200 protein-coding genes and 2 pseudogenes (1 of these 202 only partly in view) are annotated in these 225,636 nt (G+C 69.3%); 102 read left to right on the forward strand and 100 right to left on the reverse strand.

Annotated elements, in window-relative coordinates:
* A pseudogene (locus tag HUA74_RS31450) lies at positions 1–2,133 on the forward strand (hypothetical protein); the annotation flags it as partial.
* Positions 2,134–2,233: 100 nt separating this feature from the next.
* Here the strand turns inward: HUA74_RS31450 and HUA74_RS31455 are convergent.
* Positions 2,234–2,854 carry a YceI family protein gene (locus HUA74_RS31455; protein ID WP_141640726.1) on the reverse strand — a complete coding sequence of 207 codons (621 nt, stop codon included), beginning with the start codon at positions 2,852–2,854 and terminating at the stop codon, positions 2,234–2,236.
* A 29-nt stretch (positions 2,855–2,883) separates the two neighbouring features.
* Complete coding sequence (locus tag HUA74_RS31460; protein ID WP_174457508.1) at positions 2,884–3,753, reverse strand: dioxygenase; 870 nt, start codon at positions 3,751–3,753, stop codon at positions 2,884–2,886.
* A 143-nt stretch (positions 3,754–3,896) separates the two neighbouring features.
* On the opposite strand from HUA74_RS31460, the gene HUA74_RS31465 reads away from it, so the two are divergent.
* Positions 3,897–5,537 carry a sigma-54-dependent Fis family transcriptional regulator gene (locus HUA74_RS31465; protein ID WP_141640728.1) on the forward strand — a complete coding sequence of 547 codons (1,641 nt, stop codon included), beginning with the start codon at positions 3,897–3,899 and terminating at the stop codon, positions 5,535–5,537.
* 18 nt (positions 5,538–5,555) lie between these two features.
* On the opposite strand, the gene HUA74_RS31470 is transcribed toward HUA74_RS31465, so the two are convergent.
* The 7 genes from HUA74_RS31470 to HUA74_RS31500 all read right to left on the reverse strand — a co-directional run bounded on the left by HUA74_RS31470 (position 5,556) and on the right by HUA74_RS31500 (position 13,816).
* Positions 5,556–6,296, reverse strand: coding sequence for a DUF1751 domain-containing protein (locus tag HUA74_RS31470; protein WP_174457509.1), 741 nt, complete (start codon positions 6,294–6,296; stop codon positions 5,556–5,558).
* Between the two features lie 142 nt (positions 6,297–6,438).
* Complete coding sequence (locus tag HUA74_RS31475) at positions 6,439–6,639, reverse strand: hypothetical protein (protein ID WP_141640730.1); 201 nt, start codon at positions 6,637–6,639, stop codon at positions 6,439–6,441.
* Between the two features lie 219 nt (positions 6,640–6,858).
* The gene (locus HUA74_RS31480) at positions 6,859–7,074 is read right to left on the reverse strand and encodes a hypothetical protein (protein ID WP_141640758.1); all 216 of its coding nucleotides are present in this window, start codon (positions 7,072–7,074) and stop codon (positions 6,859–6,861) included.
* Between the two features lie 32 nt (positions 7,075–7,106).
* Positions 7,107–8,303: an acetyl-CoA C-acetyltransferase gene (locus tag HUA74_RS31485; RefSeq protein WP_174457510.1), complete on the reverse strand. Its 1,197-nt coding sequence runs from the start codon at positions 8,301–8,303 to the stop codon at positions 7,107–7,109.
* A gap of 65 nt (positions 8,304–8,368) precedes the next feature.
* On the reverse strand, positions 8,369–9,016 hold the full coding sequence (locus HUA74_RS31490) for a hypothetical protein (protein ID WP_141640732.1): 648 nt from the start codon (positions 9,014–9,016) through the stop codon (positions 8,369–8,371).
* Positions 9,017–9,103: 87 nt separating this feature from the next.
* Positions 9,104–9,760, reverse strand: coding sequence for a 2-hydroxychromene-2-carboxylate isomerase (locus HUA74_RS31495; RefSeq protein ID WP_174457511.1), 657 nt, complete (start codon positions 9,758–9,760; stop codon positions 9,104–9,106).
* A 477-nt stretch (positions 9,761–10,237) separates the two neighbouring features.
* The gene (locus HUA74_RS31500) at positions 10,238–13,816 is read right to left on the reverse strand and encodes a protein kinase (protein ID WP_217443616.1); all 3,579 of its coding nucleotides are present in this window, start codon (positions 13,814–13,816) and stop codon (positions 10,238–10,240) included.
* Between the two features lie 677 nt (positions 13,817–14,493).
* On the opposite strand from HUA74_RS31500, the gene HUA74_RS31505 reads away from it, so the two are divergent.
* Positions 14,494–14,907 (forward strand): response regulator, encoded by a 414-nt coding sequence (locus HUA74_RS31505; protein ID WP_174457512.1) that lies wholly within the window; start codon positions 14,494–14,496, stop codon positions 14,905–14,907.
* Positions 14,908–14,913: 6 nt separating this feature from the next.
* Here the strand turns inward: HUA74_RS31505 and uraH are convergent, their stop codons facing one another.
* The 5 genes from uraH to HUA74_RS31530 are packed head-to-tail and all read right to left on the reverse strand — an operon-like array spanning position 14,914 to position 19,614.
* Positions 14,914–15,258 carry a hydroxyisourate hydrolase gene (gene uraH / locus HUA74_RS31510; RefSeq protein WP_174457513.1) on the reverse strand — a complete coding sequence of 115 codons (345 nt, stop codon included), beginning with the start codon at positions 15,256–15,258 and terminating at the stop codon, positions 14,914–14,916.
* A complete protein-coding gene (gene uraD / locus HUA74_RS31515; RefSeq protein ID WP_174457514.1) occupies positions 15,255–15,764 on the reverse strand; it encodes a 2-oxo-4-hydroxy-4-carboxy-5-ureidoimidazoline decarboxylase in 510 nt (169 codons plus the stop codon). Before uraD ends, uraH begins: the two co-directional genes overlap by 4 nt.
* A complete protein-coding gene (alc, locus tag HUA74_RS31520; protein ID WP_174457515.1) occupies positions 15,761–16,783 on the reverse strand; it encodes an allantoicase in 1,023 nt (340 codons plus the stop codon). The genes uraD and alc overlap by 4 nt, the downstream gene beginning before the upstream one ends.
* 21 nt (positions 16,784–16,804) lie before the next feature.
* Positions 16,805–18,172, reverse strand: a complete 1,368-nt coding sequence (gene allB / locus HUA74_RS31525; protein ID WP_174457516.1) for an allantoinase AllB — start codon at positions 18,170–18,172, stop codon at positions 16,805–16,807.
* Entirely contained in the window at positions 18,169–19,614 is a 1,446-nt protein-coding gene (locus HUA74_RS31530) for an FAD-dependent oxidoreductase (RefSeq protein ID WP_174457517.1), read from the reverse strand. Before HUA74_RS31530 ends, allB begins: the two co-directional genes overlap by 4 nt.
* A 215-nt stretch (positions 19,615–19,829) precedes the next feature.
* On the opposite strand from HUA74_RS31530, the gene pruA reads away from it, so the two are divergent.
* From pruA to HUA74_RS31545, 3 genes are all read left to right on the forward strand, one after another.
* The gene (gene pruA / locus HUA74_RS31535) at positions 19,830–21,485 is read left to right on the forward strand and encodes an L-glutamate gamma-semialdehyde dehydrogenase (RefSeq protein WP_141640760.1); all 1,656 of its coding nucleotides are present in this window, start codon (positions 19,830–19,832) and stop codon (positions 21,483–21,485) included.
* Between the two features lie 6 nt (positions 21,486–21,491).
* On the forward strand, positions 21,492–22,340 hold the full coding sequence (locus HUA74_RS31540; protein WP_141640740.1) for an aldose epimerase: 849 nt from the start codon (positions 21,492–21,494) through the stop codon (positions 22,338–22,340).
* 541 nt (positions 22,341–22,881) lie between these two features.
* Complete coding sequence (locus tag HUA74_RS31545; protein ID WP_174457518.1) at positions 22,882–24,066, forward strand: DUF1444 domain-containing protein; 1,185 nt, start codon at positions 22,882–22,884, stop codon at positions 24,064–24,066.
* 12 nt (positions 24,067–24,078) lie between these two features.
* Here the strand turns inward: HUA74_RS31545 and HUA74_RS31550 are convergent, their stop codons facing one another.
* Complete coding sequence (locus tag HUA74_RS31550) at positions 24,079–25,014, reverse strand: LysR family transcriptional regulator (protein ID WP_174457519.1); 936 nt, start codon at positions 25,012–25,014, stop codon at positions 24,079–24,081.
* Between the two features lie 82 nt (positions 25,015–25,096).
* On the opposite strand from HUA74_RS31550, the gene HUA74_RS31555 reads away from it, so the two are divergent.
* Genes HUA74_RS31555 through HUA74_RS31570 form a run of 4 tightly spaced genes read left to right on the forward strand, consistent with a single transcriptional unit; the run spans position 25,097 to position 28,871 of the window.
* Positions 25,097–26,332, forward strand: a complete 1,236-nt coding sequence (locus HUA74_RS31555; RefSeq protein ID WP_141640742.1) for an acyl-CoA dehydrogenase family protein — start codon at positions 25,097–25,099, stop codon at positions 26,330–26,332.
* A gap of 6 nt (positions 26,333–26,338) precedes the next feature.
* Entirely contained in the window at positions 26,339–27,424 is a 1,086-nt protein-coding gene (locus tag HUA74_RS31560; protein ID WP_141640743.1) for a phosphotransferase family protein, read from the forward strand.
* On the forward strand, positions 27,424–28,113 hold the full coding sequence (locus HUA74_RS31565; RefSeq protein WP_141640744.1) for a histidine phosphatase family protein: 690 nt from the start codon (positions 27,424–27,426) through the stop codon (positions 28,111–28,113). The genes HUA74_RS31560 and HUA74_RS31565 overlap by 1 nt, the downstream gene beginning before the upstream one ends.
* Positions 28,114–28,124: 11 nt before the next feature.
* Positions 28,125–28,871 carry an SDR family oxidoreductase gene (locus HUA74_RS31570; RefSeq protein ID WP_174457521.1) on the forward strand — a complete coding sequence of 249 codons (747 nt, stop codon included), beginning with the start codon at positions 28,125–28,127 and terminating at the stop codon, positions 28,869–28,871.
* Between the two features lie 128 nt (positions 28,872–28,999).
* On the opposite strand, the gene HUA74_RS31575 is transcribed toward HUA74_RS31570, so the two are convergent.
* Both HUA74_RS31575 and HUA74_RS31580 read right to left on the reverse strand, forming a co-directional pair.
* Positions 29,000–29,731 (reverse strand): dienelactone hydrolase family protein, encoded by a 732-nt coding sequence (locus tag HUA74_RS31575; RefSeq protein ID WP_174457522.1) that lies wholly within the window; start codon positions 29,729–29,731, stop codon positions 29,000–29,002.
* Positions 29,732–29,847: 116 nt separating this feature from the next.
* Positions 29,848–30,672 carry a helix-turn-helix domain-containing protein gene (locus tag HUA74_RS31580; RefSeq protein ID WP_174457523.1) on the reverse strand — a complete coding sequence of 275 codons (825 nt, stop codon included), beginning with the start codon at positions 30,670–30,672 and terminating at the stop codon, positions 29,848–29,850.
* A 258-nt stretch (positions 30,673–30,930) separates the two neighbouring features.
* Here HUA74_RS31580 and HUA74_RS31585 point away from each other — a divergent pair, with 258 nt between their 5' ends.
* Genes HUA74_RS31585 through HUA74_RS31595 form a run of 3 tightly spaced genes read left to right on the forward strand, consistent with a single transcriptional unit; the run spans position 30,931 to position 33,477 of the window.
* A complete protein-coding gene (locus tag HUA74_RS31585) occupies positions 30,931–31,320 on the forward strand; it encodes a hypothetical protein (protein WP_174457524.1) in 390 nt (129 codons plus the stop codon).
* Between the two features lie 20 nt (positions 31,321–31,340).
* Positions 31,341–32,921: a hypothetical protein gene (locus HUA74_RS31590; RefSeq protein ID WP_174457525.1), complete on the forward strand. Its 1,581-nt coding sequence runs from the start codon at positions 31,341–31,343 to the stop codon at positions 32,919–32,921.
* Between the two features lie 31 nt (positions 32,922–32,952).
* Positions 32,953–33,477 carry a hypothetical protein gene (locus HUA74_RS31595; RefSeq protein ID WP_174457526.1) on the forward strand — a complete coding sequence of 175 codons (525 nt, stop codon included), beginning with the start codon at positions 32,953–32,955 and terminating at the stop codon, positions 33,475–33,477.
* A 12-nt stretch (positions 33,478–33,489) separates the two neighbouring features.
* Here HUA74_RS31595 and HUA74_RS31600 read toward each other — a convergent pair whose 3' ends face one another.
* Positions 33,490–34,380, reverse strand: a complete 891-nt coding sequence (locus HUA74_RS31600) for a bifunctional transcriptional activator/DNA repair enzyme AdaA (protein ID WP_141640750.1) — start codon at positions 34,378–34,380, stop codon at positions 33,490–33,492.
* A 173-nt stretch (positions 34,381–34,553) separates the two neighbouring features.
* Between HUA74_RS31600 and HUA74_RS31605 the strand changes: the two genes are divergently transcribed.
* Both HUA74_RS31605 and HUA74_RS31610 read left to right on the forward strand, forming a co-directional pair.
* Complete coding sequence (locus HUA74_RS31605; RefSeq protein ID WP_174457527.1) at positions 34,554–35,186, forward strand: glutathione S-transferase family protein; 633 nt, start codon at positions 34,554–34,556, stop codon at positions 35,184–35,186.
* Positions 35,187–35,583: 397 nt separating this feature from the next.
* Complete coding sequence (locus HUA74_RS31610) at positions 35,584–36,897, forward strand: alpha/beta fold hydrolase (protein WP_174457528.1); 1,314 nt, start codon at positions 35,584–35,586, stop codon at positions 36,895–36,897.
* Positions 36,898–36,906: 9 nt separating this feature from the next.
* On the opposite strand, the gene HUA74_RS31615 is transcribed toward HUA74_RS31610, so the two are convergent.
* The 5 genes from HUA74_RS31615 to HUA74_RS31635 form a co-directional block, all read right to left on the reverse strand.
* The gene (locus HUA74_RS31615; protein ID WP_174457529.1) at positions 36,907–37,998 is read right to left on the reverse strand and encodes a TrkA family potassium uptake protein; all 1,092 of its coding nucleotides are present in this window, start codon (positions 37,996–37,998) and stop codon (positions 36,907–36,909) included.
* A gap of 14 nt (positions 37,999–38,012) precedes the next feature.
* The gene (locus HUA74_RS31620; RefSeq protein ID WP_174457530.1) at positions 38,013–39,218 is read right to left on the reverse strand and encodes a twin-arginine translocase subunit TatC; all 1,206 of its coding nucleotides are present in this window, start codon (positions 39,216–39,218) and stop codon (positions 38,013–38,015) included.
* Positions 39,219–39,257: 39 nt separating this feature from the next.
* Positions 39,258–39,815 (reverse strand): twin-arginine translocase TatA/TatE family subunit, encoded by a 558-nt coding sequence (locus HUA74_RS31625; protein ID WP_174457531.1) that lies wholly within the window; start codon positions 39,813–39,815, stop codon positions 39,258–39,260.
* Positions 39,816–39,946: 131 nt separating this feature from the next.
* Positions 39,947–41,230 (reverse strand): MFS transporter, encoded by a 1,284-nt coding sequence (locus tag HUA74_RS31630; protein WP_174457532.1) that lies wholly within the window; start codon positions 41,228–41,230, stop codon positions 39,947–39,949.
* A gap of 43 nt (positions 41,231–41,273) precedes the next feature.
* Entirely contained in the window at positions 41,274–43,331 is a 2,058-nt protein-coding gene (locus tag HUA74_RS31635) for a HAMP domain-containing methyl-accepting chemotaxis protein (protein ID WP_141644278.1), read from the reverse strand.
* Between the two features lie 120 nt (positions 43,332–43,451).
* Between HUA74_RS31635 and HUA74_RS31640 the strand changes: the two genes are divergently transcribed.
* The gene (locus HUA74_RS31640) at positions 43,452–44,480 is read left to right on the forward strand and encodes a histone deacetylase (RefSeq protein ID WP_174457533.1); all 1,029 of its coding nucleotides are present in this window, start codon (positions 43,452–43,454) and stop codon (positions 44,478–44,480) included.
* A gap of 93 nt (positions 44,481–44,573) precedes the next feature.
* Positions 44,574–46,403, forward strand: coding sequence for a hypothetical protein (locus tag HUA74_RS31645; protein ID WP_174457534.1), 1,830 nt, complete (start codon positions 44,574–44,576; stop codon positions 46,401–46,403).
* Between the two features lie 17 nt (positions 46,404–46,420).
* Here the strand turns inward: HUA74_RS31645 and HUA74_RS31650 are convergent, their stop codons facing one another.
* Both HUA74_RS31650 and HUA74_RS31655 read right to left on the reverse strand, forming a co-directional pair.
* Positions 46,421–47,713, reverse strand: a complete 1,293-nt coding sequence (locus HUA74_RS31650; RefSeq protein ID WP_174457535.1) for a threonine/serine exporter ThrE family protein — start codon at positions 47,711–47,713, stop codon at positions 46,421–46,423.
* A 152-nt stretch (positions 47,714–47,865) separates the two neighbouring features.
* Positions 47,866–49,266, reverse strand: a complete 1,401-nt coding sequence (locus HUA74_RS31655) for a hypothetical protein (protein ID WP_141644282.1) — start codon at positions 49,264–49,266, stop codon at positions 47,866–47,868.
* A 227-nt stretch (positions 49,267–49,493) separates the two neighbouring features.
* Here HUA74_RS31655 and HUA74_RS31660 point away from each other — a divergent pair, with 227 nt between their 5' ends.
* Complete coding sequence (locus tag HUA74_RS31660; RefSeq protein WP_141644283.1) at positions 49,494–50,996, forward strand: arylsulfatase; 1,503 nt, start codon at positions 49,494–49,496, stop codon at positions 50,994–50,996.
* A 50-nt stretch (positions 50,997–51,046) separates the two neighbouring features.
* Here HUA74_RS31660 and HUA74_RS31665 read toward each other — a convergent pair whose 3' ends face one another.
* Positions 51,047–51,442: a response regulator gene (locus HUA74_RS31665; protein ID WP_174457536.1), complete on the reverse strand. Its 396-nt coding sequence runs from the start codon at positions 51,440–51,442 to the stop codon at positions 51,047–51,049.
* Between the two features lie 243 nt (positions 51,443–51,685).
* On the opposite strand from HUA74_RS31665, the gene HUA74_RS31670 reads away from it, so the two are divergent.
* Positions 51,686–52,447 (forward strand): SDR family NAD(P)-dependent oxidoreductase, encoded by a 762-nt coding sequence (locus HUA74_RS31670; RefSeq protein WP_141644285.1) that lies wholly within the window; start codon positions 51,686–51,688, stop codon positions 52,445–52,447.
* A gap of 27 nt (positions 52,448–52,474) precedes the next feature.
* The gene (gene pyrF, locus HUA74_RS31675; protein WP_174457537.1) at positions 52,475–53,329 is read left to right on the forward strand and encodes an orotidine-5'-phosphate decarboxylase; all 855 of its coding nucleotides are present in this window, start codon (positions 52,475–52,477) and stop codon (positions 53,327–53,329) included.
* A gap of 66 nt (positions 53,330–53,395) precedes the next feature.
* Here the strand turns inward: pyrF and HUA74_RS31680 are convergent, their stop codons facing one another.
* Entirely contained in the window at positions 53,396–55,966 is a 2,571-nt protein-coding gene (locus HUA74_RS31680; RefSeq protein ID WP_141644287.1) for a penicillin-binding protein 1A, read from the reverse strand.
* A 32-nt stretch (positions 55,967–55,998) separates the two neighbouring features.
* Positions 55,999–56,955 (reverse strand): RluA family pseudouridine synthase, encoded by a 957-nt coding sequence (locus tag HUA74_RS31685; protein ID WP_141644288.1) that lies wholly within the window; start codon positions 56,953–56,955, stop codon positions 55,999–56,001.
* Between the two features lie 44 nt (positions 56,956–56,999).
* On the opposite strand from HUA74_RS31685, the gene HUA74_RS31690 reads away from it, so the two are divergent.
* The 3 genes from HUA74_RS31690 to HUA74_RS31700 all read left to right on the forward strand — a co-directional run bounded on the left by HUA74_RS31690 (position 57,000) and on the right by HUA74_RS31700 (position 60,369).
* Positions 57,000–58,466, forward strand: a complete 1,467-nt coding sequence (locus tag HUA74_RS31690) for a pentapeptide repeat-containing protein (RefSeq protein WP_174457538.1) — start codon at positions 57,000–57,002, stop codon at positions 58,464–58,466.
* Positions 58,467–58,606: 140 nt separating this feature from the next.
* Positions 58,607–59,242: a hypothetical protein gene (locus HUA74_RS31695; protein WP_174457539.1), complete on the forward strand. Its 636-nt coding sequence runs from the start codon at positions 58,607–58,609 to the stop codon at positions 59,240–59,242.
* Between the two features lie 227 nt (positions 59,243–59,469).
* Entirely contained in the window at positions 59,470–60,369 is a 900-nt protein-coding gene (locus HUA74_RS31700; protein ID WP_174457540.1) for an alpha/beta fold hydrolase, read from the forward strand.
* A 32-nt stretch (positions 60,370–60,401) separates the two neighbouring features.
* Here HUA74_RS31700 and HUA74_RS31705 read toward each other — a convergent pair whose 3' ends face one another.
* The 4 genes from HUA74_RS31705 to HUA74_RS31720 all read right to left on the reverse strand — a co-directional run bounded on the left by HUA74_RS31705 (position 60,402) and on the right by HUA74_RS31720 (position 64,099).
* Positions 60,402–60,983, reverse strand: a complete 582-nt coding sequence (locus tag HUA74_RS31705; protein ID WP_174457541.1) for an MOSC domain-containing protein — start codon at positions 60,981–60,983, stop codon at positions 60,402–60,404.
* 35 nt (positions 60,984–61,018) lie between these two features.
* Positions 61,019–61,996, reverse strand: a complete 978-nt coding sequence (locus tag HUA74_RS31710) for an MBL fold metallo-hydrolase (RefSeq protein WP_174457542.1) — start codon at positions 61,994–61,996, stop codon at positions 61,019–61,021.
* 90 nt (positions 61,997–62,086) lie between these two features.
* The gene (locus HUA74_RS31715; RefSeq protein ID WP_371817333.1) at positions 62,087–63,040 is read right to left on the reverse strand and encodes a DMT family transporter; all 954 of its coding nucleotides are present in this window, start codon (positions 63,038–63,040) and stop codon (positions 62,087–62,089) included.
* Between the two features lie 75 nt (positions 63,041–63,115).
* Complete coding sequence (locus HUA74_RS31720; protein WP_174457543.1) at positions 63,116–64,099, reverse strand: GNAT family N-acetyltransferase; 984 nt, start codon at positions 64,097–64,099, stop codon at positions 63,116–63,118.
* A gap of 192 nt (positions 64,100–64,291) precedes the next feature.
* Here HUA74_RS31720 and HUA74_RS31725 point away from each other — a divergent pair, with 192 nt between their 5' ends.
* A complete protein-coding gene (locus tag HUA74_RS31725) occupies positions 64,292–64,852 on the forward strand; it encodes a cytochrome c oxidase assembly factor Coa1 family protein (protein ID WP_141644297.1) in 561 nt (186 codons plus the stop codon).
* 86 nt (positions 64,853–64,938) lie between these two features.
* Here the strand turns inward: HUA74_RS31725 and HUA74_RS31730 are convergent, their stop codons facing one another.
* The 4 genes from HUA74_RS31730 to fsa form a co-directional block, all read right to left on the reverse strand.
* Complete coding sequence (locus tag HUA74_RS31730; protein WP_141644298.1) at positions 64,939–65,904, reverse strand: electron transfer flavoprotein subunit alpha/FixB family protein; 966 nt, start codon at positions 65,902–65,904, stop codon at positions 64,939–64,941.
* A gap of 28 nt (positions 65,905–65,932) precedes the next feature.
* Positions 65,933–66,730 carry an electron transfer flavoprotein subunit beta/FixA family protein gene (locus HUA74_RS31735; RefSeq protein ID WP_141644299.1) on the reverse strand — a complete coding sequence of 266 codons (798 nt, stop codon included), beginning with the start codon at positions 66,728–66,730 and terminating at the stop codon, positions 65,933–65,935.
* 151 nt (positions 66,731–66,881) lie between these two features.
* Positions 66,882–68,018 (reverse strand): acyl-CoA dehydrogenase family protein, encoded by a 1,137-nt coding sequence (locus HUA74_RS31740; RefSeq protein ID WP_174457544.1) that lies wholly within the window; start codon positions 68,016–68,018, stop codon positions 66,882–66,884.
* 156 nt (positions 68,019–68,174) lie between these two features.
* Complete coding sequence (gene fsa / locus HUA74_RS31745; protein ID WP_174457545.1) at positions 68,175–68,828, reverse strand: fructose-6-phosphate aldolase; 654 nt, start codon at positions 68,826–68,828, stop codon at positions 68,175–68,177.
* 145 nt (positions 68,829–68,973) lie between these two features.
* Between fsa and HUA74_RS31750 the strand changes: the two genes are divergently transcribed.
* Positions 68,974–70,038 (forward strand): SIS domain-containing protein, encoded by a 1,065-nt coding sequence (locus tag HUA74_RS31750; RefSeq protein WP_174457546.1) that lies wholly within the window; start codon positions 68,974–68,976, stop codon positions 70,036–70,038.
* A 140-nt stretch (positions 70,039–70,178) separates the two neighbouring features.
* Here the strand turns inward: HUA74_RS31750 and HUA74_RS31755 are convergent, their stop codons facing one another.
* The 10 genes from HUA74_RS31755 to HUA74_RS31800 form a co-directional block, all read right to left on the reverse strand.
* Entirely contained in the window at positions 70,179–71,543 is a 1,365-nt protein-coding gene (locus HUA74_RS31755; protein ID WP_174457547.1) for a hypothetical protein, read from the reverse strand.
* Complete coding sequence (folK, locus tag HUA74_RS31760) at positions 71,540–72,064, reverse strand: 2-amino-4-hydroxy-6-hydroxymethyldihydropteridine diphosphokinase (protein ID WP_141644304.1); 525 nt, start codon at positions 72,062–72,064, stop codon at positions 71,540–71,542. Before folK ends, HUA74_RS31755 begins: the two co-directional genes overlap by 4 nt.
* Positions 72,061–72,834: a fumarylacetoacetate hydrolase family protein gene (locus tag HUA74_RS31765; RefSeq protein WP_141644305.1), complete on the reverse strand. Its 774-nt coding sequence runs from the start codon at positions 72,832–72,834 to the stop codon at positions 72,061–72,063. Before HUA74_RS31765 ends, folK begins: the two co-directional genes overlap by 4 nt.
* Positions 72,831–73,646, reverse strand: coding sequence for a 4-hydroxy-tetrahydrodipicolinate reductase (gene dapB, locus HUA74_RS31770; RefSeq protein ID WP_174457548.1), 816 nt, complete (start codon positions 73,644–73,646; stop codon positions 72,831–72,833). Before dapB ends, HUA74_RS31765 begins: the two co-directional genes overlap by 4 nt.
* Positions 73,647–73,679: 33 nt before the next feature.
* Positions 73,680–74,567, reverse strand: a complete 888-nt coding sequence (gene dapA / locus HUA74_RS31775; RefSeq protein WP_141644307.1) for a 4-hydroxy-tetrahydrodipicolinate synthase — start codon at positions 74,565–74,567, stop codon at positions 73,680–73,682.
* A 16-nt stretch (positions 74,568–74,583) separates the two neighbouring features.
* A complete protein-coding gene (gene lysA, locus HUA74_RS31780) occupies positions 74,584–75,825 on the reverse strand; it encodes a diaminopimelate decarboxylase (protein WP_141644308.1) in 1,242 nt (413 codons plus the stop codon).
* On the reverse strand, positions 75,822–76,061 hold the full coding sequence (locus HUA74_RS31785) for a hypothetical protein (protein WP_246137320.1): 240 nt from the start codon (positions 76,059–76,061) through the stop codon (positions 75,822–75,824). Before HUA74_RS31785 ends, lysA begins: the two co-directional genes overlap by 4 nt.
* A 2-nt stretch (positions 76,062–76,063) precedes the next feature.
* On the reverse strand, positions 76,064–77,881 hold the full coding sequence (locus tag HUA74_RS31790; protein WP_254625331.1) for a TIGR04551 family protein: 1,818 nt from the start codon (positions 77,879–77,881) through the stop codon (positions 76,064–76,066).
* 128 nt (positions 77,882–78,009) lie between these two features.
* On the reverse strand, positions 78,010–78,831 hold the full coding sequence (mutM, locus tag HUA74_RS31795) for a bifunctional DNA-formamidopyrimidine glycosylase/DNA-(apurinic or apyrimidinic site) lyase (protein ID WP_141649521.1): 822 nt from the start codon (positions 78,829–78,831) through the stop codon (positions 78,010–78,012).
* 312 nt (positions 78,832–79,143) lie between these two features.
* The gene (locus tag HUA74_RS31800; protein WP_174457550.1) at positions 79,144–80,091 is read right to left on the reverse strand and encodes a Ku protein; all 948 of its coding nucleotides are present in this window, start codon (positions 80,089–80,091) and stop codon (positions 79,144–79,146) included.
* 255 nt (positions 80,092–80,346) lie between these two features.
* Between HUA74_RS31800 and HUA74_RS31805 the strand changes: the two genes are divergently transcribed.
* Entirely contained in the window at positions 80,347–81,171 is an 825-nt protein-coding gene (locus tag HUA74_RS31805) for a M48 family metallopeptidase (protein WP_141646670.1), read from the forward strand.
* Positions 81,172–81,186: 15 nt separating this feature from the next.
* Here the strand turns inward: HUA74_RS31805 and HUA74_RS31810 are convergent, their stop codons facing one another.
* Positions 81,187–82,236 (reverse strand): YihY/virulence factor BrkB family protein, encoded by a 1,050-nt coding sequence (locus HUA74_RS31810; protein ID WP_174457551.1) that lies wholly within the window; start codon positions 82,234–82,236, stop codon positions 81,187–81,189.
* 90 nt (positions 82,237–82,326) lie between these two features.
* Positions 82,327–83,214 (reverse strand): MTAP family purine nucleoside phosphorylase, encoded by an 888-nt coding sequence (locus HUA74_RS31815; protein ID WP_174457552.1) that lies wholly within the window; start codon positions 83,212–83,214, stop codon positions 82,327–82,329.
* Positions 83,215–83,307: 93 nt separating this feature from the next.
* Between HUA74_RS31815 and HUA74_RS31820 the strand changes: the two genes are divergently transcribed.
* Positions 83,308–84,177 (forward strand): hypothetical protein, encoded by an 870-nt coding sequence (locus HUA74_RS31820; protein ID WP_174457553.1) that lies wholly within the window; start codon positions 83,308–83,310, stop codon positions 84,175–84,177.
* Between the two features lie 12 nt (positions 84,178–84,189).
* Here the strand turns inward: HUA74_RS31820 and HUA74_RS31825 are convergent, their stop codons facing one another.
* Entirely contained in the window at positions 84,190–85,029 is an 840-nt protein-coding gene (locus HUA74_RS31825; RefSeq protein ID WP_174457554.1) for an ATP-grasp domain-containing protein, read from the reverse strand.
* Between the two features lie 226 nt (positions 85,030–85,255).
* On the opposite strand from HUA74_RS31825, the gene HUA74_RS31830 reads away from it, so the two are divergent.
* The gene (locus HUA74_RS31830; RefSeq protein ID WP_174457555.1) at positions 85,256–86,755 is read left to right on the forward strand and encodes an endo alpha-1,4 polygalactosaminidase; all 1,500 of its coding nucleotides are present in this window, start codon (positions 85,256–85,258) and stop codon (positions 86,753–86,755) included.
* Between the two features lie 4 nt (positions 86,756–86,759).
* Here HUA74_RS31830 and HUA74_RS31835 read toward each other — a convergent pair whose 3' ends face one another.
* The 3 genes from HUA74_RS31835 to HUA74_RS31845 are packed head-to-tail and all read right to left on the reverse strand — an operon-like array spanning position 86,760 to position 89,294.
* Positions 86,760–87,725 carry a DMT family transporter gene (locus tag HUA74_RS31835; protein WP_174457556.1) on the reverse strand — a complete coding sequence of 322 codons (966 nt, stop codon included), beginning with the start codon at positions 87,723–87,725 and terminating at the stop codon, positions 86,760–86,762.
* Positions 87,698–88,711 carry a tRNA epoxyqueuosine(34) reductase QueG gene (gene queG / locus HUA74_RS31840; RefSeq protein WP_141646663.1) on the reverse strand — a complete coding sequence of 338 codons (1,014 nt, stop codon included), beginning with the start codon at positions 88,709–88,711 and terminating at the stop codon, positions 87,698–87,700. The genes HUA74_RS31835 and queG overlap by 28 nt, the downstream gene beginning before the upstream one ends.
* Before the next feature lie 19 nt (positions 88,712–88,730).
* Positions 88,731–89,294, reverse strand: a complete 564-nt coding sequence (locus HUA74_RS31845; protein ID WP_141646662.1) for a cob(I)yrinic acid a,c-diamide adenosyltransferase — start codon at positions 89,292–89,294, stop codon at positions 88,731–88,733.
* A 154-nt stretch (positions 89,295–89,448) separates the two neighbouring features.
* On the opposite strand from HUA74_RS31845, the gene HUA74_RS31850 reads away from it, so the two are divergent.
* From HUA74_RS31850 to HUA74_RS31870, 5 genes are all read left to right on the forward strand, one after another.
* A complete protein-coding gene (locus tag HUA74_RS31850; protein WP_174457557.1) occupies positions 89,449–90,243 on the forward strand; it encodes a thymidylate synthase in 795 nt (264 codons plus the stop codon).
* Positions 90,240–90,719: a dihydrofolate reductase gene (locus tag HUA74_RS31855; protein ID WP_174457558.1), complete on the forward strand. Its 480-nt coding sequence runs from the start codon at positions 90,240–90,242 to the stop codon at positions 90,717–90,719. The genes HUA74_RS31850 and HUA74_RS31855 overlap by 4 nt, the downstream gene beginning before the upstream one ends.
* 76 nt (positions 90,720–90,795) lie before the next feature.
* Positions 90,796–91,212 (forward strand): hypothetical protein, encoded by a 417-nt coding sequence (locus HUA74_RS45210; RefSeq protein WP_217443613.1) that lies wholly within the window; start codon positions 90,796–90,798, stop codon positions 91,210–91,212.
* A 64-nt stretch (positions 91,213–91,276) separates the two neighbouring features.
* Entirely contained in the window at positions 91,277–93,130 is a 1,854-nt protein-coding gene (locus tag HUA74_RS31865; RefSeq protein WP_174457559.1) for an FTR1 family protein, read from the forward strand.
* A gap of 37 nt (positions 93,131–93,167) precedes the next feature.
* A complete protein-coding gene (locus HUA74_RS31870; RefSeq protein ID WP_174457560.1) occupies positions 93,168–93,926 on the forward strand; it encodes a GlsB/YeaQ/YmgE family stress response membrane protein in 759 nt (252 codons plus the stop codon).
* A gap of 16 nt (positions 93,927–93,942) precedes the next feature.
* Here the strand turns inward: HUA74_RS31870 and HUA74_RS31875 are convergent, their stop codons facing one another.
* Positions 93,943–95,475, reverse strand: coding sequence for an MBL fold metallo-hydrolase (locus HUA74_RS31875; RefSeq protein WP_174457561.1), 1,533 nt, complete (start codon positions 95,473–95,475; stop codon positions 93,943–93,945).
* The gene (locus HUA74_RS31880; protein WP_141646656.1) at positions 95,472–96,767 is read right to left on the reverse strand and encodes an HD domain-containing protein; all 1,296 of its coding nucleotides are present in this window, start codon (positions 96,765–96,767) and stop codon (positions 95,472–95,474) included. The genes HUA74_RS31875 and HUA74_RS31880 overlap by 4 nt, the downstream gene beginning before the upstream one ends.
* A 148-nt stretch (positions 96,768–96,915) precedes the next feature.
* Here HUA74_RS31880 and HUA74_RS31885 point away from each other — a divergent pair, with 148 nt between their 5' ends.
* From HUA74_RS31885 to HUA74_RS31895, 3 genes are all read left to right on the forward strand, one after another.
* Positions 96,916–97,995: an ATP-grasp domain-containing protein gene (locus tag HUA74_RS31885; RefSeq protein ID WP_141646655.1), complete on the forward strand. Its 1,080-nt coding sequence runs from the start codon at positions 96,916–96,918 to the stop codon at positions 97,993–97,995.
* Complete coding sequence (locus HUA74_RS31890; protein WP_141646654.1) at positions 97,907–98,374, forward strand: GNAT family N-acetyltransferase; 468 nt, start codon at positions 97,907–97,909, stop codon at positions 98,372–98,374. Before HUA74_RS31885 ends, HUA74_RS31890 begins: the two co-directional genes overlap by 89 nt.
* 63 nt (positions 98,375–98,437) lie before the next feature.
* The gene (locus tag HUA74_RS31895) at positions 98,438–99,928 is read left to right on the forward strand and encodes a transglutaminase family protein (protein ID WP_174457562.1); all 1,491 of its coding nucleotides are present in this window, start codon (positions 98,438–98,440) and stop codon (positions 99,926–99,928) included.
* A 126-nt stretch (positions 99,929–100,054) separates the two neighbouring features.
* Here HUA74_RS31895 and HUA74_RS31900 read toward each other — a convergent pair whose 3' ends face one another.
* Positions 100,055–102,148 carry a thioredoxin domain-containing protein gene (locus tag HUA74_RS31900; RefSeq protein ID WP_174457563.1) on the reverse strand — a complete coding sequence of 698 codons (2,094 nt, stop codon included), beginning with the start codon at positions 102,146–102,148 and terminating at the stop codon, positions 100,055–100,057.
* A 124-nt stretch (positions 102,149–102,272) separates the two neighbouring features.
* Between HUA74_RS31900 and HUA74_RS31905 the strand changes: the two genes are divergently transcribed.
* The 4 genes from HUA74_RS31905 to HUA74_RS31920 all read left to right on the forward strand — a co-directional run bounded on the left by HUA74_RS31905 (position 102,273) and on the right by HUA74_RS31920 (position 105,926).
* Positions 102,273–103,643 (forward strand): glycosyltransferase family 39 protein, encoded by a 1,371-nt coding sequence (locus HUA74_RS31905; protein WP_174457564.1) that lies wholly within the window; start codon positions 102,273–102,275, stop codon positions 103,641–103,643.
* Between the two features lie 85 nt (positions 103,644–103,728).
* Positions 103,729–104,427, forward strand: a complete 699-nt coding sequence (locus HUA74_RS46715; protein WP_217442055.1) for a peptidoglycan-binding protein — start codon at positions 103,729–103,731, stop codon at positions 104,425–104,427.
* 62 nt (positions 104,428–104,489) lie between these two features.
* On the forward strand, positions 104,490–105,032 hold the full coding sequence (locus HUA74_RS31915; RefSeq protein ID WP_141647555.1) for a DUF350 domain-containing protein: 543 nt from the start codon (positions 104,490–104,492) through the stop codon (positions 105,030–105,032).
* A 21-nt stretch (positions 105,033–105,053) separates the two neighbouring features.
* Positions 105,054–105,926 carry a transglutaminase-like domain-containing protein gene (locus HUA74_RS31920; protein ID WP_254625332.1) on the forward strand — a complete coding sequence of 291 codons (873 nt, stop codon included), beginning with the start codon at positions 105,054–105,056 and terminating at the stop codon, positions 105,924–105,926.
* Here HUA74_RS31920 and HUA74_RS31925 read toward each other — a convergent pair.
* Positions 105,923–106,693 (reverse strand): tRNA(His) guanylyltransferase Thg1 family protein, encoded by a 771-nt coding sequence (locus HUA74_RS31925; protein ID WP_174457565.1) that lies wholly within the window; start codon positions 106,691–106,693, stop codon positions 105,923–105,925. The genes HUA74_RS31920 and HUA74_RS31925 overlap by 4 nt on opposite strands.
* Positions 106,677–107,153: an ATP-binding protein gene (locus tag HUA74_RS31930; protein ID WP_174457566.1), complete on the reverse strand. Its 477-nt coding sequence runs from the start codon at positions 107,151–107,153 to the stop codon at positions 106,677–106,679. Before HUA74_RS31930 ends, HUA74_RS31925 begins: the two co-directional genes overlap by 17 nt.
* 303 nt (positions 107,154–107,456) lie before the next feature.
* On the opposite strand from HUA74_RS31930, the gene HUA74_RS31935 reads away from it, so the two are divergent.
* From HUA74_RS31935 to HUA74_RS31960, 6 genes are all read left to right on the forward strand, one after another.
* Positions 107,457–109,778, forward strand: coding sequence for a S8 family serine peptidase (locus HUA74_RS31935; RefSeq protein WP_174457567.1), 2,322 nt, complete (start codon positions 107,457–107,459; stop codon positions 109,776–109,778).
* A 120-nt stretch (positions 109,779–109,898) separates the two neighbouring features.
* On the forward strand, positions 109,899–111,812 hold the full coding sequence (locus HUA74_RS31940) for an AAA domain-containing protein (RefSeq protein WP_174457568.1): 1,914 nt from the start codon (positions 109,899–109,901) through the stop codon (positions 111,810–111,812).
* A gap of 224 nt (positions 111,813–112,036) precedes the next feature.
* Complete coding sequence (locus HUA74_RS31945) at positions 112,037–112,216, forward strand: hypothetical protein (protein ID WP_141647550.1); 180 nt, start codon at positions 112,037–112,039, stop codon at positions 112,214–112,216.
* A 44-nt stretch (positions 112,217–112,260) separates the two neighbouring features.
* Positions 112,261–113,118: an alpha/beta hydrolase gene (locus HUA74_RS31950; protein WP_174457569.1), complete on the forward strand. Its 858-nt coding sequence runs from the start codon at positions 112,261–112,263 to the stop codon at positions 113,116–113,118.
* A 221-nt stretch (positions 113,119–113,339) separates the two neighbouring features.
* A complete protein-coding gene (locus tag HUA74_RS31955) occupies positions 113,340–116,348 on the forward strand; it encodes a choice-of-anchor D domain-containing protein (RefSeq protein ID WP_174457570.1) in 3,009 nt (1,002 codons plus the stop codon).
* Positions 116,349–116,454: 106 nt separating this feature from the next.
* Complete coding sequence (locus tag HUA74_RS31960; protein ID WP_246137676.1) at positions 116,455–117,822, forward strand: serine/threonine-protein kinase; 1,368 nt, start codon at positions 116,455–116,457, stop codon at positions 117,820–117,822.
* Positions 117,823–117,935: 113 nt separating this feature from the next.
* Here HUA74_RS31960 and HUA74_RS31965 read toward each other — a convergent pair whose 3' ends face one another.
* From HUA74_RS31965 to ttcA, 4 genes are all read right to left on the reverse strand, one after another.
* Complete coding sequence (locus HUA74_RS31965; RefSeq protein ID WP_174457571.1) at positions 117,936–118,298, reverse strand: GFA family protein; 363 nt, start codon at positions 118,296–118,298, stop codon at positions 117,936–117,938.
* A 121-nt stretch (positions 118,299–118,419) separates the two neighbouring features.
* Entirely contained in the window at positions 118,420–119,244 is an 825-nt protein-coding gene (locus HUA74_RS31970) for a phosphate/phosphite/phosphonate ABC transporter substrate-binding protein (protein WP_174457572.1), read from the reverse strand.
* Between the two features lie 12 nt (positions 119,245–119,256).
* A complete protein-coding gene (locus tag HUA74_RS31975; RefSeq protein ID WP_141645938.1) occupies positions 119,257–120,081 on the reverse strand; it encodes a TerB family tellurite resistance protein in 825 nt (274 codons plus the stop codon).
* A complete protein-coding gene (gene ttcA, locus HUA74_RS31980; RefSeq protein ID WP_174457573.1) occupies positions 120,060–120,923 on the reverse strand; it encodes a tRNA 2-thiocytidine(32) synthetase TtcA in 864 nt (287 codons plus the stop codon). Before ttcA ends, HUA74_RS31975 begins: the two co-directional genes overlap by 22 nt.
* A 65-nt stretch (positions 120,924–120,988) precedes the next feature.
* Here ttcA and HUA74_RS31985 point away from each other — a divergent pair, with 65 nt between their 5' ends.
* Both HUA74_RS31985 and HUA74_RS31990 read left to right on the forward strand, forming a co-directional pair.
* Positions 120,989–122,155, forward strand: a complete 1,167-nt coding sequence (locus HUA74_RS31985) for a ribonuclease D (RefSeq protein WP_141645940.1) — start codon at positions 120,989–120,991, stop codon at positions 122,153–122,155.
* Positions 122,156–122,277: 122 nt separating this feature from the next.
* Complete coding sequence (locus HUA74_RS31990; RefSeq protein WP_174457574.1) at positions 122,278–125,007, forward strand: M1 family metallopeptidase; 2,730 nt, start codon at positions 122,278–122,280, stop codon at positions 125,005–125,007.
* A 1-nt stretch (position 125,008) separates the two neighbouring features.
* Here the strand turns inward: HUA74_RS31990 and HUA74_RS31995 are convergent, their stop codons facing one another.
* Positions 125,009–125,650, reverse strand: coding sequence for a class I SAM-dependent methyltransferase (locus tag HUA74_RS31995; RefSeq protein ID WP_174457575.1), 642 nt, complete (start codon positions 125,648–125,650; stop codon positions 125,009–125,011).
* A 94-nt stretch (positions 125,651–125,744) separates the two neighbouring features.
* Here HUA74_RS31995 and HUA74_RS32000 point away from each other — a divergent pair, with 94 nt between their 5' ends.
* Positions 125,745–126,101, forward strand: coding sequence for a hypothetical protein (locus HUA74_RS32000; RefSeq protein WP_141645943.1), 357 nt, complete (start codon positions 125,745–125,747; stop codon positions 126,099–126,101).
* 23 nt (positions 126,102–126,124) lie between these two features.
* On the opposite strand, the gene HUA74_RS32005 is transcribed toward HUA74_RS32000, so the two are convergent.
* Positions 126,125–127,618 (reverse strand): carboxypeptidase M32, encoded by a 1,494-nt coding sequence (locus HUA74_RS32005; RefSeq protein ID WP_174457576.1) that lies wholly within the window; start codon positions 127,616–127,618, stop codon positions 126,125–126,127.
* A gap of 68 nt (positions 127,619–127,686) precedes the next feature.
* Between HUA74_RS32005 and HUA74_RS32010 the strand changes: the two genes are divergently transcribed.
* Entirely contained in the window at positions 127,687–128,229 is a 543-nt protein-coding gene (locus HUA74_RS32010) for a hypothetical protein (protein ID WP_141645945.1), read from the forward strand.
* Between the two features lie 3 nt (positions 128,230–128,232).
* Here HUA74_RS32010 and HUA74_RS32015 read toward each other — a convergent pair whose 3' ends face one another.
* Positions 128,233–129,858 (reverse strand): peptide chain release factor 3, encoded by a 1,626-nt coding sequence (locus HUA74_RS32015; RefSeq protein ID WP_141645946.1) that lies wholly within the window; start codon positions 129,856–129,858, stop codon positions 128,233–128,235.
* 116 nt (positions 129,859–129,974) lie between these two features.
* Here HUA74_RS32015 and HUA74_RS32020 point away from each other — a divergent pair, with 116 nt between their 5' ends.
* From HUA74_RS32020 to HUA74_RS32040, 5 genes are all read left to right on the forward strand, one after another.
* The gene (locus tag HUA74_RS32020) at positions 129,975–130,382 is read left to right on the forward strand and encodes a RidA family protein (protein WP_174457577.1); all 408 of its coding nucleotides are present in this window, start codon (positions 129,975–129,977) and stop codon (positions 130,380–130,382) included.
* An 82-nt stretch (positions 130,383–130,464) separates the two neighbouring features.
* Positions 130,465–131,367 carry a helix-hairpin-helix domain-containing protein gene (locus tag HUA74_RS32025; RefSeq protein WP_174457578.1) on the forward strand — a complete coding sequence of 301 codons (903 nt, stop codon included), beginning with the start codon at positions 130,465–130,467 and terminating at the stop codon, positions 131,365–131,367.
* Between the two features lie 67 nt (positions 131,368–131,434).
* Positions 131,435–131,665: an addiction module protein gene (locus tag HUA74_RS32030; protein WP_174457579.1), complete on the forward strand. Its 231-nt coding sequence runs from the start codon at positions 131,435–131,437 to the stop codon at positions 131,663–131,665.
* Positions 131,666–131,756: 91 nt separating this feature from the next.
* On the forward strand, positions 131,757–132,425 hold the full coding sequence (locus HUA74_RS32035) for a TIGR02269 family lipoprotein (protein ID WP_174457580.1): 669 nt from the start codon (positions 131,757–131,759) through the stop codon (positions 132,423–132,425).
* Positions 132,426–132,438: 13 nt separating this feature from the next.
* Positions 132,439–133,173 (forward strand): double-CXXCG motif protein, encoded by a 735-nt coding sequence (locus HUA74_RS32040; protein ID WP_174457581.1) that lies wholly within the window; start codon positions 132,439–132,441, stop codon positions 133,171–133,173.
* A gap of 52 nt (positions 133,174–133,225) precedes the next feature.
* Here the strand turns inward: HUA74_RS32040 and HUA74_RS32045 are convergent, their stop codons facing one another.
* The 4 genes from HUA74_RS32045 to HUA74_RS32060 form a co-directional block, all read right to left on the reverse strand.
* On the reverse strand, positions 133,226–135,289 hold the full coding sequence (locus HUA74_RS32045; RefSeq protein ID WP_254625333.1) for a kelch repeat-containing protein: 2,064 nt from the start codon (positions 135,287–135,289) through the stop codon (positions 133,226–133,228).
* Positions 135,290–135,599: 310 nt separating this feature from the next.
* The gene (locus HUA74_RS32050) at positions 135,600–136,403 is read right to left on the reverse strand and encodes an ABC transporter permease (protein ID WP_141645950.1); all 804 of its coding nucleotides are present in this window, start codon (positions 136,401–136,403) and stop codon (positions 135,600–135,602) included.
* Between the two features lie 4 nt (positions 136,404–136,407).
* On the reverse strand, positions 136,408–137,214 hold the full coding sequence (locus tag HUA74_RS32055; protein WP_141645951.1) for an ABC-2 family transporter protein: 807 nt from the start codon (positions 137,212–137,214) through the stop codon (positions 136,408–136,410).
* Complete coding sequence (locus HUA74_RS32060; RefSeq protein WP_141645952.1) at positions 137,211–138,218, reverse strand: ATP-binding cassette domain-containing protein; 1,008 nt, start codon at positions 138,216–138,218, stop codon at positions 137,211–137,213. The genes HUA74_RS32055 and HUA74_RS32060 overlap by 4 nt, the downstream gene beginning before the upstream one ends.
* Before the next feature lie 124 nt (positions 138,219–138,342).
* Between HUA74_RS32060 and HUA74_RS32065 the strand changes: the two genes are divergently transcribed.
* Positions 138,343–139,557 (forward strand): small ribosomal subunit Rsm22 family protein, encoded by a 1,215-nt coding sequence (locus HUA74_RS32065; protein WP_141645953.1) that lies wholly within the window; start codon positions 138,343–138,345, stop codon positions 139,555–139,557.
* 191 nt (positions 139,558–139,748) lie between these two features.
* On the opposite strand, the gene HUA74_RS32070 is transcribed toward HUA74_RS32065, so the two are convergent.
* Positions 139,749–139,940, reverse strand: coding sequence for a hypothetical protein (locus HUA74_RS32070; RefSeq protein ID WP_174457583.1), 192 nt, complete (start codon positions 139,938–139,940; stop codon positions 139,749–139,751).
* 252 nt (positions 139,941–140,192) lie between these two features.
* On the opposite strand from HUA74_RS32070, the gene pip reads away from it, so the two are divergent.
* Positions 140,193–141,161: a prolyl aminopeptidase gene (gene pip, locus HUA74_RS32075; RefSeq protein ID WP_174457584.1), complete on the forward strand. Its 969-nt coding sequence runs from the start codon at positions 140,193–140,195 to the stop codon at positions 141,159–141,161.
* 15 nt (positions 141,162–141,176) lie between these two features.
* Here the strand turns inward: pip and HUA74_RS32080 are convergent, their stop codons facing one another.
* A complete protein-coding gene (locus tag HUA74_RS32080) occupies positions 141,177–142,061 on the reverse strand; it encodes a CPBP family intramembrane glutamic endopeptidase (RefSeq protein WP_174457585.1) in 885 nt (294 codons plus the stop codon).
* A gap of 56 nt (positions 142,062–142,117) precedes the next feature.
* Positions 142,118–142,573 carry a MarR family winged helix-turn-helix transcriptional regulator gene (locus HUA74_RS32085; protein ID WP_174457586.1) on the reverse strand — a complete coding sequence of 152 codons (456 nt, stop codon included), beginning with the start codon at positions 142,571–142,573 and terminating at the stop codon, positions 142,118–142,120.
* Between the two features lie 90 nt (positions 142,574–142,663).
* On the opposite strand from HUA74_RS32085, the gene HUA74_RS32090 reads away from it, so the two are divergent.
* Positions 142,664–143,107, forward strand: coding sequence for a DUF697 domain-containing protein (locus tag HUA74_RS32090; protein WP_141645958.1), 444 nt, complete (start codon positions 142,664–142,666; stop codon positions 143,105–143,107).
* 196 nt (positions 143,108–143,303) lie between these two features.
* On the opposite strand, the gene lepB is transcribed toward HUA74_RS32090, so the two are convergent.
* Positions 143,304–143,807, reverse strand: a complete 504-nt coding sequence (gene lepB, locus HUA74_RS32095) for a signal peptidase I (RefSeq protein ID WP_174475831.1) — start codon at positions 143,805–143,807, stop codon at positions 143,304–143,306.
* A gap of 867 nt (positions 143,808–144,674) precedes the next feature.
* Here lepB and HUA74_RS32100 point away from each other — a divergent pair.
* Positions 144,675–145,712, forward strand: a complete 1,038-nt coding sequence (locus tag HUA74_RS32100) for a DUF2380 domain-containing protein (protein ID WP_371817334.1) — start codon at positions 144,675–144,677, stop codon at positions 145,710–145,712.
* Complete coding sequence (locus HUA74_RS32105) at positions 145,709–146,179, forward strand: NUDIX hydrolase (RefSeq protein WP_141645961.1); 471 nt, start codon at positions 145,709–145,711, stop codon at positions 146,177–146,179. The genes HUA74_RS32100 and HUA74_RS32105 overlap by 4 nt, the downstream gene beginning before the upstream one ends.
* A gap of 33 nt (positions 146,180–146,212) precedes the next feature.
* Here HUA74_RS32105 and HUA74_RS32110 read toward each other — a convergent pair whose 3' ends face one another.
* A complete protein-coding gene (locus HUA74_RS32110) occupies positions 146,213–147,604 on the reverse strand; it encodes a M20/M25/M40 family metallo-hydrolase (protein WP_174457587.1) in 1,392 nt (463 codons plus the stop codon).
* 82 nt (positions 147,605–147,686) lie between these two features.
* On the opposite strand from HUA74_RS32110, the gene HUA74_RS32115 reads away from it, so the two are divergent.
* The 3 genes from HUA74_RS32115 (at position 147,687) to HUA74_RS32125 (ending at position 151,122) form a co-directional block, all read left to right on the forward strand.
* Complete coding sequence (locus tag HUA74_RS32115) at positions 147,687–148,061, forward strand: response regulator (RefSeq protein ID WP_141645963.1); 375 nt, start codon at positions 147,687–147,689, stop codon at positions 148,059–148,061.
* Between the two features lie 16 nt (positions 148,062–148,077).
* Entirely contained in the window at positions 148,078–149,247 is a 1,170-nt protein-coding gene (locus HUA74_RS46065; protein ID WP_174457588.1) for a TIGR02266 family protein, read from the forward strand.
* A gap of 234 nt (positions 149,248–149,481) precedes the next feature.
* On the forward strand, positions 149,482–151,122 hold the full coding sequence (locus HUA74_RS32125; RefSeq protein ID WP_174457589.1) for an ATP-binding protein: 1,641 nt from the start codon (positions 149,482–149,484) through the stop codon (positions 151,120–151,122).
* Here the strand turns inward: HUA74_RS32125 and HUA74_RS32130 are convergent.
* Positions 151,100–151,990, reverse strand: coding sequence for an oxidoreductase (locus HUA74_RS32130; RefSeq protein WP_174457590.1), 891 nt, complete (start codon positions 151,988–151,990; stop codon positions 151,100–151,102). The two genes, HUA74_RS32125 and HUA74_RS32130, sit on opposite strands and share 23 nt — an antisense overlap.
* A 302-nt stretch (positions 151,991–152,292) precedes the next feature.
* Between HUA74_RS32130 and HUA74_RS32135 the strand changes: the two genes are divergently transcribed.
* The 4 genes from HUA74_RS32135 (at position 152,293) to HUA74_RS32150 (ending at position 157,588) form a co-directional block, all read left to right on the forward strand.
* Complete coding sequence (locus HUA74_RS32135; protein ID WP_141645679.1) at positions 152,293–153,045, forward strand: 1-acyl-sn-glycerol-3-phosphate acyltransferase; 753 nt, start codon at positions 152,293–152,295, stop codon at positions 153,043–153,045.
* A gap of 41 nt (positions 153,046–153,086) precedes the next feature.
* Positions 153,087–154,223, forward strand: a complete 1,137-nt coding sequence (locus HUA74_RS32140) for a class I SAM-dependent RNA methyltransferase (RefSeq protein ID WP_174457591.1) — start codon at positions 153,087–153,089, stop codon at positions 154,221–154,223.
* A 179-nt stretch (positions 154,224–154,402) separates the two neighbouring features.
* Positions 154,403–155,680, forward strand: a complete 1,278-nt coding sequence (locus tag HUA74_RS32145) for an APC family permease (protein ID WP_217440586.1) — start codon at positions 154,403–154,405, stop codon at positions 155,678–155,680.
* A 66-nt stretch (positions 155,681–155,746) separates the two neighbouring features.
* Positions 155,747–157,588, forward strand: a complete 1,842-nt coding sequence (locus HUA74_RS32150) for a pseudouridine synthase (protein WP_371817335.1) — start codon at positions 155,747–155,749, stop codon at positions 157,586–157,588.
* A 1-nt stretch (position 157,589) separates the two neighbouring features.
* Here the strand turns inward: HUA74_RS32150 and HUA74_RS32155 are convergent, their stop codons facing one another.
* The 4 genes from HUA74_RS32155 to HUA74_RS32170 form a co-directional block, all read right to left on the reverse strand.
* Entirely contained in the window at positions 157,590–158,711 is a 1,122-nt protein-coding gene (locus HUA74_RS32155; RefSeq protein ID WP_174457593.1) for a DUF418 domain-containing protein, read from the reverse strand.
* The gene (locus HUA74_RS32160) at positions 158,708–159,259 is read right to left on the reverse strand and encodes a TetR/AcrR family transcriptional regulator (protein WP_174457594.1); all 552 of its coding nucleotides are present in this window, start codon (positions 159,257–159,259) and stop codon (positions 158,708–158,710) included. Before HUA74_RS32160 ends, HUA74_RS32155 begins: the two co-directional genes overlap by 4 nt.
* 187 nt (positions 159,260–159,446) lie before the next feature.
* A complete protein-coding gene (locus tag HUA74_RS32165) occupies positions 159,447–160,472 on the reverse strand; it encodes an SAM-dependent methyltransferase (protein WP_371817336.1) in 1,026 nt (341 codons plus the stop codon).
* Positions 160,373–160,939 carry a NifU family protein gene (locus HUA74_RS32170; protein WP_141645684.1) on the reverse strand — a complete coding sequence of 189 codons (567 nt, stop codon included), beginning with the start codon at positions 160,937–160,939 and terminating at the stop codon, positions 160,373–160,375. Before HUA74_RS32170 ends, HUA74_RS32165 begins: the two co-directional genes overlap by 100 nt.
* Before the next feature lie 197 nt (positions 160,940–161,136).
* On the opposite strand from HUA74_RS32170, the gene HUA74_RS32175 reads away from it, so the two are divergent.
* The 5 genes from HUA74_RS32175 (at position 161,137) to clpA (ending at position 166,112) form a co-directional block, all read left to right on the forward strand.
* Positions 161,137–161,709, forward strand: coding sequence for a DUF2378 family protein (locus HUA74_RS32175; RefSeq protein ID WP_141645685.1), 573 nt, complete (start codon positions 161,137–161,139; stop codon positions 161,707–161,709).
* A gap of 39 nt (positions 161,710–161,748) precedes the next feature.
* Positions 161,749–162,189 carry a hypothetical protein gene (locus HUA74_RS32180; protein WP_141645686.1) on the forward strand — a complete coding sequence of 147 codons (441 nt, stop codon included), beginning with the start codon at positions 161,749–161,751 and terminating at the stop codon, positions 162,187–162,189.
* A gap of 76 nt (positions 162,190–162,265) precedes the next feature.
* Entirely contained in the window at positions 162,266–163,426 is a 1,161-nt protein-coding gene (locus HUA74_RS32185; RefSeq protein WP_174457595.1) for a GNAT family N-acetyltransferase, read from the forward strand.
* Between the two features lie 43 nt (positions 163,427–163,469).
* Complete coding sequence (locus HUA74_RS32190) at positions 163,470–163,793, forward strand: ATP-dependent Clp protease adaptor ClpS (protein ID WP_141645688.1); 324 nt, start codon at positions 163,470–163,472, stop codon at positions 163,791–163,793.
* 3 nt (positions 163,794–163,796) lie between these two features.
* A complete protein-coding gene (gene clpA, locus HUA74_RS32195) occupies positions 163,797–166,112 on the forward strand; it encodes an ATP-dependent Clp protease ATP-binding subunit ClpA (RefSeq protein ID WP_174457596.1) in 2,316 nt (771 codons plus the stop codon).
* 93 nt (positions 166,113–166,205) lie between these two features.
* Here the strand turns inward: clpA and HUA74_RS32200 are convergent, their stop codons facing one another.
* From HUA74_RS32200 to fabI, 8 genes are all read right to left on the reverse strand, one after another.
* Complete coding sequence (locus tag HUA74_RS32200) at positions 166,206–167,822, reverse strand: methyl-accepting chemotaxis protein (protein ID WP_174457597.1); 1,617 nt, start codon at positions 167,820–167,822, stop codon at positions 166,206–166,208.
* 88 nt (positions 167,823–167,910) lie between these two features.
* Positions 167,911–168,981, reverse strand: coding sequence for a chemotaxis protein CheB (locus tag HUA74_RS32205; RefSeq protein ID WP_174457598.1), 1,071 nt, complete (start codon positions 168,979–168,981; stop codon positions 167,911–167,913).
* Positions 168,978–171,149, reverse strand: a complete 2,172-nt coding sequence (locus HUA74_RS32210) for a response regulator (protein ID WP_174457599.1) — start codon at positions 171,147–171,149, stop codon at positions 168,978–168,980. Before HUA74_RS32210 ends, HUA74_RS32205 begins: the two co-directional genes overlap by 4 nt.
* On the reverse strand, positions 171,139–171,684 hold the full coding sequence (locus HUA74_RS32215) for a chemotaxis protein CheW (RefSeq protein ID WP_174457600.1): 546 nt from the start codon (positions 171,682–171,684) through the stop codon (positions 171,139–171,141). Before HUA74_RS32215 ends, HUA74_RS32210 begins: the two co-directional genes overlap by 11 nt.
* Positions 171,681–172,910, reverse strand: a complete 1,230-nt coding sequence (locus HUA74_RS32220; RefSeq protein WP_141645694.1) for a protein-glutamate O-methyltransferase CheR — start codon at positions 172,908–172,910, stop codon at positions 171,681–171,683. The genes HUA74_RS32215 and HUA74_RS32220 overlap by 4 nt, the downstream gene beginning before the upstream one ends.
* On the reverse strand, positions 172,907–173,773 hold the full coding sequence (locus HUA74_RS32225; protein WP_141645695.1) for a response regulator: 867 nt from the start codon (positions 173,771–173,773) through the stop codon (positions 172,907–172,909). The genes HUA74_RS32220 and HUA74_RS32225 overlap by 4 nt, the downstream gene beginning before the upstream one ends.
* A 4-nt stretch (positions 173,774–173,777) precedes the next feature.
* A complete protein-coding gene (locus HUA74_RS32230; RefSeq protein ID WP_141645696.1) occupies positions 173,778–174,164 on the reverse strand; it encodes a response regulator in 387 nt (128 codons plus the stop codon).
* Positions 174,165–174,328: 164 nt separating this feature from the next.
* Positions 174,329–175,162, reverse strand: coding sequence for an enoyl-ACP reductase FabI (gene fabI, locus HUA74_RS32235; RefSeq protein WP_141645697.1), 834 nt, complete (start codon positions 175,160–175,162; stop codon positions 174,329–174,331).
* Between the two features lie 295 nt (positions 175,163–175,457).
* On the opposite strand from fabI, the gene HUA74_RS32240 reads away from it, so the two are divergent.
* The 3 genes from HUA74_RS32240 (at position 175,458) to HUA74_RS32250 (ending at position 179,946) form a co-directional block, all read left to right on the forward strand.
* Positions 175,458–178,346 carry a 2-oxoglutarate dehydrogenase E1 component gene (locus HUA74_RS32240; protein ID WP_174457601.1) on the forward strand — a complete coding sequence of 963 codons (2,889 nt, stop codon included), beginning with the start codon at positions 175,458–175,460 and terminating at the stop codon, positions 178,344–178,346.
* Complete coding sequence (odhB, locus tag HUA74_RS32245) at positions 178,336–179,553, forward strand: 2-oxoglutarate dehydrogenase complex dihydrolipoyllysine-residue succinyltransferase (RefSeq protein WP_174457602.1); 1,218 nt, start codon at positions 178,336–178,338, stop codon at positions 179,551–179,553. The genes HUA74_RS32240 and odhB overlap by 11 nt, the downstream gene beginning before the upstream one ends.
* Before the next feature lie 189 nt (positions 179,554–179,742).
* On the forward strand, positions 179,743–179,946 hold the full coding sequence (locus HUA74_RS32250; RefSeq protein WP_015352191.1) for a cold-shock protein: 204 nt from the start codon (positions 179,743–179,745) through the stop codon (positions 179,944–179,946).
* Positions 179,947–180,088: 142 nt separating this feature from the next.
* Here HUA74_RS32250 and HUA74_RS32255 read toward each other — a convergent pair whose 3' ends face one another.
* The gene (locus tag HUA74_RS32255) at positions 180,089–182,296 is read right to left on the reverse strand and encodes a S9 family peptidase (RefSeq protein WP_174457603.1); all 2,208 of its coding nucleotides are present in this window, start codon (positions 182,294–182,296) and stop codon (positions 180,089–180,091) included.
* Between the two features lie 117 nt (positions 182,297–182,413).
* On the opposite strand from HUA74_RS32255, the gene HUA74_RS32260 reads away from it, so the two are divergent.
* Positions 182,414–183,190: a UPF0489 family protein gene (locus HUA74_RS32260; RefSeq protein WP_141648867.1), complete on the forward strand. Its 777-nt coding sequence runs from the start codon at positions 182,414–182,416 to the stop codon at positions 183,188–183,190.
* Positions 183,191–183,266: 76 nt separating this feature from the next.
* Here HUA74_RS32260 and HUA74_RS32265 read toward each other — a convergent pair whose 3' ends face one another.
* Positions 183,267–185,138 carry a BamA/TamA family outer membrane protein gene (locus HUA74_RS32265; protein WP_174457604.1) on the reverse strand — a complete coding sequence of 624 codons (1,872 nt, stop codon included), beginning with the start codon at positions 185,136–185,138 and terminating at the stop codon, positions 183,267–183,269.
* Between the two features lie 95 nt (positions 185,139–185,233).
* Between HUA74_RS32265 and HUA74_RS32270 the strand changes: the two genes are divergently transcribed.
* The 3 genes from HUA74_RS32270 to HUA74_RS32280 all read left to right on the forward strand — a co-directional run bounded on the left by HUA74_RS32270 (position 185,234) and on the right by HUA74_RS32280 (position 187,492).
* Entirely contained in the window at positions 185,234–185,806 is a 573-nt protein-coding gene (locus HUA74_RS32270) for a hypothetical protein (protein ID WP_174457605.1), read from the forward strand.
* A 395-nt stretch (positions 185,807–186,201) separates the two neighbouring features.
* On the forward strand, positions 186,202–187,116 hold the full coding sequence (locus HUA74_RS32275; RefSeq protein ID WP_174457606.1) for a cation diffusion facilitator family transporter: 915 nt from the start codon (positions 186,202–186,204) through the stop codon (positions 187,114–187,116).
* A 16-nt stretch (positions 187,117–187,132) separates the two neighbouring features.
* The gene (locus HUA74_RS32280; RefSeq protein ID WP_174457607.1) at positions 187,133–187,492 is read left to right on the forward strand and encodes a DUF3703 domain-containing protein; all 360 of its coding nucleotides are present in this window, start codon (positions 187,133–187,135) and stop codon (positions 187,490–187,492) included.
* A gap of 81 nt (positions 187,493–187,573) precedes the next feature.
* Here the strand turns inward: HUA74_RS32280 and HUA74_RS32285 are convergent, their stop codons facing one another.
* Entirely contained in the window at positions 187,574–188,836 is a 1,263-nt protein-coding gene (locus tag HUA74_RS32285) for an MFS transporter (protein ID WP_174457608.1), read from the reverse strand.
* Between the two features lie 76 nt (positions 188,837–188,912).
* Here HUA74_RS32285 and HUA74_RS32290 point away from each other — a divergent pair, with 76 nt between their 5' ends.
* Positions 188,913–189,383: a helix-turn-helix domain-containing protein gene (locus HUA74_RS32290; RefSeq protein WP_141648220.1), complete on the forward strand. Its 471-nt coding sequence runs from the start codon at positions 188,913–188,915 to the stop codon at positions 189,381–189,383.
* 37 nt (positions 189,384–189,420) lie between these two features.
* Here the strand turns inward: HUA74_RS32290 and HUA74_RS32295 are convergent, their stop codons facing one another.
* On the reverse strand, positions 189,421–189,870 hold the full coding sequence (locus tag HUA74_RS32295; RefSeq protein WP_174457609.1) for an OsmC family protein: 450 nt from the start codon (positions 189,868–189,870) through the stop codon (positions 189,421–189,423).
* A 128-nt stretch (positions 189,871–189,998) separates the two neighbouring features.
* On the reverse strand, positions 189,999–190,862 hold the full coding sequence (locus HUA74_RS32300; RefSeq protein ID WP_174457610.1) for an ABC transporter substrate-binding protein: 864 nt from the start codon (positions 190,860–190,862) through the stop codon (positions 189,999–190,001).
* A 303-nt stretch (positions 190,863–191,165) separates the two neighbouring features.
* Between HUA74_RS32300 and HUA74_RS32305 the strand changes: the two genes are divergently transcribed.
* From HUA74_RS32305 to HUA74_RS32320, 4 genes are all read left to right on the forward strand, one after another.
* Positions 191,166–192,782: a serine/threonine-protein kinase gene (locus tag HUA74_RS32305; protein WP_174457611.1), complete on the forward strand. Its 1,617-nt coding sequence runs from the start codon at positions 191,166–191,168 to the stop codon at positions 192,780–192,782.
* Positions 192,782–195,298 (forward strand): TonB-dependent receptor domain-containing protein, encoded by a 2,517-nt coding sequence (locus HUA74_RS32310; protein ID WP_371817337.1) that lies wholly within the window; start codon positions 192,782–192,784, stop codon positions 195,296–195,298. Before HUA74_RS32305 ends, HUA74_RS32310 begins: the two co-directional genes overlap by 1 nt.
* Positions 195,295–196,545 carry a hypothetical protein gene (locus HUA74_RS32315; RefSeq protein WP_174457612.1) on the forward strand — a complete coding sequence of 417 codons (1,251 nt, stop codon included), beginning with the start codon at positions 195,295–195,297 and terminating at the stop codon, positions 196,543–196,545. Before HUA74_RS32310 ends, HUA74_RS32315 begins: the two co-directional genes overlap by 4 nt.
* 139 nt (positions 196,546–196,684) lie before the next feature.
* Positions 196,685–197,167, forward strand: coding sequence for a response regulator (locus HUA74_RS32320; protein WP_141648225.1), 483 nt, complete (start codon positions 196,685–196,687; stop codon positions 197,165–197,167).
* Between the two features lie 25 nt (positions 197,168–197,192).
* Here the strand turns inward: HUA74_RS32320 and HUA74_RS32325 are convergent, their stop codons facing one another.
* The 4 genes from HUA74_RS32325 to HUA74_RS32340 form a co-directional block, all read right to left on the reverse strand.
* Positions 197,193–197,819, reverse strand: coding sequence for a sulfite oxidase heme-binding subunit YedZ (locus HUA74_RS32325; RefSeq protein WP_174457613.1), 627 nt, complete (start codon positions 197,817–197,819; stop codon positions 197,193–197,195).
* Between the two features lie 3 nt (positions 197,820–197,822).
* Positions 197,823–198,815 (reverse strand): protein-methionine-sulfoxide reductase catalytic subunit MsrP, encoded by a 993-nt coding sequence (msrP, locus tag HUA74_RS32330; RefSeq protein WP_174457614.1) that lies wholly within the window; start codon positions 198,813–198,815, stop codon positions 197,823–197,825.
* 6 nt (positions 198,816–198,821) lie between these two features.
* On the reverse strand, positions 198,822–199,607 hold the full coding sequence (locus tag HUA74_RS32335; protein WP_174457615.1) for a fatty acid desaturase: 786 nt from the start codon (positions 199,605–199,607) through the stop codon (positions 198,822–198,824).
* 78 nt (positions 199,608–199,685) lie between these two features.
* A complete protein-coding gene (locus HUA74_RS32340; protein WP_174457616.1) occupies positions 199,686–201,404 on the reverse strand; it encodes a hypothetical protein in 1,719 nt (572 codons plus the stop codon).
* A gap of 191 nt (positions 201,405–201,595) precedes the next feature.
* On the opposite strand from HUA74_RS32340, the gene HUA74_RS32345 reads away from it, so the two are divergent.
* From HUA74_RS32345 to HUA74_RS32355, 3 genes are all read left to right on the forward strand, one after another.
* A complete protein-coding gene (locus tag HUA74_RS32345; protein ID WP_174457617.1) occupies positions 201,596–202,396 on the forward strand; it encodes an endonuclease in 801 nt (266 codons plus the stop codon).
* Between the two features lie 148 nt (positions 202,397–202,544).
* Positions 202,545–204,512 carry a molecular chaperone HtpG gene (gene htpG / locus HUA74_RS32350; RefSeq protein ID WP_141648892.1) on the forward strand — a complete coding sequence of 656 codons (1,968 nt, stop codon included), beginning with the start codon at positions 202,545–202,547 and terminating at the stop codon, positions 204,510–204,512.
* Positions 204,513–204,668: 156 nt separating this feature from the next.
* Positions 204,669–205,655 (forward strand): hypothetical protein, encoded by a 987-nt coding sequence (locus tag HUA74_RS32355; protein ID WP_174457618.1) that lies wholly within the window; start codon positions 204,669–204,671, stop codon positions 205,653–205,655.
* Between the two features lie 254 nt (positions 205,656–205,909).
* Here the strand turns inward: HUA74_RS32355 and HUA74_RS32360 are convergent, their stop codons facing one another.
* The gene (locus HUA74_RS32360) at positions 205,910–207,163 is read right to left on the reverse strand and encodes an NAD(P)/FAD-dependent oxidoreductase (RefSeq protein ID WP_174457619.1); all 1,254 of its coding nucleotides are present in this window, start codon (positions 207,161–207,163) and stop codon (positions 205,910–205,912) included.
* 190 nt (positions 207,164–207,353) lie between these two features.
* Between HUA74_RS32360 and aroF the strand changes: the two genes are divergently transcribed.
* From aroF to HUA74_RS32395, 7 genes are all read left to right on the forward strand, one after another.
* A complete protein-coding gene (aroF, locus tag HUA74_RS32365; protein WP_141648895.1) occupies positions 207,354–208,379 on the forward strand; it encodes a 3-deoxy-7-phosphoheptulonate synthase in 1,026 nt (341 codons plus the stop codon).
* Positions 208,380–208,382: 3 nt separating this feature from the next.
* Positions 208,383–209,399: an anthranilate phosphoribosyltransferase gene (gene trpD / locus HUA74_RS32370; RefSeq protein ID WP_174457620.1), complete on the forward strand. Its 1,017-nt coding sequence runs from the start codon at positions 208,383–208,385 to the stop codon at positions 209,397–209,399.
* Between the two features lie 56 nt (positions 209,400–209,455).
* Positions 209,456–210,214 carry an indole-3-glycerol-phosphate synthase gene (locus HUA74_RS32375; RefSeq protein WP_174457621.1) on the forward strand — a complete coding sequence of 253 codons (759 nt, stop codon included), beginning with the start codon at positions 209,456–209,458 and terminating at the stop codon, positions 210,212–210,214.
* The gene (locus HUA74_RS32380; protein ID WP_174457622.1) at positions 210,211–210,849 is read left to right on the forward strand and encodes a phosphoribosylanthranilate isomerase; all 639 of its coding nucleotides are present in this window, start codon (positions 210,211–210,213) and stop codon (positions 210,847–210,849) included. Before HUA74_RS32375 ends, HUA74_RS32380 begins: the two co-directional genes overlap by 4 nt.
* A 5-nt stretch (positions 210,850–210,854) precedes the next feature.
* Positions 210,855–212,060 carry a tryptophan synthase subunit beta gene (gene trpB, locus HUA74_RS32385; protein WP_141647855.1) on the forward strand — a complete coding sequence of 402 codons (1,206 nt, stop codon included), beginning with the start codon at positions 210,855–210,857 and terminating at the stop codon, positions 212,058–212,060.
* Complete coding sequence (trpA, locus tag HUA74_RS32390; protein WP_141647856.1) at positions 212,057–212,848, forward strand: tryptophan synthase subunit alpha; 792 nt, start codon at positions 212,057–212,059, stop codon at positions 212,846–212,848. The genes trpB and trpA overlap by 4 nt, the downstream gene beginning before the upstream one ends.
* Before the next feature lie 221 nt (positions 212,849–213,069).
* Entirely contained in the window at positions 213,070–213,657 is a 588-nt protein-coding gene (locus HUA74_RS32395; RefSeq protein ID WP_174457623.1) for a hypothetical protein, read from the forward strand.
* Between the two features lie 17 nt (positions 213,658–213,674).
* Here the strand turns inward: HUA74_RS32395 and HUA74_RS32400 are convergent, their stop codons facing one another.
* Complete coding sequence (locus HUA74_RS32400) at positions 213,675–214,091, reverse strand: hypothetical protein (protein ID WP_174457624.1); 417 nt, start codon at positions 214,089–214,091, stop codon at positions 213,675–213,677.
* Between the two features lie 139 nt (positions 214,092–214,230).
* Here HUA74_RS32400 and HUA74_RS32405 point away from each other — a divergent pair.
* Positions 214,231–214,826, forward strand: a pseudogene (locus HUA74_RS32405) (histidine phosphatase family protein).
* A gap of 21 nt (positions 214,827–214,847) precedes the next feature.
* Here the strand turns inward: HUA74_RS32405 and HUA74_RS32410 are convergent.
* From HUA74_RS32410 to HUA74_RS32420, 3 genes are all read right to left on the reverse strand, one after another.
* Positions 214,848–215,327, reverse strand: a complete 480-nt coding sequence (locus HUA74_RS32410) for a hypothetical protein (protein ID WP_174457625.1) — start codon at positions 215,325–215,327, stop codon at positions 214,848–214,850.
* Between the two features lie 159 nt (positions 215,328–215,486).
* On the reverse strand, positions 215,487–216,050 hold the full coding sequence (locus tag HUA74_RS32415; protein ID WP_141647862.1) for an aminodeoxychorismate/anthranilate synthase component II: 564 nt from the start codon (positions 216,048–216,050) through the stop codon (positions 215,487–215,489).
* On the reverse strand, positions 216,047–217,540 hold the full coding sequence (locus HUA74_RS32420) for an anthranilate synthase component I family protein (protein ID WP_141647867.1): 1,494 nt from the start codon (positions 217,538–217,540) through the stop codon (positions 216,047–216,049). Before HUA74_RS32420 ends, HUA74_RS32415 begins: the two co-directional genes overlap by 4 nt.
* Positions 217,541–217,853: 313 nt before the next feature.
* Here HUA74_RS32420 and HUA74_RS32425 point away from each other — a divergent pair, with 313 nt between their 5' ends.
* The 7 genes from HUA74_RS32425 to HUA74_RS32455 all read left to right on the forward strand — a co-directional run.
* On the forward strand, positions 217,854–218,879 hold the full coding sequence (locus HUA74_RS32425) for a ligase-associated DNA damage response exonuclease (RefSeq protein ID WP_174457626.1): 1,026 nt from the start codon (positions 217,854–217,856) through the stop codon (positions 218,877–218,879).
* 3 nt (positions 218,880–218,882) lie between these two features.
* On the forward strand, positions 218,883–220,478 hold the full coding sequence (locus HUA74_RS32430) for an ATP-dependent DNA ligase (RefSeq protein WP_174457627.1): 1,596 nt from the start codon (positions 218,883–218,885) through the stop codon (positions 220,476–220,478).
* A gap of 136 nt (positions 220,479–220,614) precedes the next feature.
* Entirely contained in the window at positions 220,615–223,038 is a 2,424-nt protein-coding gene (locus HUA74_RS32435; protein WP_254625334.1) for a ligase-associated DNA damage response DEXH box helicase, read from the forward strand.
* Complete coding sequence (gene pdeM / locus HUA74_RS32440) at positions 223,008–223,661, forward strand: ligase-associated DNA damage response endonuclease PdeM (protein ID WP_174457629.1); 654 nt, start codon at positions 223,008–223,010, stop codon at positions 223,659–223,661. The genes HUA74_RS32435 and pdeM overlap by 31 nt, the downstream gene beginning before the upstream one ends.
* Before the next feature lies 1 nt (position 223,662).
* The gene (locus HUA74_RS32445; RefSeq protein WP_141646855.1) at positions 223,663–224,028 is read left to right on the forward strand and encodes an HNH endonuclease; all 366 of its coding nucleotides are present in this window, start codon (positions 223,663–223,665) and stop codon (positions 224,026–224,028) included.
* 492 nt (positions 224,029–224,520) lie between these two features.
* Positions 224,521–225,183: a cytochrome c3 family protein gene (locus tag HUA74_RS32450; protein WP_141646856.1), complete on the forward strand. Its 663-nt coding sequence runs from the start codon at positions 224,521–224,523 to the stop codon at positions 225,181–225,183.
* Positions 225,180–225,636, forward strand: partial view of a TAT-variant-translocated molybdopterin oxidoreductase gene (locus HUA74_RS32455; RefSeq protein WP_174457686.1) — the 5' end (the start) only. Its footprint extends 2,708 nt past the window's final position; the window shows 457 of its 3,165 coding nt (coding positions 1–457); the start codon lies at positions 225,180–225,182; its stop codon lies off the right edge, out of view. Before HUA74_RS32450 ends, HUA74_RS32455 begins: the two co-directional genes overlap by 4 nt.

Here is a 225,636-nt window from a genome sequence, read left to right on the forward strand (position 1 = left end):
AAACTCCCCGCCGACGCCGTCCAGGCCGAGTGGGCAACCACGGACGCAACCGGCACGCCCGCTCAGCAGCCCGAGTGGGCCACAACGGAAGAACTCCCCGCCGACGCCGTCCAGGCCGAGTGGGCCACCTCTCCTGGCGAAGCCACCCCTGCTCAGCCTGAGTGGGCCGCGACGGAGGAACTCCCCGCCGACGCCGTCCAGACCGAGTGGGCCGCAGCCACCGGCGACGCAGCGGTTACCACCGCGCAGCCCGAGTGGGCCGCCACGACGGAAGAGATTGCGCCCGAAGCGGTGCAGACCGAGTGGACCACATCCACGGGCGAAGCACCCACCGCCACCGCGCAGCCCGAGTGGGCCGCCACGGAAGAACTCCCCGCCGACGCGGTCCAGGCCGAATGGTCCGCGTCCACGGGTGACACCGCCACCGCCACCGCGCAGCCTGAATGGGCCGCGATGGAGGAGCTTGCCCCCGACGCTGTTCAAGCAGAGTGGGCCGCGGAGTCCACCGGTGAGCCGGTTGCCACGGCCCAGCCTGAGTGGGCGGCCACGACCGAAGAGCTCGCACCCGACGCCGTCCAGGCCGAATGGGCCACGACGGAGACTCCGGGAGAGCACGCCGCCTCGACGGAAGCACAAGCCGAGTGGGCCGCGACGGAGGAACTCCCCGCCGACGCCGTCCAGACCGACTGGTCTGCATCCACGAGCGAGGTAGCCACCGCCACCGCTCAGTCTGAGTGGGCCACCACGGAAGAACTCCCCGCCGACGCGGTCCAGGCTGAGTGGGCCACCACGGACGCAGCCGGCACTCCCGCGTCGCAGTCCGAGTGGGCCACCACGGAAGAACTCCCCGCCGACGCGGTCCAGACGGACTGGTCCGCCACCACGGGCGACGCAGCCACCGCCACCGCTCAGCCCGAGTGGGCCACCCCAGAGGAACTCCCCTCCGACGCAGTCCAGTCCGAGTGGTCTGGAACCCCGGAGGAAGTGGCCCCCGCGCAGGCCGGGTGGGCCGCGCCCGGCACGCAACCCTCGTCCGCCTGGAACACGGCCGAAGCCGCTCCCGTCGAACTCCAACCCGAGTGGGTCTCAGCGGAGCCCGAGCCCACCGCCGAGTGGTCCGAGCAGCAGCCCGTCCCCCAGTCCGAGTGGAGCGGCTCTCCCGACTCCGCCACTCCGACCTCGACGTGGAGCAGTGAGCCCACAGCCCACGAAGGCCACTACGCCGAGGCCACCGCCCAACAGACCGAGTGGAGCAACGCGTCCGTCGACGTGGAGCCCATGGTCGAGCTGTCCTCCGAGGACGCGCTCCCCACCGAGCAGGTCCAAACCGAAGACGCCTCCTGGTCCGAGGAGTCCCCTCCCCCGGCCACCACGCCTTGGCAGGCCCAGGAAGCGCATCCGTTCGGCGCCCCGGTGAACGACTTCTCCTCCACCGAGTCCGGCCTCGACACGCCGCCCGCGCCCCTCGAAGAGGAGGAGGTCCCCGTCGAACTCGAGCAGGACCTCGCCGAAATCGAACTGGTGGAAGAGGCCGTCGAGCCTCCCGAGGCCACGCCTCCACTCGCCGCCACCGCCGTGGCCGCGGCGGCGCTGAGCTCCGCGCTCAGAAGCCCCGCACCGGCCCAGCCGAATCCCTACACGGCCAGCCCGCTCCCCACCGCGCGGGCCTCCGCGTCCCTGGCCGAGCGCACGCAGACACTCGCCGCCTCACGGGAGCCGCTCTTCGCGGTCACCCCGCCGATGCACACCGAGCCCATCACCTCGTTCATCGAAGGTGAGCATCGCGTCATCATCCACACCGTCGAAGGACAGGTGAAGCGCGGCACCATCCGCGACGCGGACCTGCTCGACGAGGTCATCTCCCTGGAGCAGCAGAGCGGCTACGCGCCGGAGCAGATTCCCGGCAAGCGCGTGAAGGCCATCTTCTTCATGCTCGCCGCGGGCGCGCGTCAGCCCCAGGCCGAGGGCCAGAAGATTCGCGTCACCTTCAACGACGGACGCCAGGTCGCCGGCTTCTCGCAGGACTTCAAGGGAACGACGCCCGGCTTCTTCGTCGTCCCCGCGGACCAGCGCACCAACACCGCCCGCATCTTCATCTACCGCTCCAGCGTGCAGGCCGTCGCCGAGGGCTGAGCGCCACACGGCAGGCACGCGGCACACCCTGAAACGACAGAGGGGCCCCCACCACCGTGGGAGCCCCTCTTTCATTCAGCGTCGATGAACGAAGCGACGACTACTTCTTCGCCGGGGCAGGAGCCGCGGCGTCCGCCTTCTTCGTCAGAGCCAGGTCCAGGTTCACGGTGACTTCCTCACCGACCGCCACGCCGCCCGTCTCCAGCGCCTGGTTGTAGGTCAGGCCGAAGTCCTTGCGGTTCAGCTTCGTGGTGGCCTCCACGCCCGTGCGGGTGTTGCCCCAGGGGTCCTTCGACTCCTTCGTCGGGCCCGTGACGTCCAGGACGACGGGCTTGGTGACGCCGTGCATGGTCAGGTTGCCGGTGACCTTCAGCTTGCCCTCGCCCGCCTTCTCCACCTTCGTGGACTTGAAGGTGATGGTCGGGAACTTCGCCGTGTCAAAGAAGTCCGGCGCCTTCAGGTGCTCATCGCGCTTGGCGTTGTTCGTGTTGATGGTCGTCGCGTCGATGGTGGCCTCGACGGTGGACTTGGTGATGTCCTTGTCGTCCAGGTTGATGGTGCCCTTCACGTTGCCGAAGGAGCCCTTCACGTTCGTCACCATCATGTGCTTCACGGAGAACTCGGCGCCGGAGTGGGCCGTGTCAACGTCCCACGTGGAAGCCAGGGCGAGGGACGGCAGGGCCACCAGCAGGGCAATCGCGCTCTTCAGGGTCGTCTTCATAGGGGTGTGCTCCTCGATGAACTACGGGTTCAGGCGCGCAGCGCGAAGCTGCGCATGGACAAGGTTCCGTGATGGAAGCCCTCGAAAACTGAAGTGAGACGGTCTTCGGGGAGGGCCGCTCCGAGGACGAAGTACAGCGGCAACAAATGCTCGGCTCTCGGATGCGCGAGCTTCGCATTCGGTGCATCCAACCATGACTGGAGGCCCACGAAATCCCGCGCCTCCAGCTTCTGCGCCACCCAGGTGTCGAAGGACTGCGCCCACGGCTCCGGGGACGCATCCTTCTGATGGAAATTCACACGGCGCAGGTTGTGGACGATGCCACCACTTCCCATCAACAGCACGCCTTCGGCGCGCAGCGGCCGCAAGGCCTCGCCCATCTTCGCCACGTCCGCCGCGCTCGCGCCCAGCGGCATCGACACCTGCACCACCGGCAACGTTGCCTGTGGAAACGTATGAAGCAGCGGTACCCACGCACCGTGGTCCAGGCCGCGCTCCGTATCCGCGACGGCCTTCAGCCCCGCCGCGCCCAATCGGGCCACCACGTCGGAGGCCACGTCCGGTGCGCCCGGCGCCGCGTACCGCAGCCGGTACAGCGCCTCCGGAAAGCCGGAGAAGTCATAGACGAGCGGAGGCTTCGCGCTCGCGGTGACGCGCACCTCGCCCGGCGTCTCCCAGTGCGCGGACACCACGACGACGGCCCGCGCCGTCGCCACGCCGTCGCCAAAGGTCTTCAGCGCGCGCGGATACGCATCCGCGTCCAGCGCCACCATGGGCGAGCCGTGCGACACGAAGAGCGCGGCAGCCCGTCCGCCCTTCGAGCCAGCGCCCAGGACGCCCGCCACGCCGGCCGCCGCCGCGCCCTGCAAGACCTCCCGCCTGTCCAGTCCGTCTCCCATGATGGGGGCCTTCTACTGCAACCCCAGGACCAGGGCCCAGCTCATTCCAACCCCTTGAAATAACGACTTCTCAACATCCTTGCGTGCGCGGAGCCTCTCAAAACGATAGAGAGAGACATCACTTTGGAAGGGAGCGGGACACCGTGGCGGGGCCATTCGACGCGTTGGAGCTGGGGGAGCTGCTGTCCTTCGAGCCAGGGGGCGGACTCATCCACTTCGCGGGGCAGCGGGTGCTCCTCATGGACCCGGTGGCGCTGGGGCTGTTGCGCAAGGAGCTGGTGGAGCTGATGGGGGTGACGGCCGCGCGCGGCATCTTCACGCGGCTGGGCTACGCGCACGGCTGGCGCACCGCGGAGGCGATGAAGGGCGCGGTGCCGTGGAAGGACGAGTCGCTGTGGCGCCGCGCGGGCGGACGGCTGCACACGCTGCAAGGGCAGGTGCGGGTGGAGCGCGTGGAGCGCAAGCCCGAGGAGGGCCCGGAGCCCTTCGCCGAGGCGCAGTGGCGCGACTCGTATGAAGCCGAGCAGCACCTGCTGCACCTGGGCCGCGCGGACCACCCGGTGTGCTGGAGCCTCACCGGCTTCGCGTCCGGCTACATGAGCTACGTCAACGGGCGGGAAATCTACTGCACGGAGGTGCGCTGCGTGGGCCAGGGGGACGCGGCGTGCCACATCGTCGGCCGTCCTTCCGAGGAGTGGAGCACCGAGTGCAAGGAGGTGCTGCGCTTCTATGAAACGCAGTGCATGGAGGGCGTGCTGGGCCAGGTGACGGACGCGCTGAAGCAGGCCGAGCGCAAGCTGCGCGCGAAGCGGCAGTCGCTGGCGCGCGCGGGCGTGACGGAGGACCCGGCGGGCATGGTGGCGCGCGCGGAGGCCATGCTGCGCGTCATCAACCTGGGGCGCCGCGCGGCGAAGGTGGACTCCACGGTGCTCGTCACCGGAGAGAGCGGCGTGGGCAAGGAGCGCATCGCCCGCCTCATCCACGACGAGTCCACGCGCGCGCACAAGGCCTTCATCGCCGTCAACTGCGCGGCCGTCACGGAGAGCCTGCTGGAGAGCGAGCTGTTCGGCCATGCGCGCGGCGCCTTCACCGGCGCGACGAACGACAGGCCCGGACTCTTCGAGGCCGCGCACGGCGGCACCCTCTTCCTGGACGAGGTGGGCGAGGTGCCGGCCTCCATGCAGGCCAAGCTTTTGCGCGCGCTCCAGGAGAAGGAAGTCCGGCGCGTGGGCGAGAACACCAGCCGCAAGGTGGACGTGCGCGTGGTGGCCGCCACCAACCGCGACTTGAGCGAGGAGGTGCGCACGGGCCGCTTCCGCCAGGACCTCTACTACCGCCTGCGCGTCATCGAGCTGCGCATCCCTCCGCTGCGTGAGCGGCGCGAGGACATCCTGCCCCTGGCCCGGCTGCTGCTCGCCGAGGCCGCGGAGCGCCTGGGCCGCAAGGTGTCCGGACTCGCGCCCGACGCGGCGGACCAGCTCCTGCGCTACGACTGGCCGGGCAACGTGCGCGAGCTGGGCAACGCGCTGGAGCGCGCGGTGGCCCTGTGCGAGGGCAGCCGCGTGGAGCGCGATGACCTGCCCGAGGAAGTGCGCGCCGCGCCGCCCAGCCTCATCCCCGCCGGCAACCCGCGCCGGCTCGAGGACATGGAGAAGGACTACATCCTCGCGGTGCTGGCGCAGAACGCGGGCAACCGGGCGCGCACCGCCGAGCAGCTCGACATCGGCGTGGCCACGCTCTACCGGAAGCTCAAGCAGTACGGCCACCCGGAGGCGGCCCACTGAGGCACGGCACGACGGGGGTCAGTTGAGGAACTGATCCCGGTCCGGCCGGTCCTTGTCCTTGGGCACCACGTTCAGGTGCTTGGACCTGCCTCGCAGCTGACGCTGCAGGCGCCAGTGCTGGAAGTGCAGCATGAACCGCTTGGGGCTGGCGCCGCGCACGTAGGCGAACACCAGCACCATCGCGATGACGTGCGGCAGCTGGCTGGCCAGGCCCGCCGTGAGGATGCGCAGCACGACGAAGCCCGCGCCAATGCCGGCGAACGCGTTGCCCGACAGCGGGATGCCCCAGAAGTTCGTCTGCCCCCGGCCCATCGACAGGCCGTAGGCGACCCAGAGCACCGTGCCCATCACCCAGCCACCCTGGTACCCCATGGGCAGCGGCATGAAGAGGCCCACCACGCCGAGCACGTAGCCCGCGAGCGCCGTGCAGCCCACCGCCACCATGAGCAGCCGCTTCGAGCCCCAGGAGCTCTCCAGCGAGCCGCCGATGCTCCACAGCAGCAACGCTCCGAAGAGGATGCTGATGGGCTCGCTCTCGATGAAGCCGTAGGTGAGCGGCTGCCAGAGGAAGAGGTTGCCGAAGACGGTGTTGGGCGACAGCAGCAGCAACAGGCCCTGCGTGGACCCCTGGTAGCGCAGCAGGAGGTACAGGACGGACCCCGCGACCAACCCCACCGCCAGCTTGGACGACATGGACTCCAGACCGGGCAGGCCCCAGCCTCCGCCACCCCTGCCGCCGAAGCTGCGCATCGGTCGCATTCAATCCTCCACTACGGGCTCAACAGCCGACCAAAGGTGGTGGAACCCTCTCCGCTTCGCAACCCCAAACGACGAAGGGCGCCCCACCCGGTCCCGGGAGAGCGCCCTCGCACATCGACTCCGCGCGTTGCTGGCCGACGAGTCAGGCCTTCGCGCGGTAGAAAATCGTGATGGTCAGACAGTGGAACTCCTTGTCCGAGGACTGGGTCACCACCTTGTCCACCACGTCGACGTTGTTCAAATTCTCCTTGAGCCACTTGGTGATGTTCTCACCCATGTTCTCGCGATCACGCGCGAGCGTGGTGGAGAACACCTTGACTCCCGTGAAGCTCGTAACGCCCATTCCGACCCTCGTCTCAAGTCTCAAGCTGAGATTCTGGACGTTTACCCCGAGACGATTCCGCTATCAAGAAACGGGCCCGATTTACCGGCCTCGGGCGAATCCGGGCCACCCAGGCCCGGCCCCACGTCCAGGGGCACATCTCCCACAGTCGCGCAGCCGACACCGGCGCTTTGCGGGCCAGGAGCCTCGCGCGTCCACTGACGCGAGGCCCCAGGAAATTCACCGCCCCGCGGCGGCCCTGCGGCTCTGGCAGGAGACCTCGTCCTTGCAGGCCGGGCCAATGCCTTCCGGGTGGGCGGTGAGCGGCGTCTTGTCGCTCTCCTCCACGCCGCACACCACGCACTTGCGCTTGCGGTTGCGGCGCTCCGCGCGGCGCTGCTCGGCGATGGCCTTGGCCCGCTCACGGGCCGTCTTCGCGTCCACCTCGTTGCTCATCTCGCGTCCCGGTTGGAAGTCGTGTGCAGGCATCAGAGCGCCTCGACCAGCACCGCGATGCCCTGGCCGCCGCCAATGCAGGCGGAGCCGATACCATAGCGTCCACCACGGCGCTTGAGCTCATAGACGAGCGTGGTGGTGATGCGCGCGCCAGAAGCGCCCAGCGGGTGCCCCACGGCGATGGCGCCGCCATTGACGTTGGTCTGCTCGCGCGGCAGGCCCAGCTCCTTCTCCACCGCCAGGTACTGCGGCGCGAAGGCCTCGTTCACCTCGAACAGGTCCACGTCGGCGAGCTTCGCCTGCGCGCGCTCCAGCAACTGGCGGATGGCGGGCGCGGGACCGATACCCATCACCTTGGGGTCACACCCGGACACGCCCCAGTTCACCAGCCGGGCGATGGGCTTCAGGCCATGCTTCTCCACGAAGCTCCGCGTGGCCATCACCATGCTGCCCGCGCCGTCGCAGATGCCGCTGGCGGCGCCCGCGTGCACCACGCCGTCCTTCTTGAAGACCTTGGGCAGCTTGCGCAGCCCCTCCACCGTCGTCTCCGGACGGTTGTGCTCGTCCCTGGCGAAGACGGTGTCGCCCTTCTTGCCCTTGAGCGTCACGGGCGCGATTTCGTCCTGGAAGCGGCCCGCCTCCTGCGCGGCGGCGAAGCGCTTCTGGGTGAGCACCGCGTACTCGTCCACCTGCTCCTGCGTGAGCGAGTAGTCCATCGCGAGCTGCTCGGCCGTCATGGCCATGGGCTGGCCGGTGTAGCTGTCCGTCAGCGCCGTCCAGAGCATGTCCTCCAGGTTGCCCTTGCCCAGGGGCAGGCCCCAGCGCGCGCCCCGGATGACGTGGGGCGCCTGGCTCATGGACTCGGTGCCACCGGCGAGCACGCAGCTCGCCTGCTCGGTGAGCATCAGCTCCGCGGCGGTGGTGAAGGCCTGGAAGCCGGAGCCACACAGCCGGTTGACGCCCAGCGCGGGCACGGCGATGGGAACGCCCGTGCGCAGGCCCACGTGGCGGGGCAGATAGATGGCATCCGCGCTCGTCTGCACCACGTTGCCGTACACGACGTGCTGCACGAGCTCCGGGGACACCTTCGCCTGGGCGAAGGCGGCCTTCGCCGATTCCACGGCGAGGTCGGTGGCGCTGAGGTCCTTCAGGCTGCCGCCATAGGTCCCGAACGGGGTGCGCTTGCCGGAAAGAAAGAAGATTTCCTCGGTCTTGGACACGCTCTTCATGGTGCTCGTCTACCTACTCTCAAGGGGCGCGCGGTGCACGCGCGCAGTGACGGGGTGGCGGGGATTCAGGACGCGCGCCGCCCCAGGAAGGCGCTGGCGACGATGGCAAGCGCCATCACCGTCCACAACAGCCCTTGCAGGTTCTGCCGACGTATCTCCTTCCGGCCGAGCCCGCGGTACCAGGAACGCCCGGCCTCCACCCGACCTTCCCAGGAGAAGTCCCCGGCGGGCGTGACGCCCTCCATGCGGCGCAGGTGGGCGCGCAGCAGGCGCTCGGGCGAAGCGTCCGCCAGTGAACCGCTCCGGTACACCCCGGGGACGTCCAGGGCGGGGCGGCGATAACCGGCGGTGATGACGAAGCCTTCCGGCGCCAGGGGGGTGAGGAAGTAGAGCCGGGGCTCGCCATCCGGGGTCTGGTAGATGGTGGCGAAGACCCGCTCGACGGGGTGTGCCCAGTCGTAGGAGAGCGTGGCCTTCCGCAGGCGGGGCTTCTCCTCGTGACTGCCGAGCGCCACGAAGCCCAGGCCCTGGAGCTGGATGGCCAGTTGGGCCAGCTCCAAGGGGATGTCCATCTGGTCGGCCGGGGCCTCCGGCTCCACGCGGACGCTGTGGGGGAACAGGAAGAGGATGGCGCGCCAGAAGTTGAGCGCCAGCAGGACGATGGCGAGCACGAGGCCAGCGACGACGATGCCCAGCTCGGCGAGAACGTTCATGCGGTGAGCACCTGGGAACGTGGCGGGCGACCAACGGCCCATCCACCCGGGGCACCCTAGCGGAAACCGGCGCTCCCAGGGCCCCCTTCAGCGTCGGGACGCGGTGGCCGGCAAATCCTTCCACCGGGCCAGGTCCACCGACGCCAGCGGGTCCTCGCCCCGGAGGAAGCGCTCCAGGTGGCCCAGCGAGTCCACGCCGAAGAACAGCTCCCCGTCCGCGAAGATGGTGGGCACGCCGAACGCACCCGCGGCGATGGCCTCGTCCGTGTTCCGGCGCACACGGTCCTTGATGTCCTGCCGCTGGGCGGCGGCGAGCAGCGTGGGGGCGTCCAGCCCGGCGGCCTGGATGGCCACGGCCACCTGCTCGGGCGACTCGGCGCCCTTCCCTCCGCCCCAGACCTCCGCGTAGAGGGCGGACACCAGGCGGCCGCGCGCCTCCAGGTCGTCCACCGCGGCCGTCACGCGCAGGGGGAGCAGCGGGACGAAGGGGTGCGTGGGGGGTGGACCGAAGGGTACGCCCAGCTCGTGAGCGATGCGGAAGGTGTGCTTGAAGACGTAGCCACGCTTGGCGGGAACCTCGGCCGGGCCGATGTTGCCGGTGGCGTTGAGGACGGCGGCGAGCAGCACCGGCACGGGCTCCACCACGCGACCATGGCGGGCGGCGAGCGCGGGCATGCGCGTCCACGCGAGATAGGCGTAGGGAGACAGATAGTCGAAACAGAAGCGCAGGGGTGCGAGGGCCATGAGCGGAACTCTAACGCCCTCGCGCACCGCGTTCTCGGGGGAGGCTGGCGGAAAGAGCGACTTCTCAAGTGCGCCTCGGGGTCCCCGAACACCTCACACATGGGGGAGGGCTCACGCACCAACGCGGGAGGTCCCTCAGGCGCACTGTGTCGCCTCCGCGCTGAAGCGCGCTCGAAGGCGACGTCGCCTCGACCCGCGCTCAGGGCGCTCTGCCGGGACTCCGCGCTCCGCTGGAGCGCCCCTCGCAGCGACGTCGCCTCGACCCGCGTTCAGGCGCTCTGCCGGGACTCCGCGCTCCGCTGGAGCGCCCCTCGCAGCGACGTCGCCTCGACCCGCGCTCAGGGCGCTCTGCCGGGACTCCGCGCTCCGCTGGAGCGCACCTCGCAGCGACGTCGCCTCGACCCACGTTCAGGCGCTCTGCCGGGACTCCGCGCTCCGCTGGAGCGCACCTCGCAGCGACGTCGCCTCGACCCGCGTTCAGGCGCTCTGCCGGGACTCCGCGCTCCGCTGGAGCGCACCTCGCAGCGACGTCGCCTGCGCGAGCAGGTTGGACGCCCGCGCCTCCGTGAAGGCCGATTCCGCCGCCTCCAGTTCCACCACGGCCGCGTCCGCGGACACCGCACGCTCCGCGAGCGCCAGATGCACGAGCCCCACCTGCAGCACGTTGCCCGTCAGCTCCGCCAGCGCCAGCGCGCGACGCAGGTGCGTAAACCCTTCCTCGCCCGGCAGCAGCACGGCCATCGCGCGCCGCGCCAGCACTTCATCCCAGGGATTCGCCAGCACCGGGTCCACCGCGCGGGAGAGCGCCGTCTGTGCCGCCTCGCGCGCGGCCTCCAGGTTCCCCTGCTCCCGCTCGAAGCGGGACTGGTAGACGCGCAGCAGCGTCTCCATCCGGATGCCGCCCTCGCGCGCGGAGACCAGGGCCCGGGGCAACGACTGACGCACCGCCGCCGCGTCCTCGAAGAGCACGTCCCGACACGCCTGATACGTCTGCACGTGGCACTGCAACCACCGGTCCTCCGGGAGCACCCGCGCCAGCGACTCCGCGCGCGCCACCACGGCGGCCACATGCTCGTGCTCGCCGCGCTCCAGGTAGTAGGGCGGCGTGAAGATGGCCAGGTTGCGCTCCATCAACCGGGGGTTGCCCAGCCTGCGCACCAGGTCCGTCTTCTCGGTGAAGGCCGGGACGAAGGCCGCGCCGTCTCCCGTGAACGCCGCGCGAGTCACCACGGAGAACAGGTGGAACGCGCGCACGTCGGTGAAGCCGTGGGCCTCCGCCACCGCGTAGCCGTCCCGCGTCGCCTGGGCGTCCAGCGGTTCGCCGCGCAACGCGAGGTTCATGTTCATCATGTAGCCGCCCATGCCCAGCGCCCACGCCAGGCGCCTCGGCAGCCGGCCCATCACCTCGCGCATCCCCCGCAGCCGGGCGAGCTGCTCGAACTGCGCCTCCACCACGCCCGCCGAGCGCCCCGTGTACGCGCTGAGCACCGCCGGAGCCAGCAACGCGCCCGCCCGGTACGGCGACACCTCGGGCTGCTCCGCCCGCACGCGCTCCAGCAGCACGTCCAGGTCCTTCGTGCGCCCGACGATGGCCAGCGCCATGGCCTGGAGGATGCGCAGCTCCGCCTGCTTCCAGAAGATGTCCTCGGGCGACGACTGCGCGTCCGCCGCGCGCTCGCGGAACAACTCACGCAGTCGCGCGGGCCTTTCGTCCTCCGGCGCCGCGCACGCCGCGTCCAGTTGCGCCAGCGCGAGCCTGCGGCCCTCCACCAGGTCCACCGTCGCCGCCCAGTGCGCGAAGAGCTTTTCCGAGAAGGCCAGGGAGCTGGGCGGGTCGCTCGCGTAGCCCACTTCCACCAGCGTCACCCAGATGCGCAACAGCAGCCGGTCGCGTCCAGGGAAGTCCGGCGCGGCCTCCAGCAGCGTGGACGCCTCCTTCAACAACAGCGTCGCCTCCAGCAGCGCCTGCGCCTCCATGGCCGCGCGGCCCGCGTCCAGCAACGGGCCAATGGCCAGCTCCGGCTCCGACGAGCGCAGGTAGTGCCAGCCCACCGTGCGGGACAGGTCCGGCCGCTGCGAGTAGAGCGTCTGGAGCGCCAGCGCCACCCGCGCATGCGCGGCCCGCCGCTCCTCGTCCTGGGTGCTGTCGTAGATGGCCTGGTGCACGGTGTCGTGCGTGAAGACGTACCGGCCCTCTTCCTCCTGGAGGAACTGCCGCTCGACGATGCCGTCCAGGACGGCGAACAGCTCCGACTCCGGCAGCTCCGCCAGCGCCCGCACCATGGGCAGCTCCAGGCTCCGTCCCGCCGGAGCCAATCTGCGCAAGAGCGACACCTGCTCCACGGGCGCGGACGACAACCGCTCCAGCACCACGGCCTGGATGCTCTCGGGCAGGGGCCGGGTGTCCAGCCCCGCCTCCGCCGTCCACCGGCCGCCCACGCGCGTCAGCGCGCCCTCCTCCACCAGCGCGCGCAGACACTCGGTGGCGAAGAAGGCGTTGCCCCCCGTCGTCTCGTGCAGCCGCGCGACGAAGCCCTCGGGGACCTGCAGGCCCGGCAGCGCCAGGCCCACCAGCGTGCCCACGTGCTCGGCGGCCAGCGGCTCCAGGTCCATGCGCCAGGTGAGCTTCTCGTCCACCGTCTGGAACGCCAGGCTCAGCCGGCTCAGCTCTCCCGAACGGAACGTGCCCACCACCATGCCGCGCGTGCCCTGCAGCGCGCGAATCAGCACGTTGAGCACCTCCAGCGAGGCGGTGTCCGCCCAGTGGAGGTCCTCGAAGCACAGCACGAACGTCATCCGCTTGCCGAGCGCCTGGACCCACTCGGCCAGCGCGCCGAAGAACCCCAGCTTCTCCTCGCCGGGCACCTGCGCCACGCCCGCGGACTCCGCCGATGACAGCGAGGGCAACAGCCGAGACAGGCGCGGGGACAGCCGCTCCATCACCTCCGTCGGCGTGTGTGGCATCAGCGCGCGCAGCGCCTGGGCAATCGGCGTCAGCGGCGCCTGCCCCTCCGCGCGACACTGTCCCCGGCCGAAGGGCAGCTCCGCGAGCTTCGCCTGCAACTCGAACTCCTGGAGCAGCCGCGTCTTGCCCACACCCGCGGGCGCGCCCAGGAGCACCGCGCGCGACTGTCCCCAGTCCGCCTCCGCGAGCCCGTTCATCAGCGCCTCCAGCTCCGCCGCGCGCCCGACGACCTCCGGCACGTGCAGGTAGCTGGAGCGCGCCGACAGGGGCTCCTCCGGCATCGGCTCACCGCTGGCGTGGCAGAGCGCCTCCATCAGCTCGCTCGCGTCCTGGAAGCGCTCGCGCGGGTCCTTCGCCAGTAACAGCAGGATGATTTCCTCCAGCTGCGGGTCCACCGGGCACAGCGTGGAGGGACGGGGCGGCGGCCGCGTCAGGTGGTCCGCCAGCAGCGCCGCCGGGGTGTTGCGCTTGAAGGGCAGCCTGCGCGTCACCAGGTAGTACGCCATGACGCCCAGCGAGTAGAGGTCCGCGCGCCCGTCGATGCTCGCGCCGCGCTGCCACTCTGGGGCCAGGTACTCGAGCGTGCCCTTGAGCTTGCCGGGGCTCGGGGTGCCCAACTGGTGCATCACCCCGAAGTCCATCAGCTTCACCGCGCCGGAGCGGGTGATGCGCACGTTGCTCGCCTTGATGTCGCAGTGCACGTACAGGCGCGAGTGGATGAACGCGAGCACCTGCGCCATCTGCAGCAGGACCCGGTACAGCGTGCGCGTGTCCAGCGGCGCCTCGCGCGCCAGCGTGCTCAGGTCCTGCCCGTCCACCACCTCCATCGTGATGAAGCGGTTGCCGGCCTCCGTCATGCCCCAGTCGAACACCTTCAGCGTGCCCGGGTGCTGGAGCTTCTTCATCGCGAAGAACTCGTGCCGGAACATCAGCACCAGCTCCTCCGTCTTCCCCGCCGTCAGCCCCGCGGGGACCTGCATCTCCTTGAGCGCCACCCTGCGCTTCTCGTGCAGGTCCTCCGCCAGCCAGATGCGGCCCATGCCGCCTTCACCGAGCAGTCCCTCCACCCGGTAGCGCCCCGTCACCACCATCCCCACTTCGAGCGAGCGGCGCGCTCCGGCCGCGTCTCCTGGCAGGGTGACGGGCGTGCGGATGCGGTCCCCCCAGGAGCTCGGAGGAGGGCTGCGCTCGTCAAGGACGGTTGTCTTCTCTTCGTCGCTCACGAAGGCGGGACCGGAAGGTCGGCAGAATCCAGAAGTCGATGGAATATCACGTTTCCATGTATCGGACACACTCCGTTGGAACGGAGGAAACCCCCTTTCCTCCGCCGTCCGAACCAGGCCGCCTGATATTCGCCAACACGAGTCCAGCGCACCGTCAGTTCCGCGCGCCCGTCGGACAGGCGACACCCACACGACGCGCGGGCATGAAGCATGGTGGCCACGCATCCAATCCCCGCGCCCTCCGGGCTACCTGCGGGAACACGTGCGCGTGGAGCGGGGCGATGCGTGCACGTCCGAGCAGGTCCCCGCGCGCGTGCGGCGACCAGGCTCAGACCTGGAGGCATCTCGACGTGGCCTGGTGAAGCTCCGCCACCCGGGGAGTTGCCCTCGACGCACCGCTCCGGGAGCACCTGTCGGCATCCACCTTGTACCTGGGTCTGGGGGTGAGGGAGGACCCCTTGCTACGGCGGGCGCCGAGCGGTGATGCTCCACCCGAGGCCGTCTCCCACGGGGCCCGATACCATCACCGGAGGAGCCCGAGCATCGTGAAGCCCAAGGTCCTCATCGTCGAAAACTCCTGGACGATGCGCGAGACGCTGCGCCTCCTGCTGTCCGGCGACTTCGACTGCGCCGTGGCGGCCAATGGCGAGGCCGGGCTGGCGTTGGCGTTGAGCCAGCCGCCCGACCTGCTCCTCTCGGATGTGAACATGGAAGGCATGGACGGCTACGAGCTGTGCCGCCGCTGCCGTCAGGAGCCCACGCTCCAGCACATCCCCGTCGTCTTCGTCAGTGGCTACGCGCCCCGCTCGGACAGCGACCCGAGCCTGCCCGTGCCCGACGCGTATCTCGTCAAGCCCGTGAAGCCGGCGCTGCTCATCGCCGAAATCCACGCCCTGCTGCGGCGCGGAAGCAGCCCCGTCCAGGCCGCTGCCTCCGCGCAGGCCGCCAACAAGGCCTGACGCCCCTCAGCTCCCCCGGTACGTGGAGTAGCCGAAGGGGCTGAGCAGCAAGGGCACGTGGTAGTGCTCGTCGGGCGCGGCCAGCTCGAACACCACCGACACCGACGGGTAGAACCCCTTCACGCCAAGCAAGCGGAAGTACGTCCCGGTGTCGAACGACATCCGGTAGACGCCGGGCTCGACGCGCGCGCCGGCGGGCAGGAAGTCGCGCACGCGGCCATCGTCATTCGTGACGCCGCGAGCCAGCTCCTTCCACTCACCGGAGGACACCTGGACTTCCAGGGCAATGGGAACACCAGCGGCCGGACGGCCGCGGTGCGTGTCGAGGACATGGGTGGAAAGTGTGCTCATGACGCCAGCAGCTTCTCCAATCGGATGCGGGTGATTTTCGCCTGCTCGCCAGCGGCGATGCGCAGCTCCTCGTCCGGAGGATTGCCCAGGCGCGCGCGCAAAAGCCCCAGCATCTCCTCCGCGCTCTTGCCCGTCGCGCAGACCAGGAAGATGAAGCCGAAGCGCTCCTCGTAGGCCTTGTTCCCGTCGGCCAGGCCCTGAATCACCGCCTCGGCGGCGCCGTTCACCCCGCCCTGCTCCTGCGAGGACCAGGTGGCGGTGGACGCGAACTTCGCGCGCAGCGAGGACACATCCCCGATGCGCGGGTGGTGCTTGAAGGCCTCCTGCCAGTCGTCGGGCCCCGTCTGCTCCCACAACCACCCGGCCTCCGACAACACGTGCTCCACGTCACGGAAGGGCCGCGCGCGCACCATGGCCTCCACCCAGCGCGAGGAGCCACAGCAGCGCAAGAGCTCCTCCCTGGCCGCCTCGGGGGCCAGCGTGTTGAGCCGGTGCAGCGCGCTCATGCCGGCCGCCCGTGGACGCGCAGCCGGCTGACACCACCGTCGGGGAAGATTTTCAGCCGCACGTGGGTGAAGGGCCCCTTCGCCTTCAGCTCGGACTCGAAGTCATGCCGGTGGTCCGCCTGCAGCTTCGTGCGCGGCAGCAGCTCCGTCCAGACGAGGTCATGCGCGTTGGCGAAGTCCACCACCGGCTCGCGCAGAGTGATGCCCTCCAGGGACGCGCTCTCCGGGAAGTTGCCCTTGTAGTGCGCGGTGTCCACCTCCACGCGCTCCACGGAGCCGGGCACGGCCAGCTTCACCACAATCCAGTCGAAGCCCGGCAGCAGGCGCTTGCGGCGCGTCTCCCAGCCCTCGCCCATGTTCGCCGCGCGACCCGGCAGGATGAGGTTGTCCTTCGGCCCGAAGAAGGCGTCGTTGCACGCGGACACCGTGCCGCCGTTCTCCGCCGCCGCCAGGTCCACCGCGCCATTCGCATGCGTCAGCCGCGTCAGGTCCGGCCGCACCTCGCCATGGACGCGAAAACGCGCCACGCCGCCGTCCGGGTAGATGTTGAGGCGCAGGTGCGTCCAGCGCTGCTCGCTCAGGATGGGGAAGAGGTTGCGCGAGCCGCCCTGCAGCCGGAGCTGCGGAAGGATGCGCGTCCACTTCGCGTCCACCAGCGACTGCGCGGAGGGCGAGCCTTCGACCTCCAGCGCGTCCACGGAGGCGTACCCGGGGAAGTTGCCCACGAAGTGGTTGGTGTCGACGTCCACGCCACGCAGCACGCCGGGCAGGCCGAGCTGGAGGATGCACCAGTCGTGGCCGGGCACGCGCTTGCGGCGCGACTCCCAGCCGTCCATCCACTTGCCCTGCTCGGTGTACTTGTCGGGGATGAAGACGCCCCGGCCGGGCTTGAGCAGGTTCTCCTTGCCGGCGAAGAACTCGTCACTGGCCAGCAGGGCCTTGCCGCCAACCTTCTCCGCGGCCAAATCGATGAGCTCGGTGAAGCCGACGCGCAGCTTCCCCTCTTCCGGTGCATGCATGGTGTGTACTCTCCAGAGGCTTCAAGCGGCGATGCGCGCCGAGGACGGGCGACGCACCCAGGTTCCACTCGGGCGGGGGAACGGCTGCCCACGCTCGTAGATTTTCGTCCCGCGCAGGAACGTCGTCTCCACCACGCCCGAGAGCGTGCGGCCCGCGTACGGCGTCAGGGGATGACGGTGCTGGAGCCGCGTGGGCTCCACGATGAAGGTGGCCTCGGGGTCGAACACCAGCAGGTCCGCGTCCGCGCCGGGCGCGAGCGTCCCCTTCGTGCCGTGCAGTCCCACCAGCCGGGCCGGGGCTTCACACATCCAGCGCGCCAACGTCTCCAGGCCATGTCCGCGCTTGCGCGCCTCCGTCCACACGGCCGACAGGCTGAGCTGGAGCGACGCGATTCCGCCCCACGCCGCGCTGAAGTCGCCACGCTCCAGGAGCTTCAGCGCCGGCGTGCAGGGCGAGTGGTCCGACACGACCAGCTCGATGTCGCCCCGCGCCAGCCCGGCCCAGAGCCGCTCGCGGTTCTCAGCCTCGCGGATGGGTGGCGCGCACTTGAAGTGCGTCGCCCCGTCTTCGATTTCCTCGGCGGTGAAGCTGAGGTAGTGCGGACACGTCTCCACCGAGACATCCAGACCCTCCCGGCGCGCGTCCGCCAGCAACGGCAGAGCATCCGCCGACGACAGATGGACGATGTGGACCCGGCAGCGGTGCTGACGCGCCAGCTCCACCATCATCCGGATGGCATCCTGCTCCCAGCGTCGAGGCCGGGACTCCAGATAGGCGCGGTACGTGCGAGGGCCCCCCGCGTCCGCCTCCGCCAGCGGAGACTCCAGCTCGGCGTGGACGATGAGCGGAATGCCGCGCCGCGCGAGAATCGGCATCGCCACGTCGAGCACCGCGCGGTCCGCCGGGGGAAACTCGTCCACGCCGGAGGGACACAGGAAACACTTGAAGCCCGCGACCCCCGCGTCGATGAGCGCCTCCAACTCGTTCGCGTTGCCCGGAATCACGCCGCCCCAGAAGCCGTGGTCCACCTGACTGGACTCACGCGCCGCGCTCGCCTTGAGCTTCAGCGCCTCCAGCGTGGTGGTGGGCGGCAGCGAGTTGAGCGGCATGTCCACGACGGTGGTGATGCCTCCGGCCGCCGCCGCGCGCGTGGCCGTCGCGAAGCCTTCCCACTCCGTGCGGCCGGGCTCGTTGATGTGCGCGTGGCAGTCCACCACGCCGGGCATCACCACGTGATTGCCCACGTCCGTCACCGTCAGGGCGCCGAGGGCCTCTCCCGGCCCCGCTACCTTCTCCACCCGACCATCCTTCACCACCACCACGGCCTCGCGCATTCCTCCCGCCGCGAGGACGCGACGGCTGCGCAGCCCGAACTCACCACTGCTCATGGTTCGAATTCCTTCTCGTCGAAGCACTCCAGGGCGCTGAAGAACGCGTCCCGGTCATCCACGTAGAGCTGCCGCGTCACGCCCGCCGTCAGTCGAGGCAGGCTGTACTTCATGCCAGAGATGCTCGCGCCACCGAAGCCCAGCGAGAGCAGACACCCGAAGGTGTAGTTGAAGATGGACGCCAGATGCGGCGCGCGGCCCGGGTGCTTCTCCTGCAACTCGAAGCCGGGCCCCAGGTACGGATGACGCAGCAGGTCCGTGTGCGCCTGGCCCGAGGGCGGCGTGAAGCGGTCCTTCCAGAGCGCGATGTCCTGGTGCAGGTTCGCCAGCTCCGGCCGCAGCGAGAGGTCCGTCACGGTGCCGCTGCCGACGATGAGCTTGTCGAAGGTGTAGTGCCCCCGCGGCGTGGTGACGCGGACCTGTCCGTCCACTTCCTCGGCGCCCACCCACGGGCTCTCCGCGTGCAGGTGGAACTGGGGATACGCGCGGGCGCGGCGGTACGTGTCGGCGGGAGGCAGTTGCCCCATCTCGAAGATGCGGTGGATGAAGCGCCACTTGTCCGCGTCCGGCAGGTCCGCGTGGTGCTTGAGGAAACCGACGAACTCCGCCCAGCGATACGGGTTGACGGTGGGCAGCGTCTTGCGCCGGTAGAAGAGGTGCACCTCGCCCGCGCCGTGCTCCAGCGCGACGGAGGCGTTGTCGAACGCGGAGGCCCCCGCGCCGAGCACGCCCAGCTTGCGCCCCCGGAGCGCCTCGAAGTCGATGTCCTCGCGCGTCTGCGCGTACAACTCGCGCGGCAGCCCCGCCACCACCGCCGGGACTTCCCAGCGTCCCGAGCCGTCGATGCCCGTGGCCAGCACGATTTTTCGCGCAGGGAGGACCTCGACCTGCCCGGTGCGCAGGTCCTCCAGCGGCACCTGGAAGCAGTCGTCCTCCGCGCTCCACGTCAGCGCACCCGCGCGCGAGCGGCAGCGCACGGGGATGCCCAGCGTGCGCCGATACCACCCGAGGAAGTCCGCCCACAGCTCCTTGGGGATGCGCTCCAGGGAGGTCCAGGCGGCCTCGCCGTACTGGGCCTCGAACCAGGACTGGAAGCAGAGGTTGGGGAGGTTGTGGTCGGGGCCGGTGAGGTGCTTGGGCGTGCGCAGCGTGTGCATGCGCGCGAAGGTCTTCCACGGCCCGGCGAGGTCCTGCTCTCCGTCATCGACGACGAGCAGGTTCGTCACCTTCTCGCGCATCAACCCGAAGGCGGCGGTGAGGCCGCTCTGCCCTCCCCCGATGATGAGGACATCCAGCACGGCCTTGCCGGCGCGGGTGCGGCGAGGGAGCACCCAGGAGCGCCGGGGATACTCCAACCGCTCGAGGTCCTTCCGGAGCGCCTCTTCCAGGGCGACGAGGCCAGGAACAGGCGGCATCACGGGGCTCGGGGGCGGGATGCGCATGCCCCATCGTAACCGCGCGCTGTGTCGCGCGGTCAATGTGCCCCCCTCGCGCGGTATGAGCCGCCAGGCGGGGTGGTGGGAAATACCCGGCCTGCCTGGGGGTTGACAGCGGGTGTCCGGGCGCTGACGACGGCCCGCTTCCACGCTTCCCCGGTGGAGCGGGTTGGTTAATGCTCGCCCGCCCTTTTTCTTCGCCCCGTCCCGAGGTCTTCCGCGTGATCAACGCCATCCCCCGCGTCCCGGCTCCCCGAAACGAGCCCATCCTGCCCTACGCGCCCGGTGCGCCCGAGCGCCGTGAACTCCAGGCCACGCTCAAGCGCATGGCCGGTGAGCAGATTGACATCCCGCTGCTCATCGGCGGCAAGCAGGTGCGCAGCGGCAAGACGGACACCGTCCGCATGCCGCACCGGCACTCGCACGTGCTGGCCACGCTGCACGAGGCGGACGCCAGCCACGTGGAGCAGGCCATCCAGGCCGCCCTGGCCGTGAAGGAGGACTGGGCGCGCATGTCGTTCACCTCGCGCGCCGCCATCTTCCTGCGCGCCGCGGAGCTGCTCGCCACGCGCTACCGCCCGCTCATCAACGCGTCCACCATGCTGGGTCAGTCCAAGACGGCCCACCAGGCGGAGATCGACGCGGCGTGCGAGGCCATCGACTTCCTGCGCTACAACGTCCACTTCGCCGAGCAGATTCTCGCCATCCAGCCGGAGTCCTCGCCGCAGACGTGGAACATGCTGGACTACCGTCCGCTGGACGGCTTCGTGTTCGCGGTGGCGCCGTTCAACTTCACGTCCATCGCGATGAACCTCTGCACCGCGCCGGCCATCATGGGCAACGTGGTGCTGTTCAAGCCGTCCTCCACGGCCGCGCTGAGCGCCTGGTACTTCATGGAGCTGCTGCGCGAGGCGGGCCTGCCCGACGGCGTCATCAACATGCTCAACGGCGACGGCCCCACCGTGGGAAACCCGACGCTGGCGAGCCCCCACCTGGGCGGCATCCACTTCACCGGCTCCACGCCGACGTTCAACTCCATGTGGAAGACGGTGGGAGAGAACATCGGCAGGTACAAGCAGTACCCGCGACTGGTGGGAGAGACGGGCGGCAAGGACTTCATCGTGGCGCACGCGTCGGCGGCGGACGATGTGGACGCGCTCGCGGTGGCCATCGTCCGGGGCGGCTTCGAGTACCAGGGGCAGAAGTGCTCGGCGGCCAGCCGCGTCTACGTCCCCGAGTCCCTGTGGCCCAAGCTCAAGTCCCGCCTCCAGGGGCTCATCGGCGACATCCGCATGGGCGACGTGACGGACTTCCGCAACTTCATGGGCGCCGTCATCGACGAGAAGTCCTTCAAGAAGGTCTCCTCGTACATCGACCTGGCGAAGCAGGACGGCGAGGCGAGCATCGTCGCGGGTGGCGAGGCGGACCGGAAGGAAGGCTGGTTCGTCAAGCCCACGCTGGTGCAGCTCACCAACCCGCGTCACCGCATCCTGCGCGAGGAAATCTTCGCGCCGCTGGTCGGCGTGTATGTGTATCCCGACGCGAAGTACGTGGAGACGCTGCGCGAGGTGGACCAGAGCGCGACGTACGCGCTGACGGGCGCCATCTTCGGCCGTGACAGGAAGGCCATCGACACGGCGATGAGCGAGCTGCGCCACGCCGCGGGCAACATCTACATCAACGACAAGCCCACGGGCGCGGTGGTGGGCCAGCAGCCCTTCGGCGGCTCGCGCGCGTCGGGCACCAACGACAAGGCGGGCTCACTGCTCAACCTCATCCGGTGGACCAGCCCTCGCACGGTGAAGGAGAACTTCGCGCCGCCCGTGAAGGTGCCGTATCCCTTCATGGACAGCGACCCCCACGATGGGGGTATCTAGGCTCGTATGAGCCGAGTGTTCCCCGGCATCGCCGGGTTGGAGACGTACGCGTTGGTGGACGGTGGGTGCCGCGTGGAGGTGATTCCTTCACGCGGGGCCCTCGTCTCGAGGATGACGGTGGACGGCGACGAGGTGCTCTACCTCGACGAGGCCACCGTGGCGGACCCGGCGAAGAACGTGCGCGGTGGCATCCCCGTGCTGTTCCCCATCGCCGGGCCCCTTCCGGGTGACACGTACCCGGCGGACCGCAAGTCCTTCACGATGTCGCAGCACGGCTTCGCGCGCAGGCTGCCGTGGACCGTGCGCCAGGCGGAGGACTCGCTGCTGGTGCTGGGGCTGTCCTCCACCGAGGAGACGCTGCGCCAGTTCCCGTGGGCCTTCGACGCGCAGCTCACCTTCTCCCTGGTGGGCACGCGGCTCACGTTGGACTTCGACGTGGAGAACCGCGACACGCGTCCCCTGCCCCTGCACCTGGGCTTCCATCCGTACTTCCGGGTGCCGGACGCGGCGAAGGCCGTGGCCACGGTGGACACGGACGCGACACACGCGTGGGACAACCGGAACAAGCGCGAGGTGCCCTTCACCGGGTTCGACCTGACGCTGGACGAGGTGGACCTGCACCTGAGGGACCACTCGGGCCCGGGGACGATTCTGGGACGTGGACCGGGCTTGAGGCCCGTGCACCTGTCGTGGAGCCCGGAGTTCAAGATGCTGGTGGTGTGGACCCTGCGCGGCAAGGACTTCGTCTGCGTGGAGCCATGGACGGCTGCTGCTGGAGCCCTGGCCACCGGTGAGGGCCTGCTGCACGTGGAGCCCGGTGAGCGCGCGTCACTCGCGTTCGACATCGAGGCGTGACCTCGGGTGCTCACGGTAGTGGCATCAGCCGAGCGGCGAACTCGCGCATGGCTGAGGCCACTGCCGGTGAGCGTCAAGGTAGTTGTCGCGTGAGAGAGTTCAGCCGATGCGCTTCAGCTCCTGCATCGCAGGGGTGAGGTTCGGAGAGGGGCCGAGACGGACGGGGCCAGCTGGCGTCGGATGGAGGTCTGGGCACGGGCCCCTGCCACAAGCTCATCTCTCTCGTGACCGACCTGTCCGTGCTCGGGGAGCGATGCTCGAAGGCGGCTGTCGCCTATGCGGAGGTGGAGCTGGCCGGCTGTGCGCAGGTCGTGCTGGGGGAGTGGACGGGGGAGGTCTTCGAAATGAAGGAGGGTGATTGGGGTTGGTTCCGGAAGCTCCGCGGGATGAAGCTGCTCCCAGGCAGGTCCGACGATCACTGGTCGTCCGACCAGCCCCCATGACGGAGCCTGGCATCGACAGTGATTGGCTCCTGTGGCCGCGGATGGAGTCCGGTGCGCTATAACCCTCCGCCATGGAGTTCTTCAAAAGACTTCTGGGATTGGAGAAGAAAGCCTCCGCGACCTCGCGCACCCGTGAGGTGCTGCTGCTCGAGGTGGAGGCGGTGTTGTATTCCCTCCCCTATGTGCTCAGCGTCAAACGAGTGGTGGATGAGTTTGCCGTGGGGTTCCGGGTGAATGGATCCTCCACCCGGATGAACCTGGAGAGCCTCTTGCTGGCCACGCAAGACATGACGCCGGAAGAGCGCTCCCACCATGTCCGGCAGTTCTTCACCGCCCTCACGATGCCAGCGTCGCTCCCGGACTCCTGGGCGGACGTCCGGGAGAAGGTGATGCCCGTGGTTCGCCCGGCCTCTTTTGGTCCCAGGGCCTCGAGGGAGGTGGCCAACGCCCTGGTGGAGCGACGTCCCATCCCTTTCCTGCGGGTGCTGCTGGTGATGGAGCTGCCCAACTCCACCTCGCATATGTGGCATGAGCACCTGGCGAGGTGGGAGATCTCCGAGGAGGAGGCCTTCGCGGCCGCCTTCGCCAACCTCGCCCGTGTCGCTGACTCAGAAGATGACGTCTACGAATCCTCGCGGCTGCTGGACCCTGGCTTCCTCGCGTCTTGCGCTGGCAAGGTCAGCGGACGTCCCGTCATCAGCGTTCCCACACGCTCCAGATTCATCTTCACGGGTGGTCAGGATGAAGCCAGGGTCACCCAGTTGTGCGAGCAGGCGCAGTTGGAGTTCGAGTCCAACCCACACGCCATCTCACCCGCGCTCTACACCCTGGACAGCGCGGGCCGCGTGGCTCCCTATCTCCGCCGTGGCAATAATGAGCTCGCGCGACGCGTGCGCCACGGACACGCGTTGTTCGCGCTGAGGGAGTACGAACTCCAGAAGGAGAGCCTCCAGGCCTGGCATGAGGCGGAGGGCGTGGACACGCTCCTCTCCGACTTCACGCTCAACACCCGCAACACGGATGGGTATCCCCTCGCCTGGACGATGTGGATCAAGGACCAGGACATGCTGCTTCCCGAAGCGGACCTGGTGAGCATCGACGACGACGAGGGGGCCCCCTTCATCGTGTCCTTCCCCCTGGCGAGGCGCTTGGCGCCCGAGTGCTTTGAGCTGGTGCCGGACCTGTGGCCGACGCGCTATCGCACCGTCGCGTGGCCCGAACCCCGGGTCGTCGAACAACTGCGCGCCGCGACGGTCGACCTCGCGACGTTCGAAGCGGAGTAAGCCGTCATCCACTCACGCGCCACGCCTCGCGTCCATCAACACCTTCGCCAGGGATTGAAGCTCCGCTCGCAACCACTGACTGCGCGGTTCGCTGTCCTCGGAGCGGTGCCAGTACAGGTGTAGCTCCAGTCGGGGCAGCGCGAGCGGCATGGGCAACAGGTGGTTGTCGAGCTCCGCGTTGATCTCCTCCGCGCGGCGCCGGGGCATCGTCAACATCAAGTCTGAGCCGGACACGATGCGGCAGGCCGTCTCGTAGTGCCGGCAGCGCACCGTCACCTCGCGCTGGTATCCCAGACGGCTGAGCACCAGGTCCTCCACCGCCAACCCCGTGCGCCGCGAGGACACCGTGACATGTCGCGCGCCCATGTACGCCGCCACGTCCAATCGCCTGCGCTTGCGGCTCACCACGCAGAACGCGTCATGGGTAAAGGCCGTGTGCCGCAACTGAGCGCTGGTGGGTTGCTCCACGTCGATGGCCAGGTCCAACTTGCCGGAGGCGAGGTCTCGCTCCAGCCGCGTCCGCTCCAACCGAACACTGCTGATGCGTGCCTTGGGACTGTGCTCCCGGAGCCGAGCCACGAGCCGGGGGACGATGGACGGCTCCAGCATGTCGCTCATCGCCAGCGTGAAGGTACCCACGTCCCGAGTGGGCTCGAAGCCCCGGGTGTGATGCACCGCCTGCTGCAGCAGGGCCAGCGCTTCGCGAATCTCCGGGGCCAGCCGCTCCGCCAGCGGCGTGGGCGCCACCCCGCGTCCCTCGCGGACAAACAAGGGCGCCCCCAGTTGCTCGCGCAGACGGGTCAGCGCATGGCTCACCGCGGACTGGCTGAGGAACAGCACCTCCGCCGCGCGCGTCAGGTTGCGCTCCCGGTAGACGACGTCGAACACCCTGAAGAGGTTGAGGTCGGGGGCCCCCTGCCGTCGCGCTGAATCCTGAACTGGGCTCATGACGACACATGACCAACATTCAGTGGATTCAACAAGAGACGGGTGCCAAGGATGGCCTCCTCTCGTGAGAGGAGGCTGCACCGTGAACTTCGAGCCGAGCGCCAAGGCCAAGGACTACCTGGAGCGCGTGAAGCAGTTCATGCGCGAGCACATCGAGCCCGCCGAGGAGCGCTACTACCAGGAGGTCATGGAGGCCTCTCGTGGCGGTGACTGGAAGACCTGGCCTGTGTCCTCCGTCATGGAAGACCTCAAGGCTCGCGCCAAGGCCAAGGGACTCTGGAACCTCTTCCTCCCGGACGAGAAGCTGGCCCCGGGCCTCACCACGCTCGAATACGCCCCCATCGCCGAGGAGACCGGGCGCAGCCTGATGGCCCCCGAGGTCTTCAACTGCAATGCCCCCGACACCGGCAACATGGAGGTGCTGTGGAAGTACGGCACCCCCGCCCAGCAGGAGCGCTGGCTCAAGCCGCTGCTCGCGGGTGAAATCCGCTCGGTGTTCTGCATGACGGAGCCGGGCGTGGCCTCCTCGGACGCCACCAACATGGAGGCCACCGCCGTCGTCGAAGGCGACGAGGTCATCCTCAATGGCACCAAGTGGTGGTCCACCGGCCTGGGGCACCCCAACGCCAAGGTCACCATCTTCATGGCGCGCACGCCCGACGCCGGGGGCGACCGTCACCACCAGCACTCCATGGTGCTCGTGCCCCTGGACGCGCCGGGCGTCACCATCAAGCGCATGCTGCCCGTCTTCGGCGAGTACGACGCGCCCCACGGCCACGGCGAGGTGCGCTTCGACAACGTGCGCGTGCCGCTCTCCAACATCATCGGCGGTCCGGGCATGGGCTTCGAGATTGCCCAGGGCCGACTGGGCCCCGGCCGCATCCACCACTGCATGCGCTGCGTCGGCGCGGCGGAGCGGGCGCTCGAGTTGATGATTGACCGGGGCATGAACCGCACGGCCTTTGGCAAGCCCATCATGAACCTGGGCGGCAACCGCGAGCGCGTGGCCGAGGCCCGCATCGCCATCGACCAGGCCCGCCTGCTCACGCTCTATGCCGCGTGGAAGATGGACCAGGTGGGCCCCCTGGGCGCGATGACGGAGATTTCCGCCATCAAGGTCGTCGCCCCGAGCATGCTCCAGCACATCGTCGACGACGCCATCCAGATTCACGGCGGCGCGGGCGTGTCCAATGACACGGCGCTCGCGGGCTTCTTCGGACAGGCGCGCACGCTGCGGCTCGCGGACGGTCCGGACGAGGTGCACAAGGGCGTCATCGCCCGAATCGAACTGGCCAAGCGCGGCTTCTCCAGGAAGTGACCCACCATGGCAACCCACGCCACGCCTTCCACTTCGCTCGACGCACCCGGCTCCATCCGCGCCGGTGAGGAGCTGAACGTCGCCGCCGTCGATGCCTGGCTCAAGCAGCAGGTACCCACGCTCGAGGGCTCGCCCACGGTGACGCAGTTCTCGGGGGGCGCGTCCAACTGGACGTACCGCCTCAAGTACCCGAACCGAGACCTCATCCTTCGCCGGCCGCCCGCGGGAACGAAGGCGAAGTCCGCGCACGACATGTCGCGCGAGTTCCGCGTGCAGAAGGCGCTCAAGCCCACCTACCCGTGGGTGCCGGAGATGGTGGGCCTGTGCCAGGACCCCGCCATCATCGGCGCGGACTTCTACGTCATGGAGCGCATCGAGGGCATCATCCCTCGCGCCAACATGCCCCGGGGCATGAACCTCAGCCCCGCGGAGACGCGCAAGCTCTGCCTCAACGTCGTTGACCGGCTGCTGGAGCTGCACGCCGTGGACGCCCAGGCCGTGGGCCTGTCGTCGCTCGGCAAAGGGGCCGGCTACCCGAGGCGCCAGGTGGAGGGTTGGTCGGACCGCTACGAGAAGGCCCGGACGTGGAACGTGCCGAGCTTCAAGTACGTGCGCGCCTGGCTCAAGGACCACATCCCCGACGACGTCGCCACCTGCGTCATCCACAATGACTGGCGCTTCGACAACGTGGTGTTGGACCCGGGAGACCCCACGCATGTCATCGGCGTGCTCGACTGGGAGATGGCTACGCTGGGCGACCCGCTGATGGACCTGGGCAGCGCGCTGGCCTACTGGGTCCAGACCGATGACGACTTCTTCATGCGCGCCACGCGGCGCCAGCCCACGCACGTGCCCGGCATGCTGCGCCGCCAGGAGGTCGTCGACTACTACCTCCAGCGCTCCGGCCTGAAGCCCGCCAACTGGACGTTCTATGAGGTCTTCGGAATCTTCCGGCTCGCCGGCATCATCCAGCAAATCTATTACCGCTATCACCACAAGCAGACGCGCAATCCGGCGTTCAAGAACTTCTGGTCGCTGGTGACGTACTTCGACTGGCGCTGCAAGCGCCTCATCCGGAAGGGTGGCCGCTGATGGGCGTCGTGTATCTCATCCGTCATGGTCAGGCGTCCTTCGGCGCGGAGAACTATGACCAGCTCTCCGAGACGGGCTACATCCAGGCGCGAGTACTCGGTGAGGCGCTCAAGCCACGGCTGACCGTGGACGCAGTGGTCACCGGCACGCTCACCCGCCACCGGCAGACGGCGGAGACGTGCCTCACCGCGATGGGCACGAGCCTCCTGCCCACGCGCACGCCGGGGTTCAACGAGTTCGACCATGACGAGCTCGTGGCCCGGCACACGCCGCGCTACGCGAATCACGCGGCCCTGGCGGAGGACCTCCTGGGTGCCGCGGACCCGCGTCGGGCGTTCCAGGAACTCTTCACCCAGGCCGTGGGGCGCTGGGTCGCCGGGAAACACGACGCGGAGTACACGGAGCCCTGGCCCAAGTTCCGGGAGCGCTGTGTGCGAGCGCTGGACGCACTCATCCAGGGTCTGGGGCCGTCGAAGACGGCGCTGGTGTTCACCTCGGGCGGCCCTGTCACGGCCATCTGCCAGCACCTGCTCCAGATTCCAGACGAGCACGCGTTCAGGTTGAACTGGACGCTCGCCAACTGTGGCATCACCAAGGTCATCTACAGTGACCGGGGCCGCTACATGTCGACGCTCAACGAGCACGCCCACTTCGAGGGCTCTCAGCGCGCCCTCATCACCTACCGCTGAGGAGCACCGCCATGCGCAAGAACATCCTGATTACCGGCGCCAGCTCCGGACTGGGTGAGGGCATGGCTCGCGAGTTCGCGGCGCGGGGACGCAACCTCGCGCTGTGTGCCCGGCGCACGGACCGGCTGGAGGCGCTGCGCTCGGAGCTGCTGGCGAAGCATCCGGACCTGCACATCTCCGTGCGTGCGCTGGATGTGAACGAGCACGAGCAGGTGTTCGAGGTCTTCGAGGCGTTCGCGAAGGACCTCGGTAGCCTGGACCGCATCATCATCAACGCGGGCATCGGCGTGGGGAAGCGGATTGGCACCGGGAACTTCGCCACCAACGCGAAGACGGCGCAGACGAACTTCGTGGCCGCGGTCGCGCAGTGCGAGGCGGCCGTGGGCATCCTGCGCAAGCAGGGCCAGGGACACCTGGTCACCATCTCGTCCATGAGCGCGATGCGGGGGCTGCCTCGGCATCTCACGGTGTACGCGGCGACGAAGGCGGGCCTCGCGACGCTGACGGAGGGCATCCGCGCGGAGCTGATGAACACGCCCATCAAGGTGTCGACGATTTATCCCGGGTACATCCACACGGAGCTGAACGCGGGGGCGAAGAACCTGCCCTTCGCCGTGGACTCCGCGACGGGCTCTCGTGCGCTGGTGAAGGCGATTGAGCGCGAGCCGGTGAGCGCCTACGTCCCCGGCTGGCCGTGGACGCTGGTGGGGTTCTTCCTGCGCAACCTGCCACTCAAGCTCGTCGCCCGGATGTCCTGAGCGGACCGAGTGGGAAGTCCTTCCAGCAAGCATCGGCTGAATAGCGAAGCGAGCGCCCAGGGTCGGCGAAGCAATTCCTGCCGCCGGGCTGCTCGCTCCGTGAGCCGCTCATAGCCCCACGGCAGGGCCTACCGTGGCGAGGGCTCGAAGACCTCGTCGAGGAAGCTCCGCATGGCGGCCCAGGAGCGCCTCGCCGCGGCTGGGTGGTACTGGAGCCCCGCCTGGGGGTTGTGCAGCCCCGGATAGGTGAAGGCGTGCATGGCGTGGCCATGGGCATGGAGCTGCCAGTCCGCTCCGGCCTCGGTCAGCTCGCGCGCCACGGCCAGCACATCGGGAGACGGTCCGGTCGGGTCTTCCCAGCCATGGAGGATGAGGACCTTGGCGGAGATGGGCGCCTGAGGTTCGAGCCGCGGTGGCTTGAGGACACCGTGGAAGCTCACCGCGGCCTTCAGGCCCGGCACGGCGCTCCTCGCCAGGTCCAGGGCGCACAGGCCACCGAAGCAGTAACCAATGATGGCGACCCGGTCGGCATCCACGAGGGGATGACGGAGCGCCGCTTCGAATCCCGCCACCAGCCTCCTGCGCAAGAGCGCGCGGTCCGCCATGAACGGAGCCATCAGGCGGGAGTTGTCATCGGCCACGCCTCCCCTCACGCCCTTGCCATAGACGTCCAGGGCAAAGCACACGTAGCCGAGCGCCGCGAGCTCCTCCGCCTTCTCTCGCATCGGGGCGTTCAGCCCATCCCACGCATGTGCGAGCAGGACGCACGGTCGACGGGCATCGCTTCGCGAGTCCCAGGTGACGTACGCCTCACAGTCAGTCCCGCCTTCTCGATACTCGACGAACGTCCCCTGCCCCATCGCGCTGGCTCCTCTCTCATCCAGAGGAAAGACAGTCTGGAGCGCCGTCCCACGAGCGTATTGAACGAATGCGACAAGCCCCCGGCACTCGCCACGGTGGAGCGAGAGAGCATCCGTCAGAAGAAGTGGGCCAGTCCTTCGGGTGCGGCATCCCGGGCCTGGGCGAAGTACTCGGCGAGAATCGACTTCGAAGCACGTGAGTACCTTCCTGGCGTCATCCCCAGGTGGCGACGCCACTGTCGAATCTGATGGGCCTGGTCGCTGAAGCCCTGGAGCGGGTCTCCCTTCCCCGTCTGGGCCGCGTGGAGACTGGATTGAATCCGGTCGAGCCCGAGCAGTTGCTTGGGCGTGTGCCCCGCGTACAGGCTGAACCAGCGCTCGAGCTGCCGTCTGGACACAGACACATCTCTCGCGGCCTCGTCCACGCGCGAAGTCCGCAGCAGGGTCGCCCAGGCATGTCCCAACTGGCTCACACCGACGAGGGCGCGGCTCGCGGACAAGCGTCGCAGCAGCCAGTCATCGAGGCGCGCGGCGACACGACGTGGAGCCCACGCGGCGGCGAGGTCATCGCAGAGCCGCCGCGCGGCGCCATCCCCCAGGACGCCACCGAGTTCCAACATGTCGTCGCGGCTGTCCTTCCCCAAGGAGGGAAAGAGACGCGCGAGCCCCGGTGGTCGCAGCATCACCATCACGAAGGAGCAGCCCTCTCCGGAGCTCCAGTTCCGGGGATGACTCTGGATGCCCAGCAGCGAGGCGCGGGGCGCTCCCGCGGCGAACTCACTCGCACAGGGCCGACCGAAGTTGAGCGTCAGCACGGCGCCCGCGTGAGGCGTCGTCCGGATGGGCTTGCCCTCGTACGAACCCTCCAGGTCCTCGATGAACCAGTACCCCATCACCAGGGGAGAGAGCGCGGCATGCGGAGGAAGGGCCAGGAACGCCATGACGAAGCCGTTCCATCCTGACACCTCATGGGGTCCGACCGCACCCAAGAACGCGCCCGTCGACGGACTCCAAATACAGACAAGCCCGCGAAAATCCCCACCCTCGGCTCAACGCCATGCGGGCCACCGGAAAGGTCTTTCGCGACCCGTGCGCTACAAGCCCCCTGAGTCCTCGCCTTGACGGCGCTGTTCGGACTCGCTGTAGAATCCCAGCATCAGGCTCCGCGAGTCGACGCGAGCTTTATTGGGGGAAAACACATGGGACTCAGGCAAGCGCTCGAGAAGCTCAATGCTGCGGTCGATGACCTCGTGACGCTGGAGGTCATCACCTACACAGGCCAGGTCAAACACGTCATCCAGAACGACAGCAAAGGCAATCCTGTCATCAATTGGGACAGCCTGACGCAGAGCGCGCTGCCCAAGACAGTCAACGGAGTGACGACAGAAGCAGTCATCAAGCTGGTCGCGGCGACTCAAATCAAGTTCGACGGAGACACGAAGCTCTTCCAGACGGATGAGCAGGACATTCCCCGGCTTCAGGAGCTGCTGGACGTGCACCGCAAGTCCGTGGAGACCAGCCTCGCTGCCCGGAAGGCCGTCGTGGACTTCTTCGCCGACACCCTCAAGGAGATTGTCTCCAAGACCTGAGCCCCCGGCCGAGCTCCCACATGCCGCCTCCATCGACGACACAGGGTCATGTCGCGGCCCTGTTCAATGGCCCCCGCAGACTCTCCGCGGCGCAGGGCGTGCCGCTGAGAGCCGGTGGGGAAGAGCCCCTCGCGAACGCATTGAACCTGGAAGAGAACCTCCAGATTCTGGAGCAGCGAACGGGGCTCGTCCCGCTCTCCGCCCTGACGCCCTCGTCGCAGGGAGCCAACTACGAGCGGTACCAGCTCGTGGTGCGCGCCGTCCGTCTGCGCCTGAGCCACCTCGGCTACGCCGTGGGAGACCCCACGAGCGACAAGATGAATGCGGAGCTCCTCAAGGGGCTCAACGTCTTTCGCAGGGACATCGGGCTGGAGGCGAGTGGCGCCACCATCGAGCAGGCCACGTGGGATGCGCTCCAGGAGTTCGTCACGCTGGAGGACCCGCTCCAGATCGACAAGTGGTACCCCGTCGGTGGAATGGCGCGTCCCGTGCTCGTGCGCGCCGTCCAGCTCCGCCTGACGACGCTGGGCCTGCGCCCCAACGTCCCCGTCGACCCGAGCGACACGAACAACCTGCGCATCCAGCTCGCCCGTTTCCGCGCCGTCGCCGCCGAGCTGGGACTCATCCCCTCCAGCAACATCTCCGAGCGCCAGGCCATGGAGCTGGTGCTGTCTCACGATGCCCTCGTGGACAAGGTGGCGAAGGCCGCCCCTCCCGTGCGTCAGGCGCTGGAGGGGCTGGCACTGTCCGAACAGAACCTCTCCGCCGCACGGCGTTTTCTCCTGCGACTCGCGCGCAACGAGCTGTGGCTGAACGGCTATCCCCTGGGCGACATTCGGGAGCCCGCCACCCAGCAGAAGATGCTCAAGGCGCTGGACCTCTACTGGCGAAACAATCCGAAGAGGCCCCTCACCGTGGCCGCCATGGAGAGCGCCACCCACCAGGTCACCCCGGAGCTGTTCGAGGACTTCGCACGCCAGCAGCGCGAAGAGGATGTCTCTCGCGACGACATCCTCGGCTTCGTCCGGGCCAACGAAGCCGAGCTCCAGGACTACTGGACGAGCGAGGTCGACAACTCGGACTTCTTTCTCTGGGACGGCATCAAGCGCACCTTCAAATGGCTGAAGCGGCAGGTCGTGCGACTCGGACAGTCCCTGTCGACCATCTTCGAGGCCGTCGGTGACTTCGTCAGGACCCTGGCGCGCAATGTCTTTCGCTCACTCTTCCGCGTCGCCAACGAGGTGCTCGGCGCGGTGAGCCGAGCCGCCACGGCCTTCGTGGACGGCATCGGCATCTTCCTGGGCGGAGAGCTGCTCCCCCCTGCCCCACGGCTGAACATGGGCTGCCGGCTCAACATGGACTGCGACACCGTCCTGCTCATCGACCAGGAGGCTCCGTTGGAGGAGGCGCGAAGCCTCTTGCGGCGCCTGGAGCGGGTGACGGCCGCGCTGGGGCTGGCGGGGGCCGTCCTGTCACTGGTCATCCGACTCGTCGCGAGCGCGGCCACGGGCGTCATCGGATGGCTCACCTTGATTGCCAGCCTGGTGCATTCGGCGCCCGAAATCATCGCCAAGGTCTCGGCGCTCGCGGCGCTGGGCTGAGCCCTCTCGCTGAAACAACCCAGGAGGAAACATGGTGCGTTTTCAGGTCAAGCGGCAGGTGAACATCGACGCTTCTCGCGGAGCCAGGCTGCGCGAGGCCCTCGACATCCTCGAGCGCATCGTGAACTCCAAGTCGTTCCGTCTCCGGGTCCTGGAGCACTCCGCCTACACCTGGAACGAAGGACTCACGAACGAGCAGATTCTCAACCGGCTCATCTGGGGGCAACCCACGCCGCCGCTGGGTGCCCTCGCCGTGCCGCGCCTCGTCTTCTTCGACTACGAGCTCGTGCAGCGGCCCATCTGGAAGAAGCTGTCATCCGTTCGCGGGTGGCGCATTCCGGAAACCAACGACATCTATACCTACGTGGACGCCTTCGACTCGATGAGCCCTTCGGAGCTGGCCTCTCATCTCGGACATGAGGTCGTTGGCCATCTCGCCGGTGAGTTCGACCACCCCTCGCGGAAGGACCCCGAGCGAGACGCATCGGTGCCCTACGTCATCGACGACTTCATCGAGGAGCTCGCGGAGAAGCTGCCGCTCGACGAAGCCGCCTAGCTCCCCGTCGACTCAAGCCAGTTCGGACCGGGCGGCCTCGACGCGGAGCTCGCCGTCCTCGTTCTCCGCCCCGTACCGCAGCGACTCCCACGCGAGCATCACCTGCTTGCGCGCGGGTCCCCAGCGGTAGTCCCCGAAGACGCCCGTCTTGCGCAGCACGCGGTGGCAGGGAATCAGCAACGCCACGGAGTTGCCTCCCACCGCCGTGCCCACCGCGCGCACCGCCTTCGGCTTGCCAATGGCCCGGGCGAGGTCCTCGTACGTCGCCACCTCTCCCGGCGCCACGCGCAGCAGCGCCTGCCACACCTGCACCTGGAACGGCGTCCCCTTCACCAGCACCGACAGCGGCGTGCGCCCACTCGGCGGCGCCTCCGGGAAGATGCGCTCCACCCACGGCGCCGTCTCCCGAATGGACTCCACGAAGGTCGCCTTCGGCCACTGCGCTCGCAGCTCCGCCAGCGCCTGCGCTTCCGACGCCCCCGTGAGGAAGTGCAGTCCGCAGATGCCCCGCTCACACACGGCAATCAGGCACTCTCCGAAGGGCGACACATGCACCCCGTGGTGCACCGTGAGCCCCTCGCCCCCGAGCTTGAACTCCCCCGGCGTCATCGCCGTCAGCGTGACGAAGAGCTCGTGCAGTCGCCCGCCCCCCGACAGCCCCACGGCGAACGACGTGTCGAGCACGCTGCGCCGCTCGGCCAGCAGCCGACGCGCCGAGCTGAGGGTGTGCACCTGAAGGAAGCGCTTCGGGCTGATGCCCGCCCAGCGGGTGAAGAGGCGCTGGAAGTGGAAGGGGCTGAGCCCCACGTGCGCCGCGACGTCGTCCAGGGACGGCTGCTCGCGCGCATGCGCATCGAGATAGAGAATCGCCTGCTCGATTCGGGCGTAGTCGCTGGTCGCCATGTCCCGGCTCCTGGCTGAAAGGTGTGTCCTCCCCTCGGTATGGCCCCCGGACCCCGCCCCTTCAACCCGGTTCTTGCGCCCTCTCGGAACGCCACGGGCCGCAAGGACCGGGTCGCTCGCCTGGAGGCAGGGGCCTACGCTGCCACCCATCAGCCCCCCACCCGGAGCCCCGCATGCGCCTCTACGACTACGCGCCTTCCGCCAACGGCTACAAGCTGCGCCTCCTCTTGTCCTGGCTCGACAGACCCTACGAGCTGGTCCCCGTGGACATCTTCGCGGGCGAGAGCCGCACGGAGGACTTCCTCCGCCACAAGAACCCGGATGGCCGCATCCCCGTCCTGGAGCCCGAACCGGGGCGCTTCCTCGCCGAATCCAACGCCATCCTCCTCTTCCTCGCCGAGGGCACGCCGCTGCTCCCTCAAGACGCCTTCGAGCGCGCGCAGGTCCACCAGTGGCTCTTCTTCGAGCAGAACGCCGTGGAGCCCAACATCGGCACCGCGCGCTTCTGGAAGCTCACGGGCCGAGCCCCTCGCCACCCGGAGACCTTCCTCCTGCGCATCGAGGCGGGTCGCAACGCCCTCAAGTCCCTGGAGCGCCACCTCCAGCACCGCACCTTCCTCGTGGGCGAGCGCCCCACCGTCGCCGACATCGGCCTGTATGCCTATGCCCACGTCGCCCCTGACGTGGGCCTGGACCTGGGGGACTTCCCCGCCGTGTCCGCCTGGCTCGCGCGCGTGAAGGCCCGCCCCGGCCACATCGGCGCGCTCGCCCCGTACACCGCGAACGCCCACGTCACGAACCCGTGAGAGGGATTCCCGCGCCGTCGTGGAATCCCACGACACCGTGGCGCTGCGAGTGTCACACGCCTCTCACGCCGCGCCCTGGCACGGTGGGTCGGCTTGACTCGCGTGGGGCGAGCGTTTATCCCTAGCGGCGATGACGTCCCTTCTCGCCATGCGTCGAATGTCGATGACAGGTGGGCTCCCGCCCGCCCGTGTCGGCTGACGTCCATCCGACCCTGGCGAGCCACCGAGCCCACCCACCCCGCGAGGGTCGGTGGGCTTCGTCGTTTCTGGCCCTCCTTCAGCGCCCTCGCTCCACCCCGTAGGAGCCGAGCGAAGCCCGTCACGCCCGAGCTGAACCTCGTTCCCTCCCGGACGCCCCCGCGCGCCCGCGACAACACCCGCTTGTCCGGAGTCTCCCTTGGCCTCCCTCCCCTGCGCGCCCACGCCGCGCCTCTTTGAAGTGACCACGCCGGACCTGACGCTGGAAGCAGGCGCCCGCCTCACTCCCCACCTCGTGCGCGGCTGGTGGTGGGGCCCCGAGGACGACCTGCCGTGGCTCCACGCACGCGCCCGGCTCCTCCCGGACGAAGAAGCCCAGGCCACCTCGCCGCGCGTCGTCCGTCGCACCCTCGCCGAGCAACACCACGCCGTCGAGCGCGACCGCCGTCGAAGTACCACCCGCCCCTCCGCGCGCGTGCCCACCGTGCTGCTCGTGCACGCGCTCACCGGAGACATGCGCGCGGGAGGAGAAGGCGGCTGGTGGGAGCCCGTCATCGGCCCCGGCCGCGCGTTGGACCCGACGCGCGTGCGGCTGTTGTGCTTCAACAACCTCGGCTCCTGCTACGGCACCACGGGCCCCGCCGACGAAGGCTTCCCCCGCCGCGCGGACGACACGCGCTTTGGCCCCGCGCCCACGCTCGCCAAGGGGGACCTCCGACAAGACGAGCAACACCTTCCCGCCACCGTCACGCCGTGGGACCAGGCCCGCAGCATTCTCCTCGCGCTCGACGCGTTGGGCATCCAGGAGGTGGACCTCGTCACCGGCGGCTCGCTGGGCGGGATGATTGTCCTCTGCCTCGCCGCCCTCGCTCCCGAGCGCTTCGCGCGCATGGCCCCCATCGCCACCGCCGAAGCCGCGTCCTCATGGGTGGTGGGCCTCAACCACGTCGCGCGGCAGGCGCTGCTCCTGGACCCCGGCTTCCCTGAGGCCCCCCACCGCGGCCTCGAGCTGGCACGACAGCTCGCGATGCTCACCTACCGCGCCGAGCCCGGACTCGAAGCCAGTCAGCAGCGCCCACCCACGTGGTCCTCCCGCGCGCTCTACCCCGTGCAGAGCTACCTGGAGCACCAGGGGCGCAAGCTGGAGGCCCGCTTCGACGCGCGCGCCTACCTCGCGCAGCTGGGCGCCATGGACCACCACGACCTCGCCCGTGCGCCGCACGGTGGACTGGAGCGCATCCGCGCGAGCGCCCTGTGCGTGGGCATCGACAGGGACCAGCTCTTCTTCCCCGAGCACATGGAGGCCCTGGCCCGGCGACTGCGCGCGCTCGGACGCCATGCGGAGCACGCGGAGCTGTCCAGCCTGTACGGCCACGACGGCTTCCTCGTCGAGTGGGAACCCCTCGCGGCCCTGCTCACCCGAGCCCTCGCGCTTCCCTCGGCGCTGGAGCACGGCGGCGCCGCGCTCGCGTCCACCAGCGCCACCCGCCCCGCGACAGCGAGGACGGTGTGACGCCGGGATTCAGCCCACCTTGCGCTGCCCCGGGAGCGGCGGCGGGTCCTGGTGGGACCAGGTGGGCGGCTCCGCCTCGCACGAGAAGGCGCGCAGGCGGCGGTACTCCGGATACGACGCCTGGATGGCCAGGATGTCACCGGGGCGGATGACCTCCTCGCCCACCGGGTGCAGCCGCTCGTGGCTGCCGCGAAGCAGCGACAGCGCCAGCCCGCCGAACCTGTCCCGGATGTCGGAGATGGTCAGGCCGGGCAGGCCCTCGCGCGCCTCGAAGTTGGACACCACCATCAGGTGCTTGCCCAGGTGGAACGAGTGGATGATGCGCGGGTCCAGGGCCGCCAGCGCCATGGCGGGCGCGGCGAGCGACGAGCTGGAGAGCGCCTCCGCCTTGAAGGTGTCGCGCACCTTGCCGCTCAGGTCCTCGTCGAACAGCCGGATGACGACGCGGATGTTCGGGTTCATCCTCCGTGCATCCAGCGCGATGTTGAGGTTGGCCAGGTCATCGTCCGTCGCGCAGACGATGGCGGACGCGTCCTTCACGTTGGTGCGCGGCAGGCACAGCGGGCTGCGCGTGTCGTCGATGAGCAGCGGCACGTTCTCGTCCCGCAGCGCGGAGACGAAGGCCGCGTCCTCGCGCTTCTCCACCACCACCACGTCCTTCTCCATCTCCCTCAGCTGCGCCACCACGCGGTAGCCCACCCGCCCCGCCCCGCACACCACGACGTGGCCCTTCATCGTCTCGGTGACCACTTCAATCCACTCCTTGTCGTTCTTGTGCCGGGCGAAGAAGAGGTAGGCGAAGCGCACGACGCCGTCCGCCACCAGGGCGATTCCCGCCGGGGGAATCACGACGTTCAAAAGCTCGATGAGCCAGTCGTGCACGTAGGGCAGCGACGGTTGGCCATAGAGCAGGAAGTAGACGTGGTGCAGGGCTTCGCCGAAGGAAATCGGGTCCCCGTCCGCTCCCTTGTAGCGCCAATGGAACATCAAGGGCCCCACCACGAACAGGGCCACGGCCAGCCCCATCGTGGTGCGGAAGCGGCGCAGCAGCGCGCGCAGATATCGGACGTTGGCCCGGAAGTGCCGGCGGGAGCCCACCATGGTCGCGGACCCTACTACGACGCCGGGGTGATGCCCGTCTCGGCCGCGTTCCGCGCCCGCCGCCGCTCCACCAACCACACCAGCAGGACGCCCAGCTCGTAGCAGAGCAACATGGGCCCCGCCATCAGCGACAGGTTCACCACGTCACCCGTCGGGGTGATGATGGCCGCCGCGATGAGGCACACCACGAAGGCGTGGCGCTGGTACTTGAACAGCCACTTCGACTGCACCACGCCCACCACGCCGAGCAGCGCCATCACCAGCGGCAGCTCGAAGATGATGCCGAAGGCGAGGATGAGCAGCAGCACCAGCGACAGCTGCTCGTGCATCGTCAGCATGGGCCGCGTCCACCGCGCCGCCTCGTGCCGCGCCTCGCCCGCGGACAGCTCCTTCTCCAGCTTCCACAGGCCGGACAGCTCCTCGGTGCGCGTGGGCGCCACGCCCGCCAGCAGGCTCGCCGCCTCGTCCATGGCCACCGACGCCGCCGCGTAGTCCTGCTTCGCGTAGGCCGTCACCGCCACCACCTTCTTCTCCACCGCCTGCCGCAACACGCCGCGCGACTGGACGCCGTAGCCGTCCGCCGCCGCGTCCACCAGCTTGCCCAGTCCGGCCAGCCGGGACTTCAGCTCCACGGACTGCGAGGGCGCCCGCTCGGGGGCCGGTGACTGACCTTCTCCATCCGCGCGCAGCGAAGCGCTGGTCTCCTTCGCCAGCGCGCCCGCCCGCTCCGCGTCGCCCACGCGCAGGAAGCGCAGGGCGTCATCCGCGCGCAGTCGGGCCGTGTCCAGCCGCTGCTCCAACGCGAGCGTCTCCTCCTCGTTGAGGAGGAACTTGAACATGGAGGGCAGCACCGCGAAGTAGCAGAAGCACGCGCCCGCGATGAAGGCGAGCGAGCCGAACATGACGAAGGGCGCCGCGTAGCGCCGCTCCTCCGGGAAGAGGCCGGGCGAGACGAAGCCCCAGATCTGCCAGAGGATGACGGGCGTGGTGAGGAAGATGCCGCAGTACACGCCCACCTTCATCAGGACGTTCAGCTCCTCGATGCCGGACGTGTAGATGAGGGCGCGGTTGCCCTCCGGGAGCGCGTCCAGCACCGGCCGCATCAGCACGCCGAAGATGGGCTTGGCGAACAACAGCGACACCGTCCCCAGGATGAAGACGGCCAGGGTGCACTTGAAGAGGCGCCCGCGGAGCTCCGACAGGTGCTCCATCAAGCTCATCCGCAGGTCGGAGTCAGCGGCAGTCTGGGAACTCAGGGGTCAGCTCCGTTTCGGCGCGTTGCGCGCCACGGTTCCAGGCAGTGGCGCGAGGCGGGGCAGGCCATCCGCGCCCACGCTCTCGGCGGCGTCGGAAGAAGGGGTGGAGGAAGGCGTCTCGGTGGGCGCGACGGGCTCGGAGACGGCCGTGGGCGCCCCATGCTCGGACACGGACGAGGGGGCGGGGGCGGGCTCGGGGAGGTCCACGCCATCCAGGCCCAGCGGCGCGCGCGGATGCCGCGCTTCCGGCGTGGGCTCCGTGGACTCGGAGACAGAGTCGGCGGGCGGCGCGAGGTGCGTGTCCGGCGGCAGCGCCTGGGGGGCGGGCGAGTGCGCGAAGGCCGTCCCGGGGCGGATGGGCGGGGTGGGGTCGCGGTTCAGCTCGTGGTCCATGGTGTAGAACTCACGCTCCACCACGTTGCGGACCTCGTCCGTCTGGCGACGGAACTCCCGCATGAACTTGCCGATGGCACGCGCCAGCTCGGGCAGCCGCTGCGGCCCGAGGATGAGCAGCGCGGCCACCGCGATGAGCACCATTTCGCCTGCGCCGATGTTGAACATGTCCTGACGGGCTCCCCGAAGCAGCCCGGTTTATCGCGCCCCGGGCCCCCTGGCGCAACCGCTCGACGCTTCCGGACGTCCGCCCGTCACCGTGGGCGGGGGGCAACCGGGCCCACCACCGGGCCCACACACTACTGGTGTGGGTGTGACTGGGGCGACAAGGGGACGGCCAGGCCCTGCTCGGCAGGCACCGCCAGCGCCCGGGCCTGCTCCTTCGAGCGGACCTGACGCTCCACCACCCACAACACCGGCGGCAGCAAGAGCGACATGCCCATGGACACCCCGGCCACGAGCCCCATTCCGCCCAGCGTGCCGTCCGGCAGGTCCGTCAGGAGCTGCGCGCTGAGAAAGGCGCCCAGGGCCGCGGCCATGTGCTGGACGGCGGACTGCAACGACATGAAGCGCGCGCGCACCGGGTTGTCCGGCACGCGCGAGGTGAGCGTGTTGTAGGACACGTTGCGCACGCCCATCGCCGTCATGAAGAGCACGAAGAGCAGCGGAATCGGCAGCCACTGGGGGTAGCGCACGAAGCCCACGTAGGTGGCGACCAGCACCAGCAGCGAGCCGGCCGTGCCGACCTTGAAGGCCCCGAGCCTGTCCACCAGCGGCCCCGCCAGTCGCAGGGTGATGAAGCTCACGATGCCGCCGACGAAGTACGGCAGCCACAGCATGTCGCGCGGGTAGCCCAGGTTCTGCTGGAGGTAGGCGGAGATGTTGGGGATGAGGACGAAGCCCGCCATCATCACCACCGCCGTCATGAGGTAGGACAGCTGCACCTCGCGGCGACCGAGCAGCTCCAGCACGCCCACCGTCTGCACCGGCCCGCGACCGTTCACCAGGTGTCCTCGCACCGGTGGCAGGAAGAAGATGGCGCCCAGCGCCACCAGCAGGCCCAGTCCCGCCACCACGAAGAAGGGCAGACGCCAGCCTCCGTGCTCGGCCAGCTTCAGCGCCATGGGCACCCCCGCCACCGAGGCGATGGAGAAGGCCCCCATCACCGCGCCCAGCGCCCTGCCCCGCCGCTCCACGGGAATCAGGTCCGCGATGATGGACAGGGACAGCGACGTGGCGGGCCCACCGAAGATGCCCGCGACGACGCGCGCCATGAGCAGCGTGGACATGCCCGTGGCCAGCCCTCCGGCCGCCGTGGCGAGGACCAGGCCCAGCATGGACACCGCCAGCGCCTTGCGCCGGTCGAACCTGTCCAGGAAGTAGCCGCCCGCGAGCCCCGCCACGCTGGCCGCCGCGGTGTACGCGCCGCCGATGGTGCCGATGTGAGAGGAGGCGATGCCCAGCCCCTTCGCGAAGTCCGGGCCCAGCGGCATCACCATCACGAAGTCCAGGATGTTGACGAACTGGACCGCGCCAATCAGGAAGACCACCCAGCGCTCGGAAACCTGTCGCTCTGTCGGCATGCCGACCCAGTCCTAAGCCATTCGCGGGCGCAGCGCACGACTCCTACACGCGGAAGCGACGCACCTCGCCCCGGAGGATCTCCGCCTGCCGCTGGAGGTTGTCGATGGCCTCCTCCAGTTGCTTGACGGAGCGTGTCTGGTGCTCGGACACGCCCTTGATGGTCTCCACGGCCTTGAGCACCTGCTCGCTGCCCTTGGTCTGCTCCTTCTGGGCGCGGTTCAGGTGCGTCACCATCTCGTTGATGCTCTCGATGGAGCGGGTGATCTGCTTGCTGCCGTGCGCCTGCTCCTGGCTGCTGCGCTGCACGTGGGCGGTGAGCGCCTTCATCTTCTCCGCGCTCTTCATGATCTGCTCGCCGCCCTTGGCCTGCTCGTTGGAGGCCTTGGAAATCTGCTGCACCGTCTCGCTGATGCGGTGGATGGAGGCCGTCACCTGCTTGCTGCCGCGCGCCTGCTCCACGGTGGCGCGAGCAATGGCCTTCACCATCTGCGTGGACTTCTGGGTGCTGTCGTTGATTTTGCGCAGCGCCCCTTCGGCCTCGCGGCCCAGTTGCACGCCCTCGTCCACGTTGCGCGCGCCCTGGTTCATCACCACCACGGCGTTGCGGCTCTCCTCCTGGATGCTGCGGATGAGCTCGGCGATTTCCTTGGTGGACGCGCCGGTGCGCTCGGCCAGGTCCTTGATTTCCTCGGCCACCACCGCGAAGCCCTTGCCGTGGTCTCCCGCCTGCGCGGCGATGATGGCGGCGTTGAGGGCCAACAGGTTGGTCTGCTCGGCCACGTCGTCGATGACGTTGAGGATGTTGCCAATCTCGGAGATGCGCCGGCCCAGGCTGTCGATGACGTCCGCCGTCGCCCGGCTGGTGTCCTTGATGCGGTCGATGCCGGTGAGCGTCTTGCGCAGCGCCTCCACGCCCGTCTGCGCGTCGTCGAAGACCTGCTCGGACAGGCGCGCCGTCTCCTTCGCGTTCGCCTCCACCTGACCGATGGCCGCGTCCATCTGGCTGATGGCCGAGGACGTCTCCTCCGTGGAGGACGACAGCTCCTGGATGTTCTTGGCGACCTCCTTGATGGAGAACGTCATCTCCTCAATCGCGCTGGTGGTCTCCTCAACGCTCGCGGCCATCGCCGTGACGTTCTCCGCCACCTCGTCATTGGTGGCGGCCATCTCCATGATGGAGGAGCTGCTCTCCTCCGCGCTCTGGTAGAGGACCTCCACGTTCTCCGCGATTCCGCGCAGCGAGGCCATCATCTCCACCATGGAGGAGGACGTCTCCTCCACGCGGGCCTGGACGGTGCTCGCGCCAGAGGACACGGTGGTGCCGGTGCGGTGGATCTGCTCGATGACCCCGGCCACCACGTCCGACACGCCGCGCACCCGACCCAGCGTGTCGCGCCAGCTCTGGGCGATGCGGTTGAGCGCCTCCGCCAGCAGGCCCAGCTCGTCGCGCGAGCTGATGTCCACGCGGCCGGTGAGGTCCGCCTCCGCGAGCCTCCGCGCCATGGTCATCATCGCGTCCAGCGGCACGAGGATGAACGCGCGGGAGATGAAGAAGGCCACGACGAGGAAGAGCGCCAGGCCGATGCCGAACGCCAGCAGCACCACCTGGCGCAGCGAGGTGACGACCTCGTCCAGCGACGAGAAGTTCACCGCCACCAGCACCTGACCTGGGCCCTCGCGCAGCACCACCGGGCGCACAATCGCCCGGTTGCCATTGTCGAACAGGGCGCCATCCAGGGGCGCGCCGGGACTGCCCTCCAGCCGCTGCCTCAGGTTCTTCAGCAGCCACGCCTCCGCGCCAGGGGGATGGACGGCCTGCATCCGGCCGTCGGCGCCGAGAACGGCGATGAGCGCGAAGTCGTCGTCTCCTCCGTGCAGGGCCTCCAGCAGCGGAGGGAGCACGGAGACGGAGGTGTTGGCCAGATCTCGCGCGGCCTGGAGGGCCTTGTCGTCGCCGTGCTTCGTCAGGCGCGTCTCCAGGAAGTCCTCCACCCGGGCGGGGACGACGAAGAAGAGCGTCCCGAGGATGATAGCGAGCACCACGGCGAAGGAGCCGAGCAGGATGCTGCGCAGGCCGGGTTTCTTGAAGCGCGGAGCCAAGGCGAGGCACTGTAGGAATGGAAACACCGACAGGGCAAGAACCGGGGTGGAGCCCTCGTCCGCCCCTCCGCCCGGCGGGAGCCTGACTTCCCCCCGTCTGGATGCGTAAGGTCATACCCGATGAAGCCCACCCTGCTGCTGACCGACCCCCTCTTCCTCCAGCACGACCCGGGAGAGGGACACCCGGAATCCCCCGCGCGCTTGCAGCGCATCCTCGGGGTGCTCGCGCGCGCGCCGGTGCGGGGCACGGTGATGGCGGCCCCCCGCTCCGCGACGGACGCGGAGCTGATGGCGGTCCACACCCCGGAGCTGCTCACGCGCCTGCGCAAGCTCAGCGGACACCAGGCCCAGATTGACGCGGACACCCACGTCTCTCCGGACAGCGTGGATGCGGCACGGCTTGCGGCGGGCGCCTCGGTGCAGGCCGTGGAGGCCGTCATGGCGGGACAGGCGCGCAACGCCTTCGCGCTGGTGCGTCCTCCCGGACACCACGCGGAGCCGGACCGCGCCATGGGCTTCTGCCTGCTGAACAACGCGGCCATCGCGGCGGAGGCGGGGCGACGGCTGGGCGCCGAGCGCGTCCTCGTGCTCGACTGGGACGTCCACCACGGCAACGGCACGCAGGCGGCCTTCTGGGGGCGCCGCGACGTGATGTACCAGTCGGTGCACCAGTTCCCCTACTACCCGGGCACCGGCGCCACGCCCGAGGTGGGCCGGGGCGCGGGTGAGGGCTACACCGTGAACGTGGGCCTGCCGGGCGGCAACTCGGACGCGGACTACGGGATGCTCTTCGAGGAGCTGCTCCTGCCGGTGGCCGAGGCCTACCGTCCCCAGCTGGTGCTGGTGTCGGCGGGCTTCGACCCGCATCAACACGACCCGATTGGCGGCATGGACGTCACGGAGCGGGGCTTCGCCGCCATGTGCTCCGCGATGCGCGCGCTCGCCGAGCGCGTCTGTGACGGCAAGCTGGTGCTGCTGCTCGAAGGGGGCTACTCGCTGGAGGGCCTGTCGCAGTCCGTGCATGCCTGCATCGAGGTGCTCGCCGGACGCACCGACAGCTTCCCCACGGGAGACGTCCACACGGACGCGAAGGACGCGCTGGCCGCGAGCCGTCAGGTGATGAAGCCGTACTGGAGCGCGCTGTCGTAGTCGGATGTCGACGTGACGCTGCCCCCGGGTGCGATGCCTGGAAGCGCGCGCGTGGCTACCTCCTGACGGACCCGCCGTGCCCGGGAGGGCTTCATGTCCGTCGAAGCGCCCCGGGCGTCGCGCGCCCCGCCCTGGTTTCGCGCGCGGCGAGGCCGGTGGCGCCTCCTCCTGGGCTGGGGGCTCGTGGTGGTGCTGGCCCTCGAAGGGCTGTTGAACCTGGTGCTCAATGTCGGGCTGGTGCCCGCGCAGCTCGCCAGGGCCACGCCGAGGACGCGGGTGGAGTGGCGCGGAGGTTGGTGGTTGTGGCCCGGGCCCGTGCACCTCCGAGGCTTCTCCGTGTGGCAGCGGGATGCTCGCGCGGAGTGGCGCATCGACGCGGAGACCGTGGAAGCCCACGCGTCCCTCTTCGCGCTCCTGTCCCGGCGGGTCCACGCGCAAGGGGTGCGTGCCCGAGGTGTGAGCGTGCACGCGGAGCCCATGCCCGCGATGGAGACCACGCCCACGAGACGCCGGCACTCGCATCCGTGGGAAATCGAGCTGCGGGACATCGAGCTGGAGGACCTGCGCGAGCTGACGTTGAAGCCGGTGCGCTACGTGGGCCCGGGTCAGGCGAAGGGCTCGGTGCGGCTGGTCACGGGCCAACGACTCACCGTGACACTCGACACGCTCCACTTGGAGGACGGCACGCTGGAGCAGGAGGGGCGGACCGTGGCGCGTGTGCGGGAGGTGTCGGGCATGCTGGACCTCGATGCCATCCGAGCCGCTCCGGAGGAGCCGCGCCGGGTGGCGAAGTTCGACGGACGGCTGGGCGTGCGCTTGGAGATCCTCGACCTCGCCTGGCTCGGGGCGCTGGTGTCCCGGGAGCATCCTGACCTGCTGCGTGAGGGCGCCGGACAGCTCGACGCGGAGGTGCGCATCCAGGGAGGACACCTGGCCGCGGGCAGTCGCGTGGATGCGAGCGGTGCTCCGCTGGAGCTGCGGGTGGGCCCCGTGCGCGCGCGTGCCCCCTGGAGTGTTCACGGCGAGGTGACGGAGGACGGAGGCACCGGGGCTCACAGCGTGCTGAAGATGCGCTTCGCCCCTGTCCACGTGGAGGGCAAGGCGGGACGCGTGCTCGAGATACCGGAGGTCTCGCTCACGCTGCGGGCGAAGACGGATGCCCCCGACGCGAAACCCCAGGTGAAGCACGAACTGCACGTGATGCGCAGTCGGCCCGTGGACCTGCGGATGCTCAACGCATGGATGGGGAAGACCTTCCACGTGGAGTCGGGTCACGCCACGCTGGAGGCGTCGGACAGCACGAGCGGACACGAGGACTCACAGCGATTGCGGCTGAACCTCTCTTCGAACCTCGTAGAAGGACGGTGGGCGGGGATCCTCATGCTCGGCAAGGCCTCCGCCGAAATCGACGCGCGGCGTCTGCGCCTGCACGGCAAGAGCCTGGGCCTGGATGGCTCGGCGATTCACCTGAACCACGTTTCAGCGGACGTACCGCACATCACGATTCGCGGATGGAGTGGGCGCTTCGACCTGCCCCACGCGCGGTTGACCCTGGAGCCCGTCGAGCTGGAGGCACACTTCTCCGCGCACTTCTCCAACGCGGACCCGTTCGTCGCGCTGCTCACGGCCGAAAAGAAGCTCCCGGGGTTCCTGTCGCCCTTGCTGGAGGCACGGGACTTGAGGGTCACCGGGCAGGCGCGGATGAGCGACGCGGGATTACAGGTACGCGCGCTGCACGCGAAGGCGGACGGGCTCGAACTGGAGGGCCGCCTGGATACGGCACGGGGAACCACGCACGCGCTCATCTACGCGAAGGTGGGAATCCTCTCGGGGGCCATCGAAGTGAAGCCCGATGACACCCATGTGCAGCTCAAGGATGCACGGCGCTGGTACGAGGAGCGGCTCCCGACGCCCTCTGACTGAGGGAGCACGTGAAGCCGTCACACGTGCCGGGACGACTCCGCCGGCTTCGCGCGCCTGGCGTCTTCCGTGCGCGTCCGGGCGTCATGCGACAGCCCGAGCATGAAGGCGAACATCAGGCCCATCACCAGTTGCAGCGCCACGAGGAGCATCTGGAACACGCGGGCGTCGTCACCCTGCCCCGGCACACCGAGCAGTGCCAGGATGGCCCGCGTGCCGACGAAGCCCGGCGCGAGCTGGAGCAGACCGGGCATGATGATGGTCGACGGGAGTCGCTCCGGCAGTCGACTGTAGAGCTGGCCCGCCACGCCCAGCACGAAGGCGGAGATGAGCGGGCTGCCCTTGTCGCCGAACACGCCCTTGGTGAGTTCCTGAACGCCCCAGGCCAGCAGCACCGCGCCGACAATCCACGGCGTATCGCGCCGCCTCGCGGACATGCAGAGCGTCAGCGCCAGGCCCCCCACGGCGATGATGACCAGCACCACGGCATCAGGGAGCGCGTTCGCATGCATCTGCACCGGAAGCGGCCCGAACAATCTCCAGAGCGTTCCCGCGGCGCCAATGCCCACGGCCAGCATGAGGAAGCGCAGCAGTCCATAGGTGAGCCGTGAAATCCCCGCCTCCACCGACTCGCCCACCAGCTCCGCCGAGCCCAGCGTCACCACCATCGCCGGCACGAGCAGCGTCACGCCCCCGAAGAGGGCGCGCGCCGCATCGAACGTCGGCAGCACGAAGGTCAGACCGAACGCAAGCAGTGTCCCTAGAAACGCGGCGAGGAAGCTCTTCTGCAGGTCCAGTCGCTCGGACTTGAGCGTGCCGAAGTGAATGCCACCCGCGAGCACCCCCACTACGAGCGCCGCCACCAGCTCCCACCAGCCGCCGCCGACACGGGCGGCGACCGCCGCGCCATACACGCCATACGCGAGGTAGACGAGCCACTCGGGGTGCAGCTGATGGGGCGCCATGATGCGGTCCAGCTCGGCGCGGGCCTCGGCCACCGTGCGCTTCCCCCGTGCGATGGACTCCGACAGCAGGAGCAGCGAGGCGGCACGCGTCAGGTTCCAATGAGGATTGAAGGGCAGCCGTTGGAAGTCGACGCGGCGACTCGCGCCCGAGCGCACCTCCGTCAGCGCGAGCGTCTGGAGGGTGAAGACCTCCACCTCCAGCCCCCAGGCCCTCGCCGCCTTCTTCACGCGATTCTCCACGCCGAAGGAAGGCACGTAGGACAGGTGCAGCGCCCGCGCGAGGTCGAGCAGCAAGGCCACGGTCGCGTCCTCGTCGAGCAGCGCCCCGGACTCTGGTGCCTCGCTCATGCGCGCCGCCCTCCTGGCGACCTGCCCTTCCGACGGAAGCCCGTCTCCCTTCGACGAACCCGAACCGCCCGCACCTGGAGGTGGGGACCCGTCAGGCACGCGGAAAGCAGCCCTCCGGGGCAACGCCGTGTCGCGCTCCATGCGAAGCCGCGTCACCGCATCGACGGGGCCTCGTCATCGGCGTCCTCGTCGGGACTCTCGTCCTGCTGCGCCAGCGCGAAGCTCGCGCCGATGATGACGCTGAGCTGGAGGAAGCGAACCTTCTGGCTCGGGGACAGGGGCTGGAGGCCCGCTCGCTGAAGAGCGTCGGCAAGGCGCTCGGTGACCTCCTGGCCCCAGGCCACGTTGCCGCCCACCGTGAAGCGGGCGCGGCCCACCGTGAAGTGCAGTCCGGTGGCGACATGGTAGAGGTCCCAACCCGCCAGCAGCGCGTTCATGCGAGATGTCGCTGTCACGCCACTGAAGTCCGTGTGCGCGCTCACGTAGGCGCGCAGCCGGGACCCCAGCCGCTGCTCCACGCCCAGCGCCACGTTGACCAGCGGCGCGAGCGCGAAGTCGACGTCCGGGTCGATGACCTCCTGGGAGTCCCGGGGAGAGAACGACGCGGCATCGACCAGCGTGAAGGGCTTCACCCGGGCGAAGCCTTCCGCCGCCAGGTACACGGACGTGCCCCCCAGCGTCCCACTCACGCCGAGCGCCACCGCCCAGCTCGACTGGAACCTCGCGGCGAGCCCCTCCTGGAAGTCGAAGGCGGACGCGGGCGTCGACGACAGCCCGAAGCCCCGCTCCAGCACCGCGCGCTCGAAGCTCGATTCGCCCTCCCCCCACAGCGCCACGCTCGGCGTCGTCACGGTGAGGCCCGCGGACATGGACTCCCGCTGGTAGCTCACCCCCACCTTCGCGAGCAGCCGCACGTGGCGCAGGTGGAAGTCGCGGCCGAGCGTGGACAGCAGCGCGCTGCCTCCGGGGCCCGAGCCCTGCGCCAGCACCTGGATGTTCGTCTCCTGGTCCCTCACCGCCACGAAGGGGCTGACGCCCACGCCCACGTGTCGTCCCAGGGGAAAGGACCACGTGAGCCCCGCCCAGTACTCCCCCACGTCCTGGTCCAACCGCACGTCCGCCGCGAGCTGGTCCATGCCTGGCACCCCACCCAGGTCCGTACCCGTGCCCTGCTCGCGAGACTCCAGCGACGCGATGAACCCCTGCCGCGTCAGCAGCGAATAGGCGAGCCGCGACCTGCCCAGGAAGCCCCAGCGCAGCGAACCCGCGATGAGGGAGGGCAGCACGTCGACCCTCGACTCGGTGAGGCCCTCACCGTTGCCCAGGCCGTTCTGGACGGAGAGGCGCGTGGACTCGAAGACGGTTCCCGTCAACTCCAGCTCCGGCGTGCGCAGGAGCGCGAGCGCACCCGGGTTGTAATAGACGGCGCTGATGTCACCCGGGTTCGCGATGAACGCGCCGCCGAGCAGCCACGCCCGGTTGCCGAACTGTCGCGTCCAGTAGTGCGCGTCCTGTGCCCGGGCCAGGGGCGACATCAGGAGAAGCAGCAACAACCCCCACGGCCTGACTCCTGGCATCCATCCACCCGGGACTCGCGGAACGTCGCAAGGTGACCCCGGGCCCGCGCCCGTGCCATCGCCCTCCGAACGCAGTCCGGTGTCCACGGGCCACGAAGTCGGGCCGGGCCGTCGCACCGTCGGCCTGGCCCCCCGTCCGCCCCGTCTTGTTCCCCGGGGCCGCCACGCTCACTCCTATTCCACATTCACGTCCGGGAGATTCGATGGCGACCCAGAAGAAGAAGGAAACGAAGAAGCAACCCAACATCCTCGTCATCTTCGGTGACGATATCGGCTACTGGAACGTCAGTGCCTACAACCTCGGGGTGATGGGGTACCGCACGCCGAACATCGACCGGCTGGCGAAGCAAGGCGCTCTCCTCACCGACTACTACGCGCAGCAGAGCTGCACGGCGGGGCGCGCGGCGTTCATCACCGGCCAGTGTCCGTTCCGCACGGGGCTCACCAAGGTCGGCATGCCGGGCGCCAAGGTCGGCCTGCAGGCCGAGGACCCGACCATCGCGGACCTGCTCAAAGCCCAGGGCTACCGGACCGCGCAGTTCGGCAAGAACCACCTGGGAGACCGCGACGAGTTCCTGCCCACCGTCCACGGCTTCGACCAGTTCTTCGGCAACCTCTACCACCTCAACGCGGAAGAGGAGCCAGAGAACCCCGACTACCCCAAGGACCCGGCCTTCAGGAAGCGCTTCGGTCCGCGCGGTGTGCTGCGGTGCAAGTCGGATGGCAAGGGCGGCCAGAAGGTGGAGGACACGGGCCCGCTCACCAAGAAGCGGATGGAGACGGTGGACGAGGAGTTCCTCTCCGCCGCCATGGACTACCTGGACGACGCGAAGAAGTCCGACCAGCCCTTCTTCATGTGGTTCAACACCACGCGCATGCACGTCCACACGCACCTGAAGCCGGAGTCGCGCGGCAAGACGGGGCTCGGCCTCTACCCGGACGGCATGGTGGAGCATGACGGCATGGTCGGGCAGCTCCTCGACAAGCTCGACTCAGTGGGCCTGTCGGAGGACACCATCGTCGTCTACACCACGGACAACGGCGCGATGACGTGCATGTGGCCCGACGGCGGCATGACGCCCTTCCGCGGCGAGAAGGACACCAACTGGGAGGGCGCCTTCCGCGCGCCGTGTGTCGTGCGCTGGCCCGGCGTGATTGAGCCCGGCACGCAAATCAACGAGCTGTTCTCTTCCGAGGACTGGCTGCCCACGTTCCTCGCGGCCGCGGGCGACCCGGACATCGTGGACAAGCTCAAGAGCGGCCATGAGGCCAACGACAAGAGCTTCAAGGTCCACCTGGATGGCTATGACCAGCGGGAGCTGCTGTCCGGCAAGGGGCCCTCCGCGCGCACGGAGTTCTTCTACTTCGGTGACGACGGAGAGCTGGTCGCCGTGCGCCACGGGCGCATGAAGCTCGTCTTCGCGGAGCAGAACGCCAAGGGCATCGAGGCCTGGGGTGAGCCCTTCACCATCCGCCGCGCGCCGCTCGCCTTCGACCTGCGCGCCGACCCGCTGGAGCGCTCGCAGGACGCCGTCGGCTACCAGTCCTGGCTCATCGACCACGCCTTCTACTTCGTGCCCGCGCAGCAGGCCGTGGCCCGGTTCCTCTCGAGCTTCCGAGAGTTCCCGCCGCGTCAGCGTCCGTCGAGCTTCTCCGTGGACCAGGTCGTCGCGAAGCTGGAGAGCGCGCCCTCCGGCATGCACTGAGAGCATGAGCCAGGCCCGCGTCGTCCAGTGCGACGGCGCGGGCCTCCGGCTCACACGGGCTGGGGGTGCTCCTGCTCGGCGAGCACGTAGCGCGAGATGGCGCCGAGCAGTTGCTCCACGTCCACGGGCTTGCGCAGGTAGTCGTCCACGCCGAGCGCAGCCACCTCGCGCGCGCTCACGCCCTGCCCTGAGATGACGACGACCGGGATGGGGGCCAGCGAGGCGTCGGCGAGCTGCCTGTCGCGGAACTCCCAGCCGTTGACGTCCGGCATCATCAAGTCCAACAGAATCACGGAGGGGCGCGCGCCATGGCGCAGCAACTCCAGGGCTTCGCGCCCTCCTCGCGCCAGCAGCACGCGATGCCCCTCCAGCTCCAGCACGTCCTTGAAGGCCAGCAGGATGTCGGGGTCGTCGTCTACCGCGAGCACGTAGTTCGAGGGCGTCATGTCCGAGTCTCTCCTCGTGTAGACAAGGTGCGGACGAACAGGCCCCGCGTCATCGCCCTGCTGCCTGGCGAGGCACGCCCGGCGGGGCCAGTGCGTGCACGCTCGTCAACAACGCGGCGCCCCGGTTCCAACCGGACAGACGAGGCCCCGCCCCACCGCCGGGGCCGCCGCGCGGCATGGATTTGTGTCCCAATTCCGCCGCCAACCGTGCGAGAAGCAGCCACGCAGCCAGGAGGAGACACCATGGCGGAGATGAGCTACCGGACGGCGCTGGTGACGGGCGCCTCGAGCGGGCTGGGACGGGGCCTGGCGCTGTGGCTGGCCAAGCGGGGCCTGCGCGTCTTCGCCGCCGGGCGCCGGCTGCCGCAGCTGCAAGCCCTCGCCGCCGAGGCGCAGGCCGCTGGCGCGACGGTGGAGCCGCTGGAGCTGGATGTCACGCGCACGGAGGCCCATCTGGAGCGCCTGCGCGAGCTCGACTCGGAGTGTGGCGGCCTGGACCTGGTCGTGGCCAACGCCGGCGTCGGCGGAGTCACGCACGGCAAGCGCCTGGACTGGGACAAGGTGCGCGCCATCATCGACACCAACGTCACGGGCGCCGCCGCCACGCTGACGGCCGTGCTGCCGCGCATGGTGGAGCGCCGCCGCGGACACGTGGTGGGCATCTCCAGCCTCGCGGCCCACCGGGGGCTGGCGGGCCACGCCGCGTACTCCGCCTCGAAGGCGTTCCTCGCCACGTTCATGGAGAGCCTGCGCGTGGACCTGAGCAGCACCGGCGTGCGCGTCACCTGCATCTACCCGGGCTTCGTGAAGAGCGAGATGACCGCGGACAACCACTTCCCCATGCCCTTCCTGATGGAGACGGACGCGGCCGTGGAGCTGATGGGCACGGCCATCCTGCGCGGCGAGACGGAGCTGTCCTTCCCGTGGCAGCTGGCGCTTCCCTCGCGGCTGGCGAAGGTGCTGCCCAATCCCCTCTTCGATGCCGCTGCCCGTCGGCTGCGCTGACCCTTCCCTTCGCCAGGAGCTGGAACGATGACGTCCCCTCAATCCTTCGCCCAGCGCTTCGCCCGCCTCGCCGACGAGCGCTCCCCATTCTGCCTCGGCGTCGACCCGTCGAAGGACCTGCTCGCGCGCTGGGGGCTGCCCGACACCGCGAAGGGCCTCTCCGACTTCTGCGAGCGCATCGTGGAGGCGGCCGGTGACAGCGTCGCGGTGGTGAAGCCGCAGAGCGCGTTCTTCGAGCGCCACGGCCCCTCGGGACTCCTGGTGCTCCAGTCGATGATGTATCGCTTCAAGGATGCGGGGACGCTCACGCTGCTCGACGTGAAGCGCGGTGATATCGGCACCACCATGGACGCCTACGCGGAGACCGTCTTCGGCGCGGGCAGCCCGTACGAGGCGGACGCCGCCACCTTCACCGCGTACCTGGGCCTGGGCGCGCTGGTGAAGACGATTGAGCGGGCGCGGGCGTCCGGTGCCTGTGCGTTCCTCGTCGTGCGCTCCTCCAACCCGGAGGGCGCGTCGCTCCAGACGTCCATGGGGGCCGATGGTCGCACGGTGGCGGAGGTGCTCGCGGACGGCCTGCGAGAGCTGAACGAGAAGGCGGGGCCGGGCGAACTGCCCGCTGGCGCGGTGATGGGCGCCACCCTGCCCGCTTCGGACCGGGGCGTCGTGAAGCGGCTGGGCGGCGCGCTGATGCTGACGCCTGGAATCGGCGCGCAGGGCGCGGGCTTCGACGACCTCAAGAGCCTGTTCGCCGGTCGCGAGGCGCAGGTCATCCCCACCGCCACGCGCTCCGTGCTGGAAGCGGGGCCCGATGTCGCCTCCCTCCGCGCGGCCATCCAGCGCCACGTGGAGCCCGCGCGCCGCTTCCGCATGGGCACCTGAAACGACTCGGGCCCCGCGTCCTCCCGAGGGAGGCGCACGGGGCCCGGAGGTCCACGGCGGTGAGCGCTACTGCGCGCCCATCATGAACTGGTCCACGTCGACAGTGTTCTTGTCGGGCACGGCGTCCTTCGGCTCGGTGCCCTTCTTGAAGAACATCAGCTCGGAGCCCTTCGCGCCGGGGCTCGCAATCTTGCCCGTCTTCTTGTCGATGTGGAGCCGCACCAGGTCCATCGACTGCCACGGGTAGAACTCCGACTGCGGCCGGCCCTCCAGCGCGCGCTTCATGTAGTTGAGCCAGATGGGCAGCGCCGCGCGGCCACCCGTCTCGTAGCGGCCGAGCGGATGCGGGTTCAAGTCGTAGCCCACCCACGCCACCGTCACGAGGTCCCGCGTGTACGCCGCGAACCACGCGTCGAAGGAGTCGTTCGTCGTCCCCGTCTTGCCGGCGGCGGGCTTGCCCAGGCGCGTGGCCGGGCCACCCGTTCCCTGGAGCACCACGCCGCGAAGCAGGTGCGTGAGGATGAAGCCGACCTCCGCGCTCATCACCTGCTCACCAGGCTCGAAGAGGCGCGCGTAGCCGGCGGCCACGCGGTCCTGCAGCGGAGCCCACGCGTCGTCGAACGCGGTGTGGTCCTCCAGCGTGCGGCCAAAGCGGTCCTCCACCTTGCGCACGAAGTACGTGGGCTTCTTGCGGCCGTAGCGGTTGAACGTCGCGTAGGCGTTGGCCAGGTCCACCGGGTACACGCACGAGGAGCCGAGCGCCGCGGAGAAGTCCATGTTCATGGGCGTGGTGATGCCCAGCTTCGTGCTCCACGCCGCCATGTTCTTCACGCCCACCGCGCCGAACGTCTTCACCGCGGGGATGTTCATCGAGTTGACGAGCGCGGTGCGCAAGAGCACATCGCCCACGAACTCCTCGCTGTAGTTCGCCGGCTTCCAGGACACCTTGTTGTCCGGGTCGTGTTCCACAATCGGCGAGTCGACGATGACGGAGGCCTCCGTCCAGTTCAGCTGCTCCAGCGCCGCCGAGTACACGAAGGGCTTGAACGAGCTGCCCGGCTGACGGCACGCCTGGAAGGCGCGGTTGAACTCGTTGTCGTCGAAGTCGTACCCACCCACCATGGCCGTGAGGTACTGGCGGTGGGGGTCCACGGAGACGAGCGCGCTCTGGGCCTCGGGCGTCTGCTCCAGCCGGAAGAGCTTCACGCCCTCCTCGGGGATGTCCTCGGCCAGCTTCTTGTCCCACTGCTCCTTGTCGTCCGTGAGGTCCTTCTTCGTCACGTGACGCACGACGACGAGGTCGCCCACGGCGATGGCCTTCTTCACCGACGAAATCATCATCGCCGGGTAGTAGCCCTCCGGGTTCACCTTGCGCGCCCAGCGCATGCCGAGCAGCGGCAGCCGCCCCGCATGCGGGCCCACCTGGATGTCCGCGCCCCTGCCGTCCGAGTCAAGCTGCGTGACGGCGGCCACGTAGAGCCGGCCCTCGGTGAGGTCCTCCTTGCCCATGTACCTCTTCGCGCGCTCGATGAAGGCCTTGAGCGCCTCCGGCGTGAGCTGCTGCACCGGCCCGCGCCAGCCCTGACGCTTGTCCACCGAGAGCAGGCCATCCATCACCGCGTCCTGCGCGGCGCGCTGGCGCTCGCTGTCCATGGTGGTGAAAATCTTGAGGCCATCCTTGAGCAGCACGGGGTTGCCGTACCGTTCCACCACGTCCTTGCGCACCTGCTCCACGAAGTACGGGGCGAACTCGTGGAAGACGTCCTCCACGGGGAACACGTTCACCACTTCCGCGTTGGCCGTGTCGTGCTCGGCCTGCGAAATCATCCCCTCCACCAGCATGCGGCGCAGCACGTAGGCGCGGCGCTTGCGAGCGGCGTCCGGACGCAGGAAGGGTGAGTAGCGGCTGGGCGCCTGGGGAAGACCCGCGATGAGCGTCATCTCCCCGAGCGTCAAATCGCGCACGTCCTTGCGGTAGTAGTTCTCCGCCGCGCTCTGCACGCCGTAGCTGTGGTGCCCGAGGAAGACGTTGTTCAGGTAGAGGTAGAGAATCTCCTCCTTGGTGAGCGACTGCTCCAGCCGCAGGGCGAGGATGGCCTCGCGAATCTTGCGGGTGAGCGTCTTCGCCGTGGCGGACTTGTAGCCCTCCGCGGAGATGAGCACCGCCTTCGCCGTCTGCTGCGTCAGGGTGGAGCCACCCTGGATGCCGCCGGAGCGCAGGCCCAGCTTCGAGCCAATCGTCTTGAAGGCCGCGCGCGAGGTGCCCAGGATGTCCACGCCGAAGTGGTCGAAGAAGCTGGAGTCCTCGCTGGCGATGAACGCCTGCACCAGCCGCTTCGGAATCCGCTCGTAGGGGACGACCTTGCGCCGCTCGTTGTAGAACTCGCCCGCGAGCACCGCGTCGTCCGTGTAGACCTCGGTGACGATGGGCGGCCAGTACTCGTCCACCTTGGGGATGGCCGGCAGTCCGTCCGAGTACACGTAGTAGATGGCCACCAGGCCCACCGCGCCCGCCGTGGCGCCCGTGAGGGCCAGCCACCCACCCAGCTTCAGCAGCACCTTCCACCAGCGCCCGGGGGGAACCCCCTTGAGCACCAGCTTCGAGCGGCTTCGGTCAGTCGTCTTGGAGTCGGACATACGTGTATCGGAACCTCGCGGGCGTCACGGCCTCAGGGCAGCAATGCGGCCCGCTTGAGCACGTCTCGGAGCTCGGGGGGGATGGGGGCTTCCACGGCCACCTTCGCCCCGCCTTCAGGGTGGGGAAATTCGATGCGCTCGGCGTGCAGGAACAACCGCTTGAGCCCCCAGCGCGCCTGCACGTCGCGATTGAAGGCGAAGTCACCGTATTTCTTGTCCCCGACCACGGGGTGGCCAATGGAGGCCAGGTGCCTTCTTATCTGATGGGTGCGCCCGGTCTCGATGGAGCAGGACAGGAGCGCCACCTCGCCCGACTGCTTGACGACCTTCCATCGGGTGAGGGCCTCCTGCATGTTCACCCCGCGACGGGCCTTGGACTCGGCCGTCTGCTGGTGCTCCGACAGGGGCAGGTCGATGACCCCGGACTCCTTGGGCATCTTCCCCTTCACCAGGGTGATGTAGCGCTTCTTGGAGAGGCCATGGGTGAAGACCTCCGTGAAGTGCACCATCGCCGGGCGCCGTTTGGCGACCAGGATGACGCCGGAGGTCTCCCGGTCCAGGCGGTGGGCGGGTGACGCCGTGAAGTCGTTTCGGACGGCCTTGGGTCCCAGATAGGCGCGCACGTAGTCCACCAGCGTGCCGCCGGTGATGCCGCTTCCGGTATGGACGGCCATCCCGCTGGGCTTGTCCACGGCCATCAACCAGTCGTCCTCTCTCAGAATGACCAGCCGGCTGGGGTCCACCGGCGGGGGTGGACGGTCCACTTTCGGACGGTCCTCTCCCCTGAGCGTCTGCTCGTCTCCACGGATGGTGAGCACGTCTCCGTCCGCGAGCAACTGCTCGGGCTGGGCACGTTTCCCGTTCACCCGCACCTTCTTGGTGCGAATCATCTTGAACAGGTGGCTCACGGGGACAGTGGGGAGCCGTTTGCGCAGGAGCTTGTCCAGGCGCATCCCGGCGGTGTCGGTCTCGATTCGGTACTCGATCATTTGTGCTGGCGCGCGGACCAGACCATACGAATAATCCCCGGTCCATGCCGAAAGCCCCCAGTATCGAGAAGCTCCTCCAGAACGGGTCGGCCGAGTGGAACCGACTGCGCAAGGGCGGTCAGGTCCCGACCGAGCACACTGGCGCCACCTTCACGCAACTTTTCTCCGCCAACGCGGACTTGTCGGGCCTCGGGCTCGTCGGCTCCGAGTGGGAGCGGTGCGATCTGTCGAAAATCAACTTCCGGGACACGGACCTGTCGAACGCCTATTTCCACGGCGGACGGCTCCAGGACTGTGACTTCCGGGGGGCCAACCTCGAAGGGGCGACCTTCGAGAAGCTGAAGCTGCTCCGCTGTGACTTCACGGGCGCCAAGGGTCTGGACGACGTGGAGATGGACGATGTGGACATGGACCGGGTGGTCGGTCTGGACGGAGAGGAAGCGCCTCCGCCGCCTCCGCCTCCGGCCCAGGGCATCACCGCGTTCACCCGCGAACAGCGGGAGAAGGCGCTGGGCGTGCAGGCCGCGGCGCTCATGATGGGAGAGCCGGCGGAGGAGCTGCCGCCGTTCAAGCCGCAGGACCCGCCCGGCTCGCTCTTCTTCCGGGGCCTGAAGCGCCTGGCGATGCCGCCGTTGTGGGTGCTGGATGTGCCGGGGTTGCGGCCGCTGGTGCCGCAGCGGATGCCTCCGGGCAGCTCGCTGGAGACGCTCTACCGCGAGGCGGTGAAGACGCGGCTGGAGAACAAGAAGCCGTCGGCGGACCCGGGCGTGGTGGAGAAGGCGCAGAAGGCGCTGCGGATGGGTGCCAAGGACGCGGCCGTGTCGGCCATGTACCTGCGCGAAGTGGGCGTGTTGCCGCTGTTCCGCTTCTCCGCGGCGCAGGTGTTGAAGGCGGCGCTGCGCGAGGAAGTGGACGTGGATGACCTGACGGGGTCCATCGACCCTCGGACGACGGGCGCGCTGTTGGAGCTGCGGCTGACGCACGAGGTGGTGGAGCACCTGCAGGAGGCTCGGCGGCGGCTGGCGGCGACGCAGTTGTACACGTCGCTGTTGGAGGCCGGCTTCAACCCGGACAACAACTGGGACGAGGCGCTGGAGTCGAGCGAGGCGGCGCTGGAGCTGGCGCATCTGGCCACGGGCGACAACCGCGACACGCTGTTCGAGGGCTTCCAGGTCTTCTCGGCGCTGCCCGAGGAGGCGCGGCTGCGCCGGCTGGCGTACCTGGCCGAGTCGGTGTCCAACCTGGAGCTGGTCAGCCGGCTGCCGGAGGGGATGGAGCCGGCGTGGTTGCATGGGCCAGAGACGCGTGAGTGCCACGAGCGCGAGATGACCTACGTCCAGTCGCTGAAGGCCGAGGACATCCCGACGAAGGTGGCGGCGCTGGCGAAGGCGGAGCTCGGCGTTCCCGAGGGCTCGGTGCCCGAGGAGAGCGACGGGGATTTGTTCATCCACCTGCGCTGTGACGTGTGTGGCAAGGAGAAGCTCATCGTTCAGTCGCCCGACGCGGAGTGACGGCGAGTTGAACGGTGGGGCCCTCGGGGCCGCTGGAGTCCTCTTCGGGACTCGGCGGCCCCGAGGTGTTTCTGGAGTCCAGGCGCCGACGCACGGGGGCGCGCGTTGACGTCGAAGCGGGCGTGAGCCCACGCTAGGGCATGGTCGACCACACGCGAGTGACGGCGGCACCGCTGGAGCGGAGTGCTTCGTGGGCCCTCATGGCGCAGGTGCTGCTCACGGGCGCCCTGTTCGCCGCGGTGCCGTATGCGGCGTCGATGGTGCCGTTCGAGCGCATCTACATCGACGGTCCCTACAATGCCCCGCATGAGCAGGACCCGCTGTATCCGGTCCGCACGGCGCTGATTGTCGCCGGGCTCGTGATTCCGGTCCTCGCGCTGCCCTTCGCATTCATCGGCTGGAGGCGGAGGCAGACACATCCGGGGCCCGCGATGCTTCAGATGAGCCTGCTACTCAGCGCCTTCGTCATCGGGTGGCGGAACTATCCCTACTATGCGCTGGGCATCTACCGGGCCTATCTCGGCGAAGCACGGGTCTGGGATTTCGACCCGGTCGGGCTCTATCCATTCCGCGATGCCCGCTGCCTGCCGTTCGAAGTGGGCGTTCTTCTCCTCTACCCCATCGCGGCAGTGGCGGTGCCTCGCATCGGTTATCGGCTCTTCCATGAGAAGAAGCGGATGACGCGTGCGTTCGCCATCGGCGTGCTGCTCAGCCTCGCCACGACGGTGCTCGCGTTCGCCAGCACACCGAAATACATGTTCTGGTTCATGGACTGAGCAGCCACGCTCGGAGGCCGTTCCGCGAAGGCACGCGGGGGCCTTGAGGTGAGCCTGGAAGACAGCGGCCTCGCGCCAGCCCGGATGGTCTGGAGGCGTCCCTGCGATGAGGCGCGACGGGTGCTCTCCCGGCGGCTCGTGGATGCGCAGCTTGGCTGAGGACAACAGGCCCTCGCGTCCCGACTTCCGCGTACACGACGCGAGGGCTCGTACGAGGAGGTGTGCTCATGCCAGGGGTCCATCACAGGACGGTGAAGGTGGACGGCATCGACATCTTCTATCGCGAGGCCGGCCCCGAGGACGCCCCCGTGGTGCTGCTGCCGCATGGCTATCCGTGCTCGTCGTTCCAGTTCCGGAACCTGTTGCCCGCCCTGGGGGACTCGTGGCGGTTGATTGCGCCGGACCATCCGGGCTTCGGGTACAGCGAGACTCCGGACGCGAGTCGGTTCGACTACTCGTTCGATGGGTACGCGCGGTACCTGGAGCGGTTCGTGGAGACGCTGGGGCTCACGCGCTACGCGCTGTACCTGCATGACTACGGCTCGCAGTTCGGGTTCCGGCTCGCGTTGAAGGCGCCGGAGCGCGTGGCGGCGCTCGTCATCCAGAACGGTGACATCTACGAGGACGCGTTCGGGCCGAAGTACCAACCGCTTCGGGAGTACTGGGAGAATCCGACGGCGAAGGGGCGAGAGAAGCTCGCTGCGGCGGTGAGCGAGGAGGGCTTCCGAGGCGAGTTCATTGGAGAGATTCCGGAGCATCTGGTCGACCGCGTGAGCCCGGACCTGTGGACGCTGTCCTGGCTGCTGGTGCAGCGGGAACGGCGGAAGGAACACTGGGTCCAACTGCTCGCGGATCAGCGCACGACGCTGGCGTGGATGCCGAGGTTCCAGGCGTACCTGCGTGAGTTCCAGCCGCCGACATTGATTGTGTGGGGGCCGCACGACGGGTACATGCCCGAGGAGGCGGCGCGGGCGTACTTGCGAGACTTGCCAGATGCGGAGTTGCACCTGCTCGACGCGGGACACTGGGCGCTGGAGACGCACCTGGATGAAATCGCGTTCCTCATGCGGCGCTTCCTTCAGCGCGTGCATGCGTCACGGACAGAGGATGCGGCCTACGTCACGTGAGCCGCGCGCGGGAGTTCGTCACACAGCCCCAATCAGGGCAGCACGTACGACACCGGCTTCGGCAACATCACGCGGACGTCATCTCCCGCGCGGATGACACCGGGCCGGTCCACCCAGGCCACCAGGCCCCGGCGCTCCCACGCGGCCTTCACGAAGCGACTCGCCAGCTTCACCCGGTCCGGATGGTGCTCCTCGATGACCTTCCCCGGTCCGATGCACGGCTCGTTCTCCCCTTCCACCGCGAGCACCGCGTCGTCGGGAAAGAACAGCCGCGTCCCTGGCGGCACGTGCGTCAGCCTTGGCACCCCCGTCAGCTCCAGGTTCGCACCCAGCCACGACGCGAGCACCTTCGGCACTCCGAGCGTCTCCGCCACCAACGCCAGCTCCTCCGTCGACACCAGTGAGAGCTGCCGCGTGTTCCGGATGGGTGTCCCCTTCGGGTACCACGGCGTGCGCACGTCCGCCGGCCTCGTGTGCCCCGCGTGCCGGTCCCCTTCGATTCCCTCGAAAGTCACCCGCACCTCGGGCAACTCCCGAGTCACGAAGGTCTTCTTCTCGGTGCACACCAGGACGCGGACCGCACGGCCCACGAGCCGCGGAGAACGGGAAGGCATGGCCCCGTTCTACTCCAGTCCACGCCCTCGCCGCCTCACAGCAGCGACAGTTGCTGCGGCTTGCCTCCCAGCGGCCGGGCATCCACCCCCGCGTCCCGCAGCGCCTGCGCCAGCTCCTCCGCGAAGCCGTGACACGTAATCACCTCGCTCGCCCCTGTCGCCTTCACGTAGGCCATCAGCGATGGGAAGTCCGCGTGGTCCGACACCGGAAACGCCACGTCCGCGCCGTACCGCCGCGCCGCGCCCGGGTCCATCGCCCATCCCGTCAGCACCGCCGTGCCTCGTGGCCACAGATGCGCCAGCGCTCCGCCCCGCGCCTGATGCGGCGGGAAGAACAGCACCTCGCCCGGCTCCACCTTCCCGTGGAAGCACCGCAAGTTTTCAATCGGCACGCCCAGCTCCGCGTAGAGCTGCGCCACCTCGAAAATCGACGAGTGCGCCACCAGCGAGAATCCCTTGCCCGCCAGAAACTTCATCGCCTCCTGGCTCTTGCCCAGCGGATAGCCCAGCACCACCGGCACCGCGTCCCGCTCGAGCTGCCGCCGAATCCACGCCTCCACCTGCCCCCACACCTCGTCGCGCGGCGGGAAGCGGTAGCGCGGATGACCGAAGGTCGACTCGATGACGAGCGTGTCGCACTCCGCCACCTCCGTCGCCTCCGTCGTCAGCGACGGCACCACGTTCAAATCCCCCGTGTAGACGACACGCCGCCCATCCGCGCGGATGACTCGAAGCTGCGCGCTGCCCAGGATGTGCCCCGCCGGCAACAGCTCCAGCACCAACGGTCCCAACTCGAACGGACGGCGATACGGCGCGGCCAGCGGCGCACTCACCGGCCCCAGCCGATGCTCCATGAAGCGCAGCGTCGCCGCCGTGGCGATGGTGCGCTCATGCCTGGCGATGTGGTCCGAATGCCCGTGGCTCACGAAGCTCAGCGGCGACTTGCGCTTCGCATCCAGGGACAGGAGGGTGCCCGTCAGGTGCAACCCGTTTCGACGCAGCTCCACGCTCATGAGAAGGGTCCCGGATATAGCGCGTCCACTCACCCGTGGGCCGCTTCTCTCGCGACCTCCGCCTGTCCGCCCGGGGAGCAGCCCCCGGTGTCAGCCCGTCCCCTGCACTCCCCGTCGCCTTGACTTCCACCACGTCCAGGCCGGCGACCCCAGCTCCGCCACCAGCACCCCCGTCAGGATGAGCCCACCGCCCATCGCCTCCGGCGCGCCCAGCACCTCGTAGCCCAGCACCACCGAGTACATCGACGCGAACACCGGCTCCAACGCGTAGATGACCGCCGCGCGCACCGCCGACGTCCGCGCCTGTGCCCACGTCTGGATGCTGATGGCCAGCGCGCTCGGCAACAGCCCGCACACCAGCACCGCCGTCACCAGCGACGGATTCCACTCCACCTTGCGCGTCACGAAGGGCAGGCACGCCGCCGATAACAGCGCCACGCCCCACAACTGGACCGCCACCATCCCCAGCACGCCCTCCTTCGACGCGTAGCGCTCCGTGAGGGTGATGTGCCCCGCGTACGCCACCGCACAACCCAACGACAGCAGCTCTCCCACGCTCAGCCAGCCGCCCCCCTCGCCCGGCGCGGGCCGCGTGAGCAGGTAGAGCCCCACCGCCGACAACGCCACGCCCATCAGCGCCGCGGGCTTCGGCATCCGCCGGAACACCAACAGCGACAACAGCGGGACGAACAGCACCGCCATCCCGGTGATGAACGCCGAACGCGACGGCGTGGTGAGCGTCAGCCCCCACGTCTGGAGCGCGAAGCCCAGGAACAGGAAGGTGGCCAGCACCGAGCCATGGCGCAGGTTCGTCGGGGAGAACACCTGTCGCCCCGCCAACGCGCTCAGCACCAGCGCGCCCACCCCGAAGCGAAGCGCGAGGAAGGTGAAAGGGTCCGCGAAGCTCAGGGCGTCCTTCACCACCACGAAGGTGACGCCCCAGATGAGGGTGATGAAGAGCAGCGCGCCGTCCGCCTGGAGGCCCTTGAGTCGCTCCAGGCGTGTTGGCCCGCGCCCCATGCTGTCGGGAGTGGAGATGCTCACGGAAGTCCTCACGACGCGAAGGCGCGGCGCGGGTGCTTTTGACTCACCGCGAGCCCTCACGCAACCCCGGCGACTTCAGCGCCCGGAGTCCCGCTCCAGGACCACCAATCGCTTGGAGCGCCCCGCGGCGTCCCAGGCCTCGTTCGTCCGCCGGGTCAGTGCGTCCGATGACCGACGAAAGCCCACCCTCTCGAACGTTCGCAGCGACGCGGCGTTGTCTTCGTCCACATCCGCCTGGACGCTCGGCTCCCCTTGTCGGTGTGCCTCCACCAGCAGGCAGGCCAACAGCTGCGTGGCCACGCCCATCCGCCGGGCCTGAGGCGCCACCACCAGCGAACGCACCCAGACGCCCTCCAGCGGCAACCCCTCCTGCCGATACGAGTCCACCCAGGCGAAGCCGTGAAGCCTCCCCTTCGCGTCCAGCGCACCCGCCGCCGCGCCCCGGCGCTCGGAGTCCTCCAGCCCCCAACGCTCGCGAAGCTGTCGGCGCAGGAAGCTGGCGGACACCACCAGTCGCTCGCTCGCGAAGAGGAGCAGGGCGTCCTGGTCCTCCGCCCGCAGCAGTCGGACCGCCAGCGGCCCCACCAGGTGGCGCCGCAGCGGTTTCGACCAGCCGGAGAAGAAGAAGTCCCTCACACCCCGATAGACTAGCCGGGTCTCGGGCCTCGCCCACGCGGTCGCCAGGGTCCGCTGGGCCACCCAGAGCGCCGGTCGGAAGGGCCTGGGCAACGGCACCCGCCACCGGCCACGCCGCAGCGCCACCACCCGGCCGAGCACTTCCCCACCCGAGCGCTCCTCCGCCCCCAGCAACGTGGCCGTCCGCCACGGACGGGTGGACACCACCACCCGCGCCGTCAGCATCCGCGCCTGACGCACCAGCACCACGTCCCCGCGCGACGTCGCGCCAGGCCCACAGCGCAGCACCCTCACCGCGTCACCGACGCGCAGCAGGGGATACAGGTCCTGGCTTACACCTCGCACCCAGAGCTTCTGGCCCGGAGGCAGCGCCTCCAGCACGTCCAGCAGCACCTCGGTGGACGGCGTCTTCCGCGGCGGCACGCGCCACCTCCAGGGAAGTCCGGCCCCACACGAGCCTTCCCCTGTCGCTCGTCCGCCGGAATCTACCCGCTCCCCTCTCCCAGACCAACCGACGCGAGGCGACTGGAACCCGGGGCCCTATCCCGCGCGCTCCGGGCTCGCTAAGAGAGGAGCGCCGCCCCGCCGGGAGGTGGCTCAAGGAGGAGTGAGGTCATGGACGCGACGCCCGAGGGCTCGCTGGTGCCACAGCAGGGGTGGTGGAGCCGCAACTGGAAGTGGTTCGTGCCGGTGGGCTGCCTGGGCGTGCTGGCCTCGTGCGGCTGCCTGGGCTTCGCGCTCGTGGGGCTCGGCTACTCGTCGTTGAAGAACATGGACGCCTTCACGGAGGCGGTGGCCATTGCCCGCTCCGACGCGGAGGTGCGCACCGCGCTGGGCTCGCCCATCGACAACGGACTGCCCAAGCAGACGTCGGTGCGGACCGTCAACGGCGTGACGCACGCGCGGCTGGCCATTCCCCTCGACGGGCCCCAGGCGGACGGCATGCTGCACGTCGACGCCAAGAAGCAGGGCGAGGGCGAGTGGCGGTACGACACCCTCGCGGTGGAGCTGGAGGACGGCACGCGCATCGACCTGCGCGACGACGCACCCCAAGCGCCCGACGCGTTCCCCGAGGACGAAGGGGCGGAAGAGGCGCCCCTGCCACCTCCAACGGAGCCGCCCGCTGGAGACGAGGACGCCCCGGAGCGCGGACGCGACAGCGACATCGAGCTGTAGGCGCGAACACCAGAAACGACGAAGGGGCGGCGCGGGGACACTGCCCCACGTCGCCCCTCGTCTTGAGCCCCTTGCGGGCCGGAGTGCTACTTCAGCTTGTGCAGCTCCGTGCGCAGCTCGGGGAGGACCTTGAAGAGGTCCGCGACGATGCCGTAGTCGGCCACCTGGAAGATGGGAGCCTCGGCGTCCTTGTTGATGGCGACGATGGTCTTCGAGCTCTTCATGCCCGCCAGGTGCTGGATGGCGCCGCTGATGCCCGCGGCGATGTACAGCGACGGAGCGACCACCTTGCCCGTCTGGCCGACCTGCAGGTCGTTGGGAACCCAACCCGCGTCACACACCGCGCGGGACGCGCCCACCGCGGCGCCCAGTTCGTCCGCCAGCGCTTCAATCTCCTTGAAGTCGCCCTTGGTGCCACGGCCACCGGAGATGACGACGCGCGCCTCGGTCAGCTCCGGGCGAGCGCTCTTCACTTCCTTGAACTCGACGAACTTGGTCTTCGACGCTTCGACCTTCGGCGCGAAGGCCTTCACCTCGGCGGCGCCCTCGCCCGTACCGGCGGCGGCGAACTCCGTGGCGCGCACGGTGAACACCTTCACCGGCGTGGTGAGCTTCACCTCGGCGAACACGTTGCCGGCCCACATGGGACGGTTGAAGGTGATGTCCGCGCCCGAGCCGTTCAGGCCGGTGATGTCCGTGGCCATGGCGGCCTTCAGACGCGCGGCGAGGCGGGGCAGCAGGTCCTTACCCTGGGCGGTGGACGCCATGCCCACGTAGTCCGCCTTCAGCTCGGTGGCGAGCGTGGCGAGAACGGGGGCGTAGGTCTCCGCGAGGTAGTGCTCCAGCTCCGCGGCGGCGCCCACATGGACGGCCTTGGCGCCGGTGCCCTTGAGTTCGTCGGCGACCTTCGCGGGGTCCTTGCCGATGAGGGCGATGTGCAGCTCCGCGCCGGCCTTGTCGGCCAGCTGCTTGCCCGCGGTGATGGCGTTGAGAGAGGCCTTGCGAAGGTGCCCGTCCGGCTGCTGCTCGGCGACGATGAGAACGATTGGCATGGGAGTGTCTCCGTATCTTCCGAGAGGGTTAGACGACCTTCGCCTCGTTGCGCAGCTTGTCCACCAGCGTGGCCACGTCCGGCACCTTGATGCCGGCCTTGCGCGCGGGCGGGGACGAAAGCTTCACGATCTGGATCTTCGGGGCGACATCCACGCCCAGCTTCTCCGGCGTCAGCTCCTCGATGGGCTTGCTCTTCGCCTTCATGATGCCCGGGAGGCTGGCGTAGCGCGGCGTGTTGAGGCGCAGGTCCGTCGTCACGACGGCGGGCAGCTGGCACTCCAGCGTCGCCAGCCCGTTGTCGACCTCGCGAATCACTCGCACGGCCTTGCCGTCCGCGGTCAGCGTCACGGCGGGGACCTTGTTCTTCTCCTGCTCGCTCTCCATCGACTCCACCTTGGAGGCGAACGTGGCCTGACCCCAGCCCAGGAACTCGGCCAGGTACTGGCCCACCTGGTTCTGGTCGTCGTCGATGGACTGCTTGCCCAGGATGACGAGGTCCGGCTTCTCCTTCTCCGTCACCTTCTGGAGCAGGGCGGCGATGCCGAACTGGTCCAACGGGCCCGTGTGGTTCACCCACACGGCGCGGTGAGCCCCCATGGCCAGGGCGTGCCGGAGCTGCTCCTGCACTTCCTTGCCACCGATGGACACCACCACCACTTCACCCTGGTGCTTGGCGACGAGCCGGAGACCTTCCTCCACGCCAATCTCGTCGAAGGGGTTGATCTTGTACTTGAGCCCCTCCTGCACGATGCCCGAGCCGTCGGGCTTCACCTTGATTTTGGACTCGGGGTCTTCCACGCGCTTGGCGGTGACGAGGATCTTCACGGCTGGGCTTCTCCTTGCGGGAGGCGTTTATGAAGGCTGGAAAACAGTCCGTGCGGTCCGCATTGACGCGACGCGCGAACGGTCTGGGTTAATAGGCATCCGGGTGTCACGGCGGCAATGGGAAACGGCCGCCGGACACAGTTCTGCTTTTCTACCTGAACAGTTCCTTCGCGATGACGAGCCGCTGGACCTGACTGGTGCCCTCGTAGACCTGGATGAGCTTGGCGTCTCTCATCAGCTTCTCGACGGGGTACTCCTTGATGTAGCCGTAGCCGCCGTAGACCTGGACCGCGTCGGTGGCGACCTTCATGGCCATGTCCGCGGCGAAGGACTTGGCATAGCTGGACTGCAGGGTGTTGCGCTGACCCTGGTCCAACAGCCACGCGCTCTCGTAGGTGAGCATGCGGGCCGCGTGGGTGTTCATGGCCATGTCGGCGATCATGAACTGGATGGCCTGGTGCTCGATGATGGGCTTGCCGAACGTCTTGCGCTGCGAGGCGTACTCCATGGAGTGCTCGAGCGCGGCGCGGGCGATGCCCACGGAGAACATGGCGGTGAGCGGGCGGCTGTTGTCCAGGGTCGCCATGGCGATGGCGAAGCCCTGGCCCTCTTCACCGATGCGGTTCTTCACCGGGACGCGCACGTCCTCGAACGTCAGCGACACGGTGTCGCTGGCGCGCTGGCCCATCTTGTTCTCGTGCTTGCTGACGGTCAGCCCCGCGGGGCGACCTTCCACGACGAAGCAGGTGATGCCCTTGTGCTTCTTCGTCTTGTCCACCGTGGCGAACACCGTGTACTGCTCGGCGTGGCCACCGTTGGTGATGAAGCACTTGGCGCCGTTGATGACGTACTCGTCACCCTCGCGGCGCGCCGTCGTCTGCATGTTGGCGACGTCGCTGCCGGCCTCCGGCTCGGTGAGACAGAAGGAGGAGAACTTCAGCCGCTCGGCGAAGTGGCTCAGCAGGCGCTTCTTCTGGTCCTCGGAGCCGTGGAGGATGATGGGGAGGTTGGCCAGGTCGTTGGCGATGATGGACGTGGCCACGCCCGCACAGCCCCAGCTCAGCTCCTCCGCGACAATCGTCTGGTCCAGGTGCGACAGGCCCACGCCGCCGTACTCCGCGGGGGCAGCCATGTTGAGCAGGCCCAGCTCGAAGGCCGTGGCGAGAAGGTCCCGGGGGAAGGTGGCCGTCTCGTCGTAGTGCGCCGCCTTGGGGCGAACCACCTCGCGGGCATACTTGCGCGCCGCCTGCTGGAGCGCGCGCTGGTCCTCGGTGAGCTGGAATTCCATGAGATTCCTCGGGGTGCGTCGACGTGTTGATTCGGAAGTCAACGAATACATGCCGCGCCGCGAAATCTCCAGCCCAACCCGCCTGGGAAAGTGGAGCCCAGGGGGGCGGGCGACACCCCGGGGGCCACGAAGGCCCTCCGGGGACCCAGGGTGCGTCTACTTCTTCGCCTTGGGGACCTTTTCCCAATCCGCGAGGAACTTCTTGATGCCCGCGTCGGTGAGCGGGTGGTTCGCCAGCTGGGTGATGACGCTGTAGGGCAGCGTGGCGACATGCGCGCCCATGCGGGCGGACTGGAGCACGTGCACGGGGTTGCGCACGCTGGCGACCAGCACCTGCGTGTCGAAATCGTAGTTCTGGTAGATCTCCAAGATGTTGGAGATGAGCTCCATGCCGTCCTGGGAGATGTCGTCCAGCCGTCCGACGAAGGGCGACACGTAGGTGGCGCCGGCCTTGGCGCACAGCAGGGCCTGGTTGGCGGAGAAGATGAGGGTGACGTTGGTGCGGATGCCCTCGGCGGTCAGCGCCTTGACGGCCTTCACGCCCTCGACGCCCATGGGAATCTTCACGACGACGTTGTCGTGAATCTTCGCCAGCACGCGGCCCTCGGCGATGAGCCCGTCGGCGTCCAGGGACACGGCCTCCGCGCTGATGGGGCCGTCGACGATGGAGCAGATCTCCCGGATGGTCTCTTCCAGCCCGCGGCCGACCTTGGCCAACAGGGACGGGTTCGTGGTGACGCCGTCCACGCAGCCCATGGCGTGGGCCTTGCGGATTTCCTCGACGTCCGCGCTGTCGATGAAGAACTTCATCTCGTCACTCTCCTGGGTGGCCCGGTGAAGGGCTGGAAAAGGAATCGGCCTGGGGGGCCGGGCGAGCAGGCGCGTAACCGATGCCCCCCCACGCGTCAAGGGTGGCCACGGTGGTGTCCGGCAGGTACAAGGCGAAGCCGACGCCATGGCCCGCTCCCCTCGCTCCGCCGTCAAGAAGCCCCGTCTGCGCGCCCTCCCCGGCCGCTCCACGCCAGCCCCTTCGTCCGAGCCCGAGCCGGACGACGAGGCGCTGCTCGCATGCGCACGCGATGTGCTGGAGGCGGAGGCGAACGCCATCCTCGGCGTGACGACGCGGCTGGGCGCGCCCTTCCTCAAGGCCGTGCGGCTGGTGCGCGCGTGCGCGGGCCAGGTGATTGTCACGGGCATGGGCAAGGCGGGCCACATCGGCCAGAAGCTCTCCGCCACGCTGGCCTCCACCGGCATCCGCTCCGTCTTCCTGCACCCCGCGGAGGCCGTGCATGGAGACCTGGGCCGCGTGGCGCGCGGAGACGTCATCCTCGCCCTGTCCAACAGCGGCTCCACCGAGGAGCTGCTGCGACTGATGCCCGCTTTCAAGCGCATGGCCACGCCGGTCATCGCGCTGACGGGGGATGCTCAGAGTCCGCTGGCGAAGGGCTCGGACGTGGTGCTGGACATCGGCCGCATCGCGGAGGCGTGCCCCATGGGCATGGTGCCCACCGCGTCCACCGCCGCGCTGCACGCCTTGGGCGACGCGCTCACCATGGCGGTGATGCGCTCGCGCCCCTTCGGCACGGATGAATACGCGCTCCTGCATCCCGGTGGGAAGCTGGGCCGCTCCGTGCAGCGCGTCTTCGAGCTGATGCGCACCGGCCCGGCCAACCCGCTGGTGCGCGACATCGCCCCGCTGTCTGAGGTCGTCGGGGTGATGACGAAGACGCCGGGACGTCCAGGCGCCGCGTGCGTGGTGGACCGAAGGGGACGGCTGGTGGGCATCTTCACGGACGGCGACTTGCGCCGCCGCGTGGAGCAGGGCCTCACCGACTTCGACATCCCCGTGCGCGACATCATGGGGAAGCAGCCGCGGTGCGTGACGCCGGACACCCTGGTCATCGCCGCCACCGCGCAGATGCGCGAGCTGCGCGTGGACCAGCTCCCCGTGGTCGACGTCGAGGGCCGCGCCGTGGGCCTGCTCGACGTGCAGGACCTGCTCGCCGCGAAGTTCGTCTGAGCACTCGGGCGGCGCGTGGCTGCTTCCGGGTGGCTCACTCCGACGGAGGCTCCCGCGCGCCGGACTCGATGGCGTGCCACGGAGCAGACGGGGGACTCTGAGCATCGGGCGTCGCGTGACGCCCGTGCTCGATGTGGCACCTACTGCGTGAGCTTCGCCTGGAGCCCCGCCTTGTTGGCGTAGTCCGGCGCGTCCGTGGCCAGCTTCTCCCACAGGGCCTTGGCGCCCTTGTCGTCGCCCTTGGCCTTGAGGGTGTCGCCCAGCTTCTCCACCGACGCCGGGTCCGTCTGCACCGCCACGCCCCACACGCGCGCGGCCATGGGACGGCCCAGGCCCGTCAGCGCCCAGGCCATGCCCGCCTTCGCGCGGCCATTCTCCGGCTGGAAGGGCACCACGCGCGTGTAGTTGCCGAGCGCTTCCTGGAAGCGCCCCTTCGACAGGTGCTCCTCGCCCTCGTCCACCAGCTTCGCCAGGCCCTGCTCCAGCTCCGGCGTGCGCTCGGTGTTCTGCACCGCGTCCACCATCTCCCGCGTCAGCGGGCGCGGCGCGTCCGGCCCCTGCGCCGCCGGAGCCTGCGCCAACCGGATGCGACGGTCCTCGGCACGCGACGCGAGCAGCTTCGCCCGGCCCCCCGCCTTCACCGTCTCATCCACCAGCGTCACCAGCCGCTTCGCAGCCGCGGCGCGCGAGGAGGCCGGATTCATCGCCTGCACCGCCTCGAAGCCCTCGCGCGCCTGCTTCAGCGCCGTCAGGTCCTCGCCCTTCGTCTCGAACAACACCGCCGAGCGCCCGTAGAGCGCCTCTTCGTGCCGGGGCTCCACCTCCAGCACCGTGCCGTACGCCACCAGCGCGCCCGCCGCGTTGCCCGACAGGAAGAGCGCATTGGCGCGCATCACGCCCGTCTCTAGCGCGGGCTCCAGCGCCGCGCGAGCACACGCCGCGGCGCCCGCCACGTCGCCCTTCTTCGCGCGCTCCTGAGCCACCGCGCCCATCGCCTCCAGCGCCTGCCCGGGCGTGAAGCCACAGCCCGCCGCCTCCGCCGTGGCCAGCGCCGCCTTGCCCAGCTTCTTGCGCTGCGCGAGGAACACGTCGCGCACCGGCTTCGCGCGCTCGTCCGCCTGGAGCAGGTACGTGCCCGCCTCCGCATTGCGGCCGTTCAGGTAGTACAGGCGCCCCAGCGACGCCGCGATTTCAAAGGTCTTCTCCCGCCCCTGCAGCCCCTCCGTCGAGTCGAGCTGTCGCAGCAGCTCCTCCGCGGACGGCGGCGCCTTGCCGGTGCCGGACAACGGAGGATGACCCGAGGGCAGCTCGCCCGTGGGCGCCGCGGTGGGCGACGCGCCACCTTCCACGGCGGGATGGCCTTCGGGAAGCGCGCCTCCCGAGGGAGCGGACGGCTTCGCGGGCGACACCTGGGTCCCCGGAGGGACGGGCGGGTGACCAGGGGGCAACGGGGAAGGCTCGGCGGCGAGCAGCGCCGCGGTGGCCAGGGCCAGGGAAAGGTTCATGTCTCGTTGCTCGGCAGGCTCGCTTCGGGCCACGCGGTGGCCTCACTCCTGCGGACATCCTGCGGGGCGAGTTTCCCGAGGAGCTCCTTCACCGTCATTCCCAGCACGGGGTGCTGCAAGGCAGGCGACAGCTCCGCCAACGGCTCCAGGGCGAAGCGACGCTTGTGCAATTCCAGATGGGGAACCTGAAGGTGAGGGTCGGCCACCACCTGGCCCTCGCAGAAGAGGATGTCCAGGTCGATGGTGCGCGGGCCCCAACGCTGCTCGCGCCGCCGCCCCAGGTCCTTTTCAATCTGCTGAAGGATGACCAGCAGCCGCTGCGGCGACAAATCGCAGTCCAACGCCACCACCGCGTTCAGATAGCGCGGCTGCGGCGGCCCCACCGGGGCGCTGTCGAAGAGTGAGGAACAACGAAGCACGGCCACCGCATCGATGCGGGACAGCGCGGTGAGAGCGGCGACGAGGTGGGATTCGCGGTCCCCCTCGTTCGAGCCCAACCCGACATAGATGATGGTGCTCACGGCTCCATCTCAACTGGATTGAGCAGCGTCCCGATTCCCTCGATTTCGACCTCGACCGAGTCGCCGGCCGACAGCTTCCCTACCCCCGACGGCGTGCCAGTGCTGATGAGGTCCCCCGGCAGCAGCGTCATGATGTGGGAGATGAACGCCACCAGGCGAGCGGGGCTGAACACCATGTCCGACGTGCGGCTGTCCTGGCGCACCTGCCCGTTCACCCGGCAGGAAATCTGGAGGTCCGACGGGGACAGCCCCGTCACCGCCCACGGGCCCGCGCACGCGAAGGTGTCGTAGCCCTTGGCGCGGGTGTGCTGCGTCTCACGCTTCTGGATGTCGCGCGCGGTGACGTCGTTGAAGCACGTCAGGCCCCAGATGGCGCGCGCGGCCGTCGTCTCGTCCGCGTTCTTCAGCCGCTCGCCGATGACGAGCGCCAGCTCCGCCTCGTAGTGCACTTCCTGGCTCGCCTTGGGGATGCGGATGGGCGAGCCCGGGCCATTGAGCGCGGTGGAGGGCTTGGTGAAGATGAGCGGCTCGGTGGGGACGGGCTTGCCCATCTCCTCCGCGTGCTTGCGGTAGTTCTGACCGATGCAGACGACCTTCGACGCGTCCGAGGGAACCAGCAGCGTCACCGCCGACAGCGAACGGCGGATGCCCGTGTCCTTGACCCCGCCCACCCAGGGGGCCGAGGAGAGCACCACCACCTCGGAGCCCTCGACGCGGCCATGGTTCGCACGGCCTTCGTGGAGGAAGCGGCAGTAGCGGGCGGTCGTCATGAAGTCCTCTGGAAGCCGAGTACGTCGGCCATGTCATACAGCCCCGGAGGGCGGCCCACCACCCAGCGCGCCGCGCGCAGCGCTCCCAGGCCGAACTGGTCTCGGCTGGTGGCCCGATGCGTCAGCTCGATGCGCTCGCCCTCACCGAAGAAGTACACGGTGTGCTCGCCCACCACATCCCCGCCCCGCAACGTCTGCACGCCAATCTCGCTGGGGGGCCGAGCCCCAATCTGTCCGTGACGGGCGAACGCCAGGTCGTCCTGCGTGCGCCCCAGCGCGGAGGCGAGCACTTCCGCCAGCCGCAGCGCGGTGCCGCTGGGCGCGTCCTTCTTCATCCGGTGGTGCGCCTCCAGGACCTCCACGTCGAAGCCAGGTCCCAGCACCCGCGCCAGCTCCGCGGCCACGCGGATGACCACGTTGACGCCCACGGACATGTTCGGCGCCGCGACGATGGGAATCGCCTTCGCGCTCTCCACCAAGAGCGCCGTGGCCTCCGGCGAGAAGCCCGTGGAGCCGCACACGAAGGCCACGCCGCGCGCCGCGCACATCTTCGCGTGGGCCACGCTCACCTCGGCGCTGGTGAAGTCGATGACGACGTCCGCCGTCGCCGTGTCGAGCGCGCGGGCCAGGTCATCCACCACCTGAACCTCCAGCGCGCCCAGCCGGGCGGCCAGGCCCGCGTCCAGGCCCACCGCGGCGCTGCCCGGCCGCTCCGTGGCGCCCACCACCTGGAGGTCCTCCGCGTCACGCGTCAGACGCAGCAACGTGCTGCCCATGCGACCGGTGATGCCGGTGATGACGGTGCGAATCATGTGGCCGCGCTCCTCGGTGTCGTGTCGTGGCGCTCAGTGCTTCAGCAGGCCCAGCAGTCGCAGCTCGTCGCCGAGCTTCTCCGCGTTGGGCGCGGTCATCGGCACCAGCGGCAGGCGGACTTCCGGCCCGAAGAGGCCCAACAGGTGCAACCCCCACTTCACGGGGATGGGGCTGGACTCCACGAAGAGCAGCCGGTGCAGGTTGTTCATCTTCACCTGCAGCTCACGCGCCTTGGCGAAGTCACCCGCGCGACCCGCGGCCACCAGGTCCGCCATCAGCCGGGGCGCGACGTTGGAGGACACGGAGATGACGCCCTTGCCACCGCACGCGATGAAGGGCAGCACGGTGAAGTCGTCGCCGGACAGGAGCGTCAGCCGGTCTCCGCACTTCTCCAGGATGTCCACCGCCCGGGCCATGTTGCCGGTGGCCTCCTTGATGGCGACCACTTCCGGGAAGTCGCACAGCCGCTGCACCGTCTCCGGCAGCAGGTCCACGCCCGTGCGGCCCGGGACGTTGTAGGCGACAATCGGGAAGCCCGGATGCGCGCGAGCCACCGCGCGGAAGTGCTCCACCAGCCCCGCCTGCGTGGGCCTGTTGTAGTACGGCGTGACGATGAGCGAGCCATCCGCTCCCGCGTCGCGCACGCGCCCCACGCTCGCAATCACCTCCGCGGTGTTGTTGGAGCCGGCGCCGCCCAGCACCTGCACGCGGCCTTTCGCCTCCTCCACCACCACACGCACCGCGCGGGCCTGCTCATCGGCCGACATGGTGACGGATTCGCCCGTGGTGCCCATGGGCACGAGCACGCTGGTGCCGCCTTCAATCTGCTGGCGCACCAGCGCCCGGTAAGCCGACTCGTCGAGCGCGCCGTTCCGGAACGGAGTCGCGAGCGCCGTCATGGAACCTTCGAAGGTCTTCATTCCGGCGCTTATATGTTCAGGCCCGCTCGCCGCGCCAGAGATCCTCGGTGCGCTCGCGCTCCCTCACCACCCGCCACGCCTCTGCGTCCACCAGCACCTCGGCCGGGCGGGGACGGGAATTGTAGTTAGAAGCCATGCTCATCCCGTAAGCCCCGGCGCTGAGGAAGGCATACAGCTCGCCCGGCTGGGGGAGGACCAGGGGACGGGCCCTGGCCAGCACGTCGGTGGACTCACACACCGGCCCCACGACGTCCACCTCCACCGCCTTGCCCCGCCGCTTCAGGAGCGGAACGAAGGCGTGGTGGGCTTCGTAGAGCGCCGGACGGAGCAAATCGTTCATGCCCGCGTCCACCACGGCGAAGCGTTTGGCGGGCGTCTGTTTGCGGTAGAGCACGCGCGTGAGCAGCACCCCCGCGTTGCCCACCAGCGAACGTCCCGGCTCCAGCACCAGCCGCGCGCCGGTATCCTTGGTCGCGTCCAGCACGACGCGCGCGTACTCCGCCGCCGAGGGAGGCGTCTCGTCCGAGTAGGTGATTCCCAGGCCCCCGCCCACGTCCAGGTACTCCAGCGCGTGCTTCTGGGCCTTCAGCGCCTGGTACAGCCCCGCCACCTTGGTGAGCGCCGCGCGCAGGGGCGAGCTCTGGGTGAGCTGCGAGCCGATGTGGCAGTCCAGGCCCGCGGCCCGCACGCCCTTCATCTTCTTCGAGCGCGCGTAGAGGTCCACCGCCTCCTCGAAGGGGACGCCGAACTTGGACGTCTTCAACCCGGTGGCGATGTAGCGGTGCGTGCGCGGGTCCACCTCCGGGTTGACGCGCAACGCGAACGGCGCGCGGCGTCCCAGGCGACGGCCCACGGCGTCCAGCGCCTCCAGCTCCTCGGCGCTCTCCACGTTGAAGAGGAGGATTCCGGCGGCGAGCGCGGCCTCCATCTCCTCCGGCGTCTTGCCCACGCCCGCGAACACCGTCTTCGCCGCCTCGCCGCCAGCGTGCCGCACCCGGGCCAGCTCGCCGCCGGAGACGATGTCGAAGCCCCCGCCCAGCCCCGCGAACAGCCGGAGGATGGCGAGGTTGGAGTTGGCCTTCACCGAGTAGCAGACCAGGGGCCGTGCGTCGGCGAACGCGTCCGTCACCGCGCGGAAGTGCTGGGTCAGCGCGGCGGTGGAATAGACATAGGTGGGCGTGCCCACCGCGTCGGCGATGGCGGGCAGCGGCACCGCCTCCGCGTGCAGTACGCCCTTGCGATACGGAAAGGAGCTCACGGTGTCCCAGCGTCGACGATGGTGGTGGGGGTCAGGACCCCGCCGTCCGTCGTCGGAGTAATCGACGGCCCCGAGGACTCCACGCTTACGGGCGCGGTGTCCGACGGCGGCGGAGGGGTCTCCGTCGCCGGCACCGGCGCCGCCAGAGGCGGCTTGGCCGGACCCTTGATGCCGCACGCCACCATCCCCAACACCAGGACGGTGGCGACCCCGAGCGACGTGAGGGCGCGCTTCATGGCTAGAACTTCACGCCCAGCCAGCCGCGGATGCTGTGCGGCGTCTCAAGATCCGCCTTCAGGGCATCCGTGTAGGCCTGCAGACCGCCCATGGGGAAGAGGATGCCGTAGGCGATACCCGCGAGGAAGCCGTCCTCGGTGGTGTAGTCCACGCCCGCGTTCACCTCCACGCCCAGCGACTTGCTGGTGAAGGACGGCGTCGACTCCGCGTAGAGCGCCTGCGAGTAGATGAGGCGGCCATACAGGTCGATGCCCGGCGCCACCGCGTACTTCACGGACGGGCGCACGTAGAACGCGTCGGTGACGCCGCCAATCAGCTCGCGCCAGAGGATGAGGTCGATGCGGTAGTCGCGGTTGAAGCGGAAGTTGCGGATGGCGGAGTCGGAGCAGCCGCCGCCGTCGCAGCGGTACTGAGGACCTTCCACGTCACCCGGGTTGGTGTAGTCGTTGGTGCCCGAGCCTTTACGCCCCGGGTAGTTGCCGAAGCCCGGCGCCTTGTCACCAGAGGCGAAGCCCAGCTCCAGCCCCAGCGTCAGCTTGTTGTCCGCCACCTTCACCTCGCCCTGGGCCACGCCGCCGAACTGCGCGACGCGCAGGCTCTGGTCGAACGTCGTCTGATTCGCCGCGAGCGCGCGGTTGCCGATGGTGCCGAGCACCGCCGCCAGTTCGAACTCCAGGCGCCAGTTGCGCTCCTCGTAGCGCAGCCACAGGTCCGGGATGTACAGCGAGGCATCGCGGGGGATGAAGGCGCCCGTGGGCTGGTTGTTGGCGTCCTTCACGTTGTCGTAGTTCTGCGTACGCCACGCGAAGTGCAGGCCGTACTGGAGCACGCCCTGGTTGTTGTCCAGCTTGGAGCGGATCTGCGCATCCGTGTCCCGGCGGGCGATGGCCAGCACCCAGCTGTGGGCGTCATCGGCCTGCGTCAGGTCCACCGGCTCACCCTGGGCGCCGCCCCGGTACTGCGAGCCCTCGGAGTTGAAGTCCAGCATGGGCGTCACGTACCAGCCCGCGAAGGGCTCGGTGACGAACTGGATGCGGTCCACCGTGTCGCCGTAGTCGCAGTCGAAGCAGTTGCCGTCGTTGCGCAGCATGCCCAGACCCCATTGGCTGCCCATGCGACCGAAGCGCAGGATGCCCACCGGCGTGTTCACCTCGCCATAGGCGCGGCGCAGCTTGATGGAGTCCGACAGCGTGTCGCCCAGCGACTCCTGGTCCTCGGAGAAGATGGTGAACACGTTGCGCTGGTCGCCCGGGTAGAGCGAGTCCGGCGTGGAGCCCATCACCACGTTGTCCAGGCCGTCCACCTGGAGCTTGATCTTCACCTGCTCGGACACGTTGAACGTGGGGTCCAGGCGCAGGCGCATGGTCGCGAAGGACTGGGTGTTCTCGCCCCGGCGGCCCGACACGGCGGGGAAGATATCCTGGTTGGGGACGGGGACCCTGCCCAGGTCGAACTTGTAGAAGAGCGTGGGGCGCAGGCGGAAGTAGCCGTCGAGCGTGAAGACCTCCAGCTTGCGCTTCTCCTCCGGGTACTCCTCGCTCCACTCCTCGCCGTTGAGGGACTGCTTGGCGGCCTCCGCGCGAATCTCTCCGCGCAGCTCCTGCTTGGTGGCCTCCAGGTCGTCACGGGTAACGGACTCGCCCTCGGCGGCGGGGGGCTGCACGGCGGCGGGCGCCGCGGGAGCGACAACCGGCGGCTCGGCGGGGGCGGGGGCGGGCGCGGCCTCCGCGGGCGCGGGCGGAGGCGTGCCCCCAGCCGGCACCTGGGCGGTGGCCGTGGAGGAAGCGACGAGCAGCGCCGCCAGCAGGACGTGAGACATGGGCAACGATCTCCAGGGCCGCTCGGGGCGGCCGGGTCGGAAAGGCGGGCGATTCAAGCCACGGGACAGGGGGGTGTCAACGCCAACCGGGACGCGAGTTCGCGCCGTCAACGACAGGACGTCCAGGGTCATTTCCCTGTCCTCCCCCGGGGTTGGCACTTCGGACAGGCATAAGTGGTGCGTCCGGCCTGGGTGAAGGACTCCACCGGCGAGGCGCACTTGGAGCACGGGCCGCCACCGCGCCCATACACCAGGAACGGGTTCTCGGAGCCTCCATCCTCGAGGTACACGGGCTCCTCGCCCTGCTGCTCCTCGAGGCCGAAGTCGATGCTGGCCCGGATGGCCTGGACCAGCCGCTTCCAGTCGTCCGGGGTGAGGGTGGAGGGCTTCCGGGCGGGGTGGAGGCCGGCGCGAAACAGGGCCTCCGCGGCGTGGATGTTGCCCAGGCCGGCGATGCGCGCCTGGTCCATCAGGGCGATCTTCAGGTCCTGCTTCGAGGACGCCACGGCCTGTTCGAGCTGGCCGGAGGTGAGGCCATCCGCCAGCGGGTCTCGGCCCAGGGCCTTCACGACGTCCAGGGAGCGCAGGCCCGCGGAGGGCGTCGGCTCCATACGGCCGAACATGCGCGCGTCGGCGAAATGGAGCACCTGCCCGTTGTCCAGGTGGAAGCGGGCGCGGCTGTAGGGGACGACATCGCCTTCGGAGCGCCGGACGAACTTGCCCGTCATGCCCAGGTGGCCGAGGAGTCCTCGGCCTTCCTCGAAGGCGAAGAGGAGGTACTTGCCCCGCCGGACGAGGGACTCCAGCCGGCCGTGAAGCAACGCGAAGTGGCCGCGCTCGGCGCCGCGAAAGACGCGGGTGTCATCCGCATCCGCGCGCACGAGGCGTCGTCCATCGAACCAGCGCACCAGATTGCGCCGGGCGATTTCCACTTCGGGTAACTCAGGCATCCGCTCGGGCACATAGCACCGGCGCCCTCCCAGCCCACGCATTTCTTGCGCCTGTCGTCTCGCGCACATGCCCCGGGGCGCTGGCGGCGGTGCCCCGAGCACCCCCACCCCAGGCCCCGGCGACAGGTTCTCGGACGGGCCTGGGAGCGGAACGACCCCGGTGGGCCCGGGCAAGAAGAGGGACGCATCCCGGCGGCGATCAGCAGTCCTGGGTTTCCGGGGCGCCGCTCGAAACGGCATGGACCCATCAGGTCAGGGCAGGTGGCCCCCGGAGGACCGTGCGACGCGGCACGCATCCATCGAGCCATCTCCTCAGGGCGCGGGCTCACCGCCCTCGTCATCCACCCCGTCTGGGGTCGACTCCCGTTCGGGGGTCGGGGTGTCTCCTCCCCGTTCCCGGACCTCGCGGGCCGCCACCCGGGGGCGCAGCCTCAGCGCCCCTTCCACTGACGGCAGCGGCTGTCCCGCCCGAAGCGCGGCCACCCCGCGCTCCAGCACCCCCAACAATGCCCCCGTCTCGGCTTCGCGCGGAGTCACCTCGGGAGCGGGCCGAGGCCCACGTCGCGTCCGCGCCTGCGCACGAGCCCTGCGCTCCAGGAACGCCAGCACCCGCTCGCGGTGGACATCCGGGTAGCGCCCGGGCTCGAAGTCGGCGGAGCGCGCCTCGATGAGTCGCAGCGTCGCCTCCAGTTCCCCGGGCTCGACGGCGGCCTCCGCCATCCCCTGCTCGGAGAGCTGCTCCCGCGACACCACTTCGTCCACGGCGTGCAGCGTGGACAACACGAGCCCCCGCGCATGCGGCCGCACGAGACACAGGTGCCCCTTCTGGTACAGCACCCACCGTCCCACGCCCACGCGGCCCGACTCCCGCAGCGCAGCAGCCAGCAGCGCGTGCGCGTGCTCCGCGCCCTTCGCGGGCATCAGATGAAACGACGTATCCACCAACAGCGAGTCCACCCGCGCGGGGTCCACGAACTTCTCCAGCGCGATGACCTGACTGGCCATGGGGTCCAGAGCCTCCAGCTCCCCGCTCGTCACGGTGACCTGCCGGCCGTCCGCCAGCGTGTAGCCCCGCACCACGTGCTCCAGCGGCACCTCCTCACCGTCCGCGGAGCACACCCGTTTGTTCTGGATGCACGCGCCGTCCGCGTCGTGCCGCAGATGGAACTGGACCTGCCGGGACACGACGGCGCCGTGCACCCTCACCGGGAGCGTCACGGGGCCGAAGCTCAGCGAGCCCACCCAGACCGGACGCGACATCACGACCTCCTCGGGTGCCCATTCCTTTCGACACCCGCCACCCCGAAATCTCCGGCTGCTCGCATGACACGACAAGGCTCGGCGGGTGTACCGCGAGGCGCACGAGCCCTCCCGCCCCCGTGAGCCAGGAGTCCCGAGCCTCACTCATTCCGCCGGAACCCACACGAGGGACTTGCCGTGGAGGTGGACGCTGCCCAAGAGTCCGGGCAGTCGCTCTCTCAACGCATCAACCGGCAAAGAAAGGCGTCCTCGGTCATGCAGCGGATTCTCTCGGCGGTATGGAGCCTCGCCCTCCTCATGGGAGTGACGACGGGCTGCACCACGCAGCGCGTCCAGGCGGAGAAGGCTCTGGCGAAGACCTTCGTCTCCGATGAGCAGGAAGAGGAGATCGGCCAGCAGGTGAAGAAGGAGCTCGAGCAGAAGGAGAAGATCAAATACGTGCAGGACCCGACCATCGTCGAGTACGTGCGCAACCTCTCCGCGCCCATCATCAAGCAGGCCACCAAGGACCGGCCGGGCGTGAAGTGGAAGATCAACGTCATCGACGACCCGAAGACGGTGAACGCGTTCGCCACGCCGGGCGGCTACCTCTACGTCTACACGGGCCTCATCCTCGCCGCCGACACGGAGGCGGAGCTTGCGGGCGTCATGGCGCACGAGGCGGGCCACGTCGTCGGCCGTCACTCGGCGCGGGCCATGGTGAACCAGATGGGTCTGCAGACCGTCACCCAGCTGGCGCTGGGACAGAACCCGGGCGCGGCCGCGCAGGTCGCCGCGCAGCTCGTCGGTGGTGGCGCCATGCTGGCCCACAGCCGCAGCGAGGAACTGGAGGCCGACGAGTACGGCGCGCGCTACTCCTCCGGCGCCGGCTTCGACCCGAAGGGACTCATCAGCTTCTTCCAGAAGCTCCAGGCCCAGGAAGGCAATACGCCGGGCGTCATGAAGTGGCTGAGCACCCACCCCACCAACAAGCAGCGCATCTCCGACCTTCAGGAGTTCATCGCCAAGAAGAACCTGCGCGGCAGCAACAACAGCCCGGGCCAGCTGCCCGCCATCAAGCAGAAGCTGGGCGGGAAGTAACCTCCCCGCCCGGGCTCAGTGCAGCGTGGACGGAGGCCCGCGCTCCAACTCCGCCGCGGAGGGCTCGGGGGACTTCCCCCGGGCCACGCGCCGCCGCCAGCGCCAGAAGGCCAGCCGGGAGCGCTTCGCACTGGCCGCGCTCTTGGCGGCCCCCGGCGTCTTGATGGGAGGCTCTGCTGGAGCGGGCTCGCCGAACTGGCGCGCGCCCTTCTCCTTCCCCTCCGCCGAGGCGTGCTCGAGGATGGCGTTGAGCTCTCCGCCGAGGATGAACACCAGCCCGGAGATGTAGAGCCACAACAGCAGCACCACCACGCCACCGATGGAGCCATAGGTGACGTTGTACTTGCCGAAGTGCTCCACGTACTGCGTGAAGCCCCACGTGCTCGCCATCCACACCAGCGTGCCGAAGATGGAGCCGGGGGTGATGTACTTGAAGCGCTGCTTCACGTCCGGCAGCAGGTAGTAGCAGAGCGACAGCACCAGCATCACCAGCCCCGCGGTGAACGGCCAGCGCACCCAGGACCAGAGGACGTAGAAGGCCTCCTGCACGTGCAGCCGCGTCGCGAGCCACGCCCCCAGCTTGCCGCCCAGGAGGAACACGGCGAAGGACAGCGGGATGAGCAGGGTGCCGATGAGCGTCATCACCATGGCCAGCCCTTGTGTCTTCCACACGGGGCGCGACTCGGGCACGTCGTAGGCCAGGTTGAGCGCCTTGCGCAGGGCGTCCACGCCCCGCGAGGCCGACCACAGGGCCACGAGCAGACCCACCGTGAGCAGCTTGGGCCGGGGCTGGTGCACCAGCGACGTCAGGTGCTGCGTCACCAGGCCCAGCGCATCCCCGGGCACCAGCGGACGGACGCGTTCCAACATCGCGTCCACCGCGCCCGGCGCGAAGGGCAGGTACGCCACCAGCGTGACGAGGAAGAAGAGGAACGGGAACAGCGAGAACAGCAGGTAGTAGGAGAGCTGCGCCGCGATGTCCGTGACGGTGTCTTCCTGGAACTCCTTCACGAAGCGCCGGGTGAACTCGCGCCAGGTCAGGTACTTGAGCCGCGGCAGCCGCATCCTTCCCTCCTCGCTCCCGACTCTCGGGTAACGGAAGGTGGGGTTCGCGACGCCTATCGGCAGCAGGCGGCCGAGCAGGCTCTCGCCCGGCTAGACGACGTTCGGCGGAAGATATCTGCCCAGCAGTGGACGAAGCCGGGAGCGCACCTCATCCGGGATGCGGGAGCGCTCGGTCCACAGGGCCAGCGCCAGCGCGGAGTCACAGCGGCAGGCGGAGGGAGCCTCGGCGATACGGGGCAGCGCGCGGCGGATGAGCGCGGCGCCCTTGGCGGTGACGGCCTGCACGTTGTGGGACAGGCGCGCCAGGAGGGCTTCGTGCTCCTGGCCTGGAGGCAGGGGCTGCCACGAGTCGTAGTCCGTGGGCAGCGCCACCAGCGCGTAGTGGAGCTCCGCCTCCCGGGCGAGCCGCGCCTCGGGCATGGCCGTCATCCCCACCAGGTCCGCGCCCAGTTGCCGGTACAGCAGGCTCTCCGCGCGCGTGCTGAGCGAGGGTCCCTCGACGCAAACATACGTCGCCTGGGTGGCCACCACTGCGCCGCTGCTGGCCGCCGCGTTGGCGAGGACCTGACGGAGCGTGCCGCAGAAGGGAGACCCCAGCTCCACGTGGACCGCGAGGTCGTCGTAGAACGTGCAGGGCCGGCGGTAGGTGCGGTCGATGACCTGGTCCGGGACGACCAGCTGGAGCGGCGGCAGGTGCTCCTGGAGACTGCCCACCGTGCCCGTGGCCAGGACGTGGGTGACGCCCAGCTGCTTCATCGCGAAGAGGTTGGCGCGGTAGGGGGCCCGGGTGGCGTTGAAGACGTGACCCGCGCCGTGGCGGGGTACGTAGACGACGGAGACGCCGTCCAATTCGCCCGAGATGAGGGGGCCCGCATGGGGACCAAAGGGGGTTTCGAGGGTGTGGGTCTCCAACCGACCAGAGAGCCCCAACAGTTGCTCCAGACCATGGCTCCCGATGATGCCCACCCTGACAGCCATGTTCCTCCTCTTGGCGCTCCGGCCGCGCCCCTGAACCATAGCGCGCCCCCCTGGCGCCGGGAGGCACGAAGACTGGTAGTTTTCGAAATTGCCATGCGTCTCCTGCCCTTCCTGCTTCTGGCGCTCGCCGCCACCCCCGCCAGCGCCCAGCGCGGCGCCGTCCCCTCCGGCTGTCAGGAGGACTACGCCACCTGCAAGGAGGACTGCTCCATCGAGTACGGAGGCAGCGGGCGCACGGTGAAGAAGCTCACCCAGTGCCTGGGCATCTGCACGGAGAACCGCGGTGAGTGCAGCGACCGGCACTCGTCGCTGCGCGGCCTGCCCGACAGCGTGGTGGCGGACGAGCCTCGTCGCAGGCGTCCCTCCTCGAAGCAGCCCGTGAGTCGGGAAGAGGACCCGTTCGGAGACTCGACGGACTCGGAGCCCCGGCGCACGACGAACCGTGAGGAAGACCCGTTCGGCGACGCGCGTCCGGACAGGGACTCGGTCCGGGGGCGTCGCGACGGCTACCGCGCGGACAGCATCCCCGCCGAGGACACCCGTCCCCCCCCAGAGGAAGTACAACCGGCGGCGCCGGTCGACACCACGCCCGTGCCCCCGGTGTCGCGGCAGGGTGTCTACCGCGCCGCGGACTCCGAGCCGAAGCCCGCGCCCGCGAAGCCCGCGCCCGAGGCCGAGCCCGACTTCAGTGACTTGGAGCCGCTGGATGCGCCGCCCGCGCCCACGGCCTCCGCGAAGCCGACGCCCCGGATGGAGCCCGTGAAGCCCGCGCCCGCGAAGCCCGCGCCCACCATCGCCGCCAGCGACGACGAGAAGAAGGACCCGCTGCTCGACGACGAGCCGGCGCCCGCGCCCGTCGCCGCCACGAAGAAGCCCGCGCCCCCGCCGTCCAACCCGCTGCGCCCCTCGGTTCCACCAGAGCCCAAGACCGATATCTCCGAGTGGGACCCCAACGGGGACTGAGTTCCGCCCCGGTCAGCGCGCGCGCTCCAGCTCCAGGATGTTCCGCCACAGCGCGAAGGGTGAGACGCCCGCGTAACCGCTCTCCTGGCCGTCGTTGCACTCGATGACAATCCAGCGGCCGGAGACCTCCTGCGCCACGTCCACCACCAAGAACGGGACGTCCACCCGGCGCGCCACCTCGCGCCCGAGGGCGAGCGCCTCGCGCTGCTCAAGCTCGTTCATCGTGTACGGCGAGCCCTGCCACCAGTAGGGCCCCCACCCCACCAGCTCACCGCGCCACCAGAAGGTGCGGAACTCGAACGAGCTGGGGATGCGGTCCGGCGCGCCCTCTTCCACCCGGCGCAACGGGCGCAGCTCGCGACACACCACGCGCTGCCAGTGGAGGATGGGGTCCTTCGCATAGGCCGCCATCGCGAGCTCGAACTGCTCGGGCCCCTCGATGATGGAGAGTGACTTGCGGTGGCGGCTCGTCTGTCGCTCACCCTTCACGAAGACGGGCCAGCCGAGCGCGTCCTCCACCGTCTTCGCATCTGGCCGCTCGTCGTACCAGACGCTGCGCGGCGTGAGGTCCGTGAGCCTCGGGTACCAGTGCGGCAGCTCCGTGGCCAACAGGTGCTGCTCCGGCGAATGCACCAGTCGCACACCCTCCGACGCCAGCTCGCGGTGGCGCTCGGCGTAGTCGTTCCACACGCCCACGCGCGCCACCACCTCCAGCGATTCGGGAAGTTGATACGGGCGACGGCAGGGGAAGAACCTGTCGAAGCCGAAGTCGTAGATGCCCTGGCCCGTGGGCGCCGTCAGCATCCACAGTCGCTCCTCCACCTGGAACAGGTCCTCACCCGCACGAAGCATCACGCGAGTGTACGCAGACCGAAGCCGTGCGCCACCGCACCACGGAGCACCGCTCCGTCCATGCACCACCCCTCCCACGGATGCGAGCCGTCCAGGCGGAAACGAATGTTCCAGCGAGGGAGCGCGGGCCTTGCGTATCGAGCGTGCTCGCATCCACTTCGCCTTGCTGGTGCCACGCGCACGACGTTAATGCCCGCCGCGTTCCCACACCCCTAGGAGACGTTGCATGCGAGTCGTCGTGAATTGGTTGATGTGGCCCTGTCTTGTCCTGCTGACCGCCTGTGGAGGAAGCAACACGCGTGACACGCTCGATGACGAGCGCGGCGCGATTCTCCCCAATGCGCAGACCCTCACCTGCTCCACCCTCCAGCTCGCGCGCGGCTCCATCGGCTCGGGCCAGGGCGTGCAGGGCCTGCACACCCAGACGCTGTCGGGCACGCAGGACCGCTGGGCGGAGTACGTCGAGTTCGCCGCCAACAGCTCCGCCACGTGCACCTACCCGCTGCCCACGGGCGTGAGCGCCGACACCGTCGTCGCGGCCGAGGTGGGCGTGAACTTCCGAGGCCCCCTGAAGTCGGAGATGCGCTGGCTGTTCGAGGCGTGGGACTACACGACGAGCACCTGGGTCATCGTGGGTGACAACGCCTTCGCGCTGTCGTGGAAGTGGTCCGCCACGTCACTGGCCCTCCCCTCCCCCGCGCGGTTCCTCTCCGGCGGCCCCGTGAAGCTGCGCTACCGCACGGAGTCCTCGGCGGATGCGTCGCTGCTGGACCTGCTCGTGGTGCGAGTGCAGGTGGCGGCGTCGGACGCCGGGACTCCGACGGACGCGGGCACGCCCACCGATGCGGGAGTCCCCACGGACGCGGGCACCCCGACGGACGCGGGCACGACCACCGACGCGGGCACTCCCGTCCCCTGGGAGGGCGTCAGCAGCTTCACGTACCAGCTCACGAACTATCCCCAGGGCAAGCTCGACGCCATCGCGGCCTCGAAGTTCGACCTCGCAATTGTCGAACTGGTGCGGGATGGCTCGAGCGGCTACTTCACCGCCGCCGAGATTTCCGCGCTCAAGTCCGGCGGCAAGCAGGTGCTCGCCTACTTCGAGATTGGCGCCATCGAGGAGTACCGTCCCGAGTGGAGTCAGGTGCCCGCGGACCTGAAGCTCGGCCCCGTGGATGGCTGGCCCGATGAGCAGTACGTGAAGTACTGGGACGAGCGCTGGTGGCCCATCGTCCAGGGCCGCATCGACCGCGCGCTCGCCGCGGGCTTCACCGGTTGCTACCTGGACATGGTGGTGACGTACGAGGAGATTCCCGCCAACTCCGCGGGGACCAACCGCGCCGACCTCGCTCGGAAGATGGTGGCCCTCATCGCCCGCATCAGCCAGTACGCGAAGGCGCGCAACCCGGCCTTCAAGGTGGTGCCGCAGAACTCCCCGGAGCTCATCGACGACACGGCGTACCTGCCCGTCATCGACGGCCTGGGCATGGAGGACATGTACTGGTCCGACGACGTCGCCTGTGACGCGTCCTGGTGCGCGGAGAACCGCGCCAACGCCGCCCGGGTTCGCGCCGCGGGGAAGCTGGTGCTGTCCACCGACTACGCCACCCAGTCCGCCCATGTCGCGGATGCGTACACGCGCTCGCGTGCCGCGGGCTTCGTCCCCTACGTCACGGTGCGCGCACTGGACCGGGTGACGGTGAACGCGGGCTGGGACCCTCAGTAGCCACTCAGGTCGCCGGGCGCCCCGCCACGGGAGGCAGGGGCGCCGTCGGCGGAGCACGGGCCATCACCGTCTGGGTGAGCCGCACGCCCGCCAGGACGAGCAACCCACCCACCACGATTTCCCAGTGCAGGGCCTCGTCCAGCAGCGCCCAGGCCGCGAGCGCCGTCGCCGCGGGCTGGAGGTTGGAGAAGATGGCCACCTTCGACGCCGACACCTTCGACAGCGCGTAGTACCAGAGCACGTACGCCACCACCGACGTGAGCAGCCCCAGGTAGACGATGCAGCCCTTGGCCGCCAGGCTCGCGGCCATCAACGCCTCGGGCTTTGCCACGAACGGAGCGAAGGGCAGCATCAACACCGTGGCCATCGTCATGCACCACGCCGTCGCGCGCAGCGGACCGTGGACGGCGACGAAGGGCTTCCCCTCCGTCGTGTAGGCCACCCAGGCCAGCACCGCGCCGAGGATGAGCACGTCCCCCAACAGGGAGCCGCGTGCATCCGCCAGCCCTCGTCCCAGCAGCAACACCACGACGCCCGCGAAGGCGGTGGCGATGCCCAGCAACGTCCGCGTGGAGGCCCGCTCCTGTCCTCGCACCAGGCTCAAGAGATAGACGCCCAGCGGCGTGAGCGCATAGAGGAGCGCGCCATGCGCGGCGGTGGAGCGTGACAGGCCGGTGAAGAAGAACACCTGGTTCACCGGGCCCGCCAGGAGCCCCAGGACGAAGATGCGGCGCCAGGCATCGCGCGGCGGCAGCTTGGGCCCGGGCAGCACCAGGAGCAGCGCGACGAACACCAACCCGCTCAGACAAAAGCGCCACAACACCACGGTGAGCGGCGGCAGCTCCGTCATGGCCCGCTTCGCGGCCAGGTACGTCCCCGCGCTGATGATGACCTGGATGAGCAACGCGGCGTACACCCCGCGAAGCGAAGACTCGGAGGAGTTCAGGGGTCGAGCTTGCAGAGCGCCCATTGCGCCGCGGTACGTACCAATTCGCTCGAATCGCCGCAGAGCTTTTCGAGCAGGTATCGCGAGTCCGCCTGCCTGGCCACGCCCAGCGCGTACACAGCGTTGCGGCGAAGCACATCGTACCGTGCACGTGCCAGCGCTGTACCGGGGATGAGTTGCTCGTACTGTGTCGGTGTCAGCCCCGCCAGCTCCAGCGTCCCCAGCTCCGCCACCGCGCGCGGCGCGAAGCGCGGGTGCTCGGCGAACACCGGCCGCCGGTTGAGCGGACACACCTGCTGGCAGATGTCGCACCCGAAGATGAGGTTGTCGAACTTGAGCCGGAAGGCCTCCGGCACCTGCTGCTCGCGGTTCTCGATGGTCTGGTAGGACAGGCACGCCCGCGCGTCCACACGGCCGTTGCCCACCAGCGCGCCCGTGGGACAGGACATGAGACAGCGGCGACACGCGCCACACCGGTCCGCCGCGGGCCCCGTCCCATAGTCGTCGACCTCGGCATCGAGGATGAGCGTGGCCAGCAGCACCCACGAGCCATACGGCTCGGTGATGAAGCAGCCATTCTTCCCCACGTAGCCGAGCCCCGCGCGCGCCGCCCACACCTTCTCCATCAGCGGGCCGCTGTCCACGCTCCCGTACGTCCCCAGGCCGGGGAACATCACGGTGACGGCCTTGCGGAAGGACTTCATCCTGTCGCGCAGCGTGGAGTGGTAGTCGCGTCCCCGCGCATACCGGGCGATGGGCGAGCCCACCGACTCCTCGTCATCACGCCAGTAATTGTTGATGAAGGAGATGACCGTCCTGGCGCCCGGAAGCAGCCTGTCCACGTCCAGTCGTTCGGCGGCTCGCTCGCCCATCCAGTCCATGTCCGCCGCGAAGCCCGCCTCCAGCCACTCCATGAGGAAGGTGGGAGGAATGGGCTCCGCGCGAGCGAAGCCCACGAGGTCGAAGCCAACGGACCGGGCGAGGTCGCGAAGATGGGCGGTGGGCAGCACGACGGCGAACCTGGGAGCGCTACGACGCGGAGGGCTTCTCCGGAATCCACTTCACGTCCTGCACATTGGCGCGGTGGTTGGCCACGCGCGCCATGACGAAGAGCAGGTCGGAGAGCCTGTTGAGGAAAACCACCACGTCCTTCGGAATCGTCCCGTCGCGCAGCAGCGGGACGGCGCGGCGCTCGGCGCGACGGCACACGGTGCGCGCCAGGTGCAGCGCGGCGGCCCCCTGCGTGCCTCCGGGCAGGATGAAGTGGGTCATCTTCGGCAGCTCGCTCTCGAAGCGGTCGATGGCGTGCTCCATGTCCTCCGCCCAGTCCGCCTTGAGCGCCGGGATGTGCGCGGACGCCTTCGTGCCCGCCGGCGTCGCCATCACCGCGCCCACTGTAAACAGCTGGTCCTGGAGCCGGTGCAGCATCGCGTCCAGCTCCTGCGGCAGCGTGAAGCCCCTCGCGAGCCCGAGCGTCGCGTTGAGTTCATCCACCTCGCCGTACGCGTCCACGCGGGCGTCATCCTTCGCGACGCGACCGCCCCCGAACAGGCCGGTCTCTCCCGCGTCACCCGTCTTGGTATAAATCTTCATGTTTCCGGCTTGTACCGGTGGTGCGCGCCACACGTCCAATGAGAAGGCGCGTCGGTGCATGCGCGGAGACATGCGACATTCTGCGGGGTAGCTGGCAGTTCGCGCGACACGGGGCTTGATCCGCGAGGCAGCGGCGCCTAGACGGCATGGCCCCATGCAGCCCTATCTGAACCTGCTCGACCACGTCCTCAAGCACGGAACGAAGAAGGGCGACCGCACCGGCACGGGCACGCTCAGTGTCTTCGGCCCACAACTGCGGCTCGACCTGACGCGCGGCTTCCCGCTGGTCACCACGAAGAAGCTCCACGTGAAGTCCATCTTCCACGAGCTGCTGTGGATGCTCGCGGGCGACACCAACGTGCGCACGCTCCAGGCCAACGGCGTCACCATCTGGGACGAGTGGGCCAACGCACACGGCGAGCTGGGGCCTGTCTACGGCCACCAGTGGCGCTCCTGGAACGCGCCGGACGGCGCCCACATCGACCAGATGAAGGCCCTGGTCGACGGGCTGAAGAAGAACCCCGACTCGCGCCGGCACCTCGTCAGCGCGTGGAACGTGGCGGACCTGCCGGACATGAAGCTGCCGCCGTGCCACGTCCTCTTCCAGTTCTATGTGGCCAACGGGCGTCTGTCCTGCCAGCTCTACCAGCGCAGCGCGGACCTCTTCCTGGGGCTGCCCTTCAACATCGCCTCGTACGCGCTGCTGACGATGATGGTGGCGCAGGTGACGGGCCTGGAGGCGCACGAGTTCATCCACACGATGGGCGACGCGCACCTGTACCTCAACCACGTCGAACAGGCCCGTGAGCAGCTCTCGCGCGAGCCTCGGCCGTTGCCCCGCCTGCGTCTCAACCCGGACGTGAAGGACCTGTTCGCCTTCAAGTACGAGGACCTCCAGCTCGAAGGCTACGAGCCGCACCCCGCCATCAAGGCCCCGGTCGCCGTATGAAGCTGTCTGCCATCGTCGCCCTGGCATCCAACCGCGTCATCGGCGCCCACAACCAGCTGCCGTGGCGACTGCCCGCGGACCTCGCGCGCTTCAAGCGACTCACCATGGGCCACACGCTCATCATGGGCCGCAAGACGTATGACTCCATTGGCCGTCCGCTGCCGGGCCGCGCCTTCATCGTCGTCACGCGCCGGCAGGACTTCGCGCCCGATGGTGTGACGGTGGCCCACTCCGTGGAGCAGGCGCTCCAACAGGCGCGGGCCCGAGGCGATGACGAGGTCTTCATCGCGGGCGGCGCGGACCTCTACGCCCAGACGATGGACCGCGTGCAGCGCCTCTACCTCACGCGCATCGCTCGCGATTACCCGGGCGACATCTTGTTCCCGGAGGTCGACCTGTCCGGCTGGCGACTCGTCGAGGAAGAGCAGCACCCGGAGTCAGAGCCTCCGTACGCGTTCCTCACCTACGAGCGCTGAGGGGCACATCCCTCCTTCCGTCGCTCGTCCGCCAGGCAGCGCACCGGGCGCCGTCGGGTGGCTCCCACGCGAGGCCGTGTCCACCTCCAACGGCATGTTGACCACCCTCACCTTCCCGCTGCCGCAGCACCTCATGGGCCGCACCCTGCGCACGGCGTCGCTGGCCGGTGCCACCGGACTCGCGCTCGCCAACACCGCCACGCTTGCTCGCCTCTCCCGTCAGCTCGACGCCCAGCGAATCCGGAGGCCCCTGCGCGCCCGAGCCCTCCGCGCACTCGCCGTCGGAGCCAGCGCCCTGGGCGCCACCGCGCTCGGCGCACTCGCCGTCGGAGCCGTCGCCATCGGCGCGCTCTCCATCGGCTCCCTCGCCATCGGCTGCCTGCGGGGCGGTGACTGGCGCCTCGCTCGCCTGCGCATCCATTCCCTGGAAGTCGAGCAGTGGACAGGCCCTGGCAACTTCACTGCCGGCACCACCGCCCCTTCGCGCGCTTGAAACGCCCGTTTTGATATTGATTCGCAAAATTGAAACCCTCATCCCCCGCTGGTAGACGAGGACCATGAATCGTGTGGTCTCCGTCGCCTTGTGCCTCGTGCTCGCGGTGCCTCTTTCGGCCGTGGCGGGCGAGGCCGGCGCGGATGAGCGGACGTGGCACCGATTGGTGGGCATCCTCCAGTACCTGGAGGCGGACTATCCGGCCGCCATCGAGTCCCAGTCTGCGTTCGAACTGGCGGAGCAGAAGAGCTTCGCGGCCGAGGCGGTGGACGCGGCCCAGGGCCTGGGCGCGGCGGCGGCGGTCTTCGTCCCACGTGTGAAGGCCATCCAGGCGCGCGTGGACCAGTCGCGCGACGCGGAGGGCGTGAGCCGGGACTGCGGCGCGCTGGTGGAGGACCTGGTGCTCGCCGGGGGCCTTGCTCGCAGCCCGCGTCACCCGCCGGACCTGAAGCTCGGCGAGAAGCTCTTCCAGACGAACTGCGCGGCCTGTCACGGCGCGGACGGCAGCGCCAACCTGCCCATCGCCGCCACCATGGAGCCCCAGCCCGCCAACTTCCGCGACGCGGAATTGATGGGCGGCCTCACGCCCTACAAGGCCTTCAACACCACCAGCTTCGGCGTGCCGGGCACCGCGATGCCGGCCTATCCCACGCTGAGCGAGGACGAGCGCTGGTCGCTGGCCTTCTTCGTCTTCACCCTGCGCCAGCCGCCGTGCGAGGGCGCTCCGCCGCGAGCGTCGCTGGAGCGGCTGGCGAACACCACGGATGACGAGCTGGTGAAGTCGTTCGGCGCGGAGCACCTCGCGTGCCTGCGCCGCGAGCTGCCGCAAGTGGACGAGGAGCGCTCGCTGATGATTGCTCGCGACGGCGTGCAGGAGGCGCTGCGGCAGGGCGCGGCGGGCAACGCGGCCGGGGCGAAGGCGGCCTTGTTGGATGCGTACCTCAATGGCCTGGAGCCGGTGGAGCCCAAGCTCAGCTCACGGGACTCGGCGCTGGTGCTCAAGCTGGAGCAGGGGTTCCTGAACGCGCGGCTCGCGGCGGAGAACGGCAGTCCGCGCCTCCAGGACGAGGGCCGTGAGCTGGTGTCGCTCCTGGACCAGGCGCGCCGGGGCAGCGGCACCGCGGCGGACCTGGTGTCCACGCTGTGGCTCACCGTGTTCATCCTGCTGCGCGAGGGCTTCGAGGCCACCATCATCGTCGCGGCGCTGCTGGCGGCCCTGAAGAAGATGAAGGCCACCGAGCACGTGCGCGTGGTGCATGCCGGCTGGATGTCCGCGCTGGTGGTGGGCGCTGGGGCCTACCTGCTCGGCCGACACCTGCTGGCCGGCGCGCAGCGCGAGTGGCTGGAGGGCGTGGCCGCGCTCGTGGCGGTGGGCATGCTGGTGTACGCCGCGATGTGGCTCAACGCACGCTCCAACATGAGCCAGTTCATGGGCGAGCTGCGCCAGAAGATGCAGGGCGCGCTCGGCCGCGGCAGCATGGTGGGCCTGTTCCTCATCGCCTTCACCGCGGTGCTGCGCGAGAGCTTCGAGACGGCCATCTTCCTCCAGGGCCTGGCGCTGGACTCGCCCGAGGGCGTGGCCTGGGGCTCGCTGGTGGGAGTGGTGGCGCTCGCCATCCTCGTCCTCTTCATCAACCGGCTGGGCTTCCGCCTGCCCATGAAGACGTTGTTCAACGTGTCCACGGTGGTCCTCGTCGTCACGGCGGTGATGCTGCTGGGCAAGGGCCTGCACTCGCTCCAGGAGGTGGGAGCGCTGCCGCTGGTGCCCGTGCGCTTCTTCACCCTGGACCTGCTGGGCATCTACCCGGACCTCGTGTCCCTGCTGCCCCAGGCCCTGCTGGCCGCCGCGCCGGTGGCCCTGGTGCTGCTGCGGCGCCGGGCTCGCGCCGACCGTGTCACCGAGGTGTCCGCCAGTTGACGCGACGACACCCCCGGCCTTGCGGTAGTTTGTGCGGGTGAGGTTTTCGCGCGCGCTCTCCGCCTGGCTGGTCGTCCTGCTCCTGTCGAGCACAGGCTCCGCCCGGGGTCAGCCCGTCCCCCAGGAGGACGAGCCGGCCCAGCGCCCCGCTCCGGAGCTGTCGCCTCCCCCGCTCGTCCCCGTCTCGCCAGGAGACAGCACGTCGCGGGACGACCAGGACGACGACACCCAGGCCACCCCCACTCCGCCCGCCGGCACCGAGGTGACGGAAGAGGCCCGGCCCAGCCGAAAGGCCGCCGTGGAGGACCCGGTGCCCCGCGTCGCGGTGGAGTTCGTGGGAGGAACCGCGGGCGGAATCGCGGGCGGCGCCGTGGGCCTGGTGGTGGGCTATCTGCTCGGCGCGCCCACGGTGGGCTGCGACGAGTGTCAGGTCGTCTCGCTGGTGGGTGGCCTCACCGGCGTCGTCATCGGCATCCCCGCGGGCACCTGGGCGGGCGGCCGGCTCATGGACGGCAAGGGCACGCTGCTCGCCACCGTCGGAGGAAGCCTGGTGGGCTGGGGCGGCGCGCTCCTGGGCTCGCTCATCCTTGGCGCCAACGATGACGACAAGGCGCTCGCCGCGCTCCTGTTGCTGCTCCCCGTCGCCGGAGCCACCACGGGCTACGAGCTGTCCCACCAGTCGCAGCGCCCCGTGACGACGCCCGCGCAGACGCGGCATGACTCCGGCGTGAGGCTGCTGCCCGTCGCGGGGATGACCGAGCACGGTCCACGACTGGGGCTGATGGGGCGGTTCTGAAGGCCGCCCCTCCGGCTCACGCGCCGATGCGGAAGTACTGCAGCGACTCCTCACGCACGCGACCTTCGGCCACCAGCTTCTCCAGCGTGGCCAGCGCGCTGCGCTCCGCCACCGGATGCAGCAACGGCGGCGTGTCCGCGTAGGCCCGCTCCACCACCTGCGCCAGCGTGACACCCTCGGGCGGCACCGCCTGGAGGATGAGCGCCTCGCGCTGGGCGCGGTGATTCAGATACTCCTGGAGCTTCGCGGGCCCGTCCGGCAACGGCTGGCCATGCGCGGGATACAGCGTGCCGACGGGCCAGTCGCGCAGCCGGGCGAGCTGCGCCAGGTAGTCGCGCATGTTGCCCTCGGGCGGGTCGATGACGATGGAGCCCACGCCGGCCACCATGTCTCCCACCACCGCCGCGCGGCTGCGCTCATCCACGAGGCAGATGTGGCCCCGCGCGTGCCCGGGCGTGTGCAGCACCCGCCAGCGCTGGGGCACCTCCCCCGCCAGTTCCAGCACCTCGCCGTCCTCCAGCAACCGCTCCACGGGGAAGTCGAGCCACTCCGCCGTCTTCGCATGGCACCACAGCGGAATGCCCAGCCGCTCCTTCACCGCGCGCGCGCCGCCGACGTGGTCGCCATGGTGGTGCGTCAGCACCACCGCCACCGGCTTGAGCCCGTCCGCCTTCAAGCCCGACACCAGCGACAGCAGCTTCGCGTACTGCTTCACGTCTCCGGAGCCCGGGTCCACCAGCAGCAGCTCGCCGTTGCCCAGCACATACGCGTTGGTGTGTGTGGCGGGCGGCAGCGTGGGCGTCTCCAGCGCCACCACGCGCACGCCTTGCTGGAACTCGATGCGCTGGGCGATGTAGCCCGGGCAGTACGGCGGCGTCGCCAGCCGCGCCCTCGCGTCCGCCTCGTCCGTGAAGGTTCCGAGCACCTGGAGCGCATGCACCGCGGGCGGATGAAGCAACGCGGAGCCGTCACCCCAGCGCGCCAGCGCCAGCGCGGGCGACACCCACGCGCCCTCCGACAGCTCTCCAGGCCACAGCTCCGTGCGGGCGTGCGGCGGCAGCTCCACCAGATAGAAGTGCGTGTCGAAGCGCACCGGCACCGCGTGCGGAGTAATCCACCGCCCCGCGACACGGAAGTCCTCGGCGCGCAGCGCCAGGCCCTCGCTCTGGAGCAGCTCGCCCCAGCCGCGTTGTCCCGCCAGCAGCGCCTTTCGCAGCGCGTCCTGCTTCTCCTGGGAGAGCGCCTCGGCGCCCTCGGCCATCAGCACGCCAGCTTCCTCGAAGAGCTCGCGCGCGGCGGCCGAGCGCAACGCGGCCTCCTCTCCACTGACGCCCCGCACGGGGACATCCGCGTCGGCCTTGTCCAGCTTGCCTCCGGGGAACGCGTAGAAGCCGCCCGCGAACGCCAGCGCCTTGCCGCGCTTCACCCAGTAGACCTCCACGCCCGGGCCCACGCGCCGGTACAGGAGCGCCACCGCGGAGGCGCGGGGCTCGGCGGGGACATGGCTCAGGTCCAGGCCGAGGCCCAGACCGGGAAGACGCTCACTCATGATTGCACCGCCTGACCGAGGAGCTGGCCCATCAGCTCGTGCGCTGCTTCCGACTGGTCCGGCCGCACGAACAGCCGCGTGAGGCGGACGGCCCCACTGTAGCGCTGGTACAGCGCCGTGTAGCGCGCCACTTCCGTCAGCCGTCCGGTGGACGCGTCGATGATGAACAGGCTCGGCCCCGGGCTCGCGGGCCCGGAGGCGTACTTGCTCAGGACATTCACGGACTCGACGACGTAGTGCTCGAAGCCCGACGAGACGAGTGCGCTGCGCAGCACGTCCAGGTCATACCCGGCATCCCGCTCCGTGTACTGCGCCAGCAGCTTGAAGCCCTGACGGGTGATGATGCGCTGAGCCCACTTGTTGCGTGAGCGGCGCAGCGTGTACCAGAGCGCGGAGTCGTCACAGAGCAGGAAGGCCTCCGGGTCCGACGGAATCTCGAACTCGCCGGGCGACTCCTCGTAGTAGCGCCGCAGCATGTAGTCGAAGCTGACCGACGTGTGGTGCAGGTACACCGAGACGAACATGTGGTACCGGCTGAGGAGGAAGTCCTCGAAGGCGAACGCCGCCGCCCGGCTCAGCGCGAGGTAGGCCCGCCCGTCCTTCACCGCCGGGTTCAGGTTGCCGATGATCCAATCCATGTCGTACCGGCCGTAGTTGACCCCCGTGTAGAAGGAGTCGCGCAGCAGGTAGTCCATGCGGTCCGCGTCCAGCTCGCCGGAGACGATGGCGCGCAGCAGCGGCGTCCAGTCCACGCCATCCCACGTGAAGCCTGGGTCCTTGGGCGGCTTTGCCCCCGTAATCAGCGCCACCGCGCCCATGGGGGTGATGCCCTGGGCGCCGAACTCGCGCTCGATGATGGGAGTCAGGGAGCTGTCGAGCAGGATTTTCGCCGTGTAGTCCTCGTGGGTGGCCTGCTCGCCTTCCGCCACCGAGTCCAGCCAGCCGGGCAGGCGCAGCAGTGAGCGCTTCGGGGCGATGCGCTCGGAGGCATGCGACAGCGGCATGTGGCCCAGGTCATGACAGAGGACGGCCAGGCGGACGGCGGTGCAGAAGCGCTCGCGCACGTCCTCGGGAAGCGACGAGCGGGCGGCCACCGCCCCGAACACCCGCGAGGCGACGTGCATGGCGCCCAGGGAGTGGATGTGCCGGGTGTGCGTGGCCCCCGGGAAGGCCAGGTCCCCGAAGCCGAGCTGTCGCACGTAGCGGAGCCGCTGATAGTGGCGGCTGTCGATGACGGCCTTCTCCGACTCGCTCACCGGGATGGTGCCGTGGATGGGGTCGCGGATGCGCATGGTGCCCTTTCCATACTCCTGGATACCCCTATCGGAGGTAGTCCACCGTACTGCAAGCCCTTCCGGGAGGTAGCCCAGGAGGTAACCAACCGTCACCAGTGGACTGGGCTCGGAACGGGGGACGTGGTAACCCTCCCGGCACCTCCGAATGCACATCATTCTGCTGCACAACCGCGACCACGAGCTCCTCCAGGATGACCCGGGACGGGAGGCCCGAGAGGACGTGGTGCGAGTCGCCGCCGCGCTCTCGGAAGCGCTCACCCAGGGAGACACCGTCGCCGAGCCGCTCGCCATCGAGGGTGACCGGCTGGACTTCGTGGACATCCTGCGGCGCCGGCAGCCGGACCTCGTCGTCAACCTCTGCGAGTCGCTCGCCGCGGACAGCCGGGGAGAGATGGCGGTCCCCTGCCTGCTGGATGCGCTGGGGCTGGCCTACACCGGCTCGTCCGCCCTGTCGCTGGGGCTCGCGCTGCACAAGCCCAAGGCGAAGGAGCTGCTCAGCGCGCGCGGCGTGTCCACGCCCGCCTTCCGCGTGGTGGAGCGGCTGGAGGACGCGCTGGCGGTGGACCTGCCCTGGCCCCTCATCGTCAAGCCCGCGCGCGAGGACGCCAGCATGGGCGTGACGGGAGACTCCGTCGTGTACGAGCGCTCCGCGTTGGTGCGCGCCTGCGAGGCGGTGCTGCGCACCTTCCACCAGCCCGCGCTGGTGGAGCAGTTCATCCCCGGCCGCGAAATCTACGTGCCGCTGTTGGGAAACCAGCCGCGCCGTGCGCTGCCGTTGACTGAAATCCACTTCGGTCGGACCTTCGAGGACCGGCCGAACATCGTGTCGTACAGCGCCAAGTGGGAGGAGGGCTCTCCCGAGTACCGGGATACGCCCGCCGGGCCGTGCCAGGTGGATGCGGCGCTGGAAGCTCGTTGTGTGCAGGTCGCGCTGGAAGCCTTTGCAGCGCTCGACTGTCAGGACTATGGACGGGTCGACCTTCGGGTGTCTCCGGAGGGTGTGCCCTACGTCATCGATATCAACCCCAACTGCGACCTTCATCCGGGTGCGGGGTTCGCCAGAGCCGCTGCCGCCGCGGGCCTGGACTACCCAGCCCTCGCCGCCCGACTGGTGGAGGTCGCTTCCGAAAGAGCCCATGGACATCCGTCCCATCGAAGGAAAGGACCGGGAGCCCCTCGCCGCGCTGATTCGAAAGATCGAAACCTTCTCGCCGCAGGAGGTTGAGGTCGCCATCGAGCTGGTCGGCATCGCGCTTACGCCGGGCAACACGGACTACGCCATCATCGTCGCGGACCGGGACGGCCAGCTGGTTGGCTACGTCTGTTACGGCCCCACGCCGATGACGGAGGACTGCTACGACCTGTACTGGATTGCGTCCTCTCCGGAGGTGCGCGGTCAGGGTGTGGGCGCGGCGCTGGTGTCCGCGATGGAGGGAGACCTGCGTCGGCGCAACGGCCGGCTCATCCGCGTGGAGACGAGCGCGACGGAGGCCTACGGCCCGACGCGCGGCTTCTACGCGTCCATGAAGTACGGCGAGGAAGCGCGCATCCGCGACTTCTACAAGGTGGGGGACGACCTCATCATCCTCACCAAGCGGCTGTAGGCCACCGCACGGGGTGTGGGGCGGTTGAAGACTTTGACCGCCTCCCCCGTTAGAAGGGGCGTGATGACTCGCACGCTCCGACCGATGTCCCTGGCCCTCGTGTCCCTGTGCGCCCTGCTGACGGGCGCCTCCGCCGCCTGGGCCCAGGCCCCCGCTCCCACCGCGCCCGCCGCGTTGTCCGACGTGGTGAAGGCTCCCCGCCCCCAGGGTGGCGAGTTCTTCGGTCTGTACCTCATGGACAAGAAGGTGGGCTGGCTCTTCACGGACCTGGTGGTGATGCCCGGTGAGCCGGCGCGGGTGAAGAGCATCAACCAGCTCGTGTTCAAGGCCCTCGTCGGTACGCGCCTGTCGGAGCGCAACCACCGCGAGGAGCGCGTCTACGAGGCGAAGCCCGGCGGACGCCTGCTGTCCTTCAGCGTGGTGCAGCGAGGCGACGGCGGGGACCAGACGCTGGAGGGCACGGCCACGCCCGAGGGCGGCATGCGCGTGGTGCGCAAGCGCCTGGGCCACGCGGACGAGGTGCTGCCGGTGGCCGCGACGAAGGAGCGCGTCGAGGACGCGGACCAGGCGCGCGTGGCGCTGACTCGCAAGGCGAAGGTGGACGGCTTCGTGCTGGATGGGATGGACCTGGAGACCTACGGCCTCACCACCACCATGGAGCCCGCCGAGCAGCGGACGGTGAACGGCGTGAAGGTGAAGCTGGGCAAGGCCAGCAGCATTTCGCAGAAGGAGAAGGTGCCGGTGGTCTCCTACGTCACCCAGCGCGGGGAGATGGTGCTGGTGGACTTTGGCCAGACGATGCAGGCGCGCAAGGAGACGGAGGCCGTCGCCAAGCGCATGGATTTGGTGGAGGTGTTTGGCCTCACCCGCGTGGTGCTGCCCAAGCCGCTGCCGGAGTCCGCGCGGGCGGTGCCTGGCAATGTGAAGCTGGTGGTGACGGGCCTGCCGGAGAAGTTCCGCGTGGGGACGTACCGGCAGAAGTTCGCCGCGCGGCCGGATGGGAGCGTGGAGGTGACGTTGCAGGCCGCCGCGCCCTCGACGGCGGCGCGCAAGCCGCGACCGGTGGCGGACCCGGATGGGGGGGAGAACCTCAAGTCCAACCTCATCGTGGAGAGCGATGCCCCGGCCATCCGCGAGCAGTCGAAGAAGATTATCGGTGACGAGAAGGACGCGTACCGCGCGGCGCAGAAGGTGAACACGTGGGTGGCCACGCATCTGGAGAAGGACTACGGGGCCAGCGCGGACCGGGCCACGGATGTGCTGCGCCAGAAGCGTGGGGACTGCACGGAGCACTCGCTGTTGTCCGTGGCGCTGCTGCGCGCGGCGGGCATCCCCGCTCGGCGCGTGGATGGGGTCATCTACATGGTGAACCAGGACGGCGTGCCCGCGCTCTACTGGCACGAGTGGGTGGAGGCGTTCGTGGGTGAGTGGACGCAGTTGGACCCGACGTTCAACCAGCCCGTCGCGGACGCCACGCACTTCGCCTTCGGCTACGAGGGGAACGCCGAAATCACGCCCCTCATCGGCACGCTGAAGGTGACCGAGGTCAAGTAGTCCTGGCTCGCGGAAGCACGCGGGCCTCACCGGCCCGCGCCCGCCGAGACACAGCGGGCCACCTTACGAGGTGAAGCGCTGGACCCGCCCATTCAGAGCGCGGGCCTCACGTTCCGCGCTCGCCGCTTACGTTCCCGGGGGAGTCTCCGTCAGGCGCTCGGCCAGCTCCTTCGCGTCCGTACGGGGCCGCTCGCAAGCAAAGCCCCGGCACAAGTACGCGGCGCCCTGCCCGCCCACCGGCTCGCGCCCCTCGAACAACTCCTTGAGCAGCGAGGGCGCGGGCTTGCCCGCCTCCTTCCATCCAAAGGCGAACGTCGGCGCATAGACATGGTTCGCCGCGCTCAAGAGCGGCGCCACCGCGTCGCGCGCCCCAGCAAACGTCACGCCCGCCGCGCCGTCCAAGAGCGAGTCCGCCGCGAGCCCCAGGTAGCCGTAGCCCATCGCATTGGCCACCAGTCCCTCGCGCATCTTCCCCACGTACTTCGCCGGAAGCTCCAGGTGTCGCTCGTTCCCCGTGAGCGCGGCCAGCGCCACCTGCGCCTCCGTCAGCGTGGATGCCCCGGACGGAAACGCGTTGTCGAACAGGCCATAGGTCGCCACCACCAGGTCCTTCTGGCCACGTGGCGCGGTGAAGTACGCCCGCTTCTCCTCATCCCAGAACAGCTCCACCGCGCGCTTCACCAGCGCCTCGGCCGCCTCCAGGTACTTCACGTCGAACGTGACCTGATAGAGCGCGGTGAGCCCCGAGGCCAGGTCCCCGTAGTCCTCGAGGAAGCCATCGATGCGCGCCTGCCCCTCCTGATACGAGCGCGCCAGCCGCGTCCCGTCCCACATCTTCGCCAGCACGAAGTCCGCGGCGGACACCGCGAGCTTCGTCCAGTCCGGACGCTCGAAGACACGCGCGGCCAGCGCCAGCCCGCGAATCATCAGCCCGTTCCAGCCCGCCAGCAGCTTGTCATCCCGGCCCGGCTTCACGCGCTTCTCGCGCGCCTCGAACAACACCCGACGCGCCTCCGCCAGCTCGCGCTCGACCTCCTCCACCGGCAGGCTCCGCTCGCGCGCCAGCAACTCCGCTGGCACCACGACCTCCAGCACCGTGGCCCCGTGCTCGAAGTTGCCCTGGGACGTGACGCGGAAGTGACGCGTCACCAGCTCCGCGCGCGCCGGAGGCAGCACCGCCTGAAGCTCCTCCGGACGCCACACGAAGAACTTCCCCTCCTCGCCCTCGCTGTCCGCGTCCTGCGCGGCGTAGAAGGCGCCGCCCGCGTCGGTCATCTCGCGGCGCACGTACTCCACCGTCTCCTCCACCACCCTGCGCCACAGCGGCCGAGGCTCCACCTGCTGCGCCTCCGCGTACAGGTGCACAAGCTGCGCGTTGTCGTAGAGCATCTTCTCGAAGTGCGGCACCAACCAGCGAGCGTCCACCGAGTAGCGATGGAAGCCGCCGCCGAGCTGGTCATAGATGCCCCCCAGCGCCATGCGCTCCAGCGTGAGAAACACCGCGTCCCGCAGTGGCGCGCCGCCCCCACGCCTCCAGGCGCGCAGCAGCAGGGAGAAGTTCATCGGGTTGGGGAACTTGGGCGCGCCGCCGAAGCCGCCATGCACCAGGTCCACCTGCTGCACCATGCGCTTGCCCATCGCCACCACGTCCGCCGCCGTCAACACGCCGGGTGCCGCATCAAGGCCGTACGCGGCCAGCTCGCCCAACCCCTCCTCGAACTGCTCCGCCTGCCGCTTCACTTCCTCGCGCTTGTTCTCCCACGTGTCCCGCAGCGCCATCAGCAGCCGGGGGAAGCCGGGGCGCCCGTAGCGGTCCTCGGGCGGGAAGTAGGTGCCGCCGTAGAAGGGCTTCAGGTCCGGCGTGAGGAACACCGTCAGCGGCCAGCCCCCACCCTGCCCCAACAGCTGCACCACGCCCTGGTAGATCTGGTCCAGGTCCGGCCGCTCCTCGCGGTCCACTTTGATGTTGATGAAGCCCTCGTTCATCAGCCGCGCCGTCTCGGGCGACTCGAAGGACTCGTGCGCCATCACGTGACACCAATGGCACGCGGAGTAGCCCACGGAGAGCAGGATGGGCTTGTCCTCCGCCCGCGCTCGCGCGAGCGCCTCGTCCCCCCAGGCAAACCAGTCCACGGGATTGCCGGCATGCTGGCGCAGGTACGGCGACGGCTCCTGGGCCAGACGGTTGGAGGAACCTGACGACGGAGGGTGGGAGGACATGCGGACTCCAAGCAAGGGACGGCCACGGCACGGCATACGGAGCCCGGGAAAACACGGCAAGCCCCAAGGGCACAACCCTCCACTGGAGAACGGGAGCGAGGTACGCTGGGCCCAAGACGTGAGCATGGTTTCCCCCGCCCCCGCCCCGCCCACCCCCGTCGGCCTCGGCCTCAAGACGTGTCTCACCCTGCTGGGCGTCGCCCTCGCGGTGAGAGTCGTGTTGGCGCTCGGCACCGACGTCTACTTCGACACCGCCTACTACTGGCAATGGGCCCAGCGGCTCGACTGGGGCTACTACGACCATCCGCCGCTCATCGCCTGGCTCATCGCCGCGCTCGGCATCCACGGCACCGCGTTCCTCTGCGGCACCGGCACCGTGGTCGCCGTGTGGGGACTGGCCCGGGACGTGTACCAGAGCCGTGAAGCCGCCTGGCGCGCGGCGGCCCTGTGGAGCGTGGTGCCCGGAGGCATGGTGGCCGGCGTCTGGGCCACACCGGACACCGCCCTGCTGCTGCTCTGGACGCTCGCGCTGTGGGCGCTGTGGCGCGAGCGCTGGCTCTGGGCGGGGCTGGCTTCGGGCCTCGCGGTGCTGGCCAAGTTCCCCGCGGTGCTGCTGGGCGTGGCCTTCCTCGTCACCGCGCTGAAGCACCGACGCCTGCCCCGAGGCGCCTGGGGCACCGGCGTGCTGGCCGCGCTGTTCCTCGTGCCGGTGTTGCTGTGGAACGCACGGCACGACTGGGTGGGCATCGCCTTCCAGCTCCGCCATGGCCTGGAGGGACAGGGCGGGTGGAAGACGCTGGGCGAGTTCCTCGGAGGCCAGTTCGCCTTCGGCGGTCCGGTCATCTTCCCGCTCGCGCTGGTGTACGCGCTGCGAGGACCTCGCGAGCAGTTCCTGCTGCGCATGGCGGCCCTGGTGCCCCTTTTGTTCTTCGGCTACGCGGCGTCGCGCGCGCGAGGCGAGGTCAACTGGACGACCATGGCCTACCTCTCCGTGTGCGTGGGCGTCGCGGGCATGCGGCGCCCCTGGCAGCTCGCGGCGGCGTTCTCAGGCCTCGCGGTGGTGCTCGCCGTGACGCTGCACCTGTTCTTCCCCATGCTGCGCTTCAAGCGCGATACGGCCCTGTGGCGCACGCACGGCTGGGAGGTGCTGCGCGCGCTGTCCGCACCCGAGAAGCTCTTCCCCGAAATGAAGCCAGGCGACGTCGTCGCCGTGTACGCCGGCAACTACCAGCTCGCGTCAATGATTGCCCACTACTCGGGCATCCCCGTGGGGACCGCGGGCCTGGTGCGCTTCAGCCAGTACGACGTGTGGCCAGAACCACTCGTCCCTCCGGGAAAAGACGTGCTCTGGGTGGAAGAAGATGGGCCCCTCCCGCCGCCCGCGTTGACCAGTCATTACGAGTCAATGGAAGACCCGGCCGAGCTGGTTGGAACTTTCCAGGGCCGCCGTCTGCATTTCTTTCGGGTGTGGTGGGTGCGGGGCAAGAAGCCCTGACCCTCCCCGGAGGGCATGACAACTTCCAATCGCAGTCATCGATAACCAGGGAAACCGTCTTTACTCATTAAGCGGGGTCCCCCTCATGTCGACTGTGTCCAGTGCGGGTTCGCGCCGAGTCGCCACCGCCACCACCGCCGCGGCAGCCACGCCTCCCACCGTGCGTCAGGGCTCCAAGGGCGCGACGGTGACAACGCTTCAGAAGAAGCTGGCCGCCGCGGGCTTCAACCCAGGCCCCATCGACGGGGACTTCGGGCCGAAGACGCGCGCCGCGGTGCTTTCCTTCCAGAAGGCGAAGGGCCTGAAACAGGACGGAATCGTCGGCCCGAAGACCTGGGGCGCGCTGAACGCGGGGGGCGTGAAGCCTCCACCCAAGCCGCAGCCAGGGACGAAGGGCACCGCGGAGGCGTTCGTCCAGAAGGCGCTCGCGCAGAAGGGAGACCGGTATGTCTTCGGCGCGGAGACAAACCTGAACGACCCCAACCCGTCCAAGTTCGACTGCTCGGAGCTGGTGCAGTGGGCCGCACACCAGGCGGGCGTCTCCGTCCCCGACGGCACGATGAACCAGGTGCCGTACTTCAAGCAGAAGGGCACCACCATCTCCGTCGACGAGGCCCTGCGCACGCGCGGCGCGCTGCTGTACCGGCCCGGCCACGTGGCCATCAGCCTGGGCGACGGGCGTACTATTGAAGCGCGAGGCTCCGCGTACGGTGTGGGCATCTTCAACGCCAATGGCCGAGGCTGGACGTCCGGCGCGCTCATCCCCGGCCTCAAGTACGGGTGAGCCGGGGACGACGGGTGTAGAGTGCGGCCACCGGCGCTCCCATGGCGCCGGAAGTGCTCCGCATGGACCTCGCCCTCTTCCTCGTCGGTCTCGTCAAAGTCGTACTGGGCGGCCTCGTCGCCGCGCTGGGCATCTGGCTCGCGCTGCGCGGCCTGAGCCGCATCCTCGGCACCAATCCGGTGGAGGAGCTGCGCCAGGGCAACACCGCCGCCGGCATCGTCCACGCCACCAGCCTCGTGTCGCTGGGCATGCTCGTGCAACACGCGGTGCAGGCCACCTCCGACGCGGTGGACCTCACCGTGCGCACCCAGCCCTTCCATCCGATGATGGCGGGCAAGCTGCTCGCGGTGGCCGCGTTGCACGTGGGCCTGTCGCTGGGAGTCGGCGTCGCGGTGCTCGCGCTGGGCATCCTCCTGTTTGACAGGATGACACCCGGCATCGATGAGCTGGCCGAGGTGCGCAAGGGCAACATCGCCGCCGCGCTCATCCTCTCCGCCATCCTCCTCGTCCTCGCGCTGCTGACGGCGCCGGGGCTCCAGGCCGCCCTCAACGGGCTCATCCCCTTCCCCCAGCTTCCCGAGGGGACGATGGTCGCTCCCGGATAGCGGGAGGGCGTCGTCGAGCCCATGTCCACCAGCTCCGGCATGAAGATGGCCTTCAAGCTGCTCCTCGCCCTGCTCGGCGTGGGGAGCTGCCTGTGCTGCTGTGGCCTGGGGATGATGGGCCAGTTGGCGGACATGAACGTGCGCTCGAACGTGCCTGTCCCGCCCGTGGGCGAGGGCGCGGTGGAGCTGGGCACCGTGCTCATCCCCGCCGACACATCACTGTCGCGCGCGCGCACGTATGACTGGAACGCGGAGAGCATCCATCCCCCCGGGAACCGGCTGACGTACGGCCTGGGCGACACGCTGGACGCGTGGCTGGAGGACCAGCACAAGGTCTTCGGGCGCAGGCTTCGCTACCGCTCCCTCGGCGGTGAGCGCTTCACGTATCAGCCGCCGCGCGGCTGCTCGGCCGACATGCGGTGCATCTACGAGGAGCTGATCCGCAGCAACGAGGGGCCGGTGAAGGCGCTGGGCGAGCGCTTCGTTACGTCCGTGCGCGAGCGGAACCTGGACTCCGCGCAGGCCGCGCAGCTCATCCTCAACTTCGTGCAGCGCATCCAGTACGAGCTGCCCCTGGACGAGCCCTTCGGCATCATCCCCCCCGCGCTGGTGCCCGCTCGCAACAAGGGCGACTGCGACTCCAAGGCGGTGCTCGCGGTGATGCTGCTGCGGCAGGTGGGCATCGACGCGGTGATTCTCTACTCGGACCCGCTGGCCCACGCGGCGGTGGGCGTGGGCCTGCCGGGCACGGGCACCCGCATGCGCCACGGTGGGCGCACCTACCAGTACGCGGAAGTCACGGCCGAGGGCTGGCCGGTGGGCATGATTCCGCCCAAGTACGACAAGCCCCGGCTGTGGCGGGTGATGGCGCTGGAGTCCAGCACCTCCGGCTAGCGCGCCTCCACGGGGGGCGCGGCGAGCACCTCGCGCAGATACCGCTCGTACGCCTCCTTCATCGGAAGCTCCGAGTCCACCCCGAGCCGGCGGCGGGTCGTCAGGTGGCGTGAGCCATCGCGAGGGTCCACGCCTTCCTTCGTGTAGTGCTCCCAGCGGATGGCCGAGCCCCGGCGCTGCCAGAGCGCCAGCTCGTTGAAGTTGATGCCCCGCTGGAAGAGCAGCTCGTGCTTGAAGGACACCGGGCGCCCGTCCAGCTCGCGCGTGGCCTGCGCCGCGCTCAGCCCCTCCTTGCGCAGCGTCCAGTAACACCAGCCGTGCAGCGAACACCGCGTGCCATCCGCCTGGCGCCACGCGAAGTAGTCCAGCACCGAGCGCTCATCCGCGCCCAGCCACACGCGCCCATCGAACACGGCCGGAACGCCCAGCGCGTGCGTGAAGGTGGCGCTCGCGAGGCCCGCGGACAGCGACACCAGCTTCTCCACCTCGCGGTCGTACAGCGACCAGTCCGGCCGGAAGAGCACGGAGATTTCGTCGCTCTGCGTGTACGCGTACGCGCCCTGGAGCTCCTCCAGCAACGCGCTGGCCGTGCGGACCATCAGCCGGTGGAAGAGCGGGTCGAAGGGCTTCTCGAAGCGCTCCTGCGTGAAGCGGGAGAAACCACGTCCATCCACGCGCACCACCGCCCACGCTCCAGGCAGGAGGCGCAGGTCATGGAACATCTCGCCTCGTCGCATCCGCTGGGCCAGCTCATCCGGGTCCCACATCTCGCTCCTCCTTCCAGTCCTCGACGATGAAGCCGCCGTCGGCGGCCCACTTCACGTGGGACAGCGAATCGAAACCTTCCTCGATGCTCGGCCGCCGCAGGCACTTCACCGTGGCGTACAGCGCCACCTCCGGCACCCTGGCACGGCCCTCTCGCTTCGCGTTCCGTGCCAGGCAGTCCGCGAGCCGCGACTCGAAATAGAAGCCGAGCACTCGCGCACCCTGCTCGTGCCCCAGGGCGATGAGCGGCGCGCGCTGCTCCAGCGTGGGGTGCGTGTTGTCCACCACCACCGAGCGCCCCGCGCTCAGGGCCTCGACGATGAGCCTGCGCTGCCGGGCCTCCTTGCGCCGCGCATGCGGCCACAGGTCCTTGCTCACCAGCACGTGCGTGTCCGCGAAGCGGCGCTGGAAGAAGCGGCTCTTGCCGGAGGCCTGTAACCCGATGAAGAGGATGAGTTCCATGACGGAGCCCCTCCCGACGCGACGCCCGAGCCTCGGCTGACGCTCGGCACGCGGGCTCCGGTGAGGGCGACCTCCGAGAGCACGGCACCTCTAGCGCGCACGTCTACCCGACGCTCCGCGCGCTGTGTGGCTTTGCACAGCTCACACGCCCGCCACCCCGATTGTGTTGATTCGGCTCGATTGTCCGGATTAACAATTAAGTCTCGAATTACACAAATTCAAGAGCTGTCGTAATCCGCCGCTCGGACTGGAGCAGCAGGCGGCGGGAGCAGCACGAAGCGCAACCCGAACAGGAGACACCGAATGGAAACCCCCTTCTCGTCGTATGCGGGACGCTGGCGTCGGCTCTCTGTCATGGCCCTGGGCTGGGGCCTCCTCGCACCGCTGCCGGTGCTCGCGGCGTCGAAGCAGCCGTCACGCGCGGGAGTCGAGCGCGGCGCGGCGCTTCCCGCGCGCATCGTCGACACGCTGGCCGCGAGCGCGGCGCGGCCCGCCACGGGCCTCTCGGCCTCTGTGAGCGGACGTCACGCGCTCGTCACGGGGACAGGCCGCGTCTTCCACCGCACGGACAACACCATCCATGCGCTGAGGACGCTGGCGGTCCCCAAGACGCAGCTGCAGTTGCACGTCTGGGAGGAGGAAGGCGCGGACGGACAGCGCCAGGACTTCTTCGCCTACAGCCGGGGCGGCACGGAGCTGGTGGGCCGCGCGCAGCCCACGACGTACCAGGTGCGCCTGGAGCACGCGCGCTTCGACCCGCTGCGCGAGGCGGTGCCCCTGGTGGCGGGCCTCCTCGCAGCGGACGCGGAGAACACGCTGTCGCTCGTGCAGCTCCAGGCCACGCCGCTGCCGGAGCTGCGTGAGGCGCTGGAGCGCGAGGGAGGCAAGGTGCTGCGCTTCCTCACGGACCACACGTTCCTGGTGGAGATGAGCGCGGACACCCGCAAGCGCGTGACGGAGCTGCCCTTCGTGCGCTGGGTGGGGCCGTACCATCCCGAGTACCGCGTGGAGGGCGTGCTGCGCGATGCCCTGACGGGGCGCGCGGCGCGACTGGAGCCGCAGCGCTACTCCATCATGGTGGGCGAGCGCGGCGCGGCGCGGCAGGGAGAGGTCGCCGAAGCGGTGCGCAAGCTGGGCGGCACGGTGGAGCTCATCGAGGCGGGAGGCCTGCGCCTGGAGGCCACGCTCACCCAGCCCCAGCTCGAGCGGCTGGTGCGCTCCAATGCGGTGCAATACATCGACCGCTGGGGTGGGCCGGGTGAAGTGGACATGAACAACGTGCGCGAGGTGGGCGGCGCCAACTACCTGGAGAAGTACGAGACCTGGACCGGCCAGGGAGTGCGCGGGGAAATCTTCGACACCGAGCTGCGCACGACCCACCAGGAGTGGGCCACTCCCCCCCTCATCCACAGCACGTCCAGCGCCGGCAGCGCGCACGGCACGAGCTGCTACAGCATCAACTTCGCCAGGGGCGTGGACGCCAACGCGCGGGGCCTCCTGCCCGACGGTCAGGGCATCTTCTTCCTCTACAGCCAGTCCACGCAGTTCGGCGGCACCAAGTCGCGCTACGACATCAACCGCGAGCTGACGGACCCGGCCGGCCCGTACCGCGCAGTGTTCCAGACGTCGAGCGTGGGCAGCGCGCTGGGCACCGCGTACACCACCATCTCCGCCGAGGTGGACGACTACCTGTTCAAGCACCCCATCCTCAGCACCCAGTCGCAGAGCAACGCGGGCACGCGCAACTCGCGGCCCCAGGCGTGGGCGAAGAACATCGTCTCCGTGGGCGGCTTCTACCACTACGACAACGCCAGCCCCGGGGATGACCGGTGGAACGGCGGCGCCAGCATCGGCCCGGCGGCCGACGGTCGCATCAAGCCGGACCTCTCGTTCTTCTATGACGCGGTCCGCGCGGCCAACAACACGAGCAACAACTCGTATTACAACTTCAGCGGCACCAGCGCGGCCACGCCGCAGACGTCGGGCCACTTCGGCCTGCTGTTCCAGATGTGGCACGAGGGCGTGTGGGCCGGCTTCGGCGGCGGGACGGATGTCTTCGACAGCCGCCCGAAGATGGCCACCGCCAAGGCGCTGATGATCAACCAGGCGAACCGCTACGAGTGGCCGCTGGGTGGCACCAACGGCGACCTGACGCGCGTGCGCCAGGGTTGGGGCCACGCGGACCTGGAGCGTCTGCACACGCGCGCCGCGCAGACGAGCATCATCAACGAGACGGACAACCTCCTGCCCCTGGGCATCAACACCTACTCGGTCGCCGTGCCCCAGGGTGAGAAGGAGTTCAACGTCACCCTCGTCTACACGGACCCGGCGGGCACCGTGGGCGCCGCGCAGGCGCGCATCAATGACCTGTCGGTGCGCGTGACGTCGCCGTCGGGCGTCATCTACTGGGGCAACAACGGGCTGTCCGCGGGCAACGTCTCCACGCCCGGCGGCGTGTCCAACACGGTGGACACCGTGGAGAACGTCTTCGTCCGTGAGCCCGAGGAGGGCACCTGGACGGTGGAAGTGCTGGGCGACCAGATTGTCCAGGACACGAACCTGTCGACGCGCGCCATCGACGCCTTGTACGCGCTCGTGGTGAGCGGCGGCCTCATCCAGCCGTAGTCGTCCCCCGACGTCGGGTGGGCCGGTGTTCCCTCGCGGGGCACCGGCCCGCCCACCGCGCGACACGGCTCCATCCGAGACACTGGCCGTCGTCGCGCCCGGATGGCATGACAGGGCCCCATGGCCCGTGACGTCTCCTTCTTCGACCAGCTCGGCTCACTGCTCGCCCGCGAGCGCGAGGCCGAGAAAGCCCGCCTGGCCACCCTCGCCGAGGGCCTGTCCCTCCATGAGCGCGAGGAGCAGGGCCTGTCCGTCCTGGACCTGGAGACCGTCGAGGAGGAGGTCGGCCTGGGCGGCCGCGTCCTGCTCACGCTGGCCCGGGCCGATCGCGCGAGACTGCCCTCCCGGCTCCACAACGGCGACCTCGTGGCCGTGTTCCCCCGCCGCGCCGAGGTGAGCGAGCCCGCGAAGGCCCTCATCTCGCGCGCCAGCGCCACGCGCCTCCAGCTCGCCTTCGACCGCTCGCCTCCGCCGTATGTCCACGAGGGCCTGCTGCGGCTGGACGTCGTCCCCAACGACATCACCTACGAGCGGATGCGCAACGGCCTCCAGCGCGTGAAGGCGATGGACAAGGGCCTGGAGCGCCGCAAGCGCGAGGTCCTCCTGGGCAACGAGCCCCCGCGCAGCGACACGCCCCGCCCCTTCGAGGCCGGCCGGCCCCTCAACCCGGAGCAACTGGACGCGGTGGGCCGCGCGCTCGCCGCCGAGGACTTCTTCCTGGTTCACGGCCCGCCGGGCACCGGCAAGTCCACCGTGCTGGCGGAGGTCGCCGCGCAAGCCGTGGCCCGGGGCCAGCGCCTCCTGTGCACCGCCGCCAGCAACGCCGCCGTGGACCACCTCTTGGACCTGTGCCTGGCCCAGGGCCTGCGAGCGATTCGCGTGGGCCACCCCGCCCGCGTCGCCGCCCGGCTCCAGGAACACACGCTGGACATCGTCGTGGAGGAGCACCCCGACCGCATCATCTCCAGGGACCTCTTCGACGAGGCGTTTTCCCTGCTGGGCTACGCGCGGCGCCAGCGCACCCAGGGCCGCAGCCGCGAGCGCTTCTCCAACGCGCGCTCGTCCACGACGGAGGCCAAGGCGATGCTCGACGAGGCCCGCGCGCTGGAGCGCAAGGCGGTGCGCTCCGTGCTGGCCAACGCGGACGTCGTCTGCGTCACGCTCGCGAGCCTCGAGTCGAGCGTGCTCTCCGGCGAGAAGTTCGACCTGGCGCTGCTCGACGAGGCCACCCAGGCCACCGAGCCGCTCGCGCTCCTGGGCTTCCTGCGCGCGCCCATCGTCATCCTCGCCGGAGACCCGCAGCAGCTGCCCCCTACCGTGCTCTCCCAGGAGGCCGCCCGCGCGGGCCTCGCGGTGAGCCTCTTCGAGCGGCTGCTCGCGGACCACGGCGACGGCGTCAAGCGCATGCTGCGCGAGCAGTACCGGATGAACACGCGCATCATGGACTTCCCCTCGCGCGAGATGTACGGCGGCGCGCTGCGCGCCCACCCGTCCGTCGCGGACCGCACGCTCGCGGACGTCCTGCCTCCCGACACGCAACTGGACGCCCCGCCCGTCCTCTTCCTCGACACCGCGGGCAAGGGCTTCGATGAAGAGGTGGAGCCCACCACCCGCAGCCTCTTCAACACGGGCGAGGCGGACCTGGTGGAAGCTCGCGCCCGCGCGCTGCTCGCGGCCGGCCTGTCCCAACGGGAGCTCGCGGTGATTACCCCCTACAGCGCCCAGGCCCACCGCCTGCGCGAGCGCCTGGAGTCCTTCGCCCCCGACGTCGAGGTGGACACGGTGGACGCGTTCCAGGGCCGGGAGAAGGACGCCATCCTCGTCTCCCTCACCCGCTCCAACAGCGAGGGACAGGTCGGCTTCCTCAACGACTTGCGCCGGATGAACGTCGCCCTCACCCGCGCCCGCCGACACCTCTTCGTCGTGGGCGACTCCGCCACCCTCAGCGCGCATCCCTTCTACGCACGCTTTATCGAAGGGACTCAAACGACCGGGGGCTACCGCTCCGCCTGGGAGTGGCCGGACGCCCTCTGAAACATCCAATCCCTCTCAGTGATACAGGTCTCGCCTGACCCAGCCCTGGGGTACTACGCAAGGACTGTCAGGGTCATGATCCAAAATTTGTCGCCTGGGCGAACCAAATTTGTCACCTGACCCTCTCCATGCGGGGTGCAGTGCCCGGATATCGAGCATTTGGCTCCAAACCCGCTGTCGGGCACGAGACGTGCTTGTGCCCCAGGGTGGGGAGGAACCGCCACATGTCTCAGCGGCCGAATGTCACGAAGGAAAACGACGTCTGGGTACTCCGTATCGAGAAGGAGAACGGGAGGGTCCAGGAGTATCGCTGTGCGACGGAGAATCAGGCGCGGCAGCTCGCGCTGGTGATGTCCAAGCCCGATACCGGGGCGCCGCCACGGCCTCCCTCGCCGCCGCGCTAGAGACAGGACACGCGCTGGGGTAAGGCCACGGGGAGGAGCCGCCCGTGTCCACCTCGCTCGAATCCCGCTTCGTCGACGCCCAGGGTCTGCGCCTTCACGTGCGCTGGCGCCCGGGCGCCGACACCGCGCCCGCCGTGCTGTTCCTCCACGGCTGGCTGGACCACTCCCACAGCTTCGATGGCGTCATCGAGCACGTGCCCGCCCATTGGCGACTGGCGCTGCTCGACTTCCGGGGCATGGGACAGAGCGCGCACGCGCCGCCCGAGGCCCACTACCAGTCCGGTGACCACCTCCTGGACATGGAGGCCGCACTGGATGGGCTGGGGCTGGGCAAGGCGCACCTGGTGGGCCACTCGCTGGGCGGCATCATCGCGCTGACGTACGCGGCCGTGCGGCCGGAGCGGGTGCTCGGCCTGTCGCTCATCGAAAGCATGGGCCCCACCGGCGGCCCGCCCGAAGTCGCGGTGGAGCGGCTGCGAGGTTTCCTGAATGACTCGCGCCGGCCCCCGAATCGCAAGCGCTACCCTGATGTGGCGTCCGCGGCTGCTCGCCTGCGCGAGAACAACCCTTCCTTGCCGGAGGCCGCCGCCTTGCATCTGGCCGAGCACGGCACCGAGCCGTACGAAGGGGGGGTGGCCTTCACGTTCGATTCACGACACCGTCGCCGCTTCGCGCAAGGGTACGACGAAGCACAGTGGCTCGCGCTCCAGGCCGCGCTCACCTGCCCGGTGCAGCTCATCCGGGGCCAGGAGGGCCTGTGGCCCAACGCTCCGAAGTTGGATCGCCGGGTTCTGGCCCTGCGCACCCTCGTGGCGCCCCCTCAAATGATTCCGGGGGGACATCACGTGCATATGGAGCAGCCCGCCGAAGTCGCCCGCGCACTGGCCGACTTCATCCGCTGAAGAGGCCCGCACCGGTCAGAACCCCTGGAAAACTCTTTCACCTTCCAGGGTAACTCCGTTCCCTCCACGGCCCTCTCCGGCGACTGCGCATCTCAACCCCTTGAATTCAGGACACCACCCTAGGTCCCACGGGTTGGTATGCGAATTGGAGAGGGGGAAGTCGGCGGATCACGCACCGGACCCAGACGGGTGCGTGTGGGGAGAAGGGTGAGGAGCGGACAATGGGGATGGGGTTGAGGGGGCGAGTCCTCGCGTTGGCGGTGCTCGTCGCCACCGGACTGGTCGGCTGCCACGAGGGTGATGAGACCCGCGCGGTGCATGCGACAGCGGTGGTGGACATGGACGTGCTCGACTTCGGGGAGGTGCCGGTGGGCGAGTGGCGGGAGCGCGAGGTGCGCATCCGCAATGTCGGCTATGTGCCCTTCTTCGCCATCGAGGCACTGGCCATTGTCGGCAACCCCTCTTACGAGGTGGAGCTGGCGGAAGGTGGCGGCCGGGTGATGCCGGGCGAATCCCATCTGGTGCGCGTGCGCTTCCATCCGCTCGGCGAGGGCGTGACGGAAGAGACGGTGTACGTCTCCACCGACGCCAACCAGGGCGCGCAGGCGCAAGTGCGCGTCACGGGCCTGGGCACGCCCACGCAAATCATCATCGACCCGCCGGTGCTCGACTACGAGACGCTGGAGGTGGACAGCGAGCGCAACCTGGAGGTCACCATCACCAACCCGGTGGACCTGCCGCTGACGCTGGCGGTGCGCGGCGACTGGCCGGACCCCTTCACGCCGGACACCATCACCATTCCTCCCCTGTCCTCGCGCAAGGTGAGCACGCAGTACCTGCCGCGTGCGCTGGGCGCCATGGACGCGCGACTGGAGGTGCGCTCGTGCGAGACGTGTACCGCGTCGGTGGTGGACCTCAAGGGCCACTCGGTGGCCACGGCCTTCGTGTTCGACCCGGCGCCGGTGCCGTTCGACCTGATTCCGGTGCATGAGCGCACGCAGTCCTTCACGCGGGCGCGCAACATCACCTGGCGGCCAGTGACCATCGCCCAGCTCGTCACCAGCGACCACGCCTTCGTGCCGCTCTCCAAGCCGGAGGGCTCCACGGTGGCGCCGGGCGAGGTGGTGGAGCTGAAGATGGAGTTCGCCGCGCGCTTCTCCGGCCCCAACGTGGGCGACCTCAAGGTGCACTACGCCTCCGACAAGCCTCGGCGGTCGGAGGTCATCCTGGATGCGCGAGGCGGCCGTCCCACCCTGGCGGTGACGCCGGTGGCGCTGGACTTCGGAGAGCTTCCGGTGGGCGGCAAGGTGGAGCGGGTCATCCGCATCTCCAACGCGGGCACCAACGGCTCGCTGCGCTTCGTGGGCGTGACGGCGGATGGCGCCAGCACCCAGTTCAGCGTGGACGTGCCCACGCGCGGCACCCAGCGCTATCCGTGGACGGCGGGCGCGTGGCCCGCGTTCGAGTCCGGCGGACTGGAAATCGCGCCGGGCAACGACGCGCTGGAGCTGAAGGTCTACTTCGAGCCGACGTCGGAAGGCAGCTTCCAGGCGCGGCTGCGCGTGCGCTCCGACGACGTGTTCAACCCGGAGCGCGAGGTCATCCTGACGGGTCGGGCGCGCACCAGCGGACCGTGCGTGTACGAGCTGCGGCCCCAGCCGGTGATGGACTTTGGCAACGTGGTGCCGGGCCGAGGCGCGGTGCTGGGCTTCTACTTCCGCAACCCGGGCCGCGCGGAGTGCGCGGTGAAGGACGTGCATCTCTCCAACGACGCGAATGGCGCCTTCTTCATGCCGGGCGGCAAGCTCACCGGTGGCGTCGTGCTCTACGACACGGCCTTCAGCGCCATGGTGGCCTTCCGGCCCTCGGCCGAGGGTGAGTACACGGGCGAACTGAAGCTGACGGTGAACAACCCGGCGGCGCCCACCGTGACATTGCCCCTCAAGGGCGTGTCGAAGGCGAGCTGCCTCGTCGCCACGCCCGCCTACGTGGACTTCGGCCCCATCCGCTACGACTGCGCCGCGGCGCCGCGCAAGACGTACATCGCCAACCGGTGCAGCGAGCCTGTCACCGTCACGGGCGCCGACATCGGCAATGGCACCAGCACCCAGTTCTCCCTGCTGACGCCCATCACCCAGCCGCGCACGCTGCTGGCAGGCGAGGGCTTCGAGCTGGAGGTGGACTACGCGCGCAACGTGCTGGGTCAGCACTACACGCCCATGTACCTGCGCGCCGCGAACGAGGCCGCGCCCTTCCTGGTGCCGCTGATTGGCGAGACGAACCACGAGGGCATCCAGGTGGACCGCTACACGCAGGGCACCGACAGCCAGCTCGACGTGCTCTTCGTGGTCTCCAACACGACGACCATGGACCCGTACCAGGAGCGCCTGAAGTCGGCGATTCCCGGCTGGCTGGACTACGCGCGGCAGCAGAACGTGGACGTGCGCGTGGGTGTCACCAGCACGGGCCTGGTGCAGCGCGGGCCACAGTGTGGGGGTGGCGCCAACGGTGGCGAGGCGGGCCGGCTGTTCCCGGTGGACGGCACCCGCGCGCGGGTGCTCTCCAGCAACAGCCCCAACGCGGCGGCGGGGCTCCAGGCCAACATCGACGTGGGCCTGTGCCACAACCTGGTGCAGGGCCTGGAGACGATGCGCCAGGCGCTCTCCGCGCCCCTGTCCGAGCAGACGGACGACCCGCGCACCGCGCAGCCCAACGACGGCAACTGGGGCTTCACGCGGCCAGCGGCGAGGATGGCGGTGGTGGTGCTGGCGGACGAGGACGACAACTCGGGCTTCGTGCCGGACAGCTACATCCAGTTCCTCCAGACGTTGAAGGGCACGGGCATGTCACACCGCAGCCAGCTCTACGCGCTGGTGCCCACCGACAGTCGCTGCACCACGGCGGGCAGTGACGCGGACCGCTTCGTGGCGGTGGCGCGTGGCACGGGCGGCCGGGCGGAGTCCATCTGCGAGGGCGACTACCGGCCCCTGCTGGACTCGGTAATCCAGCGCGCGGGGGACCTGCAGGCGGACTTCCCGCTGACGGCGGAGCCCGCGGGAGCCGCGGAGATGACGGTGCGCGTGCAGGGGCAGTCGGTGCCGGAGGCCCAGTGGACGTATGACGAGGATGCGAACGCCATCGTCTTCGGAGGCGCGGCGGTGCCGAGGCCCGGACAGACGGTGGAGGTGCGCTACCGCAGCGTGTGCAAGGTACCGCCCGCCGCTCCCTGAGGTATGGCGCCCCGCATCCGTCTGGATGCGGGGCGCTGTCGTCGCGGGGAAATGACGCGGCGCGGGCTTCCGCACGTGGCCCCGGCACGGCTATCCTGGCGCGGACGTGGAGACATTCGGCCGCTACGAGCTGTTGCGGAAAATCGCCATCGGCGGGATGGGCGCCGTCTATCTCGCGCGGCAGAAGGGGCCGGTGGGCTTCCAGAAGCTGCTGGTGGTGAAGCGGCTGTTGCCCCACCTGTCCGAGGACGACGAGTTCATCGAGATGTTCCTCGACGAGGGGCGCATCGCCGCGCACCTCAACCACCCGAACATCGCCCAGATTTACGACTTGGGTGACGTGGACGGGCAGTACTTCATCGCCATGGAGTACGTGCATGGCGAAGCGGTGGGGCCCCTGGGACTCAGGGCCCAGCAGCGCAAGCTGTCGATTCCGCTGGCCCTTAAGTGCCGCATCATCGCGGACGCGGCGGCGGGGTTGGATGCGGCGCACAACGCGCGCAGCCCGTCGGGCCGCAAGCTGGCGTTGATCCACCGGGACGTGTCTCCGCAGAACGTGCTCGTCGGCTACAACGGCGGCGTCAAGATCATCGACTTCGGGGTGGCGAAGGCGTCCGGGAAGTTCTCCCAGACGGTGGTCGGCACCATCAAGGGCAAGCACGCGTACATGTCCCCGGAGCAGGCGCGGGGCGAGCCGCTGGACCATCGCTCCGACATCTTCGGGCTGGGGACGGTGTTCTACGAGCTGTTGACGCACCAGCGGCTGTTCAAGCGCGACACGGAGATCGCCACGCTCAAGGCGGTGGTGGGGACGAAGATTGTTCCCCCGTCGGAGCTGTCGTCGGACATCCCCAAGGAGCTGGACGCGATTGTGCTCAAGGCGCTGGCGCGCAAGCGCGACGAGCGCTTCGCGTCGGCCGGTGAGGTCCAGCTCGCGTTGGATGAGTTCCTCGTGCAGCACAAACTGCACGCGACGCCGGCGCACCTCGCGGCCTTCATGCAGGACACGTATTCGGAGGAGCTGGAGGAGGAGCGGCTCGCCGCCGAGCCCACCGTCATCCACTACGACCCGCGCATCGCCGCACGGCAGCAGGCCGCGGCGGCGGCAGCGGCGGCAGGTGACACGGGCAACCATGCGCAGAAGGCCGCGCCGCGTGCGGCGCAAGTGCCTCCGCGCAAGCCGGGGAGCTCATCGCCCTCCGCGCCGGCCTTGCCGTCGAAGCCTCAGGGGAGCGTGTCCTCGTCGTCGACCTCGCCCATGGGGCCTCGACGCGCGGGGGCGGTTTCCTCGACGACCGCCGCGCCTGTTCCGCGAAGCCAGGGCACCAGTGGCGGCTCGCCGGCTCCGGTTGCTCCGGCCAGGGGCGGCACGGGCTCCGGCAAGGCGCCCTCGCCTCCTCCCGGCCGAACGGGTTCCGCGCCCAAGCGCGTGCCGACCCGCCCAGGTCCTCAGGGTGAGCCTGAAGACTCGTAGCCAGGTGCGGGTGAGTCCGGGCCCAGGTTGAACGCCGGACCCGTCTGAGACACCCACTTGCTTCGACCCATCGGGACACGGGAAGCCCGTGCCCGAGGGTTCCACTCACCCGCTCAGCGGTTCTTGCCGTCGAACTGCATCGTCTTCACGTCGCCCAGGTCGACGCCGTCCAGGCAACGCACGTTGATGGCCGCCATCTCCGAGCCGTCCGGGCCCACGCCCCGCGCGAAGGAGCGCACGCCACACTTCGAGCAGAAGACGTGGTGGATGACCTTCTTGTTGAACTGGTAGTCCGTGAGGGCCGCCTCCCCGGAGCGCAGCGTGAACTGCGCAATCGGGGTGAAGCTCAGCATGGAGCCCGTCTTCTGACAGATGGAACAGTTACACGTCACCGCGGGCTGGGAGAGGTCCAGCTTCACCTCGTACCGAACCTGCCCACAGTGACAGCCGCCTTCGTAGCTCTTGAGGTCGCTCATGCGCGGCATCCTGCACCGCCTCCCCGGAGCCACCCACGCGAAATCGCGCGCCGCGCCGCGCCAAACGCGAGCCGCGAAACGACTCCTTCACGTGCCGTGCGGCCGTCCGTGAAACGGCCTGCTACAGGCTCGCGAGCGCCACGCGGTACAGCGCGCGGTAGCCCATGCGCGGCGCGGGCTCGAAGCGCTCCGCGTTGAAGATGTCCTTCAACAGCGACACCCCGTCCGGCGAGGACTGCAAGGCCAGGAGCGACGACTCCAGCGCCGTCACCAGCTGCGGCTGAAGCCCCATGGCCACCGGCACCCCGTCATTGGGCGCCTCGTCCGTGTAGGCGATGAGCTCGAAGCGGCGCCCCGCGCCCGCCCCCAGCACATCCTCCACGCCCGTGCCGTACGTCAGCCCCGTGGAAGACGGCGGGCAGAAGACGCTCGTCACGTCCGCCTTGCCGTCCAGCACCGACTCCAGCGCGCCCCGGTAGGAGCCCGTGAAGTGCTGCGCGAAGAAGGCCCGCGCGGGCTCCAAACCCTGCGCCTTCAGGTAGGCCGTGGGCAGCAGGTAGCCCGCCACCGAATCCCGGTCCACCCACGCCGCCGTGGTGCCCTTGAGGCGCTCCACCGTCAGCCCCGCCCCCGCCCGGCACACCAGCGCTGAACGGTAGGAGGACATGCCCCGGCGCACCCCGCGCACCACCACCCGCACCCCCATGGCCTCCATCCGCGCGCACACGAACGGAGGCGCCCAGGCCGCGTCCGCGCGCCCGGAGAGCAAATCCTTGGCGAGCGTCTCGTAGCTGGACGCGACGCTCACCTCCACCAGCTTGCCCAGCGCCCTCTGGAGAAAGGCCGCCAGCCGGTCCGCGCGCTCTCGCGCCGTCTCGTTGCCCAGGGACGGCGGCAGACCGAAACGGAAGGAGTGCCTGGAGGTGGAAGGGACTTGAAGGGTCATTCTGCCCCCTGATTACCCCTCCCTGCCCAGTCGCGCCACTTCGTCGTCAGCAAGACCGAACGTCGCCTGGAGCATGTCCAGGATGCGCTGCTCCGGCAGACTGGGCTCGCCCCCCGCGTGGGCGATTTTCGTGGCCAGCCGGAACGCCTTCACCCGCTGGGTGTGCGTCGTCAGGCCGTGCGCCAGGACGTGGAGTCGCTGGGGCAGCCCCTCGGCGGACAGCGCCGCCACCGACTCGCTCACGAAGTTCTGCGCGCGCTCCGGGCTGACGTTCTCGAAGAGGGGGTCCGCCGCGAAGCTCTCCACCAGCGCCCGGGCCTCGGCCTCCTTCAGCCGCCCGTCCGCCGCGCTCACCAGCACCATGACCTCCGCGTACAGCCGCTCCAGCGGCTCTCCCAGGGCCTCCGCCAGGCTGCCGCCGTTCTCGATGACGTCGATGATCTGGGCGACCTCGTCCTCGGAGATGCCCAGCGCGGCCTGGAACGTCTTGAGCAGCCCCAGCTCCGTGCGAGTCGCCCGCTGGTCCGCCAGCGCCACCGCCGCCGCCAGGCCGAAGGCCAGCATCCGGTTCTTGTGGTCCGGAAGCCTGCGCCTGAGCGACGCGAGCACGTCCTCCAGGTTGCGCGCTTCGGACAGCCGCGCGGCGCTGGTCTCCACCAGCGCGTTGAGCTCCTCGGGACGCGTGCCCTCGAACTCCGGCCGCTCCAGCACGCGGCTGAGCAACGTCTGCATCTCCCGCTGAGACACACGGCCGTCGGCCATCGCCGCCAGCAACATCGCCTCCACCAGCGCGGCGTTACGTTCCTTGCGCGCGCTCACTGCCTGCTCTCGAGCCATGGACTGGCTCCCCCTTGCGTGTCCTGCGTGTCTTGAGTGGGCGCCGCCGCGACTTCCGCCTCGCTCGCGTTCAGCGGGTCGGGGTTGAGCGCCCGGTCCAGCAGGTGCGACGGCCGCACGTTGGCCATCGCGTTGAGAAGGCTCTGCCGGACGTTGGGAATCTCCTTGCCCAGGTCCTCCACCAGCCGCTGCATCCGCTTGCGCTGGAGGTTCTCCTGCGTGCCGCACAAATCGCAGGGGATGATGGGGAAGGCCTTCAGCTCCGCGAACTTCGCGATGTCCTTCTCCGGCGCGTAGCACAGCGGCCGGATGACCACGTTGCGCCCATCATCGCTCTTGAGCAAGGGCGGCATCGCCTTGATGGAGCCGGCGAAGAACATGTTGAGCAGGAGCGTGTGGATGAGGTCGTCGCGGTGGTGGCCCAGGGCAATCTTGGTGCAGCCCAGCTCCACCGCCGCCGTGTAGAGGATGCCCCGCCGCATGCGCGAGCAGACCGAGCACTGCGTCTTGCCGGGGGGCGTCTTCTCCAGGACGATGCTGTACGTGTCCTCCTTGAGGAGCTTGTACGCGTAGCCCTCTCGCTGGAAGTACTCCTCCAGGATGTGCCCCGGAAAACCGGGATGTCCCTGGTCCAGGTTCACCGCGAGCAGGTCGAACTTCACCGGCGCGCGGCGCTGCAGCTCCCTGAGCAGGTAGAGCATGGTGTAGGAGTCCTTGCCTCCGGACACACCCACCATGATGCGGTCCCCGTCCTCGATGAGGCGGTGGTCCGCGATGGCCCGGCCCATGTGGCCAAGCAGACTCTTTTCCAGGCGCTGGACGTCATTCATCGGCGTGGCCATCCTAGCGGCGGCCCGGGAAAAAACACGTCATTCAGGCGGTCCGGTCCGCTAGCCTGCTCAGCTCGATGCCTACCTACCCGCAGGGTGACGTGGACGTGGTGGATTCCGCCGGGGCCCAGAGCGCCCTCCAGAAGCTGGAGGCGGCCCGCGAGCTGGCCGTGGACCTGGAGGCCGACTCCATGCACGCCTTCCGCGCCCGGCTGTGCTTCCTCCAGGTCGCCACCGACGACGATGTCTTCCTCTTCGACACGCTCCAGCCCGGCGTGGAGGCCCGGCTGCTCGCCCCGCTGCTGGCCGACCCGGAACGCACCAAGTACTTCCATGCCGCCCAGGGCGACCTGCAGTTCCTGGCCGAGGGCGGGGTGCGGGTGCGGGGCCTGTTCGACACGCACCGCGCCGCCACCCTGCTGGGCTGGCCCAAGGTGGGACTGGCGGACGTGGCCCGGGAGAAGCTGGGCGTGGAGCTGCCGAAGGAGCATCAGCAGTCCGACTTCTCGCTGCGCCCCCTGCCCCCGGGCATGCACACCTACATCGCCAACGACGTGCGCTACCTGTGCGAGCTGGGCCGGCAGGTGCGCGAGTCATGCCGCGAGGCGGGCATCCTGGAAGAAGTGGTGCTGGACTGCGACCGGCTCTGTGACGAGGCCGTGGCCCGGCCCGACGTGGGCGCGGACTTCAAGCCCAAGCTGCCGCGCTCCGGGCTGTCCCCCACGCAGCTGACGCTGGCGAACGCGATTGCCCATGCGCTGCACCGCAAGCGGCTGGAGTGGGCGGAGCAGGAGAACGTCCCCATGGGGCGCATGCTCTCCAACATGGCGCTGGCGGACATCGCCACGCGGCTGCCCTCCACGCCCAAGGACCTGGCGCGCGCGGCGGGCGTGCGAGGCGCCTTCGTGCGCGCCCATGGCGACGAGGTGCTCGCCATCGTCCGCGCGCAGTTGGAGAAGTCGCGCAACGGGGAGCTGCCCCAGGAGCGCGAGAACAAGGGCCCCAAGGACACCAACCGCCGCAAGCGAGAGGACGCGCTCAAGGCGTTCCGCGTGGAGAAGGCCACCGAGCGCAAGGTGACGCCCAGCGTGGTGCTCACCAACCCGCTGATGGACGCGCTGCTCGCGCAGCCGCCCCGGAACCTGGAGGAGCTCGGCCAGGTGCCCTACTTCGGTGACAAGCGGCTGCAGTTGTACGGCCCCGCCCTCATCGAGCTGCTGGCCGCCTTCCCCGTCGTCGGCTGAGGGCCCCACCGCGCCACCGCGTCACATCTGACACCGCGTCTAAGCGCTACCGTCGCGGCGGAGGCGGTGATGGAATGACCTCCGTCACGAGTCGCCCTTGGTCTGGCGGACGGAGCTTCCCGATGCGGTTCGGACACCCTGGCGCGGTCATCGCCCTGTTGCTGGCGCTCCTCCTCGCGGGCTGCGCGGGCGGCGCCCGTGAAGCCGCGGCGCTGACGCCCCCACCCATGCCTCGCCCGCGCGTCGTGCCTCCACCCGTGGAAGACGCCCGCGTCCTCACGCCGCCGGGCCTGCGGCTGGACTGGCACGCGCGGCCCACGCGGCAGACGGTGACGCTGGAGCTGGACCCTCGCCAGGAGACCTTCCGAGGCACCGTGGACGTGGAGCTGTCGCTGTCCGAGCCCACGCGCGCGCTGTGGCTCCACGCCTCGGAGCTGACCGTGAGCCAGAGCCACTTCCGCGTAGGGGACACGCGGGTGTCCGCGGAGGCGCTGCCCGTCGGGGAGGACCTGCTCGCCTTCATCCCGCGCGAGCCGCTCCAGCCCGGCCCCGTCACGCTGCACGTCGAGTACACGGGCCGCGCGTACGACAAGGAAGACAGCGGCGTCTTCCGCGAGCAGGACAACGGCCACTGGTACGCAATGACGCAGTTCCAGCCGCTGTACGCGCGGCGCGCGTTTCCCTGCTTCGATGAACCCGCGTTCAAGATTCCCTGGGTCCTGACGTTGCGCGTGCGCACGGAGGACTCCGCCTTCGCCAACACGCCCGTGCGCGCCGAGGAGGCGGGGACGGACGGCTGGAAGACGGTGCGCTTCCAGACAACGCCGCCGTTGCCCACGTACCTGGTGGCCTTCGCGGTGGGCCCCTTCGAGGCGGTGGACGCGGGGCGGGCCGGACAGAACGGCGTGCCGGTGCGCATCGTGGTGCCCAAGGGCCGCGCGGCCGAGACGACCTGGGCCGCGTCCGTCACCCCGCCCCTGCTCGCGGAGCTGGAGACGTGGTTCGGCACGCCCTACCCCTACCCGAAGCTGGACGTGCTCGCGGTGCCGGGGCTTCTGGGGGGCGCGATGGAACATCCGGGCCTCGTCACCTTCGGCGCGCCGCTGGTGCTCGCGGAGCCGGGCAAGGACACCGTGTGGCGCCAGCGCGGCTTCGCGGAGACGCAGGCACATGAGCTCGCGCACCAGTGGTTCGGCAACCTCGTCACCCCCGCGTGGTGGGACGACCTGTGGCTCAACGAGTCCTTCGCGGACTGGCTCGCCTTCAAGGTGGTGAAGCGCTGGCGTCCGGAGTGGCGTGGAGACATCCGCCGCGTGGAGGCCCGAGGCCACGCCATGCGCGAGGACTGGCTCGTCACCGCGCGCAGCATCCGCCAGCCCATCGAAGCGCCCGGTGATATCCACAGCGCCTTCGACGGAATCACCTACGGCAAGGGCGCCGCCGTGCTCGCCATGTTCGAGTCCTGGGTGGGAGCCGACACATTCCAGCGCGGCGTTCGCCACTACCTGCAGGCCCACGCGCGCGGCACCGCCACCACCGAGGACTTCTTCCAGGCGCTGTCACTCGCGGCCGGGCGGGACGTCGCGCCCGTGTTCTCGTCGTTCCTGGACCAGCCCGGCGTGCCGCTCGTGGCGATGACGCTCCAGTGTCCCAAGGAGGGAGCTCCGCGCCTCGCGCTGGAGCAGCGGCGCTACCTGCCGCTCGGGGCCCGGGACGCGGCGGGCTCACGGCCCTGGCAGGTGCCGCTGTGCGTGCGCTACGCCGTCGGCGCGAAGGAAGGCCGCGTCTGCACGGTGCTCACCGAGCCCACGGGCACACTGGAGCTGACCGAGGCGAAGGGGTGTCCCGACTGGGTCCACCCGAACGCGGACGCGCGCGGCTACTACCATGCACTGCTGCGCGGAGACGGGCTGGAGCGCCTCACGCGCCAGGGCGGACGGCAGCTCACCATCCCCGAGCGACTGGTGTTGATGGCGGACGCGCAGGCGCTGCTCTCCAGTGGCGAGCTGGACGTCAGCCAGGCGCTCACGCTGGTGGCTCGGCTGGGCGAAGGGGGCTCGGACCTGGTGAACAGCGCGGCGGGCGTGGTGGGCAGCGTGCACACGGACCTGGTTCCGGATGCACTCCGTCCGCACCGGGCGCGCTTCGTGCGCGGACTCTTCGGAAGCCGCGCGCGTTCGGTGGGCTTCGTCTCCCGTCCCGGCGAGAGCGAGGACCTGCGACTGATGCGCCCCACCCTGATGTGGATGGCGGCCACCGAGGGCGAAGACCCGAAGTTGCGCGCGGAGGCTCGCCGCCTCACGCTGCGCTGGCTCGAGGACCGGACCGCGCTGCCACCGGAGGACGCCGCCACGGTGCTCCAGTCCGCCGCGGTGGCGGGAGACGCCGCCCTGCACCAACGCCTGCGAGACGCCGCGCGCACCGCCGCCACGGAGCAGGAGCGCGGATTGCTCTTCGGTGCCCTGGGCAGCTTTCGCGATGCGGCGCTGGCGCGCGCCAGCCTGGAGCTGTTGTTGGACGCGAAGGTGGACACGCGCGAGGCGCTGGCCATCCTCTTCGGACAGCTCTCGGAGGCGCACACGCGCGAGGTGGCGTTCGGCTTCCTGCGCGAGCACTTCGACACCCTGCGCGAGCGACTGCCCAGGGACCTCTCCACGTGGCTGCTCTCGGGTGGCGGCTTCTTCTGCGACGCCGAGCACCGTGAAGAGGTGGCGCGCTTCTTCGGTCCGCGCGCGCGGGACTTCGAGGGTGGCGAGCGTGCGCTGGCGCAGTCGCTGGAGCGCGTGGACCAGTGCATCGCCCAGCGCGAGGCCCTGCGGCCCGGGCTGACGCGCTTCCTCGCGCGCTACTGAGTCACCGCTTGCGCGCGAGCATCATCCCGTCGCGCACCGTCAGCAGCACGGGCTCCACGCGCGCATCTGCGACGACCTTCGCGTTGAAGTCCACCACCGCGTGGTCCTGCGCGGACTCGGGACTCAGCACGCGCCCGGACCACAACACGTTGTCCGCGACGAGCAGCCCTCCGGGACGCACCAGCGGCACCACCGCGTCCCAGTACGCGCTGTAGCCCCCCTTGTCCGCGTCGATGAAGACCAGGTCGAACGGACCCCGCAATGTCTTCAGGGTTTCCAGGGCAGGCCCGAGTCGGAGCTGGATTTTCCGGCCATGCGGACTGCGCGCGAAGAAGGAGCGGGCAATCTCAGCCGTCTCCGGGTTGATGTCACAGGTGATGAGCTCTCCGTCGTCGGAAAGCCCCTCCGCCATCATCAACGCCGAGTATCCCGTGAAGGTCCCGATTTCCAGGACGCGCCTCGCACTCGTGAGCGAGACGAGCATTCTCAGGAAGGCGCCTTCGACGGGTCCGACCTGCATACCCGGAGAGGACGTGCGTGCGTGGGTGATGTCCTTGAGTTCCTCGAAGAGTGGCGCGGGTGCCGCGGTGTGCGCGCGGGCGTACTCTTCGATTTCGTCAGGGACGAGCGTGAGCTTGGGCATGGTGACCGTTTAACATCGGGCATCTCATGCCTCACTTCCAGTTGCCCCCCTGCTCGGCGTGCATACCCTGGTTAGCGGTTCGGAGGTGCGAGCGATGACTGGAGCGAGACTGGGCGGTGCTCGCGCGGACGTGTCGCGCTGCATTGATGCGAGCCTCCAGTGCCAGGCGGCCTGTGAAGCAGGCATGGCGCGGATGGTGGCGCAGGGACAGACGCTGAGCAGCGCCTCGGTGCGCGTGCTGCGGCAGTGCGCGGAGCTGTGCGAGCTCAACGTGCGCGCGCTGCGCAAGGAGAGCCGGCTGGCGCGGCGCACCACCAGCCTGTGCTTCGAGCTGAGCAGCCTCGTCGCGCGCACGGCCTGGTTGGACGCGGATGACCCCGGCTCATACACGCTCGCGAAGGACGCGCTGCGGCTGGCCCGTTCGTGCCATCCGCTCCTGTTCTCGTTCTGAGTCCGCGCGTCGTGTGACGGCGCTCAGAGCGAGATGCCGTAGAGCGCGCCGTACTTCGCGCGCAGGTACCCCAGGAAGTCCGCGTCGGTGAGGCCCTGTCCCGTCACCTCGCGCACCCGCTCCTCGGCGGGCAGGCGGAAGCCCTGGCGGTGGATGCGCTCACGCAGCCAGTCGCGCAGCGGCAGCATCTGTCCCCGGCGCAGCTGCCCCTCGAGCTCCGGCAGCTCCCGCCCGGCGGCGCGGTACAGCGAGGCCGAGTAGAGATTGCCCAACGAGTACGTGGGGAAGTAGCCCAGCTCGCCCCAGGCCCAGTGGATGTCCTGGAGCACGCCCTGCGTGTCATCGGGCGGAGTGACGCCGAGGTAGCGCTCCATGCGCGCGTTCCACGCGGCGGGCAGCTCCTCCAGCGGAAGCTCGTCGCGGATGAGCAGCAGCTCCAGCTCGTAGCGCACGGCGATGTGGAGGTTGTACGTCACCTCGTCGGACTCGGTGCGGATGAGCGACGGGCGCACGTCGTTGACGACGGTGTGGAACGCATCCAGGTCCACCTGGGCCAGCGCGTCGGGGAAGCTCGCGCGCAGCAGCGGGAAGTAGTGTTCCCAGAAGGGGCGACCCCGGCCCACGAGGTTCTCCCAGAGCCGCGACTGTGACTCGTGCAGCCCCATGGACGGCGAGGCCGCCAGTGGCGTGCGGTAATGCTCGGGCGAGAAGCCCTGTTCGAACAGGCCGTGCCCCGCCTCGTGGATGGTGCTGAAGATGGCGGACAACGGGTTCGACTCGTCCACGTGCGTGGTGAGCCTCACGTCGAGCGCGTGCGTGCCTCCGGTGAACGGATGGATGCTCACGTCCTGTCGGCCCGCCTCCAGGTCGAACCCCAGGTCCCCGAGCAACCGCAGCGTGAAGCGCCACTGCGCGTCCTTGTCGTAGCGACGCCCGTCGAAGAGGGCCGGCACCTGTCGCTTCGCGCCCGAGAGCTTGCCCACCATGGGGATGAGCTGCTCGCGCAACGTGGTCAGCACGGGGGTGAGCCGGGAGACACGCATGCCGGGCTCGTAGCCCTCCAGCAGGCCGTCATAGCGCTCGCCATCATGGCCGTACGCATCCGCCTGCTCGCGACGCAGCTCCAGCAGGCGTTGGAGGGCGGGCTGGAAGCGGGCGAAGCGGCGCTCCTTGCGGGCCTCGCGCCAGGCATGGAGGCCGTGACTTTGGGCCTCGGCCAGGGCGCGCACCAGGGCGGCGGGCACGCGCACCTCGCGCTCCCGCTCGCGCTGGAGGACCGTCACCATGGCGCGCTCGTCGTCGGACAGGCCCGCCTCCGTGGCCGCCCTGGCGAGCGCATCCCCCAGCCGAGGGTCCACGAGGCGCTCGTGGTGGATGCCCTGCAGGGTGGACAGCTGGTGGGCTCGCGCGGGGCCCGCCTTGGCGGGCAGGTACGTCTCCTGGTCCCACGTGGCGAGGCCAATGAGCCCCTGGAGGTCCTTCAGCTCCTGCATCCGGGAAAGCAGCCAGGTATCCATGAACTCTCTATAACCCGCCGCACCCCGGGCTTTCGCGGGGAGGAACACAAGGGTATGAGGGCCGGGCAATGGCCAATGTCCTTCAGTTCTTCATGATTCCCGACGACGAGCTCGCCTTCTTCCGCTTCCTGGAGCGCTTCGTGCTGGAGGTGTACCCCCGGCGCGTTCCAGCGGACTGGACGACGTTCCGCGCCCATCAGGACAACATGGCGCGACTGCCCGAGGACGAGATGTACCTGGTGGCCAGCGACCTGGGCCCCGCCATCGTCGACAAGATGAAGCGCGGCCCGGACAAGGGCTACTGGCGCGTGGACGAGGTGCGCTCCCCCGTCATCTTCCTGGAGCGCTGCCGCACCAACGAGGAGGGCGAACTGCTCAGCGGCAAGCTCTGGGCGGAGCTGGACATCACCGCGCAGACGGGCCGGAAGAACGCGGCGCCGGACCGCTTCCGGCGCCTGTTCATGGACATCGAGGAGCACGTGAAGAAGACGTTCCGCCGGGGCCAGCCGAAGGACTTCTTCGTCGGCCCCAAGACGGCCCGCCTGTACAAGGAAGGCCTCGTCCTGCGCGACTCCGCCTTCCGGGGCGGCACCGTGAACGTCTACAAGTAGCGCTCAGCTCCCCGAGGCGACCGCCGTCAGCTTGCGCAGCATGGGCGCCTCGTTGAGGAACTTCAGGTCCGGGTGCTTGTCCTCGGCGTGCTGGAGCGCCCAGTCGTCGCGGAAGAGGACCAGCGGCAGACCGTCGCGGTCCTGCACCGTCTGACGGTTGCCTTCCCAGTCGAAGGACTTGGGGTCGAAGTTCGGCCCCACCACCCAGCGCGCGTGGCTGAAGGGCAGCCGGTCCAGGGCAATCTTCGCCCCGTACTCGTGCTCGAGCCGGTACTGGAGGACCTCGAACTGGAGGGCGCCCACCACGCCGACAATCGGGTCCTTCATGCCCATGCTGAGCTGCTGGAAGATTTGCACGGTGCCCTCTTCCGAGAGCTGCTCCAGGCCCTTCTCCATCTGCTTGCGGCGCAAGGGGTCCTTGGAGCGCACCACCGCGAAGTACTCGGGGCTGAAGCGCGGCACGCCCTCGAACTCCACGTCGGTGCCCTCCGCCAGCGTGTCGCCGATGCGGTACTGCCCCGGGTCGAACAAGCCGATGACGTCTCCGGGCCAGGCGTCTTCAATCGCGGTGCGTTCGGCGGCCATGAACTGGCTCGGCTTGGCCAGACGCACTTCCTTGCCCAGGCGCGAGTGGAACGCGTTCATGCCCTTCACGTACCGGCCGCTCACCACGCGCATGAAGGCGATGCGGTCTCTGTGGGCGGGGTCCATGTTCGCCTGAATCTTGAACACGAAGCCGGCGAACTTGGGGTTGTTGGGCTCGCGCGGGCCCAGCGTCGTCAGACGCGAGGTGGGCGCGGGGGCCAGGTCCAGGAAGGCATCGAGGAACGGGCGCACGCCGAAGTTCGTCATCGCGCTGCCGAAGAACATGGGCGTCAGCTGGCCCGAGTCGCTCTTCTCGCGGGTGAACTCGTCACCTCCGATGTCGAGCAGCTCGATGTCCTCGTGGAGCTTGGCCAGCTCCGACTCGGTGAGCACCGACTTGATGTCCTCCGAGTCGATGGAGACCGAGCGCTCGCCGACCTCCGACTCGCCGTGGGTGCCCTCGGCGGAGAAGACGTGGACGACGCGGGCCTGCCGGTCGTAGACGCCACGGAACTCCGGCCCCATGCCAATGGGCCAGTTCATCGGATAGGAGCGGATGCCGAGCACCTGCTCCAGCTCGTTCATGAGTTCGAGCGGCTCGCGGCCGTAGCGGTCCAGCTTGTTGACGAAGGTGAAGATGGGGATGCCGCGCAGGCGGCACACCTTGAAGAGCTTCTTCGTCTGGGGCTCGACGCCCTTGGCGGCGTCGATGAGCATCACCGCCGCGTCGGCCGCGGCCAGGGTGCGGTAGGTGTCCTCGGAGAAGTCCTGGTGGCCCGGGGTGTCCAGCAGGTTGACGGCGTGGTCCCGGTACACGAACTGGAGGACGGACGAGGTGACGGAGATGCCGCGCTCCTTCTCCAGCTCCATCCAGTCGCTGGTGGCGTGGCGCCGCGCGCGCTTGGCCTTGACGCTGCCGGCCAGATGGATGGCGCCGCCGTAAAGCAGCAGCTTCTCCGTCAGCGTCGTCTTGCCCGCGTCGGGGTGGGAGATGATCGCGAAGGTGCGCCGCCGGGCGACCTCCCTGTCGAGCTCGTTCGTCATGACCCGGGGCCAACTACCACGGGCCGTGTTTCCTTGCAGCCAACAAGGAGCCCCTGGCGGTTCGCCCGAGGCCCGTGGGAGGGTCTGCTCACACTTTTTCGCCTTCGGAGGCAGCCATGCAGCGGACCCATCACTCCACGGGTACCCCCTGGGAGCCCGTCGTGGGCTACTCGCGCGCGGTGCGGGTGGGGCCCTTCGTCTCCATCTCGGGCACCACGGCCACCGACGCGTCGGGGCAGATTGTCGGGGCCGGGGATGCCTACCTGCAGGCCGTCCAGGCGCTCCGGAACATCGAATCCGCGCTCCTGGCCGTGGGCGCGGGCCTGAAGGACGTGGTGCGCACTCGGATGTACGTCACGGACATCTCCCGCTGGGAGCAGGTGGGCCGGGCGCATGGGGAGTTCTTCGCCAGCATCCGTCCGGTGACGTCGATGGTGGAGGTAAGCAAGCTCATCTCCCCGGAGATTCTGGTGGAAATCGAGGCGGACGCCATCGTCGCGGACGCGCTCGACAAGGCACCCTGAGGAACGAGGGCTCCACTGCCCGCTTGGAGTGCATTGACGGGGGTGGTCGCCTCGCGCCCGACGCTCCAAGTTCGAGGGAGCCATGGGCGTCGAATGGAAGGACAACATCGGCATCGCGGATGCGCTGGAGCGGGTGGCGGACCTGCTGGAGGGGCAGGACGCGATGCCCTTCCGGGTGACGGCCTACCGCAAGGCGGCGGGGTCGATTGGCCAGTGGCCTGAGTCCGTGGCGGAGCTGCTGGCGTCGAAGGGCGAGGCAGGGCTGCGGGAGCTGCCCGGGGTGGGCAAGAGCATCGCGGCGGCGGTGGCGGAGCTGGTGCGCACGGGGCAGCTCGGGTTGTTGCAGCGACTGGAGGACGAGTCCTCGCCCGAGCAGTTGCTCGCCAGTGTGCCGGGCATCGGTCCGGAGCTGGCGCGGCGGATTCATGAAGAGCTGGGTGTGCGCTCGCTGGAGGAGTTGGAGCAGGCGGCGCACGACGGCAGGCTCGAAGCGGTGGAGGGCTTTGGACCGCGACGCGGGCAGCAGGTGCGGGACCTGCTCGAGGCGCGGCTGGGGCGAAACCGGCGAGGAGCGGCGCGCAAGCGCGAGAGCCAGGATGAAGGGCCTCGGCCCGACGTGGGGGTGTTGCTCCAGGTGGATGAGGAGTACCGCCGGAAGGCGGACACGGGAGAGCTGCGGACCATCGCGCCTCGGCGGTTCAATCCATCGGGTGAGGCGTGGTTGCCGGTGATGCGGCGCAAGCTGGACGGGTGGAACGTGCGGGCGCTGTTCTCCAACACAGCGATGGCACATCAGCAGAAAGCGACGCACGACTGGGTGGTGCTGTACTTCGACCAGGAAGGCGACGAGGGACAGTGCACCATCGTCACCGCGCACGGTGGACCGCTGGACGGTCGGCGCGTGGTGAGAGGTCGCGAGGTGGAGTGCCTGGCCTATTACGGCGTGGAGTCCGAGGAGGCGGAGGCGCATCAGCCCGGGGCGTGAAAACAGGAGGTCGAGTCGGAAACAGTCCCTGCTGCCAACAACGGCGCCGACGAGTAGGATTCACCTCATGGCCACCAAGGACGATTTGCTCACACGGGTCTTGAGCCTTCCTCCCGAGGAGCGCGCCGAGGTCGCGCACAAGCTCCTGCTCAGTCTCGACGACGAGCCCGCACAGGAAGCTTCCGGTTCAGAGTGGGCACAAGAGCTGGAGCGTCGCGCCACGGACATCCGCGAAGGCCGCGTGGAGACAGTCCCCTGGGAGGACGTGGAGCGTCAGGTTGTTGCTCGCCTGAAGTAGCGACGCGTAGCATCGGCCTCTCATCACGAGGAAGCCCAGGCGCAACTGCACGTAAAACTCCGGCAATTCTGAGTGCTAGGCTTCGCGGCGCATGCGAATTCTGCGAGGGCTCTGGCTTTTATGGGTCGTCCACGTGCTGGGCTGCGCTTCCGCTGCACAGCACCCGATTCATCCCGCTTGGGATGAAGCCGAGGTGGAGTGCGCTCGCCCCGAGGAGGACCGCTGCGTCACGGTCCTGTGTTCGGATGACATGTGCGGCCTCTATCGTTGCGAGGACCTGCCCAGCGAGGTTGAGCGGGTGCGTTTTCCTCCGGCACGTCCCCCTGCCGCCGCTGCCGCACCGGGAAGTGGTCCCCGGAGGAACTGGGGCGGTCGCCAGGGCCTCCCTCGCGGGGCCATCATGGTCTTCCCGCACTGGAATGGAGCGCCCGAGCGAGTCATTCCTCCTTCGCACCAGCTCACGCCAGGGCGTTGGGAGAAGCACCACATTTTTCCCCAGGCAGAGGACCTCGCGAGATGGTTCGAGCGCCAGGGCGTGAAGATCCACGACTACACGATGCCCATCCCCCGCGACCTCCATCGCCGCATTCATGGGAATGACGGTCGCGGAGGCCCGTGGAACAAGGCCTGGCGCCAGTATCGAGACCTGAATCAGAGCGCGAGTCCCGAGGACATCTACAAACACGCGGGCGAACTCATCCACCGATTCCAGCTCATCGGTGGCCCCGTTCAACCCTACTATTCTCGCCCGGGAGCATGAGGGCTTCGAACACATGACTCGGTACTTCTGGCTGCGGGAGGACGAGGCCGCGACGAGCGCCTTCAGCGGCTCGTTCGACGGGGCTCTCAAGTGGGCCCTGCCCGGTGCGAAGTGCTCGGTGTGCGGCGTGACCTGGAGCTCGTGGGGTCACCACTATCCTTGCGTGGACCTATCCTCGCTGCCCGAGCACGCTCTCTTCGAGCAGCCCCGCCCCGAGCCCTTCACCGAGTTCGCACGTCTGCGGGCTCTGGTGCGCCCCCTGGCCCCAGCGAACTCCGAGCTGCCACCTGGCACCGAGTTTGGCCCCAGGGTCGGCCGAGCCTCGGGAGCTTTCGGACCGTTCACCTGGCAAGGGACTTCGATTCTGCTCGTTCGCCGCGACGCACTGGAGCAACTCCAGGCGCAGGGCCTCCGTGGATTGACAGGGTGCCGGACAGAGCTGCGGTTTCGCCAGAAGACCGCGCCCGAGCTGCTCGACCTTCAAATCGAGCCACGCGGTCGACTCCATCCCGACTGTGTCCCACCGGATGTGCCTCCACCCTGCCCGACGTGTGGCCGCTTCGCGCTCTCGCGACCCGATGCGCCCGTCCTTGATGCGGACTCCATGCCCTCAGACGTGGACCTGTTCCGGGTCGGAAACTTCGCGACGATGCTCATCGGCACTCAGCGCCTCATGGAGGCAGTGCGCCTCATGGAACTCCCAGGAATCGCCTTCCACGAGCTGCCAGTCCGCTCCGCCGTGAGCTGATGCCCCTGCCGCCCGCGTCCACACCGGGACGCGGGCGACAGGAGCCCCATCGTCAGAGCGCTGGCGTGTACAGCTCCGCCGAGGACAGCGCTCCGCTGGTCCCCAATCCTCCCGCGACGAGCAGTCGCCCGGAGATGGCCAGCCGAGTCACCGTGCCGCTCGACAGCGCGTTGGACATGGTGCCCGCGGACGTCCACTGACCGAGCGCCGGGTCGAACACCTCCGTCGTGGACAACAGGCCCGTTCCCGCCCCGGCATCCCCGCCCAGCACCAGCACGCGGCCCGAGGACAACACCGACGCCAGCGCGCCGTAGCGGCTGCTCGTCATGGGCGCCACCGTCGTCCAGCCGCCCTGCGCCGGGTCATAGATCTCCGCCGTGGCCAGCGCGCCGCCCAGGCCCCAGCCGCCCGCCACCAGCACCTTGCCTCCGGGGAGCGCCACCGCGATGTGTCCATAACGCGTGCCCGACATGGAGCCCGTCTGCGTCCACTGGCCCGTGTGCATGTTGTAGAGCTCGGCGGTGGCCGTGTCGCCCGTGGGCGTCGTGCCGCCCACCACCAGCACCTGCCCGGACAACAGCATCGTCGCGGTGTGGTTGACGCGACGCACGTTCATCGCGCCCGTCGTGCGCCAGGTGCCGGAAGGCGGGTCATACAACTCCGCCGTGGCGAGGATGCTGCTGAAGCTGGAGGACATCCGCCCTCCCGTCACCAACACCTGCCCCGACTCCAGCAACGTGGTGGTGTGCCGCGAACGGGCCCCCGCCAGCGCGCCGGTGCTGCTCCACTGCCCCGTGGCCAGGTCATACACCTCCGCGGACGACAGATAGGACGAGGAACTGGCCTGCCCGCCAGCGACCAGCACGTTGCCCGAGGGAAGCTCGGCCGCCCCATGCAGGAAGCGCGGCGCGACCAGGCTCCCCGTCTGCGTCCACGTCACCAGGTGCTCGTCGTACAGCTCCGCGCCCGACAGCCCGCTGCCGCCGGTGCTCGTGCCTCCCGCCACCAGCACCTTGCCGGAGTCGAGCAACGTCACCGAGTGGTGATACCGCGCCGACGACATGACGGCCGTCGGGCGCCAGGGCGGCGTGGGCACCGAGAAGCGCTCGGCCGACGAGGCCCCCTGCGTTCCCTCCGCGCTTCCTCCCGCGACGAACACGTCGCCCTGGGGCAACAGTGTGGCCGTGTGCCCCAGCCGACTCGTGCTCATCGAAGACGTCACGCTCCAGCGCACCAGCGCCGGGTCGAAGATGGCCGCGCTCTGCAGATACGGGCTGTTGCCATCCGTGCCACCACTGACGAGCACCTCGCCCGAGTGCAGCAGCGTGGCCGTGTGCTGCGCCCGCTCTCCTGGCAGTCCCTGCGCCACCGAAGTCCAGGTGCCCGTCCCCGGGTCGAACAGCTCCGAGGTCCGCGAGGCCGTGAGTTCATCGATGAAGCCTCCCGCCACCAGCACCTTGCCGGACAGCAGCCGCGTCGCGCTGTGCCCCGAGCGCACTCCGAGCATCCCCGCAGCGAGGGTCCAGAGCCCGGTGCTCGGCTCGTACAGCTCCACGTCATTCACGAACGAGCCTCGCGGTCCGACTCGCCCCCCGGTGACCATCACCCGTCCATTGCCCAGGAGCGTCGCCGTGTGTCCCACGCGCGCCCTGCGCAGCGCACCCGTGGCGGACCACGTCCCCGTGGCCGGGTCATAGAGCTGGGCACTGGCCAGGCCCGCGCTCGCGCCGTTCTCTCCGCCCACCACCAACACCTTCCCGCTCGACAGCAACGTCGCCGTGTGGCCGGAGCGCAGCGAGTCCAGATTCCCCGTCGCGACCCAGGTCCCCGCGGTGGGGTCATACAGCTCCGCGGTGCCCGTGGACGACGCGCCGGAGTCACCGCCAGCGACGAGCACCTTGCCGTTGTTCAGGAGTGTCGCGCTGTGTCGACGCCGCGCGGCGCCCAGCGAGCCCCCTGGCAGCCAACGCACGCCCTTCGGGTCGTACAGCTCCGCGCTCGACGAGGACTGCCCACCCACCACCAGCACCTGCCCGGTGCGCAGCAACGTCGCCGTGTGGTCCATCCGCTGGAGCAACATGCTCGGCGTGGGCGTCCAACCCTGGCTCGCCTCCAAGCCCGCAGTCGCCTGTGCTTCCGACGTTTCTGCAAATTCCTCGTGTGAGCATCCCGCTAGGACAAGCGCCGACACAAGCGCGGCCAGTCGGCCGAGCCCGATACATCGATTCATGGGTGGGGGTCCTTTCCTTGGGGTGTGCGCCCGACGAGCCGCACGCGGCGGCCCTTACCCCAGTCCCGAGGAAGGAGGCCAATTCCGCCCTTGAAAAGATGTGTCGACACCAGATGAGACAGGTGGGGTTGATACACCCCACCACCGAGTCAGCGAGCGCTCGCCGGCTCGAAAGACTCGGTCGAGATGAAAGGGATTAGCTGCTGGCGGAGGTGTAGTGGCCGATGGAGCGAATCCAGACGCGCCGCGCCACCCACGCGAAGACCGCCGAGCCCACCACCGCCCCCACCAGGGACTGCGCTGGCAGCCGGCCCAGCATGGCCTCCGCCGGGAAGGTGGTCATCAAGGCGAGGGGAATCACGTAGGTGAAGACCAGGGTCAACGCCCCCTTCGCCACGCCCTTGAACACGGATGACGGCCAACGCGCGAAGTCAAAGATGGACGTGAAGAGGTAGGTGAGGTTGTCCACCCGGACGACGAAGAACGCGGCGCTCACCGTCAATATCCACAGCGAATACAAGAGCAGCGTGCTGGTGCCCAGGAGCAGCACGGACGTCAGGAGCCCCAAGGGAGACGGCCCGCGTCCCAGCAGCATGAAGGCGTAGAGGAAGAGCCCCAGGCCGGTGAGCACGTTGAACGCGCGCCACGGCAGGAAGCGCTGCGTCGACACGAGGAACTGCGCGTCCGCGGGCTTGAGCAGCACGAAGTCCAGCGTGCCCTTGCGGATGTGCTCCACCACGCCGGTGAGGCTCGGGTTGATGGCGCCCTCGAGGATGCCTTGCAGCAGGGTGAACCAGCCCACCACGAGCAGCGCCTCGCCGAAGCTCCAGCCCTCGACTTCCGGCCGGCTGCCGTAGACGACGAACAGCGGCGCCAGCGCGGTGAAGACCCAGCACAGCGACGTGAAGCCGTCGGTGAAGAAGTCCGCCCGGTACTGGAGCGCCTGGAGGCCGGAGGCCTTGAGCTGCACTGTCAGCAGTCGCAGATATCGCCGCACCATGCCCCTACCCTCCGAACGCCGCGAAGCGCTTCACGCCCTGCTTCCAGAGCCCCACCGCGAGCGCGCCCATGCCCAGCACCCACGCCCACTGCCTCGCCAGGAGGCCCAGCGCGGTGGGCAGGTCATGCGCGTTCGTCATCAACTCCACTGGCAGCCCCATCTGGTAGCGGAAGGGCAGCCAGTCGATGACGGTGCGCAGGCCCTCGGGCAGGAACTCCACCGGGTACATGTAACCGGAGCAGACGAAGAAGAGGACCATCCACACCTCCATCATCTTCTGGCTGCTGTCGAGGAAGAGGCTCAGCGCGCCGATGGCCACATTGGCCAGGAAGGTGATGGCCCAGCCGCCCAGCACCGCGAGGATGAACAGCGCCCACTGCCACGCATGCTGCGGCACCGCCTTGTCCGCGCCCACCAGGGCGATGCTCAGGAGCACCACGGGCAGGGCCACCACGACGCGCATGGGGAAGCCCGCCACGTTGTCGGACGCGTAGCCCCACAAGGGAGAGATGGGACGCAAGAGGCGCATCGCCAGCGTGCCCTGCTTCACCTCCCAGTTGATGAGCCACGCGGCCCACGCGCTGGTGAGCTGGCGCACCGCGAAGGTGGCCAGGAAGTAGCCCACGAAGTCCGCCTGGCCGAAGTTGCCCACCGGGGCGCTCTTGGCCACCGCCATCCACAGCACCATGTTGACCAGCGGCATGGTGGTGGACAGCACCCAGACGAACATCTCCGCCCGGTAGGCCACCGACTCCGCGAAGCTCACGCGCAGCATGGTGGGAAGGGCCCGCAGCAGACCTCGGGCATTCATGCCGTCACCGACTCGGCGGCCTGCAGCCTGCGGGCCTTGTTCTCCGCGAAGAGCTCGCTCATGACCTCTTCCAGCGGCGCGTTCTCCACGGTGAGGTCTGTCACCGGCAGTCCGGACAGGGCGCGGGAGATGGTGGCGTTGACCGCGTCCTGCTTCACCTGGAGCACCGCGGTGCCCGCCTCGTGCGTCACCAGCTTGCCCAGGGGCTCCAGGCGCGAGGCGTCAACCTGCTCGGACAGCCGCAGCACCACGCGCTTCTCCGGGCGCACGCGCTGCACCAGCGCCTCCAGGCTTCCGTCGTAGGACAAGAGGCCCTTGTCGATGACGATGACGCGAGGGCAGAGCGCCGCCACGTCGTCCATGTAGTGGCTGGTGAGGATGAGCGTGGCGCCGTACTTCTCGTTGTAGTCCTTGATGAACGTGCGCATGGTGGCCTGCATGGACACGTCCAGGCCGATGGTGGGCTCGTCCAGGAACAGCACGCGGGGCCGGTGGATGAGGGCCGCCGCCAGCTCGCACTTCATCCGCTCGCCCAGGGAAAGCTGGCGCGTCGGCTTGCCGATGAGGTCGCCAATCTCCAGGAGCCCCACCAACTCGTCCAACGTCTGCTTGTATTGCAACGTCGGCACGTCGTAGATGGCGCGGTTGAGCTCGAAGGTCTCCGCCGGAGGCAAGTCCCACAGGAGCTGCTGCTTCTGCCCCATGACGAGCATGATTTTCTTGAGGAACGCCTCCTCGCGCAGGCGCGGCACGTGCCCGTCCACGCGGACCTCGCCCTCGGAGGGGTGCAGGAGGCCGGAGAGGACCTTGAGGGTCGTCGTCTTGCCGGCGCCATTGGGGCCCAGGAAGCCCACGCGCTCTCCCGGACGGATGTCGAAGGAGATGCCGTCCACCGCCTTCACGGAGGTGTAGGTGCGATGGAAGAGCGAGCGGAGGGCCGCCTTGAGGCCTGGCGGGCGCTTGTGGACTTTGTAGTGCTTGCGCAGCCCGTGGACGGAGATCATGTGCGACAAGGGTTTAACGCGGACGCCCCCGGGTGGCGACCGTGGAGTTGAACAAGTGGCGGGGTGACAACGGGTTGACATGGGCGGCTTCCGGGAGCGGCCCCTCGGTCGAAGGCTTGGCGGGATGAGCAACGGATACAGCAAGGACCTGGAGCGGTGGATGCCGCGGCTCATCGCCGTGTGGCGCGCGTCACGCGGCAAGGGTGACGGGCCGGAGGGGCGGCTGACGCCCCAGGAAGTGAAGGAAGTGGGCGCCGGCGTGCGCCAGCTCTCGCTGGGCCTGACGCGGGAGCGGCAGCTCGCGGGGGCGCGCTACATGGACGACCCGAAGCTTTTGGGCGCCTACCTCCTCTTCTACTGGCCGGTCTCGTATGCGCAGGCCCGGCAGGTGCTGGGGGAGCTGCCGAACCGTCCCCGACAGGTGCTGGATTTGGGCAGCGGCCCGGGTCCGGTGGCCTTCGCGGCGATGGACGCGGGCGGGAAGGAAGTGACGGCGGCGGACCGCAGCAAGGCCGCGCTGAACCTCGCGCGCGCGCTGGCGACGGAGGCCGGCGAGGCGCTGGCCACCCGGGAGTGGGACCCGACGAAGAAGGCCGCCGTGCTGCCGGAGGGGCAGTACGACCTGATTACGATGGGCCACGTCATCAACGAGCTGTACGGCACGGGGGACAGCGCGACGACGCCTCGGGCGGCGCTGCTCGAGGCGGCGCTGGCGAAGGTGAAGCGCGGCGGCAGCCTGCTGGTGATGGAACCCGCGCTGCGGGAGACGAGCCGCGGCCTGCTGCACGTGCGCGATGCGATGGTGGCGCGCGGCTATGCGGTGCGTGCGCCGTGCATGTACCGGGGTGCGTGTCCGGCGTTGGTGAAGGAGACGGACTGGTGCCACGCGGAGCGGCCCTGGCCGATGCCTCGCGTCGTGGAGGAACTGGCGCGCGCGGCGAGCCTGCACAAGGAAGCGCTGAAGATGAGCTACCTGCTGCTGGCGCCCAAGGGAGAGGAGTGGCCGGAGCTTCCGCCGGGTCGGCTGTTCCGCATCGTCTCCGAGCCGCTGGAGGGCAAGGGACGGCACCGCTACATCGGCTGCGGGCCGGAAGGCCGCGTGGGACTGGCGATGCAGGAGCGTCACCGCACGGAGAAGAACGAGCGGTTCCTCCAGTTGCACCGAGGTGACGTCATCGCGGTGACGGAGACGGAGCCCAAGGGTGACGGCCTGGCGATGAGCGATGCCTCCGAGGTGCGGATGGTGGCGCCCGCGGGCAAGGGCGTGCCACCGCCTCCTCCGAAGGAGGACGCGCCCGTGAACCCGGGAACCAGCCCGAACCCTGGCGCGCCCTCCTGACACGCGGAGAGGTCGCGGGCTCCGACACGGCCCGCGACACAGTGCCCCGCGTGAACTCCGCGTCGCGTGGGCCTCGGCGTGGCCCTCGCGATGCGGCCTCCTAGCGAACCATGAGGTGCGCGGTGGCTCACGCCGGCGAGCGAGGGCCTGTGAGCGCCCAGTGAGGCCCGCTCCACCGGTCCTCGCTTCGCTCAAGCACGGGCTTGCGAGTAGGCCCCCGTGAGCACGTCGCGCATGTGGCGGAAGGACTTCACGCTGTCCTGCGCCGCGCTCACCGCGCCTTGAAGCAGGACGGTGGCCTGGATGCGGACCAACTTGAGGCGACGGGGCGCGGCGTGGTCTTCGTTCTTCCGAGGGGGCGTCATCAGGGAAGCGAGATTCATGGAACGCTCCGGGGTGTGAGGAGACGGGAAGCAGCATCCACCGCTCCCGCAACCTCCACGTCGCGCGCGGGCAACATCGTCGTCACATCGTGTCCAGGGCACGGCCGTGGCGTGCGGCATGTGCCCTGCCCGACAGTCCCCACCCCAGGCAAGAGGACACGCGAACACCTCCGGACGGTGACACACGGGCGGGCCGGCGATGAAGAACCGGTCTGCTAGCGTGAGAAACTCTCTCGTTGTCCTGGAAGGCGCATGTCCGTTCAGTCCCCGCCGTCGCGGATGCTGTACCCCCCTCTTGAGCCCTATCGCATGGGCCGCTTGCGGGTCTCCTCGCTCCACGAGCTGTACTTCGAGGAGTGCGGCAACCCGAAGGGCAAGCCCGTGGTCTTCGTCCATGGTGGCCCAGGGGGAGGCACGGACGCGAAGCAGCGGCGGTTCTTCGACCCGGCGGCCTATCGCATCGTCCTCTTCGACCAGCGCGGCTGCGGCCGGAGCACTCCGCACGCGAGCCTGGAGGAAAACACCACCTGGGACCTGGTGGCCGACATGGAGCGTCTGCGCGAGCACCTGGGCATCGAGCGCTGGCAGCTCTTTGGCGGCTCCTGGGGCAGCACGCTGTCACTGGCCTACGCGCAGGCCCATCCGGAGCGCGTCACGGAGCTGGTGTTGCGCGGCATCTTCCTCTTGCGCAAACAGGAGCTGGACTGGTTCTACCAGCGCGGCGCCAGCGCCCTGTTCCCCGACGCGTGGGAGCACTACCTGGCGCCCATTCCCCTGGAGGAGCAACGGGACTTGCTCGGCGCGTATCACCGGCGCCTGACGAGCGCGGACGCGGCGACGCGACAGGAGGCCGCGCGGGCCTGGAGCGTGTGGGAGGCGCGAACCAGCTATCTGCATCCGAACCTGGAGCTGGTGGCACGCAACAGCGCGGACGACTTCGCCCTCGCCTTCGCGCGCATCGAGTGCCACTACTTCTTCAACCGTGGGTTCCTGCGCTCGGACACGCAGCTCCTCGATGACGTGCCGCGCATCCGTCATCTCCCCGCGGTCATCGTCCAGGGACGCTACGACGTGGTGTGCCCTCCGGAGAGCGCGTGGGCGCTGCATCAAGCGTGGCCAGAGGCGGAGCTGGTCATCGTTCCGGATGCGGGGCATTCGGCGAACGAGCCAGGCACCACGTCCGCGCTCGTGGAGGCCACGGACCGGTTCCGTCCGCGGTGAGCCAGGGCGTCGTCCTCAGGCACCCTGGCCTTGTGGGCCTGTCAGGGGGGTGGGCGCCTCGCTCTGTCGCGTTCCCTTCCAGCGCGACAGGGCGAGGATGAACAGGCACAGCACCACGAGGGTGACGACGGAGGCCTCCAGCCCGTAACGGCCTCCGGTGAGCCACTCGGGCTGGCCGTGGAAGACAGGCATCCACATCCCCTTGAACTCCTCACCGCTCACGCCGAAGCCCAGAAGGCCCAGCAACCCGTTCCAGCCCACGTGCACACCCACGGGAAGCGCGAGTCCTCCCGTGCGCAGGTAGCAGAGCCCCAGCATCCATCCGGCCAGGAAGGTGGCGGTCAAAGCCACCGTGCGCGCCCCTCCGTCCATGCCGGGATTGAAGGCATGGGCCAGACTGAAGACGGCCGCGAACACGAGCTGCGTCCACATAGGCCCCATCCCTCGGATGGCGCGCTGGAAGGCATAGCCGTGGAACAGCGTCTCCTCGAACAGGGCCACTCCGAGCATGAACCAGGAGACCTTGAAGATGGCGGCGGCTCCGTTGCTCGCCGCTCGCTCCAGATGGAACCCGTCCAGCGAGAAGACGACCGCGGCCACCGCCCCCACCAATGCCGCGCCACCCAAGATCCCGAGCCCGAAGTCACGGGCCGAGCGCCGCACCGGGAGGATTCCGAGCGAGGACAGGGGCTCACGCTCGAGTCGAAGGCACAGCCAGCTCGAGAGGAGGACGCCGAAGAAGGCGCAGAGCGGCCCCGAGACGATTCGCCGCAGCTCGACAGGCAGCTGTTTCTGGAGGAGGACGAGGCCCAGTATCAGGGCCACGCTCAACGCGACGGAGCCCAGCACCTTCCAGCCATTGCGGAGACGCCGCTCACTGTTGATGAAGATGGATTTCATGGGTCTGCTTCTCTCGGTTGGAGATGGCTCTTCCGCGCTGCACGGGGACATCATACCTACGCGCCACGGCGCTTCGATTGCCGTCCCCGCGCACTGGCGATTCGCGCGTCGAAGGACTTCGTTTCGAGGGCTTGGATGGCGCGCTCGAGCACCTCGGAGAGCGGCACGGGAAGCTCAGCATCCAGGCTGGCCGCGGCGCTCGCGGTGGCCTTCCAACGCGACTGGAGTCCCGGGAGCAGCGCCCGTCCCGACGGACTGAGGCGAATCCACCGCTGACGCCCATCCACTGGCCCTGGCTCCGAGAGCACAAGCCCGTCCTTCACCATCAACGCCAGCGTCTGCGTGGTGGCGGGCTGGGTGGTGTCGGACGCCTCGGCGAGCTGACCGATGGTCATCGGCTCGTCTTGCATCAGCGCCCGCACCAACGGCGTGTAGCGAGGACGGTAGGCGAAGCCCTCTTCCTCGTAGACCCGGCCGACCGCTCCGTCGAGAAGCTTGAGCAGGTGTCGCAACTGCGTTCCAAGACCCCGGTGGTGCGCCCTCTTTCGAACCCTGGTCGGAGTCCTTAAGGTGGGAACGAACGACTGATTGGGAGAACATCCATGTCCGCAGAGAAGGCCGCGCGAAGCTGGGTCGAGGAGAGCGCCCTGCGCGCCGCGGGTGCCGCCGCGATTCCCATCCCGGTGCCGGGTGCGCACACGGCGCTCACGTCCGCCATCGAGGCGTACATGATCTACCACGTGGCGGGCATCTACGGAGAGAAGCTCAGCCTCGGTGAGGCGCTCGGCCTGGTGCCCACGCTGGGCGCGGGCATCGTCGCGCGCAAGGCGGCCAGCAGCATCGTCGGAGAGACGGTGGGATGGATTCCCATCGCGGGCTGGCTGCTCAAGGGCGCCGCCAGCGGTGGCACCGCGTTCGCCATGGGCGTGGCGGCGGTGACGTACTTCGAGAAGAAGTACCCGGGCCGCGATGCGATTCCGTTCGACACCCTGTCCATCAAGGACTGGGTGAAGGCGGCGCTCGCACAGCTCGGCGTCAAGAAGTAGCCGAGGCGGAAGGCACGGGTCCACGACACGCGGGCGTCCTCGTAGACGCCTTCGGCGTTGGAAACGGCATCTCCTGTCGTTGAGTCTGGTGATGAAGCCTCTCAAGCGGCCTCTGGCAAAGGCAGACAAGGGACTCCATTGGGGCGCGTCTGGCTGAGGCGCCGGCGCCCCCCGACCGGGGCAAGGCCGGCTCCCGTCACAGTGCTCCCGCGCGCTCCGGCGGCCAGAAGCGCAACCAGGCCTTGCCAGTGACGGAGCGTCGCGGCAGGGGACCCCAGACATGTGAGTCGCTGCTGGCGTTCCGGTTGTCACCCAGGACGAAGAGCCTGTCCTCGGGCACGCGCGCGGGGCCCCACTGGTAGGTGGGCGCCGCCGCGACGTAGGGCTCCTGGAGGAGCCGTCCATCCACGAACACCTGCCCGTCGCGCACCCGCACCTCCTGACCCGGCAGGGCAATCACCCGCTTGATGGCGATGTGCTGGCGCAGGTCACCGGAGCGCACGAGCTCGGGAGGCGGCTCGAAGACGACGACGTCCCCGGCCTGGGGCGGATGGACGCGGTAGGACAGGGTATCCACCACCAGCCGGTCACCCACTGCCAGCGTCGGCTCCATCGAGCCCGAGACGATGAGCCTCGGGTGCACGACGAAGCCGCGAAGGAGCACCGCCAGCAGCACCAGCGCGCCCACCCCGATGACCATCCTCCACGGAATCTTCCACTTTTTTTGTGTGTGAGCAGGCGCGTCCTGGCAATGATTGCTCATTCGTCTGGGTCTACCCTTTCAAGGGCCTCTCGAACTCTATACACTATCGGATGGGACGGGCTTCGGCCCGCCCCATGTCAAACAACCGCACAACACAGGAGGCCGGATGAAGAAGACCTTGAAGATGGGGCTCATCGGATTCGTGCTGGGAGCTGCTGTTGCCGTGGGTTCCGCGACGTTGGGAAGCGAGGAGACGGTCGCCGCTCCGTGCTGCTCGAGCTGTGATGATAATGACCTCCGCTGCTGGCGGATTTGTAGCCCGAGCTGCTGAGCGCCGAGGCCCTGAGGGGCACCTGAAGCGACGACGGGCTGGGGACGGCAAGGTCCCCGGCTCGTTGTCATTGGAAGATGCCCCCCCGGGACGCATGAGGAAAGTGGCGCTGGAGGTGGGCCCTGCGTACGCATGCCGTGCTGTTGAGTCTGGTGATGCTGGTGACGGGCTGTGCCTCCCAGTCGCCTGCCTCCGGAGCGGGCAGGCCCCTGCGCTATTCGCAGCGGGACGGCCTGGCTGACGACTCCAGTCCGCGCCACTCTGGCACACGGGAACGACGCGACCGCCCTCGCGAGAATGAGGCAGAGGCCATCGCGGACAGCCAGCAGCGAGCCATACAGACCCGGCAAGCAGTCGTGGCGGCGGTGGACAAAGTGAAGGGCTCCACGGAGGAACTCTCCAGTGCCATCCCCAGGCTCGCGGCTCACACGCGGGGCCTTGGTGGAAACGCCGACCTCTTCACGCGTTACTTCGCCTACGGCTCGACCCAGGTACCCTGGCTTCGTGACGCACTCCGAGGAACGGCCACGCTCGTGGAGGTCTCCGAGTCGGTGGACGACCCGGACATGGCGGTGGGCCTTCTCAAGATGGCAGGGCCTCGCCTCCAGGCGGCCATGGCTGGAGTCATGCTGCTGGCGTCCTGGTTCGACTTACTCCAGCTCGCCGACGCCCTGCTTCAGCAGTGCCCGTTCTACAGCGTGGAACAGTTGCTCACGGACATGGACCGCGTACAAAAGCGGCTGGAGCCGGCGATGACGGCGCTCTCCTCCCTGGATCCAGGACGCGTGGAGGCCACGGCCGCCGCGATGCCCGAGCTGATGGGGAAACTGACCCAGGAGTTCAGCACCATTCGCGAGGGGGCGCGCATGGCAATGGAGCGTACAGGGCAAGTCATCGCGGCGGCACAATTCCTCGAACTGGTGGCCATGGTTTCGGCGCTGCGCGTGTCGCTTCCCCGGCTGCCTCCCTCAGGGCCCGTCCTCCTAGGCGCGCGCCTCGCTGTGGGTCCAGGTGGAGTGATGGCGGGCTCGCACCTCGTTGTCTCCGCGGAGTGGGTGGAGATGATGCGACGGCTCGTACAGGCAGGAGTCATTTCCATGCCGGTCGCTAGCGCGGCTGTCCGTGTCCACGCCGGACAGGTGTTGATGGCGCAGTCGCACCGGGACTTGCCCAAGGGCGTGCGTGAAGCCCTGGGCGACAGCCCCGAGGTTCGTGGCATGCACGAGACGGGCAAAGCCGGGGCGGGCATGGCGGACGCTCCAAAGCACCATGTCCTGCCACGAGAGCACCGTAAATGGTTCGAGCAGCGCGGCTTCACGGGCGCCATGGACATCGACCAGTTCTGTGTCCGGATGGAGCGAGCCCATCACGAAGCGATTCATGGTGGTGGCGACTGGCGACTCGGGCGAACCTGGCCTGGCGAATGGAATCGGATGATTATGGCTCTCCTGCAGAAAGCGGAACGTAGAGCTGGCCACCAGTTGTCGCGGAACGAGGTCTTGAAGGTCGTCTCACAGAGCATGAAGGATTACGACATTCGGATGAGCTTCACTCTGGGTAGCAGGCGATGACCGACGGGCGTTCCTGGCAAGGCAACTGGAAGGCGCGACTCTACGAGCGCGTCCGCGCGCATGGTTACGACTCCCTCACTGCTTTTGCCGAGGCACGTCCCACCGCGTCGTTGGTCGAGTTGGCCGAGGAGCTGGGAAAGGACGATCTCGCGGGCGTGCAGGTCTTCTCGGGGCTGGTAGCCGAAGCGGAACGAAGCCATCAAGTCACCCGGCTGGTGCGCAGTCAGTTCGTAAGAGAGTTGCATCAGCAGCTTCCGGACGGATGGCCCTCCGTGTTGAACGACAGCACGCGTTTCGATGTCGCTCATGCGCTTGCTCGGTGGGGCAGCTACACTCCTGAAACGCATCAAGAGCGCGTCGATCAGGTGGGCGATTCCCTTCTCGCGATGCCGCCTCCCCCTGGATGGCGCCCGCTCGGTCCCGACGACGACCTGCTCCGCACGCTCTTGCCCGACGACGAAGCCTGACCCACCCAACGCCCCTGAGCGAAAGGCCACCACTCACCGCGCGGTGAGCGCGCTCGCCAGCTCCTCATACAAATGGATGGCGCTGCGGATGGACTTCTCCCAGTCCCCCACGTGAAGGCTCTCGTTCTCCGAGTGGGCGTACGTGTACGGGTCCTCCACGCCGATGAGCAGCGCGGGCACTCCGCCCAGCTCCTTCGCGAAGGGCTCCACGAAGGGAATGGACGCGCCGCAGCCGATGGCCACCGCCTTCGTCCCATAGCCCTTCTCCAGCGCACGGAAGGCCGCCTGGAACGCCGGGTGCGACGGGTCCGTGTACCACCAGCCCGAGGCCCCCTCCGTGTGGAAGCTCACCTCCAGCCCCCACGGACACACCTTGCTCAGGTGCTCCTTCAGCCGCTGCTCGACATCCCGCGCCTCCAGGTCCGGGACGATGCGGATGCCCACGCGCGCCCACGCCGCGTCGCAGATGATGTTGCGCGCGTCCTTGCGAGTGCTCGCCTGGATGGCGTTGATGGCGATGCTCGGCTGCCGCCAGTTCATCTCAAACGGGTGCCGTCCTCCCAACACCTGGACGCCCGGCAACAGCCCCACCTGCTCGCGGAAGGACGCCTCGTTCCCTGGCAGGGACTGGATGCTCTCGCGCTCGCCCGGCGTGAGCGGCTTCACCTGCTCTCGCAGCCCTTCAATCGCGATGGAGCCGTCCGCGTGGGTCAACGTCGCCAGCATCCTGCACAGCGCCATCACCGGGTCCGGCACCGGTCCACCCCACATGCCGGAGTGCACCGCCTGATTCAACGCGCGCACCTCCACGTCCACCGTGACGAGCCCCCGCAGCGCGGTGGTGATGGACGGCAGCCCCGTGTCGAAGTTCGCCGTGTCCGTCAGGACGATGGCGTCCGCCTTCAACAGCGCCGAGTGCTTCTGCAGGAATGCGGACAGATGCCCGCTGCCAATCTCCTCCTCACCCTCGATGATGACCTTCACGTTGAGCGGCAGCCGACCGGAGCCCTTCAGCCACGCGTCCACCGCCGACGTGTGCACCACGATGCCCGCCTTGTCGTCCGCCGTGCCACGCCCGTACAGCCGGCCATCGCGCAGTTGTGGCTCGAACGGAGGGCTCTTCCACAGCGACTCGTCGCCCGCTGGCTGCACATCGTGATGGGCATACAACAGCAACGTGGGTGCGCCTGGAGCCCGCAACACCTCGCCATAGACGTAGGGGTGGGCGCCCTCGATTTCGAGTAGCTGGATGTTTTCAAACCCACGGTCTCCCAAGAGTCGAGAAGTCGCCTCAGCGCTCTGACGCACCCGGGCGGAGTCGAAGCCAGGAAACGAGACGCTGGGTATGCGCACGAGGGCCATGAGGTCCTCGAGGTAGGCGGTCTTCTGGGACTCGAAGTGAGAGAGAGCCTGGGCGATGGGCATGCTCACCCCTTAACCTAAAAAGGCAGGCAGGCGCTCCAGGTCCTCGCGCGGATGTTGCGCGGTCCAAGTATCATGCGGCGCCATGTCCGACACCCCGACACTGCTGCTCGTCGACGACGACAGCTTCGTGCGCCGCATCCTCAAGGACGTCATCGCCGACACGGGCATCGAGCTGCGGTTGCTCGAAGCCGCGGACGGAGAGGAAGGCCTCGCGGTGGCAGCGCGCGAGCAGCCCGCGGTGATGTTCCTGGACCTCTTCATGCCGAAGAAGAGTGGGCTGGAAGTCCTCGGCGCCATCAAGCAGGTGTCGCCCAACACGCGGGTGCTCGTCATCAGCAGCATGGATGCGGAGCCCGTCGTGGAGCAGGCCATGGCCGCGGGCGCGGTGGGCTTCGTGGGAAAGCCCTTCCATCCGCTGGAAATCGCCTCGGCCGTGCGCCAGGCGCTCGCTCACTGACTTCAGAGGTGTCTGCGTGTCGTCTCCTGCTGTCGGTTACTGGGTAGCGGACAACCTGGGCCGCGTGTTGGGCCCCCTCGCCCTCCAGGCCCTTCGAGAGCTGATCTCCTCCGGGAGGCTGAAGGCCGCCGTGCGCGCCTCCCGCGACGGCACCCAATGGGTGGCCGTCCAGGAGCTGCCCGAGCTGCGTGACTTGTTCGCGGCCACCCGGCCCTCGCCCTCGGTGGAGCAGCAGCAGGCCGAGCGCCTGCGCACCCAGCTCCGGGGTCTTCAGAACCTGCCGCCCCACGAGGTGTTCGGAGCCAAGCCGAACGCGAGCCTGGACGAAGTGCGCCTGGCCTTCTTCCGCATGGCCAAGCGCTTCTCACCCGAACACCTGTCACCGGAGACGCATCCGGAGCTGCGCAAGGTGTCGGCGGAGATCTTCGACTTCCTGTCGCGCTGCATGCGCGAGGTGGAGGTGTTGTACGCGCAGGGCGCCTACCAACAGGCCCGGCCGCTGCCTCCCCGGCTGGACATGGACGGGCCGCTGCCGCCCCCGCCTCCTCCGCCAGTGGCCTCGGTGGCGCCCGCCGTGGTGCCGCCCGTGGCCACTCGTGTTCCCGCCGTCGCGCCGCCGCCCGTGGCCGTCATCGCGCCGCCCGTCGCGCCACCGCCGCAGCCGGTGATGCCCGCCCGGCCTCCGCCGCCGGTGATGCATGCGACGTCCGCGCCCGTCGCCGCGCGCGCGCCTGTCTCGCCGCCAGTGCAGCGCACGCACACGCTGCCGCCGCCCGCGCCACCACCACCCGCGGTGCCGCTGCGCAAGGCCGTCGCCGCGCCCACCTATTCCAGCGCGGAGTTCGTGGGATTGGAGCGCCGCGCGGATGATCGCATCCATGCGGACGTGAAGGTGTCGATGCAGAACACCGGCATCTTCACGGACCACCGCATCATCAACCTCTCCTCCGGCGGCCTCTTCATCGCCACGGACAAGCCGCTGCGGCTGGGCACCCTGGTGGAGCTGACGTTGCGGTTCGATGACCCTTCGCGCGTGATGACGCTGCGAAGCTCCGTCATCTGGGAGAACTCGCTGGAGGACGGCAAGAACCCGCGAGGTTATGGGTTGCGGCTCAGCAGCCTCCGCAAGGAGGAGCGGGAGTTCATCCAGCAGTTCGTGAGCCGCAAGCCTCCGAAGAAGCCCTGAGCGGGTGAGCCCGCTCGGGGTGGCTTGCTACAGCAGCTGACCGAGGAACACGGCCCCGGTCATGACGAAGGCCGCCATCACCGCCATCACCGCCTTGAGCTCCAGGTCATCGCGGCCCATCACGTTCATGAAGTTCATGGTGTCCATCCTTCGTTGTGTCCCCTCCCCCTTTCCTACGGGACACCCCGAAATCGATTGCATCCCCCTCCCGGCCCCCTCGCGCCGTCCGCCAGGATGACTTCCGTGCCTCCCGACGCCTCCGCCGCCCCTTCTGACTACTGGTTGCTTGCCGGGCTGCCCACTCCCGCGGCGGTCACCCGAGGCGATCAGGTGGTGGTCGCCAACGCGGCCCTGGCTTCGCTGCTGGGAATTCCCCTCGACGAGCTGAAGGCCACGCCCGTCACCGCGCTCATCGCCCGCTTCATCCCCGCCGAGCGCGGCTGGGTGGAGGCGTTCCACGAGGCCCTCACCCGGGACGGCACCCGGCCGGAGCACCCGCTGTGGCTGCGCATCCGGAGAGCCGACGGGAAGGAGCGCACGGTGGCGGCGACCTATGCACCGGGCGCCACGCAGGAAGAGACGGTGGTGCTGCTGCACGACGCCGAGGGCGTGGACACCACCCGCCGGCTCACCGAGGCGCTGGGCGCGGCCGCCGCGGACATGCTGCGCGCGCGCGACGAGCAGGAGGTCCTCGAGACGGCCATCGACGCCGTCCACCGGCAGGGCTTCTATTCGGCCATCCTCCTGGTCGAAGGAGACACGTTCCGGCACGGCCCCATGCGGCAGGAGCCCGCCATCGTCGCGCTGGCCGAGCGCAAGTACGGCATGCCCATCTCCGAGGTCCGCCTTCCCCTCGGCACCCTGCCCCACCTGGCGGAGGTGCTCGCGCGGCGCAAGGCGGCCTTCCATCAGGACGCGCTCGGCGCGGCCCATCGCGTCCACACAAGCGAGGTCTTCGAGGACATCCAGCGCGCCTACCCTCCCGGCATCCGCGCCCTGGATGCGCCCATATTCGTGGAGGGCCAGCCCTTCGGCATCCTCTCCGCGCAGGGCCTGGACCTCACGCCGGCCGCCGCGGGCACGTTGGAGCTCTTCGCGCAGCTGCTCGGCGGCGCGCTGGAGAACGTGCGTCACCACCGCGTGGCGGCGGAGCGACTGGTCGAAGTGACCCGGCTCCAGGAGGAGCTGGTCGCGCACGAGCGGCTGACGGTGCTGGGCGAGGCGGCGGGAGTGGTGGCCCACGAGGTGCGCAATCCGTTGGGCGCCATCCTCAACGCGGTGGCGGTGCTGCGCCGCGAGGCGCACCTGGGCCCCACGGGACAGGCCGCGGTGGGCATGCTGGAGGAAGAGGCCATCCGGCTGGAAGACATCGTCAGGGATTTGCTGGACGTGGTGCGTCCGCTGGAGCCGCGCCCGCGGCTGGTGCACCTGGGTGAGCTGGTGCGGCGCGCGCTGGGCCAGCTGCATGGTCCACCGGATGCGCCCACGCTGCGCTTCACCGTGGACGAGGCGCCAGACGTTCCCGAAATCATGGGCGATGAGACGCTGCTCCAGCTCGCGGCGACGCACCTGGTGCGCAACGCGGTGCAGGCCTCACCGCCGGGCGGGCGCGTGCGGCTGAACGTGGAGCGCGTGGGGGGCGGCGTGCGGCTGGTGGTGGAGGACGAGGGCCCGGGCATTCCCGACGTGGACCCGCGCCGCGTCTTCGAGCCCTTCTTCCTCACGCGCGCCAACGGACGGGGCCTGGGGCTGGCCATCGTCAAGCGCGTGGTGCTCGCGCACGGAGGACAGGTGCGCGCGAGCGGCCGGCCCAAGCGGGGCGCGCGCTTCGAGGTGGTGCTCCCGCTGGGGCCTACCCGTACGTTTCCCGCCTGATGCGCTTGTCGTCGATGCCGAGCGCGTGCAGGTGTCCGAGCACCGTCTCCATGAAGCGCGGCGTGGCCGGAGTGCGCGTCTCCAGCGCCTTGCGGCGGTCCCACGGCGTAATCGCGGGGCCACACGCGTAGACCAGGCACGTGGCCCGGTCCGGGATGAGCTCTTCCAGCAGGGCCTGGTGGACGCGGCCCTTGCGCACGTTGGCGCCGAAGCGCGACTCGTCCAGCTCACGGGTGAGGGTGTGCACCAGCCGGACGCGGTCCGGGTGCTGGCGCTCCAGCACCTCCAGTTCGTCCCGGTAGAGCACGTCGCTCCACGTCTTGTTGGACATGAGCAAGGTGTGGCGCACCTTGAGATTCCGGTGGAGCGCATCCTTGATGATGCCGAAGTTGGGCACCGCGCCGGAGCCGGCCACCATGTGGACGACGTGGTCCGTGCGCTGGTCCACGTCGTCCGGCAGCACATAGGGGCCCATGAAGCCGAGCACCTTGAGTCGCGCGCCGGTGAGCCGCCCGTGGACGAGGAACGGGGACAGGAGCGGCGGGTAGCGGGTGAGGCCGGGGATGAACTCCTCGTCCTTCACGGTGATGGCCACATGGGGCTCATGGGGCGCGGAGGCCAGCGAGTACGAGCGCTGGGGCTCCTTGCGCCCCTTTTGTTCCTGCAGGTAGGCGGACAGGCGCCCGAGCGCGTGGAACTGGTGCGGGTCGATGTTGATGAACTGGCCGGCCTTGTAGTCCGGACGGGGCTCGCCGAAGTCGAGGAAGAGTGTCGCGGTGTCGTGCGTGTCCATCCGCACGTGGGCGACGGTGACCTCGTACTCCACGGGCTTCCTGCTGCGCGAGAGGGTGGATTCGGCGGCGCTCATGGCTCCCTCCCTTAGCGCAAACCCGGGGTGCTCGCCGATGGGTTCGCGCACGCCCAGGGGGTCACGGGTGGGTGACATGGACGGTTTTGCCCCGTCCCAGAGTCGGTCCGGAGCGTTGGCTGCACGACGGGACGGCTTGCGGGCAGGAGGCGGACTCCTCGCGAGCACTGACCTGGAGCCCCCGCAGGACTACATCTTCTGGTGGCCAGTGGCGGTGCTGAAGCCCTGGCGGTAACGGTCGGACGCGTGGGCTCCGACCGGACCATGCTCTCGGGCCGTCCCGAGGTGGAGGCGACCGACGCGTGCTCCGCATTCTCTTTTCCCTGATGGCCCGACTGCCGGAAGGTGTCCGGCGACATGTGGTCCGCACCCTGATGGACGGCGTGTGGGATGCGCTGGCCGACGAAGTCGTGGAGGGCCGGGGCAACATCCCCGACGAGCCCTGTCTCTACATCTGCAACCACCTGTCCAATGCGGACGGCTTCACGCTGTTCCGCGCGTTCCGTCCCCGGCGGCTGTACTTCCTGGCGGGCGTGAAGCTGCAAAGCACGGTGATGACGCGGCTGGCCTCGGAGGTGATGGACACCATCGCCATCAAGCCCAACTCGCCGGACATCGAGGCGGTGCGCCGGGCGGTGGAGACGCTCAAGGGCGGCGACTCGGTGCTCATCTTCCCGGAGGGCGCGCGCAGTCGGGATGGGGCGCTGCACCAGGCGAAGAAGGGCGTGGCGCTCATCGCCAAACGCGGAGGTGCGCCGGTGGTACCGGTGGCGTTGATGGGGACGGAGAAGCTGATGCCCATCAACGACTCGGACATGGGCGGCGAGCGGCTGTACAACGCCCACGTCCGCGTGCGGGTGGGCCCCGCGTTCCGGATGGAGGACCTGGAGGCGGAGGTCGCGGGCGCGGAGGACACGCGGCAGGCGCTGGTGGACGCGATGATGCGCCGGGTGGCGAAGCTGCTGCCTCCCGAGTATCGGGGCGTCTACGCGGACGACCCGCCCCGGGTGCCCAGGCCGTTGGAGTCCGAGTCGCCGGCCGCATCGCCGCCGTGATTCCGCAATGAAGCGTTGCGGTCGCCGCAGGAGCACGGACAATGGGGCCTCCCGTGACGACCGCCCGCGCCGAAGAACAAGTCTACGTGTCCACCCTTCCCGGACTGGAGACCGCGCTGGAGGCGGAGTGCTCCGCGCTGGGCTGGAAGCCCTCCCTCGTCGAAGGCGGGGTGGAGCTCCAGGGGCCCACGGGGCTGCATCTGGAAGCCAACCTGCGCTTGCGCACCGCGAGCCGGGTGCTGTTGCGGCTGGGCTCCTTCCACGCGAGTGACGAGGGCGCGCTGATTCGCGGGCTGCGCGCGTTGGATTTGTCACGCACGTGGGACAGGGGCGCGCCGCCCCGGCTCTCGGTGACGCTGCACCGCGCGGGTGTCCCGAGCCAGGGCGTTGTCTTCTCGGCCGCGTCGAAGGCGTGGGGACTGGCCGAGGTGGGCCGGGCGGGGCCGCTCGACGACGAAGGCGGCCCGGGGCTCACGTTGCTGGTCCGCGTGGAGGGCAATGACTTCACCGTGAGCGCGGACACCAGCGGGGAGCCGCTGCATCGCCGGGGTTATCGACAAGAGGTGAGCCGCGCGCCCCTGCGGGAGACGCTCGCGGCGGGCATCCTGATGCTGGCCGGGTATGACGGCACACAGCCGCTGGTGGACCCGATGTGCGGCTCTGGCACCTTCCTGGTGGAAGGCGCGTGGATGTCCATGCGTCGCGCGCCAGGGTTGCTGCATGGCTTCGCCTTCGAGTCCTTCCCGGGCTTCGACGCGAGCGCCTGGGCCACTCGCAAGGCGCGCGCGGAGGCGGAGACGCTGACGGCACCGCGCGCGGCCGTGTATGGCTATGACATCAACGCGGGCTCGCTGGGCACGGCGCGCAGGAACGCTCGGCGCGCGGGCATGACGCTCGCGCTGGAGCGCAAGGACCTGCGCACGTTGACCGCGCCCCCGGGTGGGCCCGGGTTGCTGGTCGCGAATCCGCCCTATGGCAAGCGCCTGGGCGAAGGGGAGGACCTGCCCGGCCTCTACCGCGCGCTCGGCACCCTGGTTCGCAAGGGCTTCGCGGGCTGGCGCGCGGCGCTGCTGGTTCCGGAGGACTCCGCCCTGGTGAAGGCGCTGGAGCTGCCCGGCGCGCGCAGTCTGCCCGTGCGCAATGGCGGGCTGAGGTGTCGCCTGCTGCTGACGGCGTGAGTCGTATTTGAAGGGGTGAGGTTCGCGCGCCGGAGTCACGGCTCGCGTGGGGCTCGGGAGTCCCTGAATTCGCGGTTTCTCCCCGCATATGCTCCAGTGGTCCTCCCTGTCAGGTCCACCCCGGCCTCCCCCACCCCACCATGACGACTGGTAGCGATTCGACTCCCCAAGACCTTGGAATGAAGCGCGCTGTCTCCCGCTGGGAGCTGGTGGGCTTCTCCATCAACGACGTCATCGGCAGCGGGGTGTATCTCCTGCCCGCCGCCGCCGCGGCCAACCTCGGCTCCGCCAGCACGGGCGCGGTCGTGGTGGCCGGACTGGCCGTGCTGCTGCTCGTGCTGTGTTTCGCGGAAGCCGCCAGCTACTTCGACAAGCCCGGCAGCGCGTACCTCTACACGCGCGAGGCCTTCGGTGAACTGGTGGGCTTCCAGGTAGGGTGGATGACGTGGCTCGCCCGAGTCTCCTCGGTGGCCTCGCTGTCCGTCGGCTTCTCCCGCGCGCTCGGCTACCTGTGGCCTGGAGCCAACGAGGGTGTGGGGCAGGGCCTGGCCATCGCGATTCCCCTGCTCGCGCTCACCGCCATCAACGTCGTCGGCGTGAAGGGCGGCGCGCGCACCGCCGTCTTCCTGGCCATCACCAAGACGGTGCCGCTGCTCGTCTTCATCACCGTGGGCATCTTCTTCGTGTCGGCGCCGCTGGCCACCTCCGTGGTGGCGAAGAGTGACGGCGACCTGGGCGCCGCCGTGTTGCTGCTCCTGTTCGCCTACGCGGGCTTCGAGAACACCGCGGCGCCGGCCGGTGAGTTCAAGAATCCGCGCCGCGACGTGCCCTTCGCGCTCATCGTGCAGATTGGCGTCGTCACGCTCATCTACACGGCGGTGCAGTGGGTCGCCCTGGGGACGCTGCCGGGCGTCGTGGACTCGAAGACGCCGCTGGCGGACGCCGCCGCGCGCTTCCTGGGCAACGGAGGCGGGCTCCTGATGACGGTGGGTGGAGTGCTGTCCATCCTCGGCACCAACAGCAACACGGTGCTCGCGGGGCCTCGCTATCTCTACGCGCTGGCGCAGGATGGCTTCGGTCCGGCGGCGCTCGCCACGCTGCACCCGCGCTACCGCACGCCGATGGTCGCCATCGTGACCCAGACCGCCATCGCGCTCCCACTGGCCTTCACCGGTTCGTTCGAGTTCCTCGCCACGCTCTCCGTGGTGGCCCGGCTGGCGACGTACTTCGGCACCGCGGTGGCCGTGCCCGTGCTGCGGCGCAAGCTCCAGCAGCCGGCCAATGCGTTCCGCATCCCGGGAGGACCGGTGATTCCCATCGCCGCCGCCTCGCTGTGTGTCGTGTTCGCGCTGAGCGCCCAGCGGAAGAACCTCATCGCGGGTGCCATCGCGCTCGCTGTCGGCTTCGTGCTGTATCGCTTCCAGCGCAAGCCGGATGGGAAGGTCGCTCTCCAGTAACGCAGGGAGCGCTCGGCTCCCGGGCCCGTTCGCAGTGGGCCCGGGTTTCATGTTAGCGGTGGACACGTGGACCCGCGTGTCACCCTCTTCGAGCCCCGGACGAAGCTTCCCGATGAACCGGGAAGTTTCCCGAGCCCCTTCGATGAGCTGGGGCCCTCGGCGCTCGCGAGGCAGGCCGCGGAGGTCCTCCAGGCGGAGCTCCGCTCGCGGAACCTCGCCACGGACGTGCCACTGTCCCTGCTGGAGAGTCCCGAAGGCGGGAAGATGTTCGGCGTGCTGGTGGTGCGCCAGCCCGATGGACGCGTCGGGTTCCTGCGAGCCTTCTCGGGGATGCTCGCCGGACGTTGGGATATCGAGGGCTTCGTTCCACCGCTGTTCGACCGTGAGGCCCGAGCACGCCTGGAGCCCGAGGGCGAGGCGACGGTGAAGGCGCTGCTGGCTCGCTCTGAAGCCCTGGGGTCCGAGCCCGAGCTCATCGCGCTTCGGGCCGCCCATGCGGCCCAGTCGGCTCGACACGCGGCGGAGCTCTCGGCGCTGCGTGAGCGACACGAGGCGCGTCGAAAGCAGCGTCATGCACGTCGGGCGGAGCTCACGAGGACGCGGCCATCTCCGGAGCATCCAGGAGTTCCCATGGACTCCCATCCCCCTGGGGAGCGAGGAGGCCCGGCCGAATCAGTGCAGCCTCTCGCGTGGCCCGCTCGGGATGAGACGGCCGCGCGGGAGCGGCGGGGTTCAGCCGATTCGATGGACACCACCGCACCGGATGCGCGGGACGAGGCCGCGAAACGCGCCGCGCTCCATGCGCTCGACCAGGAGAGTCGAGGGGACAAAGCCGAGCGACGCCGTCTGGAAGCCACCCACGCGGAGGAGCGACAGCGAATCGAGCCGCAACTCGCGCGACGGGAGCGACGACTCCGCGCCCTGGAGCGCCTGCGCCACATGGTGAGTCGCGCACTCATGCGGCGCATCCACGACACCTACGTCATCACCAGCGCGCGCGGTGAGCGTCGCCTCCTGAGAGCCCTCTACGAGCGCGGCCAGCCGCCCTCCGGTGCCGCCGACTGCGCCGCCCCCAAGCTGCTCGCATACGCGCATGCCCACGGGCTGCGACCCATCGCGCTCGCGGAGTTCTGGTGGGGCGCACCGCCTCCAGCGGGAGGACGTGTCTCCGGCGCGTACTACGCCGCCTGTCGCGACAAGTGCGGTCCCCTGCTCCCCTTCATGCTGGAAGGACTTCAGGTCTCCCCGCCACGAACCTTCGTGCCGCCACCCGCGGCCCCTGGCGCGCTGACCGTCCTGTTCGAGGACCCGTGGCTCGTCGTCATCGACAAGCCCCACGGGCTGCTGTCCGTGCCTGGGCGCGAAGAGTCGCTCACGGACTCCGTGCTCACGCGGCTTCGGGCGCGTCATCCCGAGGCCACCGGCCCGCTCCTGGTACACCGACTGGACCTGGACACGTCGGGCCTGATTGTCGCGGCGCTCGACTCACGCACGCATGCGGCACTGCAGAGCCAGTTCGTGCACCGTGAAGTGCGCAAGCGCTACGTCGCGTGGGTGGAGGGACTCATCCAGGAGGACCAGGGCCGCATCGACTTCCCGATGCGCGTCGACCTGAATGACCGCCCTCGACAGATTCACGACACCGTCCACGGCAAGTCCGCCGTGACGGAGTGGAGAGTCCTCGAACGGCGCGATGGGCGAACCCGCGTGGCCTTCGTTCCGCTCACGGGAAGGACTCATCAGCTCCGGGTCCATGCCTCACATCCGCTCGGGCTCGGTGCGCCCATCGTCGGCGACCGGCTCTACGGACGCGGGGGAGCGCGACTCATGCTCCACGCGGAGTCGCTCACCCTCCAACATCCAGGGACAGGGGCAAGCATCACCTTCGACTGCCCCGCGCCCTTCTGACTCATTCGCGAGGCGATTCGGGCGGTGACTCCATCGCCTTGTCAGCACGGGGGCTCGGTGTGGAGAAGCGCCGGAGCATTCGCTCCAGCAACATGGGTGCTCCGCTTCGCAAGGTCGACACGGCGACGACACCCGCGAACCCAGCGAACGCCACCCCCATGGCGGCAAGCGCGGAGAGGCGGTTGCCGTATCCAGCGAGGGCGAGCCCCACCAGCAGCAGCACATGGCCCAGATACCAGGTCAACGCCAGGCGCCCCGTGGACACCAGCGCCTCCTGAAGGCGTCGCGGGAGGTGGTCCCCCAGCACGAAGCCGCCACCCAGGACCAGGCAGGCGATGCCCAGCGCGGAGAGCATGAACAACGGCATGGGCGGAATGGAGTGCGTACCGAGGAGCGCCGTCACGATTTGTGCCCCCAACCGCTCACCCATCGCGCTTTGAATCGCGAGCTTCACCAGCCCCGCCGAGGCGACCTCCGCCAGGACGAACAGCCAGATGCCCGCCCACAGCATTCGCCGCTGCGTGGCCCTGTCGCGCCAGTCGAGCCGGGCCAGCCGCAGGCCCAGGACGAAGAACGCCAACCAGGGGAGCAAGGGCCGAAAGCCATCGACCCCCAGGTTGAGGACAAAACCGGAGGGAGTCCAAAGGCCCCGGTAGGTGAGCGTGGCCCAGTCCCAACGGGCATCCCAGTCCACGAGGAGGGCCGCGAGCGGAAAGAGGAGGATGAGCGCGGCCACGAGCCCCGAGAGGGCCTTGGATGACCAGCGGTGCAACCACGGCGCGGCGAAGAGCGCGACGCCGTAGAGCCGCAAGATGTCGCCAGGCCACACGATGAGGTTGAGAACTCCCAGCCCGCCCAGGAAGAGGGCTCGACGCCACAGCACGCGACGTGAGTCGGTGGTTTCCCGTCGCGAGAGCAGCTGCCCCACCCCCAGGCCCGCCAGGAGGACGAAGGTGGCGGCGGCGCGCCCTTCGGTCAGGTTGAACACGATGCGCTCCCAGCCCGAAAGGCCAGAACTGGGAGGCCCGAGAACGAGGAACGCATGCACCACGAACATCCCGAAGATGGCGCATGCACGAGCGATATCGATGCCGCGAAGCCGCTCCGTGGGATTCGGGGTCATCGTGGGCGCGCCTTCCTGGCGCCAGCGGGGCGCCCGGTGCCATGGCCGTGGAGCAGCGTCTCGTGAAGTGTTCGAGCGGCATCGTTCGCGGCGAGGTCACCCTGGGCGACCGACGTCCAGGCCGCATACAGAAGCGCCTCGAAGGTGGCGAACAACCACGCGCTCGGCAGGTCCTGGCGCAGCACGCCTTCGTCCCTGGCGCGAAGCAGGATGCGCATGAGTTGTTCGTCCACCCGGGCTTCAGCGGCCTTGAGCGAAGGCTCCTGGCTCAGCTCGGAGACGACCAGGAGGAACCGGAGCCTGTCGCCCCAGGGGGTCAGCGCGCCCACCAGGGACTCCAGGGCCACATCGGGAGCCAGCCGCTCGAACCGGTGCGCCTTCAACGCCTGTTCGAGCTGCACCAGGGAGTCCAACCCCGCCTCGCGGATGAGCTCCTCGCGGGAGCTGAAGTACCGGTGAAGCGTCGCCCGTCCGACTCCCGCGGACCGGGCCACATCGACGAGTGACGCGGAGGGGTCCACCGCGAACGCACGAGCCGCCGCGCTCAAGATGCTCGCTCGAGTATCCGAGCCAGACGCTACGGAGGGAGGGGCGCCGGCTCTTGTCCGTCTCATGTGAGACAACTTAGTCTCACATGAGGCACGAGGCAAACCTCGGGCCCGCGCACGGCTCTACACCCGTGCGCGGCGGCCACGCGCCACGAGGAGGCCCTTCACGAGCCTCCTCGTCACACACTCAGCTCTCAGCGGTCTGTGCGGCTTCCTCGGAGGACACCGCCTGCGGCGCCTCGGGCAGCGGTTCGGCGGGCAACGGCACGCCCACCGACGCGGCGGGCTTCACGCCCAGCTCCCGCGTCAGCTTCGGATTCACGCCCGTCTCCGCCAGCAGTCGCTCGAGCTGGATGCGCGCTCGCCGGTTGTCCCGGTGCACACGCCTGGCGAGGATCAGCTCGTTCTTCAACGAGTGCTCCCAGCCCGTCAGCTCCGTCACCGTCACCTGATAACCGAACGACTCCAGCGTCAGCGCGCGGATGACGTTCGTCAGGTGCGAGCCGAACTCGCGCCGGTGCCACGCATGCGCGTACAGGAGGCCCATGCTCCCGTGGGCCGCCTGCCGGTGCTCCTTCAGCTGCGCGGCGACCTCCGCCTGACAGCACGGCACCACCGCGACGTGGTCCGCGCCATGCCGGACCGCCGCGATGAGCGCGTCGTCCGTGGCCGTGTCACACGCATGCAGCGCCATCACCAGATGGACGCGCTCCGGATACGCCGCCTGGTCGATGTGCGCCGTCTGGAACTGCATCCGTGAGAAGCCCAGCCGCTCGGCGCGCCCCTTCGCGCGCTCGGTCAGCTCCGGCCGCCCCTCCACCGACAGCAACGTGCCCGTGGCCGCGTCCTTCAGGAACAGCTCGTAGAGCACGAACCCCAGGTACGCGTTGCCGCTGCCCGCGTCCACGAACACGGAGGACTCGGGATGACGCGCCTTCACGTCCTCCACCGCCGGACGCAACAAGCCCATCAGGTGGTTGACCTGCTTGAGCTTGCGCAGCGCATCCGCGTTGAGGTGACCCTCGCGCGTGAGCAGGTGCAGCTCACGCAGAAGCGCCTGCGACTGGTCCGGCAGGAGCTCCCGCCGGACCTGTGAAGCCTTGACGTTGCGCCTCAGATGGACACCACCTCGAGGACCTCGGGAATGATTTCCCGAAGGCGCCCCTCGATGCCCATCTTCAGCGTCGCCGTCGACGACGGACAACCCGCGCACGAGCCCTTCATGTGCAGGTAGACGATGCCGTCCTCGAAGCGGTCCAACGTGATGTCGCCACCATCCATCGCGACCGCCGGACGAATCTCCGCGTCCAGGATGTCCCGGATGCGGGCCTCCACCGAACCGCCACCGTCGCTCGCGGTCGCCTGACGCGCCGCCGCGATGGCTTCCTCGTCCACCACCGGCTCGTTCGCCGTGAGGTGCGTATCCAGCGTCTCCATCACCTGGTCATTCAGTTCGTCCCACTCACCCTCGTCACCCTTCGTCACCGTCACGAAGTTGGTGCCAATCATCACCGCCGTGACGCCGCGCACGTCCATGAGCTTGCGCGCCAGGGGCGACTTCGCCTGGGCATCCTGGGGATTCGTGATACTCACCGCGCCGCCCGCCAACAGTCGCCGATCCACCACGTACTTCAGCGTGCTCGGGTTGGGGGTCCATTCCAGCTGGATGTTCACCGACATGCAGTTCTCCTCGGTCCTCTCCTCTAAGGCGCTCGCGGCCCCATAGCAACCCGACCCTCGGGGAATCAAACCGACGCTCCCCTCCCCGCCACGTCCGCTTCCCGTGACTCATCGGGAAATAAAAGAACAGCCCGAATTCGCGGCAGAAACGGAACTCCACTATGGTGGACGGACCTCTGCTCCCCTGGGAGCTTCACATGGCCATCAGTCCGCTGCGCCGACCCGTCGAGCAGGTCCAGCCTCCGCCGCCCCGCATCCCCGGAAGCGTGCTGGAGGGCCTGTTCGTGCGGGGCCTGAAGGCCTCGGGACGGCTGGTGGAGGAGCTGGCCGCGCTGGGTTACGACATCAAGCGGCCGGAGATGGACTACCCCGTCCAGGTCTGGCAGCGCGCGGCGGCCCTCGCCCGGCAGGAGGCCTTCGGAGAGCTGAATGACGAGGAGGGCTACCGGCAGGTCGGCCGCACGCTCGTCAACGGCTTCGCGGAGACGCTGGTGGGGCGCGTGGCGGCGGTGGCCCTGCCCATGATTGGCCCCGCCCGCGCCGCGGAGCGCATCCCCCGCTACCTGGCGATGATGGGCCGCGCGGACATCGAAATCACCATGTCCCAGGTGGGCGAGCGAGGCCGGCGGCTGCACATCACCGACCGCTACAACAGACCGGACCTGATGGCCGGTGGCCTGGAGCGGATGTTGGAGTTGGCCAACGCCCAGCCGCGAATCACGGTAGAGGAGCGCAGCGCGGACGGTTACCGTCTGCTGGTCCGCTGGTAACTCGCGCCCGGGTCGTCGACGGCGCCCACTGGAGCGCCCATGTCCTACCCTCCCCGACTTGCCCATCTCGCCACCCGTGCGGTGGTGATCGCCAAGCTGGCCCCCACCTACGCCCAGGCGCATCAAATCGACGAGGAGGAGGCCGGACAGCGGCTGTCCGCCGCCCTCGCCGGGAGGATGCTGCCCGCGCTGCTGGAGTCCGCGTGGGCCTCCATGAAGGGCACCGCGAAGCGGCTCAATGACGACGGGCTCTTGGAGAAGGTCGCCACCACCCTGTCGGACCGCCCCACCCGCCCGGGCCGCGTGGCGCCCGCGTCACCCGCATGGAGCGCGTTCCTCGTCCTGGCGGACCTGGAGGCCGGCACCGCCAGCGACGCGGCCCGCCGGGTCATGGAGACCGAGGAGGGACGTCGACGAGGCGACGCTGGCCTGGCCGAAGCAGGCCGCTTCCTTGCCGCCGAATTGACACGCGGGAAGTAGGGGCCGGCCGGCCGTGGCAAGGGGGGCCCGCCGTCGTTATAGGCTGACCCCACGAACCCACCGTGCGCCGACGCCGATGTCCACCCCGCTGCCCACCACCCTGCGCATCCTGCCCTCCATCCACGAGGTGCCCGCGTCCCTGTGGAACGGGCTCGTGGACGAGGCGGCCCTGCCCTTCCTGGAGTGGGCCTTCCTGGCCGCGCTCGAGGACAGCGGCAGCGCGGTGCCGGAGCGCGGCTGGCACCCCCGGCACCTGACGCTGTGGAGGGGTTCGCGCCTCGTCGCCGCCGCGCCCGCGTACCTCAAGGACGACAGCCAGGGGGAGTTCATCTTCGACGCGCCCTGGGCCACCGCCGCCGAGCGCGCGGGCCTGCGCTACTACCCGAAGCTCGTCTTCACCGTCCCCTTCACTCCCGCCACCGGCCGGCGCGTGCTGGTGGCGCCCGGCGAGGACCGCGCGGCCCGCGAGGCGGAGCTGTATGCCGGCGCCCTGGAGTTCGCCCGCGCCGAGCACCTCTCCGGCATCCACGTCCTCTTTCCCACCGAGGAGGAGCTGCCCACGCTGGAGGCCCAGGGCTTCGCCCTGCGGCTGGGCGTCCAGTACCAGTGGCGCAACGCCGGCTACCAGTCGATGGAGGACTTCCTCGCCCGCTTCCACTCCAAGCGGCGCAACCAGCTGCGGCGGGAGATGCGCGCCCCCGCCGAACAGGGCCTGACGCTGCGCACCCTGCGAGGCGAGGCCCTCCAGTCGGTGGACGTGGACACGCTGTACCGCCTCTACGTCTCCACGGTGGACAAGTACCCGTGGGGCGCGCGCTTCCTCACGCGCGACTTCTTCGCGCGGATGCTCTCCAACTTCCGGCACCGCTGCGAACTGGTGGAGGTCCGGAGGGAAGGGGCGCTGGTGGCCGGCGCGTTCAACTTCAGGGCGCCACAGGTCCTCTACGGCCGTTATTGGGGCTGCTTCGAGGAGCATCCGTTCCTGCACTTCAACGTCTGCCTCTACCACCCCGTGGCGGAGGCGATTGGACAGGGGCTGACGCGTTTCGAACCTGGCGCGGGGGGTGAGCACAAGCTCACCCGGGGTTTCGAGCCTCGCCTCACGTACAGTGCCCACCTGCTCCTCCACCCCGGGCTGGAGCGGGCGGTGCGTGGCTTCCTGGAGCACGAGCGGGCAGCCGTCCGGGGAGGGCTGCCTCAGTGGCGGGCGGAGACAGGTTTCAAGGGAGAGGCCTGAAACGGCCCGCTTCCGCGGTCATCAAAGGGAGTCCGAAGAACCTATGGCGCAGAAGGACGAGCACGATAGCTCCGTCGTCACGGAGACCGTACCCAAGCAGAAGCTCAAGAAACCGACGCTCTACAAAGTGCTTCTGCACAACGACAATTACACGACGCGTGAGTTCGTGGTGGCCGTCCTGAGGGAGGTCTTCCACAAGTCGGAGTCGGATGCCGTGCAGATCATGCTGCACGTTCATTACAACGGAGTCGGAGTGGCCGGCGTCTATACGTTCGAGGTCGCCGAGACGAAGCTCAAGACGGTGGAGGCCGCGGCTCGGGACAATGGGTTCCCGCTGCGGCTCTCCATGGAACCCGAGGAAGGTTGAACCGTGGCAGGACCGCTGATTGCCAAAGAGTTGCAGGCCAGCTTCCGCACCGCCCTGGAAGAGGCGCGGAAGATGAGCCACGAGTACCTGACGCTGGAACACCTGCTCCTCGCGCTCACCAAGGACTCGCGCACGCGCGAGGTCCTGAAGGCGTGTGGGGCCAACGTGAAGCGCCTCCAGGAGCGGCTCGTCTCCTTCCTGGAGGAGACGGTCGAACGCCTGCCGGACGGGGTGGAGGCCGAGCCGCAGCAGACGATTGGCGTGGAGCGCGTGCTCCACCGCGCCGCCATGCACGCCCTGTCCGCCGAGCAGAAGCTCATCGACGGGGGCGACGTGCTGGTGGCCCTCTTCCGTGAGGAGGAGAGCCAGGCCCTCTACCTGCTCCAGCAGGAGGGAGTCACCCGGCTGGATTTGCTCAACTACATCTCCCACGGCATCTCCAAGGACGAGGAGGCCGGCGACGACGATGCGTCCGAGGCCGCCCCGGGCGGAAACGCGCCCGCGGGTGACGACGACGAGGGAGAGTCCCCGCGCAAGAACCCGCTGGAGGTGTACACCACCCAGCTCAACATCGAGGCCAAGGAGGGGCGAATCGACCCGCTCATCGGCCGCGACAAGGAGCTGGAGCGCACCATCCAGGTGCTCAGCCGCCGCCGGAAGAACAACCCGCTCTACGTGGGCGAGGCGGGCGTGGGCAAGACGGCCATCGCGGAAGGGCTTGCGCTCTACATCCACGAGGGCCGCGTCCCGGAGCCGCTGAAGAACGCCGTCGTCTACTCGCTGGACATGGGCTCGCTGCTCGCGGGCACCAAGTTCCGCGGCCAGTTCGAGGAGCGGCTCAAGGGCGTGCTCAAGGCGCTCCAGGAGCAAAAGGACGCCATCCTCTTCATCGACGAAATCCACACGATTGTCGGCGCGGGCGCCACCAGTGGCGGCTCCATGGATGCGTCCAACATCCTCAAGCCGGCGCTCGCGAGCGGGAAGCTGCGCTGCATCGGCTCGACGACGTACCAGGAGTTCAAGTCGTCCTTCGAGAAGGACCGCGCGCTGTCGCGGCGCTTCCAGAAGATTGAGGTCGCCGAGCCCTCCGTCGAGGACACCGTCCTCATCCTGGAGGGACTGAAGAGCCGCTACGAGGAACACCACGGCGTGAAGTACACGCCGGAGGCGATTCGCGCGGCGGCGGAGCTGGCGGCCAAGCACATCAATGACCGGTTCCTGCCGGACAAGGCCATCGACGTCATCGACGAGACGGGCGCGGCGGAGAAGCTCAAGCCGGAGGGCGTGCGCACCAACACCGTCACCGGCGCGGACGTGGAGGCAGTCGTCGCGAAGATGGCGAAGATTCCCGCCAAGAGCGTGTCCGCCAGCGAAGGCGTCCAGCTCCAGAATCTGGAGAAGGAGCTGCAGGCGGTCATCTTCGGGCAGGACAGCGCCATCAAGGACCTGGTCGGCGCCATCAAACTGGCGCGCTCGGGTCTGCGCGCGCCGGAGAAGCCCATCGGTTCGTTCCTCTTCTCGGGCCCCACGGGCGTGGGCAAGACGGAACTGGCCAAGCAGCTCGCGCAGACGTTGGGCGTGGAGTTCCTGCGCTACGACATGAGCGAGTACTCGGAGAAGCACACGGTGAGCCGGCTCATCGGCGCGCCTCCGGGCTACGTCGGGTTCGACCAGGGCGGCCTGCTCACGGACGCGGTGCGCAAGCATCCGTACGCAGTGGTGGTGCTGGATGAAATCGAGAAGGCCCACCCGGACCTCTTCAACATCCTGCTCCAGGTGATGGACCACGCGACGCTGACGGACAACAACGGTCGCAAGGCCGACTTCCGCAACATCGTCCTCATCCTCACCACCAACGCGGGTGCCCAGGAGATGAGCACCAAGTCCATCGGCTTCGGCGATTTGACGAAGCCGGCCGACGCGATGCGCGCGAAGAAGGCGATTGAGCGCACCTTCACGCCGGAGTTCCGCAACCGGCTGGACGGGTGGATTCTCTTCTCCGGTCTGCCGCCTGAAATCATCCTCAAGGTGGTCGACAAGGAAGTCCGCCTCCTCCAGAAGATGCTGGATGAGAAGAAGGTGAAGCTGGAGCTGACGCCGGCCGCCCGCGCGTGGCTGGCCGAGCATGGCTATGACCCGGCCTTCGGTGCCCGGCCCATGGCGCGCCTCGTGGACAACGCGCTAAAGAAGCTCCTCGCGGAGGCGCTGCTCTTCGGTGACCTGAAGAACGGCGGCACCGCCCGCTACGACGTGGACCCGGGTGGCGAGGGGCTCAAGCTCCAGGCGATTGCGGTGCAGCCCGAGCCCGCGCTGGCGTAGCAGCCCGCGCGCGGACGTCCGGAAATGAAGAGGCCCCGATTCCCAGGTGAGGGAGTCGGGGCCTCTTCGCATCCAGGGTGCCGCCGGGCGGCGCTACTCGACGCGGTAGATTTTCACCGCGCTGGAGAGCTGCTCGGAGATGATTTGCAGCGTGGTGGCCGCCTCACCCGTGGAGCCGATGCGGGCCACCGTCTCATCCATCATCTTGGAGAGGTCATTCACGGCCAGGGTGATTTGGTTGATGCCCACGTTCTGCTGGCTCACTGCGGCGGCAATCTGACGGACGGCGGCGGCGTTGTCCTGGACGATGGACGACAGCTCGCGCAGGTTCTGCCCGCTGGTGCGCACCTGGGCCAGGCCCGCCTCCATGCGCTCGGCGCCGCGCTCGGTGATTCGCACCGCGGCCGTCACCGAGTTGGCGATGTCGTCCAGGAGCTCGCGCACCCGCGTGGTCGCCTGGATGGACTGGTCCGCCAGCGCGCGGATTTCTCGCGCCACCACGCCGAAGCCCTTGCCGTGTTCCCCCGAGCGCACCGACTCAATCGCCGCGTTGAGCGCGAGCATGTTGGACTGGTCCGCCAGGTCCTTCACCGTCTGGGTGATGCCGCCAATCTGCTGCGTGCGCTCGCCCAGCTCGAGAATCTTCTGGGCAATCTCGCCCACCTGGACGCGGATGTCGTTGAGGCCCGCCATCGTCTGCTCAATCGCGGCCTCGCCCGAGCGGGCCAGCGCGTCCGCGCGCTCCGCCACGGACAACACGCTCTCCGCCTTCTGCGCGGCCAGCATGGAGGTCTGCTTGATTTCCTGCGCCGTGACTTGCGTCTCCTGGAGCGCGGCGGCCTGACGGGAGATGGTCTGCGCCTGGTCCGTGGAGGAGGTGTTGAGGTGCTCGGTGGACTGCGTGAGCGCCTGCGCGGCCTGCTGGAGGTTGAGCGTCACCTCGCGCAGCCGGGCCACCATCTGCGCGAAGGAGTTGGCCAGCCGGCCCACCTCGTCGCCGCTCTTCACCTGGATGGGACGGGTGAGGTCTCCGGACTCGACGATGTGGCCGGCGACCTCCGTCAGCTCACGCATGGGCCGGACGATGCTGCGCCCGAAGGCCGCCGCCACCGCCACGCCCAGGGCGACCAGGAGGAGCGCGAAGCCCATCATCCGCCAGCGCAGCGCGGACACCAGGTCGTCGATGTGGTCCCGGGAGATGCCCACGTGCACCGCGCCCAGCCGGCCACCGGCCACTGGCGCCGACACGTTCATCGCGTGGAGCGTCTTCCCCTCGGATTCGACCTCCAGCACGGCGCCCCAGCCCGTCTCCGCGCTCACCTCGCCCTGCGCCGCCGTCGCCTCCTTCAGCGCTTGCGGAAAGGCGCCGGGGAGGCTGTGCGCCAGGACGTTGCCGGTGGCGTCCGCCAGGAAGACGTACGTGATGTCCTCGCTGGTGCGCGACACGTCCAGCATGGGCTGGAGCGCGGCGATACCCGCCGTCACACCCTGCTCGGCGGCCACCGCCAGGCTGCGGGACAAGAGCTGCCCCTCTCCCATGTGGCTGTCGATGAGGTCGCTCTCCAGCCGCCGCGTGGCGATGCCGGTGAGGATGGCGGCCACCGTGGCGCTGACGAGCGTGGTGACGAGGACGAGCTTCGGCGCCAGTCCGAGCGACTGACGGAACTGCTGGCCAAGCTGCGTGGTGAACGAGGTCTGTTCGGTGCTCACGGCATCACCACCCGGAAAACTTCGGGACGACGCCCGCGCGAGCGCGGGGCGAATGCGAACGACTCGGGACTAGCATGCACGGGCGAGGTCATCGGCCCACTCCGCCCTCTCCGCGCCCACCGGAGCGGAAGTTGGGAGGGATGCAGCTCTGGAGGATGAGGTCCGGCACGGAGGCCAGCGGCACGCCCTGGTCCGTGGCGCGCAACTCCAGCGCCGCGCGCGGCATGCCGTAGACGACGGACGTGGCCTCGTCCTGGGAGAAGGTGACACCCCCGGCGTTGCGGATGGCCAACAGGCCCCGCGCGCCGTCCTCGCCCATGCCGGTGAGCACCACGCCACCGCTGCGCCGGCCGAACGCCGAGGCCAGCGACGACAGCAGCACATCGCCGTTGGGACAGGGCCCTCCCCGGCTGCGCTGCATGCGCGCGAGGCCCGCGGAGTCCACCAGCAAGTCCTGCCCATCCTGGGGGAAGTACACCCTGCCCGGCTCCAGCCGCTCGCCGTCCCGGGCCACGTCCACCGTCAGCGGCGTCACCTGGGACAACCAGCGCACCATGCCCTGGGTGAAGCCCACGGTGATGTGCTGGGCGATGAGCAGCGGCACCGGCAGGTCCCGGGGCAGCTTGGACAACAGCTCCGCCAGCGCGGGCGGGCCTCCGGTGGAGGCCACCACGCCGAAGACGTCCACCCGCGCGCCGATGGGCGGCGGCGTCACGGAGTTGGCGCGCTGGCGGCGGGAGATGACGGGCACCTCCGCCATGAGGCACACCGAGTGGGCCAGGTCGCGCCCCCACCGGCGCAGCTCCTCCACGTTGGTGACGTTGGGCTTGCCGATGAGCTCCAGCGCGCCGGCGCTCATCGCCTGGAAGCCCAGGTCCACGCCGCGCTGCTCCGCCACGGCGCTCACCACCAGCACCCGCGCGGGGGACTGGGACATGATGGCCGCGATGGCCGCCGGCCCGTCCAGGCCCGGCAACAGCAGGTCCATGGTGATGACGTCTGGACGGAGCAGGCGCGCGAGCTGCACGGCCCGGTTGCCATCCCCAGCCCGACCGACGACCTCGATGCGAGAGTCCTCGGTGAGCAGGGCCGTGAGCGTATTGGCCATGGTGGGCGAGTCGTCCACCACCAGCACGCGAATCGGGCGACGGGTGTTCATGCGCGCCCTCCCCTGCGACTCATCACGTCGAGCACCTCGGCGAGGAGCCGACCCGCGGCACACTCGCGCTTGCTGAGATAGCCATCCGCGCCCGCCGCCATGCCCCGCTCCCGCGCGGCGGCACTGTCGTGCGCGGAGACGAGGATGACGGGCAAGGACGACGTCTCCTTCTTCTCGCGCAGGCGGGCGATGAGCTGCGTTCCGTCCATCTCCTCCATGTCCAGGTCGCAGATGACGACGTCGTACGTGTCCGTCGCCAACCGGTCCAGGGCGCGTGCGCCACTGGCCGCCAGGTGCACGCTGAAGCCACCCGCCTCCAGCATGGCCCGGTGCAGCGCGCGCGCGGTGAGCGAGTCGTCCACCACCAGCGCCCGGCGCTGCGCGGCCACCGCGGCCTGCCCCGACTCCGTCACCAGCCAGTCCGGCCGGCAGATGAGCAACAGCTCACCCCGGCTCAGCGTCGCCGCGCCCTGCCATGCGGGCACATCCCGCACCTCGGACGGCAGCGGGCGGATGACCAGGTCCCGGTCTCCCACCACGGCGTCCACGCCCAGCGCCACGCGCTTGCCACCACTCTGGACGATGAGCAGCGGCTGTCCCTCCACCGGAGGCGCCAGGGCCCGCAGGCCCAGCCGCGCGCCCAGGTCCACCACCGGCAACAACTGCCCCTGGTATTCCAGGTGCGCCTTGCGCTTGCCGATGCGCAGCGAGTCCGCGCGCGCCAGCTGCGTGGCCTCCACCGCCAGCATCGGCAGGCCCACCAGCTGCTCCAGCGCGCGCACCACCAGCACCGGCGAGCTGCCCAGGTCCACCGGCAGCGTCATCACGAAGCGCGTGCCCTGGCCCGGCGTGCTGTTCACCTCGATGCGGCCCTGCAGCCCCTCCACCGACGCGCGCACCGCATCCAGGCCCACGCCGCGGCCGGAGGTGTCCGTCACGTCGGAGCGGGTGCTGAAGCCGGGGCGGAAGATGAGGTCCCGCACCTGGTTCTCGTTGAGCCGCTCCGCCTCGTCGGAGGTGACGACCCCGCGCGACTCGGCCACCTTGCGCACGCGAATCACGTCGATGCCCGCGCCGTCGTCCGAGCACTCCAGGAAGAGCAGGTTGCCCTGCTGCTCGATGCGCAGCGTGAGCGCGCCCTCGTGGTGCTTGCCCGCCTTCTCGCGTTGGGACGGCAGCTCCAGGCCGTGGTCCACCGCGTTTCGCAGCAGGTGCACCAGCGCGCCCTGGAGCTTCTCCAACAGGCGCCTGTCCAGCGACAGCTCCGAGCCCACGACGGACAGCCGGGCCTCCTTGCCGAGCTGGCGCGAGAGGTCTCGCACCATGCGCTGGAGCGGGTCCAGAATCGTGCGCACCGGGCGCGTGGTGATGGCCTTCAGGCCATCCTCCAGCGCGTCGACGATGTCGCTCGTCTCCTCGCCATCGGTGCGCAGCGAGCGCGACGTGCCGGACAGCAGCGTGCGCGCCTCGGCCGTCTCCGCCAGCAGCCCCTGCTTGGCCAGCACCGTCACCACGCGGTCCAGCTCGCGGCCGCGCTCCTCCACCCGCAGGCGCACCTCGCGCAGCCGCTCCACCTCGCGCATCAGCGACGTCACCTGCCGCACGCTGACCCGCCAGCCCGTGTCCGCCGACTCCGGCACCGCGTCCTGCGGATTCAGCGCCGACGCGGCCTCCACCAGCGCATTCTCTTCGGGCGTCGCGGAGGGCTCGACGGGGGCCGACCCGGGGGCCGCGCCCGCCAGCAGCGCTCCCACCGTCTCGGGCGGGGGCCCTTCGGCCACCAGCTGCGCCAGCGCGGCGGCCGGGTCCGGCAGCGCGTCACCCCGCCCATCCGCGTGGGCCTGGGCGCGCAGCATGAAGAGGTCCAGGCCGTGCAGCAGCACGTCCACCACGGACCGGGGCATCTTGCGCGTGCTCGCCTTCAGCGGAGCCAGCGCATCCTCCAGCTTGTGGGCGATATCGCCCAAATCCTGAAGGCCCAGGCTGGAGGCACTGCCCTTGAGGGTGTGCAGGTGCCGGCCCAGCCGGACGTAGAGCCTGGCGAGCGCGCCCGCATCCAGGCCCTCTCGCTCCAGCTCCAGCAGGTCCATGGTGACCTTCTGGATGACTTCCTGGGCCTCCACGGCGAAGCCCGTGACGAGCCCCTGCAGCATCGGGTCAACGGGCATTGCGTCCTCCCGTCGAGCGCGTGGTGAACAGGCGATTGAGGTCGATGAGGTGGATGAGCTGGCGGTCCTGGGTGAAGACCTCCATCACCGGCCCCTCGGCGCGCACGCGCGCGGCCTCCACCACGCTCATGGGCAGGGTGGTGGGCCGGGGAATGGCCTCACAGTCGAGCGCGCACAGCTCGCCGTCGCCTCGGTCCACCACCAGCAGCACCGCCGGGTCCTGCCGCCAGCCATGGCCTCCCAGCATGGACGCGAGGCTGAGCGCGGAGAGCACCTGGCCCTGGAAGCGCAGCACCCCGACGACATGGGGGGCGGACAGCGGCACCGGCGTCACCATGCGCAGCGGCAGCGCCGCGCGGAGCATCTCCAGGGAGAGCGCGTAGCGCTCCTCGCCCAGGGGGAACTCGGCGATCCAATGCACCGCCTCCTCGACGGTCGTCTCCGCCTGCTCACGCAGCCGGGACGCGCGCCGCTCCAGGAGTTCCACCGCCTCCTGCTCCTGAGCCTCCTCCATGCTCCGAGGAAGGATTTTCATTCGAGCGCCCCCAGGTTGAGGTAGGCGTCAGCGGACGCCTGATAGAACCGCGCCGGAAGGGCTTCGGGCCCGTCCACGAGCTGGTCCGGAGGAAGTCTCTCCGCGCGCATGCGCAGAGCCCGCATCAGCGGCACCGCCGCCTCGCGAGCCCCGGAGCGCTCGCGCAGGAGCGCCAGCTCCAGCAGGCCCGGCAGATAGTCGGGCGCCTGACGCACCAGCGACTCCAGCACCGCCGACGCACCGTCCACGTCGCCCCCTTCGATTCGCTCCAGCGCCTCCAGGTGGAGTCGCGCGGGCGGCGGCGGCGGCGTCACCTGCGCGCGCACGGGCACGGGCGTGGCCATGGGACGACGGATGAGGGGCGCGGGCGGCGCGGCGCGCTCCACGAAGCGGGGCACGGGCGTGGGCGAGGCGGACTCGCCCGGCCCCAGCAGACGGAACGTCTGGAGCTCCGGCGTGCCCTCGCGAACCATGCCCGCGGGCACCCGGTCCGCTTCCACGGCGCCCAGGAAGAGCAACCCGCCCGGATTGAGCGCCCGGGCCAGCAGGGCGATGGCCGCTTCCCGCGCGGACAGGGAGAAGTAGGTGAGCACGTTGCGGCAGAAGATGAAGTCGAAGCGGCCAAAGCGCTCGGGCAGCGGCGCCAGCAGGTTGGACTGCGCGAAGGAGGTGATGCGCCGGACGACGGGGAGGATGGTGACCTGTCGGTCCACGCCGTCCAGATAGAGCGGGAAGAGGCGGGGCGCCGACTCGCGCCGGGACCAGGTGCCGTACGAGGCACGCCGCGCCGTCTCCAGGCTGGCCTCGTGCAGGTCCGTGCCCAGCACCTCCACCGGGAAGCCGTGGGGCACGGAGGCTTGCAGCGCGGCGGCCAGCGAGTACGCCTCCTCGCCCGTGGCGCAGCCCGCGCTCCAGCCGCGCAGCGCCAGCGAGCCCCGGCGCAGGGCCGCGGGCACGCCGACCTGGGAGAGGTAGCGGAAGTGCTCGGGCTGGCGGAAGAAGTACGTCTCCCCCACCAGGGCCGCGCGCACCAGCGTGCCGGACAGCGTCGACTGGGGAAAGAGCATCTCCCCCAGCAGGTCCGCCGACGAGCGTCCGCGCGCCAGCTCTCCACGCACGACGCGCTCCATCGCCTCGTTGGCGATGGCGTCGTCGCGGAAGCCGGTGATGGATGACACCACCTCCCGCGCTCGGGTCAAAAGCCGCGGGTCGAGCTCTGCGCTCATGCGCTCCGCCTGGCCTCCGCGGCCTCGACCATCCGAGGCAGCTCCCGCAGCAGGCCGCGCGCGACGAACACCCGCGGGTCCAGGATGGGCAGCAGGTGGCCACCCGAGCGCAACATGCCGATGAGCCCCTCGCGCAGCGGGCCGTGGTCCGCGCCGCCCACACGCTCGCGCCGGTCGATGTCCGCCGCCGCGTACTCCTCCGGGTCCTTCACCGTGTCCACCGCGAGCGCCAGCGCCACCCCGTCCACCTGGATGACCACCAGCATGCGCTCCACGCGCGGCATCGAGTGCTCCACGCTCAGCCGCCGCGCCACGTCCAGCACGCACAGCGCCTCGCCCCGCACCTCCACGTATTCACGCAGGTACGAAGGCGCCGTGGGCAACGGCCGCGTCGCCGGGTGCAGCAGCACCTCGCGCACCGAGTCCAGGGGAATGGCGAACTCCAGCGTGCCCACCGTCACCCGCAGCACCAGCAGCGAGCCGGTGCGCGCGCGCCGCCGCGAGTTGGCCAGCGCCTCTCCCACCGCGAGCAGGAGCTCGTCGGCGCGGAAGGGCTTGGCCAGGAACGTCTCCGCCCCCAACCCGATGCACGCCTCCGCGCGGGACTTCTCCGAGGAGATGATGATGACGGGGATGTCCACCGTGGCGGAGTCGGACTTCATCCGCTGGAGGACCTCGTCACCGTCCATCTCCGGCATGGACAGGTCCAGCAACACCGCGGCGGGCCGCAGGCGGGACACCTTCTCCAGCGCCTCGCGGCCGTTGCTCGCCGTGTGGATGGTGTAGTGGCCGGAGAGGATGGCGCGCTCGAGCGCCAGGATGGCGTCGCTGTCGTCGACGAGCAGCAGGGACGGCAGGCTCACGGCATCAGGCCTTGGACAGGAACTGACGGACGGTCTCCGTCAGCTCGTGGTGGGACACCGGCTTCTGGATGAAGGCGTTGGCGCCCGCCTCCGTGCCGCGCTGGCGCAGGTCCACGCTCTTCTCCGCCGTCAACAGCAGGATGGGCACCGTGCGCAGCTGCGCGTTGCGGCTGGCCCTCACCTCCTTGACGAAGGTGATGCCATCCATCCCCGGCATGTTGATGTCCGCGATGACCAGATTCACCGGGACGAGCTGGAGGATTTTCAGTGCGCGTGTCGCATCGTCCGCCTCCAGCGCCTCCACCCGGAGGTTCATGAGGTAGATCTTGACGATGTTCCGAACGGTCGGGCTGTCGTCCACCAGCAAGACCTTGGTGCTGTTGGTGCTCACGGTGCCACGGCTCCTGCGCAAAGGCTCGCCCACGCGGCGGGATACCCCTGCGAAACGTTGGAGACTCTACCGTGAGGCCTCACACGGTAGATAGCGGGGGGGTCCGCCCGCCGTGACAGCGGGCGGGCAGGTGTCGGATGACCTCGGGGTTCGCCCCCTCCGGCCTACTCGCTCGCCGGCTTGGATGCTGCGGGCTGTGCCCCCTCGTCCGCCTTGAGGTCCACCGGCGGTGCGCCAATCGCGTGGTAGCCACCGTCCACGTGGATCATTTCGCCCGTGGTGGAGGGCAGCCAGTCGGACAACAAGGCGCACGCGGTCTTGGAGACCATGTCGTGGCTGTCCTTGGAGTTCCAGCCCAGGGGGGCCTGCTTGCCCCAGCCCTGCTCCAGCGCCTTGAAGCCGGGGATGCCCTTCGCCGCCATGGTGGCCAGCGGCCCCGCGGCCAGGATGTTCACCCGGATGCCCTTGGGGCCCAAATCGCGCGCCAGGTAGCGCGCGGTGGACTCCAGCGCGGCCTTGCACACGCCCATCCAGTCGTAGATGGGCCACGCCACGTTCTGGTTGTCGAAGTCCAGCGCGACGATGGAGCCGCCCGGGGGCATCAGCGGCATGCACGCCACGGCGAGCTCCTTCAGGGAGAACGCGGAGATGCGGAACGCCGTCTGGACACTCTCCCAGGGCGTGTTGAGGAAGTTGCCGCCCAGCGCGTCGTCCGGGGCATAGCCGATGCTGTGCAGCACCCCGTCCACCCGGCCCCAGCGCTGCTTGAGCGACTCCGTGAGCGCCGTGAAGTGGGCGGGGTTCGTCACGTCCAGCTCCAACACCTCGGTGCCCGCCTTGAGGCGCTTGGCGCTGCGCTCGGTGAGCGACTTGGCCCGGCCAAAGCCGGTCAGGACGATGTCCGCGCCCTGCGCGAGCGCGTGCTCGGCGATGCCGAAGGCGAGGGACTGGGGAGTGAGGACCCCGGTGATGAGCAGCTTCTTACCCTGGAGCAGCATGTGCGGCGGCCTCGTGGGAGAGGAAGGGGTGGGGAGCGGGCTGTCTAGCACTCCTTTCGCCCGAAACGGGACGAAACGGGCGATGGGAGTCCCCGGGTGTCCGGGTCTTCCCATCCCGGGGAGGAAGCAGGGTTTCGGTCCGTGGGAATTCCAAGGGTGAAGCTGCGCTCAACAGGGGCATGAATCCTCCTGCTCCCCTGAAGCGGCCATACCCCTGGGGTGCCACCCGAGGCTCAACAAAGATGCCGCGAAAAACCCCCAACGGGGCGCCCTTCCAGTAAAAGACGACACCGCCATGGCGAACTTCCAGGACACGTTCCTTTCCGGCGCCAACATCGACTTCATCGAGGGGCTCTACGCCCGCTATCTCGAGGACCCCGCCAGCGTGGATTCAAGCTGGCGCGAGGTGTTCGAGCGAAACGATGGTGCCGGCCGTCCCATCTTCAACGCGAAGCTGCTGGAGGCCCCCACGCCGGCCGCACCCGCGGCCAAGGCCAATGGCAAGGCTCCGGCCGCGGCCCAGACGCCCGCGCCCGCCGCCGCTGCCCCCGTGGCTCCCGCCAGCACGGCCCAGGCCCAGGCGCTGGAGCTGCAGTCGAAGGTGGACCAGGCGCTGTTCGCCTTCCGCCTGCGCGGCCACCTGCGCGCGAACCTGGATCCGCTCGGCCGCCCGCGCCCCGCGCTGGAGCACGTCGCGGACGTGGGCATGGTGGACGACAGCCACTTCTCCGCGCGCGAGCGTGAGCAGGAGGTGGAGAGCAGCAACACCTTCCCGCAGCAGCGCGTGAAGCTTGGCGACCTCCTGACGCGCCTGCACAGGACCTACACCGGCAGCATCGGCGTGGAGGTGATGCAGATCCTCGACAGCCAGCGCCGCCGCTGGCTGATGCAGCGGATGGAGCACAGCGAGAACCGCACGGACTTCACCGTGGAGGATCAGCGCCACCTGCTCACCAAGCTCTCCTACGCGGAGGGCTTCGAGAACTTCCTCCACACCAAGTACGTGGGCGCCAAGCGCTTCAGCCTGGACGGTGGCGAGGCGCTCATCCCCATGCTGGATGCCATCGCCGAGGTCGGCTCGGGCATGGGCCTGAAGGAGATCGTCATCGGCATGGCCCACCGCGGCCGCCTCAACGTGCTGACGAACATCCTGGGCAAGCAGCCCAGCCAGATTTTCAGCGAGTTCGACGGCCCCAAGGACCCCAAGGCGTACCTGGGCCGCGGCGACGTGAAGTACCACATGGGCTTCTCGTCGGACCACACCACGCGCCAGGGCAAGAACGTGCACCTGTCGCTGGCCTTCAATCCCAGCCATCTGGAGGCCGTCAATCCGGTGGTGGAGGGCCGCGTGCGCGCCAAGCAGGAGCGCGGCGGGGACACCGAGCGCGTGGGCGTCATGCCCCTGCTCATCCACGGCGACGCGGCCTTCATGGGCCAGGGCGTCGTCGCGGAGACGCTCAACCTGTCCGGCCTCAAGGGCTACGCGACGGGCGGCACCATCCACGTCGTCATCAACAACCAGGTCGGCTTCACCACCGACCCGCATGACTCCCGCTCCTCCATCTACGCGACGGCCATCGCGCAGATGCTGGACATCCCCATCTTCCATGTGAACGGGGATGACCCGGAGGCGTGCGTCCACGTGGCGCGGCTGGCGGCCGAGTACCGGCAGACGTTCCACAGCGACGTGGTCATCGACCTCATCTGCTACCGGCGCTACGGCCACAACGAGGGTGACGACCCGTCCTTCACCCAGCCGGCGATGTACGAGCTCATCCGCAAGCACCCGACGGTGCGCACGCTCTACGCGAAGGCGCTGGCGGAGCAGTCGCGGATTTCCGCGGAGGACTCGGAGGCCATCAAGCAGCGCTGCCTCCAGGAGTTCGACGCGGCGCTCGTCCGCGCGCGGCAGGAGAGCCAGTTCAAGGAGCCCAGCGCGTTGGAGGGCCTGTGGAAGCCCTACCAGGGCGGCTCGGTGAAGAACGCGCCCCAGGTCGCCACCCGCGTGGACAAGGCGAAGCTGCGCGGCGCGCTCCAGCAGCTGAGCACGGTGCCCGAGGGCTTCCATGTCCACCGCGACGTGGAGCGCACCGTCATCAAGAAGCGCCTGGGCATGCTGGACAGCGAGGAACTGCAGTGGAGCGAGGGCGAGACGCTCGCCTACGCCACCCTGCTCTCCGAGGGCCACCCGGTGCGCCTGTCCGGTCAGGACTGCGAGCGCGGCACGTTCAGCCACCGCCACGCGGTGCTGCACGACGTGCAGACGGGCGAGGAGTACACGCCGCTCAAGCAGTTCGCCACCGGCCGCGCCAGCTTCCAGGTCGTCAACAGCGCCCTGTCGGAGATGGGCGTGTTGGGCTTCGAGTACGGCTACAGCCTGGACGTGCCGGACGGCCTCACCATCTGGGAAGCCCAGTTCGGTGACTTCGCCAACGGCGCGCAAATCATCATCGACCAGTTCATCGCGGCGGCGGAGAGCAAGTGGCGCCGGCTCAGCGGCATCACCCTGCTCTTGCCGCACAGCTACGAGGGCCAGGGCCCCGAGCACTCCAGCGCTCGCCTGGAGCGCTTCCTGGATTTGTCCGCCGAGGACAACATCCAGGTCTGCTACCCCACCACGCCCGCGCAGATCTTCCACCTCCTGCGCCGTCAGGTGCTGCGCCCGGTGCGCAAGCCCCTGGTCATCATGTCGCCCAAGAGCCTGCTGCGCCGGCCGGAGGCCACCAGCAAGCTGGACGAGCTGGCCACGGGCTCCTTCCAGGAGGTCATCCTGGACAAGGTCGCCCCGGAAGGCGTGACGCGGCTGCTGCTCTGCAGCGGCAAGGTCTATTACGACCTGGTGAAGGCGCGCGACGAGCGCAAGGACGACAGCATCGCCATCGTCCGGCTGGAGCAGCTCTACCCGTTCCCCTTCGACGAGCTGGCCAACCTGGTCGGCAAGCTGCCGAAGCTCGCGGAGATCTTCTGGGTGCAGGAGGAGCCCCGGAACGCCGGCGCGTGGCACTTCATGTTCCCGCGACTGCACGACCTGGCTTCGTCGCGCTCGCAGCAGCAGGTGAAGTTGGGCTACATCGGCCGCGCGGAGGCCGCCAGCCCCGCAACCGGCTTCCCCAAGACTCACGAAATCGAGCAACAGCTCATCATCGAGGAAGCCATCTTCCGAGGGACCAAGAATGGCCGTTGAACTGAAAGTGCCCCCGCTGGGCGAGTCCATCACCGAAGCAGTCGTCGGCAAGTGGAACAAGAAGCAGGGTGACGCGGTGTCCGCGGACGAGCCGCTCGTCGTCCTGGAGACCGACAAGGTCACCATCGACGTGCCCTCGCCCTCGGCCGGCTCCCTGGCCAGCGTCGCCTTCAAGGAGGGCGACAAGGTGCGCGTGGGTGACGTGCTCGGCCTCATCGAGGCGGGTGCCGGCGCTCCCGCCGCGAAGCCCGCCGCCGCTCCGGCTCCCGCCGCGGCTGCTGCCCCGGCCCCTGTCGCCGCCGCTCCCGCCGACGCTGGCGCGGACGCGCGGATGACGCCCACCGCCCGGAAGATGGCGGAGGACAACAAGCTGGACGTCACCCAGCTCAAGGGCAGCGGCACCGCCGGCCGCATCACCAAGGAGGACGTGCTCGGTCAGCTCAACCGCCCGGCCGCGCCTTCCCAGCCCGCCGCCCCCGCCCAGCCCTCGGGCCCCCGCCCCAACGCCGCCCGCGAGGAGCGCGTCCGCATGACGCCCCTGCGCAAGCGCGTGGCGGAGCGCCTCATCCAGGCCCAGTCCAACGCCGCCCTGCTCACCACCTTCAACGAGGTGGACATGGGCGAGGTGATGGCGCTGCGCAAGAAGTACAACGAGAAGTTCCAGGCGAAGCACGGCGTGAAGCTGGGCTTCATGAGCTTCTTCGTCCGCGCGTCGATTGAAGCCCTCAAGGCCTTTCCCCAGGTCAACGCGGAGATTGACGGCGAAGACGTCATCTTCAAGCACTACTACGACATCGGCGTGGCGGTGAGCGGCAGCCGCGGCCTCGTCGTCCCCGTCCTGCGCAACGCGGACAAGCTGTCCCTGGCGGAGCTGGAGAAGGGCGTCGCGGACCTGGGCACCCGGGCTCGCAACGACAAGCTGGGCCTGGCCGACCTCCAGGGCGGCACCTTCACCATCACCAACGGCGGCATCTTCGGTTCCATGCTGTCCACGCCCATCATCAACCCGCCGCAGACGGGCATCCTGGGCATGCACAACATCGTGGACCGCGCCGTCGTCCGCGACGGGCAGATTGTCATCCGCCCCATCATGTATGTCGCACTCACCTACGACCACCGGCTCATCGATGGCCGCGAGGCCGTCCAGTTCCTCGTGCGCGTGAAGGAGTGCATCGAGGACCCGGAGCGCCTTCTCCTCGACGTCTGAGTTGTAGGTGACGCGCCGCGCCGCGACTTACCAGGGAGGCCCGAGCTCAGTGCAACTCGGGCATTCCAGGCCGCTGGCTGGACTTCCAGGCAGGCGTTTCACTACAACTGGACATTGTCTCCCGGTCGTCGGGGGGCGGGAAGAACGGGCGGCTCTCACACGTCGCCCCGCGAGACTGAAGGAAGTGCAATGGCAACCGGTACCGTGAAGTGGTTCAACGACGCGAAGGGCTTCGGCTTCATCACCCAGGACGGCGGAGGTGAGGACGTTTTCTGCCACCACACCGCCATCAACATGGATGGCTTCCGCACCCTCGCCGAGGGTCAGAAGGTGGAGTTCGAGGTGACGCGCGGCCCCAAGGGTCTGCAGGCGCAGAACGTTCGCGCGGGCTGAAACGTCGTCGTAGGTCCTGGCCCTTCCGCGCGGAGGGCCGATGAACGGAGGCCCGCCCCTGGAGTTGAGGGAACCGGGCCTCTTGCTTTTGCGGGGTACGGGGACAGGCCCCGGGCGCGAACGCCCGGAGCCCGGAATCACATCACAGGTTCTTCTTGAAGTGCTCCATGACGCGCTCCCACTGGCGCTCCTTCACCAGCGGGTCCGGCACCATGTGCGTCAGGCCGCTGAGCGGCAGGAGTTCATGGGGCTTGCCGGCGCGGAAGAGCGCATCGCTGAGCTTGAGCGTGTGGAAGAAGTACACGTTGTCATCCGCGGTGCCGTGGATGAGCAGCAGCTTGCCAATGGGCTTGTCCGTCTTCGCGTAGGTGAGCAGCGAGCTCTTCTCGTACGCCTCCGGGTGCTCCTGGGGCAGGCCCAGGTAGCGCTCGGTGTAGTGGGTGTCGTAGTCGAGCCAGTCCACCACCGGGGCGCCGGCCACCGCGGCCTTGAAGACGTCTGGGCGCTGGAGGGCGGCGAGCGCGGCCATGTAGCCGCCGAAGCTCCAGCCCTCGATGCCCACGCGGTTGATGTCGATTTCCGGCAGCACCTTCGCCAGCTCCTGGATGGCGGCGGCCTGGTCTTCAATCGTGATGGTGGCGAAGTCGTACTTCACCTCGCGCTCCCACGCGGCGCCGCGCAGCGGGGTGCCGCGCCCGTCGAACTTCACGACGATGAAGCCGTGGTCCGCCATCCACTGCGGCATCAGGTGCGCCGCCATGCTGTGGTGGACGACGGTGGTGGTGGGGCCGCCGTAGACCTCCACGATGACGGGCAGCTTCTTGCCCGCCTTGAAGTCACGCGGGCGGGTGATGGAGGCCCAGAAGCCCTTGGGGCCCACCTGCCGCACCTCGGTGTTGGGGATGAAGGGCGGCTCCTGCGCGACTTCGGGCAGCTCGCCCAGCTTCGTCCCATCCGCGCGCAGCACCTGGGTGCGGCTCATGCTCTTCAGGCTGGAGCCGTTGACGACGAGCACGTTGCCGTCGCGTGAGGCGGAGCCGCCTTCGACGCCGTCCTTGTTGCCCGTCACGCGCTCCGGCGCGCCGCCCGCCTTCACGCGCCACAGCGCGCTCTGCGTGGGGTTGGGGCCGCCGTTGAAGTACAGGGTGTGGTCCTTCTGGACGAAGCGCGTCATGCCGCGGAAGCCCGCGTCCGGCTTCACCACGCTGCGCTCCAGCGAGCCGTCCGCCTTGCGCTGCTCCACCTCGGGGCCGCCGTTGCGCTCGGTGTACCAGAGGAAGCCACTGCCATCCTCGAGCCACAGCGGGAAGTCCTGCTCCAGGTTGAGCCAGGCGGAATCCTTCTCCACCAGCAGCTCGCGCGTCTTGCCCGTGGCGGGGTCCACCGCGAGCAGCTGCTGCTCGGTCTGCACCCGGTTCTGCACGAGGATGGTGAGCGGGGCGCCCTTCGCCCACGTCACGGTGGCCAGGTACGGGTACTTCGCCGCATCCCACTGGACCCAGGTCGTCTTGCCGCCGGTGACGGGGGTGACACCCAGGCGCACCTTGGCGTTGGGCTTGCCGGGGCGCGGGTACGCGAAGATTTCGCCGCCGCGCTCGGGGTGCATCACATCGACGATGGTGAGCTTCTCCACCTCGGCGGTATCGGACTCGGTGTAGGCCACCGACTTCGCGTCCGGGCTCCACCAGTAACCGGAGAAGCGGCTCATCTCCTCCTGGGCGACGAACTCGGCCACGCCGTGCGACTTCGCGTCGGAGCCGCCCTTGGTGACCCGCTGTTCCTTGTTCGCGGCGACGTCGATTCGGTAGACGTCATTGTCCCGGACATAGGCCACCTGCTTGCCGTCCAGGGAGAAGCGCGGGTCCAGCACGCCGGGGCCCGTCTTGAGCTCCGTCACCTTGCCGCTGGCGCGCTCCACCACGTAGAGGCGGCCGGACAAGGGGACGAGCAGGCGCGTGCCGTCATCCGAAACCTGGTACGAGGTGAAGCCTCGGGCGCTGACGCGCATGCGCTCGCGGCGGGCCTTCTCCTCGGGGGTGAGCGTCTCGTCGGAGCCCTTGAGAATCGCCTCGGGAGTGAGGACCTCCTTCGTCTGCCCGGACGCCACGTCGAACGCGTAGAGCGTCTGCACGTTGGAGGTGGGCTGGGTGCGAAGGAAGAGGACCTGCTTCTCGTCGGGGGTGATTTTGATGCTCACCGGGCGACCGCTCGAGAAGTTGCGGGTCTCCGTGAGCTGTCGCAGGAAGGTGTCTTGCTTCCGCTCCGTCTGGGACATGGGTAGGGGCTTCATCTCCTGGGCGAGTGCGGACGTGCTCACGAAGAGGAGCGCGGCGGTAAGTACCTGGCGCATGGGTCGTCGAAATCCCGCCGGTGGCGGGGCTCCTTTCACGGAAAGGTGCGGGGGAGCCTACACTCGGCCGCCGCGCAAGCTGAGCAAACCCACAACGGACGTGAGGATTCCCGAGGGATGCAGACCGAAGACGACGCCCCGCGGCACCTGAGGCTGGCGGGCATCATCCGACTGGGGCTGGGAGGCGGGCGAGGGCCCTCGGACGCCTATGTCTTCGACCCCCATCGGCTGGCGCTCCCTTCGTGGGCGTGCGCGCTCGGGGAGTCGGGCTCCCCTGCCCTCCTGGTGACGCTCGACAGGCACCTGGACGTGGTGGTGCCGCGAGAGCCCGGGAAGGTGCCCGACCGCTCGGCGGGACTGCGCGCGCTGGACGAGCACGCCCGGTGGTCGCTGGACGTGCGCAACTACGACCACATCCTCGCGGCCATGGAGGCGGGGCTGGTGGGGGATGCCTTGCTGGTGGCCAGGACTCGGCCCCGGGGCTCCTTCGCGGGCGAGACCTACGTGGACACGAAGGGTCGCTCGCACCGACTGGTGGTGGTGCCCACCGTGGACCGCGCGTCCGAGGCGTGGAATCACCCCGCGCCCGGTGACGCGGTGCGAGATGTCCTGGAGCGCGCGGACCAGGTGTTGCTCGACATCGACCTGGACTGCTTCACGTCGCTGAGCGACGCGGACCCGACGACGGTGATTCCGTGGCCTCGCGCCATCATCCGCGAGTTCCTCCTGCCCGAGGGCTCCGAGGATTTCTGGGACGCGGTGCTGAAGCGCACGGTGGCGATGACGCTGGCGCGCGAGCCGCATCACTGCGGTGGATTGCTCGCCTCCGGTGAGTTGTTCCGCGATGCGGCGGAGGTTCTGTTCCGGGAGCTGCTGCGCGTCGAGCCGCCGTGAGGCACGGCGGCGGCGGTTCGAGGTGACTCCGCGCGAACGAGGCGAGCTGAACACGACCCGCCGCGCGCTGGACGCGCTACAGCGGCGAGTCGAGGAAGCTCGGCCGCAGGTCCGTGACCTGACCGCCCGCGAGCGAGAAGCGACTCCCGATAGGAGGACGGTCTCCATTGAGCACGTAGCCGAAGTCGAGTCGGAACGGCACGACGTTGAACTGGGGGAACAGCACGCGCAGGCCCACGCCCACCGACGTCACCATGTCCGGCCTGTCGTTGAACGCGCTGCCCGAGTCCAGGAAGAGCACCCCGCCCACGTGCACCGTTTTGATGACGACGGGCGCGGTGCGGTACTCCACGTTCACCAGCAGCATCCGCTTGCCGGAGTACTCATCCGCCGGTGCGCCGCGAAGCCCGTTGCCACCGCCCAGCAGCGTGATTCGGTCGAACAGGTCATCGATGTTCACATCCAGCAGGCCGCGCGCGACAAAGCGCCCGCCCAGAATCTTGGGCGACACCTGCGCCAGCTCCGCGGCCCAGTGACGATTGTTCCACGTCGCGCCCTCACCGAGCTGCCGACGGATGGCGCCTGACGCGGACACGGTGGTGAGCGCCTCGCCCCAGCGAAGGCGGTAGCGCGCCGCGAGCCCCGCCTCCGTGAAGTGGTTGTCGTCCCCGAAGACAGGAGGCGCATAGCGCACCGTCGCGGAGACCCAGTGGCCCATCTGGTAGTCCTCCGAGAGCACGTACGAGTCCACGTCGCGCAGCACCTCGTACCGCGCCTCGAAGGCACGCAGGGACAACGAGGCGTAGCCCGCGTCCTCCGCGCGCGGCAGGTAGTTGCGGCGGAACCAGTCGGACTGACCCTCCGTCAGCATCGACGAGGAAGGCGGGTCGTAGGAGTAGTGGTACGCGCCCAGCGAGCCACTCACGTTCCACTTGTAGCGCAGGCCATACGAGCGCGTGTACGAGGCCGCGCCAGCGACCTCCTCCGTCCGGTACACGTAGGGCACCGTCGGGCCGTCGGGATACGGGAGCTGCCATATCTCCGCGCCCCGGTAGATGCGATTGGTCTCCACGTTCCACGCGACGGACGTGCTCACGCTCCACGGCGTGGACAACGAATAGAGCGGACGGCTGACGGAGAGACTTCCCCGCGAGCCCTCGGCCTTGCCGCTCTCGCGTCCGATGATGAGCGCGGCGGACTCACTCAAGGACCAGCGGCTGCCCAGCACGCGCGGGTCGGTGTAGCTCTGTCCGAAGCTCAGCGTGTCCAGGCGGAGGGTGAAGTCCAGCGCCAGCTTCTTGCCTCGGCCCAGGAAGTTCTGCTCCGTGCCCTGGAGCCGCAGGTACTGCAGCAGAGAGCCCACCGCGGAAAAGTCACTGTTGAGGCGCAGCGACCAGATGTCCTTGGTGACGACGAGCAGCGCCACCGTCCCGGGCACCTTCCCTTTCACCGGGACGACTCGCACCACGGAGAACAACCGCAGCCCCCGCAGGTTGCGCGCCGTCTCGTCCGCGAGCCGCGTGGAATACGGCTGCCCCGGTGGGAGCAACACCTCGCGTCGGACGACCTCCTCGCGGGTACGGATGTGGAAGATGTTGAGGAAGTTCGGATACGGGTCGCTCTCCGCGACCACTTCCTCGGTGTCGACGAGCACCTCGGCCAGCGGCATGCCTTCGGGTGACGGCTCCAGTTGACGGCCGTGACGCGTCAGCGCCTCGACGATGAGGGCTTCCTCGTAGTTCTCCTGGGAGAGGCCCTGGGGACGCGCTGGCGCGGGCTCCACGGAGGTCCCCGCCGGAGCCTTCTCCCCTTCTTCCGTCGCACGGGCCTCACCTGGCGATGGAGCAGGAGACGCGACGGCGGGAGTCGGCGTCTCGGGAACAGGCTCCGCCTGGAACGAGGACAGGGTGAGAGGAACGACGATGAGCACGAGCAGCGGGAGCGCCACGCCGCCATCCTGGCATGCGCGGCCTTCCGCGTGAGCATCTTCATCGCACGGCCCTCCGGATTGCGGCGTGGAGCGCCGACTGTCATCCTCGCCAGATGGACGCGGATGCCCGCGAGTACCGCGCGATTCAGACGTTCTACGGACGGCGCCGCGCTCGGCGCTCCGGCATCCCATACCTGCACCACATCGACGAGGGCCTGTGGGTCCTCCGAGCCCTGGGCGCGAGCGAACACGCCCAACGCGCGTACTGCCTGCACCCGCTGGTTCAGGAGGATGACGCACGAGCCGCCGCCTGGGCCCACACGCTCGCCACCGGGGCGGACCTCTCCGGGCCGCCCGTCGACGGTGTGAGCGATGAGCCGCGTGTCCTCGCGCTCGCGCTGGACTACCGGGAGACCGCCAATGCCGCGCTGTCCCATCGACCGGACCTGAAGGGGCCCGACGACATCGCGCTCAGCGCCGAGCCCGAGGTCAACGACATGCTCCGCGCCGACAAGGTCCAGAACTACAAGGACTTCATCCGCCATCACCGAGGCAGCCATCCCCGGTCCGCCGAGCTGGAGCGCTATTTCCAGGCGTGGCTCGCGCGACTCGACGTGTCCCCCGAGCAGCTCACACGCTGGCACGCGGCGCTCGAACACCTCCAGGACGACATCCCCCGCACCTGACCCTGTCCCGGGCCGCGCGCCCTCCCATGAGGCTCCTCGACGGCCCGAGGCTCCGTCATGGCGCCTCAGTGAACCTCGCGCGTCCTCTTTGTCCACGCAGAGCTCGAGCCACGGCCCACGACTCCGTCATGGCGCCTCAGTGAACCTCTCGTGCGTCCTGTCCACGAGGAAGCCGAGCCACGGGCCGGCTCGGCCCTCGGTCGCTCGTCGGGCCGCTCGGAGTGACAGTCCCTGGAGTGCGGCGTCGCCTCTTCCGCGGCGAAAGGTCCCCACCGAAAAACCCGGGTGTAATCCCGACCAGGAGCGGGCGTCTTCCTGGGTGAAGGCGGACAGCCCCTCTCATCACGAAAGGCGAGCCCGCCACGAGCACTCAGCCTTGCGAGGCGTCGTCGCCCATGTCCGGCTCCCACCAACACACTCCTTCGACACATGGCCGGGCCTTCGCGCTGGGCATCGGCCTCAACCTGGCCTTCGTGGCCGTCGAGGCCACCTTCGGTTTCATTTCGGGCTCGCTTGCGTTGCTCGCCGATGCGGGACACAACCTGAGCGATGTGCTCGGGCTGGTGCTCGCCTGGGGCGCCAGTGTGCTGGCCCGTCGCAAGCCCACGGAGCGTTACACCTACGGACTGCGCGGCGCGTCCATCCTGGCCGCGCTCCTCAATGCGCTGCTCCTGCTTGTCGCGGTGGGCGTCATCGGCTGGGAGGCGGTGCAACGATTGGGGCAACCCGCTCCCATCGCCACGGGTACCGTCATGCTCGTGGCGGGAGTGGGTACGCTCATCAACACCGCCACCGCGCTGCTGTTCTGGAAGGGGCGCCAGAGCGACCTCAACATCCGAGGCGCCTTCCTGCACATGGCCGCCGACGCGGGCGTGTCGCTCGGCGTCGTCCTGGCCGGCGCCCTCATCTCCTTCACCGGCTGGATGTGGTTGGACTCCGGGGTGACGCTCGGCATCGCGCTCCTCATCCTCGTGGGGACCTGGGGGCTGCTCCGGGACTCCGTCAACCTGGCCCTGCATGCCGTTCCGGCGAACATCGACATGCCTTCCGTGCGGCTGCAGCTGACACAGTCACCCGGCGTCGCCGAGGTGCATGACCTCCACGTCTGGGCCATGAGCACCACCGAAGCGGCGCTCACGGCGCATCTCGTCGTGAGAGAGCAACCGATGGACGACTCGCGCCTGAGCCACCTCAAGCGCCTGCTCCATGACCGGTTCGGCATCGAGCACGTCACCCTGCAGCTCGAATCGGTCGCGGCCCGGGATTGCCGCCTGCTCGCATCCAACGACGCTGTCTCCCCCTGCCTGTGAACGACGCCAGCTCCCCATGCACCCCACCCTCCGAGCCCATTTCGACCACGAACTCCAAAGCGCCTCCGAGTCCCAGACCCGGGGCGACTTCCAGGCGGCGTGGCACTTCCTGGAACGTGCCCATGTCCTGAGCCAGGCCCATGCATGGCCCCACCTCCAGGTGCATGGCGCCATGTTCGTCTGGGCCTGGCGGCACGGTGACGTCCGGGAGCTGTTCGGACAACTCCCCCGCTTGTTGCTGGCTGCGCCCGGGTCCTGGCTCGGACGCGCGCCGCGGGGAAACACCGGGGGCGCGAACGTGGGCATCTTCACGCCCCTGCCCGTTCCGGAGGACCTCCAGGACATGCTGCGTCACGAAGCTCCTCCCGCCCCGTGAGGTGAACGTGCCCCGCGAACGAACCATCGGCCTCCACCGCGAGGTGACAGACGCGGGACGCCCCAGGCGCGGGGCACCGGTTCAGCGAGCAGGCTCCTTCGCCCTGAAGCGTGTGAGCCCCCAGAACAGCAGGGCCACGGCGGCGATGGCCGCGCCCTGGACGCACACGCCGCTCCAGCCCGCCCGCGCGAACACCAGGGTCGAGGTGATGGACCCAGCGCCACTGCCGATGGAATAGAAGACCATGTAGCCCGCCACCAGCCGACTGCGCGCCTCCGGACGCACGGCGTACAGCTCGCTCTGGTTGGTGACGTGCAAGGCCTGGATGGCGAGGTCCAGGGCGACGATGCCCACACCCAGTGCCCACAGTGACTTCGGCGCCAGCGAGACGGGCCACCACGAGACCAGCAAGACGACGAGTCCGACGCTGGTGGTCCAGTTTCCCCAGCCCCGGTCGGCCAGTCGCCCCGCCCGTGACGCCCCCAGCGCGCCCGCCACGCCCACGAGGCCGAACAGGCCAACCTGCGAATGCGAGAGCGAGAACGGAGGCGCTCCAAGCAGCAACACCATCGGCGTCCACAAGGTGCTGAACGAGGCGAACATCAACAGCGCGAGCACCGCCCGCACACGCAAGACGGGCTCCTCCACGAACAACGTGAACACCGAGCGCAGCAGCGCCGAATAGGACAGGTGCGTGCTCACGCGCTCGCGAGGCAGGACACGGACCAGCGCGACGACGAGCAACAGCGTGGCCCCCGCCGAGACCAGATAGACCGAACGCCAGCCCGCGAGGTCCGACAGGAACCCCGCCACGGTGCGCGCCATGAGAATGCCAATCACCACACCGCTCGTCACCAGCCCGACGACGCGGCCTCGCTCGGCGGGTGCGGCCAGCGTCGCGGCGAAGGCCACCAGCACCTGGATGACGACCGCGAGCAGGCCCACCACCGCCAGCCCCGTGAGCAACACCGCCCCCGTGGGCGCGAGTCCCACGACGACGAGCGCCAACACGGACAAGGACATCTGCACCGCGACGAGCCGGCGACGCTCCACCAGGTCTCCCAGCGGCACCACCAGCAACAACCCGAGGCCGTACCCCACCTGCGTGACAGTCACCACGATGCCCACCAGGGCCGGACGCAACCCCAGGTCCCGCGCCATCGAATCCAACAACGGCTGGGCGAAATAGACGTTGGCGACCGCCAACCCGCAAGCCACCGCGAACAACGCCATCACGGCACGCGACAACGGGGGCGCGGCGTCACCCTCCGACCGAGCAGCCACCTCCTCCACCGGACGCACGTCTCCACCCTCGGCGCTCCGCGCCTCCGCCCCACTCCGCATGAACCACCCGCCGCAATATGGTTTCAAAATGAAACCACCCGGAATTAGCGACGGGGTTTTGATATTTCAACCCGACATGGCGAAGAAGAAGCCTCCCAGTCGGGCGGAGTGCCCTGTCGAGCGGTCCGTGGACATCATCGGCGACGAGTGGTCGCTGCTGGTCATCCGCGACGCGTTCGACGGCGTGCGCCGGTTCGGCGAGTTCCAGAAGAGCCTGGGCATGGCGAAGAACATCCTCTCCACCCGGCTGCGCCACCTCGTCACGCACGGCATCCTGGAGGTCGTTCCCGCCTCGGATGGCAGCGCGTTCCACGAGTACGTCCTGACGCGGAAGGGGCGGGACCTGTTCCAGGTGCTCGTCGGACTGAGGCAGTGGGGTGAACACCACTGCTTCCAGCCGGACGAGGCCCACTCCGTCCTGGTGGACACGGAGCAGGGGCGACCGGTGCGCGCCTTGGAAGTTCGCTCGGAGAGTGGCCGCCCCGTGACGTCGACCGAGACCGTCGTGAAGAAGGTCGCGGAGAAGAAGCCTCGCGCGAAGCGGTGAGCCGTGGCCCTTTCGGAGCCACGGCCCGCGACACGCCCTACCCCTCCGACTGCACTTCGATGGTCGGCTCCATCACCACCTCGGCGGTGATGCTCTGCCCGATGAAGCAGTACTTGTGCGCCTTCACGAACATCTCACGCACCTTCTCCACGTCCGTGCCGGGCGCCACGCGGATGAGCGGCGCGAGCCGCACCTTGTTCACGCGCTTCACCTTCTCCACCGTGTCCAGGAACACCGTCACCTGGTCCTCGTAGGAGCGCACGTCCAGCCGCAGCTTCTTCGCCAGCGCGAGGAACGTGAGCAGGTGGCACTGCGCCACCGACGCGCCCAACAGGTCCTCCGGATTCCAGCGCGCGTCATTGCCTCCGTAATTCGTACCCGAGCTCACGAGCAGGTCCGGCTTGCCGTCCGTGCCAGCCACCGCATCGCGGCTGTACTCGCCCGCGGTTGAACCCTGCCACTTGAGCCGCAGCGGAAACCCTTCCACGTCACACCTCCGAGTCGCGTGTCCTGTGGCATCCAGCATAGGCGCTCGACGTCAGCGCGAAGGCGCCTTCCGCGTGTCACTCCCTCCATCGAGGGAGCGCTTCGTCACGACAGGTCCGAGCCCGCGACTCACGCCCCGCGCAGGTCCGCGCCCTTCGGCACGGGCAGCTTCTCGCCCCGGGCCACGGCCGCGACGATGCGCGCCAGGCGCTCCACGCCGTCCGACAACGCCGCCGGCCCCGGCTGGAGGATGAGGCTGCTCTTCACCTCGTAGAGCTGGTCATCCAGCACCGCGCGCACCTGGGCCCAGCCCGGCCGCGCGGCGATCTTGTCCCGCTTCGCCTTGCGTCCACACCAGCTCGCGATGACGCCGTCAGGGTTGCGCCGCGCCACCTCTTCCGGCTCGAAGATGCGGCCCTTCGCGCCTTGCGACGCCCGCGACTCGCGGCAGATGTCCTCGCCGCCCACCAGCTCCACCAGCTCCGAGCACCAGCGGATGCCGGAGATGAGCGGCTCGTGCCACTCCTCGAAGAAGATGCGCGGCCGTCGCGGCAGCTTCTGCGCCGCCTCCGCGTGTCGCGTGAGGTTCGCCGTCAGCTCGGCGGCCAGCTTCTCCGCCGCCTCCGCGCGCCCCACCAGCGCCCCCGTCACCCGCACCGTCTGTAGTATCTCCGCGAGCGAGCGCTGGTTGAACAGGTACACGGGCACGCCGCGCTTGCACAGCTCACGGCCCAGGTCCGCCTGCAGGTCGGAGAACCCCAGCACCAGATCCGGCTTCAGCTCGAGAATCCGCTCGAAGTTCGCGTCCAGGAACGACGACACCCGGGGCTTCTTGCGCGCCTCGGGCGGGCGCACCGTGAAGCCCGACACGCCCACCACCAGCTCCCCCGCGCCAATCCGGTAGAGCACCTCCGTCGTCTCCTCCGTCATGCACACCACCCGCCTCGGGTAGGGCGGCGCGGAAGAAAGCAACTCGGTCAGGTGGACGCTCATGACGCCACCCTAACGCGCTCCACCTCGCTCGGCCGCTCCCTTGAGACGCCCCCACGCCTGCTCGGATTCGTGGCCCTCGCACTCCCAGTCGCTCGCCGTGCCAGTCCAGCCGTCCCAGCTGACACACGCCTCGTATCAAACGATGTCCGGTGCTGGACTTTGGCGCGCCCAGGCCGGTTTCTCGGCGTTTGATGCACTGCGCCAACCTGGCAGGTCGCTTGGGGAGTGGACGATTGCGGTGTTAGCATTCCAGCGCATGTTCGACCGGAGCGTCGTGTGCCTTCCCGGTCGGTGGGGGCAGACATGATCGAAAGCAACGCCCCGACGAATGGCGCCCCACCCGAACTGGTGGACCCGCTTCTTGGACGGGTCCTCAATGAGCGCTTCCGCATCCTGGAGACCCTGGGTGCCGGTGGCATGGGCCGCGTCTACAAGGCCATGCAGGCGCCGCTGGACCGACTGGTCGCGCTGAAGGTCCTCAACCCTCACTACAACGACGAGGGCAAGGACCCGGGCTTCCAGAAGCGCTTCTTCCTGGAGGCCAGCGTCACCGCGAAGCTGCGCCATCCGAACACCGTCACCGTCATCGACTACGGCAAGACGGACGACGGCATCTACTACATCGCGATGGAGTACCTGGATGGGCTCACGCTCAGCCAGTTGCTCACGCAGATGGGACCGATTCCGTGGGCGCGCGCGCTCAACATCACGCAGCAGATCGCCCGCTCGCTGCGCGAGGCGCACAAGGTCGGCCTCATCCACCGCGACCTCAAGCCCGCCAACGTCATGGTCCTCAACCAGGAGACGGACCACGACATCGTCAAGGTGCTCGACTTCGGCCTGGTGAAGTCCTTCATCGGCGAGAGTGAGGCGCAGCAGGACACGTCGCTCACGCAGGCGGGCATCATCCTCGGCTCGCCGCAGTACATGGCGCCGGAGCAGGCGCGCAACATCGCCGACCCGCGCAGCGACGTGTACAGCATGGGCGTGGTGCTCTATCAGATGCTGATGGGCCAGCCGCCCTTCCTCGCCGCGCAGAGCATCGACGTCATCGTCAAGCACATCAACGAGCCGCCGCCGCCCTTCGGCGCCATCTGGCCCGGCCACGCCGTGCCCGCCGAGGTCGAGGCCCTGGTGATGAAGTGCCTGGCCAAGCTCCCCGTGGAGCGCTACCAGTCCATGGACGAGGTGCTGGAGGCCATGCGCCGAGTCGCGCACGCCGTCGGCGTCAGCGGCGTCTTCAGCGGCCCCCGCCTGACGGGCGTCGGCAGCGGACCTCGCAGCGGCCCCATCAGCGCGCCTGGCGCCGGCTCCGGCCCCAGCACCATGGCGCTGGACATCGCCGTCGAGGAGCCACCCGCGAAGCCCGGCAAGAGCATGGTGCCGCTCGCCATCTTCGGCGGCTCGCTGCTGCTGGGCGGCGCCGTCGCGCTGGCGTTCGCGCTGCGCCCCTCCACGCCGATGCCCAAGCCCCTGGCCTCGCCCCCCATCACCGCGACGGCGCCCGCCAACCCGACGCAGCCTCCGGCCGTCCCCACCCAGCCGGCCGCCGCCGCGAACTCCCCGGCGACGGCCGCCCTGGGCGCCGCGGATGATGAGCTGGCGCTGGCGCCGCTCGTGCCCGGCAATGGCCCCACGGTGCGCTTCGAAATCACCAGCGAGCCCAGCGGCGCCCGCGTGCGCTATCGCGGCAAGGACCATGGCGAAACGCCCCTGAACCTCAAGGTGCCCCTAGACGACGATGGCAGCGCCAGCGCGGTGCTGACCTTCACGATGGACGGCTATCAGCCCGTCACCATCACCGCCACGGGCTCCGGTACCAAGCAGCTCGTCACCCAAAAGCTCAAGAAGAAGTCGAGTCCTCCCCGTCCCCCGCGGGCTTCTGACTCGAACGACAAATTCAAGGACAACCCGTACTAGTGAGACACTACAAAGCCCTTCAACGAGTGGGCCTGCTCGCGCTGTGTCTGTGCGCGACGCAGGTCCTGGCGGACGCACGTCTCGAAGCGCGTCGCCACTTCCGCAGCGGCATGAGCCTCATCGGCAAGAAGGAATACGACGAGGGCATCGCCGAGCTGGAGCAGGCCTACGCCATCAAGCCGCACCCCAACGTCCTCTACAACATCGCCCGCGCGTATCAGGACGCGGGCCGGACGGCGGAGGCGCTCGACGCCTACAAGCGCTACGTCACCAGCAGTCCGGCGGACGCGGCCTCCGTGGAGGCCACCATCGCCGCGCTCGAGGAGAAGCAGCGCGCGAGCCAGGCCGCGGCGCAGCCGGAGGACAACTCCGCGCTGCCCATGCCGCCCCCGCCCGCCAGCATCCAGTCGCAGCAGCAGTTGGGCGCGCTCCTGGAGCGGCTGGAGAAGGCGATTGAGCGCGCGGAGACCATGCCCACGACGGGCCCGGGCACCGCGACGCCGTCCACATATGTCCCGTCCGCGCTGCCCGGCCTCGCGGAGGCGGCGAGCGGTGACGACGGCGCGGTGCCCTACGAGGAGCGCGTGGTGACGGCGAGCCGCCGTGCCCAGTCCTCGCTGGAAGCGCCCAACGCCACGACGGTCATCACCGCCGAGGACATCCGCCTGTCGGGCGCCACCAGCCTGCCGGAGCTGTTGCGCCGGGTGCCTGGCGCGGACGTGATGTCGCTGGGCATCGGCAGCGCCAACGTGTCGCTGCGCGGCTTCAACCAGCGCATCGCCAACAAGGTGCTCGTGCTGGTGGACGGCCGCACCGAGTACCAGGACTTCCTCGGCCTGACGCTCTGGTCCACCATCCCCATCGGCCTGGACGAAATCGAGCGCATCGAGGTCATCCGCGGCCCGGGCAGCGCGCTGTACGGCGCCAACGCCATGTTGGGCGTCATCAACATCATCACCCAGCCCCCGGGCTCCGGCCCCCGCGCGCGCTTCAACATCACGGCCGGCACCGGCAACAGCGTGGCGGGCTCGTTCCTCAGCCACGGCAACACGGGCGCGCTGCGCTACCGCACGTCGGTGGCGTACTCGCAGGCGGACAAGTGGAGCCGCGACTACGCCAGCAACCGTCCGGACATCGTGCTCAGGGACCCGGACCCGGACATCGGCATGCGCGGCGCGCGCGCCACCCTGTCCGCCGTCTACACCTTCGCGGACGACAAGCAGGTGGGCCTGTCCGGCGGCGTGCACCGCTACACCACGGAAATCTATCCGCTGGGCCTCTTGCGCAACTACTTCATGGACGGCCTGGGCGCCTACGCCAAGGGCGACGTGGAGCTGGGGCCCCTCAAGCTCAAGACGTTCTGGAACCACATCTCCGGCAGCGCAGGCCCCCAGTACGAGCCCATTGGACAGCGCTCGCTGGGCACGGACATCAGTTCCAACCTCTTCAACGCCGAGCTGCTCTTCGCGCGCGCCTTCTATCTGGGCGGCGAGCATCAGCTCAACGTGGGCGTCGAGGGACGCCTCAAGCGCGTGGGCTGGGACTACCTGGGCCCGCTGCGCGAGGAGATTCACGCCGCGGCCTTCGTGCAGGACGAGTGGCGGCTGGCCGAGCCCCTGCGCCTGGTCGCAAGCTACCGCGTGGACCGGCACCCGCTGCTGGACGCAGGGACGCCGGGCCTCGCGCACTCGCCGCGCATCTCCGCGCTGTTCATCCCGATTGAAGGCCACGCGTTCCGCATCAGCGCGGCCTCCGCCTTCCGTGAGCCGACGTTCCTGGAGAGCTACACGCGCCTCCTGGTCCCCGTGCAGGGCGTCAACGGCGCCAGCGCGCTCACCACCGGCAACACCGCGCTGCGCCCCGAGCGCCTCACCGCCTTCGAGCTGGGCTGGCGCGGCGAGTCCGCGGAGCTGGGCATGGACTGGGATGTGGCCCTCTACCAGAACCGGGTGAAGGACCTCATCGGCCTGTCCGCCTTCGAGCGGCTGCCCGCCGGCGAGTCGTATGACGCGGCCTCGGGCAACTACCTCATCGGCCGCTCGCGCTTCGTCAACGAGGACTCCATCTACACCGCGCGCGGCGTGGAAGCGGGCCTCACCCTGGCCCCCGTGGACGGCCTGGGCATCAAGGCGAGCGCCGCCTTCCAGAACGTGACGTCGGACCTGGAGGAGAAGGAGGCGTGCGGGCCGTGCAGCCAGGCGCCGCAGCTCAAGCTGTACGGTGGCGTCACCTACCGCACCAAGGCGGACCTGGAGTTCGGCGTGGACGTGGCCTACACCTCGTCCACCACGTGGATTGAGCGCGAGCCCGCCGCGTCGGACCCCACCCGCATCGAGCTCTTGTCCAACCCGCTGGGCGCCTACGCCGTCATCAACGCGCGCGTCGGCTACGCGGCGGTGAAGAACACGGTGGACGTCGCGCTGGTGGGCAGCCAGCTCGGCTCCGCTCACTCCCAACATCCTTTCGGCAACCGCATCGAGCGGCGCGTCTACGCGACGCTGACGGTGACTCCATGAGCCGCACCCTCCCTTCCTGGAAGCAGTCGCTGGGAGGCGTCCTCGCCGCGTCCCTGCTCGTCGCGGGCTGCGAGTCCCCCACGGTGGTCCCCACCGCGGACGGACGGCAGAACATCCACACCGCCCGCATCGAGGGCAGCCTCGTCGTGCAGTCGCGCTCACGGGGCAACGCGGTGGTGTTCATCTACGACGCGGACCGGCCACCGCCGCCGCAGGGCACGGGCCGCCCCATCGCCTTCACCGTCGTTCCGGCCGAGCAGCTCTTCGGCCCGGCGCTCGGCACCGACGCGCCCGGCCCCTTCACCGCGCCGTTCTCGCTCAGCCTCGTCGCGGCGGGGCGCTACACGCTGCGCGGCTTCATCGACGTGGACTCCTGCCGCTCCGGCGCGACGCCCTGCCACTTCTCCGACTTCAATCCCTGGTACGGCGTCACCAGCGAGCCCAACCAGGGTGACGTCGGCGGCGCCGCCGTGGACCCCACCACCGGCGTCCCCCTGACGCTGGAGGTCGCCGTGGACCAGGAGGGCCATCCCCTGCCCCTCACCAACGTCACGGTGAGCTTCTCTCAGGCGAGCGCGCAGGTGCCGGTGGACCGGCCCGCGTTCCAGGCCAGCGTCATCGTCGGCGGAGACGCCGTGCTCACCGCGGGCGGGCCGCCCAAGGTGCTGCGCCTGGTGCCCCAGAGCATCGAGGGCGGCGCGGTGGAGCAGCGCCCCAAGGCGTTCCTCGTCAGCTACGTGGACGCTAACCGCGACGGCGTCCCGGATGACGCCAACCGCGACGGATTCGGCGACCTCTGGCCGCGCGTCGTCGTGCGCAAGCTGGCGGACTCCCCCGGGTTGCTCGAGGACAACGACCTGGACCGCAACGGCATCCTCGATGCGAATGGCACCGACTATCCGCACGCCGACGGCACCCGCGATGGTCAGCCGGACCTGGTGGTGCTGGCGGCGGCGCTCGTGCCGGACGCGCTCTACCCGGCGCTCACGGATGAGGCTGGAAACCCGCGCATGACGCCCGTCCCCGTGGCGGAGCTGCACATCGGCGTGCAGGCGGTCGCCCTGGATGCTCGGGACCCGGCCGCTCCCGCGCGGTTGGAGGGACTGCCGAAGGGGCGTTACTCCGTGGTGCTGATCCAATCCACCGGACAGACGTGGCGCGTGCCCAACGAGCTGGCGCCCGCGATTGCCACGGGCATCGGGTTGACCGGGGTGGAGAGCCAGGCGTTCGTGCTCGAGGCCCCCTGATTCCCGCTTCGTCAAGTGGGGTATGGGACGCCCCACGTTCGAAAAACGAGAGGAAGGACGGTGCTTTGACTTCGGCATGTCCTTCCGTCAACATGATTGGGTCTCCAGGGGGACAGCCCCACCAGAGGTTGATGATCCGATGAAGGCCGGCACCCTCCCCTCCCCAGAGCCCGTACCCAACCGCACCACGACGGACCCGGCGCGCCCTCTGGGAGGCCGGACCACCGCGGGCGCGGTGCCCCAGCGTGTCCTGCTGGTGGATGACAGCCGCTCCATCCGGACGCTGCTGAAAATCTACCTGATGGCCCGCAACTTCGAGTTCCTGGAGGCGGAGTCCGCCGAAGAGGGACTGAAGGTCGCCGAGGCGGAGACCATCGACCTCATCCTGACCGACTTCCACATGGACGGGATGAACGGCGCCGACTTCGCGGCGCAGATTCGCGCCAACGCCAACCCCAAGCTGGCCAAGGTCCCCATCCTGATGATGACGGGTGACCCGAACGTGGCGGAGGTCCGCGCCCTGGGTCAGAAGGCCGGCATCAGCGCCTTCGTCCGCAAGCCGGTGAGCTGCGCACAGCTCATGACGCTGGTGGACACCATCCTCCCGCTGCCGCGCAAGTAGTCCCCCAAGCGGCTCGCGCCGTCACTCACGCCGGGTTCCGGGCCGCCGAAGCGGTGCGGGCCCGGCGTTTTCGCATCGCCTCTCCCACGCGCACCGCGAACAGCAGCGCCAGCACCGCGCCGTAGACGAGCGGCTCGGTGACGTCCTGCTTCACCCGCCACACGAAGTGCACCACGCCCAGCACCGCGGCCACGTAGGCCAGCCGGTGCAGCCGCTGCCACCGGGGAAAGCCCAGCCGGCGCACCCAACGGTTCGTGGAGGTGACGGCCAGCGGCACCAGCAACACCAGCGCGGTGAAGCCCACGGTGATGAAGGGGCGCTTCACCAGGTCCTCCAGCAGCGCCTTCAGCGACAGGCCCTGGTCCAGCACGAGGTACGTGAGGAAGTGCGCGCACGCATACGTGAAGGCCAACAGGCCCAGCGTGCGGCGGATGCGCGCGGGCCACGTCCACCCGGTGACGATTCGCAGCGGCGTGCATGAAAGCGACGCCAGCAGCAGCACCAGCGCGAGCAGCCCCGTCTGGTTGAGCGCCGTCTCCACCGCGTTGGGCCCCAGCGCGCCTTGAGGCCCCTGCACGGCGAGGAGCGCCAGGGGCGCGAGGCCGCCCACGGCGAGCGCGGGGTTGAGCCAGGGATGCGGAGGCGAGGCCATGGCTCAGTAGTTCTTCCGCAGGTCCAACCCCGTGTAGAGGTGGGCCACCTGCTCGGCGTAGCCGTTGAAGGGCAGCGTGGGGCGGCGCTCGAAGCCCTCGCCGATGCGCCGCTCGGTGGCCTGACTCCAGCGCGGGTGTGCCACGGCGGGGTTCACGTTGGCGTAGAAGCCGTACTCCTCCGGCCCCGCGAGGTTCCACGTGGTGAAGGGCTGCTCGCGAGTGAGGCTGATGCGGACAATGGACTTGATGCCCTTGAAGCCATACTTCCACGGGACGACGAGCCGCAGCGGCGCGCCGTTCTGCGCGGGGAGCTGCCGGCCGTACAGGCCCATGGCCATGAAGGTGAGCGGGTGCAGGGCCTCGTCCAGCCGCAGCCCTTCCACGTAGGGCCAGTCCAGCACCGCTCGCGTCTGGCCGGGGAGCTGCTCCGGGTCCATCAGCGTGGTGAAGGACACGTAGCGCGCGTGACTGGTGGGCTTCACCCGGGCGAGCAGCGCGGCCAGCGGGAAGCCCAGCCACGGAATCACCATGGACCAGGCCTCCACGCAGCGCATCCGGTAGACGCGCTCCTCCATGGAGAACCAGGAGAGCAGCTGGTCGATGTCCACCGTCTGGGGCTCGTGCACCTCGCCGTCGAGCGTGACGGTCCACGGCCGGGGCTTGAGCAGGTGCGCGAGCCGGGCCGGGTCGTTCTTGTCGAGCCCCAGCTCGTAGAAGTTGTTGTACGTGGTGACGTCCTCGTACGGCGTGCGCGGCTCGTCCGTGTCGAAGACGCCCGTCGCCTTCGCCACGGGCCCCGTCACCTGCCCCGCGTCCGGGACATAGGCGTCCATGGCGCGGCGCTGCTTGCCGCTCAGGAGGTACAGGCCCCCCGCGACGGCGGCGGCGGTGCCGGCGAACAGGCCCGCGTTCTTCAGGAGCTCGCGGCGGCGGAGGTAGAGCGGTTCAGGGGTGACTTCGGAGCCGGGCGGCTCCACGGGCGGCTTGTCGCTCATGCCCCTTTATAACGGGCCCACCCGTCCGGCGGTTACATCGCGGGCGGTGGAGGCTGCGCGCGACGCGTCGGCGCGGGCGTCCTTGACCCGCCACAGTCGCCACCAGGGCGTGCCAGGGGACTGGTGGTGCTCCCAGTGGTAGCCGAAGAAGAAGCAGGACAGCATGGCCCACAGGTGGTTGCGCGGCAGGGTGCGCGCGTGGTGGGGCGCCATGTCCGGAGTCTCCGGGCGCCGGTGCGGCTGGTAGGTGCCGAAGTAGAAGAGCTGCAACGTGCCCAGCACGGCGGGCAGCACCCAGAACGCGAGAATGCGCGGCTGGGAGACTCCCATGAAGACGAAGATGTTGAACTTGGCCGCCATCACCCCCAGCTGCGGGAGCGTGGTGTAGCGGGCCATGAACGTCCCCAGCCACGGCCAGAAGGACTGGGTGCGGGTGGAGAAGTCCGGGTCCGCGTCGCCCGTGGGCTGCTCGTGGTGGGCGTGGTGGTTGAGCACCAGTCGGCGGTACGACAGGCCGGCGAAGAGGAAGCAGGCGACGGTGCCCACCGTCTCGTTCACCCAGGACTGTCGGGCCACCGTGCCGTGCATGGCGTCATGGCCGGTGATGAACAGGCCGGTGCACAGCCATGCCTGCAAGGCGACATGCAGCCAGGTGAGCGGGGAGTCCCAGGGCAGCTCGGGCGACAGCAACATCCACGCCAGATGCGTTCCCCACGCGCCCAGGATGACGAGCGCGACGAGGACGCCCCAGGGGCCAAGCGGGGCCGAGCGATAGCGGGCCGAGTTCTCCATCTCTCCTGACTCATGGGGCCGGTCCGCCCGCCGCGCACGGGAAACGCACCGCGCGTGGGGGCGAACCAGCGACCGTGGCTACTTCCGCACGCCGGCGTCGGCCGCGGGTGCGGTGGCCTCGCGAACGAGTTCGTCCGCCGTGACGTAGTGGGGCGCGATGTCCACCGGGACGTCCTTCAGGCGCTCCAGCACCTTGCGCACCGGAGGCCGCACCACGCCCATCTTCGCCAGCAGGGCCTCGGCGGCCTTCCGGTCACCCCTGCCCTGGATTTCCATCAACTGCTTCGTCAGGGAGGCGACGGACTGCTGAATCTTCTCCGGCACCACGGAGAAGGTGCCATCCGCGTTGACCTTCACCGCCCCGGTGTCGAGGAAGTGATTGAGCTGGAGGGCCACGCCCTTGCCGTGCGCCTCGTCCGTGCCGAAGCGGATGGAGCGGAACGCGGAGGCCAGGAACGTCGTGTACATGGTGCGGCCCATCGACTTGTCGATGACCCCCGTGTCCATCAGCCGCTGGAGCGCCCACAGGCCGGAGATGTCCGCCTTGGCCTCCTCGAGCGCGCTGGAGGCCACCTGGAGCGCCTGCCGCACCGTCGTCGCCTTGCCGCCCACGGTGATGTTGTGCGGCCCCAGGCCGTGCATCAGCTCGTGCATCAGGATGTGCGTGAAGAAGGCATCGAAGGCCACGTCCTTCTGGTCCTTCGCGGACAGGGCCACCTTGGAGATGGGCACCAGCACGCGCTCGAACTTGGCCTCCTGCACGTTCTTCAGCATGACGCGCTTGGAGCCCATGGCCTCCGTGACGCGCTCGTCGTTGGGCAGGTTGTACGCCGCCGTCTGCACGCCGCGGTTGGCGTCACCCGAGGAGAAGAGGCTGTTGACGACGCGGATGGGGGCCAGCGCGCCAATCTTCGGGTTGCGCAGCTTCGGGTCGATGGGGAGGTTGCTCTCCAATTCCTGGAGGTGGTCGCTGAACTTGGACAGCTTGCCCGTCTCCGCTTCGTCGCGCAGGCCGACGAACGCCTCGAAAGCGGCCTTGTAGTTGAACCAGCCATCCTCGTAGACCTCGTAGGGTCCGACGGTGGGCTCGATGCTCGCGTCCAGCTTCATCCACGCGACTTCGCTGGCGTAGTAGTCGTTGGACAGGAACGCGTCCGCGCGCGAGGTGAGGAACGCCTTGAGCGTGGGCTGCTTCGTCAGCGCGGCGGCCTCGCGGAACAGGGAAGCGGCCAGCGCCAGCTCGCCCTGGTACTCCACGCTGTACGGCACGGTGATGAACTTGCCGTCGGTGCCCTTGCGGATGGTGGTGTAGAAGCCGGTGGCCTCCTTCTGCTGCGCCTCGGGCAGCGCCTTTATCCAGGCCTCCACTTCCGCCTTGGTGGAGCCGGCCGGGTAGAAGTTGCCGGCCTCCGGCTTCGGGGGCACGCCGGGAAGGAAGGGCCGCCCCTCGTCGAGGCTGTTCCACGGGCCCTTGTCCAACAGGAACGCGTGCAGGCGCGCGCGGCCCAGGGGCGACTCGTCCCTCAAGAGATTCAGCAGCACCGTCTCGCTGCCTGCCCAGCGCTGGCGCAGGAACAACGCGTCCATGAGCTGCGAGGCCTGGACGATGCGGGCCAGCGCGCGGCGCTCGTTGTCGGGCAGGGCCTTCAGGTCCACCCGCAACTCCACCGGAACAAAGCGCGCGGTGAGCCGCTGCAGCTCCGCGGCGTCGGGGAACGAGGTGGGGGCTTTCTCCTCGGCGACAGCGGAGCCGGACAGCAGCACCGCCCCGAGCAGGGACAGGAGGGTTCGGTTCATGGCTCTTCCCTACTCCAACCCCGCCCGCCCTCCCAACAATGCGTCGCCCCCGTGTACGTCAGAACATTTCAACCAGACGGTCCCATGACGCGTGACGCGACGCGCGTCGGGGCCTGCTGCCAACATGGGAGAGCCCTGGATTCCCCAGGTTCCTGGAGCCGGCCGAGGGGCTGGCTCATGAAGAGGTTTTCATGACGACGAACCGACTCTCTCTTCTCTCCCGGTGGCGCGCGGCGCTGTGCGTGCTGGCCGGGCTCACCGTGGGCCTCTCGTCGGCCTCCGCGCGCGCGGCGGACGAGGTGAAGCTGCTCAAGGCGGTGAGCACCGTGGGCACCCGCTACGGGCAGACGTGGCAGGACGTCACGTACTTCGTGGTGGTGAAGAACCTGGCCTACGAGAAGCAGGTGGCCATCCACGACAAGCAGCCCGACGGCACCTGGACGGACCTGGCCGCTTCCTACGCGGGCGATGCGGGCGCGGGGCTGGAGCTGTGGAAGGTGACGCGGCAGTACCAGAGCTGGGGGACGACGCCCCAGCCGACGCGGGATTTGGAGTTCGTGGCGAAGTTCACCGTGAATGGCCAGACGTACTGGGACAACAACGGCGGGGCCAACTACCACCTGGGCCGCGCGGACGGGCCGCTGTTGCCGCGCGCCAACGTGCTGGTGGGCACCAGCTACTGGCAGCCCACCGGCGACGTGGACATCGGCATCGACGTGAAGAACCTCGCCTACTCGAAGAACGTCACCGTGGTGTACTCCACGGACGGGTGGGCCACCTCGCACCAGGTCGCCGCCACCTTCACCACCGGGTACTCCGTGGGCTACTCCTACGTCTCCAGCCCCAACGCACAGGGCGTGGAGCGTTGGCAGGCCCGGATTCCCGCCGGGACGGGCACCCCGGCCTACTACGTCCGCTACGAGGTGAACGGACAGACGTACTGGGACAGCAACTTCGGCTACAACTACCCGCCCATCTACCCTCCCCTGTAACCCACCCGAGGGGGGACCCGGGTGCCAGGCCTTCACGGGCCCGGCCCGACGGCAGGCTCCCGGGCACCCTCCCCTCGACAGGCTGTTTTCCATGGTTATGGGGAGACGACGCTTGCCGCCCACCCGGGCGCCCGGAGGCCCTGTACCCATGACCGTCGAAGCTGCCCCCCAGCGGGAAACCCACGCCTTCCAGGCGGAGATCAACCAGCTCCTCAGCCTGGTCATCAACTCGCTCTACAGCCACAAGGAGATCTTCCTGCGTGAGCTGGTGTCGAACGCCTCGGACGCGCTCGACAAGCTGCGCTTCCGCGCGATTACGGAGCCGGAGCTCCTGTCGGACGCGCCGGAGCTGGAGCTGCGCATCACCCCCGACGCGGAGAAGAACACGCTCACCATCGAGGACACCGGCATCGGCATGTCCCATGACGAGCTGGTGAAGAACCTGGGCACCATCGCCCACTCCGGCTCGCGCGAGTTCCTCCAGATGGCGACCCAGCGCGGGCAGAAGGACGTGCAGCTCATCGGCCAGTTCGGCGTGGGCTTCTACAGCGCGTACCTCGTCGCGGACCGGGTTGAAGTCGTCAGCCGTGCCGCGGGCAAGGACTCTCAGGCGTGGAAGTGGTCCTCGGAGGCCCACGGCTCATTCACCGTGGAGCCCGCCGAGCGCGCCGCCCGGGGCACCGCCGTCATCCTCCACCTGAAGGAGGACCAGAAGGAGTTCCTGGACGAGTGGCGGGTGCGCTCGCTGATTACGCAGTACTCCGACTACGTGGGCCACCCCATCAAGCTCCAGGTGAAGAAGACCACCGGGACGGGGGACGACGCGAAGACGGAAGTCGCGCTGGAGGTGGTGAACAAGGCGAGCGCGCTGTGGCAGCGCTCGAAGAGCGAAATCACCGACGAGCAGTACCAGGAGTTCTACAAGCACCTGACCCACGACTGGGACGTGCCGCTGGCGTGGACGCACTTCAGGGCGGACGGCAACCAGCAGTTCACCGGCCTGCTCTTCGTGCCGAAGAACCCGCCGTTCGACTTGAACGCGCAGCAGCAGCGCGGGGTGCGGCTGTTCGTCAAGCGCGTGTTCATCATGGACCGCTGCGAGGAGCTGGTGCCGCAGTGGCTGCGCTTCGTGCGCGGCGTCATCGACTCGGATGACCTGCCGTTGAACGTGTCGCGCGAGCTGCTCCAGGACTCGCAGGTGGTGCGCGCCATCCGCAAGCACGTGGTGAAGAAGTCGCTGGACCTCCTGGAGAAGCTGGCCAAGGACAAGCCCGAGGACTACACGGCGTTCTGGAAGTCCTTCGGCACGGTGCTCAAGGAGGGTCTGGCCACCGAGGCCGAGCACAAGGACAAGCTGGGCGGCCTCCTGCGCTACGAGAGTTCGCGCGAGGAGGGGCTGACGTCGCTTTCGGACTACGTGTCGCGCATGAAGGAGGGCCAGGAGGCGCTCTATTACATGTACGGCGAGTCCCGGAAGGCGGTGGAGGACAGCCCGCACCTGGAGGCGCTGAAGCAGCGCGGCTACGAGGTCCTCTTCATGACGGACCCGGTGGACGAGTGGGCCGCGCAGGGGCTGCGCGAGTTCCAGGGCAAGCCGCTGGTGTCCGCGCTCCAGGCGGACCTGAAGCTGCAGTCCACCGACGAGCAGAAGAAGGAGCACGAGCAGAATTCGGAGGGGCTGAAGGGACTCACCGCGAAGATGAAGGACGTGCTGCAGGACTCGGTGCGCGAGGTGCGCGTGTCGGACCGGCTCACGGACTCGCCGGTGTGCCTCGTGGTGCCGGAGGGCGGCTCGCCGGCGTACCTGGAGCGGCTGCTCCAGCAGCGGGGCAAGGGGATGCCGCGCGTGAAGCGCATCCTGGAGGTCAATCCCAAGCACCCGGTCATCGAGCACCTGAAGGCCGTGCACGAGAAGGACCCCGCGCAGGCGCAGGTGTCCGAGTGGATTGAACTCTTGCATGACCAGGCGCTGCTCACCGAGGGCAGCACCATCTCCGACCCGAACCGCTTCGCGCGTCGGCTGACGTCGCTGCTGACGCAGGTGGCGGGGCAGGCCGCGAAGGCGCCGGTGCCCGAGGTTCCGGCCCCGGCGGTGCCCACGCAGGCCGCGAGCTGACGGCGGCGGCCATGGACCTCCGCCCTGCTTATCCGGGGCTGGAGGTCCGTGGCGGGACTGTTCCGCCGACGTCTGGTGGACAGCGCTGGTGGCCTTTCGCGCAAATCGGGAGCGCGGCATTAGACAGCCTTGTGAGTGATAGGGAATGATGGCCGGATGTCCCAGACCTCCTTCGCCGTCTTCACTTGCGACATCCTTCCGACGGCGGCCCCCTCGGCGCGCGCCGCCATCCAGGGAGTGGTCCGAGCCGAGCTCAGCAAGCCCCGCCGGCGCGTGCGTCAGCCGCTCGGCAACCAGTGGCTGGTGCGCTTCGATGACGGGGGCTTCAACGCCTTCGTCCTGGTGATGAGCACGCTGCGCGCGCGCCACCCGGATGCCTTCCGCTATCTGGTGGTGGGCTGGAATGACATGGGCTCGGTGGCGCTCTATCCGCTGGGTGGCGCGGCGCCCACGACGCTCAGCCTCGTAACGGCGATGGCGGCCGTGGCCTCTGGCGCGGATGAACTGGCGGCGCCGTTGCTCCTGGCCTCGGGTCCGCTGACCGCGGAGTCGTTCCCCTTGCAGTGGACGGAGGAGGCCGGCGCCGCGGAGGACCTGCTGGGTGCGCCGCCGCCCCGGGCGAAGCGAGCTGCCGCGACGGGCCCCCGGCGCACGGTGACCCGAGCCAGGACAGCGCCCGTGGCTCCGGCGGCGAGCGTCGCCGTGCCGGTCACCGCCAGCGTGGCGGTGGTGCGGGAAGTGGCGCCCGTCGCGAAGGCCCCCGTGGCGCCCACCGTGAGCGCGGCTCCGGCGAGTGTGGACGAGGAGACGAAGGGCCGTGCGCGCAAGAACGCCCGTCGCAAGGTGGGAAGCGGCAAGGCGCGTGGGAAGCAGGCCGCGAAGCGCGCGGGTGCGAAGGCGGGTGGCAAGAGCGCCGCGAAGGCACCTCGTGCGGAGCGCGCGGCCGAGGCCGCGAAGCGGCGGCGTCCTACCGCGACCAGCAAGCGGTCCGGGGGAGCCCTCAGCCGCAAGCGGCGCGGTGCGACGGTGAGCGCCAAGCGCTCCACGTCCGTCAAGGCGACGCGAGGTGCCGCGGCGAAGGCCAAGGCGCCCAAGGCCCCTCGCGGGGCGGCGAAGCGAAAGGGCAAGAACCGCACTCGCTGAGGCGAAGCCTGAACGCCGCGCTCGTCGATTCGAGATGGAGCGCGGCGCTCGCTGAGCCGAAGCCTGAACGCCGCGCTCGTCGATTCGAGATGGAGCGCGGCGCTCGCTAGGCCGAAGCCTGAACGCCGCGCTCGTCGATTCGAGATGGAGCGCGGCGCTCGCTGGGCCGCGGCCTGAGCCCATGCGCGCGGAGATGTGGCTGAACACGGTGCTCGCCTCGCAAGCGCGGTGCCCACCGTGCGCGCTGCCCCCCGCTACGAGTACAGCCCCAGGTCCGTGAGCACAGCCTCGGCCGCGCGGCGCCCCGAGCCCAGCGCACCATGGATGGACGCGCTGTCCCGATGGTCACCGCACACGTAGAGCCCGGGTGACAGTCGGACCGGACGGTGTGGAGGCTCCAGCGCCTCCACCGTCTGCGCGGGCAGCGCGAACGGCAGCGAGTACGTCCGCAAATGCCGCCACTCCGCCACGCCCGCGCCAAACCACTCCTTCAATTCCTCACACACCCGCGCGCGCAGCGCCTCCCCATCCGAGGACACGCCCAGCACCGACACGGACACGAGGGACTGTCCGCGCGGCGCATACGCCGGAGAGACCTCGCTCATCATCGCCACGTTGTTCACCACGCCCCGCCCCTCGCCGTTGAGCACCAACCAGGGCCCCTCCACCGGTGGCGCGGGCGCGGCGAAGTAGAGACACGTCACCGCGTTCATCATCGGCACCGGCATACCGGGCAGCAGCCGCGCCGCGGCCGGCGGGTCCGCGGCCACCACCACCGCCTGCGCACCCACCATCTCCCCGTCCGCCAACCGCGCACGGTGGCCCCACACCTCCGCCACGGGTGCGTGTCCGCGCAGGCACCCGGGGGGCAGCTTCGCGGCGAGCTGCTCGGGAATCGCGCCCATCCCCTGCTCCGGCACGCCCGCGTCCCCCGAGGAGAACATGCGGAAGACGAACTCGAGGAACCTGCTGGACGTCATCAGCGAACGGTCCAGGAAGACGCCCGCCAGGAAGGGCCGCAAGAAGCCCTCCACCATCTCCTCCGTGAAGCCCAGCTCCTCCAGGTAGCGCCGCGACGTGCGCTGGGGACGCAGCCACACGTCCACCTCCTCGCCCGAGCGCGCCAGTTGCCGCAGCTCCAACACCCGCAGCTTGTCCCAGAACGTGCCGACCGAACCGAACAGATGGGCGAGCGCCGTCACGGGCTGACGCAGCGGGTCCACCACCGTATGCAGCCGCCCGCCCCTCCACACTTTTGCTCCGGGCATGAAGCAATGGAGCTTCAGCGCCTCGACATCCAGTATCCGCTGAGCTTCCGGATAGGCCGTGAGGTACACCTGGAATCCCCGGTCGAGCAGGAAACCCTCGTGCACGTCGGTGCGCACGCGGCCACCCGGTTCCGCCCCGGCCTCCAGGAGCATCACTTTCAAGCGGGATTGGACGAGCGCTCGCGCGCACGCCAGCCCCGAGAGTCCCGCGCCCACGACGATGACGTCCGGGTTCGACACGTGCTCTCCCACATCCGCGCTGGCCCCCCTCCATGCTGGGTCGCCTGGAGCGCGAGCCGCAAGTGGCACTGTCGTCCGGGTTGCTCGCGAGCGAACACTGTGCGGAACTGGCAGGCGAGGTTTCGAAACCTCGAGGCCTCACAACGCCGGCTTCCCGGCGTCAATTAGCGGAGAGAAAGCGGGTATCCCCATGTTGATCGTGATGCGACCAGACGCGACGGCCCAGGACATCGAGCGTGTGAACGACGAGATCCGCCGTCGTGGCTGGCAACCGCACGCGATTCCAGGGGGCACTCGCACGGCCATCGGCATCACCGGCAACCCCGGTGCGGTGGAACCCGAACCCTTCCGAGTGCTGCCCGGCGTCGCGGACGCGGTCTCCATCTCCCAGCCCTTCAAGCTCGTCAGCCGCGAGGTGAAGCCGGAGGACACGCAGCTGCGCGTGGGTGACCTCACCATCGGCGGCGCGTCGTTCCACGTCATCGCCGGCCCGTGCTCGGTGGAGTCGCGTGAGCAGATTCTCTCCACCGCGCACGCGGTGAAGAAGGCGGGCGCCACCATGCTGCGCGGTGGAGCGTTCAAGCCGCGCACCAGCCCCTATGAGTTCCAGGGCCTCAAGGGTGACGGCCTGGCGCTGCTCATGGAGGCGCGCAAGGAGACGGGCCTGCTCGTCACCACCGAGGTGAAGGACACCGCGACGCTGGACGCGGTCGACGAAGCCACGGACATCCTGCAGATTGGCGCGCGCAACATGCAGAACTTCAGCTTGCTGGAGGCGGTGGGCGAGCGCCGCAAGCCGGTGCTGCTCAAGCGCGGCATGTCCGCCACCATCAAGGAGCTGTTGATGGCGGCCGAGTACATCGTCGCCCGTGGCAACACCCAGGTCATCCTCTGCGAGCGCGGCATCCGCACGTTCGAGACGATGACGCGCAACACGTTGGACTTGAACGCCGTGCCCATGCTCAAGCAGCTCTCGCACCTGCCCGTCTTCGTGGACCCCTCGCACGGCATCGGCGTGCGCAAGGCGGTGCCAGCGATGATGCGGGCGGCGGTGGCGGTGGGGGCGGACGGCATCATCGTCGAAGTGCACCCGGACCCGCCGCGCGCGAAGTCGGATGGAGCCCAGTCGTTGGACTTCCCCGAGTTCGAGAAATCCATGCACGAAGTGCGAGCGATTGCGCGGGCGATGGGCCGCGAAGTCGTGTCGCTGGGATAGGCGATGACACTCAAGGAAGCGCTGGGCAAGGTGGTGGGCCGGCGCGACCTCACCCGCGAGGAGATGGCCCGGGTCATGGGCCTGATGCTCGCGGGAGAGGCATCGCCTGCTCAAGTGGGGGCGCTGGCGACGGCGCTCAAGATGAAGGGGGAGACGGAGGACGAAATCCTCGGCGCGGCGGAGGCGATGCGGGCCTGCGCGGCGAAGCTGTCTCCCCGGGCGGAAGTGGTGCTCGACACCTGCGGTACCGGGGGTGATGGGGCGCACACCTTCAACATCTCCACCGCGGTGGCCTTCGTGGCCGCCGGGGCGGGGGTGACGGTGGCCAAGCATGGCAACCGCGCCGTCTCCAGTCGGTGTGGCAGCGCGGACGTGCTGGCCGCGCTGGGGGTCTCCATGGAGCGCCCTCATGAGCGCGTGGCGCTCGACATCGACGAGCACGGGGTGGGCTTCCTCTTCGCGCCCTCGCATCACAGCGCGCTGAGGCACGTGGCCCAGGCGCGGCGGGACATGGGCTTTCACAGCATGTTCAACCTGCTGGGCCCGCTGACCAATCCGGCCGGCGCGCGCTATCAGTTGCTGGGCACCTTCGACGGCAAGCGCGTGGAGCAGACCGCGCGCGTGCTGGGACGACTGGGCAGCCGGCGCGCGTGGGTGGTGCACGGCCACGACGGGCTGGACGAAATCTCGCCCTGCTCCCCCACCGAGGTGGCGGAGCTGCGAGAGGACGGCACGGTGCGAGTGTTCACCGTGAGGCCCGAGGACGCGGGGCTGGACCTGGTGCCTCGCGAGGCCATCGCCGGCGGCGACGCGGACGAGAACGCGCAGCGGCTGCGCGCGCTTTTGGCCGGCGAGCGCTCCGGGCTGCGCACGGCGGTGCTGCTCAACGCCGCGGCGGCGCTGGTGGTGGTGGGCATGGTGTCGGACCTGCGCGAGGGCGTGCGGAAGGCGGAGCACGCCATCGACTCAGGGGCGGCGGCGCGCAAGCTGGCTTCGCTCATCCACGGGGCCGTGTCGTGAGCGGGGCACATTCAGGAAGTGCGTCTCCGGCCGCGCCGGGGACGCTGGACCTCATCATGGCGCGCAAGCGACGGGAGCTGGCCCAGCGGCCTCCCCTGTCGCCGCGCGCGCGTCCCGAGCCACGTGACTTCGCGGACGCGCTTCTGAGACGAGCACCGGGACGCCTGCTGAGCGTCATCGCGGAGGTGAAGCGCAAGAGTCCCTCGGGCGGCGCGTTTCCGCACGCGGACGTGGTGGCGGTGGCCCAGGCCTACGAGGCCGCGGGGGCCAGTGCCATCAGCGTGCTGACGGACGGGCCGGACTTCGGTGGCGCGCTGGAGGACCTCGTCGCCGTGCGAGCGGCGGTGTCGGTGCCGGTGCTGCGCAAGGACTTCCTCGTCGCGGCGCGCGAGGTGGAGGAGAGCGCGCTGTGGGGCGCGGACGCGGTGCTGCTCATCGCGGATGCGCTGGAGGATGGCGAGCTGCGGGAGATGCTCGCCACGGCGCGCGCGGTGAAGGTGGCCGCGCTGGTGGAGGCTCATACGGAGGCGCACGCCGAGCGAGCCCTGGCGGCGGGCGCGGAGCTGGTGGGCATCAACAACCGGGACCTGGCCACGTTGAAGACGGACGTGGGCACGGCGTTGCGGGTGATGCCTCGGCTTCGGACTCGCGCTCGGGGCCTGGTGGCCGAAAGCGGGCTCAAGTCCGTGGCGGAGCTGGTGTCGGCGCGTGAGGCCGGAGCTGACGCGGTGCTGGTGGGTGAATCGCTCTTGCGCGACGCGGACCCTGGACGGGCGCTGCGGCGGCTGCTCGGCGAGGAAGGCCTGTCACCGTGAGCGTTCGGGTGAAGGTCTGTGGTGTCACCCGGCTGGAGGATGCTCGAGGCGCGTGGGAGGCGGGCGCGGATGCGCTCGGGCTCAACTTCTACGCGCGCTCTCCCCGGTGCGTGGACGTGGCCACGGCGGCGGCGCTGGCGCGGACCCGGCCGCCGCTGGGCGCGGTGGTGGGCGTGTTCGTCAACGCCTCGCCGGACGACATCCGAGCGAAGGTGCGGGAGTGCGGCCTCACGGCGGTGCAGCTCCATGGGGACGAGCCTCCGGAGGCCTGCTCGGGGTACGGGGTGCCGGTCATCAAGGCGCTTCGCGTGCAGGGGCCGGATGATGTGGCGCGGGCTCGGACGTATCTGCGAGTGGGAGACGTGGCCGGGCTGCTGTTGGACGGGGCGGCGCCGGGGTATGGCGGGGGCGGCGTGGGCTTCGACTGGTCGCTGGTGGCGGGGCTGTCGGGGCATGGCGTGCCGGTGTTGGTGGCGGGTGGATTGAAGCCCTCCAACGTGGCGGAGGCGGTGCGCGCGACGCGGCCGTACGGAGTGGACGTGGCCAGCGGGGTGGAGTCGGCCCCGGGCATCAAGGACATGGACGCGGTGCGCGCCTTCGTGCGGGCCGCGAAGTCCATCAACCTCTGGGAGTGACAGGGATGAACACGGAGACTGCCGCCGGTCGCTTCGGGCGCTTCGGCGGGCGCTACGTGCCGGAGACGCTCGTCCCGGCGCTGATGGAACTGGAAGAGGCGTACGCGGCGGCTCGCGCGGACCCGACGTTCGACGCGGAAGTGGCGCGGGTGCTGCGCGAGTTCGTGGGCAGGCCCACGACGCTGACGCCCGCGCGCCGGCTGACCGAGGCATGGGGGGGCGCGCACGTCTGGCTCAAGCGCGAGGACCTGGCGCACACGGGCGCGCATAAAATCAACAACACCGTGGGGCAGGTGTTGCTCGCGTTGCGCATGGGCAAGAAGCGCATCATCGCGGAGACGGGCGCGGGCCAGCACGGCGTCGCGACGGCCACCGCGTGCGCGCTCTTCGGCCTGCCGTGCGAGGTGTACATGGGCGCGCTGGATGTGGAGCGGCAGGCGCTCAACGTCTTCCGGATGCGCGCGCTGGGCGCGGTGGTGCGCCCCGTGGAGTCGGGCTCGCGGACGCTGAAGGACGCGATGAACGAGGCCATGCGCACCTGGGTGTCGCAGGTATCGGACACGCACTACGTCATCGGCAGCGCGGCGGGGCCGCATCCGTATCCGACGGTGGTGCGCGACTTCCAGGCCATCATCGGCAAGGAGCTGCGCACGCAGGCGCAGGCCGCCTTCGGGAAGCTGCCGGATGCGATTGTGGCGTGCGTGGGTGGCGGTTCGAATGCGATTGGCGTGCTGCATCCGTTCATCGGCGACGCGAGCGTCCGACTCATCGGCGTGGAGGCGGGAGGCCATGGGCTGGACTCGGGTCAGCATGGTGCGTCGCTGACGCTGGGCTCGGAGGGCGTGTTGCACGGCTCGCGCTCGCTGGTGTTGCAGGACGGGGACGGACAGATTCAGGAGGCGCACAGCATCTCGGCGGGCCTGGACTATCCGGGCGTGGGGCCGGAGCTGGCGCATCTGGCGAAGACGGGGCGCATGGAAGTGCGCACGGCCACGGACGACGAGGCGCTGGCGGCGTTCTACGAGGTGGCCCGGATGGAGGGCATCCTCCCCGCGCTGGAGACGTCGCATGCGTTCGCGCGAGGCAGGGAGCTGGCGCGGGAGCTGGGCGTGGGTAGGTACCTGGTCATCAACTGCTCGGGCCGAGGGGACAAGGACGTCGCGACGATTTCCGCGCGAGGCGTCCCGCCCGCGGTGGGGGTGAAGGCGTGAGCGGAGATATCGCGAAGGCCTTCGCACGGGCGAAGGCGCGGGGCGAAGGCGCGCTGGTGGCGTATGCCATGGCGGGGGACCCGGACCTTGCTCGCTCGGTGGACGTGTTCACCGCGCTGGTGGAGGGTGGCGCGGACATCGTCGAGGTGGGCGTGGCGTTCAGCGACCCCATCGCCGACGGGCCCGTCATCCAGGGAGCCTCTGAGCGCGCGCTGAAGGCGGGCTCCACGCTGAAGCGCGTGCTGGAGGAAGTGGTGCCGGAGGTTCGTCGGCGCTGCCCGGAGACGCCACTGGTCATCATGACGTACGTCAACGTCATCATGGCGATGGGTGAGGAGCGCTTCGCGAAGCTGGCGCGTGAGCGCGGCGTGTCGGGAGCCATCCTTCCGGACCTGCCGCCCGAGGAGAGCGGGAGCCTGCGCGCCACGTTCGACGCGGCGGGCGTGGACCTGATTCCGCTGTGCGCGCCGACGACGCCGCGAGCGCGAGCGGAGGCCATCGCGAAGGACGCGCGCGGCTTCGTGTACTGCGTGTCGGTGGCGGGCGTGACGGGCATGCGCGCCGAGCTGCCGCCGGACCTGTCGCAGCGGTTGGACCTGGTGCGCAACGCCTCGCCGGTGCCGGTCGTCGCGGGCTTCGGCATCTCCAGCGCGGACCAGGCGCGGACATTGTCGGCGCATGCGGACGGCGTGGTGGTGGGCAGCGCCATCGTCCGGGCCGCGCACGCCGACGGGCCTCAGGCCGCCAAGGCGCTCTGCGCTGAAATCAAGCGCGGCCTGAAGCGCTGAGCGAAGAGGCTTCGGTACGAGGGAGAACGGCGCGAGGAACCCGTCCTCGCAGCGCCTCTCTCGTACCGCACGCGAAGCTATCGGAACGCGTCACCCTGGACCATCTGCATGGCGGAGGGCGCGCACCTGCCATGTAGGAATCGTGATGGGACCGTGAGGAACCCCAAGCCCTCGCCATGTCTCATGACGGCCTTTCCGACGGAGTTGGAGAGGAGTCCTTCATGAGATGTGGCAACTGGGCCGGAGTGATGGCGACGGTGCTGTTTACGGCGAGCCCCACGCACGCGCAGATGGAACCACAAGCAGTCTCCCCACTGGCGTGCCTGCTTACGGCATCGCATGGGGCACTCCGAATCCACTTCGAAATCAATCGCTGTTACGTCAGCGAGTCGGGGACGGTGAACCTCATCCTGACGCCCTTCGTGGCGAAGATTGAAGGAGGATACGACTCGGGGCTCTACTTCAGCCTCCGAGTGTCACAGCGGACGCTCTCACCCATCGCCGGATACCAGATGGTCCGCGAGCTGGTGGATGCAGCCACCCAGCAAGAGACAGCGCCCGATTGCGGAGACAATGGGAGCTATCGGGCGGCCCTTGAGTGGAGCTGCGATACCCGGAGCACCGCCGGCTGGCAGACCACTGCGCTTAGCGCCCCCACTTGCTACGCGGACGTCTTTCCTGACCTCCCCTATGGGACCGCTACGCACAAGGGGACCGCCGTGGACACGAAAGCGGAGGAGCCGTTCTACATGCGCGCCTACGGCATCCATCGCGTTGCGAACCGGATGCTCCAGGAGGCACTGCGCTAAAGCGAGCCCGGCGCACCTCAGGGCGTCGCCGAGCGAGCCTTCTCCCAGATGGCCCGGTAGTCATACGTCGGGTAGAACTCCGTGCGGAACGCGCCCCACGCGCCCTTCTCGAACGCGAGGTTCACCTCGCGCAGTTTCTCGGGAGGAAGCCGCACGGTGACGACCTGTCCCACGCCCATCATCACGTACCAGGACACCACCTCCACACCGGGAGGCGGGAAGCTCTTGCGAAAGCCCGTGCGGTCCAAATGCGCGTTGATCTCCTCCAGCGTCTTGCCCTGGTCGTGCTTCATGAAGATGGTCAGCAACATCGTGCCATCCGTGCTGACCCCCTTCCCCGCTGGAGCCTGCGCATGTCCCGGCAGCGCCAGTGTCGAGGCCAGGAGCAACGCGAGGACGGTGGAAGCATGGGGCAACGGGCGAAGGTGACGCATGCGTGACTCCTCGGGAGCAACGTGAATCACCCCAGGGTGCGGTGGACGACGCACGGGTTCAAGCCTCGCGCGTCCGTCGTTGGACAGCGGACCAGATGAAGCGCGCGCCTGGGACGGCGTGGATGGCACAATCCGACCAATGAAAACGCGGGGTCCGCAGGTGGTGCTCGTCCGTCACGGAGAGACGGCATGGAGCCGCAGTGGCCAGCACACGGGGCGCACGGACGTCCCGCTGCTGGAGGAGGGTCGGAAGATGGCGGCGCTGCTCGGCGCCCCCTGCGCGCCTGGACCTTCTCCCAGGTGTGGAGCAGCCCCCTGAGCCGAGCCTTCGAGACCTGCGCGCTGGCCGGCTACGGCGACGCGGCCCAGCGGCGTGATGACCTCATGGAGTGGGACTACGGCGACCACGAGGGCCGCACCGGCGCGGAGATTCGCGTGGAACACCCCGGCTGGACGGTGTGGAAGGACGGAGTGCCCCACGGCGAGACAGTGCAACAGGTGGGCGCTCGCGCGGACCAGGTCATCGCCGATGCCCGCGAGGAGAAGGGAGACATCCTCATCTTCTCCCACGGCCACTTCCTGCGCGTGCTCGCCTCGCGCTGGCTGGGCCTCCCGCCGGAGAATGGCCGACTGTTCCTCTTGAGCACCGGCTCCATCAGCGTGCTCGGCTCCGACGGAGATGCCGCCCAGCCGGCACTCGCCGGCTGGAACGACACCACCCACCTCAAGGGGTGAGCCACGCCACGCGGCGCGGGCTCAGCACTCTCCGCAGCTCAGCACGGAACCACTGCTCGTCTGCTCGTAGTCCGTGCACGAGGCGCCCGCCGGATTGAAGCACACGCGATAGCGCTCCTGCGCGCCCATGAGCGCGGGGTTGGGCTCGCGGTAGAGGATGCCGCAACACGGGGGCAGCAGCTCCGCGCCGTCCTTCGCGGGAGGCGCCTCGGCGGCGACGCCATTCGGACAGCCCCAGGGGTCCTCCTCGCAGACCCAGCGCGTGCCACAGGCGGAATTGAGGCCGCAGTAGCTACCACCCACGGAGTACCAGGGAGACCAGTTCGCGCAGGAGTCGTAGCCCGGGCACATGCCCAGCGCCGAGTCCACGCTGGACAGCTCCATCTCCTCCACTGGTACGTCCTGTCCACCTTCCGCGGACGACGCGCCTCCGCACGCGCCCAGCATCAGCGCGCCGAACACCACGGCAAGACCGCGCAACACCACGCTTCGGTTTCTCATCGAGGCTCCCTTCCGGCGCCGACCCCGGGAGGGGGCCTCGGTCGCCGGAAGGGCGATGCTACGCATGCGGGTTTCCACGCCCTGGAGCCCTGCTTCGTCGCAATCCAGACAGAGTCAGTCGAGCGACAATGACCCAGCCCCACAGGGCGATTCCCTTCTCTACAGGCGCCCCTCCAGGAAGTTCTTCACCAGGGTGGGTCCCTCGGGAGTCAGCACGCTCTCCGGATGGAACTGGAAGCCCACCACGGGCTTCTCGCGGTGGCGCAGCGCCATGACGAGCCCGTCCTGGCTCCACGCGATGGGCTCCAGTTCGGACGGCAGCGAGGACGCCTCCACGATGAGCGAGTGGTAGCGCGCGGCCTGGAACCCCTGGCTCGCGCCGGTGAAGACACCCGAGCCTCCGTGCTGGATGCGCGCGGACTTGCCGTGCACCGGCTCCGGTGCGCGTATCACCTTGCCGCCAAAGGCCGCGCCAATGGACTGATGTCCCAGGCACACGCCCAGCACCGGCACGCGGGACTGGGCAATCGCGGCCACGCTGATTCCGGCCTCGTGCGGCGTGCAGGGGCCCGGGGAAATCACCAGGTGCGAGGCCCCCTGGGCCGCGACGCCCGCGATATCGAGCGTGTCATTGCGCACCACCTTCACCTCGGCACCCAGCGTGTAGAGGAGCTGGACGAGGTTGAAGGTGAACGAGTCGTAGTTGTCGATGACGAGAATCATCGGCCACCTCCCTCACGAGCCAGCCGGAGCGCGGCGGCCATGGCACCCGCCTTGGCCTCCGTCTCATCGGCTTCCTTCGACGGCACCGAGTCCGCCACCAGTCCCGCGCCCGCGGTCCACATGGTCCGGTCTCCATCCACGAAGAAGGTGCGCAAGGCGATGGCCACATCCAGCGTGCCGCAGAAGGACAGGTAGCCCACCGCGCCCGAGTAGGGCCCGCGCCGCTGCACCTCCAACTCGTCGATGATCTGCATCGCGCGAATCTTCGGCGCGCCGGATACGGTGCCAGCGGGGAAGGTGCTGGCCAGCGCATCGAGCGCGTCGAACTTCGAGTCCAGCTTCCCGCGCACCTGCGAGACGATGTGCATCACGTGGCTGTAGCGCTCGATGACCATCAGGTCCTCGACGCGCACCGAGCCCGGCGCCGCCACGCGACCCACGTCATTGCGGCCCAGGTCCACCAGCATGATGTGCTCGGCGCGTTCCTTCTCGTCCGCGAGCAGCTCCTTCTCCAACGCCAGGTCCTCCGCCTCGGAGGCTCCGCGCCGCCGCGTGCCGGCGATGGGGCGCACCACCACGTCCCCGTCGCGCACCTGCACGAGCAGCTCCGGCGATGCACCCACCAGCGCGCGCGCCTCGCCCAGCTCCACCAGGAACAGGTACGGCGAGGGGTTCACGCGCCGCAGCGCGCGATAGAGCGACAAGGGAGGAGGCGCGCCTCGCGACTCGAAGCGTCGCGCGAGCACCACCTGGAAGATGTCGCCCGCGCGGATGTATTCCTTGGAGCGCTCCACCGCGGCCTCGTAGCTGGCGCGGTCCCAGCAGGCCACGGGCTCCCCATCGCCCTTCATGCGCGGCGAGGGAGCATAGGCTTCCGGAGGCAGCGGCTTGAGGAGTCGCTCGGCCATGGACTGCGCGCGGTCCTCCGCGTCCTTCAGCGCGACGGCCACGCTGGCATGCAGCGAGGGCCGGGCGATGGCGGTGACCTTGAGCGTCCCCGTGCGCGAGTCGTGGGTGACGAAGTCCTCGGAGATGAGCCACTCGGAGTCCGGAAAGGACGTGTCGCGAGGGTGCCGGTCCGGAACGGTGGGCTCCATCCACGAGACGCAGTTGTAGTCCATGTACCCCACGAGCCCGCCGAGGAACGGCGCCTCACCCGGGAGCCGGGCCACCGCGAGCTCACGCCACAAGGAGCGCAGCACGTCCATCGGCTTGCCGTCGCGCCGCTCCTCGCGCGAGCCACGCCACACGGTGGCGCCGTGCGCGTCCAGGCGCACGCGACCCGCGGCGTGGGTGCCCACGTGGCTGTAGCGCCCGAAGCGCTCGCCGCCGTAGCACGACTCGAGGATGAAACCGCGCGAGCCTCCGCCCAGCTTCAGATACGCCGACAGCGGCGTGTCGAGGTCCGCCGGCAACTCCACCGAGACCGGCACTGCCTCGCCCTGCTCCGCGCGCTGGCGGTAGGCCGCCTTCCGCTCCTGTGCATCCATGGTCATGACCTCTCCCCCGCTACCGCATTGTCTCCGTCCTCGAGACAACCGAGGACTTCGCTCCGGGTGGCGGCTCCCGCGCGACCTTCAAGCGCACGCAAGCCGCGCCCCCGCGGCGCGGTCCTCGGTGTAGCGCGGCGGACGTGTCCCGGCGAGGACCATCAGCGAGCCCCTGGGCCGCCATTCCCGGTGAAGCCGTCAAGGCGGGGAGTGATGACCGGGCGGCTGGCGACCATCCCAGGAACCAGGGCGGGTAAGAGGCCTGCGCACCCCGGTGGTCGCGCTCGGAAGCCCTCGTTATTTCTGAAGGACCGTGGACGCCTCCGTCTCCTTCCAGGCCCGAAGGCCGCTCGTCACAGTGACGCCCCACGGGCTCTATTGTGAGCCTGGAGGTTTCCACATCGACCCCTGGCGTCCGGTGGAACGGGCGCTCATCACCCATGCGCACGGGGACCACGCGCGCTCGGGCCACCAGCGATACCTGGGCACCCGAGCGGGCGAGGCCCTGCTGCGACGTCGAGTGGGCGCCGACTCACACATCGACACCCTGGAGTATGGCGAGTCGCTGAAGCTCGGCGACGTCACCGTGAGCTTCCACCCGGCGGGCCACGTGTTGGGGAGCGCGCAGGTTCGCCTTGAGCACCAGGGCGAGGTGTGGGTCGTCTCTGGCGACTACAAGCGCGCGGCGGACCCGACGTGCGCGCCCTTCGAGGTGGTGCGCTGCCACACCTTCATCACCGAGGCGACGTTCGGCCTGCCCATCTTCCGCTGGGACGATGCGCGCGAAGTGGCGGAGGACATGCTGCGGTGGTGGGACGCGAATCGCGCGGTGGGACGCTGGGCGGTGCTGTTCTGCTACGCCCTGGGCAAGGCCCAGCGGATCCTCGCGGAGCTGGCGCGACTGACGGACCGGACCGCCTTCATCCATGGCGCGCTGCATGGGTTGGTGGAGGCCTACCGGGACGCGGGCGTGAAGATGCTGCCCACGCAGCTCGCATCGGAGGTGGAGAAGGGCACGTCCTTCGCGGGCGCGCTGGTGCTGGCGCCTCCGAGCGCGGGCGGCTCCACCTGGATGCGGCGGTTCGGCGAGGCGGAGACAGGTTTCGCTTCGGGCTGGATGCGCGTGCGCGGCAACAGGCGGCGACGAGGCTTCGACCGGGGCTTCGTGCTGTCGGACCATGCGGACTGGCCCGCGCTGCTGCGCACGGTCGCGGACACAGGCGCGGAGCGGGTGCTGACGACACACGGCTCCGCCGAGCCCCTGGCGCGCTACCTCCGCGAGCAAGGCGTGAACGCATCCCCGCTGGCGACCCCCTTCGAGGGCGAGGCGGAGGACTGACCCATGCGACGACTCGCGGACCTGTACGAGCGCCTGGACCAGACCACCTCCACGAACGCGAAGGTGGAGGCCCTCACGCGCTACTTCCAGGAAGCGCCTCCCGAAGACGCCGCGTGGGCGCTGTACTTCCTCACGGGACAGAAGCTGAAGCGACTGCTCACCACGAAGCAGTTGGTGGGATGGACACAGGAGCTGACGGGCATTCCCGACTGGCTGTTCGCGGAGGTGTACGCGTCCGTCGGGGACCTGGCGGAAGTCATCGCCCTGCTGCTGGACAACCTGGAACGACCGAGCACACCGGAAGAGCTCCCGCTGTCGCTATGGCTCACCCAGCGACTCATGCCCCTGCGTGAGCTGGAGGTATCAGCGCAGCGCGAGCAGGTGGTGTCCTGGTGGCGGTCGATGCCCCGGCGCGAAGTCTTCCTGTTGAACAAGATGCTCACCGGGGAGCTGCGCGTGGGCGTCTCATCCACCCTGGTGGTTCGCGCACTCGCGAAGGTGGCGGAGCTTCCCGCGCCGGACGTCGCGCACCGGTTGATGGGGACCTGGACGCCCTCGAAGGAGTTCTTCCAGCAGCTCGTCTCGCCGGACGTCTCGGATGGGCACCATTCGCGCCCGTATCCGTTCTATCTGGCGTCTCCCCTGGAGCAACCGCCGGAGTCCCTGGGCGACCTCTCCGAGTGGCTGGTCGAATGGAAGTGGGACGGCATTCGAGGCCAGCTCATCCATCGGCGGGGCGACGTCTATCTCTGGAGTCGGGGAGAGGAGCTCATCACCGACCGCTTCCCCGAAATCACCGAGGCGGCGAAGGCCCTCCCCGAAGGCACGGTATTGGACGGCGAGGTGTTGGCGTACGAGGACGGCAAGCCCCTGCCCTTCGCGCGGCTCCAGCGTCGAATCGGTCGGCAGAAGCTGACGCCCCGGGTGCTCGCGGAGGCTCCCGCCGCGTTCATCGCGTACGACCTGCTGGAACAGGACGGTCAGGACTTGCGGGCGCTTCCGCTGCGCGAGCGTCGCGAGCGACTGGCCTCACTGCTGAAGCACCATCCCGCCTTCCCACTGTCCCCCGCCGTGGAGACGTCCTCGTGGGAGGCCCTGGCGCACACGCGAAGCGAGGCACGTGAGCGGAACGTCGAGGGCTTCATGCTCAAGCGTTCGAGCTCCGCGTACCTCACGGGGCGCAAGCGTGGCGATTGGTGGAAGTGGAAGATCGACCCGTTCACCGTGGACGCGGTGCTGCTCTACGCACATCCGGGACACGGCCGACGCTCCTCGCTGTACACCGACTACACCTTCGCCGTGTGGAACGGCGCGGACCTGCTGCCGGTGACGAAGGCGTACTCGGGCCTCACGGACGAAGAGATTGGCCGACTGGACCGGTGGATTCGCGCGCACACGCGCGAGAAGTTTGGACCGGTGCGTTCGGTGGAGCCCGAGCAGGTCTTCGAGCTGCACTTCGAGGGCATCCAGAAGTCACCCCGCCACAAGTCGGGCGTCGCGCTGCGCTTCCCTCGCATCGCCCGCTGGCGTACGGACAAGAAACCGGGGGACGCCGACTCGCTGGACTCGCTCAAGGAGCTGCTCCATGCCGGCGCGTAGGTCGCCCTCGCTCCGAGCCCAGCTCCAGGCGAGGAGAAGGGCACTCCATGGCGACACGGCATCGGCTCCCGCGACCCCGCCGAGGAAGAAACCTCGCCCAGGAGCGCGCTCACCTCCGGCAGTGCGTAGCCCTCCCATGGAGCGACTTCGCGGCTGGTTCACGTCGAAGGGTTGGACGCCCTACGCCTTCCAGGAGGAAGCCTGGGCCGCGTATGCGCGTGGAGACAGTGGGCTCATCCATGTCCCCACGGGCGCGGGGAAGACGTACGCCGCCTATCTCGCGCCGCTGGCGGAGGTGGCCGAGCACGGCGAGAAGGGGCTCCAGGTTCTCTACGTGACGCCGCTGCGCGCGGTGTCACGCGACGTGGAGCAGGCCCTTCGCGAGCCGCTGAGCGTGCTGGATGCGGACCTCGAAGTGGAGAGCCGCACCGGAGACACCTCCTCCTCGATGCGACAGCGACAACGGCAGCGCCTTCCCGAAGTGCTCATCACCACACCGGAGTCGCTCTCGGTGATGTTGTCGAACGAGCGCGCACCGGAGCTGTTCTCCTCGCTGCGCGCCGTCATCGTGGACGAGTGGCACGAGCTGCTTGGCTCCAAGCGAGGCACGCAGACGGAGCTCGCCCTGGCGCGATTGAGAGGCTTCGCGCCACGCATGCGCACCTGGGCGCTGTCCGCCACGCTGGCCAACCTGGAGCAAGCCGCCCGACACGCGGTCGGCACCCGCTTCCACCCCACCCTCGTCAGCGCGGACCTGGAGCGCCCGGTGGACGTGGAGACATTGCTGCCGGACGAGGTGGACACCTTTCCATGGGCGGGACATCTGGGCTTCACCATGCTGGCCCGCGTCGCCGCGCGATTGGACCCGGCGCAATCCACGCTCATCTTCACCAACACGCGCTCCCAGGCGGAGCGTTGGTTCGAGGGCCTGCGCTTCGCGCGTCCCGAGTGGGAACACCTGCTCGCGCTGCACCATGGGTCCATTGACCGTGACGAGCGGGAGCGCGTGGAGCGTGGCCTCAAGGACGGCTCCCTGCGCATCGTCGTGTGTACCTCGTCGCTGGACCTGGGCGTGGACTTCGGCCCCGTCGAGCGAGTGGTGCAGGTGGGCAGCCCCAAGGGAATCGGTCGAACGCTCCAGCGCGCGGGACGCGGAGCCCACCGTCCCGAGGCCACATGCAACATCCTCTTCGTTCCCACGCACGCACTCGAGCTGGTGGAGATGGCCGCCGCCCGGGATGCCCTCGCACGCAAGGAAGTCGAGCCGCGCGAGCCTCCCAGCAAGCCCTTGGACGTGCTGGCCCAGCATCTGGTGACGTGCGCGCTCGGAGGCGGCTTCACCCGAGAAGCCCTGCGCCATGAGGTGCGCGGCGCCGCGGCCTACGCGGACCTCACCGATGAGGAGTTCGACTGGACGCTCACGCTGGTCCGTGAAGGCGGCCCCACGCTGACCGCCTACCCGGAGTTCCGCCGAGTCGAGGAGCACGAGGGACGCTTCGTCGTGAAGGACGCCCGCGTCGCCCGGCTGCACCGCCTCAACATCGGCACCATCAGCTCCGACGCCGTGGTGGAGCTGCGCTACTGGAGCGGGGGACGGTTGGGCAGTGTGGAGGAGTCCTATGTCAGCCGGCTGCGCCCGGGAGACACCTTCCAGTTCGCCGGAAAGAAGCTGGAGCTCGGCCGACTCCAGGGGCTCACCGCGTATGTGCGGCCCGCGAAATCGAAGGTGACGCGAACCCCGCGCTGGGGCGGCAGTCGCCTTCCACTGTCCACCTCACTGGCCGCCGCCGTCCGCCGCACCCTCGACTCCGCGCGCCACGGCGACGTCACCTCCGATGAGCTGGCCGCCGCGTGGCCCGTCCTGGAGGCCCAGGAGCGACTGTCACGCATCCCCGCTGCGGGCTCACTGCTGGCGGAGATGTGTCAGACGCGCGACGGGCACCACCTCTTCCTCTATCCCTTCGAGGGACGGCGGGTGCACGAAGGACTCGCGGCCCTGCTCGCCCTGCGGCTGACGCGACTCCAGAAGGCCACCTTCGGTGTGTCCGTGAATGACTACGGACTGGAGCTGCTCAGCCCCGCACCCTTTCCCTTCGAGGAAGCCCTGCGCCCCCGCCTCTTCACGCGCGAGCGCCTGGTGGAAGATGTCCTCGAGAGCGTCAACGTGGGCGAGCTGACGAAGCGTCAGTTCCGGGACATCGCCCGCGTTGCGGGCCTGGTGCTGCCCGGGCTCCCCGGAGCGCGCAAGTCCACGCGGCAGGTACAGACGAGCGCCGCCCTCCTCCATGATCTCTTCGCCCGCTATGACCCGGGGCACCTGCTGCTCACCCAGGCCCGCCGCGAGGTTCTGGAGCAGCAGTTCGAGCAGGGCCGCCTGGAGCACGCGCTGGAACGCCTGGAGTCGAGCCCCCTGGAGCTGCTCCATGTCCGGAGGCCCACGCCCCTGGCCTTTCCGCTCGTCGTCGAGCGCATCAGCGCGAGCCTCTCCAGCGAGTCCGTGCTGGAGCGGGTGGAGCGCATGAAGGAGCGATGGACGCGAGACGATGCCAGGTCCGCGTAGGCGGCACCCCGCTGGAGCTTCTTCCAGAGCGAGCCCTGCACTGGCCCGAAGCCCGCACGCTCGCGGTGGCCGACCTGCACTGGGGCAAGACGGAGAGCTTCCAGCAACACGGCATCCCCCTTCCCCTGGGGGTGCTCGAGGACGACCTGGCCCGCCTGTCCTCGGCGCTCACCACCACGGGCGCCCGTCGGTTGCTCATCCTGGGAGACCTCGTCCACTCCAGGGAAGGCCTCACCCCCGCGCTCGTCCGGAGGCTCGCGGACTGGCGCGCCTCCCACGCCGACGTGGAGCTGGTGCTGGTCCGGGGCAACCATGACCTCCGCGCGGGACCCCTGCCCGCGGAGTGGCACCTGGACGTCCACGAGTCCCACCTGGATGAGGGCCCCTTCCGCTTCGCCCACCACCCCACCCCCTCAGCGGGCCGGTACGTGTGGGCCGGTCATCTCCACCCCACCGTGAGGCTGGCGGCTGGCGCGGACCGCCTCCGTCTCCCATGCTTCTACCTGGGGCGAGAGGTGGGCGTGCTCCCCGCCTTCAGCGCGTTCACCGGCGGGCTCGACCTGAAGCGCCGGCCCGGGGAGCGCGTCTTCGCCCTCGCCGGCCCCTCCGTGGTCGAGGTGTAGGATGAGCGACTCCAAGCGCCGCAGGATTCTGGGCATCATCGCCACGGACACCACCTTCGAGCGCACCGAGCACCGGGGCCGGGAGGCCTGGCTGGGCAAGTGCCTGCACTGCAACGCGCATCTCGTGGTGGGACTGGATGGCGAGCCCATCAGCCGGGCCACCATCGAGCACATCCTCCCGCGGACGGCCGGGGGGACGGATGCGCCGGAGAACCTGGGCCTGGCCTGCGCCCGCTGCAACCAGGGCAAGGGCCGCCGGCATGACCCGAACTACCACCGGGACGCGCGCGCCCGGGAGCTGGTGGAGAAGCTGCTCACCCGCCGAAAACAGCGCTGGCGGGAGCCCGACGGCGCGGACTCCGAGTAAGCCTGTCGCAAGTCTCGGTCGACGACATGTCTCTGTCCGAAGCTGAACCCGCGCGCAGGTCTGCCCATACGTCGCGTGAGCATCACGCCGAGCCATCCGAGGGCGCGCGATGATCCACCGTGGAGGGGCAAAGGCTCAACGTCGCTTCCTCCCGCCAGAAGAGAGATTCATCACCTCCGGACCGCGATTTCCCGCCTCCGCGCGAGGAAGTGGTATCCCACGGCCACAACATCAGAATGGTTGACACTGCGGTGTCGATGGTCGATGGTCCCGCGCCGCGTTGGGTTGGGCCTGGAGGAGGGACCTGCCCGCGGCAACATCCATAGAGGTTTCGTTGGACGTGACTGCTTCGCCTTCCGCGTGCCAGGAGCCGCCCCCCCGCCCCGACGGGGCCGGGATCGCCCCGCCGCTTCTCGCGTTCGGCCACGTCCGCGCCTCTTCCTCTTCTTCTGTCACCGCAGTTGTAGAAGCCCCCTTGCCCATGGTCCTGGTATGAGCGGCCCTCTGTTTCCACGCTGGACGAACACGGTGTCTCGGCTGTCCGCCGCGGCGCTTCTTGCCGTGCCCGCCATCGGTATCGGCGGCCTCATGGCTTACGTACGGTCTCCGTACGTCACCAACCAGCAGATGCCCATCGAGCAGCCCATCGAATTCGACCACCGGCACCACGCGGGGGACGAGAAGATCGACTGCCAGTATTGCCACTGGAGTGTGGACAAGGCGCCCTCCGCGGGCATCCCGTCCACCACCGTGTGCATGTCCTGCCACGCCCAGGTGTGGAACAAGAGCCCGTACCTCACCGAGGTGCGCAAGGCCTTCTTCGCCGACTCACCCATCCAGTGGGTCCGCGTCCACAACCTGCCGGACTTCGTCTACTTCAACCACGCCATCCACGTGAACAAGGGCGTGGGATGCGCCAGCTGTCACGGCCGCATCGACCAGATGGGCGCGGTGGAGCAGTTCGCTCCGCTCACCATGGCCTGGTGTCTGGAGTGTCACCGCAATCCCGAGCCGCACCTGCGGCCCTCGGAGTTCATCACGTCGATGACGTGGACTCCGCCGTCGGACAAGGCCGAGGCCATCGCGCTCGGCGAGAAGCTGAAGGATGAGTACGACGTCCACTCGCGCACGAGCTGCTCCACATGCCACCGATGAACACGAAGCGCGACGGCGCGCCGTCGCAGGAATCCTCTTCCTTCGCGCTCCCGGTCGTGTCGGACCGGCCCGCCGCGGCGCCTGACGCCGTCGGTGAGGCACTGGAGCACGCCGCAGCGAACGCCGACTCCGCCGAGCACGGCTACGGCCAGTCGTACTGGCGCAGCCTCGAGGAGAAGCTGGGCACCTCCGAGTACATGGAGGAGTCCCGCCCGGAGTTCCCCGTGGGCGCGGACCTGCCCCCCACGGGCTTCATCCGCCGCGAGTTCATGCAGTTGCTCGGCGCGTCGCTGGCCCTGGCCGGCGCCACGGCCTGCAGCACCCGTCCCGCGGACGAGAAGCTGCTGCCGTACACGAAGACGCCGCCGGAAGTGACTCCCGGCAACCCCCTGCACTACGCGTCCGCGATGACGCTGTCCGGTCACACCTCCGGCCTGCTCATCACCGCCCGCG

The organism is Myxococcus sp. CA051A, from assembly GCF_013336705.1.
Lineage (GTDB): Bacteria > Myxococcota > Myxococcia > Myxococcales > Myxococcaceae > Myxococcus > Myxococcus llanfairpwllgwyngyllgogerychwyrndrobwllllantysiliogogogochensis.

Excerpts from the sequence above, each read along its gene's own strand:
- HUA74_RS31455 (WP_141640726.1), bottom strand. The coding sequence starts at position 2,854 with ATGAAGACGACCCTGAAGAGCGCGATTGCCCTGCTGGTGGCCCTGCCG.
- HUA74_RS31460 (WP_174457508.1), bottom strand. The coding sequence starts at position 3,753 with ATGGGAGACGGACTGGACAGGCGGGAGGTCTTGCAGGGCGCGGCGGCG.
- HUA74_RS31470 (WP_174457509.1), bottom strand. The coding sequence starts at position 6,296 with ATGCGACCGATGCGCAGCTTCGGCGGCAGGGGTGGCGGAGGCTGGGGC.
- HUA74_RS31475 (WP_141640730.1), bottom strand. The coding sequence starts at position 6,639 with ATGGGCGTTACGAGCTTCACGGGAGTCAAGGTGTTCTCCACCACGCTC.
- HUA74_RS31480 (WP_141640758.1), bottom strand. The coding sequence starts at position 7,074 with ATGAGCAACGAGGTGGACGCGAAGACGGCCCGTGAGCGGGCCAAGGCC.
- HUA74_RS31485 (WP_174457510.1), bottom strand. The coding sequence starts at position 8,303 with ATGAAGAGCGTGTCCAAGACCGAGGAAATCTTCTTTCTTTCCGGCAAG.
- HUA74_RS31490 (WP_141640732.1), bottom strand. The coding sequence starts at position 9,016 with ATGAACGTTCTCGCCGAGCTGGGCATCGTCGTCGCTGGCCTCGTGCTC.
- HUA74_RS31495 (WP_174457511.1), bottom strand. The coding sequence starts at position 9,760 with ATGGCCCTCGCACCCCTGCGCTTCTGTTTCGACTATCTGTCTCCCTAC.
- HUA74_RS31500 (WP_217443616.1), bottom strand. The coding sequence starts at position 13,816 with ATGGTGGTGACGGGGCGCTACCGGGTGGAGGGACTGCTCGGTGAAGGC.
- uraH (WP_174457513.1), bottom strand. The coding sequence starts at position 15,258 with ATGAGCACACTTTCCACCCATGTCCTCGACACGCACCGCGGCCGTCCG.
- uraD (WP_174457514.1), bottom strand. The coding sequence starts at position 15,764 with ATGAGCGCGCTGCACCGGCTCAACACGCTGGCCCCCGAGGCGGCCAGG.
- alc (WP_174457515.1), bottom strand. The coding sequence starts at position 16,783 with ATGCATGCACCGGAAGAGGGGAAGCTGCGCGTCGGCTTCACCGAGCTC.
- allB (WP_174457516.1), bottom strand. The coding sequence starts at position 18,172 with ATGAGCAGTGGTGAGTTCGGGCTGCGCAGCCGTCGCGTCCTCGCGGCG.
- HUA74_RS31530 (WP_174457517.1), bottom strand. The coding sequence starts at position 19,614 with ATGCGCATCCCGCCCCCGAGCCCCGTGATGCCGCCTGTTCCTGGCCTC.
- HUA74_RS31540 (WP_141640740.1), top strand. The coding sequence starts at position 21,492 with ATGAGCCGAGTGTTCCCCGGCATCGCCGGGTTGGAGACGTACGCGTTG.
- HUA74_RS31550 (WP_174457519.1), bottom strand. The coding sequence starts at position 25,014 with ATGAGCCCAGTTCAGGATTCAGCGCGACGGCAGGGGGCCCCCGACCTC.
- HUA74_RS31560 (WP_141640743.1), top strand. The coding sequence starts at position 26,339 with ATGGCAACCCACGCCACGCCTTCCACTTCGCTCGACGCACCCGGCTCC.
- HUA74_RS31565 (WP_141640744.1), top strand. The coding sequence starts at position 27,424 with ATGGGCGTCGTGTATCTCATCCGTCATGGTCAGGCGTCCTTCGGCGCG.
- HUA74_RS31570 (WP_174457521.1), top strand. The coding sequence starts at position 28,125 with ATGCGCAAGAACATCCTGATTACCGGCGCCAGCTCCGGACTGGGTGAG.
- HUA74_RS31575 (WP_174457522.1), bottom strand. The coding sequence starts at position 29,731 with ATGGGGCAGGGGACGTTCGTCGAGTATCGAGAAGGCGGGACTGACTGT.
- HUA74_RS31580 (WP_174457523.1), bottom strand. The coding sequence starts at position 30,672 with ATGGCGTTCCTGGCCCTTCCTCCGCATGCCGCGCTCTCTCCCCTGGTG.
- HUA74_RS31585 (WP_174457524.1), top strand. The coding sequence starts at position 30,931 with ATGGGACTCAGGCAAGCGCTCGAGAAGCTCAATGCTGCGGTCGATGAC.
- HUA74_RS31590 (WP_174457525.1), top strand. The coding sequence starts at position 31,341 with ATGCCGCCTCCATCGACGACACAGGGTCATGTCGCGGCCCTGTTCAAT.
- HUA74_RS31595 (WP_174457526.1), top strand. The coding sequence starts at position 32,953 with ATGGTGCGTTTTCAGGTCAAGCGGCAGGTGAACATCGACGCTTCTCGC.
- HUA74_RS31600 (WP_141640750.1), bottom strand. The coding sequence starts at position 34,380 with ATGGCGACCAGCGACTACGCCCGAATCGAGCAGGCGATTCTCTATCTC.
- HUA74_RS31605 (WP_174457527.1), top strand. The coding sequence starts at position 34,554 with ATGCGCCTCTACGACTACGCGCCTTCCGCCAACGGCTACAAGCTGCGC.
- HUA74_RS31615 (WP_174457529.1), bottom strand. The coding sequence starts at position 37,998 with ATGGTGGGCTCCCGCCGGCACTTCCGGGCCAACGTCCGATATCTGCGC.
- HUA74_RS31620 (WP_174457530.1), bottom strand. The coding sequence starts at position 39,218 with ATGAGCTTGATGGAGCACCTGTCGGAGCTCCGCGGGCGCCTCTTCAAG.
- HUA74_RS31625 (WP_174457531.1), bottom strand. The coding sequence starts at position 39,815 with ATGTTCAACATCGGCGCAGGCGAAATGGTGCTCATCGCGGTGGCCGCG.
- HUA74_RS31630 (WP_174457532.1), bottom strand. The coding sequence starts at position 41,230 with ATGCCGACAGAGCGACAGGTTTCCGAGCGCTGGGTGGTCTTCCTGATT.
- HUA74_RS31640 (WP_174457533.1), top strand. The coding sequence starts at position 43,452 with ATGAAGCCCACCCTGCTGCTGACCGACCCCCTCTTCCTCCAGCACGAC.
- HUA74_RS31645 (WP_174457534.1), top strand. The coding sequence starts at position 44,574 with ATGTCCGTCGAAGCGCCCCGGGCGTCGCGCGCCCCGCCCTGGTTTCGC.
- HUA74_RS31650 (WP_174457535.1), bottom strand. The coding sequence starts at position 47,713 with ATGAGCGAGGCACCAGAGTCCGGGGCGCTGCTCGACGAGGACGCGACC.
- HUA74_RS31660 (WP_141644283.1), top strand. The coding sequence starts at position 49,494 with ATGGCGACCCAGAAGAAGAAGGAAACGAAGAAGCAACCCAACATCCTC.
- HUA74_RS31665 (WP_174457536.1), bottom strand. The coding sequence starts at position 51,442 with ATGACGCCCTCGAACTACGTGCTCGCGGTAGACGACGACCCCGACATC.
- HUA74_RS31670 (WP_141644285.1), top strand. The coding sequence starts at position 51,686 with ATGGCGGAGATGAGCTACCGGACGGCGCTGGTGACGGGCGCCTCGAGC.
- pyrF (WP_174457537.1), top strand. The coding sequence starts at position 52,475 with ATGACGTCCCCTCAATCCTTCGCCCAGCGCTTCGCCCGCCTCGCCGAC.
- HUA74_RS31680 (WP_141644287.1), bottom strand. The coding sequence starts at position 55,966 with ATGTCCGACTCCAAGACGACTGACCGAAGCCGCTCGAAGCTGGTGCTC.
- HUA74_RS31685 (WP_141644288.1), bottom strand. The coding sequence starts at position 56,955 with ATGATCGAGTACCGAATCGAGACCGACACCGCCGGGATGCGCCTGGAC.
- HUA74_RS31690 (WP_174457538.1), top strand. The coding sequence starts at position 57,000 with ATGCCGAAAGCCCCCAGTATCGAGAAGCTCCTCCAGAACGGGTCGGCC.
- HUA74_RS31695 (WP_174457539.1), top strand. The coding sequence starts at position 58,607 with ATGGTCGACCACACGCGAGTGACGGCGGCACCGCTGGAGCGGAGTGCT.
- HUA74_RS31700 (WP_174457540.1), top strand. The coding sequence starts at position 59,470 with ATGCCAGGGGTCCATCACAGGACGGTGAAGGTGGACGGCATCGACATC.
- HUA74_RS31705 (WP_174457541.1), bottom strand. The coding sequence starts at position 60,983 with ATGCCTTCCCGTTCTCCGCGGCTCGTGGGCCGTGCGGTCCGCGTCCTG.
- HUA74_RS31710 (WP_174457542.1), bottom strand. The coding sequence starts at position 61,996 with ATGAGCGTGGAGCTGCGTCGAAACGGGTTGCACCTGACGGGCACCCTC.
- HUA74_RS31725 (WP_141644297.1), top strand. The coding sequence starts at position 64,292 with ATGGACGCGACGCCCGAGGGCTCGCTGGTGCCACAGCAGGGGTGGTGG.
- HUA74_RS31730 (WP_141644298.1), bottom strand. The coding sequence starts at position 65,904 with ATGCCAATCGTTCTCATCGTCGCCGAGCAGCAGCCGGACGGGCACCTT.
- HUA74_RS31740 (WP_174457544.1), bottom strand. The coding sequence starts at position 68,018 with ATGGAATTCCAGCTCACCGAGGACCAGCGCGCGCTCCAGCAGGCGGCG.
- fsa (WP_174457545.1), bottom strand. The coding sequence starts at position 68,828 with ATGAAGTTCTTCATCGACAGCGCGGACGTCGAGGAAATCCGCAAGGCC.
- HUA74_RS31750 (WP_174457546.1), top strand. The coding sequence starts at position 68,974 with ATGGCCCGCTCCCCTCGCTCCGCCGTCAAGAAGCCCCGTCTGCGCGCC.
- HUA74_RS31755 (WP_174457547.1), bottom strand. The coding sequence starts at position 71,543 with ATGAACCTTTCCCTGGCCCTGGCCACCGCGGCGCTGCTCGCCGCCGAG.
- HUA74_RS31765 (WP_141644305.1), bottom strand. The coding sequence starts at position 72,834 with ATGACGACCGCCCGCTACTGCCGCTTCCTCCACGAAGGCCGTGCGAAC.
- dapB (WP_174457548.1), bottom strand. The coding sequence starts at position 73,646 with ATGATTCGCACCGTCATCACCGGCATCACCGGTCGCATGGGCAGCACG.
- dapA (WP_141644307.1), bottom strand. The coding sequence starts at position 74,567 with ATGAAGACCTTCGAAGGTTCCATGACGGCGCTCGCGACTCCGTTCCGG.
- HUA74_RS31785 (WP_246137320.1), bottom strand. The coding sequence starts at position 76,061 with ATGAAGCGCGCCCTCACGTCGCTCGGGGTCGCCACCGTCCTGGTGTTG.
- HUA74_RS31790 (WP_254625331.1), bottom strand. The coding sequence starts at position 77,881 with ATGTCTCACGTCCTGCTGGCGGCGCTGCTCGTCGCTTCCTCCACGGCC.
- mutM (WP_141649521.1), bottom strand. The coding sequence starts at position 78,831 with ATGCCTGAGTTACCCGAAGTGGAAATCGCCCGGCGCAATCTGGTGCGC.
- HUA74_RS31800 (WP_174457550.1), bottom strand. The coding sequence starts at position 80,091 with ATGTCGCGTCCGGTCTGGGTGGGCTCGCTGAGCTTCGGCCCCGTGACG.
- HUA74_RS31805 (WP_141646670.1), top strand. The coding sequence starts at position 80,347 with ATGCAGCGGATTCTCTCGGCGGTATGGAGCCTCGCCCTCCTCATGGGA.
- HUA74_RS31810 (WP_174457551.1), bottom strand. The coding sequence starts at position 82,236 with ATGCGGCTGCCGCGGCTCAAGTACCTGACCTGGCGCGAGTTCACCCGG.
- HUA74_RS31815 (WP_174457552.1), bottom strand. The coding sequence starts at position 83,214 with ATGGCTGTCAGGGTGGGCATCATCGGGAGCCATGGTCTGGAGCAACTG.
- HUA74_RS31820 (WP_174457553.1), top strand. The coding sequence starts at position 83,308 with ATGCGTCTCCTGCCCTTCCTGCTTCTGGCGCTCGCCGCCACCCCCGCC.
- HUA74_RS31825 (WP_174457554.1), bottom strand. The coding sequence starts at position 85,029 with ATGCTTCGTGCGGGTGAGGACCTGTTCCAGGTGGAGGAGCGACTGTGG.
- HUA74_RS31830 (WP_174457555.1), top strand. The coding sequence starts at position 85,256 with ATGCGAGTCGTCGTGAATTGGTTGATGTGGCCCTGTCTTGTCCTGCTG.
- HUA74_RS31835 (WP_174457556.1), bottom strand. The coding sequence starts at position 87,725 with ATGGGCGCTCTGCAAGCTCGACCCCTGAACTCCTCCGAGTCTTCGCTT.
- HUA74_RS31845 (WP_141646662.1), bottom strand. The coding sequence starts at position 89,294 with ATGAAGATTTATACCAAGACGGGTGACGCGGGAGAGACCGGCCTGTTC.
- HUA74_RS31850 (WP_174457557.1), top strand. The coding sequence starts at position 89,449 with ATGCAGCCCTATCTGAACCTGCTCGACCACGTCCTCAAGCACGGAACG.
- HUA74_RS31855 (WP_174457558.1), top strand. The coding sequence starts at position 90,240 with ATGAAGCTGTCTGCCATCGTCGCCCTGGCATCCAACCGCGTCATCGGC.
- HUA74_RS31865 (WP_174457559.1), top strand. The coding sequence starts at position 91,277 with ATGAATCGTGTGGTCTCCGTCGCCTTGTGCCTCGTGCTCGCGGTGCCT.
- HUA74_RS31875 (WP_174457561.1), bottom strand. The coding sequence starts at position 95,475 with ATGAGTGAGCGTCTTCCCGGTCTGGGCCTCGGCCTGGACCTGAGCCAT.
- HUA74_RS31880 (WP_141646656.1), bottom strand. The coding sequence starts at position 96,767 with ATGCGCATCCGCGACCCCATCCACGGCACCATCCCGGTGAGCGAGTCG.
- HUA74_RS31885 (WP_141646655.1), top strand. The coding sequence starts at position 96,916 with ATGCACATCATTCTGCTGCACAACCGCGACCACGAGCTCCTCCAGGAT.
- HUA74_RS31890 (WP_141646654.1), top strand. The coding sequence starts at position 97,907 with ATGGACATCCGTCCCATCGAAGGAAAGGACCGGGAGCCCCTCGCCGCG.
- HUA74_RS31895 (WP_174457562.1), top strand. The coding sequence starts at position 98,438 with ATGACTCGCACGCTCCGACCGATGTCCCTGGCCCTCGTGTCCCTGTGC.
- HUA74_RS31900 (WP_174457563.1), bottom strand. The coding sequence starts at position 102,148 with ATGTCCTCCCACCCTCCGTCGTCAGGTTCCTCCAACCGTCTGGCCCAG.
- HUA74_RS31905 (WP_174457564.1), top strand. The coding sequence starts at position 102,273 with ATGGTTTCCCCCGCCCCCGCCCCGCCCACCCCCGTCGGCCTCGGCCTC.
- HUA74_RS46715 (WP_217442055.1), top strand. The coding sequence starts at position 103,729 with ATGTCGACTGTGTCCAGTGCGGGTTCGCGCCGAGTCGCCACCGCCACC.
- HUA74_RS31915 (WP_141647555.1), top strand. The coding sequence starts at position 104,490 with ATGGACCTCGCCCTCTTCCTCGTCGGTCTCGTCAAAGTCGTACTGGGC.
- HUA74_RS31920 (WP_254625332.1), top strand. The coding sequence starts at position 105,054 with ATGTCCACCAGCTCCGGCATGAAGATGGCCTTCAAGCTGCTCCTCGCC.
- HUA74_RS31925 (WP_174457565.1), bottom strand. The coding sequence starts at position 106,693 with ATGTGGGACCCGGATGAGCTGGCCCAGCGGATGCGACGAGGCGAGATG.
- HUA74_RS31930 (WP_174457566.1), bottom strand. The coding sequence starts at position 107,153 with ATGGAACTCATCCTCTTCATCGGGTTACAGGCCTCCGGCAAGAGCCGC.
- HUA74_RS31935 (WP_174457567.1), top strand. The coding sequence starts at position 107,457 with ATGGAAACCCCCTTCTCGTCGTATGCGGGACGCTGGCGTCGGCTCTCT.
- HUA74_RS31940 (WP_174457568.1), top strand. The coding sequence starts at position 109,899 with ATGGCCCGTGACGTCTCCTTCTTCGACCAGCTCGGCTCACTGCTCGCC.
- HUA74_RS31945 (WP_141647550.1), top strand. The coding sequence starts at position 112,037 with ATGTCTCAGCGGCCGAATGTCACGAAGGAAAACGACGTCTGGGTACTC.
- HUA74_RS31955 (WP_174457570.1), top strand. The coding sequence starts at position 113,340 with ATGGGGATGGGGTTGAGGGGGCGAGTCCTCGCGTTGGCGGTGCTCGTC.
- HUA74_RS31965 (WP_174457571.1), bottom strand. The coding sequence starts at position 118,298 with ATGAGCGACCTCAAGAGCTACGAAGGCGGCTGTCACTGTGGGCAGGTT.
- HUA74_RS31970 (WP_174457572.1), bottom strand. The coding sequence starts at position 119,244 with ATGACCCTTCAAGTCCCTTCCACCTCCAGGCACTCCTTCCGTTTCGGT.
- HUA74_RS31975 (WP_141645938.1), bottom strand. The coding sequence starts at position 120,081 with ATGGCTCGAGAGCAGGCAGTGAGCGCGCGCAAGGAACGTAACGCCGCG.
- ttcA (WP_174457573.1), bottom strand. The coding sequence starts at position 120,923 with ATGGCCACGCCGATGAATGACGTCCAGCGCCTGGAAAAGAGTCTGCTT.
- HUA74_RS31985 (WP_141645940.1), top strand. The coding sequence starts at position 120,989 with ATGCCTACCTACCCGCAGGGTGACGTGGACGTGGTGGATTCCGCCGGG.
- HUA74_RS31990 (WP_174457574.1), top strand. The coding sequence starts at position 122,278 with ATGCGGTTCGGACACCCTGGCGCGGTCATCGCCCTGTTGCTGGCGCTC.
- HUA74_RS31995 (WP_174457575.1), bottom strand. The coding sequence starts at position 125,650 with ATGCCCAAGCTCACGCTCGTCCCTGACGAAATCGAAGAGTACGCCCGC.
- HUA74_RS32000 (WP_141645943.1), top strand. The coding sequence starts at position 125,745 with ATGACTGGAGCGAGACTGGGCGGTGCTCGCGCGGACGTGTCGCGCTGC.
- HUA74_RS32005 (WP_174457576.1), bottom strand. The coding sequence starts at position 127,618 with ATGGATACCTGGCTGCTTTCCCGGATGCAGGAGCTGAAGGACCTCCAG.
- HUA74_RS32010 (WP_141645945.1), top strand. The coding sequence starts at position 127,687 with ATGGCCAATGTCCTTCAGTTCTTCATGATTCCCGACGACGAGCTCGCC.
- HUA74_RS32015 (WP_141645946.1), bottom strand. The coding sequence starts at position 129,858 with ATGACGAACGAGCTCGACAGGGAGGTCGCCCGGCGGCGCACCTTCGCG.
- HUA74_RS32020 (WP_174457577.1), top strand. The coding sequence starts at position 129,975 with ATGCAGCGGACCCATCACTCCACGGGTACCCCCTGGGAGCCCGTCGTG.
- HUA74_RS32025 (WP_174457578.1), top strand. The coding sequence starts at position 130,465 with ATGGGCGTCGAATGGAAGGACAACATCGGCATCGCGGATGCGCTGGAG.
- HUA74_RS32030 (WP_174457579.1), top strand. The coding sequence starts at position 131,435 with ATGGCCACCAAGGACGATTTGCTCACACGGGTCTTGAGCCTTCCTCCC.
- HUA74_RS32035 (WP_174457580.1), top strand. The coding sequence starts at position 131,757 with ATGCGAATTCTGCGAGGGCTCTGGCTTTTATGGGTCGTCCACGTGCTG.
- HUA74_RS32040 (WP_174457581.1), top strand. The coding sequence starts at position 132,439 with ATGACTCGGTACTTCTGGCTGCGGGAGGACGAGGCCGCGACGAGCGCC.
- HUA74_RS32050 (WP_141645950.1), bottom strand. The coding sequence starts at position 136,403 with ATGGTGCGGCGATATCTGCGACTGCTGACAGTGCAGCTCAAGGCCTCC.
- HUA74_RS32055 (WP_141645951.1), bottom strand. The coding sequence starts at position 137,214 with ATGAATGCCCGAGGTCTGCTGCGGGCCCTTCCCACCATGCTGCGCGTG.
- HUA74_RS32060 (WP_141645952.1), bottom strand. The coding sequence starts at position 138,218 with ATGATCTCCGTCCACGGGCTGCGCAAGCACTACAAAGTCCACAAGCGC.
- HUA74_RS32065 (WP_141645953.1), top strand. The coding sequence starts at position 138,343 with ATGAGCAACGGATACAGCAAGGACCTGGAGCGGTGGATGCCGCGGCTC.
- HUA74_RS32070 (WP_174457583.1), bottom strand. The coding sequence starts at position 139,940 with ATGAATCTCGCTTCCCTGATGACGCCCCCTCGGAAGAACGAAGACCAC.
- pip (WP_174457584.1), top strand. The coding sequence starts at position 140,193 with ATGTCCGTTCAGTCCCCGCCGTCGCGGATGCTGTACCCCCCTCTTGAG.
- HUA74_RS32080 (WP_174457585.1), bottom strand. The coding sequence starts at position 142,061 with ATGAAATCCATCTTCATCAACAGTGAGCGGCGTCTCCGCAATGGCTGG.
- HUA74_RS32090 (WP_141645958.1), top strand. The coding sequence starts at position 142,664 with ATGTCCGCAGAGAAGGCCGCGCGAAGCTGGGTCGAGGAGAGCGCCCTG.
- lepB (WP_174475831.1), bottom strand. The coding sequence starts at position 143,807 with ATGGTCATCGGGGTGGGCGCGCTGGTGCTGCTGGCGGTGCTCCTTCGC.
- HUA74_RS32105 (WP_141645961.1), top strand. The coding sequence starts at position 145,709 with ATGACCGACGGGCGTTCCTGGCAAGGCAACTGGAAGGCGCGACTCTAC.
- HUA74_RS32110 (WP_174457587.1), bottom strand. The coding sequence starts at position 147,604 with ATGCCCATCGCCCAGGCTCTCTCTCACTTCGAGTCCCAGAAGACCGCC.
- HUA74_RS32115 (WP_141645963.1), top strand. The coding sequence starts at position 147,687 with ATGTCCGACACCCCGACACTGCTGCTCGTCGACGACGACAGCTTCGTG.
- HUA74_RS32125 (WP_174457589.1), top strand. The coding sequence starts at position 149,482 with ATGACTTCCGTGCCTCCCGACGCCTCCGCCGCCCCTTCTGACTACTGG.
- HUA74_RS32130 (WP_174457590.1), bottom strand. The coding sequence starts at position 151,990 with ATGAGCGCCGCCGAATCCACCCTCTCGCGCAGCAGGAAGCCCGTGGAG.
- HUA74_RS32140 (WP_174457591.1), top strand. The coding sequence starts at position 153,087 with ATGGGGCCTCCCGTGACGACCGCCCGCGCCGAAGAACAAGTCTACGTG.
- HUA74_RS32145 (WP_217440586.1), top strand. The coding sequence starts at position 154,403 with ATGAAGCGCGCTGTCTCCCGCTGGGAGCTGGTGGGCTTCTCCATCAAC.
- HUA74_RS32155 (WP_174457593.1), bottom strand. The coding sequence starts at position 158,711 with ATGACCCCGAATCCCACGGAGCGGCTTCGCGGCATCGATATCGCTCGT.
- HUA74_RS32170 (WP_141645684.1), bottom strand. The coding sequence starts at position 160,939 with ATGTCGGTGAACATCCAGCTGGAATGGACCCCCAACCCGAGCACGCTG.
- HUA74_RS32175 (WP_141645685.1), top strand. The coding sequence starts at position 161,137 with ATGGCCATCAGTCCGCTGCGCCGACCCGTCGAGCAGGTCCAGCCTCCG.
- HUA74_RS32180 (WP_141645686.1), top strand. The coding sequence starts at position 161,749 with ATGTCCTACCCTCCCCGACTTGCCCATCTCGCCACCCGTGCGGTGGTG.
- HUA74_RS32185 (WP_174457595.1), top strand. The coding sequence starts at position 162,266 with ATGTCCACCCCGCTGCCCACCACCCTGCGCATCCTGCCCTCCATCCAC.
- HUA74_RS32190 (WP_141645688.1), top strand. The coding sequence starts at position 163,470 with ATGGCGCAGAAGGACGAGCACGATAGCTCCGTCGTCACGGAGACCGTA.
- HUA74_RS32205 (WP_174457598.1), bottom strand. The coding sequence starts at position 168,981 with ATGAACACCCGTCGCCCGATTCGCGTGCTGGTGGTGGACGACTCGCCC.
- HUA74_RS32210 (WP_174457599.1), bottom strand. The coding sequence starts at position 171,149 with ATGCCCGTTGACCCGATGCTGCAGGGGCTCGTCACGGGCTTCGCCGTG.
- HUA74_RS32215 (WP_174457600.1), bottom strand. The coding sequence starts at position 171,684 with ATGAAAATCCTTCCTCGGAGCATGGAGGAGGCTCAGGAGCAGGAGGCG.
- HUA74_RS32220 (WP_141645694.1), bottom strand. The coding sequence starts at position 172,910 with ATGAGCGCAGAGCTCGACCCGCGGCTTTTGACCCGAGCGCGGGAGGTG.
- fabI (WP_141645697.1), bottom strand. The coding sequence starts at position 175,162 with ATGCTGCTCCAGGGTAAGAAGCTGCTCATCACCGGGGTCCTCACTCCC.
- HUA74_RS32240 (WP_174457601.1), top strand. The coding sequence starts at position 175,458 with ATGGCGAACTTCCAGGACACGTTCCTTTCCGGCGCCAACATCGACTTC.
- odhB (WP_174457602.1), top strand. The coding sequence starts at position 178,336 with ATGGCCGTTGAACTGAAAGTGCCCCCGCTGGGCGAGTCCATCACCGAA.
- HUA74_RS32250 (WP_015352191.1), top strand. The coding sequence starts at position 179,743 with ATGGCAACCGGTACCGTGAAGTGGTTCAACGACGCGAAGGGCTTCGGC.
- HUA74_RS32255 (WP_174457603.1), bottom strand. The coding sequence starts at position 182,296 with ATGCGCCAGGTACTTACCGCCGCGCTCCTCTTCGTGAGCACGTCCGCA.
- HUA74_RS32260 (WP_141648867.1), top strand. The coding sequence starts at position 182,414 with ATGCAGACCGAAGACGACGCCCCGCGGCACCTGAGGCTGGCGGGCATC.
- HUA74_RS32270 (WP_174457605.1), top strand. The coding sequence starts at position 185,234 with ATGGACGCGGATGCCCGCGAGTACCGCGCGATTCAGACGTTCTACGGA.
- HUA74_RS32275 (WP_174457606.1), top strand. The coding sequence starts at position 186,202 with ATGTCCGGCTCCCACCAACACACTCCTTCGACACATGGCCGGGCCTTC.
- HUA74_RS32280 (WP_174457607.1), top strand. The coding sequence starts at position 187,133 with ATGCACCCCACCCTCCGAGCCCATTTCGACCACGAACTCCAAAGCGCC.
- HUA74_RS32285 (WP_174457608.1), bottom strand. The coding sequence starts at position 188,836 with ATGCGGAGTGGGGCGGAGGCGCGGAGCGCCGAGGGTGGAGACGTGCGT.
- HUA74_RS32290 (WP_141648220.1), top strand. The coding sequence starts at position 188,913 with ATGGCGAAGAAGAAGCCTCCCAGTCGGGCGGAGTGCCCTGTCGAGCGG.
- HUA74_RS32300 (WP_174457610.1), bottom strand. The coding sequence starts at position 190,862 with ATGAGCGTCCACCTGACCGAGTTGCTTTCTTCCGCGCCGCCCTACCCG.
- HUA74_RS32305 (WP_174457611.1), top strand. The coding sequence starts at position 191,166 with ATGATCGAAAGCAACGCCCCGACGAATGGCGCCCCACCCGAACTGGTG.
- HUA74_RS32315 (WP_174457612.1), top strand. The coding sequence starts at position 195,295 with ATGAGCCGCACCCTCCCTTCCTGGAAGCAGTCGCTGGGAGGCGTCCTC.
- HUA74_RS32320 (WP_141648225.1), top strand. The coding sequence starts at position 196,685 with ATGAAGGCCGGCACCCTCCCCTCCCCAGAGCCCGTACCCAACCGCACC.
- HUA74_RS32325 (WP_174457613.1), bottom strand. The coding sequence starts at position 197,819 with ATGGCCTCGCCTCCGCATCCCTGGCTCAACCCCGCGCTCGCCGTGGGC.
- msrP (WP_174457614.1), bottom strand. The coding sequence starts at position 198,815 with ATGAGCGACAAGCCGCCCGTGGAGCCGCCCGGCTCCGAAGTCACCCCT.
- HUA74_RS32335 (WP_174457615.1), bottom strand. The coding sequence starts at position 199,607 with ATGGAGAACTCGGCCCGCTATCGCTCGGCCCCGCTTGGCCCCTGGGGC.
- HUA74_RS32340 (WP_174457616.1), bottom strand. The coding sequence starts at position 201,404 with ATGAACCGAACCCTCCTGTCCCTGCTCGGGGCGGTGCTGCTGTCCGGC.
- HUA74_RS32345 (WP_174457617.1), top strand. The coding sequence starts at position 201,596 with ATGACGACGAACCGACTCTCTCTTCTCTCCCGGTGGCGCGCGGCGCTG.
- htpG (WP_141648892.1), top strand. The coding sequence starts at position 202,545 with ATGACCGTCGAAGCTGCCCCCCAGCGGGAAACCCACGCCTTCCAGGCG.
- HUA74_RS32355 (WP_174457618.1), top strand. The coding sequence starts at position 204,669 with ATGTCCCAGACCTCCTTCGCCGTCTTCACTTGCGACATCCTTCCGACG.
- aroF (WP_141648895.1), top strand. The coding sequence starts at position 207,354 with ATGTTGATCGTGATGCGACCAGACGCGACGGCCCAGGACATCGAGCGT.
- trpD (WP_174457620.1), top strand. The coding sequence starts at position 208,383 with ATGACACTCAAGGAAGCGCTGGGCAAGGTGGTGGGCCGGCGCGACCTC.
- HUA74_RS32375 (WP_174457621.1), top strand. The coding sequence starts at position 209,456 with ATGGCGCGCAAGCGACGGGAGCTGGCCCAGCGGCCTCCCCTGTCGCCG.
- trpB (WP_141647855.1), top strand. The coding sequence starts at position 210,855 with ATGAACACGGAGACTGCCGCCGGTCGCTTCGGGCGCTTCGGCGGGCGC.
- HUA74_RS32395 (WP_174457623.1), top strand. The coding sequence starts at position 213,070 with ATGAGATGTGGCAACTGGGCCGGAGTGATGGCGACGGTGCTGTTTACG.
- HUA74_RS32400 (WP_174457624.1), bottom strand. The coding sequence starts at position 214,091 with ATGCGTCACCTTCGCCCGTTGCCCCATGCTTCCACCGTCCTCGCGTTG.
- HUA74_RS32410 (WP_174457625.1), bottom strand. The coding sequence starts at position 215,327 with ATGAGAAACCGAAGCGTGGTGTTGCGCGGTCTTGCCGTGGTGTTCGGC.
- HUA74_RS32415 (WP_141647862.1), bottom strand. The coding sequence starts at position 216,050 with ATGATTCTCGTCATCGACAACTACGACTCGTTCACCTTCAACCTCGTC.
- HUA74_RS32420 (WP_141647867.1), bottom strand. The coding sequence starts at position 217,540 with ATGGATGCACAGGAGCGGAAGGCGGCCTACCGCCAGCGCGCGGAGCAG.
- HUA74_RS32430 (WP_174457627.1), top strand. The coding sequence starts at position 218,883 with ATGCGACGACTCGCGGACCTGTACGAGCGCCTGGACCAGACCACCTCC.
- HUA74_RS32435 (WP_254625334.1), top strand. The coding sequence starts at position 220,615 with ATGGAGCGACTTCGCGGCTGGTTCACGTCGAAGGGTTGGACGCCCTAC.
- pdeM (WP_174457629.1), top strand. The coding sequence starts at position 223,008 with ATGGACGCGAGACGATGCCAGGTCCGCGTAGGCGGCACCCCGCTGGAG.
- HUA74_RS32445 (WP_141646855.1), top strand. The coding sequence starts at position 223,663 with ATGAGCGACTCCAAGCGCCGCAGGATTCTGGGCATCATCGCCACGGAC.
- HUA74_RS32450 (WP_141646856.1), top strand. The coding sequence starts at position 224,521 with ATGAGCGGCCCTCTGTTTCCACGCTGGACGAACACGGTGTCTCGGCTG.